Genomic DNA, 230686 nt, shown 5'->3' on the forward strand with positions numbered 1-230686 from the left:
GCTAAAGTTCCTAGCAATGCCATCGACGTATTTGATGACACTACCTTGTCTAGTTCTCGCTTAGCGCGCAGCGCTCGCGCTGCGCGGCCAGCCACCACGTACACCTCGTCTTCGAGGTCGTTACGCATCATCCGCACCAAATCGTTAAAGACTTCTTGGGTACGGATGGCACTTAGATGAATCCCTCGATCATCACAGAAGCGTTGCGCAACGGCTCGTGCCGCAGCAATCTCCATGTCCATGACAAGAGCAGCAGTCGATGGATAAGGGCTTGCAGCCAAGTCCATCGACTCAGCGGCATTCCACCGCGAGGTGATGCGTCCTTGCGCTAACACTGTGGCATTCAATGCCAGCGCAACCACACCGTCGGCATGAGCAACGGCCTGGTGGGCTGGTGTAGCCATGATGCGCAGGCCAACGATTCGCATCCCTGGAGTTTCTGGCTTGCTGCCACGCCAGTCCTCGGCGATGAACGCAGGATATCCGCGAACGACGAGTCCCGCAGGCCCTGAAGATTCCACGTCATCAGGAAGCGGCGTATCACTGAACTCGGCTGGCCAGCCGTCGAGGCGCGCATGTTCCACGAGCCCAGCCTGAATAACACTGGCTGAAGAGGTATGAGAAGCAGCAGGACGCGGCACCACACCATTCGTCCCCTGCACCGCAGAAACATCATGCCCTGCCGCACCAACAGCAGCCTGACCCTGACCTCCCTGGGAACGTTTTCCTCCACGGCCACGCTTCGCGTGTTTTGAGCCATCGTCGGATGAAGCACCAGCAAAGCTCACGCCGCTAGCAGCCATGGCCTCTTCAAGGGCCCCACGTACAGCGCTTCGCACCGCAGCTTGGGCTTTGGATGCGAGGCGCTCTTGGAGGGCAGGCAGGTCAGTGCTGCGTCCAAGGATTGCTCCGCGCCCGTCACTAACCACAAAACCCATAAGGAGATGATCGGGAAGGCGAGTGGCGGCGTCAGCAAAATCGGAAGTTGCCACCTCAACTCCGGCCAGTTCCACAGCCGCCTGGGCAAAAGCATCACAGAAGGAGACTGCGGGTGCCGAGAAACCCTCAGGGATGGGGTAGTGCGTGCTCATCCATTGCATGATGCGCCGGCCCATATCGGGAGCGGGAACTAAGTGTCGACGGACACGTTTAGGGAGTGCGCGGATAGTGGCCACGCAGAGTTCTTCGCGCATACCTTCGACGAGCCAGTCGAAACCTTCATTACGGACGCGAGGCAGAACCTCAACGGGAATGCGCACGCTCACACCGTCATCGTGGCGTCCAGGTTCAAAAACGTACTCAAGCCCCAGGGTAAGGTCACCTTGCTGCCAGGAATCAGGAAAACCGTCTACTCCCACATCTCCGGGAAGAAGAACGTCACGGGTGAAGGTAAGCAAGTCAGGGTTTTCGCGGCGTTCGTTCTTCCACCATGTATCGAAAACCGCAGCGGAGGTAACGCTAGCGGGGATGCGTGCGTCGTAGAAAGCCACGAGGCGCTCATCATCCGCGAGCAAGCCGTGGGTACGATTTTTATGCTCGACCTCAGCCAGTTCTTCGACCAGTTCTCGATTCTTACGAACAAAAGCATGGCGAGCATGCCATCCACCTTCCACAAGTCCGTGACGAATGAACATTTCACGGGCTACGGCTTTGGCAGCATCGGTACCGACGCTAGCCAAAGTCGCGGGACGATCAGCTGCGAGAGTCAGGCCGTAAAGCATGACCTTAGAGTGAACCATGGCCGCACCTTTTCGGGTTGACCAGTAGGGCTCTCCGTAGACGGTAGTCGTCAGGTGGCGTGCAGTCTTTTCCACCCATCGGGGGTCAATTTTGGCAACAGTTCGCGCAAAGAGTCGGCTGGTTTCTACCAGTTCGGCGGTCATCACCCAGTCGTAGCTCTTCTTACGCAAGCCAGATCCAGGCCAGATAGAGAAGTGGGAGCCGCGAGCGCCGTCATATTCGCGGCGGCGTTCGTTGTAGGAGCCGAGGTTAGATAGCAAACCAGTGAGCAAGGACTGGTGGATGGCGTCCGCATCTGGGGTGTCCGCACTCTTGCCCAGAGCCACGACAGCTGCCGCTACGTCTGCATGGGCAAGGGTGGTATGCCCGTTAGGTAGAGCATCAGCTGCGGCCTCAATGGATTCGGGGCTGGGTAAGTCCACATCGTGAATGTCGATGGTGAGCGCACGTGCCATCTGTTTGAGTTGGACGTAAAGGTCTTGCCATTCGCGCACACGTAGGTAGTGGAGGAACTCGCTGCGGCACATACGGCGGAAGGCCGAGGAGCTCAGGTCGCGGCGCTGAGTGCGAATGTATCGCCATAGGTTGAGGTAGGTGAGGAAGTCGCTGGTTGGGTCGGCGAAGCGCCGGTGGAGTGCGTCAGCGGCTTCTTGATGCTCTGAAGGGCGCTCGCGTACGTCTTGCATGGACAGTGCGGCCACGATGACGAGCACTTCGCTGGCGCATCCTAGGCTCGCTGATTCGAGCAGCATGCGGCCCAAGCGCGGGTCCACGGGGAGGTGAGCTAGTCGCCTGCCCAGCGTGGTCAGTCGTGGTGCCTCGTGGGCACTATAAGTGGTGCGTTGGGAGGTCAGTCCCTCCCCTGTCTCGTCTTCTGACGACGCCGTGGTCCTGCTTCCCGCAATCGCTCCAATTTCTGCCAGGAGGGTTACGCCGTCTCGAACCGCCCGGGAGTCTGGTGGATCAACGAAGGGGAAATCGGCCACTGCTCCCAGGCCTAGTGCGGCCATGTGGAGAATTACTTGGGCCAGGGATGTGCGGAGGATTTCGGGCTCGGTGTATTGGGGGCGAGCCTCAAAATCTGCTTCAGAGTAAAGGCGGATGGCGACACCGTCAGCAACGCGTCCGCATCGACCGCTGCGCTGGTTGGCACTTGCTTGGCTGATGGGCTCGATGGGGAGGCGTTGGACTTTGGTGCGGTTGGAGAAGCGGGAGATACGTGCTAGGCCAGGGTCTACCACATAGCGAATGCCGGGGACTGTCAGTGAGGTTTCGGCTACGTTGGTGGATAAGACGATGCGGCGGCATCGGTGGTTTTCAAAGACTCGGTGCTGTTCGGCTGCGCTAAGGCGCGAAAAGAGGGGGACGATTTCGACTGCGTCGGGGCGAGCAGATCGTCCGTCAGCGGTGAATCGCGGTCCAAGGTGATCGATGAGTGCGGCTTGAGTGTCGCGAATGTCGCGTTCGCCTGCGAGGAAGACGAGGATGTCTCCGGGGCCTTCGTTCATGAGTTCGTCGCAGGCGTCAATAATGCCGGTAACTTGATCAATAGGGTCACTATCCTCGTCATGCACAGCGCCTGGAGTGGCATAAGCTCCGCCCATGGCAGCGCTGGTTGTTCCCACTGCGTCTTCTGTAGGGTCCAGGGGCCGGTAGCGGATTTCTACGGGGTAGGTGCGTCCACTGACTTCAAGGATGGGAGCAGATTGTCCGTTGGTATCGGCGAAGTGCTTAGCGAATCGATCGGAGTCGATGGTGGCGGAGGTAATGATGACTTTGAGATCAGGGCGCTTGGGTAACAGACGTGCGAGGTAACCAAGAATAAAGTCGATGTTAAGGCTACGTTCGTGAGCTTCATCGACGATGATCGTGTCGTAGCGCTTAAGCAGAGGGTCGGAGTGAATTTCGGCTAGGACAATACCGTCGGTCATCAGTTTGACGAGGGTATTGGGACCTGCTTCGTCGGTGAAGCGGACTTGGTAACCGATGATGGAGTTTTTCGAGACGGTGGTTCCCAGTTCCTCAGCAATACGTTCAGCTACGGACCGAGCGGCGATTCGGCGAGGCTGGGTGTGCCCGATCATGCCGGTGATTCCGCGCCCCAGTTCCAGGCACATTTTGGGGATCTGGGTGGTTTTTCCCGAGCCCGTTTCACCGGCAATAATCACTACTTGGTTGTCAGCAATGGCTTGTTTGATTTCGTCACGGCGAGCGCTGACAGGTAACTGTTCGGGGTAAGTGATGGTAGGCAGACTATCGCGTCGTGCCTGGAGTTGTTCCTCGGTGAAGGGACGCACAGGTGCGCCGGCACCGAGGGGGCGGCGTGAGTTGTTGCGGCGTTTACCGTGCTTTGGGCGGCGACGTGATGATTCCTGCTGAGAAGCCATAGGAGTTCATCGTATGGCACGTTAGAGAACAGCCGAAACCAGGCGGCAGACGTTATCGACGTAGCGGCGATAAATAGGCTCCTGTGACCACTCGTCCAGAGTTAATTCACGAGAGACAGACCGGTACGTAACGTCATTATGGCGCAGCAGATCGTCAAGGTCGCCGCCAAAAGCTAAAAGCATCACTTCGTAGTTGAGGGAGAAGGAGCGGAAGTCCATGTTGGACGAGCCGATGACGCCGATACGGTCGTCGACAGTCATGTACTTAGCGTGAAGTACGGCGGGTGCAGGGTAGAGGTAAATCTTGACTCCCGCTTCAAGCAGTGCGTTGTAGTAGGAGCGCTGGGCGTGACCTACCACGAACTGGTCTGCTTCTTCACCGACGAAGAGTTCTACACGCACCCCACGTGCCACGGCACTAGTCATAGCAGCCAAAAGTGCTTCATCAGGGATGAAGTAGGGGGAAGTAATGGTGATGGTCTCCCTAGCGATATACATCAGCGCAGTGAACATGCGCAGATTGGGTTCAACACGGTACCCAGGGCCGGAGGGAACCAACTGCATTGCGTTAACTTTGCCACCCACTTTGTTTTCTGCGTGACGTTGAATCATCAACAGAGCTTGAGCGAGCGATTCGTCTTCTTGTGCTTGGATTTCTTCTTCACGGCGGTGAGCGTTAGCGAGTGCGGCGACAGGGTCACTGGGGCGGCGCACTGTATCGGGAGTACGTTTGCGCGGTTCGTCAACGTCATAGTCGCCGGCTTTGCGAGTGGCATTAGGACCTGGATTAAGACGTTCACCGGACTCGATATACCAATCCATGGCAAAGATCGCTTCAGCTTCCATGACGATATTGCCGGTCAGTTCCACCGTAAGGTCATGCCAACGACGGCCAATGGAACGGTTCTTAGCAGAACCGTAGTGCGGGTCAATGATGTTGTGACTTCCAATGAAGCCATGTTCACCGTCAACTACGAGGATTTTGCGATGGTTACGCAAATCGGGGCGGCGCCACATGCCTCGCCAGGGCAGGAGGGGCATCATGAGATGCCACTGAATCCCTGAGTCACTCAGGCGTCGCTTGAAAGCGTGCCACCCCTTGTATTTACGTGAACCCAAGTGGTCTAACAAGAGGCGAACAGTGACTCCACGATTGACTGCCCGCACTAATGCTTGGAAGAACGGATCCGTAGTCTCATCCCAGGCCATAATGTAAAACTCAACGTGGACGAAGCGTTCTGCTTTATCGATAGCTTCGACCATGGCATCGTAGGTATCGACAGGATCAGACAGGATGTTTTCGACTTTGCCGGTCACACAAGGAACACCGGTGTACTGGCGGTTCATACGAAGGATTCCGGCTAACTCTTCACTGGGGTTAGCGGTGGGGGGTGCATCCGGGAGATCGCGGGTATGACTCAGGGCAAGTTGGGTAACTGCTTGTTGAATGTCGTAGCGGCGCCCATGAACCCGGGGGCTGCCCATAATGAGGTAGAGGGGTAGTCCCACCACGGGCAAAAACAAGATCAGCAGCAGCCATGCGGACGATGATGAGGGGCGCCGGTTTTCGGGAATGATTCCGACCGCCAGAATTTTGATGGTGTATTCCAACACGACCCAGAGGGTGGCAAGGATTGGCGGCGCAGTGGTCATGGATTAAGTCTCCCACAAGGAGGACAGGTGTTTAAGGATGCTGCAAGGGCCCGTCCTGAGATTCTCAGGCCGGGCCCTTTGCATGAGTTCCGGTCCTTGGGTCCCACCCCATGGAGGAAAACTCCTTCACCAGAATGCGTGATGCAGTCCCTTACCCACATCACAGACGCAAGATGCTTTGGTCATCGGCACTCCCCAGTACCTCGCAGAACCTCTTGTCTGATGGCAGTAACTATCTAAGATGATGTTGCTGGGAGTACACCCAAAGTTTCCCTGGAAAGAACCTGGGAAACTATGGGGCATGATGTAATTTCTGCCATACAGTCGCATACGACGGGCTGATTTCCTCAGGATTTAGCGGTTTTCCATCAAAAGTCCAAGTCAGTAAATAACGCAAATCAAAGCGCCTTGAACACTGATAGCAGCTCACTGGAGTTGCCGGTCGACGCATACGGTCCACATAGTGCCCCTGCGGACACACCCCCACCCATCGCCCCAAAATCCGAGGAGCACAAGAACTGACGGTACGTTCACCTGTGGAACCAATTTCTTTCGCCTTGGCCCGCCACACGGCGTCATGGCCATGATCGGGTCCAACCAGAGCGTGAGCGATTTCATGAAGAATCGTTTCGCGCACTTCTTCAACACTATAGAGATCCATCAATGGCCCACTCAGTTGAATAATGCGGTAGCGATAATTGGTTTGGCCTGCTCTACGACGGGCATGGTCGAATTGAATGGCCCAGTCATGTAAGCCATGCTGACTCAATAAATCATTGGCCATCGAGGCAACATCTACGCGATCCACGCTGCTACCTTATCGCGCCGCATCACCATGCCTGCAGTTCAGGAAAACTCGAAGGAAATTGTGGAATTATTACCACGCTGGCTGGTACAAACTCACCACCGCCACGACCTGACGCACAACAACACCGCCCCTGCTCTCATGGTTCTTGGCACCCTCAGCAGCCTCATACTGCCTCGCCGGCCCTCTGTTCCTATCACCACCCAGGTAGCACTTGGAGATTCCGTGTCCTCAAATAACTGGCGCCGTCATTATGTGCCCCTGGCAATGGGGGTGATTGCCGCCTTTATCGCTATTGCATTCTTCGGGATTCTCCACTTCACTTCCACTCTCATCACTGAGGTAGCTCAACCTGAAGCAACAGAGGTTCCCACCACCAGCGCACCAGATCCTGTGTCATGGAACCTTGAAGGCTTTGACCGTGAGCATCTCATTGATGATGAGATCTTCTATGACGTTAACTCCATGACAGAGGAAGATATTCGCACCTTTATCACCACAGTTAACGATGGCTGCATGGAGGGTATTCAGGCCACCCCTTGCCTAGCACAGGCACGCTTTGACACTCCTGACGTTCCGCCCACCCAGTTCTGCCCCGGAGGCTACTACGGCGCTCAGCAGGAAGATGTGGCGACAATCGTTTCAGATATTTCCCAATCGTGTGGGATTAATCCACGAGTTCTGTTGGTACTCATGCAGAAGGAACAGGGTTTACTCACTGCCTCTGGCGCTCAATTGACGCCGTCGAGTTATCACTCGGCGGCCGGCTATGCCTGTCCCGACGGAACGGTGTGCGATGAGGAACATGCGGGTCTGTTTAATCAGTTATATGGAGCTGCTTCACAGTTCCAGCGCTATCGCCTATTACCCGACGCTTACCGTTTCGTTGCTGGGCAGAGTGTGATGGTTCCTTTCTCGCCTGATGAAGAATGTGGCGGATTGGAGTTGACGCTTGAAAATCAGGCGACTGCTGCCCTCTATAACTACACCCCTTACACACCGAACTCTGCAGCCTTTGACAGACATTCGCAAACATGTGCAACGTGGGGCAATCTGGCGTTCTACGGTTTTTGGACCACCTGGTTCGGTCCACCCTTCGTTGAGCCCGTCAGCAACACGCAACCGTAATTTCCCTCTTTGTGACGCCGTGGAGCACCTAATCGTGGCACCCTAGTTCCATGATTATCACCACCACCCCCACCATTGAGGGCTATCCCGTTGTCCAGTACATGAATATTGTCTGCGGCGAGACTATTGCCGGCGTGAATATGTTTAAAGATATTGCTGCCGGCTTCCGTAATCTGGTGGGCGGACGCGCCGACTCACTTGAGCGTGAACTCATTCAAGCCCGTGATACTGCCATTCAAGAAATGGTACAGCGTGCTCAGCAGATGGGTGCTGAAGGTGTTGTTGGTGTGAAACTGGATTACGAAACCTTAGGCGCTGATTCGGGCATGCTTATGGTGACGGCCTCAGGGACTGCTGTTCGTTTTTCTACGCCACTGCAGTAATTCGCAGCCTGACGACTATTAACATCCCCCTTGTCTTAACGTAAGGAAGGGTCCAGGCGTGATCGCAAAGGATGGCCAAGTATCCACAGGGGCTGCACCCTGGCGTTCGTCAGCGTTCCTCATCCGGGATACCCCACCGGTTATGGAGCATCCCCACAAGTTCGCGCAGTTCACTCACCATGGTGGTGACGTAGACAGTTTCTGACGTTGCTTGGTCAGTGCGCGAGCACAGCCATTGTGCTTGGAGTCCATCTGCCATGGCTACCACCATACGCGCCAGCATTCGGCTGGGGGCTTCTCGTTTGACCACGCCGAGTTTCTTCCCATTGTCGAAGGCGTCTTCGAGGGTGGAAATAGCTCGAGCGAGGTGATCACCGATCCACTGATGTGCAGGGTGTTCGGGAAGAAGAACAGCCGGAAGCATCACGGTATACAGGGACACCAAATCGGGGTGGTGAGCGTTATGCGCCACGATGTTAATCAATGCATCAAGAGCGTGCCAGGGGTTTTCGTGCCGGTGGAAGTGAAAGCGTGCGGCATTCGCTTCATCAAGATACTGCAGGACCGTCGCAAAAAGCGCTTCTTTGGAAGGGAAGTGATGAAGAAGTCCTGCCTTGGAAATATCGGCAGCATTGGCAACGTCAGAAAGTGAGGTGGCACCGTAGCCTTTGGAGGCGAATATGTGCGCTGCTTCCTCAATGATGCGCGTTCGTTTATCCTCGGCTCCCGCCTTTGGGCGCCCAGGCTTTCGAGGCTTAGCCACTGGACCACCATTGGTACTGATAACCCCAGCAGCCTTCAGATTAGGTGACGCAACCTGAGGGTTCATAAAATCATTGTGAGCTCATCAATCACCATAAGTCACATTCGCTTGAGTCGAAATCATGTTTTACATGAGCAAACATCATCAAAAAAAATAAAAAAGTAGGGCTGGGCCTACTTTCGTGAAAGTAAGCCCAGCCCTACCTGAATGTCATCTGAGGGGTTGCTTTTAAGAACCTCACAGAGCGCTGGTAGCAGACGGAATCCAAGCGGTTCCTTCTGGCACCAAGACAAGTCCGTTCGCCGCGTCTTCGGCAACCTCGACGCGTACACTCTGGCCGTCGAGAACCTCACCTCCGAGGATCATGCGAGCCAGTCGGTCACCAATTTCACGTTGAACCAGGCGACGCAAAGGACGTGCACCATAGGCAGGGTCGTACCCCTGATCAGCCAGCCACATCCGAGCCTCATCACTGACCTCGAGAGTAAGTCGATGGTCAGCCAGACGCTGGGACATCTTGGCAATTTGGATATCGACAATCTTGCCCAGTTCTTCCTTAGTCAGAGGATCAAAAATAAGCGTGTCATCGAGTCGATTGATGAACTCGGGCTTGAAGTTGCGGCGCACTGCACCCATCACTTCACTACGCTTTTCTTCCTCACTAAGCGTGGGGTCAATGAGATAGCCAGAACCAAGGTTGGAGGTCAACACAAGGATGACGTTACGGAAATCCACAGTGCGGCCCTGACCGTCGGTGAGACGGCCATCATCAAGAACCTGCAGGAGGATGTCAAAAACCTCAGGATGAGCCTTCTCCACCTCATCAAGTAGAACCACGCAGTAAGGACGGCGGCGTACGGCTTCAGTAAGTTGTCCGCCTTCGTCGTAGCCCACGTATCCCGGAGGGGCACCCACGAGTCGAGACACAGAGTGCTTCTCGGAGTACTCACTCATATCGATACGTACCATGGCACGCTCATCATCGAAGAGGAAATCCGCCAAAGCCTTGGCCAGTTCCGTCTTACCCACACCGGTGGGACCGAGGAAGAGGAAGGATCCGGTGGGACGATCCGGATCGGCAACGCCCGCACGAGAACGGCGTACGGCGTCAGAAACTGCTGTAACAGCCGCACCCTGGCCAATGAGCCGAGAACCGATCACATCTTCCATATGAAGGAGTTTTTCGGTTTCTCCCTGCATAAGTTTGCCAACGGGGATACCAGTCCAGGAGGAGATAACTTCGGCAATCTCGTTGGGGCCAACTTTCTCCGCAATCATGGGTTCTGCTGCGCTAGTGCTTCCATCAGGGTTGACAGCTGCGGCAGCAGACTCAGCCGTTTCAGCATCGCGAATCTGCGCTTCCAGAGCGGGCATGTCACCATAACGCAGGCGGCCTGCTTCCTCATAGTTACCATCACGCTCAGCCAGGTCAGCCTTAGTACGCAATTCTTCGAGTTGTGCACGCAGTTCACCGACCTTGTTGTGACCAGCTTTCTCTGCTTCCCAACGGGCGTTAAGACCTGCCAGACGTTCGGAAGCATCAGCCAGTTGAGCACGCAAGCGCTCAAGACGGTCAGCGGTAGCGGGATCATCAATCTCGCCTTCCGCATTCACATCAGCCGATTCGGTCAGGTAAGCCTCTTCCATACGCATACGGTCCACACGACGACGCAGTTCATCGATTTCTACGGGAGAGGAGTCGAGTTCCATACGCAGACGAGATGCCGCTTCATCGATGAGGTCGATGGCCTTGTCAGGAAGTTGACGGCCGGTAATGTAGCGGTCGGAAAGTTGTGCGGCTGCTACGAGTGCACCGTCGGAAATGGTGACTTGATGATGCGCCTCGTAACGAGGAGCGATACCGCGAAGGATCGCTACCGTGTCAGGAACGGAAGGTTCACCCACGAACACTTGCTGGAAGCGACGTTCGAGAGCCGGGTCCTTCTCAATGTTTTCACGGTACTCATCAAGAGTGGTCGCACCAACGAGGCGCAGTTCGCCACGAGCCAGCATGGGCTTGAGCATGTTTCCTGCGTCCATGGCGCCTTCGGAACCACCACCAGCACCAACCACGGTGTGGAGTTCGTCAATGAAGGTGACCACTTCACCGTCAGAGTCCTTAATTTCTTGAAGGACCGCCTTGAGACGTTCTTCGAATTCGCCGCGGTATTTGGCGCCGGCCACCATTCCAGCCAGGTCAAGGGCAATCAGTCGCTTACCGCGCAACGATTCGGGCACGTCACCAGCAACAATACGCTGAGCCAGCCCCTCGACAACGGCAGTCTTACCCACGCCGGGTTCACCAATGAGAACAGGATTGTTCTTGGTACGGCGCGAAAGCACCTGGATAACACGACGAATTTCACTATCGCGACCAATGACGGGGTCAAGTTTGCCTTCGCGTGCTGCGGCTGTGAGATCGGAGCCATACTTTTCAAGGGTCTTGTAGGTACCCTCAGGGTTTGCTGAGGTCACTCGGGAATTTCCTCTCACCTGGGGAAGAGCGTCAATAAGTGCTTCTCGGCTGGCACCGTTGTTCTTCAGCAAAGTCGCCACAGAGTCTTGTCCACTGGCTAAGCCGATGAGCAGGTGCTCGGTGGAGATGTATTCGTCAGTCAATTCCTTGGCAACTTCTGAGGCGTGCTCAAGTGCGGCAAGGAATGCACGAGTGGGCTGAGGTTGTCCCACGCTAGCGCCGGAGGATGCAGGCATATTCGTCAGGATGCGACGAGTTTCTGCACCTACGGCAGTACGGGTGGCGGGATCTGTTGCAGCGATGAGTAGGCCCAACGCTACGCCCTCTTCATCGCTGAGGAGTTCGTTAAGCAAATGGGCGGTGTCAATGCTTGGGTTTCCGGCGGCCGCTGCAGCCTGCATGGCGCCAGAAATGGCTTCTTGAGACTTGGTTGTGTAGTTGGTGTCCATGGGACCTCCTTGTTTCAAGGAACTCACTGTGGCTTCTCACGGGGCGAGGGTTCGGCGGAATTGAGTGACTGCGTAGTACCTGTTTTCGCGAGAGATTCAGTCCCTGGTCACGGACAGAGCAGATGGAGGTTGAGGCTCTGCTTAGCAGTCACCTCAGGTCACCTGTTTCTGGCGGTGTGGGCACAGTGGTTCGTGTTCTGCTTAGTACAACCGAAGCAAGGTTGAGTCTATTCCACTCAACTTTGTTTTTCTCTGTGAGTCACACATCTCTTTTCGTCAGACCACACTTTCGCCTGAAAGGCGAAGAAAATCCGCGATATTTAGGGAGAATCTCGCTCTAAGCATGAAAAGGGAGCAATTACTTGTGAAGCAAACCATAACCTGCGACGATGGTCCCAGGCGCTCACCATCCGGTGACACGCATGTCAAGCGAAAGGAGACCGTCATGGGATTTGATGATCTGAAGAAGAAGGCTGAAGAGGCTCTGAACTCCGACAAGACCAAGGATGCCCTCAAGGATGTCGCTACTGACGCTATCGATCGCGTTGACGATGCTCTCAAGGACGCAACCGATGGCAAGTTCGGCGACAAGATCGACGATGCAGCCAATAAGGCCAAGGACGCACTCGGCAAACTCTGAGTTCTTCTAACCCGAGGAACCGACAGGCGACGCTTACCCCTCCTATCGGATTCCTCGAAGAGTCGAGTCGGTTGAACACAGCCTTCACGCCTCATGCTTCATGGCTAAGGCGTAATGACACGCCAGATGAGCCATACAGTGGTGGGCCAGTCGCCAACGCGACTGGCCCACCACTGTATGGTCTGTGCTGTTTTTACAGACTCGACAAGGAGATACCAGGCATCTCACAGCAATAATGCGATGCCGGCCTACTACTCCCTTAGTCACGCTGAGTGCATTGCTCGCCGATGATTAACGGCGCTTACGTCGAGCAAAATAGACAATAATCATGCCTAAACCAAGCAGCCCCATAATCGTTGAGGCAATCACGCCAATTACGCCGATAAAAACACGTGACTCATCAAAAACTGGCCCCACAATGTGTTGTGTGTTCTCCTGATTGGGGCAAGTCACGGAATACAATCCTTCATCACCAGTATGGAATGAAGCCATCGCAAGCGAGGTCTGAGGTTCCACACTCACAGCACTCCCATGAGGATCTTTTACTGTGCAATCCCCGGTGGAGACTCCAAAACCGGAGGAATACACCATGTAATCCGTATTAGCTGCGAGATACACATCTCCGTTGGCCTCAACCACAGATGAGGAAGTGAAACTGTTGAGGCCCCCCATCATGTAACTCGCGGCAGCAAAGAAGATAAGCACCGGAAGAAGAAACATTGTCACTAAGCCCCACAGGAGCAGGCGCGCAGAGGCGGGGCTTGACTGACGTCGACCAGGTGGCAACGGGGGCTGCGATAATCCCTGAGCACCGCATCCACCTTGCCCCTGACGCTCACTATCAGAGCGATCAGAAGCACTGCGAGCATGATGGTTATGGCGGGGAGCATAAGGATCGACTCGTCCATCATCATCACGCCACGAATACCCCTCGTTGACGCCGGGGCGTGAGGAAGAGGAACGATCACCGTGAGGGCTTCGTGAAGGCAGGGATGGCTTGGTGGGGCGGAATCGCCCACCGGAGCGTTCTGCTGCCGCTTGCTCTTCCTTTGCTCGCTGCTTAGCTTGTTCAGCAGCGAAAACGCTCATATCAGGACGTTCATCCTCAGGAATGTCAGACAGACGAACCCCGTAACGAGGTTTACCGTCTTGGTCTGTGAAGGATTCAGCCATAACTCACTTAGCCTGGTGGTGTGCGCTAATGCGGGAGAGATAAGTAACTGCCTCAACCGCCATACGAGAGAAGAAAATCTTCAGGGCTACGAAGGGGGCGTTGGTGAACAGCGAGACCAGGAAGTCACCAACGTCAAAGGTGTCACGGGGGCCGTTCATGGTGTACTCCACACTCTGGCCGGCAAGATAGGCGCTGTAGAACCAACCGATAAGGAAGGCAACCACAGCAGTGTAGAAAATGGCCGCACCGAATCGATCAGCGAATCCGCGGCGCATGTCGAAGAGGTTAGAGAAAAAAGATTCCTGAACGGTTACAGCCTGCTGGTAGGGCTGCTGAGCCTGCTGAGGTACGCCACCTGCCTGAGGGGCGCTAGGCTGAGAAGGAGAGTATCCAGGGGTGTACTGCTGAGCGCCGTAGGGCTGTGCGGGCTGGTAGGGCTGCTGAGGATTGGTGGGCTGAGTCATTGAAGACCTTCCATCATGTGACTGATTGATCAGGTTATCTGCATAGTAAGCGTATCGCAGGGGTATGAAGAAAACGATAAGAGGGCCCCGTGGGCCCTCTTATCTCTATGGGGTGTTCTCCCCATTCACAACTTCACACAGAAAGCTAATGGGGAACGAGCGATGAACTAATCGACATCTGACTCAAACTGCATGGCTCTCCGTGAGTCAGCAAGGACATACACTTGACCATCAGTGGCCGCAGCGAATACCCGCTGAACTGCTTCTTGGCGGGCTTGCAGAAGAATATTTTCTTTGCTCAGCACCTCGACCTGACGCTCGAGTTCGATAATACGGCGAATACCTGCCAGATTTATCCCTTCATTGGAGAGGGTTTGAATCTGGCGAAGCCGCTGCACATCGTACAGTGAGTAGCGACGCCCACGCCCCTGGGTACGAGCGGGGATAACCAGCCCAAGACGGTCGTATTGACGCAGCGTTTGTGGGTGCATCCCGGCTAGAGATGCCGCCACAGAGATGACATAGACCGGACGATATAACGCATCTTCCGCTACGCTACCGATCCCCTGACTGGTGTGCTTCACTGTGCCGCCTCCTCCATGAGGTGCGCACGGGGGTTGGAACCTTCCATAGCCTTCTCAAATTCTTCGAGTGCCTTGCGGGCATCGTCGGAGAGTTTCTTAGGGACGGCTACCTCAAGTTCGACAAGCATGTCTGAAGTCCCCTTGGAGGTGGTGATGCCTTTTCCACGCAAACGCTGAATGGTGCCGGACTGGGTGCCCGGAGCGATTTTGATCTTAGAAGTCCCTCCTGTCCAAAGGGGAACTTCCACCACAGCGCCCAGTGCTGCTTCTGCCAGGGTGATAGGCAGAGTCATGCGTAGGTTCTTCCCATCAATGGAATAGACGGGGTGGGGTTTGACCTTAACGGTGATAACCATGTCACCGTTTTCACCACCGTAGTTCCCAGGGCGTCCTTTTCCGCGCAGTCGAATTTTTTGACCATCATGAACACCGGCGGGAATACGGGTTTTTATCGTGCGCCCATCAGCGGTCAATTCGATGGTGGCGCCACTGACGGCTTCATCGAAAGTGATGGTGGCGCGTGCCAGGACATCTTGTCCTTTGACAGGCTCGGGGCTACCGAATCCACCGAAGTTGAAGGCTCCCGGGCGGCCGTTCTTGCGTGTAGGGCTAGGAGTTCCGCCGAATGCTGCGAGCAGATCATCGAGATCAATATCTGCTTGAGATCCTGAAGTGGAGAAGCGTACGCCGCCATCTGAGCCGAATCCGCCTCCACCGAAAATGTTGGAAAAGACGTCTTCGAATCCTGCACCACCGCCAGAGCCTGCGAAGCGTGCTCCACCCCCAGACATCGAGCGGATTGCGTCGTATTGCTTACGGTCTTTAGGGTCGGAGAGTACCGCGTAGGCTTCCCCGATCTCTTTGAACTTCTCAGCGGCGTTTTCGTCACCGGGATTGCGATCGGGGTGGTACTTCTTGGCGAGTTTGCGGTAAGCCTTCTTGATCGTCGCCTCATCCGCGTCCTTAGCCACGTCAAGCGTGGCGTAAAAGTCTTTAGTCATCCATTCCTGGCTTGCCATAGTCAGTCCACCTCCTTCAACAGTGGGGTCATAGGGTCCTTGATTATGTGTGTGGGTGCCCAGGGGAATCTGGGCTGGGAGGGAGAACTCGGCGTCGTGGGGCCGTTAATAATTGACGACGCCGAGTTCTCACCAATAGATGTTTTGCTCACCATAAGTGGTGAGGGACGTCAGGCGGGATTGGCTACCTGAACGCGTGCGGCACGGACAGTGCGTTCACCCAGGCGATAGCCAGGCTGAAGCACCATGGTGACGGTGGGTTCGCTAACTTCTTCCGACTCGGTGGCCATAAGAGCTTCGTGATGAAGAGGATCGAAAACTTCTCCTACTTCGCCGAAGCGTTCAAGACCGTACTTGTCAGTAAGAACACCTTCGAGTTTGGTGGCCATCGCTTCAAATGGCCCGTTAAGGTCACCGTGAGTACGAGCCAGTTCGATCTCATCGAGCACGGGAATAAGTGCTTCGACTACTGCCTGACTGCCAGCTTCGCGATGACCAGCAGCCGCTTCCTGAGCACGCCGAACGTACTTGGTGTACTCCTGCTGCAGGTTGTAATAATCAGCACGAGCACGAGCCAGTTCATCCTGAGCCTGAGCCAGGTCTTGCTGGGCTTCAGTCAGGGGATCGAGTTCTTCAACTTGCTCAGCCTCTACCTGATCAGCATTCACGGATTCGCTAGGTACATCAGTGGGGGCTTGCCCCAGGCCGCCTTTGTCGAAGGCGGCCTGGGGGTCCTCCCCAAGTTCATCGCGAACCTGGTCAAAGGCTGCTTCCACGTCACGTTCCAGAGGATCGTTGGTGTGGGAAGAGTCTTGTGATGTCACTTGGTTTCCTCATCGTCGACGATTTCAGCGTCTACCACGTCGTCATCACTGGAGTCAGTGGCGCCTTCAGCACTCTGAGCTGCTGCGGCTTCTGCGGCCTGGTTGGCGTAAATTGCCTCTCCGACCTTCTGAGCAACACCGTTAAGATTGTCCAGAGCGGTCTTAATGGCATCCACGTCCTCACCTTCAAGGCTCTTCTTAACCTCGTCGGCGGCTGCGGAAACCTCGGAGTAGACGTCCTCAGGGAGCTTGTCCTTGTTGTCCTTGAGAAGTTTCTCGATGGCGTATGCCTGCTGCTCGGCGCTGTTGCGCAGTTCAGCTTCTTCGCGACGCTTCTTGTCTTCGGCTGCGTGTGCTTCAGCATCCTTGACCATGCGGTCAATGTCTTCCTTGCTCAAAGCAGAGCCACCGGAGATGGTGACGGACTGTTCCTTGCCGGTGCCCAGGTCTTTGGCGGAGACGTGGACGATGCCGTTGGCGTCAATGTCGAAGGAAACCTGAATCTGAGGAATACCGCGGGGGGCCGGGGCGATACCGGAGAGTTCGAAGGTTCCGAGGAGCTTGTTGTCGCGGGCGAATTCACGCTCACCCTGGTAGACCTGGATGAGAACGGAAGGCTGGTTGTCTTCTGCGGTGGAGAACACCTCAGTGGACTTGGTGGGGATAGCGGTGTTGCGCTCGATCAGTTTGGTCATCACGCCGCCCTTGGTCTCGATACCGAGGGAGAGGGGGGTGACGTCGATGAGCAGAACGTCCTTGCGGTCGCCCTGGATGACGCCAGCCTGGATAGCTGCGCCCAGTGCCACAACCTCATCGGGGTTTACGCCCTTGTTGGGTTCCTTGCCGGTCAGTTCGCGAACGAGTTCGCTTACTGCGGGCATACGAGTGGAACCACCAACGAGGATGACGTGGTCGATGTCGCTGAGGGAGACATCGGCATCCTTGATGACGTTGTTGAAGGGGACCTTGGTGCGCTCGAGAAGATCAGCGGTCATCTCTTCAAACTGTGCGCGGGTGAGCTTTTCGTCCAGGTGAACGGGGCCTGCTTCGCTCATGGAGAGGTACTGCAGGTTGATGTTGGTGCTCATGGCGCTGGAGAGTTCCTTCTTGGCCTGCTCCGCTGCGTCCTTGAGGCGCTGCATGGCGATCTTGTCCTTGGACAGATCCACACCGTCCTTGTTCTTGACCTGGCTGACGAGCCAGTTCACGATACGAGCATCCCAGTCATCGCCACCGAGGCGGTTGTCGCCATTAGTTGCGTTGACCTGAATAGTGGAGAAGCCGTCTTCATCCTTGCCCACTTCGAGCAGGGAGACGTCGAAGGTACCACCACCGAGGTCGAAGACGAGGATGAGTTCGTCTTCCTTACCCTTTTCCAGACCGTAGGCAAGTGCTGCGGCGGTGGGCTCGTTAACGATGCGGTCCACGGTGAGGCCTGCGATGGTGCCGGCTTCCTTGGTGGCCTGACGCTCAGCGTCATTGAAGTAGGCGGGGACGGTGATTACAGCATTGGTGACGCTTTCACCAAGGTAAGCTTCGGCGTCTGCCTTGAGTTTGGCCAAGATACGTGCGCTGATTTCCTGGGCTGTGTACTTCTTGTCGTCAATTTCGACGGTCCAGTCAGTGCCCATGTGGCGCTTAACCGAAGAGATAGTGCGGTCAACGTTAGTCACTGCCTGACGCTTGGCTACCTCGCCAACGAGCACTTCGCCGGACTTGGAGAAAGCCACAACGGAAGGGGTGGTGCGGCCACCTTCAGCGTTAGGAATGATAGTGGGGACGCCGCCTTCAAGGACGGCGATAGCAGAGTTGGTGGTACCGAGGTCAATACCGACTGCGCGTGCCATAGTGTGTGCTCCTTATAAGTTCTGTGTGAAGTCTGGTGATGTTGTGATTCTGGTGCTCTGGAGGGAATCAGATTCACAACTGACTTGAGTGATCTGCACTCAAGTTTGCTAATTGAGTGAGTCCATGTCAACTTTTCTCACTCAATTCTTGAGTCTGTATGGCTCAACCTTGAAAATGATGAAAGTATTCCCTACAAATTCCCACCTCACCGGTGATTGGGGTCACAAAATTCATGAGATGGTCAATGACCTGCGCCCCACAGGTAGTACCTACGTAACAGGTAGCCTGTCCACGTGCCAGAGACTGCCCTTCCCCCACCACGCGCCACCAGCGCTCTGGCGCGCCTCACTCGCAGCCTCAGCACCATCACTCCCCCGCGAGCGCGCGCCAAGCGCGCCGTCGCCTGGACCATCGCCGTAGGCACAGGCCTCCTTGGAACCGCACTCATTCTGGGACCGGCAGCAGGGTCACTCGGCATGATCGGGGCTATGGCCGCCAACGTGGGCCGCGATACTCCCATGCGAGCACGCATTCGCATTCTTCTTGCTGTGGGAACCACCACCCTGACCACGCAATACATTGGCCTACTCGCCTCCCCGCACCCCATTGCCGTCCCATTCGTCATGGCCGCAGTGACCCTCATCGTGGTGTGGGGATGGCATGCCCTCATCATGGGACCGCCCGGCCCCATCAATACCTGCTTCTCTACCGCCTTCGGTGTATTCATGGGCACCCACGGCTACACCCCTTCCACACTTCTTCCCATCACTGCACTGGCCTGGGCGCTAGCCTCCCTCACCTCACTCGCCCTCCTAGCACTCGACCCCCATGAGCCCGAACGCGCAGCCGTCAACGCTGCAAAAGATGCCGTTGATGCCTACGTCGACGCCGCACAAATCACTCAGGATGAACAGTCACCTGCTTTCATGGAAACTTCCCATGGTTGCTCTACTAGCACCACTCTCACCTCCCTTCAGGGTGAGAGGGGAGAGAGAAGGCGCCAGACGGCGTCGGTCCATAGTGGAGTACTAGCCAAGCGACGCTCAGCAGCGTGGAGCGCAGTCAACCATGGATGGGAAGTCCTGCGGGCAGGCCGACGCCCCGGAAGCGAAGCGCTCAGTGCGCCAGCGCGTAGTCTTCATCGACAATTACAGGCCACCCACTTACGCATGATCGCTACTCTCAATGGCGAATCATTCCCCACCTCACATTTGCGAGTGGATAACCATTTCACCCTCACGCCGCTAGGCAAACCGAGAGCCACCTACCTCCTACACACCGGAGCGATGCCCGGCTCACGTGCTCGCATTGTTGCTACACGAGCCGCCTTGGCCGTTCTTCTAGCAACTTCGCTTGCTGAAGGTTTACGGGCCGGCCACTCATACTGGGCTATGCTCAGCGCACTGATCATTCTTCATATGGGCGCTAGCCGAGCCGACCTCACCATTCGAGCCGCCCACCGTGTCATTGGCACCGCCATAGGCGTGGTGTTGTATTTCGGAATTGTGGCCACTCACCCCGGCCCATGGTTACGCCTGATCATTGTGGTGTTGTGCTTTTGGGGCCTAGAAGTATTCGTCTTACGAAACTACGCCATCGCCGTAGTGTTCGTAACCACCTTCGCACTTCTTATGGCACCCACCCCACACACTGGAGACATTACAACCATTATCGAGGACCGACTTATTGAGACGTTTATCGGCGTAGGAGCCGCCCTGCTGATGGTGTGGATTGTGGGTCGTCAAGCACCGCTCATGCTGGTACGCCGCCACTACCGACTCACTCTTAACGCCACTCTGGCGGTTCTTGGGGACCTTGCCCAAACAGACCTTTCTACCCTGCGTGCTAATGAACACCGCCGAGATTTGGTATTCGAACTCAGTCGCAGTGGCGCCATGCTGACCGCCGCTTATCAAGACGATCCCGATGGTTTAGCACCATGGCATGATGCCGCTGCCACCGTTAACGAATTAGGACTATCCGTGATTGCTGCCTGCTGGAGGCAAAGTCTCACCACGTCGGGTCTTACTAGCGCTCACTTGGCTACTACAGACTTATTTGCGAGCACCCCGGGAATTGCTAAGCAAGCAGGACACGCCAACCGCCGCTCCAGTCAGGAGCGCGCCCATGCTGCCGCCCAGGCCTATGACGAACTCTCCGCAGTCATCGAATCACTCGGGCCAGTCAGCACACGCTCGATTAATGTAAAAGCTTTTACCGACCGTGTGCACAACATCAATGAACGTTTCCTTGCTCACGCATAATGCCATTCATCCCCACACAATCTTCAAAAAACAAGCACATATTATTCACACGCCAGAAGTGATGAAGATACTCAAGATCGCTACTGTTGGCCTGTGAGCATTCAGCGGACCATCATGACTATCCCGCACGCCGCGTGGCGTGCGGTCAAGGTCTTGGTCCGTACCCTCATTCAGTCCGAAAAGAACCCAGAACCAACGCGTCGAGCAATTCGTAGCGCAAGCGCCATGGCCGTGGGCATCATCGTTTGCTCAGTGCTCATGGGCCCCCAAGCCGGTTCACTAGGCACTATGGGCGCCCTTACCGCTGACGTAGGCCACGAGACCCCAATGCGGCGCCGCGCGGTAACTTTCTTTGTGGTGGGCGCTGCCACCTTCCTTTGTGAAGCGATTGGTGTCTGGATTTCGCCGTACCCTGCCATCATTCCTCCGGTAATGACCGCAGTGACCTTCATCGTGATTTGGGTCTGGCATGCTCTACTCACGGGTCCGCCTGGACCAATTAACGTGGTCTTCGCTGCAGCCTTCGGCATCTACATGGGCGCCAACGGTTGGGGAGTATGGCAGTTGCTTGAGCCCACGATTTTCGCTTGGGCCGTCAGCGGGGCGTTCATGCTCACCATGCTCGCCATTCATCCTCATGAGACGGAACGTGACGCCGTGGCGCAGGCTGCTCTTGCAGTCAGCCGCTACACGAGCATGGATCCCGACGCTGATGAGGCCAGTCTCGGCATCGCCCGCTCACGTGCTTGCATTTCGGTCAACCGCGCCTGGCAGGTGCTTCGTGCTGGCCGCCTCGGTATGACTTCCACACCCCTGACTCGCATGGGTCGCGATCTCGAGCAGCAGATGAAGGATCTTCATCTTGAACTTATGCTGACCTTGGACCGTGATTCCTTCCCCGTGGACGCATTGAACGTCTCCAAGGTCCGCCGCATTACTCCTGACCGCATGCCATCGGTGAGGTACTTACTGCGCACCGCATTCCTTCGCGGTTCTCGTCCCGGCCTGGTGGCTAGCCGTGCAGCCATCGCCGTCTTACTGGCTACGTCCACGATGTTCATTTTGCCGTTCGGCCGGCCCTACTGGGCGATCCTTTCGGCCATTATCGTGCTGCACATGGGCGCGAGCCGAGCCGACCTCACCATCCGCGCCTACCATCGCGTGGTGGGTACGCTCCTTGGCGTGCTGTTATACGTGGGGATTGTGGCCAGTGGCCCTTCGATGTGGACGCGTGTTCTCATCGTCATCATCACCGTCTATGGCATGGAAATTTGGGGTAATAAGAACTACGCCGTGTGCGTGGTTTTCGTGACCGTCTTTGCTCTCATCATGTTCCCTGTGGCCAGCCAGTATGAGTTGTCGATTCTCATGCGTGACCGCTTGGGTGAGACTGTAGTGGGCGTGGCTTGCGCGTTGATTGCTATCTGGTTCGTGGGCCTGCGAGCTCCGGTTCTCCTGGTGCGTCGCCAGTACCGCATGACACTCAACCGCACGCGTGACGTGCTCCGCGACCTTGCCAATAGTGACCTCACCTCTCCTGAGGCTCATACACGCCGTCAGTTGCTTATCTTTGAGTTGGGGCGTTCTAGTGACGTGCTTTCCAGTGCCACCCAGGATGATCCTCATGGAACGGACCGCTGGATGGATGTTCAGCGTGCGGTAAGCCGCTTTGGTTTTGCTGTAGTGACCGCCTGCTGGCGCGAACCGGGAACCACCACCGTGGCCGCGATGAGGGCTGAGCAGCAGTTAGAAGACGTTATCGACAGTCTTCCGCCGATTTCCACGACGAATATTGACGTCTCTCCCATCGTCACAAGTATCGAGAAGATTCGTGTCCACTTCGCCCAAGTCGCCTGCCAGTAAACGGCAGTGACCGCAGAACGTTCAGCCCCAGTATCGACGCCGCATCAGCTTCCTCAATACGTTTTCAGCGTGCTCATCCCAATCACGTTCACTCGCAGCGACCATTTTCTTCCCCCCATCACCCTCTCTGCGCCATTTCCTTGTCCTTAATCTAGGGTGAGTTAAAATATTGACGAATATGTCAAGTATGCTTTACATTTGAGTCATGGAAGTTAACACTAGGCCGAATAAACTTCGCCAACTGCGGCGATGGCATGAGATGTCTCAAGCAGATCTTGCTCAAGCGGTTGGTGTTTCCCGGCAGACCATCGCCAATATCGAGCGAGGTAACTACTCCCCCTCCGTCTATCTCGCGCTCGCGCTATGCAAACGCCTCGGAGCTACCGTAGAGCAGGTTTTTGGAGACGAAAACTTGCAGGTCAGTTCCTAGCTCCGCCACTTCTCACAAGACCTCAATTATTCGTGGCGCTACCACAGGCTCATGTACGTAGCGGTTCATAACTCCTCCTTCATGGATTGCCCCCTACATGAGGTCGTGAATCTAGGGGAAACAAGGCCCTCCCTCAACACTTTTCACAACATCATTTCGACTCACCAAGGAGTCACTATGCAGTCTTACTTCGAGCGAATCATTCAGCAGTACACCAAGTTCTACGAGGACGAATTCGCCCTCAACGTCGCCTTCAAAGGTGCTGCCATCGCATGGAATGTCACCATTTACATGAACTTATTGCTGATGTGGGTTTTCGCCTGAATTCTTCCCGGATCATATTTCTACTTAACCGCGCTACTCATTACCCCCGTCATCGCAGGGTCAGCCGCAGCTCAGTCATTCAGTCGCTACTACCTGCCCACAGCAATTCCCAAGAGGAGCGTTCTCTCTGCCAAGAACTTGGTATTCACTGTGATAGTTCTTGGGATCTGGATTGCTGGCGGTTGGCATAACGGCGCTGAGATTTCTTCCTACGCCACAGGCGCATTGGTGGGCGCCATTGGTGGAGCGTTCTTTATTCCATGGTTTACCAAGCGTCAGCACGCCAAGGATGAGAAGCGTCTGTCTGTCGACGCCGAGTAACCACTCCCAGCACACGAAATCTGTGCCAGCCTGCGAAGTCAGGCAGTTACCGTACAATACAAAAACACTCAGAGTTGGTCGGTCATGTGGGCCATAGCTTCAATGGGGTCTCGGTAGGTGATTCCGAGTTCTTCGCGGCTCTTAGTAGTGTCACAGCGAACTACGTGATCCACATTGTTTTCGGCGAATTGGCGAGATACACCCACCGCCGGCGCAAGGACAACAAATGCCGCTTTGGGCATGGGCCAACGAGGAAGGCGCCACGCTTTAGAGACAGGTAGGTACTTGCGCAGTTCCATTCCTGCCCAGCACAGGTCGCAATCTTTGCCGGCAATAATGTTACGTCCGTTGGCTTCGGGAACGAATGCGGCAGCAATATGTCCCTCGGCCACATCTCGCACATCCACCAGTGACAAGCCAAGACGAGGGGCTCCAGCCATCATGTCTCCGCGCATGAGTTGGCGGACAATTCCGAAACTCTCCGAGGTAGGCACGGGGTTAAGCGAGGGGCCCACCACGAGGGCCGGGTTAATCACCACGAGTTCCCAGCCACGACCTTGGCGTTGCAGTTCCCAAGCGGCACGTTCGGCAAGCGTCTTGGAATAGTGGTAGGGCTCGTAAGTCAATGACGCCGTGGTATTCCAAGATTCCGGACTGAGCATGCCGCCAGGCATGTGTTCGCATTCCACAGCGTCGGTGTACATTGCGGCGATGGAGCTGGTCAGCACCACACGCTTAACTGAGGCGGTCTTCTCCACACTACCCAACACATTGCGTGTGCCCTTGAGAGCGGGGTCAATGAGGTCGCGCTGAGGATCCTTGACGTGCTGAGTGAAGGGTGAAGCTGTGTGAATGACAATCTCGCATCCCTTCATAGCCTCATCAAAGTCACCCTCGTTGAGCAGGTTAGCATCGAAGAATTTCAGTGTTCCAGGAAGAACATTAGCGGCCGCCTTGAGGTGGTTCACTGAGGACGGCTTTGAAGAATCACGGACCGTAGCATGAACGGTGACACCCAATTCGAGCAGCCCCTTAACCACCCATCCGGCCACATACCCGGAGGCGCCCGTCACCATGACAGGGGCGTCGGTGGTGGGCTGAACTGCACTGCGGACCACGGATTCCATCTGCATCATGCCCTCCATCATCTCACGGTCAAGTCAGGAGGCTGAGGACAGCGTGCCCCTTCCCCGTTGATTCTGCGGGGACACTTCCTTAACAACGTTAGCGTCGCAATAACCGTACTTCGCAAGAAGTATGCACTCAGCAACTCCTGTTCAGCCTAACCAGTCAAAGATGTTGTGAAACTATGACGCTGGCCGAAAGGTGAACTGCTCAAATCCCAGGGCCTCAATTTTGTCCGCGAGCGCATGGCAGTGATCACTAAAGCCTGGACTGGTCACAGTAATCCCATCGCGCACTCCCAAAGCCCGCGCCTGTTGAAGCGCAAAAGACTTCACACCACGTTCTCGACATATTTTGGCCACATCGTAGGCGTCAAGGAAGGTCACATCCCCGGGGAGCACAGTGGTACGCACTTCGTAATCGATGGTGCCACCATGAGCGTTGTATTCCTGGATCACTTCCAAGCATTCCCAGGCTTTTTCACCAGCATGGGCTCTACCTACAACCTGTTCATAGTGAGAGGGTAGGGCTTTAAGGTCCAGACCCACCCAACCTCCATCCATGATGGGAAGTAAATGAGCCAAAGAACGTGGGTATGCCCCAGCGGTATGCAGGCCGATCTGGAAACCCAACCTCTTCGCCGCCTCCATGGCTTGAGCCAATGGTTCACACTGGCGAGTGGCTTCCCCACCGGTGAAGACCACACCATCAAGAAGGCCTACACGGCGTCGGAGAGTGGACTCGACTTGTTCCCAGGTCATGAGTCCGGGCTCAGTACAAGAGATCAGGGCACTGTTGTGGCAGTAGGTGCACTGCCATGGACAGCCTTGACAAAAGACTGTTGCGGTCAAATGCCCGGGCCAGTCGATAGTGGAGAATGGAACTAGGCCGGCGATGCTCAAATCGCCAGTACATGGCGGCCTCATGCTCGTGCTGCAGCACCAATCACGGGCCCATGGGCTCCTGCTGCGTCTTCGGTGAACATCTGACGTTCGGCGTATTCGCCCTTTTTACCAATATTGAAACTAGTGACGGGGCGGAAGTAACCCATGACGCGGGTCCACACTTCACATTTCTGGGCAGGTGCCTCAGGATGGACTTCTGCACAACGATGACAGGTGGCATGTTCGCCGGCAAGGTAGCCGTGGACGGGGCAGATAGAAAAGGTGGGGGTGATGGTGATGTAGGGAGAACGGAATGCGGTCAGTGAGCGGCGGACTAGTTCCTTACATGCCTGGGCGTTAGAGATACGTTCATTCATGTAGAGGTGAATGACGGTGCCCCCGGTGTACTTGGTTTGGAGTTCTTCCTGCATTTCTTGAGCAAGGAAGGGGTCATCGGTGTAGCCCACGGGCAACTGGGAGGAGTTGGTGTAGTAGGGCTGAGTTGGGGTGCCGGCCTGGAGGATTTCTGGGTAGCGGGCTTTGTCTTCCTTGGCGAATCGGTAAGTGGTTCCTTCGGCGGGGGTGGCTTCAAGGTTGTAGAGGTGGCCGGTGGCTTCCTGAAGTTCCACCATGCGTTCACGCACGTGGTCGAGGATGCGCACGCACATGGCGTGGCCTTCTGGGGTGGTGATGTCTAAGGCATCACGAGTGAAATTACGGACCATCTCGTTCATACCGTTGACACCAATGGTGGAGAAGTGATTGTCCAGTGTGCCCAAATAGCGGCGGGTGTAGGGGAAGAGGCCAGCATCAATGTGATGCTGAATGACTTCGCGTTTGAGTTCGAGGGTGGTCGAAGCGATGTCAATAAGTTCGTCGAGTCGGGCAATGAGAGCCGCTTCATCTCCAGAGTAAAGGTAGCCCAGGCGTGCCATGTTGATGGTGACCACGCCAACACTGCCGGTTTGTTCTGCTGACCCGAATAAGCCATTGCCGCGTTTAAGTAGTTCACGAAGATCGAGTTGGAGGCGGCAGCACATGGAGCGAATCATGCCGGGGTCGAGTTCAGAATTAATGAAATTCTGAAAGTAGGGCAGGCCGTACTTCGCAGTCATTTCGAATAGACGGTCAGCATTGGGGCTGTCCCAGTCGAAGTCTTTGGTGATGTTGTAGGTGGGGATGGGGAAGGTAAAAACGCGCCCATCAGCGTCTCCGCTGGTCATGACTTCCATGAAAGCACGGTTGATCATGTCCATTTCTTCTTGGAGTTCACCGTAGGTGAAGTCGCACAGTTCGTCACCGATAAGAGGATTTTCGTCGGCGAGGTCCGCGGGGCAGGTCCAGTCAAAGGTGAGGTTGGTGAAGGGAGTTTGGGTACCCCAGCGAGAGGGAACGTTGAGATTAAAAATGAGTTCTTGGATGTGTTGGCGTACCTGCTCGTAGGTGAGGTTATCCAGGCGCACGAAGGGGGCCATGTAGGTGTCGAAACTAGAGAATGCTTGCGCACCGGCCCATTCGTTTTGGAGAGTTCCCAGGAAGTTGACGATTTGGCCCACGGCGCTGGACATGTGTTTGGGGGCGCCTGCAGCGATTGCTCCGGGCACGCCGTTGAATCCCTGTTGGATGAGAGTTTTCAGACTCCACCCGGCGCAGTATCCAGCGAACATGTCAAGGTCGTGAATATGAATGTCGCCAGAGCGGTGAGCCTGTCCTGCGACACTGGGGTAGACGTGAGTGAGCCAGTAGTTGGCAACGACTTTGCCCGAGGTGTTGAGCATCATCCCCCCCAGCGAGTATCCCTGATTGGCGTTGGCGTTGACTCGCCAGTCGGAGCGGTCGAGGTATTCGCTCACGGTGGTGATGGGATCAATCATGGGAATGGTGGCCGACGCCGTGTTCTGGGTTTCCACGTCATCTCTCCTTGGGCGCTGCATGGGCTGTCGTTAGCCGCCTTGTGTTTGCATGACCGAGAGTATGGAGTAATGGAGAGATAAAAAACCGGCACACCACTACATATTGTGTTGTTTTTTGTATTGAGTACCAGATGTTGTACTTTGAGGGGACTTTAGTCCCCAAGCCTTCCCCCCTCTTCTTCACTGAAAATGAGTAAATAATCGTGAAAAACCGGGATCTTATCCCCTTTTACTGGTGTAGAAAACATGGAGCGTTTTAACAACGTAACCAAGGGTGCGGAGTAGTTCCCCGGCCATAAATCTGAGTATTCCGCTTCGGACAGGCACACTAGGACCATGACGACTCAAGACCTGACCACCTTACTGACCCGCATGGGCCAAAGCGATCAGCGTCTGATCCATCTCATCACCACACCCCCACGCCAGGGCACGACTGCGCCGTGGCCTCAATGGACCCACCCAGATCTGGTCTCGGCCTACGGGCGGATGGGGATTGAGCAGCCGTGGCGCCATCAGGTTCAGGCTGCCGAAGCGCTGTGGGATGGTGAGCACACCATCATCACGACGGGGACAGGTTCAGGAAAGTCGCTGGCAGCATGGTTACCTATTCTTAGTTCTGTACTCCGGCACGAGAATACAAGCGGCCGTATCAGCACCTACTCCAGCCGTCCTACGGCTCTCTATATCTGTCCTACGAAAGCGTTGGCTGCCGATCAAGTGCATTCACTCGAAGGACTCATCGCTTCCCTTGAACAAGTAGCTAAGCGCCCAGCAGGATCGATGGTTCGTGTCTCAACCTGTGATGGAGATACGTCACGTGATGCTCGCACGTGGGCACGGGCGCATGCCGACGTGATCGTGACGAACCCTGACTATCTCCACCATGCACTTCTTCCTAGCCACGAACGCTGGACCCGATTCCTCAGAAGCCTACGTTTTCTCATCATTGATGAGGCTCATGCCTATCGTGGCGTGATGGGGGCGCATGTGGGCTTAGTAATTCGCCGTCTTCTCCGACTGGCGCGCGCCCTGGGGAGTGAACCAACGGTGCTGTGTGCCTCAGCTACTGCTGGCGAAGCGGCGTTGACTGCTTCACGCTTAATTGCTGTTGACCCTTCACAGATCACATGTGTAGTGGATGATGCGTCTCCTTCTGGTCGCCGCACCTTGGCATTTTGGCAACCAGCTTTTCTTGAACAACCGGTACGGGTTTCTGAACCAGGTAAAACAGTAAGTAGCGAAACCAAGTCACATACCTTATCGGTAACAGCATCACCGCCGGTGCCCACCGAATCAGATAATACGCAAGGAGAAGTTCATCAGGCTCGCCGCTCCGCCTTATCTGAAGCATCCCACATACTGGCTGAATTACTGAGCGTTGATGCTCGTGCGTTGGTATTTGTGCGTTCGCGTCGCGCCGCTGAGATCGTGGCAGAGCAGACTCGCTCGCTGATGAGGATGTCTGGATACGCCAATGCCGAGTCAATTGCCGCATACCGTGGCGGGTACTTACCTGAGGAACGACGAGAACTTGAGCAACGTATGCGTTCAGGAGACATTCGCGCTTTAGCAACAACGAATGCTCTGGAACTGGGAATTGATATTAGTGGACTTGATGCTGTCCTCATCGCGGGCTGGCCTGGTACTCGCGTCTCTCTTGGCCAGCAGGCTGGGCGTGCGGGCCGTGCGGGAAGCGATGGGATTGCGGTGCTCATCGCAAGCGACGATCCGTTGGATTCGTATTTGGTTCATCATCCCGATGATGTGTTTGCCTCACCGGAGGCTACGGTCTTTGATCCAGCGAATCCGTATGTCATGGCTCCGCATATGTGTGCTGCTGCTAGCGAGCGCCCTCTAACTGAAGCAGATTTTTCACTCTTTGGCCTGAAGAATTCTAGCTTCCTCGATTCGATGGTCGCCAAGGGCGCTTTACGACGCCGTCCTACCGGTTGGTTCTACAACACCTCCATCCCTGTTCCCGCCCATGAACTCACAAATCTTCGCGGGAATGGCCCACCTGATGTGGCTGTGGTGGATAAAGATTCTGGCGCTGTCATTGGCACCGTTGACGGCACCCGAGCAGACGCTACTGTTCATCCTGGCGCTATCTACATTCACCAAGGGGCTACGTTCGTGGTTACTGGCCGTCATGCGCAGACAGCTTTTGTTGAGCATAAGCCAGCCCTGGGGGTACGCACACGTGCCAAGAGCACATCCTCGGTGAGGATTACTCAAGAGAAAGAACGTCTAGAGGTTCCTCTCTATGAGTTGGGGCCATCTCATGATGATCAGCCGTTGTCACTACATATTTGCCGTGGCAGCGTCGAGGTCACGAACCAGGTGGTGGGCTTTTCAACTTTGTCTGTGCCGAGCATGGACACCTTGGGTTTCACTGCTCTGCACATGCCTGAGCACACACTTCCTACCTCAGCGGTGTGGTGGACACTCGACCCGGAGGTCTTCGATGTACTCGGTATTGATAACAGTGAAATTCCGGGGGCATTGCATGCTGCGGAACATGCCTCCATTGGTTTACTACCTCTCGTAGCCACTTGTGACCGCTGGGATATTGGTGGCTTATCAACAAATATGCATCCTGAGACAATGCGCCCCACGGTGTTCGTCTATGACGGTCATGCTGGTGGCGCGGGTTTTGCTGAGCGTGGTTTCCGTTCCTTTACTCGTTGGATTGATGCCACCTTGGCAGCGCTTCGATCATGTGGGTGCAGCAATGGGTGTCCGTCCTGTGTGCAGTCCCCCAAGTGTGGAAACAACAATGATCCGCTCAATAAGGCGGCCGCAACTATGGTTCTTGAAACACTGTCAACGGCTCTGGCTGGGTATTCTGCGACTACCACTCACTAAAAATTAACAACCACACTATTGCTTCACCGCTGATTCTTCCTGACTCTTAGCCCCATAATCCCCCGTTACTGCCATTACGGTGGGCTATCTTGAGGTCCGGCGCGGGCTACCGCCCGCGCCGCGTCGTGAATCAACAGAGCGGAAACAGGAACCTCAACACTAACAATCACGTCGTTTCCATCGATCTGACATGAGGAAAGATTCGCGCCATTACGCTTGGCTACCTGCTGCGCACTCAGGCAGGGGTGAATATCTCCGTAAAGTCCGATGGCATTAGTAGCACCGGCGATAGCCGCAAGGTCAGCAGCATTACGCGCTCGTGTTGCCGCAATGGCCAGGCCACTGACGCTCATCACCGCAATAGCAATTATGAGGAGAACGGCAATCACCGATGTCACCATGACCGCGCCAGCACCTTTGTCATCCTGGAAGAACGTCGCGTAGAGCCGGCATTGCCGAGATATTCGACGTTTCCCGGGCTCGTAACCGCCTCGATCATTCCTGATGCGTCCGAATCTCCTATTTTCATCCACTATTGTGTGACTTCCAGCCTCACGGTCTTTCGGTGAAACTGCGTGATTTCCACCCCTCCTACCTTCCGGCATTGAACGATAAGTAATGCTCGTAGTTTGGATAACCAGCGGCACGACTGTCATGATCCACCTTCTTTCAAGGCGCAAGCTCTTGCGTGTGGCGCTGGAAGATGAAGAAAGCGTTGGGGAGGTCCTGCTGCACTGACGTTGACGCAGGAGAATTCTCCTTCGTCACTAATGCTCACCGTCGTCATTCGTCCGTCTGTCGTTGCGGAAACTGCTGCAGCCGGATCATCTCCACGAGCGGCTGCTCTGGCTCCAATTCCTGCTGCATGTGTAACAAGAATTTGGAAGAGTCCCGCGATGACTAGGGCGATGACGGTGGCGGTTATGACGATAAGCGCGGGCATGGTGATGGCGATTTCTGCGGTCACCATGCCCGCCTCATCATCATCGGTGCATGGCCTGCATCGAAACTCCATGGATTGTTAACTCACGGATAGTGCCGAGGTGAAGAGTGCCTCAAGCGTGGAGCGCAATGAGTCGGAGCGTGCGATGCTAAGTAGAAGCAAAGCGAAGGCTGCTGCGGCAAGTGTTCCGATGGCGTACTCGGCGGTGGCCATACCGGCTTCGTGGTGAGGGTCTGGTGTGCCGTCGGCTGCCATCTCGGGCGATGACTGGAGGATTATGCTTCGACGATGGTTATTCACGCGGTTGGGCACGAATGGGTAGTCAGCCAGATCGAGGCAGGTACGAATAATGGTCAATAGTCGTATGGACATGGTTTCTCCTATTCATTACAGGGGTTCGGTGACAATCAGTAGGAGGGTTAAAGCATCAGACTCCTTTGGGGTAGAAGGGTTCAACGAGGCTAAAAAGAACCGGAAAAATCGTCAGGCAGAAAAATGCCGGTAAATGGAAGAGTCCGAGAGGAATCACGAGTCGGATGGAAAGTTGTTGGACGAGGCGATGGTGCTCCGCTTGGCGACCATCTCGGATGCTTTGTGCCATGGAATGAAGAAGCGGTCCCGGATCTGCTCCGTTATTCCAGCCTGGTTCTAGTGCTCGATGGAGAGGCGGCCAGAATGCTGCATTTTTCCCATATCCAGCTTCCCACGATTCACTCCAGGTCCCTCCGAGAAGAAGGCAACGCCCAACAGTTTCTAACTGCGGAGTCTGTGTGGCCCGTCCTACTGCTCCAAGACAATCGGGAATGGACCCACCTGACCCTAATGCGGCTGCGGCAAGATCGATCACCGTCACCTGATCCACTAAAGGAACGCGCCGAAACGGGGAAGTGAACCATTGAGTGAGTACGTATCCGCCTATGCTCAGGAAGATTCCAGCACCTAAACAGACGTGCCCAAAAGAGTGGTGGATGAGGTATCCCCAGGCATTGACTCCGAGTCCTTGAGCTAAAAAGAGACCAAGGACGGGTAACACTGCCATGAGTCGCGCTGTTGCTTGTGGCGCAGCAAGGGCTTGTTCTCGCGCAGCCTGAACTTGAGCAAGTTCGCTTATTCCTGCTACTACGCCATCCAGCACATCAGCCAAGGGTGCCCCTGTTTCTCGTGAGAGCGCACATGCTGCTTGCGCGGCAGGAAAAGCAACTCGTGCTGTGTTGTAGTCGTCAAGACGTGACGATGTAGGTGGATTCCAGCGCAATGCGCCACGATGAATGACAGGAAGCCAGCAAGGTCGCGATGAAAGGCTTTTATCGAGAAGAACCTGTGGAATATCGCCCTCACCGGCGGCGGTGCTTGTCCAAGGAAGTCCCGCAGACTTGCATGCGTGTCTCCAGGCTTGAGCCGTGGGTTCTCCTGCTCGTAGCAAAGCGCTAACTTCAGTGAGAATGAATGCAATATTGAGGGATTCTTTACCTCTGGTTATGCGCCATGTTGTCAGTTCAGTCCTAGGAGCGCGAAGGGTACCTGTGGCAGTGTTTTCACCGCTCTCATGGCTACCCGCTATCCCCGTCAACGAATAGTCATTACTGTCTGACAGCCTTCCTGGTGAAGTAAGCGATTCTGACGGCTTCTCTGAATGATGGAAATCAGAAAAGGTGCGTTGACTAGGAAGAAGTAGTAGTGCCAGCCCAAGACCGGCGAACAGCGCCACCAAGGGAACGATTGCCATAGTCATGAAGTCGCCTGCCCGTATGGTGCATCGAAGCAAACTGCATCAAATCGCTGTTCATCGTTCACTTCTGCGAGCCCGCAGAGGTCATCCCATCCCTCTTGCGGAAGAACATCCGAAGAACCCTGCGACCAATGCACCGTACACGCAGGGATCACTGCCAACTCCTGATGGTGCCTAACCAGCAATCCTATGGAGGAGATCTCACGCTGTTGTTGTCCTTCATGGGTGCGCACCTTGTCCATGTGCACCACTACGTCAATAGCACTAGAAGCTTGGGCAGTAAGGGCATGGTCGCTTAAGCCAGATAATGCCCCTAGTGCTTGAAGCCGTGCGGGCACATCGTAAGCAGAATTAGCGTGGATAGTGGCCCATCCTCCGTCGTGACCGGTGTTCATGGCGGCTAGCACGTCACGTATTTCGGATCCGCGACATTCACCGAGGATGATGCGGTCTGGGCGCATTCGCATGGCTGCTCGAACTAGATCGCTCATAGAGATTGCACCCTGGAATTGAATATTGGCGTCGCGTTCGTGCAGGTGAACCACGTGGGGATGATTGGGCTTCAGTTCGGGGATTTCTTCAATACACATGATGCGTTCAGTGACAGGAACTTCTGCCAAAAGTGCGCCGAGCATAGTGGTTTTTCCTGATCCGGTTGCTCCGCTCAGTAATCCATTGGCTCGCCCCTGAACCAATCCGCGAATCATCGGTAAAAGAGCATCAGGGATAGTTCCGCACGTATTCAATGCGGCAAGGCTCCATGTCTGCGGTCGCGAGGTACGTAAACAAATAAGAGGTCCGTTACTACTGAGTGTCTCCAACACGGCGTGCATACGTGTTCCTTGAGGAAGGATTCCGTCAGCGATGGGACTCGCGTCGTCGAGACGTTTACCGCATAGTGCCGTTAGGCGGACAGCGAGTGCACGCGGGTCTGTCGACAAATCGACACTATGCCGGTGGAGCCCGCTTCCTCGATCAACCCAGATTTCTGTGCCGTTGATGAGAACGTCGGTAACACTGGGGTCATGGAGCAGTGGATTGAGAATGGTACCTGCACCGGCGATGTCTGATTGGAGTGTTTCGTGAAGAGTGTCTAGGGCGCTCATGCCGAAAACATCGGATTGGGCGGTAAGGACGGATGAGAGTTCATGTCCTTGTGCGAGGGCTTGGCGCATGCGACGGAGTTGGTGCTGATTAATCATGCGAGCACCTGGGATGCACATAGCGCCAAGGATGCTTGAGCGAGGAGGGGATAAGGATCAATACCACTATTGATATGACCCGCGTAATGGGGAATCTCTGGAATGACAATCCACTCGTGTCCGTGACGGCGTACGGAACGTGGCTTTTGTCGTTCTATCTGTCCGCGCCGATCCGCTTTCTTACTTCGAGCAAGGGGTAAACGACGTTCCCTCGTGGTCAAGATAAGAGAACCCATCTCCTCGCATAACGCCCCCTTCGCCTTGCGGTAATGCTCCACCCGGCGCTGTCCTGCTTCATCAACCCGAGGTTCATTACTTCCTACGAGCACCTGGTATTCAGCATCGATAAGACCCATGCCCCGAGGACAATCAATAATGACCAAGTCATGACTGCGCCGTAATGCCTCAATGAGTCCCACTGTCTGCATCGGCCTATCAACACCACTCCGAGAACCCGTAAGCACCGTGATGCCATGCCAAGAAGGAAGTGCTTGGCGCAGACGTTCGGGGTGATACGTGCTCTCCGCCGGGAAAAATGCCTGCCATCTCTGACCTGCCCCAAGGGCGAGAAGGAGTTCTGCGTCGCCATAAGTACTCATGTCGACCAAAGCCACCCTCTGGCCTCGATGTTGCATGTCGAGTGCCAGCATAAAAGCCAGGGTGCTGGCGCCAATTCCCCCTACTGCTCCTTCCACACAGATTCGTGGCGCAAGGATGGGATAGGCCTGAACAATAATCTCCTGGGCGAGTACAGAGCGAGCTGATTGATCATTCATCCATGACTCTGCATTCACTTCAGGCCAGATGAATGTACCCTGGAGAGCCCCTTGAGCAGTAAGTTTTTCAGCAAGTGCCCGATAAGGTGAGCAAGCAGAGCACACAACCATTCCTCGCCCACCGCCCATAGGCTCCCAGTCGCCTAGATCATTAATCGGGTACAACGAGGCATCCACAGAAGCCGCCATAGTGCGTAACCATGCAGTGGCCCGTGGACCAAAATCATCGAAGTAAATCGTCAGTGTCACGCATCTAGATTTGTCCATTGTTCAGGCCAACAAGCCGTCTCCTGTGCATGACCATTACGCACTCATGCACAGGTGGTCACTGTGGAAAAACTCATGGTGCACACGTGCCCAAGAAAGCAGAAAAACAAAGCGAAACTTCGGTATCAAGCAGTTGAAGACAAACGTGACCGGTACAGTGGTTCCAGCACGCGCTCAGCGCACCCACACTAGCGTCAGGAGAACCATGACCAGCACACCCCCACACGGTGCACAGTCATTTGACGCCTCTGTGCCGCCCACTCCTTTTGGTGGAATTCCAGTATCTTCCCCTTTGAAGAGCGCCGCATATATCGACCTAGATAAAACAATTCTGGCGATCTCTACCTCCTATGCCATGGGCGCCCCGATGCGTCGCTCAGGCATGATCACGGCTGGTGCTCTGGTACGTGCCATTGTGGCGCAGTTGCCCTATTTGGTGCGTGGTGCTGATGAATCACATTCGTCAAAATTGATGACTCATCTGGCTGCTATGTCCGCAGGTCTTCCGCAGGAACGCCTGACCGCCCTCATTAAGGAGACGCTGCATACCGCCATTGAGCCTGCCGTCTATTGCGAAGCTTTGGAGATTATCGAGGCTCATAAGTCAGCTGGCCAAGATGTGGTAATTGTGTCGGCATCGCTTCGGGAGATGGTAGAGCCGATCGCCGCTCTTGTGGGAGCAGATCGGTGCGTGGCTACGGAACTCGAAGTGGTTGATGGTCTTTATACCGGCCGGGTAGCTCACTCTCTCCTTCATGGAGCGAAGGTGGAGGCAATTTCTCAAGATTCACAGCGCTTCGGTATTGATCTTCCCCACAGCTTCGCCTATTCCGATTCAATTTCTGACCTGCCAATGCTTGAAGCGGTTGGTCATCCCGTCGCAGTTAATCCAGACAAGCAGTTACGTTCAACTGCAGAATCTCGCGGGTGGCCGGTTCGCGATTTTGAGCGGCCTGTTGCTCTTAAACGTCCGTGGTCTACTCCCGACGCCGTGGGTTTACGTGAACTTACTCCTCACCTTCCCCAGTCACTCCCTCAAGTGGATCGTCGCGTAGGTCATGCGTTGCGCGTAGGTAGTCTGACTGCCATTGCTGCTGCTAGTGCCTGGGTTGTTGCAGGTGGCGTGAAGTTCCACCGTTTCTAACTGCTGCTAAACCAACGGTTCGCCTGCCTGAATAGATGTGCACATGTCCATGGCGTACTGAGCACCTTGCGTCATGACTGAAGCCATGAAGCACACCCATTCGACTACTCCATCAATCTCTCCGGAAGCATAGGCAGCGAGTGCCGCCTGATAGTCAACAGGTTTTGTTAGCAGGTCAATATCTGTCAGGACGCACCCAGCAGGATCGAGTCCATCGCGCTGGATGAGGTAGCGGGTCAGTACTCGTGCTACGGCTCCATTCGCCGCAAGGAACGGTCGAACACACAACATTTCTGCATGGACGAGGCTTGCTCGTACCACTGCATCACATCCTGGAGCGGAGATAAGCGCCATAAGAGACTGACTTCGCAGCACACACTCTTCTCCCAGTGGAGCCGGGCAGGGTGCGCTTTCTTGTGGGGCGATCGAACCGGCACGGATGGTGGCGACGTGGCTAAGCAACTCATCGTCATTCAGAGGGGTGGGAGAGCCTGTGGCGTGGCGGAGGACGAGGGGTGCCATCACGTCACGATGGATACTGCCCACGAGCATGGGAGCGGGGGTTCGCGTGGTGGGCGAGGGCCGTACGGGCGCCACGGATTCTACCCCCAGCCCAACTCGTGTACGAGAATTTCTGGGGAGGGCCAGTGGGCTCATCATCGTGGTGATGCGGGCGTTTGCTCGCCATAACCCCATGGCCACGTCAAGGGATGAATTATCACCAGTTGGGACGTGATGGCCCGCGGCCACGATGCGTTGGCGAATATCGGCGGCCTGGATGGATACACCTTCGATACGTGCTTGTGTGGTGGCACTAAGGACAGACGCTTCTTCACGTGCTTCATGCCAGCGTCTGCGTAGCGCTTCATGCCAGCGCAAATCAGTGGTGGCCTGACGCAGGGCGGTAGTGACTTCACGGATTCGGGGGTGAGTGGCAAGTGCGTTGACCGCTTGGGCGATCTGCGCGTCAGAGGAGGTGGGGGAAGTCATGGGATTACTGTACGTGGCTGCCCTGGGGGACATACTTCGCTCGAAATAGCAAGAATGTCACCCTTCAAATCACAGATTTTTCCTGTCGGTCAATTTCGGTTCACTCCCCCTTTCTGCACTAGGCTTGAGGGGTGAGTTCACCGATGCCCTCCACTCCAGCCCCCCGTCCACGACGGTGGGATCACATCGGTGCAATCATCATCGGCATCTGTCTGGTTCCGATGATTTTTATTTTTAGTTCATGGTCAGTCCGCTCTGTCATGACAAATGACGACGTCACTGCAGTTCTCGTGATCGTTCTCATTACTGCTTTCATCCTTCAGGCAAATGCCTTTTTTGCTCATCGTTCCTCCATCGGTGGCACTGTTACTGGACTCACCATGGCTTTCACCTCAATGCTTGCCATGCTGGCCCCTACGACACTATGGCGTGTAGGCCATGAATCTGGGGTAGTAAGCGTTTTTGACTATGCCACTGGCTGGATTTGCGCCTGCCTTTTCTTTGGCGGATCGATTGCCATGCGTCGCGCTCGCCGCCATGGACGTAATCTCGTCATTGATTCACGTCGCCATACAGACCACGACCAAACGGTGGGGACCATTCCGATTCCTCCACCTTCACGGCGCCCTGATCACATCGTTAGTGGTTTGGTGAGCCTGGTCGGGCTGAGTGCGGGTCTGCCGTTGATGACGTCGAGTTATACCTCGTGGATTGGTCCAGATACGTCAGCTTTCAATGTGTTGACATTCTTCATTTCCGCATTCATCCTCATCATTACCGCGTCAGTGGGTGGGCGTTCTAGTTTGGGGCCTCGCCTTGTGGGAACTGTAGCGTTTATTCTTCCTATCCCGTCCATTTTGGGGTGTCACGCTTCATGGTGCTTGTTAGGACAGTGGTTCATCCATAGTCCTGCACCGATTACGACAATGCTCTCTGGAGCCATTTTGATGTCCACCGGTTGGGGTGCTCATTGGGCACGTTCACGTGGTCAGCGTGAGCAGCGTGCGTTAATGTCTGTCGCAAAGTAAGCAGTTTCTTCCCGATTCTCCGCACTGGCGTGCTGTTTACTTATCGGCACGCCTCCCTCATTTTGTCACCCCTCACGGTTACGGTGGTGCCTAACGTTGAGGAGGCAAAGTGAGCACAGAGCACACTGATCACAACCCGTCTGAGCCTGAAGGCCAGGAAGAAGAGCGTCATGATTTCGAATCTGAGCGCCCTCTTTTTGAGCCGCCATCGCCAACACCCTCGTTTGAGACTGGTGAGTTAGAACCGGTCGCTGACGAGCAAAGCACTGTGGCCATGGTGGGCACATTTCCTGCACGTCAGGGTGATCCCTCCGCATCCTCCCCCGAGCATGTTGATGAAACACTCACACTAAGCGACACGTCCCCCAAGGTTTCTTCTCCCGACCCCATCAATAGGGAAGCTTTTGCCTCTCTGGAGGTGGAAGTTGATGAACATGGCGCTGATGGAGACTTTTCGCAGGGTGATAATGAAGCGGAAAGCACGGCAGTACGGCGTCGTTCTCTCTTCGCTGCACACGCGCAGGCCACCCGCGAGGAGCAGGCCGAAGCAATTGAGCAGGTGCGCCAAGAGATGGCTGCTCAGTCTGCTGATGAGGACGTAAATGTCACCCTAGAAGCTAATGAATCTGTGGAGCGCGCCGAACTCACGCCGGAAGAAGAGGCGCTGCTTGATGAGTTGACCGTCGCTGATGGTTCGATTCCTGCTGTCGCAGATTCACCTGCCGCCGTTTCTTCCACCTCGCCTGTCGATATTGAGCCCCAGGCACCTTCCAGCCCTAAGACAGTTAACCTTCCTTCTCACGAGCACAGTGTTGAAAACGACGGTTTCACAGGCGCAGCACCCACGTGGCGCCCGCGTGAGATTGAAGTTGAGAACGGGGCTGAGGCTTTGTTAGAAGGCTCAACAGTGGTGGGCCGGCCTGCATCGCGTGCTGCTGCCCACTGGTGGGGTGTTCTCTTGGCGCTCGTTCTTTATCCTGCAACATGGTTCTTGGCACATGCCGCTGCTGATCGTCTTGTCACCACTTCCCATCCAACATGGTCAGCATCACCGGACTATGTGGGCATTATCGAACTGGTTGCAGCTATGTTTGCCATGATTTTGGCTCTATGGACAGCACGACGCTCTTCCGTGGGCTCCTTCATCATGGGTGTGATCACCCTGATCATCGGTATCCCTTGTGTGGCCGTTCCTAAGCAGGTGGGTATTGTCGTGGGAGGGCCAATTGATCGATTGCTACTCCATTCAGAGTTCGGAAGCACGCTAGCTAACCATTTCATTACTGACGGCTTGTCTGGCCGCTTTGTCATGCTGGGCGCTTTACTCATCATGATCGGCGTCATTTCTCATTCCTCACGTCGCGCAGGTCGCCGCGAACAAGAGATCATTGATCGCATGGTGAAGGCTGGAGCAAAGTAACTGGTCCCTGGTTGCCGAAATAAGGGCGGGCACGAACACAAGGCTGTTCTTAGATCAACATTCGTGTGAAGTGTTCAACAGGCACCCCATAAAAAAACGTGACACACTTGCATTAGGCGTGCCCGTTGTCACAGGGCATGGCAGGATGTATACATATTTGTTACATTCCCACCCCGCACGAACCATCACGTGCACACTCAGGAGGACATTCGTGGAAGAAACCATCGTCGCCAAGATTCCGCTTTTCGAGGGCATGAGCCCCGAAGAGCAGGATGAACTGCGCGCCATGATGACACGCACCACCCTTCGCCGCGGTGAAACACTCTTCACCGAAGGTGAACAGGGCGATCGCCTTTACGTGCTGTTGACCGGCAAAATTAAGTTGGGCCACACCTCCGCTGATGGTCGTGAGAACCTGCTCGCCGTGCTAGGCCCTGGCGAAGTTGTTGGTGAACTGACCCTGTTCGATCCGGGCCCGCGTTCCACCACTGCTACCGCAGTTGCTCCCACCGACCTGCTCGCTCTTGAGCACGGCCAGCTCATGAACTTCATTGAAAACCATCCCGCACTGGCCAAGGATATGCTCCGCAGCCTGGCACAGCGTCTGCGTCGCACCAACACCGCCCTTGCTGATCTGGTGTTCTCCGATGTTCCCGGCCGCGTCGCTAAGGCTCTGCTTGATCTGGCCGATCGCTTCGGCGCTAACACCGAAGATGGCCTACACGTTCCTCACGATCTAACCCAGGAAGAATTGGCCCAACTTGTTGGCGCTTCTCGCGAGACCGTCAACAAGTCTCTGGCTGAATTCGTTTCCCGCGGCTGGATTCGCCTGGAGGGTCGTGCAGTGACCCTGCTGGATGTTGAGCGTCTGCGCCGCCGCGCACGCTAATCATGAAGCGGATACGGCAACGGCATTAACCAACCGGTTACACGTCACCGTTAAGGGGGGCGCCCAAATTCTTGGGCGCCCCCCTTAACTTATCTGTCACCAATCAAAATTATTCAAAATCACTGAGCATAGATCGACGTCGAACAACGCAACGCTACCCCGTAATTGCCATACAGAAAGACAGTTGCTCCCATCCGTCGCGGATGAGAGCAACTGTTTACTATGAATAAATCAGCGTCAGTTGGTGGGGCGCTTCATGTAAGCAACAAGTGAGTCACTGCCGGTAGGGCCAGGAATAACCTGGACAAGTTCCCACCCATCGGAACCCCATTGATCGAGGATCGCCTTAGTGGCATGAGTCAGCAGTGGCACAGTGGCATATTCCCAAGTAGTCATGGGTTTAGCGTACTGGATGTTAACTTAGGAAGGACGCACGTGCGGCATAATCTTGGGTGCACGACGGGCATGAATTTCTGCCACAAGATCATCATCTTCTTGAGCAAGCCACTGACTCCAGTCAGTCACTTCGGGAAAGCGACGCAGTAAAGCCCTACGTTCACGCTCTGTTAGTCCACCCCATACTCCAAAACATGAGTTGGTATCCAGCGCTTCAGCAAGACACTCCATGCGGACGGGGCAATCAAAACACATGGTGCGCGCTTGACGTTGTTCAGCGCCTTTTCCGAACAATTCATCTGGCGCCACACCAGCACACGCCGCTTGCGTGGCCCAGGTCTGATCCAGGTAGTTCATGTTACGAGTCACCTTACGTGTTGACGGGTGGCGAACATCATCGTTGCCCACCTCACACTTAGACCGTAGGTCACCGAGGTGAATAAAAGCAAATCATTATGTTCATCAGCTCCATTGCAGAACATCCCCAGGATACCCTCAGGACTCACTCAGTAGAAACCCCAAAACACCTCCATTCCTACCCCCATACCGCTTTCCATAATCGCTATTTTTTCATCGATAAAACTCTTACTTGACGCGTCCATGAGAAAGGTCTCCTCGCTTGTGAATATTCAGTGTTCAACCGCCACAGCAGAGGAAAAAACACGTAATGTGGTCACCATGGCTACATCTGCCCAGTCTTCCGGACGTTCCCTTGAACCAGCACAAGTCGTTTCGCTTCTGCTGGTCTTCCTCCTGCTGTCGATTACAGGGGGTGTGCTAACTGCTGGTTTCGCCATGCCTCTGGTTGGTGCCACGTCAGCGGTGACGGACGCGTCTGCGGATTTATTCGAAGAACTCCCCAGCGACTTCAACATCCTGCCGCCTTCTCAGATTTCTCGTATTCAATCGTCAAACGGCACTGAGATTGCGCAGTTCTGGGCAGAGAACCGCATTGTAGTTCCCTTGGACAAGATTTCCCCCAACGTACAAAACGCTGTGGTGGCCGTTGAAGACCGCCGTTTCTATCAACATAAAGGTGTAGACCCCACGGGCATGGTCCGTGCATTGGTCAAGAACGCTGCGGGAGGTTCCACCCAAGGCGCATCCACATTAACTCAGCAGTACGTGAAAAACGTTCTTATTGAGGCTGGACTGCAGGCTAATGACCCCAATGCTGTTGAAGCCGCACGCGCCCAGTCTGTATCGCGTAAGTTGCGTGAGGCTAAGTACGCCTTGACCGTTGAGCAGAAGTACACCAAACAACAGATTCTTGAGGGCTACCTCAATATTGCTGCCTTTGGTCCGTCCACCTACGGCATTGAAGCTGCCAGTGAGCATTATTTCTCTCACCCAGCCGCTGATTTAAGTATTGGTGAAGCCGCACTCCTGGCTGGCCTCACCAACGCCCCCAGCGCCTATGACCCCATTGAGCATCCTGAGTTAGCTACCGAACGTCGTGACACTGTTCTTCAGAAAATGTATGAGGAGCAGTTCATCACCGCGGAAGAACGTGATGCCGCAATGGCTCAGCCGGTTTCCGACATGCTTCACGTAAAGAACCAGATCGGTGGCTGCGGTGGCGCTGGGAGCGCTGCGTACTTCTGCGAGTACGTGGTTCAGGAGATTTTAAACTCAGACCTCTATGGTAAGGATCTTGCTACTCGTCGTCAGTTACTTCTTCGCGGTGGTTTGACCATCCATACCACCCTCGATCTGGACAAACAGGCTGCTGCAAATGATGCTGTAGAGAACTGGATTCCCACCCGTGATCCTTCCAATATCAAGACTGCTTTAGTTTCTGTTGAACCTGGCACCGGCAAGATCGTAGCTATGGCTCAAAACACTCCTTTTGGTGAGCCCACTGATGAGGACCCCTACCCCACTACGCTGAACTTCAGTGCTGATGCCGCGCACGGTGGTTCAACATCAAACGGCTTCCAGGTAGGTTCATCTTTCAAGACCTTCGTGTTGGCCGAGTGGTACCGCCAAGGTAAGTCTGGTTACCAACGCATCAGCGGCGCTCCGCGAAATTTCTACTCCAGTGACTTCACGGCGTCCTGCGCACCTGATGTGGGCATTGGCACTTGGCCTGTGGCCAACGCGAATCCTAGCGAGAACGGCTACCACACCGTTGTTCAAGCAACCGCCCAGTCAGTGAACGTAACCTATGTGAACATGTTGACGGAGTTGGACACCTGTAAGGTGACTGGTTTGGCTGCAAGCCTTGGCATTACCAATGGTGAAGGCCAGCCAATTGCTCCGAACCCATCCGTGGTCCTCGGTACTGCTAATGCCACCCCCCTGGCGATGGCCAATGCTTACGCTACCTTCGCAGCTCATGGTGTGTACTGCACCCCGATCGCCATCGATTCGATTGTCAACGATGAGGGCAACAGCCTGCCTGTTCCTTCCGCTGACTGCACGCAGGTGATGGAGCCTAAGCACGCCGATCAAGTTTCCCTGACGCTGGCCAGTGTTCTTCAACGTGGTGGTACCGCAGCAGGTTCGGCGTTGTCTCGTCCTGCTGCCGGTAAGACCGGCACTACTGAAGAGCAAGACAATGCTTGGTTTGTTGGCTACGTTCCACAACTCTCAACCGCTGTGTGGATTGGTCACTCTGGTTCCTACACCTCCATGGATGATTCATGGATTGGTGGACGCTATTTCCCCACCATGTATGGTTCTGATGCCGCCGCACCTGAATGGCGACAGTACATGGAGGCTGCTCTCGCTGACACACCTGTCGAGAACTTCCCGCAGGTCAGCCTCGGCCTTCGTCCACAGGTTCGTGTTCCTGTTCGCACTCCTGATCCTGAACCGGCTGAGGAAGAGCAAAAGCAGGAAGAGAAAACTGACAAACCAGCTGAGGAGAAGCCTGCTTCTCCTGCCGATGAGAATAAGGAGGACGGTCAGTAATGCCGTCGTTCCCTCTCGCTCGTGCTACTGGGGTGCTTGGCCTTGGTGCTATCGCTGGATTGTCGTGGAGCGTGTTTGAGGCTCGTTGGCCGGTGCTTCGTCGCTATGAAGTGGAGTGTTTAGCACCAGGTTCGGCTGCAGTGACTCTCCTTCACTTAGCCGACCTTCATTTGACTGGCGCCACTGAGGCTCGCGTCGCTTGGGTCCGCCAGTTAGTTGATGAGCAGCCAGACATGGTGGTTCTCACCGGCGATAATCTTTCTCATGCCGACGGCGTGGAGGCTTTTTCTCGTGCCATCGAACCTTTCGTTGGCATCCCCGGAGCATTCGTGATGGGGGACCATGACTACCATGAGACTGTTTTTAAGTCTCCAACTCGTTACTTGCGTTCTGATCCACGTAGTGCCGATGACCCTCATCAAGAGTTGGGTCAGTTGCCGTGGCAGGAAATGATTGCTCTTCAACGCAGTGCCGGTTGGGTTGACCTCACTAATACTCGCGGATGCTTGAGCGTCAATGACCAGCAGCTACGGTTGGTTGGTGTAGATGATCCGCACGCGGATCGTGATGTATTCCCTCCGCCTAGTGATGAATGCACGGGAACTGTTGTAGGAACGCTGGGCTTAACCCATGCTCCTTATCGTCGGGTGTTAGCTGCAATGGAACGCGATGGGTGCGATCTGGTTCTTGCTGGTCACACTCACGGCGGTCAGTTATGCATCCCAGGGTTTGGGGCTTTGGTGACAAACTGCGATATTGATACATCGCGCGCCAGTGGACTTAGCGTGTGGCCAGGTTCAATGTCTGATCGACATGAGGCTTTGGCATTGATTGCTGATGAACCTCGTGTTCTGCGTCCGCGTAGTGGTGAAGGTCCGATGTGGTTGCATGTCAGTGCAGGACTGGGAACGAGCCCTTTCACTCCTGTTCGTTTTGCTTGTCGCCCGGAAGCATCGTTGATCACCTTGCTAGCGCGTGACTAAGTCCATGAGCATTCAATTTCCCATAGGAGTGTGGGATTGACTATGCTTATGGCGCTATACACGGGGTGTGGCGCAGCTTGGTAGCGCGCTTCGTTCGGGACGAAGAGGCCGTGGGTTCAAATCCCGCCACCCCGACCAATACAAGTGGTCCCGCAACATTGATGATGTTGCGGGACCACTTTTTCGTTAACCACCACTTCATCTGTGATCTAAATGCAGAAAATAATATGGAAAGCAGGGTAGTTGGGATGGGCCAGGACAGTCGGGAGTCTCATTTCACCCTGTCGCGCTTAGAATCAATAGACTCGTATCAGACCCCATGCCCCGCGATGAAGGAGATTCATGCGTTCACGCTTGACTGTTACTCTTGGCCGCTCTGCTCGCGCGGTAGCGCGTCTGCGTGGTGGTGGAAGCGCATTACCGGGACTGGTCGCTGAAAAACTCGACCCGGGTTTCATGGGACGTACCCTCGCCCCACTCCCTCACGGCGTCATCGTCGTCAGTGGGACAAACGGTAAGACCACCACCACGAAAATGGTGGTTGACCTCCTGCGCTCTCAAGGCCTCAAGGTGTTCACCAACCCTACAGGCTCCAACTTCACCCGCGGAGTAGTTGCCTCACTGCTCACCGCGGTTGACTCTGCCGGGCACCTTGATGCTGACGTCGCCGTACTCGAACTCGACGAGGCCCACGCGGTTCATTTCGTCAAACGAGTTAAGCCTCGCGCCTGCCTTCTACTTAATGTGATGCGTGACCAACTCGATCGCTTCGGAGAAATCGACTACACCGCGTCCCTTCTCCATAAAGTCGCTGAAGCCACCACCGAACTTGTTGTCACCAACGCCAATGACCCGCGACTTGCAAGCCCTTCATTCCTTGAGGGTCTCACCGCACACGTCGAGTCCTTCGGCGTCGGCCCAGGCCTCTCTTCCCTTTTCCTTTCTGACGACGATCTACGCACTGGCGCAGCAAACACCACCTTCCAGCCTGCGAGAGAATGCGCAAACAGTGAGACGATGGGCCAGCCCAGCACTGTGGCGTCAACATGCCCCACACCCGTAGCACGACTAGACTCGCTAACCGGCAACAATGCGACCATCACCCTGGATGGCACTACCCACTCGGTTACATTCACCATCCCTGGCGTGCACAACGTCCTCAACGCTACCGCTGCCATGGCTCTGGTCCACAGCCTCATGGGCAGCAGCCTCAACACCTCCGCCATGATAGAAGCCGCCAGTCACGTCTCAGCAGCATTTGGTCGCGGTGAAACCATCACCTACCACGGCTGCTCTATCGAGATGGCTCTGGTGAAAAACCCAGCCGGCTTCCGTATGTCCCTTCTTTCCTCCACCACCGATCCGCGCACCTGCATGATCGCTATCAATGATGAATATGCAGATGGTCGTGATATGAGTTGGCTGTGGGACGTGGAATTCGCGCCCCTTCGCGAGCAGGGTGTGGCCGTTGTGACTGGTAAGCGTGCCTGGGATATGGCTCTTCGATTGAAATACGACGACGTGCCCGTAGGTCACATCGATCCCTCACTTTCCAGCGCGCTACGTAAGTTCCTTGATGACAACGCTCATCAGGGTGCCACGCTTCGCATTTTCACTACGTACACCGCAATGCTCGCCTTACGTGCGGCATTAGCTCAGTTAACTGACGTTGATGAGGTGCTCTGATGACTGACACCACCCCCTCCACTGCTTCTCAGCCCATTCGCCTTCTCCAGCTTTACCCCCGTGACATGAACATTTACGGGGACTGGGGCAACACTCTTGTCCTGAAAAAGCGCCTAGAGTGGCACGGTTACGACGTAAACCTACTCACCTACGATCCCGGTGATGAACTGCCTGATGAGGTAGATCTTATTACCGGTGGTGGTGGTCAAGACTCTGGTCAAGAGCGCATCAAAGAAGATCTCTTACGTATCGCCCCCACACTGCACCGTTGGGCTGACGAAGGCGTACCGATGCTCATGATTTGTGGCCTGTACCAACTCTTCGGCCATAAGTTCATCACCACTACTGGCTCAGAAATTCCCGGCATTGGAATCCTGGATGCCACCACACGCGCCGGCAATGGCCGGCTCATCGGTAACATCACCTTACAGTGTCCCGGCTTTGGCATGGTCGTGGGCTACGAAAACCACTCCGGCCTTACCACCCTGGGGCCTACCTCCAAGCCTTTTGGCACGGTGAGTATGGGTGATGGCAACAATGGCTCTGACAAGACTGAGGGGGCCCGGACAAACAACGTCATTGGCACCTACCTGCACGGCTCGATCCTGCCGAAGAACCCCGCCGTAGCGGATTGGCTCATTGAGAAGGCAGTTGAGCACCGTATGGGCCCCGGCTCTTTTACCCCAAAGAATCTCGATGACTCGTGGGCTGATCATGCGCGTCAAGTTGCCGCTAACCGCCCCCGATAATCCGTGATTCTTCAGGTCTTTTTCAGCATTTTCGGGACAATCGTCCCCTGCGCGTTTTCTCAGGCTTGGTTATGCTTACCTTACTTAAATAGATGAGATTAGCGTGCCTTAATGCACCGGAGTGATTGGTGGTCAGCACGCTGTCCCACATTCACCATAGGCAAGGCGCAATTCATGACTCCGTCATCGGTAACTCCCCTGGCCTCACTGCGGCCTGGAACTCGTGCACGTATTAGTGCAATCTCCGAAGATGCTCACCCCAAGCTCGTTTCCCGCCTCACCTCCCTTGGTTTTGTTCCTGGACGCACCGTGGAAGTGATCCGCCGCGCGCCGCTGGGCGATCCAGTCCTCTACCTCATCGCGGACTACGAAATTGCCCTGCGTAAGACTGACGCCTCCCTGATTCTGACCGAAGAGACTCAAGCATGAGCACCACACCGTCCTCTGAACATACTCACCTCCCCCTTATTGCTACCAACGACGAATCCTCGTTGGAGCCCTCCTCTTCCTGTTGCAAAGGTGACGGCGGCGGCGCCTGTCACTGCTCCTCCAGTTCTTCAAAAATCGACCCAACCAACATCCGTGTTGCTCTAGCGGGCGCACCCAACGCCGGTAAGACCAGCATCTATAACGCGCTGACTGGTTTGCGTGCTCGCACTGGCAACTACCCCGGCGTCACCGTGGCTCGTTCCATGGGTACGGCCTCTACCCCAAACGGTCCTGTCACCATCGAGGATCTTCCCGGCGCCTACTCGCTCAACCCCATCAGCCCGGACGAGCACATTGTGCGTGAAGTTCTCACCGGCCATTGCAAAGAGATCGATGCGCCCGACGCATTGATCGTCGTGGTGGACTCCACCACCATCAGCCGTGGCCTGAACTTCGTAGCCCAGGCCCTGGCATTAAATCTGCCCACCTGCCTAGCCGTCACTATGACCGACGAGCTCACCTCCCGCGCTGGACGCCTCGATGTAGATGCCCTGGGCGAAGCCCTGGGTATCCCAGCTGTACGTGTCATTGGTAACCGTTCTACCGGCATTCCGCAGTTACGTGAGAAGTTGGCTCACATCGATGAGTGGACCCGCTCTCCTATTACACCTCCCACAGATCCGGTGGAGTTGGCTTCGTGGAGTGAGTCGATCCTTGAAGCTGCCGATTTCGTGGCCCCTCACGAGGATCATGCCACCGCCGTCATCGACAAGGTGCTCCTCCACCCTGTCTCGGGAACCATTGTGTTCTTCGCGGTGATGTACATCTTCTTCCAGTCAATCTTCGCCTGGGCAGCCCCGTTGCAAGGATTCATTGAAGATGGCTTCGGCGCTTTGGGGGACTTTATCCATGGCGCACTGGATTCTTCTCACCCACTTCTTGCTGGTCTACTAGCCGATGGTCTCGTGGGTGGCGTAGGTGGCGTACTTGTGTTCGTCCCACAGATCGTCATCATGTTCTTGCTCATCGCTCTATTAGAGGGAGTGGGCTACATGTCCCGCGCAGCTTTCCTCATGGACCGGGTGATGGCCAAGGCTGGGCTTGAGGGACGTGCATTTGTAGCGATGCTCTCCTCATTCGCCTGCGCAATTCCGGGCATTATGGCTACTCGTACCTTACCGAGCGCCAAGGATCGCCTGGCCACCATGCTGTCAGCCCCCTTAATGACTTGTTCAGCTCGTCTGCCCGTGTACCTCATCATGGTTTCTCTCTTAGTGGACCAGAACGCACGCTTTGGCCCTTTCGGTGCTCGAGGAACAATCATGTTCTTGCTCTATTTCGGTGGCGCCGTAGCCGCTATGGGCGCAGCCTGGGTGGTCAAGCACATTACTGACCGTGGCGGCGTCCTCTTGCCTTTCTATATGGAGATGCCTCCGTACCGCCTTCCTCGTCCCAAGACTGTCCTCATGATGGTCTGGGATGCTTGCAAGGGTTTCTTAAAGAAAGCCGGTACGATCATTACCGTCACCACCATTGTTCTGTGGGTTCTGCTGAACGTTCCGCTACGCTCTGATGCTGATTTCGATGCCTACTGCGCCTCAGATAAGGAATGTTCCGCTATCTCTCAGGCTATTGAGGATCCTGATCAGTCCACCATCCTTAATGACGATGGTGAGGTCATCACTGATTCTGAGGAACTAGATACCCTCCTGGACGCCCAGCAGACCCGCTACGTGATGAACAATTCCTACGGCGCTGCCATTGGTCGCGCAGTTGACCCGATTTTCGAGCCTCTCGGCTTCGATTGGCGTATCAATGTGGCCATCTTGTCCTCGCTGGCCGCACGCGAAACTTTCGTTGCCACCTTGGGGCAGATTGCCGCTGCTGCTGATCCTGAGGAGCCGGCAGTCGCTCTGACGAATATGACCTACCAGCGTGACACGATCACGAATAAGGCGGGCGATCCCTTGTTCAACCCTGCCACGGTGACTTCGATTCTCGTGTTTTTCATGTTCGCAATGCAGTGTATGGCCACGGCTGGCGCAATGCGCCGTGAATCGGGTTCCTGGAAGTGGCCTGCTATTGCCTACGGGTACATGTTTGTATTGGCGTGGGTTGCTGCAGCACTCTCCCGTGCTGTAGTTGCCGCGTTAATGTAGTCTTCGATGCCTGTTGTTCCTACTCACCCTCGCGCCACCGCTGATCCTGCGGTTCTTCAGTGGGTGATTCCGGCTGGCCATTTACCTTGTCGTGGGCCTGTCACGAAGGCCCCTGCACTTCTCCAGACTCTCCTTGATGAGCATATTCTCGACGCCGTGGTGGTGCGTTCCGGCAGCATCCTCACTGTTCTGTCTCCTGGATTGTCATGGAGTAACGAAGGTGGACGTGTTCGTGGCGCAATAGTGGATGGTCTTGGCGTGCCACACCTGTGGCATGCCGATTCGCCAGCTGAGGAAGGGGCCAAAGTATCAGATCGTTCTTCTGGTCTTGGGAAGGACCCAAATACTCCCCACACTTTAGTTTCTGATTCCTATGGCGGCACCTCGCCAGATGAGGTGCTGTTCGATGAGGCGAGGGAACTTGCCCAAGGCTCTCTCGGAGCATTCATTGCCTCGCATGGTGGTCACATTGACGTGCTTAATGTCAGTGATGGCGTAGTGAGTATTCGCTTAACCGGACAATGCTCTGATTGTCCTGCCGCCATGGTGACGATGAAGGTGCGTTTTGAACGCCAACTGCGTCGACGCTGTTCCTGGCTGGTTGAGGTTATTCGGGTTGACTAAGGTTGAGTTATGTCGACCCCAGAATTCATCCTCTCTTTACGCAAGAAAATTGGCCACGACCAACTTTGGCTCCCCGGCATAGGGGTTGTTATTTTCCGTAATGACGGACGAATTCTTCTCGGGCGCCGATCAGATACCGGCAAGTGGTCAGTTATTTCCGGCATCCCTGAACCAGGGGAGCATCCCGGTCAGGCAGCGCGTCGCGAGTGCCTTGAAGAAACAGGCCTTGAGGTTGACCTTCTTGGGATCTGTATGGTTCGTGCTGAAGAGCCAATGGTTTTCCCTAATGGAGACCAATGTGTCTTCATGGATATTTGTTTCGTTGCGCAGATCGATGAGTCTTTAGCTGACAACGCTCGAGTTAATGATGATGAATCATTGGAGGTGGGGTGGTTTGACCCCGATAACCTACCTTCCCCGCTCACTCAAACAGCGCCATCGCGTATCACTGCAGCACGGGAATGGCTCATTAGTCCAGCACACCCTGTCAGGTTTCACTAACAATCACCATTAGTATTTTTTTCTTAAAAAATCACAACCGATAAACATGAGTTAACTCATATGTGACCTCATAGTCACTGAAGAAATATATGGCGTAGGACATAGAAGATCGCGACAGCATCCTTAAGTTTGTCGCAATAGACAAACTTACCGAACCCTCAATTCTAATTACTTAGAATTATCAATATTCACTGCGGGCTGTTTTCCGCACAATCTCGCGCTTTAGCGGCGGGAGAGTAAGAGTCAAGCAACCTACCCTCGACAATCTTCTTTGTCAAACCTAAAGAAGCATCACTTATCAGACAAGACTTTTTGTTCCTGCTAAGTTATCGCACATTCTGATAACACCCTTTTGGTCACCCCCCGTCAACACGACCAACACCCATAAAGCAGGAACGATGCCTACCCTTCCCTTCACAACTTCTACACCAGCACAAGGCGTTTCTCGTCGCACTATCGCTAAAGGCGCAGCCTGGTCCATTCCTGCCATCATCATGGCAAGCCCAGCCCCTGCCATAGCCTCATCCCAATGCGAATCAAGCACCACCGAATGGCCCGCCGAAGGCGCTGGCGTAATCACCAGCAACGGTATTTCAGTCAGCGCTGTGGCCCTTGGCCGTACTCACCAGCGTCTAGGCAACATGACTGTTGCACGCCCCCAGTTTGCACTACCCAACACACAAAATAACGCCTTCACCACAGCAATCTTCCTTTGGCAAACCAAAGACAACAGCAAAGGCCAGCGGATTACGCTAACCATTCCCGCAGGCGTCACCTGCGCAAAGTTCTATTTGTCCAACATTGACTCTGGCCGAGACCTAGGCCAATATCGCGACGTCGTAGAGTTCGATACTCCCGGCGTCACCATGCGTGCAGTTCAAGAAGACGGTAGCGACCGCCTCGTCATTGACAACAGTAAACAAATTGCCATGCAGGATAACTCTGTCACCCCGAACAAGGGAGATAGTTCCTACCCCATTTTCAAAAGCCCCCGCGGCACCGTTGAATGCACATGGTCCACTGAAAACCCGGATCAACCCCACACCATCGTGTTCCGCTACTACAACGGACTTAAACCGCTAAGCCCAAACAACGTCAACGCCAACTCCATGATGCTCTTGATTTCTAACATCACTACGCAGAGCGGCAATAACTGTTCCTGCTAGTGCCATAAGTGTTCCAATGAGGGGGAACTACCAGGGTGGGGGCGCGTGCATACGCACGCGCCCCCACCCTCATTGACAAAAAGGTTCAGTAATATCCATCCCCCGTCAACGAGTAGGTTGACGCATTGCCCATTCTTCAGGTTCTACGCGCTGACCAGTAAAGAATGGCGTATCCACACGTACATGAAGGCGCGCCTCGGTGTAACGCTGATGATGAATGACGCCCTCAAGACGATCTAAAGAATCGGCTTCAAAGCCCAAAATCCACTCATAATCACTCATACCGAAAGTCGCCAAAGTTGAGCCATTAACATCCGGATACTTGCTGAATCCGTTACGGCCGTGCTCGGCCATGATGCGGCTACGTTCCTCAGGTTGAAGCAAGTACCAGTCATAGGAGCGGACGAAGGGGTAGACCATACACCATTCACGGGGGACCACACCGCCGAAGCATGCCGGAATATGCTTGCGATTAAACTCTGCAGGAGTGTGAAGTCCCATGACGCTCCAAACAGGGGTAAGGTAACCACCCAACTCGCTGCGACGTAGGCGGTGGTATGCATCCTGAAGCACACTGGGATCGTCATCAATCCACCACACCATGAGATCGGCGTCGGAGCGGAAACCACCAACGTCGTACCAACCGCGCGTTGTCACACCAGAGTCAGTCACATATTGCGCACTGAAGCTCGCAATGGTGTCGGCACGATCTGCCGGCAAGGGGCTCTCCAAGCGAAATACGGCCCACAGAGCATAATGATTATTGTCGTTGACAGCATCGATATCCACGTGGGCGGCATCGCGCGGGTCGTGCTGGTAGTGCGATTCACTCATGAGAGTTCTCCTTCATTGGTGCTATGACATGAGGTTTCAGATCGTGCGTATTCCCGCGGTGATGAGTAATCGTGGTACACGCGCTTGCGGGGCAAACCGTATGGAAGGGTCCCCGACCAGTCACACTGGTGAGGTTCACATCCTCACCTCGGGCTAAAGCTGCGCGCTCAAGTAAACGATCCACCACAGACGTGATGAATGCAGGATTGTCCGCTGCAGTGGCAGCACGGCGGTAGGCCAAATGGTGGTCATGAGCTGTTTCCGCCGCCTCAGTATCGAGATCGAAAACTACTTCCATGTGGTCACAGATGAAACCAATAGGAGCTACGATCACCGCGCGAATCTCAGGACTCTCGGCAGCAATCTGCTCAATCGCATCATTAACATCAGGTTCAAGCCACTTGGCCTGAGCCGGTCCCGAGCGAGAGCAATAGACCAATGAGTAATCGCAAACAGAGCGTTCCCGCATGCGCAAGCGAATCTCATCCATAAGCACTGTGGCGAGATCGTGATGCTGCTGAATGTAGGCAACTTCGCTATCCGCACTCGGTGCATCACCAAGATCAGTCTCATCACTACGAGGCGCACTACCTTTTTCCATGCCCAGAGGAATGGAATGAGTAACAAAAAGTAGAGCCACATCCTGCGACGCGATTCCCTCAGCGCACAAAGAGTCATAAGCATCAATGACAGCTTGGACATTGGCTTCAACGAAACCACTGGTGTTGAAGTAAGGGCGCACCTTATCGACATGCATCTGAATGGGGTGAACTCGCTCGGCAAGGCTCTCACCATTACGGGGTTCAAGTTTTTTTCCGGCTACATATGCGGTGGCTCGGTCAATATCCTCCCAGTACTGGCGGCATCCAGAGTATGACGCAAAAGCGCTGGTAGGAAGGCTGAGCACATGAGTGCGCCCCTCATCCGCCAGATTCGCCAGCGTGGCTGAGAGGAAAGGATGCCAGTTTCTGTTCCCCACCACGACAGGCACGTCAATTCCTCGACGTATTAATTCCTCAGCCACATCACTGCGCAGTTGCTCTGTTTTTTCAATAATGGGTGAAACCCCATCCCAACGGTGATAGTGACCCGCGACTTCTATCAGTCGCTCATCAGGGATACCTCGGCCGAAAGTGGCGTTTCGCATGAACGGTAGTACCGCATCTGGCCCATCAGGGCCACCATAAGAAGTGATGACAACGGCCTGATAGGGGGCGATCGTTTCCTGGTTAGTTCGTGTCATCGTCCTGCTTTCATTTGGGTAACGGCATGAATGGTGCAGTCGTCTCTTTCATGGAAGTGGGGCACGGAGCCAGGGGTTGGTTGTGAATGAGCGTTATCAATATCGATCCCCATAACGAGTTTGAGTGCACGCATGTAATCGTCGATATAGCCCTCGCGTCCTGCTTGTTTTGCCAACACAGTGGGGTGATGAAGGAGACGCCCAGCGATACGGCGAAGTGCCCGGTCAGCGTCATGAAGAGCAATCATAGGCGCGTCCTGCCCGGGCGGAGAGACGGCATGAGCAGCCAGGGATTGACGTTCTTCCTCCACCACAGCAGCAACATAGTCACGAATAGCAATGACAACCGGATCAGCCTGACGCGCTGACAGGTCTTGAAGGAAGGCGTCAAGCCCTTCTTCGAGTAGCGCTTGAGCCTGGGAAATGTCATCGCGGCGGACCGGGCCAATGAAGCGCTGAATGTCAGCTAATCCCACATAGTCCACGTGGTGCATACCCACCACATCGGCAGCAGTATCAGGGCGAAGCGCGAGGTCAAGAATGTGCAATGGTCCCTGCGATTGGGGGCGAATGGAAAGACCTTGGGTGGTGAGATCCCGAGTAATGATGGGCTGGCCAAGTCCACGGCAGGTCACCACAAGATCGCTGGCAGCTAAGGCAGGGATAAGTTCATCCTCGCATATCACGCTGAGGCCACGCCCTTGAGCAAAGCGCTCAGCACGCTGCGATTGGGAATACACACTAATGCGCTGAGCACCCATCTCACGCAGGTGCGTCACGGTGGCACCTGCGTAAGCACCTGTTCCCACAACAAGAATGCGGTCATGAGGATTAAGGGTTGTGCGGCCCATGTGCTGAAGGGAGATCTCGAGCCCTACGCCCACCACAGAGCGGCCAAGGGATGCCAAGGTAGTGTTGCGAGCAATACGCCTGGAACATGCACTGGCATGATCGACAGCTCGACCCAAGTCACAACTGAGAGTGCCTTCTTGAGCGGCTAATGTTGCTGCGCGCCGCACTTGACCAGCGATTTCACGTTCGCCAATCACCATTGATTCCAAACCTGCAGTGGTGGCGAAAAGATGGCGGAGTGCTTCCACGCCACTGCGATGGTGAAGCGTTGTGGCTTCAGTTCCCAGAATTCCGGCTACTGCTGGAGCGAGTTCGTTGGGCACCTGACGTACGGCGCTGGTCGCGCTACCACCGCTATGAACGTGTTCGTCACACCTGTAGGGGTTTTGCGAACCTCCGGCTGCACCACGCTGATCATCATGGTCAAGGTAGAGGGCCAGTCGGTTGCAGGTGTGCAGGACCATGGCACCGCGCACGCTCGGCAAAGCACGCAGCGTGGTACCAAGCCCGCTAGTAGTTGCTGCGAGGTGAGCAACGCACTCTAGGCCGTCACGATGGTCAACGTAAAACACATGAATTGTCACAACGGCTATATTTAAGCATTGAATTCAGACATTTCAGTGCGTCAGCGCGAATAACGTGAAATCACAATTATCTGACATATTGTTCAGAATAATTTCACCACTTATTTTCGTTGGTATGACAACAAAAGAATAGGAAAAATGACGTTGCGTCATGACAATTCTGACATGATGCCTTTTTCTTTTCTGACAGATATTCAGGAGGTTTTTGTGACGAAAAAAGAAAGAGAAGATAAATGGTCTTCTCTTCATCACGCATTGCTCACTGAATTACCCACCCCCATACGCACACCCGTCTGGTTTATGCGTCAGGCAGGCCGTTCCTTACCCGAATATCGAGCGCTACGCCAACGAACTCACGCCTCGATGCTCGAGTGTTGCCTCATGCCAGATGTGGCGGCACTAGCCACACTCCAACCGGTACGCCGCCACGGCGTGGACGCCGCCATCCTCTTTTCCGACATCATGACCCCGCTCCTGCTAAGCGGCGTAGATGTACATATCGATCCCGGAGTAGGCCCCACCATCAAAACCCCTGCAGCAAGCGCGGCAGATATCGCTATTCTGACTACTCATTCCTTCGGCACAGGCACTCTCCCTTTTACTGGTTCCACTCTCCCTTCCTCCGACGCCACACACCGCCTTGTCCAAGCCGTCACCAGGGTCATTAATGAGTTGGGTACGCCCTCACAGCCACCTTCATCTCCCGAGTTAGTAGTCGGCAGCAACGGAGTAGACCGTGGTGAGGTATGTGAGCGTTCTTTGTCTGGGCTGGCTCAAAGTCGAGGATTATGGGGATGGACGCCCCTCATTGCTTTTGCTGGAGCTCCATTTACTTTGGCCGCCTACTTGGTGGAAGGCAAGCCTAGTAGGGATCACTTAGCTGCACGGGGTTTGATGCTGTCTGATCATGCGGCTTGGGATGAACTCATGCGTTGGTGTGCCACAGTGAGTGGCGAGTTCTTGGCCTTGCAGATTGAGGCGGGCGCAAGTGTTGCTCAACTCTTTGATTCGTGGGCTGGCTCATTGAGTCCTGAGTTGTATGAGCAATACGTTGCGCCATATTCCGCATTGACATTGGAGATTGCTTCCCAGGCTGTCAGCCCTACTCTTGGCAGACCGGTTCCTGTTATTCATTTTGGTACTGCAAGCGCGACTCTTTTACCGCAGATGGCATCGTTACATCCGTCAATTCAAGGAATTGGTGTGGATGAGCGCATTGCCTTACATGAGGCCCAACCCAAACGTGCCATGTGCGTGCAAGGCAATATCAATCCTGCCGTATTGCGTGCTCCATGGGAGGTCATTGCTCAGCATGTTGATTCCTGCATGGAACAGGGGCGCAACGCTGCGGGGCATATCGTCAATCTCGGTCATGGTGTACCTAAAGATACTGATCCACAGGTGCTAACACGGATAGTGGCCCGTGTTCATGGTGATCCTCAGTGGGCCGAGCGTGTTAACCGTGATGAACATACTGAGTGGAATGTCAATGGTCTAGGACTTGATGTGATGGATGTGGGAGTGGCGCTATGAGTCATCAAATCCCTCAACACGTTGATGTGTTGATTATCGGCGGCGGCATTGCTGGATTAACTGCGGCATGGCGAGCAATCGACTATGGGCTTGTCCCATGGGTGGTAGAGGCTCGTGGTTACGCAGGTGGACTCATTGCGGGCACTCATCTCAGTGCACCTACATCAGACGAACGCCCCCTTACTAACACCCCGAAAACACCTGAAAATAATGCAGACCGACAGATGATGAGCTCTGAGAGTGGGTTAATCGGCGTCGATATTGATTTAGGTGCTGAAGGATTCGTGGACCGTGGCGGAGTGATGAGCGAATTACTCGACTCCTTTGGCCTTGATGTGCTCACGCCGTGCGGTGGTGGGGCGTACTTGTTTACTCATCCCGCTGATGACGCGCCACTCACTGCCCCGCAGCAGCGTAAGTGGGCAGCATTACCTCTCCCCCAACACTCTCTTCTTGGCATTCCTGCGAACCCGTTGGCCACTGATGTGCAACGGATTATCGGCAGTGCTGCAGCCTATGAAGCACATCAGCTTGACCAAAAACCCTTGGGGCATGAAGTCGATGCAGAAAGAATAAGCGTCAGCGATCTAGTGACCGCACGGATGGGCAAGGGGGTTTGTGAAAACTTACTCTCCCCCATGATGTCGGCGATTTATACCGCCGATCCGGCACGCTTGGATTGTGACAGTGTGCTGCCTTTTCTCCGTCCAGCACTGCGCAAGCACGGCAGTTTAAGTGACGCCGTAGCTACCCTTCGGGCGAATGCTCGCGCGGGTGGTGACGTGAGTATCGAAGGAGGAATGGCACGTCTAGTCTCGCTTCTTGTGGAGCATGTGCGCGCACACGGCGGCAATGTACTCACCCGGACAGGGGCACAGCAGTGCCATCAAGTAGCAGACGGATGGGAGGTGAGCCTTGCACCCACACAGCCTGGCCCCACTCCTGGTGCCGAGCCTGTTGCTGCAGGCGAGCACTATGTGGTTCATGCTGAGCGTCTTGTGGTGGCATGCAATGCAAATGCCGCACAACGTGTGCTCGCCAATATGGTGAGCACACATGTAGATGTTCCTTCCGGCGCTCCTGTGGGGCGAGTCAATCTTCTTCTTCACTGTCCAGCCCTCAATGGTGCTCCCTTGGGGAGCGGAGCGATTGTTGCTCCAGGCCACTCTGACGATTTCTGCCCGGTAGGAGCGAAAGCGCTAAGTCACCTCACGGCAAAATGGCCATGGATGGCAGCACAACTACCTGCGGACTACCACGTGCTACGCCTGTCATACGGGCATCGCAATACGGTGAGCATTGAGCAGGCTTGTCACGATGCTTCCCTCATCATGGGCATTCCGATTCACTCAGACATGGTGGTCGCTCATAGTCATGCACGCTGGGATGGCAGTTTGCCTCCTTTCACTCCTGCTTACCGCGAGCGCATCAATACTCTGCTCAGTGAAGTCCGAGCCCTACCAAACCTGGGATTATGCGGAGCATGGGTCAGTGGTTCAGGAGTTCATGCAGCAGTTACTCATGCAGCCGCCTGCGTTGATTCATTGATGTCCTCCGATCTGAAAGATGGGAGCGCATCTGCAACCAGGCCCATAAGGGCACAAAACATAACAACCACGACTCCTACGGCATCGTCACCCGAAAGTCACCATTTTTCCCTTCCTCCCCACCTGCGTTTAGGCACGCGCGGCTCGGATCTAGCACGTACGCAGTCCTCCCTCGTAGCTCGTTCCCTTCAGGCGGCTGCAGGTACTCACGGCATGAACGTGAACGTGGAACTCACTCCAGTTCGCACGGTAGGTGACTCATCTAGGGCGTCCCTCGCATCGCTAGGTGGGCTTGGTGTATTCGCGGCCAAGGTGCGCAGTGCTTTGCTAGATGGTCAATGTGATCTGGCAGTGCATTCGCTCAAGGATGTGCCCACGCAACCCTGTGTGGGTCTGACTATTGCAGCGATTCCTTCTCGCGCGGATGTGGCCGATGCGTTGTGCGCTCGTGATGGTCTCACTCTCATGACTCTGCCCAGCGGAGCGACGGTGGGGACTGGTTCGCCAAGACGATCAGCTCAGATTCGTTACCTACGCCCCGATCTTCAGTGTGTGGATATTCGCGGCAATGTACCCACTCGCTTAGTTCGGGTGTTCCCCGAGGTTCTTCACCATGATCAGTTACGCGGTGATGTGACTGGTAAAGAACCCCATCATGGCAACCCGGGCGATCTGGATGCGGTGGTGTTAGCAGTGGCTGGTTTGCAGCGTCTTGGTTTGGATGGCTGGGTTAGTGAGGTGCTAGATCCATCTGTGTGCGTACCTGCTCCTGCACAAGGTGCCTTAGCAGTGGAGTGCCGGGAGGCAGATGAGGAGATTCGCCAGGCTTTGTCGTGGATTAACGATGAGGTGTCGATGATGACGGTTCATGCTGAGCGCACGCTCATGCGTGATCTATCCGCCGGCTGCGCCACCCCCGTGGGTGCGTGGGCCCGGGTGGTTGATGGTCACCTGGTGCTGACTTCTCATCTTCTATCTCCCGACGCCGTAAGTCTCCTTCACGCCGAATTCTCCACAGTGGATCTCACCATGACTGGAGCCAAGGAGTTGGGTCATGAGGTGGCGGAGTCTTTGCGCGCTCAAGGCGCGCAGGAGATTATTGCGGCCTGCGACGCACAATTTGCTCCGGCCAGGAGAAACGAATGAGCGGTACACATCAATTTGGTGCTGACTTAGTCGGTTCACTCCCCTCACTTAATGGTGCTCGTGTTCTTCTTACTCGACAATTGGCCCATGATCGCCTAGCCGATGCGCTCAGTGCTCGTGGCGCTGTTGTGCAATCCGTGGCTGTGACTCGCATTCAGCCGTGGCCTGTAACTGCGAGGGAGACAGTACTTAAAGCCTGCGCATCTGGTGAATGGGAGTGGTTAGTCCTGACCAGTCCTCGCACGGTTGAGGTTCTTTATCAATCAAATCCTGCCCTGTTTGTTCATGCCATTCACTCCGCACTATCCCAGGGGCTTCACGTGGCGGCGGTCGGTGCTCGCACAGCGCAGGCATGGAGCGCTGCTACCGATCATCAGCCTCATGTAGTAGGCATTGGCGGGGGTGAGGATGTCATTCATCACGTCATTGATTACGAGGCCTCTCACCGGCGCTCCATCAGGGGAAAGGTCGCCATACCCGGCTCAGCGCTTACTCGTTCCACTATTGCTGATAAAGCCTCACGTGCCGGGTGGGAAGTTGTTCAATATCCCGTATACACCACGATTTCTGCCAATTATCTAGACCCAACCGTATTCCAAAGAGTAGTAGCCGGTGAGATGGATGCCATTGTGGTTACTGCAGGAAGTGCGATGCGAGGGCTAGTGGACGTGATGTGTGCCTGCATCAAAGATGCAGGCACACTTGATATTTCCCCTGCTTCATCGCCCATTCCCATCGTCACCCTTGGCCCTCAAACTGCTGAAGACTGTGTTCACATTCTTCGTCGCGCCCTCACCGCTCGGACTGGTTCTCAGGTTTCTGCACACGAGGGCACTGCTCCCCTCGCATCTGCCTACGCCGATAACGCCACTAACCCGGATAGGCCCGATAGCGCAGATAACCCAGTTACCCCAGATAGTCCAGATGGTCCGAATAGCGCAGATCGTGCAACTAGTTCAGATAGCGCAGATAGCGCGCATCGCTCACATACTGCAGAACACCAGAGCATCACGAACAACCACTGCCAAAACCCTGACGCTCTTCGCCTCTTTCAGCGCTTCGTGGTCATGCCACCAGCGGCTTCACCGTCTCCTGATGACGTGTGCACCGCAGTAGCCCTGGCATTACACACCACGAAGCCCCATTCATCCATGTCCTTCGACAATCAAGGAGCCTGACTATGCCGTCACTTACCAATCCCCTACGCAACTCTTCATTTTCTCCCACGGTCAGGCCACGGCGTCTGCGGACAACTCCTGCTATTCGGGCACTAGTGCGCTCCACTCACGTTCACCCCAGCCAACTCATGGCTCCCCTGTTCGTGCGTGAGGGAATATCTTCCCCGCAACCTATTGAGGCCATGCCCGGTCAGGTTCAGCACACTATCGACTCCCTCAGGGCTTACGTGGTGCAATGCGCAGAAGCAGGTGTTGGCGGTATTGACCTCTTCGGTGTTCCCGAGCGCCGTGACGAACGAGGTAGTCAGGCCTGGGACGACAAGGGAATCCTCAATCGAGCGCTCACGGCAGTGCGCGAAGAGGTGGGTGACGGCTTGGTTATTTGCGCGGACACCTGCCTGGATGAATTCACCAGTCATGGGCATTGCGGTGTACTTACCCCTGCTAAGCAGCCGTGGCGAACCGCAGATGACGCCCCTGTGGTGGTCGATAACGACGCTACTCTTCCCCTCTATGGAGCCATGACTCTGGCGCAGGCTGAGTCCGGCGCTCACATGGTCTCACCCTCAGGAATGATGGATGGACAGGTCGCCGTCATTCGTCAAGTTCTCGATGACCATGGTTTTGAAGATGTGGCGATTTTGGCCTATTCAGCCAAGTACGCCTCGGCCTACTTTGGGCCCTTCCGTGAGGCTGTGGGTTCCACCCTCCAAGGCGATCGACGCACCTACCAGCAGGATCCTGCCCAGGGGCGCGAGGGTGTTCGTGAGGCTTTGCTTGATGTTGAGCAGGGTGCGGACCTGGTGATGGTCAAGCCTGCCGGCCCTTATCTCGATGTTCTAGCTGAGGTTGCGCGAGTCAGCCCTGTTCCTGTGGCTGCATATCAAGTCTCTGGCGAGTATGCCATGGTGGAGGCGGCAGCCCAACGGGGCTGGATTGACCGCGAGCGCGTCATTTCTGAGTCCTTAACCGGGATCGTGCGAGCAGGAGCGGACGTAGTGCTCACCTATTGGGCACTTGAAGCAGCCACAAGCATCTTGCCCACAGTGGAGTGGTAGGCGATGGAACTCGTCGCTTGTCATGACGCTCCAGAGTTTCATTTCATGAGCGTCCACTACTCCAACGACGTATTCGTATCGCTGAATATCGCTCTTCTTCACGCATTTCAGGAATCCCGAACATCGAACTCCACCCGAATCATCTGCTATTCACCTCACCACCATTGGGGGCAACCATGACACTAACCAACGATTCTCTTTTCCATGACGCTCAAGTACTCATTCCTGGCGGAGTGAATTCGCCGGTGCGCGCCTTTGCCAGCGTGGGTGGCACTCCCCTGTTCATTGACCATGCTCGCGGCCCAAGGGTGTGGGATGTGGAGGGACGTGATTACGTCGATCTGGTGGGCAGTTGGGGGCCAGCAATTGTGGGGCATGCTCACCCTGAGGTTCTTAACGCCGTGGAACATGCTGCGCGCAAAGGGTTAAGTTTTGGTGCTCCTACGGAAGGTGAGGTGCGTTTGGCGGAGATGATTCGCCAGCGCGTTCCTGCTGCTGAGCGTGTGCGCTGCGTGTCTACGGGCACGGAGGCCACGATGACGGCGATTCGCTTGGCTCGCGGCGCCACGGGTCGCGACCTGGTGGTGAAGTTTGCTGGCTGCTACCACGGTCATAGCGACGGACTTCTTGCTGCGGCGGGCAGTGGCGTGGCCACGGGGGGTTTGCCCGAGTGCGCTGGTGTTCCGGCGTCGATTACTGCCAACACGATTGTGCTGCCCTTCAATGATGTGACCGCTTTGGAGGAGTGCTTCACTGAGCGTGGTAGTGAGATTGCCGCTGTCATCACTGAGCCGCAGCCAGCCAATATGGGCGTAGTGGAGCCTGTTGAAGGGTTTAATGCGGAGATTCGGCGGATTACTCGTTCGTATGGTGCCTTGATGATTGCTGATGAGGTGCTCAGTGGCTTCCGTGTGGCGCCCTCGGGTATGTGGGGGCTAGAAGCATACGACTCTCCCTTCACCCCGGTTCCCACCGTGTCGATTACTGAAGCTTCCTGGGTGCCTGACCTGTTTACCTTCGGCAAGGTGGTAGGCGGCGGCATGCCTCTTGCTGCACTCGGCGGCCGGGCAGATGTGATGGATCTTCTTGCTCCTGTAGGCCCGGTGTACCAGGCGGGGACACTGTCAGGTAATCCTCTGGCCACTGCTGCCGGTGCGGCTACGCTTACCTTGTGTGATGAGGGGTTGTACCGCCATCTCGATTCTGTGGCAGATCAGATTATTGATGTGGTCAGTAGTGCGCTGACTGCTGAAGGTGTGGGGCACTGGGTTGGTCGCGCCGGCTCACTGTTCTCTTTCTTCTTTACCCCTGAGGGCGCACCGGTCCATTCCTATGAGCAGGCTCAGTTGGCGCAAACCTGGCGTTACCCCGCCTTTTTCCATGCTTTCGTTGATGCCGGGGTGAACTTGCCGCCCTCGAACTTTGAAGCCTGGTTTGTCAGTGGTGCTCACGGGGATGAGGAGTTAGAACGTATCGCTCAGGCAGCGCCTGTTGCTGCTCGTGCTGCGGCGTCAGCAACTCTGAAGCAATAACTCATTCGTCGCTGATGTCTTCGGGCATGTTCTTTTCACTATCAACGTTGAGGGGGCGCGAGCTTAGCTCGCGCCCCCTCAGGTCAGTGTTCTCTCCGGGAACACTTATGCTTATCCGTTGCCGACACGGCAGATGGATGCTGTGTTGTGTATCAGGCCTGTTCTTGCTGTTTGGCCATCTCTGCACGGACCTCATCCATGTTAAGACCTTCAACCTGCTCGATGAGGTTTTCCAGTGCGGGTGCGGGTAGTGCGCCAGCTTCACGGAAGACGAGGACTCCATCACGGAACACCATGAGGGTGGGGATGGAGGTGATGGCCAGAGCACCGGCGAGTTGCTGCTGCTCTTCGGTGTTGACCTTACCGAAGGTCATGTCTGCGTGTGCTTCACTGACCTTTTCGAAGATGGGGCCGAACTGACGGCAGGGACCGCACCAGGGTGCCCAAAAGTCCAGCACGACGATTCCATCTTTACTGATGGTTTCTTTAAAGTTTTCTGCGGTGATTTCGAGGGTTGCCACGAAGGTTTCTCCTGTTAGGTCTATGTAGCGCCTGGGCGCCTCTTCCATCCATGACAACCAGAATGGTTACGTATTCATTCCACAGATCGCCGCAAGATTTTCCTCGTTCACTTCAGGGCCTATTTCATTTGTGAACTAAGAAAAGTGCTGTATAAAACATCAGTTTTGTGAACACTATGCCTGACGTCTAGTGCTGTTCAGCAAGTTCTATTGCAACAAGTTCAGCCAGTTCTACGGCGTTGAGTGCTGCACCCTTACGCAAGTTGTCTCCCACAACGAAGAAGGAAAGGCCTCGGTTTTCATCAACCGCTTGGTCCTGGCGGATACGGCCCACGAGAGTTCCGTTGACGCCTGCACCTTTGAGGGGGGTGGGTACGTCAACCAGCCTCACTCCTGGCGCTTGACTCAGTAACTTAGTTGCCTGCTCGGCTGTGAGGGACCGTTCAAACTCAGCATTAATGGATAAACCATGTCCAGAGAAAACTGGGATACGCACGCAGGTGCATGAGGCTTTCAAGTCCGGGATTCCGAGAATTTTTTGGGATTCGTTACGAAGTTTTTGTTCTTCGTCCGTCTCGTTACTGCCATCGTCAACCAAAGCACCTGCCCAGGGCACAGCATTGAAAGCGATGGTGTCCACGTAGGTCTGGTGCGCGGGGAAAGATATGGCCTTTCCATCCACGGCGAGATTTTCAATGGCCTGCTCGGCCACGGTACGTATTTGGTTAGTTAGTTCGTTCACCCCCGCACGTCCGGAGCCCGAGACGGCCTGATAGGTGGAGACGATGAGGCGACTCAATCCCGCAGCGTCGTGAAGGACTTTGAGGGCAGGCATGGCCGCCATGGTGGTGCAGTTGGGGTTGGCGATGATACCCAAGGGTCGCTCAGCGATAGCCTCTGGGTTCACTTCACTGACCACGAGGGGCACGTCGGAGTTTTTTCGCCAAGCGCTGGAGTTGTCGATGACTACTGCGCCGGCCTCAACGAAGCGGGGTGCCCAGGTCAGTGAGGTGCCGCCTCCGGCGGAGAAGATGGCGATGTCAATGCCACTGAGGTCGGCGGTCTCTACATCTTCAACGACTACCTCGTGCCCAAGGCAGGTGATCGTGGTGCCTGCGCTACGGGCGGTGGAGAACAGGCGCAGGGTGGTGGCGGGAAATGATCGCTCGTCGAGGAGGTGACAGATGACTCGGCCTACTTGTCCGGTGGCGCCAAGCACTGCAAGGGTCAAAGAGGTGCTGCTCATCGGCCAGTACCTCCGTAGACAATGGCTTCACGATGGGGGCTGTCTAGGCCGAAGGCGGTGTGGACTGAACGCACGGCATGGTCCAGGTCATCGAGGTCCACCATGACGGATATACGGATTTCCGAGGTAGCGATCATGTGAATGTTGATACCAGCTTCGCGTAATGCTTGGAAAAGTTGAGCACACACACCCGGGTGGGAGCGCATGCCAGCACCAACAAGAGCAAGTTTGCCGATGTCATTGTTGAATTCGAGTGCTTCGAATCCCAGTTCATCTTGGGCTGCGATAAGAGCATCGAGTGCAGTTTGGGAGTCTGCTTCCGGGATGGTGAAGGAGATGTTGGCTTTTCCACCACGGTTGGAGGTGGCGTCCTGGACGATCATGTCCACGCTGACTCCTACTCCAGCCACAATGGCGAAGATTTGTGCAGCGAAGCCGGGGGTATCGTCCACGCCCACCACGGTGATTTTGTCCATGCTTCGGTCATGAGTAATGCCGCTGATGATAGGAGTTTCCACGGTCTGTTCCTTGGAGTCTGGGGCCTGGACGGCGCATGAGGGGATACCTTCAATGGGTGTGAGTGGTGTGGGCTGGTGGATGTCGAGGCGAGGAATCACGCTGGGGGTGGTGGGCGAGTGTCCGTCGTAGATCCAGGTACCGGTTTTGTCTGAGAAACTGGAGCGCACGTGCAGGGCCACGCCATAGCGTCGCGCGTATTCCACGGCTCGCAGGTGCAGGATTTTTGCTCCGTGTGCTGCCATTTCGAGGGTTTCTTCACTGGAAAGGCGTTCGATGCGTCGGGCGCTAGGAACGATTCGGGGGTCGGCAGTGAAAAGGCCGTCCACGTCAGTATAAATTTCGCAAACGTCCGCATTAAGTGCGGCTGCTAGTGCCACGGCCGTAGTGTCTGAACCTCCGCGTCCAAGGGTGGTGGTGTCCTCAAATTCATTAACACCTTGAAATCCAGCGACGATGGCAATAGCACCATCATGGAGAGAACGGGCTACTCGTTCAGGAAGAACACCCACGATGGAGGCTCGTCCGTAGTGGGCATCGGTACGTACACCTGCTTGGGCACCGGTATAGGCCTGGGCAGAAACACCCAGTTCGTTGATGGCCATAGCAAGCAGGGCCATGGAGATGCGCTCACCAGCAGACAGGAGTATGTCCATTTCGCGGGCTGGGGCGTGACGAGTAATTTCGCCAGCCATATCAAGGAGATCGTCGGTAGTGTCACCCATGGCGGAGACCACCACCACCACGGTGTTACCTGCTTTTTGGGTATCGACGACGCGTTGAGCGACGCGTTTGATCGCGGTGAGATCACTGACGGAGGATCCACCGTATTTTTGGACCACGAGAGCCATAGGGCTGTTCCTTGTTTGTCTGCGTAGGGACGGCTATCCCGGTGCTGATTGCTGAGCAATCCTGGTCCAGCATACGTTCTAATGTACTAAGTCAATAATTCAGCAGTACACGATGTGGTCACTGCCACTCTTGTTGTGGAAAGGGGAGAAAAAGTCTTAACTGTCCACACGGCGTCGACCCTCAAAAGCGCGGCCGAGGGTCACTTCATCGGCATACTCAAGGTCACTCCCCACAGGCAGGCCGGATGCGAGGCGAGAGACGGGCACTTCCATGGTGCGCAGCATGCGCGTGAGGTAGGTGGCGGTTGCTTCACCTTCAATGTCTGGATCGGTGGCAAGGATGACTTCTTCCACACGCGCATCACTGCACCGAGTAAGCAATTGGCGGATACGCAGGTCATCGGGGCCCACCCCGTTCATGGGGTTAATGGCACCGCCAAGCACATGGTAGAGACCTCGGTATTCGCGGGTACGCTCAATGGCCACCACGTCCTTGGGTTCTTCCACCACACACAGGACACTGGGGTCGCGGCGCGGATCGCGGCATACAGCACACTGCGGTCCCTCCGAGACGTTGCCGCAGATTTCACAAAATTGCACCTTGGCTTTCACGACACTGAGAGCAGCACAAAGACGCTCTACGTCGGCTTTATCTGCGGCGAGGATATGGAAGGCGATGCGTTGAGCACTTTTCGGACCCACACCAGGCAACTGGCCCAGTTCGTCAATGAGGTCCTGAACGGCACCTTCATATACGGCTGCCATATCAGCGTCCTTCCACGGTGACTGTTTCAAGAATCGTGGCACCCAAAATACGGGTGACCACATCGACTCCTACCACGCCAGCTTCTTCAGCGTCCGGATCGTCGTCACTAATAACGTCGTCTTCCGGAGCCACCCGAGGCGCTCCATTCCATTCGTATCCCGACGCCGTGTCGCCACTTCCAGCAACTGCGGCCGCTGCGCGGGCTGCTGCGACGGCCTGAGCCATGCGCGAACCGGGCGGCGGAGTCCATTCATCACTATCGGAGGCGAAAGGTGCTGCAGGCGTAGCTTGTGGTGTTTGCTGTTCGGGTACGGCAGGGCTTTCCCACGAAGTAGTGGTGTTGCTGTCCCAGGTCGTAGCAGTGGGGGTCTCCCAGGTGGTTGCCGTGGACGTATCCCACGTGTTGGCGGTGGGGTTGTCCCGCGTAATGTCCGTGGGCGGCGTGAGCGATTCTGGGGCCTTATATTTGGCTTCAGGTGTGGGCTGAGCACGCAAGGAATCAGCGGAGGCAAAGGTATTACTGGGGGTAACGAATGTCGCGTCGTCAGACCACTGCGTGTCTGAAGCGGTGGAAGGTGTATCCCATCCCTGCAGTTCATCGTCATCCGGGTTATCACCTAAGGCGCTGACGCCCGAGACAAATTCAGCAGTCGGAAAGTCCTTGGGGGAATCGTCGCCGGTGTAGTCAGAGGCAGGGGAATCATCACCGGTGCGCTCAGGTGCGGAGGAACTCTGGCTGAAGGAGCCTGCGGAGGACACAGAGGCTTGAGTTTCTGCCTGGCGAGCCTCAGCCACGAAAGAGGGTTCCCAGTCAGTAGCACTTGCTCCCCACTCATCTGATTCAGAAGCGGCAGGTGTAGAGGGGGAGGCTGGTTGCGCAGGACCAGGTGCCGAGGGGACACTACCTGGCGCAGATGCACCACGATCAGGCTGACCAGAGCGACCTTGAACAGTAGCAGCGTGTTCGGGGCTTGATGCTGATGCCGGACGTGTCTGTTGGGGAAGCGTAGGCAAGGGATGAAGGCGATGAACGGTTGCTAGAGCAGGATCATCAAAGGTCTCGTTGGAGCCCTGTGCACTGGGCACATCCGGTTCAGACGAACCGAGAGGAGCCACGGGGCCCAAGCCATCGTTACCAACCTGACTGCTCTGCACTTCCTGGGCCCGCATTACAGGTGCAGGTGGCTGAGAAGGTGTAGGCCGGGAGACTTGAGCGGGCACAGAGTGATACGCCTGATCGAGCTCAGTGTGAGCAGAGTCGGTGCGTGGCGGTACGGCAGAAGCGCCCCATCCTGAGTGCTCCTCAGGCTCGCCTGGATTCTCATCGAAGGGCTCAGGGCCGTCGGGGATCCCGGAGGTGTCTACGGCCTGGTGGCCGGGTCGATCAAAAGGGGATCCATCACTGGTAGCGCTTGCGCCTCCACCATTTCCTACGATGGGCTGAACATCAGCCTGGATACCGAGTGCATCGTGGAGAGCACGGATCATCACGTCATGGTGACCTCCACGCTCGAATGCGTTGAGGAGTCCTTGCGAGGGGAAGATGAGCGTGAGGGTGGTGCCGTCGAAGGAGCCGGGCTGAACGTGCGGTCCCACCAAAGCCCAGGTAGCACGACGCGAACGCTTCACAGATTCAAGAACTTCTTCCCATCGTCCACGTATCATCTCTGAGTCACCACCGCCCTTAGTAGGACGATGAGCCACGCTTGCTGCAGAATCCTCAGACAGTTCGGGAGAAGCAGTGGCGTGATCACCGGTCTGCTGAGCAGCAGGGACCTGAGGCTGTTCCGCATGCGCGCCGGTAGAAGCACTGTCGCTCTGAGAAGAAGGTTTGTTCTCTCTTTCTGACGGAGCAGCACTCTCGCCGGCGTTGGGTGCCGATGCATTGACCTGTGCTACGTGATCCACGGATATGGCAGATACGTCAGAAGATTCTGTGGCATTCTGCGCGATGCGCTGAGGCGAAGAAACCTGCGGAGGTTCAGAAGCGGGTGCGTCACCAGATGATGCGAAGCCTTGAGCCGGTTCGTTATCCCAGCTTGTAGCCACAGGTGCGGCAGGATGCTGCTGGGTGCTGCCATTAGCCGGCGCATCCCAGCCTCCATCACTTGCGGCGGGAGGTATGGCTGCGGCAACGGGGTGTACGGTTCCCTGAGCAAGCGCAGGGCCTTGGGCAGTAGCACCTTGCACCGAGGATGAATGAGGCGTGCGGGAGAGGCCTTCCTTGTGGTCGCGCTCCGCGCGACTCTTTGCACTGGCTGCCGCGGCGGCAGCCGCGGCAGCTTCACGGGCATTTCCAGCCGATGGGGCGGCGGCCCCACTTGCCGCTTGAGCCATTGAACTCTGAGTAGCCATTGAGCCCTGATGGGCGGAGGGGGCTGTCTGCGCTGGTGTGGATGAGGATGCTGGTACTACACCCGCAGCGTCGACAGGAACGAGCAGGCGAGCCATGAGAAGTTCGAGTTGGAGGCGCGGTGAGGTCGCGCCAACCATCTGTCCCAGGGCCTGAGCGGTCATGTCTGCACTGTGGGACAAGGCGCGCGGCCCCATGGACTGTGCCTGGACCTGCATACGGGAGAGTTGATCATCAGGTAGGGATCCCAAGGCGGCAGCGGCGCGGTCACCAGCCAGGGCGATGACCAGCAGATCGCGTAAACGCTGGAGAACGTCTTCAACGAATCGGCGGGGATCATGACCGGAGGAGATGACGCGCTCGATCACAGCAAATGCGGCGGCTCCGTCACGGGCAGCGATGGCATCCACGCAAGAGTCAAGAAGGGCAGTATCGGTGTACCCCAAAAGGGCAACGGCACTGTGATAATCAACGCGAGCATCAGCGGCACCACCGATGAGTTGATCCATCACGCTGAGGGTGTCGCGCACGGATCCGCCACCGGCGCGCACCACCATAGGAAAGACTCCTGGCCCTACCTCCACGTTCTCTTGAGCACACAGATGCTCAAGGTATCCCTCGAGAACATCGGGAGGAACGAGACGGAAAGGATAGTGGTGAGTACGGGAACGGATGGTACCGATCACCTTTTCAGGCTCGGTAGTGGCGAAGACGAACTTCACATGCGCTGGGGGTTCCTCAACGAGTTTAAGCAGGGCATTAAAGCCTTGCGGGGTGACCATGTGAGCTTCATCGAGAATAAAAATTTTGTAGCGGTCACGGACCGGAGCGAATGCTGCGCGCTCACGCAGATCGCGGGCATCGTCAACGCCGTTGTGACTGGCGGCGTCAATTTCAACCACATCGAGACTACCGGGGCCGCCGGTAGCAAGGTCCACGCAAGAGGGGCAGGTTCCGCAGGGAGTATCCGTTGGGCCCTGTTCACAGTTGAGGCAACGAGCCAAGATACGCGCTGAGGTGGTTTTACCGCAGCCACGAGGCCCAGAAAAAAGGTAGGCGTGCGTGACTCGGTCACCACGCAGTGCTGCCATGAGCGGCGTGATGACGTGGTCTTGTCCGATCACGTCCTGGAAGGTGTCTGGGCGGTAGCGGCGGTACAGGGCAGTAGTCACGGTTCACACTGTACCGGGGCCTACCGACTTGGGGAGGGCGGGTCGGGGCAACTTCATTGATGACTCAATGGGAAAGTCGACAATCACACGCTAGGCAAAGTAAGACCCCCCGTGTACCCGACAGAGCCTTCTTACCCTTGCTACCTTCCGGTCCTGGGGGATTCGCAGGATGCCGCCACACGGGGGGCTGGGTTCAGCATACCGAAAAGGTGGCGAAAGCAAAAAGGCGCTGTTTTCATTTCTCCCCTCGCGAGCAGATTTTCTCCTGATATTTCGACGCCGCACCGTCAGTTACTCACTCTTCATCCCTACCGTCTTGCTTGCCTCCATGGCTTCCTTATGAGGCCTTAGCATCCAGGTTGACAGGTGACTTGTCGTGTTAAGTTGGCCGACCGAAGGTTGTGAGTGACACATTGCATTAAGGCAAAGAGGGATTCAAAGTAGCGCTTTACCCATATTTTCCTATATCGTTCTATTTCGTTGCGCATATGATGCTGCAATCCCAGGAGGATTCGCCTAGTGGCCTATGGCGCACGCTTGGAAAGCGTGTTGGGTGCAAGCCCTCGGGGGTTCGAATCCCCCATCCTCCGCCATCAAAGATTCCCGTAATCACTTTCCCTAGTGATTGCGGGATTTTTCTATAAGTTTGTAACCGCTGACTTACTCAACGCACATCCTTTCTCAAGCAGCAAGCACTAATCTGTTACGTATGAAGCCACTTATCACTGCCACAAAAATCATCGACATTGCACAAGGAAGCGGCTTATCACTACAACGTTGCGACAAAGACAATGCAAACCTATACATTTGGGCATCTCAAGATGACACCGCTCTCTACATCGGCAAAGCAAACTCACCCAAACGAATTGAAGATGAAGAAAGGTGGTCAAAAGAGGACTACGATAACAACGTTTACAGCACCATCGTCACCCTTCTTGGAGTAAATAAAGCAAAAATTATTCCACTTCGATACGATCCCTCAACATCAGACTTCTCACCAATTTTTGATTGCATAAAGAGGGAAGGCTGGCACGGAAGTTACTTCGAAAGACTCACCGAGTTTCTCGAAACTAGTATTCCCACCGTGGAAGAAGTGGAAAAAATTCTCATTCGAATTGTTCTGCGCTGTGGCTGCCTCATCGGTAATTCCCAGTTCGCCTCACAATGGGAGGGACCGCTCGGAAGATTTTCTGACACATTCGCTATTTTGGCAGTTGATCAAGCAGGAATCCTCCAATCAACTGATGAGATTACAGAAGATCTTCCCAACGAAATTCCACCAAAATTAGTTAAGTGAATAAAATTCACACAAAACATTAACAACAAACATAAATTCCAATATATAAGAGCATGCTAATAGTAGTAATATTTAATAATTTCGGTAAACTTCCTGAAAACTGTTCATTTATCGATTTTTAACACGGAGACACAACACCCAAATTCTTAGAATGCTCTTTTTCATCACAAATAACACTGCCCGCCTCATTCATCACAAGGGATACTTCACCGATACAGGGAAGTAACGGCGAAGTTTTGATCTCCTTGCGCAAGGACCAATAGGAAGTCCGATGCAAATTAGTTCATCTATGACGTGTAGGTAAATCGCAACATCGCAATACACCTTTGCGCCCCAGGGTGAGACAAACTAATTCTATGATGAAATTTTTATACTTTCTTCTCGAAAATAGTCTGAACTCAGAAAATTTTTATATCAAACGCACAGCAATTGTCACTGATGAAATCTAATCGCCCACGAATGCTTTTTCTTCTCATTATTATGCGCGCACTGCACTCATACTCATGACGATTTCAGCAAAGGATTCAAACAAGTAATCAATCACAGATAGTGCAGTGATCGGCACGAAAAGTGCCGATCACGCTAGGCTTGCACCGTGAGTACTCCAGTGGATCCGCGTACCGAGTATCGGTTGCGCCTTCAGCGTCGCCAGACCACCATCATCAGTTCCATCCTGGCTGCCATGGTGGTCCTTACGGTGATCGGTTTAGCAGTATGGACCACCATGCTTCCGCTGCCAGATCCTGGATTCTCACGTAATGAACCAGAATCGCTTCTAGCCCCTCAACCATGCGTGGCTGAAGACGCCAAGACCGTTCAACTCTCAACAGTCCCCATCAATGTCTATAACGGCACTGATATCTCTGGTCTGGCAGGAACAGTTAAGGCAAGTTTGGAAACGGCTGGCTTGACGGTCAATGACACAGCTAACTGGCCTGGCGGCCACTTCGATGGCTCAGCCATCATCACCGCTGGTTTAGCTGGCATCAATTCTGCTTACACCCTAGCTCAGGCATTTACGACTCCTGCGATCGTTCAATATGATCCGAACCTTGCTCCTGATGACGGAACAGTCTCGGTGGTGCTCGGCTACGAATATGACCAAACTATTAAGCCTCCCGCACAAATCGCTGAGATCAAGGCGGATCAACCTTTGGCCTCACCTCAAAACTGTGTAGCAGCCACTGCACCCGTTGAATCATCTACCGATGGTGCTACTCCAGCCCCAGAAGGCTGATTCTCCAGATTGTCCGTGGGGGCCGCTCGCTAAGGCGAGCGGCCCCCACGGTTTTTCCAGGTTCATCGTGAACCCGTCACCTACTAACTCAGCACTCCACCACGTTCACAGCCAAGCCGCCTCGTGAGGTTTCCTTGTATTTGGCGAGCATGTCTTCACCGGTCTGACGCATAGTTTCAATGACCTGATCCAGGCTGACAGCATGACGGCCTTCACCCCACAAAGCCATACGTGCAGCGTTAATGGCCTTAACGGCGGCCACAGCGTTGCGCTCAATACACGGAATCTGCACAAGACCACCCACAGGATCGCAAGTCAGGCCAAGGTTGTGCTCCATAGCAATTTCGGCAGCATTCTCCACCTGAGCGGGACTACCACCAAGCGCTTCAGCAAGGCCTGCTGCAGCCATAGAAGAAGCGCTACCCACTTCGCCCTGGCACCCTACTTCAGCACCAGCAATGGAGGCATTGGTCTTGATGAGTGAACCCACAGCGGTCGCCGCCAAAAGGAAACGGTGTGCTCCTTCTTCGTTGGCACCAGGAATAAAGCGCTCATAATAGGCCAGTACGGCCGGCACGATTCCTGCTGCGCCGTTAGTGGGTGCGGTCACCACACGATGTCCGGCAGCATTTTCTTCATTAACTGCCAGCGCAAAAAGGTCAACCCAGTCCATGCCGCGAAGAGGATCAGCCATAGTAAAGGAAGAAGCGGGGCCGGTTCCCAGTGCGCGCAGGCGGTCATGAAGAGCTTTAGCGCGGCGCTGGACGCCTAAACCTCCAGGAAGAGTACCTTCAGTAGTGCAGCCAGCTTCAATGCACGAACTCATGGTGCCACGAAGCAAGTCGAGGTAATCCACGACTTCCTCTTCAGTACGAGCACTCACTTCGTTGGCCATAACCACGTCACTGATGCGCAGTCCTGTGCGTTCACAGGTTTTGAGAAGTTCTGCACCAGTGGAGAAGGGGAAGGGTGCTTGAGTGGCGTGTGCTGCTGCAGCAGCAGTGGTGGCCAGTGCTCGGATAGATGCGGTGCCATCTTCGCCAACATCTTCCATGACGAATCCCCCACCTACGGAGTAGTAGGAGCGGCGTAGCACGTCATTGCCGCATTCATCGAGTGCTGCCAGGGTCATGCCGTTGACGTGGTAGGGCAGGATTTTTCCGGGCAGGAAGATGATGTCTCGTGAGGGGAGGAAGTTAATGTCCCCTAGGTCGGGAATGGTGAGTTGGGCGTTGGCTTCTACCTCCTCCATGAGGTTCTGACACACCTCGGTAGGCACAGTTTCTGGCTGGTAGCCGGCCAAGCCCATGATGACGGCGCGGTCGGTAGCGTGACCGCGGCCGGTTGCGCCCAGTGAGCCATACAGTTCGATGATGATCCGTGCCACAGTAGGAACATCTTCGCCGCGGGCTTCAATGTTACCCAGGCGGCGCACAATGGCTCCACCAAAGGCCATACCTGCTCGCATGGGGCCCACGGTGTGGGAGGATGAAGGGCCAATGCCGATCCGCATGAGGTCGAAAACACTGAGCGGTCGGGGAGCTTCTTCCGGCGTGATTTCACCGGCCACAAGTGCTGCAGGGCTCGCTCCTTCACGAACCTGAGTCATAGCGATAGTCTCGTCGTTGAGTTCTGCCGGGTCAGTCAAAGGTACGGATGAAGTCATGAATCCATCATGCCTGATTTTGTTTTCTTCTGCCGACGCCGTTCAGTTTCCTTTCAGCCACCAGGCGCCATAGGGACGAATTCGGTAATTTCCGTCCACTCCAGGCTCGTGGGATTCGCCGCTAAGTAGATCGATCACCCAGATGCCTTGATGATCGCTGCTGGCGCACTCGTGATGGACGCCAAGTTCCGCTAGTCGCCATGCAGGAATGGCGGCTTCGCGGTTGGAAACGTTATAGATCTCGATGAGTGATTCTGTGTGGGAAGTACGTACCACGATGAGGATGGCCGGGTCCTCAGTTTCTTCAACGCTGGTGGGCCAACGTCCGTCAAGGATAGGAAGTGATGCGCGGGTGCGAGCTAGTCGAGCTAGGTCCGCGTAAACGCGTCCTGGAACTTGTTCGATATTCCCCAGTTGAGCGATGCGCTCCGCATCAAGGACGGGACGACCAGCCCACCGATTGTCGGCTCGATGCGCTGGATCATCATGCCAGGAAGAATCATTGGCTTGTCCAAGTTCATCTCCGCTCCAAATCACGGGAATCCCTCCCCAGCCGTAGATCATCGCGTTGGCGAGGAACAGTGCACGGAGGCGTTCTTCCATGGTGATGCCTGTGCTCATGGCGGCAAGGCGAACTTCCTCGTTGATACCGGCCATTTCGGGAGGGTTAGTGGCGAGGATGGCGGCGCGCTCGTCGGGATCTTGTCCACATTTCCACCCGGTGAGTTCGCTGTATCGGGAGGCTGCGGCCAGATGGTGTTCCTCGGCGTCGGTTAACCCGATAAGTGCGGCGGCGGTCCCACTAATGCGGGAGTCGTTGGTGACCGGATTATGTTGGAAGATCAGGCCGCGAGCGCGAGAGGTGGGGTAGGCCCCTGAGTAGTAGTCGGAGAGGAATTCGCGATGAGCGGGGCCGGATAAACCCACTGCGGCGGCGTGGGAATCGTCGATAGCCCATCCAATGTCATCGTGGCAGCGGATGTAGGTAATCCACGTGCTTCCTAGTGGGGTTGGCGGGAGGTCACGTAATACATGGGCGGCAAGACGTACGTCAGCACTGGCGAGCATGGACCAGATCTGGACCATGAGGGTGTTGTGGTAGGCGATGTGGGAGAGTTTGCCTTCGTTCGCGCCGGTTCCCAGGTAGTGGACCAGTTCTTTGGGCCCCACGATGGCTTCGGCTTTGAGGGCTAGTGCGGGACAGGCAATAGAGGTTAGTGCTCGCAATACTCGGGTAATCGCATGGACTTCAGGCTGGTTCTGGCAAGTGGTTCCTAGTCGTTTACCCATGAAAGCAATGGCATCGAGGCGCAACACATCCACACCGAGGTTAGCCAAACGGAAAATAATGGCGACGTATTCGCGCATGACGGCGGGATTAGACCAGTTCACATCCCATTGGAAGGAGTTGAAGGTTGTCCAGACCCAACTCTGGCATTCGTCTACCCAGGTGAAGTTGCCAGGAGCAAAATCAGGGAAAACTTCCGGCAAGGTTTCCTCGAAAGCATCAGGCATGGTGCGATCAGGGTAGATATAGAAATAGTTGCGGTAACGCTCGTCGCCTTGGCGTGCTTTTCGGGCCCACTCGTGTTCTTGGGCTACGTGGTTAAGTACCAGGTCCATGACGAGGTTGATGCCATTGTCATGAAGGGCACTAGCAAGTGCCGCCAAGTCCTCTATGGTGCCCAGGTCGGGTCGGACGGTGGTGTAGTCAGCTACGGCATATCCGCCGTCATTGTCACCCTCGCGCGGTTGGAGCAAGGGCATGAGGTGGAGGTAGGTGACTCCTAGTTCTTTGAGGTAGTCGATGCGCGTGGAGACCTCTGGCAAACTGCCGGCGAACCGTTCGGTATAAGCGGCGTATCCCACGTGTTCATTGGAGGTCAGCCATGTGGGGTTGAGTTGGCGGCGAATATCTCGGGCTTGCAGTTCGGGGCTGCGCTCTTGGTAGGCGTTCCATGCCATTTCCAGCAGGGCCTCTTCTTGCTGGTTCGCCTCGGGGCCGTAAAGTTTGACGAGTGCGTCGTGAAGGTCTGGCCCGAAGTGTTCGCAGCGTGCGGTGAACAGTGACAGGGTGGTGCTGTCATAAGAGTCATCGGCAATGGTGACGCGGTCCATGCTTCATTGTCTCAGGCTTTGGAGGTGTTGACGTCCCAAAGCGCCATGAGATCAATGAGCAGGACCGCGTCGGAATGCTGTAAAACCTGAAGGAATCAGACGGTGAAGCCACCCTGGTAGACACAGTCGAAGGGGGCTCCTCCGTGCATACGGCCAATGATGGCGTGACGCACGAGTTCCTTGGCCTGGACGGTGGCGTCCAAGGGCCTCAGGCCCTTGGCCAGGCCAGCGGTGATAGCGGCGGCCAGCGTGCATCCTGCACCGGAAACCCGTTCGGTGCCCACTGCTTCAACTTCAAGCACCTCAAGGGTGGAGCCGTCGTAGTACACGTCAAGCGCAGTGCCGGTGTTGAGCAGGGTGCCTGCTTTGGCAACCACCACGCCCACACCCTGGTCGTGGATCTTCTTGGCGGCATCCTTGAGTTGGTCGACGCTGGTGATTTCATCCACGCCAGCAAGAATTTGGGTTTCGAAGAGATTGGGGGTGGCCACGGTTCCCAGGGGAAGGACCTTTTCACGCAGTGCGTTGTCCACGTCGAGTGCGGCGCCGGGTTCCTGGCCCTTGCAGATGAGGACGGGGTCAACGACCACCTGGGGGAAGTTGTAGCGCTTGAGAGCATCGGCAACCACGTCGATGGTGGTGGGTGTGCCGAGCATGCCGATTTTGACGGCGTCAATCTTGCCGTGAACGGCGACTGCTGCCTCAATCTGGTCGGCAATGACTTGTGGATCCACTGGGACGAAGCGGTGGCCCCAATCATTGTTGGGATCGAATGACACGATGCAGGTGAGCGCCGTGCAGCCGAAAACACCGAGTTCATGGAAGGTTTTAATATCTGTCTGTGCGCCTGCGCCGCCGGATGCTTCAGAACCGGCGATGGCCAATGCGATGTGGGTCATGACACGGAGTATAGACCGACACCACTATCACCCCACACAGCCAAACAGTGTGCTATTACACTCTAATTCTCGATCGTCTCATTCCACTCAAAACGCCTTGGTTTCGCCAGATAAAACACACCTCACCGCTTTCCGCATCCACCACCCCCAAGACCGCATTCACACCCCCAGAATCACCTCACCTGCCGTTAGGCAATACCTACTTCCAAGGTAAAGCGGCCAACCAGGCGGCATAGTGACATGCATACAGATGCTACTCAGTGCCTTGTGCCGTATAGCAGGGTCATCAAATAGGGACAATGAGTACGACAGTGACAAGACGGCGTCATCCTGAGAAAAATCGACATACGCAGGACAGTAGGCAAACTTTTTAGCAAGGGAGAACCTGCGCCGCGAAACAGGAGGAGTGTCACACAACCCCTACACAGAGCCACGCCTACGCCATTACTGCAACCTTAGACGTAACTCTCCACTTGAGATCCATCCAGAGGTCCCCGCGTCAGTAAGGGGCACGTATGGCACCATATGGGGGTGCTTACCTTAACTGAAAACCTTGCCGCCCAAGACGCCGCTGCCGAGCATAAAGTTCATGGCGCCTCAAGGCCCTTCAATTATTTCATTGCCGCCATGCTAGCTGGCGCATTCATCGGCCTGGCCGATATTTTCATGATGACTGGTGGTGGCCCACTCAAGGTGGCTGGCAGCCCCTGGTACAACCTCATCGGTGGCGGAGTATTCGGTATTGGCCTCATTCTCGTCGTCTTTGCAGGTGGCGAGTTGGCGACCAGCGCAATGATGATTTTGCCTATCGGCGTACGCCGACACCGCATTTCACCCTCACGCGCATTGGTAACTTTTGGTTACATGCTGGCAGGCAACCTAGCCGGATCTATTGTGATTGCCGGTTTGGTTCGCGGAAGTGGAATTATGCATGGCGACGGCCCCGTTGCTCAGGCACTGGCAATGACTGTAGCCGGAAAAGTTCATCACACAACCACTGAACTTTTTTTCCGCGGTATTTTGTGCAATATCTTGGTTTGCTTAGCTATGTGGTGTGTGACTCGATGCAGCAATGAAGTTGCCAAAATCATTCTTATGGCTTGGTGCATGTCTGCATTTGTTGGCAGCGGTTTCGAACACGTAGTTGCCAATATGACGACGTTCTCTTTAGGGATTATGCACGGAGTCGATGGCGGGACTTTTGCTGAAGCTGGCAGGAATTTGCTTACTGTGCTATGTGGCAACATTGTTGGCGGTGCGATCTTTGTGGGTGGGGCATACATGCTCGCTGCACGAACTGAAGAACACACCAAGCCATAAAGCCCTACGCACCAGCACGTGATTCCTTGAGAATAAACAAAGGTCACTTGCTCGAACATGAGCGATTAGTTAAGTAACCTCTCATTTTTATCACCAACGATTCGAAAGCGGTGAGCAACCACCGCTAGACATCAGGACCAAAGTCCTCCTTCGCTCAAATAGTTGAGCGAAGGAGGACTTTTTTGATCACTTCTTTTAAGATTGCGTGAATTTGATTGATTTCGAGCGGAAACGACGTTGATCGAGCACTACTTGCATGAAAAACTCACACTATGGCGTCACCGACGACGCCTTCCGACACTCTTGTCAGGACGCCCCCCTCATTCCTGACTAGACAGCTCAGAGGAGACCACACGTGAACCTGTCTCGACGCACATTCTTAGCTGCCTCATCTACCGCCGCTCTTGCCGCTGCATTCGCATCAGCTTTCGGCAGTGTTGCAGTAGCCGATGAAGGCGCAGCCAACGATTTTGCCACTCTGCGAAACAAGTGGGTTGACATTATTTCTGGCCGTAACTTCGTCAAGGACAATCCAGGTGCCTACGCAGATTCAATTCAATCTCTGGACAATGCTGCCCAGAAGATCCTGGCTGATATTGTCCGTGACGATAACCGCACCACTGTCCTAGCCAGTTCTAACTTGAGCGAAGAGAAGTCCCCTGCCCTAACAAAGACCTCCCGTGCCGCACTTTCTCTGGCCGTATGCTGGGCTATGCCAGGCTCTCGCTACTACCAGAACAAGGACGTTCTCACCGATTCTATCAATGCGTTAGCTGACTTGCTTCGTCTACGCTACAACCCCAATCAGCCCGAATATGGCAACTGGTGGGATTGGGAAAGCGGCGCTTCCCGCGCTGTAGGTGACCTCATGTGTGTCCTGCATGACGAACTTCCTGAAGAGGTTCTCACTGCAGCCAAGGCTGCTATCGATCACTTTGTCTCTGACCCAACCCAACAGGGACGTAAACCTGGCGCAGAAACTATTCCCTCTACCGGCGCTAACCGCCTGGATCTGTGCCGTGCCGTGATCTGCTCCGCCATTGCCACCGACGATGCCCCTCGCCTTGCTCAAGCCCTTGCTGGTCTTGATGACACCTGGGCATTTGTGGAGACCTCCGACGGTTTTTACCGTGATGGCTCTTACATCCAGCATCACCATGTGCCTTACACCGGCGCCTACGGCGATGTACTCCTCAACGGATGGTCACTATTGTTCGAACTCGTCGCAGGCTCTCCCTATGACATTGCCGAAGACAAGAAACAGAAGGTCTTCGATGCTGTTGATAACTCTTTCGTCCCCGTCATGGTCGATGGCCAGGTTCTCGACGCCGTCCGTGGACGTTCCGTTTCTCGCCTCACCGAATCCGGTTCTTTCCACGGCACCTCCATCATGTTGGCCATGCTCCGTCTGGCCAACGCCGCTTCTGAGGAAACCGCTCAGCGTTGGCGCTCACTGATTTCCGGCTGGATTTCACGTAATACCTACAACGATTTCACTAACACCAAGAACATCGTTCAACGCGCCCTTATCACAACTGTCGCCAACGAAACACCATCAGAAGGCATTCACGAGCCACGGATGTTCGCATCCATGGACCGCCTTGTTCACCGTGGCAATGGGTGGACCGCTGCAATCTCTATGTGTTCTAACCGCATCAGTTGGTACGAGTACGGCAACGGTGAGAACGAATGGGGGTCACGTACTGGTTCGGGTATGCGCTACCTCTACCTTCCTGAAAACATGGGGCAGTTCGAGGATGCTTTCTGGCCTACCCTCAATTACAGCGCCCCCGTGGGTACCACCGTTGACACCAACGAGCTCCAGCCTAAGGTGGGCGTGGCTTGGGGTGAAGACACTCCCAACAACGAGTGGACCGGTGGCGTGACTTCCGATGTCACTTCCACCGCAGGCATGCACCTTGTTGGCCCTGACAGTAATGGTCTGAGCGCACGGCGTGCCTGGATGGCCAGCCCTAGTGTTCTCGTTGAGGCAGTTACTGACGTTCGCACCACTGCTGACCACGCCTACACCGTGGTTGAGGCTCGTAACCTCGGTGAAAACTCCAGCGCTTCTTTACTTGTTGATGGTAATGCAATCACCGATCTACAGACTCTGACCAACCCCTCCTGGGCACACCTTGAGGGTGTGGGCGGCTACGTCTTCCTCACGGATGTCATCTTGGAGGCTTCCGTTGCTCCCCGCACCGGTAAGTGGGCCGATCTCAATACCCGTTCCTTCCCTGGCAACGATGTGGAACTGACCCGCACCTGGGCCACCATGCATGCCCTGCACAGCGCAGAGTCCACCCGAGCCGCTTGGGTTCTCCTTCCTGGTGCTGACCTAGAGGCCACCAAGGCTTATGCCGATTCCCTCAAGGGTGACGCTCCTGAAGCAGTTGTTCGTGAAAACTCTGCCGATGCTCAAGTCATTTCCTTGCGTCAGGGCGGAACTTCTTGGAATGTATGGAAGCCAGGCACCTACGCCGATTTGCGCTTCAATCAGCCCACGGTTCTTCTCGCTGAGGCACTTGTGGACGAAGGCACCATCGACCTCACTGTTGCTGATCCTACTCAGGGCGCTGACAGTGTCACCGTCACCATGCCTGGTATGTGGGAGATTGTGCGTGGAGCCGAAAATGTCTTGGCATCCACCACCGATAATGAGACTTCCTTCCAAGTCAGCACCTCAGGTCTGCTGGGCAGTTCCGTCCTGTTCACCGTCAAGCCCGTTGGCCAGACCCCCGTGGATCCTGCTGACCCCACCCCAGCCCCCAGTGAAAGCGCGGCCCCTGCCCCTGTAGCACCGTCTGCCACTCCTTCAGCAGCTCCCAGCGCACACCCCACCGCTGAAGCTACAGTTGCAGCCACTGTTGCACCCAAGGCAAATAAGGATCTAGCTTCCACTGGCGCCAACGGTCTTCTTGCTGTTGCCGCTGTTGCTGCCGTGGCCGGTGGCGTGGCACTGACCGCTTCACGCAAGCTCAACTGATCCCAATTCTCAAACTACTGCCTACACAGACGTGCTGTTCGTTGTGCCCCATATATCGGAGGTACAGCGAACAGCACGTCTACATATATCAGCGTGACCATGGCATGTGGATGGTGGGCATCGAGGTTCCTCGCAGAGAACTACCTACCTACACAGATCAATCCGCACAACCGATCCGTCAATGAGTTGTGTAGATGAGTTTTGTCATCATTAAATTCTCGTAACTACGAATTCGCATCAAGAAGATGGCCAACTATTACTGGAAGGGATCTGCAGGCGCAGTCACGTCACGGGCCATATTGGCAAAGCGTGAAAGATGGCCTTGGAAGGCTACAGGAATCGTTTTTGTCTCACCGTTACGATGCTTGGCCACGATGATATCTGCTTCACCGGGGCGTTCTTCAGTGTTGTAGTAGGAGGGACGGTGAAGCAGCATGATGACGTCAGCATCCTGCTCGAGTGAGCCAGATTCACGTAGATCGCTCATCTGCGGCTTATTACCAGTACGCTGCTCAGGGCCACGGTTGAGCTGAGCCACAGCAATAACCGGAATATCGAGTTCTTTAGCCAGAAGTTTAAGAGCACGAGAGAACTCGGAGACTTCTTGCTGACGGGATTCCACACGTTTACCACTACTCATCAACTGCAAGTAGTCGATAACGATAAGCCCAAGATTGTACTGCTGCTTCAGGCGGCGACACTTAGCGCGAATCTCGGGCATAGTGAGGTTAGGAGAATCATCCACAAACAGCGGTGCTTCTGAAACAGGGCCATAATGCTTGGCAAGGTCTTGCCAATCGCGGTCGCTCATTTCCTGACCACGGAGTTTGTTTAGATCCACGCCACTTTCAGCACTAAGCATGCGCATCATCAGTTCCATACGTCCCATTTCAAGAGAGAAGTAGCAACTGGTAATACCGTGATGTACCGACGCTGAACGGCAGAAATCCAAGGCGAGAGTAGATTTTCCCATCGCAGGACGGGCAGCCACGATGATCATCTGACCGCCATGGAGGCCGCGGGTCAGTTCATCGAGTTCGATGAAGCCGGTGGGTACACCGCGCATATCGCCATCTTGCTGGCTCTGGGCACTTTCAATTTCAAGGTTTGCTTCATCAAGAAGTTCACCGATGCGGACGTAATCTTCTTGGTTTCGTTTTTCAGCGACCGCGTAAACTTCCGCCTGAGCCTGATTGACCAATTCATCAACATCAGAAGCGTCAGTGGTATATCCAAGCTGGGTCACACGTGTTCCAGCATCGACCATGCGACGGAGGATAGCTTTCTCACGAACGATGCGTGCGTAATAGGCAGCGTTCGCGGCGGTGGGAACAGATGCCATGAGAGAAGCAAGATAAGGTGCCCCGCCGACGCGTTCGAGTTCACCGCGCTTAGATAACTCATCTGCCAAGAGAATGGGATCGGCAGGATCACCACGGCCATAGAGATCCACGATGGCATCGAAAATCATTTCATGGGCTGGCCGGTAGAAATCTGCTCCGCGGATCTCATTAATAACGTCAGCCACAGCATCTTTACTCAAAAGCATGCCACCCAAGGCACTCATTTCTGCCTCATTATCTTGAGGTGGAGTGCGATCAAAAACTCCGTTGTATGGCAACTGATCTTGGTCCATGGTGGGTCTTCCTCGTCATGCCTCAGATGCCATGGAGGTCATGGCATGGGCCCTGCCCGCGTGAGACTACGTGGCATCGACGTTCTGCGCAAGCACTAGAATCTGAACTCCTGTGGATAGAAGCGCGTACGCAGTGGATATGTGGCCTATACCTGTGTGTAAACCAGCGGATTTGTTGTGGAAAACTCGTTCTCTCACCACTCGATACCACTATTTTTCATTGAGATAACGCTATTTTTAGGTTTTCATCAATGGGGACAAAAATTACACCAAAATATGTGGATAAGTGGATTATCTTGGGGATAAACCTCATGCATCACTTGAGGGTTTATTCGGAGAGTGCTACTCACCTATATTCGAAAACACTTGACGTCCTACCCTGAGAACAAATCTTTCACTCAACTCCACAGTTCGCCACAATAGGATCGTGAATACTGTGGAGCCGAGCCTAAACAAACAGATACTCTCCCTGGCTATCCCCGCTTTAGGGGCATTAATCGCAGAACCCTTGTTTGTCATCATCGACTCCGCCATGGTCGGACACCTAGGCCGCACGGAATTGGCTGGCCTTTCTTTAGCCTCCACGATTCTCACTACCATTGTGGGCCTCTGCGTCTTTCTGGCCTATGCCACCACCGCCACGACCGCGCGACTCGCAGGAGCCGGTAGAACACGAGAGGCACTACGCGCTGGAATTGACGGCATCTGGTTAGCCTTAAGTCTCGGCGTCGTTTTAGCAACGGGAGCGTGGCTAAGCGCTAACTGGTTAGTTCATGCACTGGGAGCCACCACGGACGTGGCCACCAATGCGGTGGCCTATCTTCAAGCCAGTGCCCCAGGATTGCCGGGCATGCTCACAGTCTTAGCTGCCACAGGAACTCTTCGAGGCCTTCTAGATACGCGCAGTCCTTTCATCGTGGCCACCATTGGAGCAGGCGTTAATGCCGGACTCAATGCATTCCTCATTTATGGCCTGCACTTAGGAGTCGCTGGTTCAGGTTACGGCACTGCTCTCACCCAAACGCTGATGGCAGTGGTGCTCTGCGGACTCGTGGCAAACGGGGCACATCATCACGAGGTAAGTATCCACCCGCACCGCTCCGGCCTAGGCAACGCCATTGTTGCTGGTACGCCTCTATTGATACGCACAGTAAGTTTGCGTATCGCAATGATGACTACCGTCTGGGCGGCCACGGCGCTGGGTGCCACAGCACTTGCTGCCCATCAAGTGGTTAACTCAATTTGGGGTTTCACCGCCTTTGCCCTCGATGCCTTAGCCATTGCCGCCCAAGCACTCATTGGCACGCATTTAGGGAAAAAAGATGCTCACGAGGCTAAGTTATCCGAAAATGATGTCCTCAACGGCCAGTCAAGCAGATCTGCTGCGGCTCAACTTGTCACAGAGGAAGACACTAGCTTCCCCTCATTTGACCCCCATCAGCCAACTACTCCTCATTCACAGCCACCGAACATCGATGCGCTGCTTCGTCGCTTCGTTATGTGGGGCTTGGGCGCTGGCATCGCACTCGGGTTAATCCTGGCACTCTTTAGCAGTTTGCTTCCCCGAGTCTTTACTCCGAACAACGATGTAGCGCATGTTGCTAGTGTCAGTCTTCTCATCATCGCTGTCCTCATGCCTCTAGCGGGAATTGTTTTCCTCTTCGACGGGCTTCTCATTGGCGCTGGAGACGGTCACTATTTGGCGATCGCTGGCGTCATCACACTGATTCCTTATCTCCCTATCGCTATTTGGATTGGCCTTCATCCTGCATCAACTCCAGCCATGTCATTGGGGCTATTGTGGTTGGCCTTTGCCGGAGTGTTCATGGGAATGCGAGCTCTAACAACCGGCCTTCGGGTCCGTGCTGACGCATGGCGCTAATACGACGCGTGATGAGCAGCGGCAGTGTGATGCGCAAGGCTAATTAAAAGCAGGTGGGTGCCGGCTGGAAAATCCAGCCGGCACCCACCTATAAACGATAACGCGTCGCTAATAATCAGCGAGCAGCAACCACGTTGACCTCGAGAGGTGCAACCACGTCAGCGTGCAAACGAACGCTAGCGCTGTGACGGCCGAGGGACTTCATGGGGCGAAGAACCTCGATCTTGCGGCGGTCCACGGTGGGGCCGCCAGCAGCCTTGATGGCCTCGACGAGTTCAGCGGTGGTGATAGCGCCGAAGAGACGACCGGAATCGCCAGCCTTTGCGGTGATGGTCAGGACGTTGCTGGCCAGCCACTCACGAGCGGTCTGTGCATCTTCCAGGCTAGAAATAGCCTGCTTGCGACGAGCTTCTGCCATCTGGTCAAGCTGACGCTGTGCACCCTTAGACCAAGGGGTAGCGAGTTTGCGGGGAATGAGGTAGTTACGGGCGTAACCGTCCTTAACCTCAACAACGTCTCCGGCATGACCGAGGTTGGTCACGTCGTGGGTGAGGATGAGCTTAGAAGTCATGAGCGTAATCCTCCAATCAGCGAGCAGAGCTCGAGTAGGGCAGGAGAGCCATTTCGCGGGCGTTCTTCACGGCCTTCGCGATCTTGCGCTGTTCCTGCACGGACACGCCAGTCACGCGACGAGCGCGGATCTTGCCGCGGTCTGAAATGAACTTACGCAGGGTTGCAGTGTCCTTGTAATCGATGGTGCCAACCTTGATCGCCTTGACAGGGCCGACCTTTTTCTTGGGCTTGCGAAGTTGAGGCTTCGCCATGGTGGTACTCCTTGGTCTGAGCGCTGTGCGCTCGAAAGAAAATGAATGAGGGGTGGATCAATCAATGATTGATCAGAATGGAGGCTCGTCGTTAAAACCTGTTGAGCCTGGGCCTGATGCCCACGGATCTCCTGCCTGGCCGCCACTGGGGGCGTCAAAGCCAGAGTATCCGCCACCTTGAGATGAATAGCCGCCCTGTCCGCCTACGGGGCCTCCCTGGAAACCGCCACCAAAGTTGCCACCAGGGCCTCCCTGGAAACCGCCACCCTGACCTGCACGGGGAGTGCGGGTCACTTGTGCTTTAGCGTAACGAAGGGAGGGGCCGACTTCGTCTACCTGCATTTCCACAACGGTACGGTTTTCACCTTCGCGTGTGGTGTATGAACGTTGAACGAGACGACCCTGGACGATGACACGTGTACCTTTGGTAAGTGATTCAGCCACATTCTCTGCAGCATCACGCCACAGTGAGCAGCGCATGAACAGAGTGTCCCCGTCCTTCCACTCACCGGCTTGACGGTCAAAGGTCCGTGGGGTTGAGGCGACGGTGAAGGATGCCACGGCCGCACCAGACGCAGTGAAGCGAAGCTCCGGATCTGCGGTCAGGTTTCCCACAACAGTAATTATCGTGTCTCCGGCCATGATGTTCTCCTTAACGCTCTACTCAGGCCTCAGGGCGAAGCAACTTGGTGCGCAGAACGGATTCGTTCAGGCCGAGCTGACGATCCAGTTCCTGAGCAATTTCAGGCGTGGTGGTCATGTCAACAACCACGTAGAAACCCTCAGACTTCTTCTTAATGTCGTAGGCGAGACGACGCTTACCCCAGATATCCACCTTGTCAACGGTTCCACCGTTGTTGGGGACAACCTGCAGCAACTTCTCAAGCGACGGAGCAACCGTACGCTCGTCAGTCTCGGGGTCGAGAATGATCATGATCTCGTAATGACGCATGCTTGTAACCCACCTCCTTTGGACTTAAGCGGTCACGGTCTTTCCGTGACAGGAGGGTGATGCGTGATGGCTGACGATCAATGCCGGTTGCATGTCACGTCACACCAAAGTCCAAGATTACCTTAGGAAAGGCAATCTCCCAAGGGCGAACTTGCTTTGCTGGGAGTGTGTTTGCCCACCAAAGCAAATCCGTTAGTTTCCTTGAGTATGAGAATCCTCAGGAGGTGGTTGATTAGCACCATCTTCTGTGTCATCTCCACTCCCCTCACCGGAACCAGTGCCATCCCCAGGGCTCTTTTCTTCAAGAGCAGGTTCTGTCTCAACGGGTTCAGGTTCAGCGGGAGCCTGGCTGGCAACAGGTGTCGGGGCCTGAGTAGATTCCGGTGTTGCAGTTTCAACAGGTTCTTGTGATTCAACAACCCGAGCAGGTGGCTGGGCAAGGTCTTTACCGTTGAGATGGCCAGGAGTATATGAACCAGGGGTACGAGCCGGAAATTCTTCAATAGGAAGATTTTGGAGCGCTACTTCCATGTAGTTAGTGAATAAATCAGCAGGAACAGTGGACCCGGTGATCTGCTCGTATCCGTCGAATGGGGTAATGGATTCTTCTTCACCATTGGGGCCTGATTGGTAGAGCGTCACCGCTGTGACAATCTGCGGAGTAAAGCCCACGAACTGTGCGGACTTGTTATCGGAACTCGAACCAGTCTTCGCTGCAATAGGGCGACCAAGACGCTGTGCTGTATCACCGGACCCTCGTTGAACCACCTGAGTGAGCGCATAAGTGGTATCAGCCATTACACCATCGTCAAAGACCTTTTCTCCGGCAACATTAGGGGAATAGATGACAGTGTTCTGAGAATCGGTCACCTGAGCCACAATATGCGTGTCATGACGGGTACCACCGCTGGCAATAGTGGCATAGGCCCTAGCAATATCCAGAGTATGCGGGGAGGCTGAGCCAAGCACATTCTGCACATAGGTGTTCATCCCCAGAGTGTCTTCGGGATAGCCGGCACGTAATGCTACTGAGTTAGTTTTTGAAGGACCCACATCACGGTTTAATTGAAGGTAAGGGGTGTTAATCGAGTTTGCGGTGGCTTCAACCATAGATACCCACCCATAGGACACATCTCCGAAGTTTTCGAATTCTGTCCCGTCAATCTGCATGGGCGATGTGCCCATATACCCATTAGACAAAGTTGCACCATTTTCCAAGGCAGCAATCAAAGCAAATGGCTTATAGGTGGAACCTGCCTGGGCTACCGCGTTAGTAACGGTGTTGACCTGATTGGTCAGGTAGTCCTCACCGCCATAAAGAGCAAGAATTCCACCAGTCGTAGGATCAATACTGACCATGGCCACATGAAGGTTTGGATCATGATCCCCAGGAAGGTTCGTAGCCGTAGTAACGATCGCATTCTGATCGTCTTTATTGATAGTGGTGACGATATGGTAACCGCCGGTATCAATCTGCCGGTCAGTCATACCGTGATCCCGGAGTTCATCTCTCACCATCTGAAGAAGAAAGCCTTGAGGGCCGGAGTAAATCTCGTTACTCGCTGGTGCAATGGTTTCTGGGAAGGTTGCTTCTTGACGCTGCTGCGCAGTGATATATCCGTCTTGTGCCATGTAATCGAGCACGCGTTCGAATCGAATCTTGGCTTGCTCTTCATCAATAGCAGGATCCCAGGCACTAGGCGCAGGAATGATGCCAGCCAGGAGTGCTGATTCAGCAATGGTCAACTGCGATGCGGGGTGGCCAAAATAGGCCTGTGAAGCAGCTTCAATACCGTAGGCGCCACGACCAAAATAAATGGTATTGAGGTAGTTACCCAGAATAGTTTCTTTGGACTGTTCACGGTCTATTTTGAGAGCAATAATGGCCTGTTCAAACTTACCTGCGTAGGAACCAGTGGTATCCACATAGTAGTTCTTCACATACTGCTGGGTTAGGGTTGAAGCTCCTTGAGTAGCCCCACCTTTGAGGTTATTCCATAAGGCTCGAATGATGCCCTTAGGATCTACACCGCTATTAGTGTAAAAACTCCGGTCTTCACTGGCGACTACTGCATTGCCGACGTAGTCAGGCAGTGTCGTAGGGTCAATGATGGTGCGGTCAACTTCAGCAAACTCCCCCATGGCTGTGGTGCCATCAGCGTAATAAACGGTGGAAGTCTGAGCCTGAGCAAATTCATTGGGCTTAGGAACATCAACCAAGGCATATGCCACAGCCACCATTCCAACCACCATGGCGATGCCAGCAAGCATTGTCCCCAGCACAAAGCGCCAACTCGGAATCCAACGTCGAATAGGGCCTTTCCCTGCGCGCGGATAGTTCACCCAGCGGCGCTTTGTCGCTGAGCGCGATGTTTTTTTTGACCGCGAGCGTGCGGATGAGGAACTTTTTCCTGATCGTGCCACTTATCTAAAGCCTTCCTGGTGGTCACCGAGGTGTGCCCAACTGTTCTGCTTTAAGTATGGCTGGTGACCCCGATGAATCCCAGCACGCTAACAATGAACAGTGGATTGTGCACGCCATATCCACAACATCTAGGGACTAAATCACAATAGATGCACCATTGGTTAAGAACTGCTTAGGAATTATCCCGATGCGTAGCGGCCCACCACGAATGAAGTGCCTCACGTGCTAATTCCGGTCCTATTGGTCCGCGTTCCATACGCAGATTTAGGAGGAACTGGTATGCCTGCCCCACCTCAGGGCCGGGTTTAAGGGCAAGTTCCTCCATTATTTCCTGACCATTGAGATCAGGACGGATGGCAGCAAGTTCTTCTTGTTCACGTAATTGAGCAATACGATCTTCAAGATCGTCATACGCATGAGCGAGCATGGCTGCTTTACGACGGTTACGGGTAGTGACATCTGCACGAGTCAAGCGGTGCAAACGTTCAAGAAGGGGGCCTGCGTCTGTGACGTAACGACGTACTGCAGAATCGGACCACCCGGCGTCAGCATAGCCGTGGAAGCGCAAATGCAGTTCAACCAGACGCGAAACATTTTTAACTGTCTGCTTGTCAAAACGCAGAGCCTTGAGTCGCTTAGCGCTCATACGGGCACCTACATGATCATGACCATGGAAAGTGACGGTTCCGCCAGGACCGAAACAGCGGGTGGCTGGCTTGCCAATGTCGTGAAGGATTGCAGCCAAGCGCAACTGTAAGTCTGGGGCAGGAACAGCACCATCAGGACCGGTCTCCAGATCCATTGCCTGATCAAGAACAGTCAGCGTGTGTTCGTAAACATCCTTGTGACGTTTATGTTCATCAACAGTTTCCCGCAAAGCGGCAAGTTCAGGAAGAACAATGTCGCATACGCCGGTGTGCACCATAAGTTCAAGGCCACGGCGAGGCCAGCGCGAACACAACAGACGTTCGAGTTCGGCGCGAATACGCTCAGGAGAAACGATCTCCAAGCGTGAAGCCATGTCTTCCATAGCTTTCATCACGTCAAAGTCCACATCAAATCCCAGTTGAGCACTAAATCGTGCCGCACGCATAATGCGCAAAGGATCATCATCAAAAGACTGTTGCGCCCCTACAGGAGTACGAAGAATTCCAGCGTCGAGATCAACCAGTCCCCCGTGCGGGTCCACCAGTTCAAGGCCAGGCAAACGTAACGCCATCGCGTTAACAGTAAAGTCACGTCGAGTAAGGTCACCTTCAAGGCTGGTGCCGTAGGTGACAGCAGGTTTGCGACTACCTACTTCATATTCTTCGGTGCGGTAAGTAGTAATTTCGACAATCACATCTCCACGGCGGGCCGCAATGGTGCCAAAATCCTTGCCCACATCCCAAGTGGTGTCAGCCCACTCTGCCAGGAGTTTCTCCGTGGTTTCGGGGTGTGCGGACGTGGTGAGATCCATGTCGTGAGGGGGCATTCCAAGAAAAGCATCACGAACAGGACCACCAACAAGAGCGATTTCTTCTCCGGCGTCAGTAAATAAACGCCCCAGGTCGAGAACGCTCTGAGGAAGTTGGGCCAGTGCTGAACGGGCGGTGGAGGTAAGGCTTGAAGTCATCACTCTAAGAGTGCCATACGTAGAACCACGACGGGACAAACACTGCCGTTCTTAGTAACCGACTAATACCACTTGCACTGTTATTTCTTTATATCAACCATCCGAAAGGTGAACGTGTGGCATACCTCAGGTGCGCCAATGACATACCTAGGGCCTGATTCCACATAGAGTTGGCACTATGTCCGCTCCTCACCCTCGCACGCCCCGCTTGGCTGCTGCCGCGCGGCGTTTAAGTGCGCGCAGTTTGCCTGTGGTGGATGAGACGAGTGCCGGCGGCTTGGTCATTGATGTGCAAGATGGTCGAGCTTTCACTGCAGTGATTGCACGGCGTAATCGTGGTGGACGTTTGGAATGGTGCTTACCAAAAGGCCACCTTGAAGGAGCAGAGACTCCCGAGCAAGCGGCCGTTCGTGAAATTGCGGAAGAGACCGGTATTTACGGTCAGGTGCTTCGCCATTTAGCAACGATTGATTACTGGTTTGCTGGTGACGATCATCGTGTTCATAAAGTAGTTCACCACTTCTTGTTGGAGGCTATGGGTGGTGAATTGACCACCCTGAACGATCCTGATCACGAAGCTGAACAGGTTGCGTGGGTCCATCTTGATGATGTAGCTCGTCGTCTGGCTTATCCCAATGAGCGCCGCATTGTTGCTGCTGCCCGCGATATTTTGGTGGGCAACGGATGAAGTCGCGCCGGGGTCTCAGGCTTCTAATAAGCCTTATCGCCGGTATTGAGTGTGCTGTTCTTACATCATGTGCTGCTCTACCGACTCATTCTGGTGATGCCTCGTCTGCGCCTACAGTGCAGGAAACTGTTACCGCTTCTCCTTCCGCTCCTGCTACGCCAGTACCTGATGGTCCTGTTGTTCATATCGATCAGTTAAGCCCTGAAGTGGTTTCTTCATCGACTGATGTGACTCTCAAAGCCACGATCGTCAATCCTCATGACGAGCCTTTATCCTCCATTGAGGCGGTGGTGTGGTTACAGCAGTCCACTCCAGTAACTAATCAATTCCTTGATCCGTGGGTGACAACTCCTGCTACAGATCCTTCAGCTCAGTTGCCGGGTGAGGCAGAGATTCTTCGCGTGCCGATTAATGATGTTCCTGGCCATTCATCGTCTGATGTGCACGTGATAATTCCCAAAGATCACATTCCTGATGTTCGCGGTGAGGCCTGGGGACCTCGTGGTTTAGCGCTGACAATTGAATCTTCTGACGGCATTGAGATGGCCGATGGCACAGTCCTTATGTTTGCCCCCGAATCCCAGGTGGATGCCACTGGAATTACCGTGGTTATTCCAGTAATTCCGACTCCCCTGGAATTGGCTGCTATTCAGCATGTTAATGGCCCCACAGCCGATGAACGCTTGGCAATGGAGGAACGTGTTTCAGGATTACTGACTCTCGCTGGTAACGGTGTTGTTTTAGCGATTGATCCGGCGCTCCTGTCTGTTTTGGGCGTGTTACCTGATGTCACTGATGCCCAACCACCTCAGTCTGCCTCCACTCCTTCATCTTCTCCTTCCGACGCCGCATCCCTCGCTCCAGCCCAGCCTTCTGATTGGCCATCCTCATCTACTCAGCCTACGACGGATGTCTCTGCCTCACCGCAACCCTCATCGGCTACAGTGGCAACTCCAGATCCCAGCCAAGCGTCAGCACTACGCTCTAAATTACTCAAAGCCCTTGAGGATCATGACGTCATTGCACTGCCGTGGGATGATCCTGATTTGAGTGCTTTAGCTCATCGTGGTGAGCGTTCCCTCATTGATGACGCTACGACTCGAACCTCTTCTCTTGCTTCACTTACAGCTTCTCGCCAGGATGTAGCCTGGCCTGCAGGAGCATTGGATCAGTCCACGCTCGATGCGCTTCCTGACGTTACTCGTTTAGTTATCGCTGATCCTCATGCTTTTGACGTCACTGAGTCCTTGACATATACGCCCACTGAGGTGACACACGAGCAGGGTCGAACCATTTTGCTTCCTGATAGTGATCTCACCGCGGATCTTGGCTGGATGGGAAATTCTCCTGAGGAATCCGATCTCGATTCTCGCCAATTATTGCGAGCCCATAGTGCGATTATTACGCGTCAGCGTCCCTATGATCCACGTTCCATGGTGGTGGTCCTTGAGCGTCAAGCTGCCTCCACATTGAAGGTTGAACAAATTCGCACGCGCATTGATGCGTTAACTTCGTCATGGACTAAGCCCGTTCGTCTCTCCACACTGCTTGCTGATCCTGCTCCTGAGATTGAGAGGGCAGTGCTGCCTGATCAGGTGATATTGCCTAATGAAGTCTCAACCGAAGAAATCGTTGAGGCTCGTAAGATTCACTCGACTGCAATCGAAGTGACCAGTGTGGTCGCGCAGCCCGATGCCTTGTTAGGGCCAGCGCAATCTGTGGTGAGTTCAACGGTAGCCTCTACGTGGCGAACAAATCCTGATCTGCGGGCAGCAACTTTACATATTTGTGAAGACTTTGTTCACACATTGAGTCAATCCATTGAGGCTGCCCCATCATCGACAATTAACCTGATTAACTCTGAAGCGCACATTCCTGTTCGCATCATTAATTCCTTAGATCAAGATGCCACAGTTAATGTGCGTCTAACCCCGTCCTCTACGCGCTTGGAAGTGCGCAACGTTGTAACGGTCACTGTTCCTGCTCACAGTGAGGCCACAGCAATGATTCCGGTTGTTGCGGTGGGTAGTGGTGATGTTGATGTCCGCGTTGACCTCATGTCACAAGCAGGAATTCCAGTCAGTACCCCAGCGGTCGTTCATATGAGGATCCGCGCTGACTGGGAGAACGTGGGAACAGCCATTATTGGTGGCATTCTTGCAGTCATTCTCGTTGGGGGCATTATTCGTACAGTGCGCCGTGGGCGCAGGAATCCTACAGGTGAGGGTCACTCATGAGCCGATCGTCCAGTCGTACTCCTACCCTGGCGCGTTCGTCATCAATCATGTTCGGTGGCACGTTAGTTTCTCGTGTCCTGGGATTGATCCGTAACGCTCTGCTCGTTGCCGCCTTAGGCGCAACAGGTTCGGGCGCTGCCGATGCGTGGACCACGGCCCACAACGCTCCACAGATGCTTTACAACCTACTGGCTGCCGGCATTTTGAATGCCATTTTAGTACCGCAGATTGTTCGGGCTCTTCGTCATGACAACGGCGACGAGTTCGTGAACCGTCTGCTCACTGCGGCCGGAACAATTCTTTTTGGCGCCACCGTCGTACTTACTGTTGGCGCACCTCTAGTCATTACGATTTATGCCTCACAACTCGATGCGTGGCGGCCTCTAGCGATCATCTTTGCTCTTTGGTGTTTACCGCAGATTTTCTTCTATGGCTTGTATGCCTTATGGGGCCAAGTCCTTAATGCGCGCTCATCCTTTGGGCCATACATGTGGTCACCTGTTTTAAATAACGTTATTTCGATTGCTTCCCTGCTGGTCTACCTCCACCTCTACGGTGCTTACACCACCACGCAGTCTCCTGATGAATGGACTGCTGGTCGTATTGCTCTTTTGGGCGCTACGTCGACTCTAGGTATTGCCGCCCAGGCTCTTGTCCTTTACATTCCTCTGCGTCGCACTGGCTTTAAACCAAAACTAGTGTGGGGTGTTCGTGGCACTGGTTTGGGCAAAGTATCCAAGGTTGCCATGTGGGCGTTATTGGGCTTGTTTGCTGCCGAATTCGGTTCACTAGCTACCTATAACTTAGGTGCTGCAGCACTGACTGCTTCAGAGTTGCCACAATATGCGGGCGTGGTAGTCCCCTCAACCATCATGTTCACTAACGCGCAGATGATTTACATGCTGCCGCAGTCATTAGTGACCACTTCAATTATCGTGGCGCTGTTTACTCGCATGTCCGAAAGTGCAGCTGCAAACGACGCCGAGGGAGTACGTGATTCTCTCTCGCTCGGTTTACGCTCTATTGCGGTCTTTACCGTGCTCTTCGCCGCAGGTATTGGTGTGCTTGCTGAACCTGCACTACAGGTTTTCGTCCCCTCACTAACCTGGGAGGAAGCCCATGCCTCAGCATTAATGCTCACGGTAATGGCTATTGCGATTGTTCCTCAAGGTATCTGGTCAACATCTCAGCGTGTGATGTTAGCTTATGAGGACACAAAAAACCTGCTATGGGCGGATGTTCCGGTGGGTATTGTTCCAGTGGTGGTTTGCGGATTGGCTTACCTGTTGGCGCCAGCAAACCACTGGATGATGTGGGCTGCTGTGGGTAGTTTGCTTTCACAAATTACTGGCGCAGTCATCATCATGTTCTTATTACGCCGTCATCTACCTGATGTGGATGGCCCTCGAGTCTTTGGGGCGTATCTGCGTTTGATTGCTTGCGCTATTCCGGCAGTCATCACGGGTGTGGCGTTGAAATGGGCATTAGGTCCTGCCAATGAGTTGACCCGTTCTGAGCGCTTCTCTCATGCTGTCATGACGGTCATGGTTGTTGCTGTGGCGATGACAGCGACCTATCTCATTGCTTCACGATTACTCAAAGTTCCTGAACTGGGTGTGTTCGTTCGCCCGATAGTGGGAATTTTGCACAAAATTGCATCACTTCTTCCTACCGGTCCTGCACGTGCAATAGAACGCTTTGCCCTGTGGGTGGGCGGTCCTCATATTGCTCGCGTGACCTCATCACATGACGATGAGGATGATTATGACGACGATACATGGACCCCACTACCTGCTGGCTTATCTGATCCTTCGGCCAGTGCTGCTGGCGCAGAACCTGCCGCTTTTGCTCCTGCTGCTGGTGCAGGAACGATGGCTGATATTGATGCGATGACTGATGGAGTCGAGCGTGCTCATTCGCAGCATCATTCCCTCTCTAGCCATCCGCTTTCCTCCCCCTCTTCCTCCGTGACCGGTACGATGAGGAGCAATACAATTGCGCATCTGGAGAGGAGCACAATGAGTTCATCACTGTCTGCTTCTCAGAGTCGTTATGTGTTAGGTCAGGCCATGCCTACCACGATCCCTACTCTGGTTCGCCATGATGCCCACGACACGATCCTTGATCGTGATGTAACAATGGTGATCTTGACTGATGCCACCAATAATCCTGAAGAAGTGCTCAACGCAGCTGCACGGACCAGCCTGTGTGATGATCCACGTTTAGTTCGCATTGTTGATGTTCAGCGTGAAGGTGAACATCCCTTCATTGTGTGTGAAAAATTCCAAGGTCACACCTTTGAGTCTCTGGTTCATCAGGGTCTAAGCATTGACGAGGTTCGTTCCATCATTGGAGAAAGTGCCGAGGCTTTAGAACATGCTTCTCGACGCGGCGTTCACCATCTGATGCTTACTCCCGAATCAATTCGTGTTGATGATCAGGGTAAAGTCCATGTTGCCGGTGTCGGTCTTGGTGCTGCACTACTGGATCGTCCTGCTCATGACAGAGATCCTCTGAGTGATGACCGTGTGGATGCTGAAGCTCTTATTCGATTGCTCTACTACGGGGTTACTGGACGTTGGCCTGGCAAACGTCCTGGCGTTCCTAGCGCTCCCTTGCGGGATGGTGTACCCGTACCCCCGTCAGTAATTAATTCTGCGGTTCCTGATGACATTGATCAACTGTGTATCGAGGCTTTCTCTCACCAGCCTGCACGAAGCGCGGGTCAGGTTGCTCGTCGCTTAGCACCATGGCCTGTTCTCAGTCCTCGTACTCAGGTCAACTCCGCACCTACCGCCGACGATTCTTCACTCGGTTTATTCGATGATTTTGCTTCGCAGTCCTCTCCCAGTCCCGTAGTACCGTCACCTGGGACTGCAGTTGGTGCTCACGCATTATGGGACTCCAACTCCTCCATATCAGACACTGACCCATCAATAGCTGTATCCGCAAATCATCCCCACTCCGATGAGTTGAGCGATTCTACTGCTAGGGTGACCTCAGTACCTGGGTCTGTTCTTGCGGTAGGTGATGATGACATTAACTCATCGCTTGATAACACAAGTCGTCATCGCGGTGAGGTTCCTCCCCCGCCACCTCCACCTTCAGGTAATCCTGAGGTTGAACACTATTCTTCCGCCGAAACTGTCTCTGTCAGTGAATCACATACAAGTGATGTCGAGGATGAGCCTGTGGCCTCAGGTGATGAAGATGCAATCTCTCGCCGTATTTCTCATACCACCACAGCTATTCTTGTTGGTCTGCTGATTGCCGTTCTGGTTGGCGTGTTCTTTGCTGTCTCAAATCTGTTGGAGTTGGCTGGCGTTCGCGTCACAAACGATGACATTCCCGCAGCCCACACTGTGCCCACAGTTGTAGCTACAACTCAGGAACCTGCCGATAATTCAGGTCCTGCACCCAAACCTGAACAGTCTTCTACTCCAATCAGCATCGCTGAAGTCACCAGCCTTGACCCCTACGGCAATAATGGTGAACATCCTGAATTGGCTCATCTTGTCGCGGACGGTGACCAGTCCACACAATGGTACTCACGCTATTACGCCGCCCCTTCCCTTGCCTATAAAGGGGGTATTGGTCTGGCATTAAATCTGACCGAACCCCATGAAGTATCCAGTATCGAAATGACCGGTACAGGCTCAGGGGGTAACGTACAAATTCGTGCTACCACTGCTAATGACCCTGAGGGTGGAACACTTTTGGCGGAAGGTCCATTTACCCCTGGAACAACAACTTTCACTTTTACTCCCACCACCACTCAGTCTGTGGTGATTTGGGTGACGGATCTTCCGACATCGGCCGATGACCTGTATAAGGTCACCATGACCACTGTCACGCTGCACTAATAGTTTTTTGTGGAATGAATGGACCGCACTGACTGTTGGAGCTAATGGAAACCTGAGATAAAGGAGAAACATGGTTCACGACGTCGTTATTGTGGGGTCCGGTCCTGCCGGTTACACTGCCGCAATCTACGCAGCTCGCGCCCAACTCAAGCCCATTGTGCTTGCAGGCTCCGTCACCGCTGGTGGCGCCTTGATGAACACCACCGAGGTTGAAAACTTTCCTGGTTTTCCTGAAGGCTTGATGGGTCCCGATCTCATGGCTCGCATGCAGGAACAGGCAGAACGTTTCGGTACAGATGTGCGTTTCGAAGACGTCATCAAGCTCGAACTTGATGGTGATATTAAACGCGTAACCACCGACGATAACGTTTATGAGGCAAAGACTGTCATCCTGTCGACCGGTAGCGAATATCGCAAACTTGGACTCAAAGATGAAGATCGTCTGTCTGGGCATGGTGTCAGTTACTGCGCCACCTGTGATGGCTTTTTCTTCCGCGACCAGGACATTATCGTAGTTGGTGGCGGCGATAGCGCGATGGAAGAAGCAACCTTCTTGACCACCTTTGCTCGCTCAGTGACCATTGTTCACCGTCGCGATGAATTCCGCGCTTCCCCCTTCATGGTGAAGAAAGCCGAGAATAATCCGAAGATTCGTTTCGAGTTCAATGCCGTGGTCAAGGAACTTCGTGGTGAGGACTCATTGACTGGTGTAGTCCTAGAAGACACTGTCACCGGTGAAGAGCGAGTCTTGGACGCAACTGGCATGTTTGTCGCTATCGGACAGATTCCTCGCACCGAACTGGTCAAGGACCAAATCGCTCTCGAAGATTCCGGTTACGTTGCCGTAGACCATCCCTCTACACGTACCAACATCCCCGGCGTTTTTGCTTGTGGTGACGTCGCTGATACCACCTATCAGCAGGCCATCACCGCCGCTGCGTCAGGCTGCCGAGCAGCACTTGATGCTCAGCACTTCCTCGAGCAGGCTGAGTAGCATTCTCACTCTATGCCTGTAACAACGAATTAGTCACCATCACTTACTTACTTGTCCACCTGCATTGAAAGGTATTGCTATGTCTAAGGCTCTTGCTGTCTCAGATTCCACTTTCGAAGCTGAGGTTCTTCAGTCCGATGTCCCCGTTCTCGTTGACTTCTGGGCCACCTGGTGCGGTCCTTGCCGCCAGATGAGCCCCATCGTTGATGAAGTTGCTTCTGAACTTGGAGATCGTGTCAAGGTTGTTAAGGTTGACGTTGACGAAAACCAGGCCACTGCAATGAAATACGGTGTGCGCTCCATCCCCACTTTCGCTGTGTTCCGCAACGGCGAAGTGTTCCATCAGTTTGCTGGCTCACGCCCCAAGCCTGCTTTCCTCAAGGAAGTTGAGCGTGTCCTCGACTGATTATCAATTCTCTACGTGTTACCACCGTCAGTAAGTACTGATGTCAGTCAGGATTTCTGATGACTTCAAGGCCGGCGAAATGAGACTAATTGTCTGATTTCGCCGGCCTTGTCCATGATGTGAATAGGTTTTCCTGTTGTTCACTACGATTAATGCTTGCTTCCAGCACATTTCAATAGAGACGTGACACACTTAGGGCGGAACAACCGTTCCTAGACGAAAGGACGCACCGTGGTTAGCAATTCGCAGCCCGTCAAAGGAAACAGGCTCGATCCATGGCTGGATAGTTACGCCGCTAGGGCCCGTGGGCTGCGCGCTTCAGAAACCCGCTCACTCTTTGCTGTAGCGTCCCGTCCTGAAGTTGTTTCTCTGGCCGGTGGCATGCCTAACCTTAAAGATTTGCCGCTCACTGAGATTGCACAAGCAACCGAACGAATGCTTCGGCGTAACGGTGCCAGCGCATTACAATATGGCAACGGTCAGGGACTTCCGCTGCTCCGCGATCTGATTCCCCACGTCATGGCCATGGAAGGCATTCACGCCCATGCCGACGATATTGTCGTCACTACTGGTAGTCAGCAAGCTGTGGACCTGCTGACAGAAGTTTTTATCGATCCTGGCGATGTAATCCTCGCTGAAGCACCTACTTATGTAGGAAGCCTGGGCATCTTTAACGCTTATGAGGCTGATGTTCACCATGTCCCACTTGATGCCGATGGTCTGATTCCTCAGGCTCTTGAAGAAACCATCCAACGGCTTAAAAGAGAAGGGAAACGGGTTAAGTTCCTCTATACCCTTCCCAACTTCCACAACCCTGCTGGGGTGTGCATGAGCGAAGAACGGCGTCCACAAATCGTTGATATTTGCGATCGTCACCGCGTGTTAATTGTTGAAGACAATCCCTATGGTTTGCTTTCTTTTGAGGGTCGTACCTATACCGCGTTAAAGGATCTCAATCCCGACGGTGTGGTCTATCTTGGCTCCTTTTCCAAAATCTTTGCTCCTGGATACCGTGTGGGCTGGGCAGTGGCGCCTCCTGCAGTAAAGGAAAAAATAAAGTTAGCCTCTGAAGCAGCCATTTTGTGCCCATCATCCATGGGGCAATACTCCATCGCGATGTACCTCAACGAGTTCGACTGGAAAGCCCAAATTGAAGCTTTCCGAGTCATGTACAAAGAACGCCGTGATGCCATGATTGGAGCGCTCAACGAGTACCTGCCCTACTGCTCATGGAATACCCCGACTGGCGGTTTCTACACCTGGGTGGGATTACCCGAGGGCCTTGATGCCCACGAAATGTTACCCCGGGCTATTACCAATCTCGTGGCCTACGTATCAGGTACAGCTTTCTACGCTGACGACCAAGGTCATGACCATATGCGACTGTCGTTCTGCTATCCGGAACCTGCCGAAATTCATGAAGGCATTCGACGATTAGCAGAGGTTGTTGATGCGGAGCGTGATCTTGTCAGAATTTTTGGACCCGCACATCATCCTTCTCCTACGGGGATTCAACGACCACAACCAGATCAAATCTAACAATACATTAGTTCATTACTACAGAATTCGTTCTAATTACTCACTCATACCATCCACCTATTCCGACTCACCACGGGAAGCCATCATGTCACGACTCAACGACGTTCTTTCAACGATCACCGTTGATCCTACGCCTCTTACCATTGCCGTCATTGCGGGCGGATGGGATCACGAACGCGATATTTCATTGCGCTCGGGAAACCGTGTTGCTCAAGTATTACGCGACTGTGGACACACTGTTCACATCCTCGATGTGGATTCCGACATGATTCCCCGCCTCAAAGAGATTTCTCCCGACGTGGTGTGGCCGCTTGTTCACGGTGGCACAGGTGAAGATGGCAGTTTGCAAAATATTCTCATCGCGCTCGGTCTTCCCTACGTTGGTACTCATTCTGATGGTTGCCAACTTGCCAGTTTTAAACCCACCTCGAAGGCTATGGTCCGTACTGCTGGCGTTCTCACACCTGATTCACTGACCTTACCTAAGACATTCTTTGCTCAACTTGGTGCACGTACCGTCCTTGACGTGGTGTGTGAGCACCTTCAACTTCCGGTAGTAGTCAAGCCATTCCAAGGTGGTTCTGCGCTTGGCGTGTCAATGGCCAATAATGAAGAAACGCTGCGTACAGCTATGGTTGAGTGTTTTTCTTACGCTCCTGACGCCTTGATTGAATGCATGGTTGACGGCACTGAAGTAGCGGTTTCTGTCGTTGATCTTGGTAACGGGCCTATCGCGCTGGATCCCGTCGAAATCGTTACTGATGGTAACTATGATTTTGACGCCCGCTACAACCCGGGTCGCTCGGAATATTTCACCCCTGCACGTCTGGATGAAAGCACCACGGCAAAGGTCTGCGAAATGGCTGAACGTGTTCATCGAGCACTTGGGCTAGGCACATTCTCACGTACTGACATTATTGTTGATCATGACGGAACACCATGGTTCATTGATCTCAATGTCACCCCAGGAATGACCGAAACTTCTCTATTCCCGATCGCTGCTGCAGTGACAGGTAAACTCCCCGACCTATACAACGCAATGGTACATGCGCCTTTAGCGAGTTAATTTCTTCGCGATGAGTACGACTCACACACATTCTCTATAGACAATTGGCGGTTATGTTTCACGTGAAACATAACCGCCAATTGTCTATAGAAGCAGTAAGACTATCTCTCACATTTCTTCAAATAAGTACCACACTAGATTGCCCGGCATATAAGCGCGCAACTATGTAACCTTGAAGATTACTGTTCATCGACGATAAGACCGGGCTGTAAACTCGCAATCAAGCGCTGTAAATCATCATCACCAGCAAACTCAATAACGATTTTACCTTTCTTTACACCCTTAGTGACCTTCACTCGAGTATCAAAAATATTAGACAGTTCTTGAGACAAGCGCTGAAGAACAGCGGACTTTGCACGCGGCCGTGATACTGGAGTATCAAGCGGATCATCGTGCAGTGCCACAAGTTCTTCTGTAGCACGTACTGAAAGTCCCTCGGCAACAATTCGTTGAGTTAACTTTTCCATCGATGCGGGATCCGGCAAACCAAGAAGTGCGCGAGCGTGACCTGCACTAATGACACCGGCCGCTAAACGACGCTGCACTGTCGGGGGTAATTTCATTAAACGGAGCGTATTGGAGATTTGAGAACGAGACCGTGCAATACGTTCAGACAGTTCAACGTGAGTGCACCCAAAGTCATCAAGAAGTTGCTGATATGCCGCCGCTTCTTCCAGGGGATTGAGAGCAACACGATGAAGATTTTCTAACAATGCATCACGTAGAAGCTCCGAATCATCAGTATGACGAACAACTGCCGGAATTGTATCTAAACCGGCTAACTTGGTTGCACGAAGACGCCGCTCACCCATAATGAGTTCATAATGAGGCGCTTCTTCTGTTGAGTCGAGAGCTCGTCGAACAACAATCGGTTGAAGGAGTCCAACTTCTTTAATCGAGGCTGAAAGTTCTTCAATGTCATCATCATCAAATACTTCACGGGGTTGACGTGGATTAGGGTCAATTGTCCCAACACTGAGTTCCGCGAAGGTTGCACCCGGAACAGGTATAAGATCATCATTTGTCGTGATCCCTGTTTCACGTGAAACACTACCGGGTTGGTTAACAAAGTCCCGATCAGCCCTCTTGGGCAATGAGGAAGGTGCATCAACATCAATGTCACGATCTGATGCTTGAGGAACGCTCCGAAGTGTTTCACGTGAAACACTTTCACGTTCAGCACCAACAGCATCCGTTAAATCACCTAATGTTTCACGTGAAACACCAAGCGATCCTTCATCACCCTTATTCTTACTACCCCCTTTTGAAGAACTGGTTGACGCCGTTCTCTTCTTAGATGACTTGCGAATCGTAGGAGCCATCAATGTCTCAGAAAGATCAGAATGCTGTCGATTTAACGAGGTTCCATTTTGGGAGGGAAAAAAGACGTCAGTGGGGCGTCCACCTGTTTCCTTTTGTGTATCGGGGATAAGAGCGGACAATCCACGACCAAGCCCACGACGTTTCTCTACCATCACTTATTCTCCTCAAGGTTTGCAGACGATACTCCGCGTAACGCAACTTCTAGGGCAAGTTCTCGATAAGCAACCGCACCAGTAGAACGTGGGTCAAAATAAATCACCGGACTACCAAACGATGGCGCTTCAGCAATACGCACCGAACGGGGAATTTTTGTGTGAAGAGTTGCTTCAGGAAAGTATTGACGTACTTCATTCTCAACTTCGCGCGCAAGAGTAGTACGCCGGTCAAACATCGTTAGCACAATCATTGACACACTCAACGCAGGGTTGTGAATGGCTGCTATACGATCAATAGATCGTGTCAACAAAGCCAAGCCTTCAAGAGCGTAGTACTCCGCTTGCATAGGAATAAGCACTTCACCGGCGGCAACAAAAGCATTAATCGTCATAATGCCAAGCGATGGAGGACAGTCAATAATGACATAATCCATCCGTGGCAGCCCTTCTCGTGAACGATGAAGAAGATACTCCCTCAGCGCCAAACGCAGACGAGATTCACGCTCTGATACGTCAATCAAATCAATTTCTAAGGCAGCAAGGTCAATCGTCGCAGGTACACAACTGAGATGTTCTGAAAAAGGTGTTTTCTGTATGACGTCAGCAAGAGTACGCCCTTCAACAAGCACATCAAACAGACTCATCGTGCCTTCGCTGTGATCCACACCCAGTGCTGTAGAAGCGTTACCTTGAGAATCAGCATCAATGAGAAGAACTTCTTGCCCTGCTTGAGCCAAAGCAGCCGCAACATTTACAGCAGAAGAAGTCTTACCCACGCCGCCTTTTTGATTAGCGACAGCAATGACCCTGGTTTGATCGGGATGAGGGAAAGTATCTTCATGAAGCTCACGCAATTTAGCGTGGTCTGCTTGAAGCTGGTCAAATATTGACGATCCGGGCACCAGTTCTCCTCCACATCACGCCCCGTCTGGGCAGTAACCCAAGTGTACGGGAGTGATGCGTCAAGAACCTAGACTCGTGGTTTACGAACCTCGACAACCATGGTGAGTTCTTCGCCAGGCGTAATCACTTCGTGAACGGTAGCAGGTGACAGACGCGCTTTCTTTATCACGTAACGTGCGTCATTGACCTCTTCATCCGCTCGTTGCCCTTTTAATGCAAGCAAGGAACCGCCAGGACGGACAAGATGAGACGTTAAACGAAGGAGTTTCGACAAGTTTGCTACCGCGCGTGCGGTAACCACGTCATAGCGATCTTTGACATCTTCAGCTCGAGCCCGACGAATAGCGACATTATCTAAATCGAGTTCTGCCACAACATCACGTAACCATTGAACTCGCCGTTCCATGGTTTCAATAAGCGTAACGTCAAGATCGGGGCGCATTAGTGCAATCACGATACCCGGAAAACCTGCCCCGGATCCCACGTCAGCCACCGATCCCCGCGAGGGAAGGAAAGGAACCACTGCCGCTGAGTTAGCGATATGTCTCGTCCACAAGCGAGGAAGTTCGCGAGGGCCAATAAGTCCACGAAGTTGTCCTTCTTCAGCAAGCATCGAGGCAAAATGATCTGCCGCAGCAAATGACAAACCAAAGAGTTCTCGAATCTCTTCAGTTGGTTCTTGACATAACAATTCCGATTCTAGGAAATCATTATCAGCCATGTGCTCTGGATCCTTTACATCACCCAGCAAAGCGATCACTCAGAATCAGTTTCATCAACCGCTTCATCAATATCTTCGTCAACGGCTAAACGAACCACAACGTGACGATAGGGCTCAGCACCTTCGGACTCACTCGAAAGTCCCTCAGCAGCCACTACATCATGACAGACCTTACGCTCAAAAGGATTCATGGCATCTAGAGCTACGTCTTCACCTAATTCGCGAACCTTTTTCACTGCTGCCATCGCAACATTCGTAAGTTCTTCACGACGCTGTGCCCGATAGCCGGCAATGTCAAGCATAAGGCGAGAGCGCACACCAGTTCGTGCTTGAACGGCCAAGCGAGTCAATTCCTGTACAGCTTCGAGAACCTCACCGTCGCGGCCAACAAGATCGCTGAGTTCTTCAGCATCTGCATCTTCGGACGCCACAATAGCAATCGAAGCGCGACCATGATCGACGTCAATATCAATATCACCGCCAAGGTCAGCGATATCCAATAGTTCTTCAAGGTAGTCGGCGCCGATATCGCCTTCTTCTTCAAGACGGCTAACAGTTTGTGGAGTCTCAGTCATGGCTTTTCCCTTTAATCAATATGGAATGACGATTGTTAGGATGCTGGGAAATCGAAATCAGCATCAGTGCACGGTATTACTCAGCGTTATTCCGCTTCGCTTTTTGTGCTTCCTTACGGCGTTGGGCCGCGGCCTGGCGTTCACGAGCACGACGCTCATAACGACGCCGCGCAATCTCTTCCTTACTCAAGCCAACTCGATTGTCATTGGGAGTATCATCCGCTGACGTATCCGAAGAAGACGAATCAGTAGTGTCAACCGGTCGAACAGCCTTTTTCTGACGATCCTTACGCTTGGGCTGCACACGCTGGCCACCAACGGGTTCCTCGGAGGTTTCGTTGATCTCTTCTTCGAGGGGAGGAAGACCCTTGCGTGCACGCTTCTTTGCCTGGCGTTCCTTCATCAAGCGTTCTGCCTCACTGCCAGGTGCAGGCATACGGTGAATAGCAAAGAACTGCTGTCCCATAGTCCACAGGTTGGTGGTCAACCAGTAGATGAGCACGCCAATCTGGAACTGAACACCGGTCACAGCGAAGATGACAGGCATGATGTACATCATCGACTTCTGCGAACGCATCATCGGGTTGTCATCATTCTTTGCCGATTCCGGCATGTTCTTCATGGTGAGCTGACGCATAGTAAGGAACTGCGTCACACCCATAGCGATGATGAGAACAATAGTGACGATCTTAACTTCAGTGGTGCTGGCCTGCATAAAACTTTCAGACAGTGAGGCACCAAAGAGATTGGAATGCTGAACGTCATCAGCAAGTGATGCAGTCAAAGGACCGATAGGATCGATCTTTCCGCTAGCCACGTCTTGCAGTCGTGCGAGCACACGGAAAAGGGCGAAGAAGATCGGCATCTGAATAAGGATGGGAAAACAAGAAGCCATGGGGTTCGAACCATGCTTTTTGTACAGCGCCATCATCTCTTCTTGCTGGCGGCGCTTCGATTCCGGATCTTTTTTCCCTTTGTATTTTTCTTGCAGAGCGCGCATTTCAGGCTGCATAAGTTGCATACCGCGGGAAGCACGAATCTGTTTGAAAAACAACGGCATGATGAGAATACGCACCACAACCGTCAGACCGACGATGGACAACACCCATGCAAAACCAGGGCCATCATGCATACCCAAGAACACCAGGATGTTATGAATGTGAACCATCACCCAGGCAACAGCCCACTTCAACGGGTAAAGCATCGCGTCCATGAAATCTCCTCAACCATGGCGGGGATTAACCCCGTGGCATGAAACTAGTGTGTTTCTGCCGTGGAACCAGATTCATCATGCGATGAGTTCTCATCAATAATGAATCGAGCAATATCTTTGGGGTGGTCATATTTCCATCGCCCTGGATCAGGGACATGGTCAACTCCACCGGATGACAACGGATTACAGCGGCATATTCTCCACGCCGTCAGTATGAGTCCTTTGGCTACACCATGAACTTCGCATGCCTCAATGCCGTACTGGGAACACGAGGGGTAGTACTTGCATCGAGGACCAAAGAGAGGAGAGATATGGCGCTGATAAAAGTAGATTGCGCCCGTCACGGCATTAGGCATTGTCTTTATCTCGGCATCGGCGAAGGCAGGAGTCAATGTCATGCGCAAGAACTGAACTCGGTGCTCCGTCAGCATCAGCTAATCCGCGAATAACTACTGCCGATCCACTATCGAGTTCGTGAATTCTCTCAGTCATAATCGCGCGGATACGTCGTTTGATGCGATTACGGTGAGGAGCTCGCTGAACTTGCTTTTTAGGCACGACGACGCCGACGACCGCCGGACTATGAGAATCCGGGTCGCCGGCGCGGTAGTGAATCACAAGCCTACGTGTGCCACTGCGATTGCCGCTGCGAAGAGTCGTGGTGAAATCTTCACTACGAATCATCCGATGACGGGCAGCAAGCACCTCAGGCGGCGAGACGTGCGCGGCCCTTGCGGCGGCGCGAAGCCAGCACTGCGCGTCCTGCGCGGGTGCTCATGCGCTTACGGAAGCCGTGCACCTTGGCACGACGACGGTTGTTGGGCTGAAAAGTCCGCTTGCTCACGGTGTTCTCCTGGTCTCGGTGCCGCGCCGCATGGTGCGACGCCGTTTCTCAGTCATGCTGATTTGTCCACTTGGCTGGTCCAGTGAGGTAGGCCCGGAATCCAAGAAGACGTCTGCACTACGGTACGGGCCTGTCACGGTGTGGGTCAACACGAAAGCGCGTGATACCCCTCTCGTACAACAAATTCACAGGATGTGGGCCGCGATTTTGACAACCTGTGGATGACAAAGCGTTAAGTAGCACAAAATCATAAGAAAAATATAGTGTGAAGGAACTTTCCCATAATGTGGACAACCCTGTGGAGAACTATTCCACAATTCCGTAGATTTTCGGTCATTAAGGAAAAAAATCAGTTACGCTCAGGGTGTTCTTCATCCCCTACGTTCAGGAGTCCGCCGTGTCTGACGATGCACAGAGTCAGTGGCAACAAGCCCTTTCACTCCTGGAACAACAGGGATATCTTGGTCAAGGTCGTCTTTCTCTTGTGCGTCTATCGCAACTTATTGATGTTGATGGCACATTCGTCTTAGTTGTTGGCAGTGCATACGCGAAAGATCTCATTGACGTTCAAGCACGGCCCTTTATTACTGCGGCGCTACGCGAAATCACCGGTCGCGATGTTCCCCTTGAAGTGACTATCGACACCTCGGCCGCATCTACCGCTCCATCAAAACCAGCAGAGCCTTCTCTTTCTCGGCAAGAACCACCAGCGCCAACTCAACATTTCACTCAACCTGTTGTTCAAGTAGAAACACCGCGTGAATACCCCCAACCCGCATCACTTCCACCTACATCTCCAGTAAGCATGGATGATGACGTTCCTCTAACAGCATCTCCGTCCACGGATATGTCTGCCGATCTCAATCCTCGCTATACCTTCGACACCTATGTCACTGGTTCATCAAACCGCTTTGCCCATGCCACTGCCATTGCTGTCGCTGAAGCTCCTGCCAAGGCATACAATCCTTTATTCATTTATGGCGGTTCTGGTCTAGGTAAAACTCACCTTTTGCATGCAATCGGCCATTACGCCAACAAGTTGTATCCGGGCATTCGTGTCAAGTACGTCAACAGCGAAGAGTTCGTTTCTGACTTTATTGCTTCTGTCGCCGAGAACCGGATGGAATCGTTTAAACGTCGTTATCGCGAAGTGGACATTCTTCTTGTTGACGATATTCAGTTCCTTCAAGGAAAAGAACAAACTCTCGAAGAGTTTTTCCACACTTTTAATGCTCTACATAATGCTAATAAGCAAGTAGTTATCACCTCAGATCAACCGCCTAAATCCTTAGGTGGGTTTGAAGAACGTCTACGCTCACGATTCGAGTGGGGTCTTCTTGCAGACGTTCAACCTCCGGATCTCGAAACACGTATCGCTATTCTTTCCAGAAAGGCGCGAAACGAAGGCATCGATGTTCCTCCCGATGTTCAGGAGTACATCGCTTCTCGAATCTCCACAAACATTCGAGAACTTGAAGGTGCTCTCATTCGTGTCACCGCATTCGCATCACTGAATAAACAGCCAATTGATCACACATTGGCTGAAATGGTTTTGAAGGATCTCGTTACTGATCCTGATGGTGGTGAAATCACTATTTCTCTCATCATGGGTCAAACTGCTGACTACTTCTCTATCACGATTGATGATTTGTGCTCAGCCAACCGTTCTCGAACCATCGTTAATGCTCGTCATATTGCTATGTACCTGTGTCGCGAACTCACAGATCTTTCGCTACCTAAGATCGGTAAAGAATTTGGTGGTCGTGATCACACCACTGTGATGAGTGCTGACCGTAAAATTCGCACACAAATGGCTGAACGTCGCTCCACCTTTACTCAAGTTACTGAACTCACTAGTCGAATCAAACAAGCGAGTCGTTCTGCGAACTGATCACTACTAATTCACGATGGGGATAGTTGTGTGTGTACTTGGTGTACAGTTCCAGCATTCCTGTGGATAACTAAGGGCACCATTGTGGAGACGTTTTTTGTACTTCTATGACTCTCACAAGGAGTCGCAGTAACAACACATCAGTCTCCCCAATCAATCCACAGTAAAAAATGGCGAAAAATCAAACAAAAACATCATTATCCCCAGTTCCCACACATGCTATTACCTCTTCTATCTACTTTTTCTAGGCCAAACACATCTTGCACAGCTTCCAAAGAAAATCGCGCTACACCCTTTAACGATTCATCGAGTCACAGGATCTATGTGCATCAAGAGGGAAGAACGGTTTAGACTGACACGTAATGTGTGCGTAACTACCACATAATTGGCAAAGAGTCCTTGCATCATCAAGGAAATATGTTCACAAAAGATAGGAAGGCACCCCGATGAGGTTCACCGTTGATCGTGACGTGTTCGCTGAAGCAGTGACCTGGGCTGCACGTTCCGTTCCGGCTCGTCCACCGGTTCCTGTCCTTGCAGGTGTTCGTCTCCATGCAGAAAATGACGAACTGACTTTCGCCTCCTTTGATTACGAAGTATCAGCATTATGCTCAGTTCCAGCACAAGTAGAAATTAGTGGAACTGTTCTAGTTTCTGGTCGCCTTTTAGCAGAGATTTCTAAGGTTCTACCGAAAAATCGTCCTGTCAATATTGAAGTTGAAGGTAATAAAGTCAACATCACCTCGGGATCAGCGCACTTTACCCTTGCGTCAATGGCAGCAGATGATTACCCGTCTCTTCCTGGAATGCCTCGTGACGCTGGTACAATCGATGCCTCAGAACTATCTCACGCAGTAAGTCAGGTATCTATAGCTGCTTCTCGTGATGACACACTTCCGTTACTCACATCAATTTTGATGGAAGTTCAAGGTACTCAATTAACATTGTTAGCAACGGATCGATACCGTTTAGCAATGCGTGAGATGACATGGGCTCCAATTGATGAGTCATTTGAAACTCATGCTCTGATTAAATCCCGCACACTTGTTGATGTTGCTAAACAATTAACAGCATCGGGTGACATTACTGTTTCGCTATCGACTGGTGATGATGTTGCCAACGGTATGATTGGATTTGAAGGTCGTTCAGGTTCATCAACTCGCCGAACCACTAGCCTTCTTACCGATGGAAACTATCCACCTGTACGTCGTTTGTTTCCGGAAAGTTCATCAATTTTCGCTGATGTCCCCACTGCAGAACTGATTGATGCAGTTAAGCGCGTTAGTCTTGTTGCGGATCGTCTTACTCCGATTCGTTTATCCTTCACTCAAGGAAATCTTTCCCTTGATGCAGGTACCGGTGATGATGCCCAGGCAACAGAACAGCTTCAAGCTCATGTTGATGGTGACGATATTGTCATCGCCTTTAACCCAGCTTTTCTTCTTGACGGTTTAGGTGCTGTAGGTACACCCTATGCGCGTTTTGCTTTTACCCATTCAACAAAGCCAGCAATGATGACCGGTGTGAATTCCATTGGTGGAACTGAAGATTTATCATTCCGCTATTTGTTAATGCCTCACCGTTACGGAGTCTGAGTTAGGAACGCGGTGTATATCTGCGACCTCGCTTTAGATAATTTTCGTTCTTACGAACATGAAGTTTTGTCTTTTGACCCAGGCCCAGTAATGCTTATTGGTTCTAATGGTCAAGGAAAAACCAATATCGTTGAAGCTATTGCTTATTTAGCAACTCTGTCTTCTCATCGTGCAGGAACGGACGCTGCCTTAGTGCATCGACCTTCGCAACCTCCATATCCATCAGGTGCTGTTGTTCGTGCTCGCGTTATGCACGGAGAACGTCCACAACTCATTGAGTTAGAGATTATTTCCGGTAAGGCTAATCGAGCTCGATTAAATAAATATGCGTGCTCACCACGAGAAGTTTTAGGAATAATTCAAACGGTAGTCTTTGCTCCTGAAGATCTTGGCCTTATACGTGATGAACCGGCTATTCGTCGTAAGTTTCTTGATGATTTAGCAATCACTATGACTCCTCGATTAGCAGGAGTTAAAGCTGATTATGACAAAGTGATAACCCAACGGGCATCATTGCTGAGAAAAGCAAAGTTTTCTCGTGACTTCCTTGATGACACCTTAGAGGTATGGAATGAACAATTAGCCTCGTATGCTGCCCAACTTATTGCTGCACGGGTTCGTGTTTTGCAACGAATTCGTCCTTTCGTCGCTGAGGCTTACCATCAGGTTTCTCATGGTCAATCTCAGATGTGGCTAACCTATCGTTCAAGTATTGACCGTTTTGACCGTTCCATTGACCTTGCACAAAGTAAAGGAATTAATGATCAAGAACTGTGTCAGGAACTTGAGCACAGTCTTCTTGATATTCCAGCGCTGACTCAGCGTCTTGTAAGTGCAATGAATGTTTTACGAGACAAAGAATGTGAACGTGGGGTCAATCTTATCGGTGCACATCGAGACGATCTTAGTATTTTTCTTAATCATCTTCCTGTAAAGGGTTTTGCTTCTCACGGAGAACAATGGAGCAGTGCGTTAGCTCTTCGCCTGGGATCCTTTCATCTTCTGCGTGATGATAATCAACAACGCCATAACGGGGTTAATGACCCTATCTTAATTTTGGATGATGTTTTCGCTGAACTTGATGAAAAACGTCGTCAGCGCCTAACAAAAATCATTTCTTCTGTTGAACAAACAATTATTACCTGTGCGGTTGAAGATGATGTTCCTGAACAACTTCGCGGGCAACGATTGTATGTCGCGAATTCTGCAGTGAGCACTGAACCATCATTGTCTTCATCTGTTGTTATTTCAAATGATTCAAATATAGATATAGATAACGAATCATCGATCACTGATCAATTCCTTGAGGATAATGATGATCTCGAGCGATGATGCTTTAGCGAAACGACTCCTTCACCAAGTTCGTGCACAAGCATGGGATAAAGGATTGAGTCGAATTCCGGTCCGTGCGTTATCGTCAAAACGATTAGTTAATGATGAACAAGTAAACTCCGTGGCACCGTGGGACCTGGCTTTACGGCGTCGTCAGGAAAATAGTGATGACGATAAACCTGGTTTAGCTTGGGATGTATCGAAAAAGTATCGATATTCCACCATTACCTCACTTCATCACACGTCAAAGAAACTTACTAGTGAACGTGGATGGACAGCTCATCTTGCTGCGGCACACCTACTTAATTCTTGGAGCACTATTGTGGGGCCAACCGTAGCGGAACATTGCGTAGTTGTTTCTTCTATTAGTCAAATTCTTGATGAACAGACATTGATGTTGAAAGCATCGTCAAGTTCATGGGCTCAACAGATACGTTTGATTACACCAAGTATTCAACGACAAATTGATGACTTAGTTGGTGTGGGTGTCATTAAAAAACTCATTGTTCATGGTCCCTCTCAACGTTCTTGGACACATGGAAAACGTTCCTTACGAGGTGGACGAGGGCCGCGAGATACTTACGGATAAATGTGAAGGTGAACCCGCTCACCATCCCCTCTTTTTCGCCTATTTACACGGGAAAAAAGGCCCAGGCACGGTAGAATGTGATGACGCGTCCTTGGTCTTTCCAAGGCAAGAAGAGGAGTAACACACACGTGGCTGAACAGGACTTTGCTGCAGCAGCAACCACAGAAACACCCAGTGACCACAATAGTGACTCCCAGGGCAATTACGGCGCCAGTAATATTACAGTTCTTGAAGGACTGGAAGCAGTACGTAAACGCCCGGGTATGTACATCGGTTCAACCGGTGAACGCGGTCTGCACCACTGCGTGTATGAAGTTGTTGATAACTCCGTAGATGAAGCACTTGCAGGATACTGCGATCACATTGATGTCACCCTTCTTGAAGATGGCGGCGTTCGTGTTGCGGACAATGGCCGTGGCATCCCAGTTGATATGCATCCCACAGAACATAAACCTGCTGTAGAAGTTGTTCTTACTGTTCTTCATGCCGGTGGTAAGTTCGGTGGTGGCGGCTATGCAGTCTCTGGTGGTTTGCATGGTGTGGGTGTCAGTGTGGTGAATGCACTGTCCACTCGTGTTGATGTAGAAGTTCGCCGTGATGGATTTGTTTGGCGAATGAGTTTTGCCTCTGGTGTTCCCATGGGCCCGCTCGAAAAGGGTGAAGCTACCACTGAAACTGGTACCACAGTAACTTTCTGGCCCAGTTCAGACGTTTTTGAAACCACCGTATTCGACTTTGAAACTTTGCGTCGCCGTTTCCAGCAAATGGCATTTCTCAACAAGGGATTACGTATTACCCTTACTGATGAACGCGACGGTGCCATTGAAGAAGTAGGCGATGAAATCGCCGGCCAGGATGACAAAGAAGGCGAATCCCAAAACGCCTCCGCCCGCTCCGTGTCCTACCGTTATGACAACGGCCTTCGTGACTACGTAGCTTTCTTGAACTCCTCTAAGAAAGTTGATGTGGTTAATGATGACATCATCGATTTTGAAGCAGAACAGGAATCTGCCCATGGTGGTGGATCCATCAGTCTCGAAATTGCGATGCAATGGACTAGTGCTTATTCCGAATCAGTGCACACCTATGCCAACACCATTAACACTACCGAAGGCGGCACGCACGAAGAAGGCTTCAGGTCAGCTCTGACCAGTTTGATCAATAAGTACGCTCGTGAAAAAAATATCCTCAAAGATAAGGATGACAACCTTACCGGTGACGATATTCGTGAAGGCTTAACCGCAGTCATTTCCGTTAAACTTAGTGAACCGCAGTTCGAAGGTCAGACTAAAACCAAACTAGGTAATACTGAAGCACGGACCTTCGTTCAGCAACAGGTTTATGCCCAGCTCGGTGACTGGCTCGATTCGCACCCTACAGAAGCAAAAGCTGTTATCTCCAAAGCTACTCAAGCTGCAGCTGCTCGTGTAGCGGCACGAAAAGCGCGTGAAGCTACCCGACGCAAAGGTGTTCTTGAAAGTGCTTCTATGCCTGGCAAGCTCCGTGATTGTTCCAGTCGTGATGCTGCCGATTGTGAAATTTTTATTGTGGAGGGTGACTCCGCTGGCGGTAGCGCCGTAGGTGGACGTGATCCTGAGCATCAGGCCATCATGCCGATTCGTGGCAAGATTCTGAATGTTGAAAAAGCACGCTTAGACCGCGCGCTATCTAGCGAAACTATTCGTAATCTCATCACTGCTTTCGGTACAGGCATTGGTGAGGACTTTGATATGAGCAAATTGCGTTACGGCAAGATCGTCCTCATGGCTGATGCTGACGTTGATGGTCAGCACATTGCTACGTTGCTGCTTACTTTGCTTTTCCGTTACATGAAACCTCTGATCGAACATGGTCATGTCTACATTGCTATGCCACCGCTTTACCGTTTGAAGTGGACAAATGCAGATCATCAGTTCGCTTATTCAGATGCAGAACGTGACCAACTCCTTGCCGCAGGTCGAGCTAACAACTGGCGCCTGCCTAAGGAAGGTGGCCTCCAGCGCTACAAGGGTCTTGGCGAAATGAACGATCACGAACTGTGGGAAACCACCATGGACCCCGCATCTCGTGTGCTCAAGCAGGTCACACTCGAAGATGGCGCTGACGCAGACGAAACCTTCTCCATCCTCATGGGAGATGACGTTGAACAGCGTCGCCTCTTCATTCAGCGCAACGCAGCCGACGTGCGCTTCCTCGACATCTAATCAGCAAAACCGGTCGCACATAGCACCGCATTAAGGATTCTCGTGAGCGATACCACCAACACTGATCCCACTCAGACCCCAGACAACGAACTGGCCGGTCAGGTCGAGGTTGTTGCCCCAGAACACGACCGTATTGAACGCGTTGACTTGCAAAAGGAAATGCAGCGCTCCTACCTCGATTACGCCATGAGTGTGATCGTGGGACGCGCACTCCCTGAAGTACGCGATGGTCTTAAGCCCGTTCACCGCCGTGTTCTCTATGCCATGTATGACGGTGGCTACCGCCCTAGCGCCTCATTCTCTAAGTCCTCACGCATTGTGGGTGACGTCATGGGTAACTATCACCCCCACGGCGATGCCGCCATTTACGACGCATTAGCTCGTTTGGTCCAGCCGTGGTCGATGCGTTACCCGCTGGTTGCCGGCCAGGGTAATTTCGGTACGCCCGGTAACCTGGGCCCCGCTGCTCCTCGTTACACCGAATGTAAGATGGCCCAGCTTGCCATGGAAATGGTGCGGGACATTGACGAGGAAACCGTTGATTTCCAGGACAACTACGACGGTAAAAACCAAGAACCCACCATTCTTCCCGCCCGATTCCCTAACCTGCTGTGCAACGGCAGTGAAGGTATCGCCGTGGGTATGGCCACCCGCATTCCTCCGCATAACCTGCGTGAAGTAGCTACCGGTGTCCAGTGGTTCCTTGAACACCCTGATGCCAGCCGTGAAGAACTTCTTGAAGCTCTTCTCCAGCGCATCCCTGGCCCCGATTTCCCTACAGGCGCCACCATCCTCGGGCGTCGTGGAATCGAACAGGCCTACCGCACCGGCCGTGGCTCCATCGTCCAACGCGCCGTGGTCAACGTCGAAGAAATTCACGGACGCCAATGCCTGGTTGTCACCGAACTGCCCTACCAGGTCAACCCTGACAATCTCGCTGACAAGATCGCCCAGCTCGTCCGTGACGGATCCATTAGCGGTATCGCTGACATTCGCGATGAGACTTCCGGTCGTACTGGTCAGCGTCTAGTCATCGTTCTTAAACGTGACGCCGTGGCCAAGGTTGTTCTTAATAATCTTTACAAACGCACGCCCCTGCAGGATTCCTTCCCCGCCAACATGCTCGCGCTTGTTGACGGCGTGCCACGTACCCTCAGCCTAGACGGTTTCGTTCGCCACTGGGTGGACCACCAGATTGAAATCATTGTCCGTCGCACCGAGTTCCGCCTGCGCAAGGCTCTCGAACGCCTCCATATCCTCCGCGGTTTGTTGGCAGCCATTGACGCACTTGATGAAGTTATCGCCCTCATTCGTCGCTCTCCCACCACGGACGACGCACGCAATGGCTTAATGGAACTGCTCAACGTTGATGAAGTCCAGGCCGAAGCAATCCTCAGCCTGCAGTTGCGTCGTCTTGCCGCTCTGGAACGGTTGAAGATCCAGAAGGAAAGCGAAGAACTCGAAAACAAGGTCACTGACTACCGGGAGATCATCGCTTCCCCTGAACGTCAGCGCGGAATTGTCTCCACAGAGCTGGCTGAAATCGTTGAGAAGTATGGTGATGAACGTCGTACGACCATCGTCCCCTTTGATGGTGAGATGAGTATGGAAGACCTCATTCCTGAAGAGGAAGTCGTGGTCACTATTACTCGTGGCGGATACGCCAAGCGCACTCGTGTGGATAACTATCGTTCCCAGCACCGCGGTGGCAAGGGCGTCAAAGGTGCAGCACTGCGTGAAGATGACGTGGTGGACCATTTCTTCGTCACCACCACCCACCATTGGCTTCTCTTCTTTACCAACCTTGGACGTGTCTATCGTGCTAAGGCCTACGAACTACCTGAAGGCGGTCGTGATGCCAAGGGCCAACATGTGGCAAACCTTCTAGCATTCCAACCTGGTGAAGAAATTGCTCAGGTCATGGATCTGAAAGACTATCAGCAGGCAGATAATTTGGTTCTGGCCACTCGCCGTGGATTAGTTAAGAAGACCCGACTCAGTGAATACGATTCCAACCGTTCTGGCGGTGTGATCGCTGTGAATCTACGTGTTGATGATGATGGGCAGAGCGATGAACTTGTCTCAGCGGTTCTTCACAATGCGGACCAAGACCTTCTTCTTGTTTCTCGACACGGTCAGTCCGTTCGCTTCACTGCCGACGACGATCATTTGCGTCCCACTGGACGTGCTACCTCCGGTGTGACCGGCATGCGTTTCCGTGACAATGATAGTTTGCTTACTATGGACGTCGTCCGTGAAGGTGCGGATCTCTTTGTTGTCACTGAAGGCGGTTTTGCTAAACGTACCGCAGTTGCCGACTATCCTGTGAAGGGTCGCGGTGGTTTGGGTGTCAAAGTTGCCAATCTTGTGGAAGATCGTGGAAACCTCGTGGGTGCGCTTGTCGTGGATGAATCTGATGAGGTTCTGTGCATTATGGGTAGCGGTAAGGTCATGCGTTCTGCTGTTGCTGAAGTCTCCCGTACTGGACGAACTACGCAGGGTGTTACCTTTGCAAAACCTGATGAAGGTGATCGCATCTTAGCTGTGGCGCGCAACGAAGAACGTGAATTAGGTGATGATGAATCACCTAAGGATGTGATTTCTGATGACACACCTACCATTGACAATAGTGACAGTACACAATCGCTTACCACTGACAGCGAAGAACCAGTAGCGTTAGAAGCATCCAAAAGTGAGGAGCAGGCATGAGCGCCGCTGAGAATCCAACTCCCCAATCTTCGGGAACATCTGCCCCAGCACCCCCTCCACCTGCACCTGAATCCACATCTGCTCATTCCTCTTCTCAAAGAACTTTGTCCGGGATGAGCCAAAAGGCAAGCGGCATGGCTGGGGCAGCCACAGGTACTTTTAAGAATGCTGCTCAGGCAATTAAGGCAAAAGGTAGTGCGATCGGCCAGGCGCCCGCATCGAACTCCTCATTGAATGGTTCTTCCAAGAAGGCCGTCACTGGTCCTCGTCGTGTTCAACTCTCGCTGACTCATGTCGATCCCTGGAGCATCATGAAGGTCTCCTTCATGCTCAGTGTGGCTTTTGGCATCATGACTATTGTTGCTGCAGCAGTGGTATGGTTCACACTTGATGCAATGCATGTCTTTGCTACGATCCAGGATCTGGTCGCCAAGGTTGTTGATACGGACAACAATTCCTTCACAGCCTTGATCGAATACATGAAGTTTTCCCGCGCTATTTCAATGGCAACGGTCATTGCTGTGGCCAACATTATTTTGGCTACTGCTCTATCCACCATTGGCGCATTCCTTTACAACATCACGGCGACTTTGGTCGGCGGGGTGCATGTCACACTCGCAGATGAGTAATTCAGTTTGTTTTTTCTGTGACTAATGGGGTAATCTCTTCCAGTCGCAAGGGCCTATAGCTCAGTTGGTTAGAGCGCATCCCTGATAAGGATGAGGTCGCTGGTTCGAGTCCAGCTAGGCCCACCACCTGCGAACGGAGAATCATGACACGCTCTCGAGTCACTCAATCTCTGCTGATTTTTTCAGTGCTGTCAGTCGCCTACGGCGTCTGGATGTATCTCGAAAAAGAACGCGTAGAGCGAGCGCAATGGGCGGAAGTGACAGATCCGATTTCGTAAGTGATAGAGTATAGACTAGATTCATACTCTCCCTTTGGGGCCATGGCGCAATTGGTAGCGCACCTGCTTTGCAAGCAGGGGGTTAGGGGTTCGAGTCCCCTTGGCTCCACCAATAATCCCGGAACATCATGTTCCGGGATTTTTTGTTGTGTACACGGAGTCTTTAATCCTTTTCTTTTGTGCGCTGAGACTAGTCTTATCTGTTCGTGAACTTTTAGCGCCAGGTTATTCACATCCTCAGTTTTTCCACAGCCGAGGTGGATTCATTCCTGTGGAGAAAAGCGAAATCCCTGAAAACACGCAATGAAGCCAATTATCCCCAATTGGGGAAAGGGTTGTGGATAACTACACCAATGTAATTCCACAGGAGTATCCACATCTGTGGAAGAGCTACACGAATGTAGTTTCCCGTGATTCCGCGCTAGGTTCATCAAATAATCCACAGTTATCCACAGCTTTGTACAGATGGTGGGGAAATCTATTTCCAAAACCTCAACAAGTGAATGGAAGTCAAGACTCATCAAGAACGTGGGGGCGGGTTCTGAACCTTTGACAACGTTGCTACGAATGCCGAAAGGGCCTGACATCTTTCGATGTCAGGCCCTTGATGAGAGTCGGCTCTGGGGATGTGTCTAAGCGTTACATAATCATGGCGCGCATAGTTCCTAAAAGAGCGAAAATAATAGCCAATGCGATCACGCCAATTGTGGTGCGTTGTTTGCGTTTTGTGGGCGGAGCCCACGCAAACAACGCACCAAAAATACTTCCTGTCATTAGTCCGCCGAGGTGAGCTTGCCATGAGATTGCTGCGCCAAGGAAAGAGATCGCTAAGTTAATACCGATCAACAGGACAATGGTGCTAGTGTCACGGCCCATCCGGTATTGCAAGATAAATAGCATGCCAAAAAGGCCGAAAATTGCTCCGGACGCGCCCACGGTTGCAGTTAACCATGAGGTTGAATTGGGACTTGCTAGAACATAAACAGCTAGAGAACCACCTAAGGCACTCAAGAAATACACTGCGGTGTAGCGCACGGCACCTAATGCGCGTTCTAAGGATGTACCGATAACCCATAGTGCCCACATGTTGAAAGCTAAGTGCATGAGTCCACTGTGGAGAAATGCTGAGGTTAAGAAACGCCAGGGCTGACTCTCAGCAAACAATGGGATAAATGCCCAGCGTGTTAGCAATGGTGGATACACCGTTTGAATGACATAGATCGCCACACACAGGGCAATTAACGTTGCAGTGACCGGATACTCACGGATTTTTCCTTGTGGGCCACTCAGGGAAGCTAAGGGCATCTCCACCGGTGAACGGCGTTTCTTTGCGGCTTGACGTGAACAATCCACACAGTGAATCCCTACATCGGAGGGAATCTGACAAGCCGGACAGGTAGGACGATCGCATCGCTGGCACCGTACGTACGCGATCGTTCCAGGATGACGAGGACAGGTTGGGGGAGTGTAGCGGTCAGACGGTGGCTGTTGGGTCATAACGCAATTCTGTGTCAGGAAAGGAAGAAAACAAGAGAACGGTGGGTGCTTGCTGCCAGAACACAGCAAGTACCCACCGTTGATGGTAGAAAATCAGTCAACAATCTCCACGGATGTGATGACGATGTCTTCGAGAGGGCGATCCACTTGGTTCGTGGGCTGAGCGCTGATAGCGTCAACAACGCTGCGGCTATCTGCGTCTGCAACTTCACCGAAGATAGTGTGCTTACCAGCAAGCCAAGTGGTGGGAGCCGTGGTGATGAAGAACTGTGAACCGTTAGTTCCCTTGCCCATGCGTCGGCCAGCATTAGCCATAGCAAGCACGTAGGGTTCATTGAAGTTCTTAGCTGGATCAATTTCGTCATCGAAGACGTATCCGGGGCCACCGGTACCGGTACCCAGGGGGTCGCCCCCCTGAATCATGAAGCCAGGGATGACACGATGGAAGATCACACCGTTGTAGAGAGGATCAGTGGTTTCCTGACCGGTACGAGGATCAATCCACGTACGGGAGCCAGTAGCAAGATCGGTAAAGTTTTTCACCGTCTCAGGAGCACTGTCAGGGAAAAGAGTAAGGCGAATATCGCCCAGAGAAGTATGCATGATTACGTCCATGCCTTCATCGTCCCACGTTTTACCCACTTTCTTATGCGAAAGGAGGTCAACATGGGGTAATTGTTCACCTCAGGCAAAAAACTTCAGCAAGTCTCATGCAAAGCCAAGAAAAGAATGGGACCATAGAAGACACACTGTCTGACCAGGGAGAATTTTATGCTGATGCGCATGTTCGAAAAGTTTGATACCAGCAAGGTTCATGTAGAGCCGGCTGAGATCGCCGATGCCCTCAGCGATCGTGCTAGTAAGGTTGCTCAGTGGGCCAGCCCACACGTATCTAAAGCCTGGGATGAAGCTGTGCGCGTAGCTGGCGATGCTCAGGATAAGGCACGCCCCATGGTGGATGATGCTCGTGTCCGTCTTATTGAAGATTACGTCCCCCGTGCCCGCAATGCCGCTATCCTCGCTCAGGAAGCCGCAAGCGTTGACGGCACACTCGCTGAGCGCGCTCAGCGTGCCGCACTTGCTGCTAAGGAAGCAGCTGTAACCCCCGTGGAGGTAAAGGTGAAAAAATCTCACAAGGTCCTCAAGACTTTTGGATGGTTGACCGTTGCAGCAGCAGCTGCAGGCGCAGGTTATATCCTGTGGCGTCGTAGCCAGCCCGTCGAAGATCCTTGGGCTGAGGAATACTGGGAAAATCCCGTTGATGAAGCTTTCACCGAAGATCCCGTTGCTGAGGTTGTCGAGGCCCTTAATGGTGAACCTGAGCCCCTCGTGAAACCTGAAGAATCCGAGAAGTGATTGACTGTCACACATGCCCACTAAATGTGTGACATCAAAGTAAGGGCCCCGCATCAGTTGATGCGGGGCCCTTCGCATTAGTTTTGCTTGTCTTGATACTGGGCAAATTGGTGCCGTTTCAACAACAGCATCGACACTTATCAAGACTGACAGGATGCGAACAGTAGAACGACACAGCAATGCTGCAGTGCATCGTCTTAGAGCAGGGAAGGTCTCAATCCATTGATAAATGAAACGCCCTGTGCTGTGGTGGCATTACCAGATAAATCAAAGGTGGCATCCGCCCAAGGGAATACCCACTGGAACAAAACAAAAACTGCGGAAGCAATGAGGATCAAAGCGATGATCACACGTGCCCACCAGGGACCGGGAAGATGGCGCCAAATCCATCCGTACATTAGTTCACCTCCGGGTCAGACAAAACGGATTCAGGGCGACCTTCACTACGTGGAATCCAGTAGGAGAACTTTGCATGAGTAATCCAACGATGGTCATTACCCCACTCACCAATTGATGTGGAGTGGCATGTAGTTAGTGTTAAGTAACGTTCCGTGGGATCGGCTCCTGGCTCATTGGGAACAGGTGCAATCACATCTACATCATTAGGTTCCACAATTTCGTGATCCGTCACTGTGTAGACGTACCAGGTATCAGCAGTCTCCACAACAATCTCATCGCCAGGTTCAAGAAGATCAATACGCCGGAACGAATTGCCATTTGTACGGCGATGGCCGGCAATAGCAAAGTTACCTACCTCGCCGATCTGTTGAGTGTACTCATAGTGGCCTGCTGCAGCTTGGTCAAGAACATCACGGCCCGTTCCCTCAATGATGGGCATTTGGTTCTCGGTAATGCCGTACCAGTCGGGAACAATCAACATACCGATGGTCTCCCCATAACCAACCTGCGGTCCAACAGGAGGAGGATCAGTATGATGTTCTGCAGTCTTCTTTGGGGACTCAGGAAGTTCCTGATAGAAGGTTTGGGAAACTTCTTGAGCTTTTTCTGTGGCGTCAATTCCTGTCCACCATAGTTGCCAGACAAGGAATAATGCCACAATCACGCCGGCGGTGATGAGCAACTCTCCGATTCCGAGCAATATATGGTTAAGGACTCGTGAGGTTCGCGAGCGGCTTGGTGAAGTCATGAAGCCTCCGAGACAATGGTGACGATGAACGAATAAACCTAGTTTAGGCTAGGACTATCATGAGATGCCTAAGCCCTGCGCCCACCGCGAAAGGGAAAAGTTAAGCATCACTATTGTCATTGACTGCTACCCTGGGAGGATCGCGTGCCAGAATCGCGCAAGCGTGTAAAGAACATTCGTTCTTCGAAGCTTACCTCTGGAAATCCAGCTAAGCTGAGCGCTGAAGAATCACGTGCCGCAGCTAGCCGTGTCTCACGCACCCCCGCTAAGGTCAAGGACCCTGTCAGCCCTTCCTGGTACGCCCCTCTCATGGTCGGGATTATGACGGTGGGGCTGCTGTGGGTTGTCATTACTTACTTGACTGGTGGGGAATTTCCTATCCCATGGTTCTTCGCTAACCATCGCTCTGACTGGCTAGCCAATGGCAACCTTTACATTGGCTTTCTTTCGATGTTTGCCGGATTCTTAGGACTCCTACGCTGGCACTGAGCATTGTGTGCGGTTGATTTAATCGGTGGCAGTATAAGTAAAGATGAGATGTGTTCACTCTTTTTGTGGATCGGGAGTGACTATTGGCCTATGGTGAAGAGATGAGTGATTTTTCAATCACCAAATAACTGAGATCGTAGAAATCACTGCTTACATCATTGAGAACTTATGATGTTTTAGCCGTTCGTTGGTGCTTTCGTTGGATTAGCACCATTGTCAGGAGCTTTGGTGGGCTCAACAGGCTGAGGAGGTTCAGTAGGCTCAGGTTCGTATTGACCAACGGTCAATTTAATTTCTGTTCCCGCATCCACTACCGTGCCTGGTTCAAGTGAGCACGATTCGACAACGTTATTCATGGTTTCATCATGAGTTGTCGCAATAACGATGGTGATACGAGTAAATCCTGCTTCACTTAACGTCTGTTCAGCTTGCTGACGCTCAGTACCAACGACGCCATTGGGAACAGTGATCTTGCCCGAAGACAGTTCTAACTTCACCGTAGAACCACGCTTCACCGATGTACCAGCAACCGGATCGGTACGAACAACTTGACCAGCCTTGATATCGGGAGCATCGACGGTAGTCACATCTCCCACAACAAGACCAGCCTTACTGATGATTTCACGTGCTTCAGCCTGAGTCTTTTTTGCAACATCAGGAACAGGGACCATTGCAGATCCCGAGGAGAAGTGGACCGTTACCGTCACACCAGGAGCCACTTTTGTACCTGCCTTGGGATCCATGGATACGGCCTTTCCTTCAGGAACCGTATCGGAGGCCACGTCACTTCCCTTAGAAAATACCAAGCCAAGGGTTTCTAATGCGTTGCGCGCAGCAGCCTCATCCATGTTGGTCACATCTGGAATCTTCAATACGTCTACTGTGGGGCTCGCGGTGGGTTCAGGTGCCGGAGTTTTATCAAAGCCGCCGGAAACCGTGTAGGCGATAGCGCCAGCTATCAATGCCAGTAAAGCAACAATGAAGATCCATACCCAAGCAGGCTTACCTTTAGAGTGTGGATCAGCCTTAGGGACAGGAGGAATATCTGAGCGCGTCGAATTGAGAGAATCCAGGGATGAGGCCTCAGCGTAGAAGTTTCCAGATGCTGTGTTCATTGCCTGATTTACAGAATCAGGAGTCGGGGTCATCACACTGGTGGCTTGTGTCCAACTGTCCACTGAAGGAGCTGCAACAGCGCCACTTCCACGAGCGGCGCGTAGTAGATCAGCACGCATGTGTGCAGCATCCTGGTAGCGATCTTCGCGTTTCTTAGCCAAAGATTGCAGCACAACGCGGTCAATCGCATCGGAGATATCTGGTGCAATAGAACTGGGTTTTCGAGGAATTTCGCGAACGTGCTGATAGGCGATTGATACCGCTGAATCTCCCTTAAACGGTGGGCGGCCGGTAAGAAGTTCATAGAGAAGACAGCCGGTGGAATACAGATCGCTTCGTGCATCTACATTCTCTCCACGTGCCTGCTCAGGGCTCAAGTATTGGGCTGTTCCGACGACGGCGTGTGTTTGGGTCACGCTGACAGCTGAGTCTTCGATGGCGCGGGCAATACCGAAATCCATCACTTTGACGGCACCGGTGGCTGTCAGCATGATGTTTCCGGGCTTAATGTCACGGTGAACAATGCCGATCCGGTGTGAGTATTCGAGGGCGTCAAGTACGCCCACGACAATCTCTACCGCTTCATCAATCGGTACTGCTTCACCTTCGGCGATGAGTTCGCGGACTGTATGGCCCTCTACGTATTCCATAACAATGTAGGGAACTTTGGCGACAGAACCGTCGGCATGAGTGATGGATTCTTCACCAGAGTCGTAGACTGCCACAATCGCTGGGTGGTTTAGTGCGGCAGCACTTTGTGCTTCTCGTCGAAAACGAGCTTGGAAGGTGGCATCATCGGCGATGTCAGAGCGAAGCACCTTAATGGCAACTGTCCGAGACAGGCGTTTGTCATAGCCCAGATGCACTTCAGCCATGCCGCCCCGTCCGATGAGATCACGAATCTCATAACGGCCAGCAAGAACCTGTGGAACTGTATCTGTCACGGTGCCTCCTTAGAGGTAAGCAATGTGTGGCTGTTATCCACACGAGAATCAACTGATGCCAGAGTTGAAACTGTTCCGGCAACAATAGCAATCAAGGCCAAAACAATCAGTGCGAACGCAAGAATTCTGACCAATGGGCGTGAACCCATATCATCAAACTTTTTTAAAGGCGATGATGATGAAACTTGGGGAAGAGAGCGCGTCCGTGGGGCTTGAGCGAAATGACGCCCCCCTGACCGGGTATTCCGTGATGGTGAGTTGCCTTTTCGAATAGGACGTTGAGAAGTGCGAGATGGTGGTTCTAGACGTTTTGACGATGGGTGAGCGCTGGTAGCAGATGGGCGCTGAACGGGAGCGAAAGTGGACTGAGAAGTATTAGATGATGGTGTGTATACGGCGTCGGACAAACGCACTACGAGACGATCGATCATGCGAGCCGTATCGCGAGCACTATGAGGTCGATCAGTAGGTTTCTTCGCCAGTAAACAACGCACTAAGTCCTGCACGCGTGGATCCACCGAATCAGGCATGGCAGGAATTGGATTATTGACATGCGCAAACGCAATATCAACTTGGGTAGCACCAGAAAATGGTCGACTACCAGTGAGCGCTTCAAACGCGATAACACCTAGGGAATAAATATCACCGGCGGGGGTAGCAGGATTACCCATGGCCTGCTCAGGAGACAAGTACTGGGCAGTGCCCATCACCATGCCTGCAGCAGTCATCGGTAACTGACCCGCCGAGGTAGAAATACCAAAATCAGTGAGCTTGGCTAAATTCTCAGTGGTGATCAAAATATTTGAAGGCTTTACATCACGGTGCACGACACCGGCTTCATGGACTACATGCAAAGCGCGAGCAGTTTGGGCAAGAATCGGCAAAATCTCGAGAGCATCCATGCAGCCGCGCTCAGCAATAATGTCGCTCAGTGCAGTGCCATGGACTAGTTCCATAATGATCCAGCCAGTTCCGCCGCGTTCACCAGCGTCAAGAACTACCGCAAGATTAGGATGGCGTAATCCACGAGAGTTTGCCGTCTCTGCGCGAAGACGCTGCAAAAAGACCTCATCGCCGGCTAATTCGGGGCGGAGAATCTTAGCGGCAACTGCGCGACCACTGCGTAGGTCGGTGGCGCGCCATACTTCACCCATGCCGCCTAAGGCAATCATTTCTTGAAGTAGATAACGCCCCTGTAATTCCATTCCAGCACGAGGCTTCATCGATTCACCGCCTCATCAATAATATGAGCAGCAATCGGAGCAGCCAGTGTTCCACCTGTGGCACCATCAGGAATCTGGGCACCGCCATCAAGAACCACGGCCAAAGCAATAGTCGGATTGTCTTCGCTTCTGCCAGCAAAGCCCACAAACCATACCGTGGGGCCGCCTTCAGCATGACCGGTTTCAGCCGTCCCCGTCTTTCCCCATACATGAGCACCAGTTACCTTGGCGTTAGTGCCGGTACCGGAAGAGACTACTTCGCCCATCATGGATCGAAGATCCTGGGCTACTTCGGGAGTCACTGGGGTACGCAATACCATCGGATCGGTGGTGGACAGGACATTAAGATCGGCATCCATGGTGCGGGCCACCAGATAGGGACGCATTTGCACACCATTGTTAGCAACTGTGGCAGCCACCATCGCCATCATTAGCGGGGTCGCGCGGACAGACTGCTGACCAATGCCAGCCATGGCCACCTCAGATGGCGCACTATTGTCCGGGAAAGTTGACGGAGTCACTGTGAGAGGAACAGATAAGGCTTCATCGAATCCCCAACCATGAGCTTCTCGACTTAATTCCTCTTGTCCCAGATCCATGGCCATCTGCGCAAATGGTGTGTTGCAAGACTGGGCGAAAGCATAACTGAGGGAAACTACGCCATTACCGCATGCCTCACCGGCATAGTTAATGAGGTCGTGGTTCGTGCCCGGAAGGGTTAAAGCGTCGGGAGCATTCACCTCGGATGTCGGCGTAAATTTCCCTGTGCGTAGGGCAGCAGCTGTGGTGAGAATTTTGAATGTTGAGCCAGGAGGATACAGGTCGCCAGAAATTGCACGGTTCACCAGAGGTTGGGCGGGGTCTGCATTATCGGTATTCCACGCATCTTGAGCAGTCTGCGCATCGTGAGACGCGATGGCGTTAGGATCAAAACTTGGTGACGTTACCATCGCCAAAATGGCTCCGGTATGCGGATCTAGCGCCACCACTGCACCTTCGCGTCCGTCGAGCGCATCGTAGGCAACCTGCTGAATTCCCGGATCAATCGTTAATTCCACTGCACCGCCCTGAGGCTGAGTGCCAGTGATTAACGCTTGTAAACGTGAGGCAAACAAAGAGGGAGCCGTACCGTTGAGTATCGTGTTTTCGGTGCGCTCTAGTCCTGTAATTGAGGAAAAGACCGTTGAGAAATACCCGGTGACTGGAGCATACAAGGGTCCATTGGCGTACTCGCGTTGATACCCGTAAGCATCATCAGTGGGCACCGACGACGCGATGGGTGTTCCAGCCACAACGATAGGTCCGCGTGAGTGACCGTACTCACGATAAATTGTGCGGGAGTTACGCCCGTCAGTCACCAAATTGCCATATTCGGAACGTGACTGCCATAAAGCAGGACGATCAAAGGCCTGAATAGAGGTCAGGCTCACGCTCAAAGTCGTAAACATCACCATGACAAGAAGCCACACGTGACGGATCTGACGATTCATGCCTGACCTCCTTCGGGTGTGTCCACGGGTGGAGTAAACGCGGTTTCTGACTCAGGTGAGGAGGTGGTGCGGTTAGATGGCAAAGACTCCTCAGATGCGGCGTTGAATGATGAGGAGGAATCTATATCGCGAAAACGTGCGGATGAATCCTTCTCCGGAGTGATCGTGGAGAATGCTCGTAATGGGGCTAGGCGCATACCAGCAGGGGGAGTGTGCTCACTGCGAATAATCCGCTTGCGGACATTCTTTGGGAGATCAGCGGTGTCAATAATGGCCGGGACGTGAGTGACTGGACGCCGCGCCGAATCAGACAGGCGAAGAAGAAGAGCCAAAATAATCCAGTTCGCCACTAAGGAGGAGCCGCCATAAGCTAAGAACGGCATCGTTAAACCGGTTAGCGGGATCAGGCGTGTAATACCCCCAACCACTACAAAAACCTGCAATGCCATCGTGAAAGACAGACTCACAGCAAGAAGTTTGCCGAACCCATCGCGTAGTGCCATAGCGGTTCTCATCCCCCGCTCGATGAGGATGATGTACATGAGCATGATGGCTAGTGAACCAGTTAGCCCCAGTTCTTCACCCAAGGAAGCAACGATGAAGTCCGAGTTCGCAAAAGGGACGAGGTTGGGATAACCCTGACCCCAGCCGGTTCCAAAAATACCGCCACTTGCTAAACCAAATAAGCCAGACACAATCTGTCCTGAGCCACCAATGACTGAGTAGACGTCGTTATCCATGGCGTGAAGCCAGGCGGTAATACGTCGAGAGACGTGACCCAAATGAGTAGCAGCGAACCACGCAGCAGGGATAAATAATGCGCCACCTAAGAACAACCAACTGGGGCGATCCGTGGCCACATACATGCTTACCACGAACAGACCAAACAACATCAGCGATGTGCCCAGGTCGCGCTGTGCCACCAACACAAGAATGGATAGGCCCCACACCACCAACAGAGGAAGAAGGTGACGAGCACGAGGGAAACTCATACCCAGAATACGGCGGGATGCTAAAGCTAGATTGTCACGGTTCGCCACCAAGTAAGAGGCGAAGAAAATAGCTAAAAGTACCTTGGTTAACTCAGCGGGCTGGAAACTCATCCCCAAGCCAGGGATAAGAATCCAAATGCGTGAACCATTGACCGTAATGCCAAGGCCAGGAACAAAGGGCAATACGAGCGCCACAAGACCAAGCCACATGGCCCAGCGATCCCAACGGCGTAACTGTCGATGGTCACGAATCATTACCACAATCGCACCACATAAGAGCACACCGATACACGACCACAGCAACTGCTTGATGCCGATGACGTTATCAAGTTGGTCTAACTTGATATACGCCAAGTCCAGTCGTTGAATCATCGCCAAGCCCAAGCCATTGAGGGCGACTGCGATAGGGAGAAAAACGGGGTCAGCGTAGGGGGCCCAATGACGTATCCATAAATGAAGAACAAGCGCAATAACCACACTGATTGCTGTAATTTCATAAAAATACGGCGGAATATGGCCAGAGCGGTTTAGTGATGTCAGTAAGTAACCTCCCAAGCCCACAAGCAGGGCCGGGATAAGAAGAAGGAACTCAGCACGCCGGCTCGTTTTTGCGCGATCTTGTCCTGCGGATACGCCAATAACCCCACGGGGAGAACCTTGGGGTGAAAGAGCATGGATAGTAGCGTTACTCATCAGGCCTTACGGGGTGGGAGTCGATGAAGGAGATGATGAGGGCGAGGAACGTACTGAGGGAGTAGAAGCCGAAGGCAAGACAGATGGATTAGCCGGAGGGACGGCGTCTTGCGAAGCAAGGTGAGATTTTACTGTGGTTTCCACATACGCCTCAGCCGCTTCCAGCGACGGCTGAGCAACCGTGTCGGACAGGCGCTGACTCATTTGAGGATCGAGTTCATCGACTCGGGGAGACTTATAGCGTTTGGTGACATGAGAGAGTTCGATGGGGCCAAGTTTTTGAGGAATTCCTTGGTAAATCACCACATCATTACCATCTGTGGCCACGTAATACTGCGTCTGAGTCCAGCGCCACCCTAGGAAGGCTGCAAGAACAGTTAGGAGAACAATGATGCCACCCCACATCAATGATCTGAGCACTAGACGTCGCGGCTTAGCCGGGTGCATGCTCGTATCAGCAGGAGAATTGTCCTTGTTCTCGTCTTCAGTGGTCGGCGGATTCAGTAAAGCCGCTGCTTTGGCTGCAGGAGAAGTATGAGCGGGAGAATGAACAGACTCAGGCGATGAGGCACTATCGGCTGAAGAGGGGGAGGAAGGAGTAGAAGGCTCAGGATTTACAGCATTTTTCGCTGCTGAACCCACAATTTGGACGTCCCTTTGTGCTGGGCCATCATCGTCAACAACATCGAAGATGACCGCAGTGACGTTATCAGGGCCACCAGCTTTCAGCGCTAAATCAATGAGACGTTCGGCAGCGTCACCGGGATCGTTAACAGAGGTAAGAATCTCCTCAATCGTTGCGGCAGTGACGGGACCAGAGAGGCCATCGGAGCACAATAACCAGCGGTCACCGGGAACAGCTTCACGAATGGACTCATCAAGGAGTACTTCACCTTCACCATCCCCAAGGACGCGAAGAAGAACAGAACGCTGCGGGTGGCGGCGCGCTTGTTCAGGGGTGAGGCGACCGGTTTCAATGAGGTACTCAACGAAAGTGTGATCGGTGGTGACCTGAGTAAGTTCACCATCACGAAGTAGATACGCACGCGAGTCACCCACGTGAACCATCGCTAATTTGTTGCCACTGCGCATTACCGCGATACATGTGGTTCCCAAGCCAGCAAGGTCGGGGTTTTCGGCTGAACGAGCCATTAAGTCGGTGTGGGCATCGTCAACAGCGCTGCGAAGAAGATCAAGTAGTTCGTCAGCCTTATGAGAGTCACCTTCCAATGGAGCAAGGTGACTAATAGCAATAGCTGAAGCAATGTCACCGCCAGCAGGGCCCCCCATGCCATCGCAGAGAATGCATAGGTGAGGACCGGCGTAACCGGAATCTTGGTTGCTTTGGCGAACCAGACCTACATCTGAGCGGGCTGCGTAACGCAGTGAAATGGTCATGGCCTTAGCTCCAACCGTGTTTGTCCAATTCGCAATGGCACACCAATGGGCAGTTCAACAGTGTCAGTAATCAACGAATCTCCCAGCATCGTGCCGTTCGTTGATCCTAAGTCTTCGACCCACCACGTACCATCTTGTGGGAAAACTCGTGCGTGACGGCCTGAGGCGTAATCATCATCAAGTACCAAGGTGCACGAGGGGGAACGCCCAATCACGATGCTTGACGGGGTTAAGGGAACAGTTGATCCAGCAAGTGGCCCCTCAGTGATGACCAGTCGCGTGGCACCTTTGCGCCGAACGGGAGCAACGGCAGGAGCCGGATGAGAAACCGGGGTAGGTGCACTAGCGCCAAATGGAGCAGGTAGCACGTTGCGCATTGAGCGGCGATTACGGCTACGAGAAGGGGTGCCAAATATATCCTTGCGTAGGACATGCATAGTTAAAGCCAGGAATACCCATAGCAGCAGTAGGTATCCCAGGCGAAGGATCGTAAAGGCAAGTTCACTCACCCGGCGACCTCATCATCTCCATTGAAGAACATTATTGTGGTTCGACCAATCTTGATGGTGTTGCCATCAACTAACGTGGCCTGCTCAATGCGATGACCTTCAACAAAAGTACCGTTCGTGGATTGAAGATCCGTGGCGATGGTGTGGAAGTCATTGGTAATCGTCAATTCGAGATGACGACGGGAAACCCCAGAATCATCAACGATGATGTCCGCTTCGCTACCGCGACCAATGATGGTGGTGGAACCGGTTAGAACATAACGTTGGCCCCCCACATCAATGATGGGGTGGCGACGTGAGGCAATGGCTGCAGCAGCAGGAGCGCTGGCGCCACGCTTAACCGAGGTTTCTACGGTAATGGTAGGGGAAGATAATTCCTCATTAGCGCTGATTGAGACATTGATGGGACCGACGAAGGAATAGCCTTGGTCATGTGCGTGAGTCGTAATCACGTCAGCGATCTGGTTGATCATCTCTTCTTTGCCCCATTCAATGACACGGTTGTGGTCATGAGGGGAAAGTTTGATGGCGTAAACGTTGGGTACTACGGAGCGGTCGCGAGCGAAGGTTGCTGCACGCTTATCCATTGTTTCCTTGACTTTGGAAGAGATTTCAATGGGCTCAACATCGGAGGCGAAGGTAGACAGGGCCCGGTTCGTGACGTTTTCTACGCCTTTTTCAAACCGATCAAATAATCCCATGGTGATCCTTCCGCTGACGGTGTTGGCCATTGTTCGACTGAGGGGCGGTGACGAACGGCCACACTCATACCTGCCACCATCGTAACGGTTGATTGGGAATTAACTCCGCTCCGTGAGGTATAAGGAATGTGTGTGTTTGGGGGAGATATTCCCATCCTGGGATGGATACGGGTCTTCGTTGGGTGAGGCGTAGTGTTTAGAAAAGGGGAGTGTGTGAGGTATCACCTATGGTGGTGATGCGCTGAAGTAGACAAAAGGTACTCCAGTCATGCTAGTCTCAACTCTGCTTCGCGCGAGTGGCGGAATTGGTAGACGCGCACGGTTCAGGTCCGTGTGATCTTACGATCATGGGGGTTCGAGTCCCCCCCCGCGCACGAAACAAAACCGATGTGATGAGTATTCACCACGTCGGTTTTGTTGTTTTTCCGGGGAAAATTTTCTTCATTCCCACTTGACATGACGGAGTGTGAAGTCTGTAGGGCGATCCGCTATTTCAGTGATTGTTATGTTGAGGCCAGCGCTTTGATGCCCAACTCATGAGCAGTACGGCCAGAGCAATTGCCAGCCATCCGCCTAGTGAGTTTTCGACAACGTTAGCGAATAAAGACCGGCGATGAAGCATAGGAAAAGCCCATTGAATCGTCTCCGCTAATGCGCTCAGCGCAGTAATGGCAATGGCCCAAATCCATGGTTTTACCTTTGGCCATCCCACGGTGAGCAGGAAGGCGAGTGGTGCCATGAGGATAAAGTTCAAAATGACGTCTTTGCCGACAAGAGATAAGAACCACGGACCAACGGAGTCCTTGAACTGAGCTACATCATTGCCGCTTGGCCACAGTACTGCGACCTCCACAGCAACAAGCATGGGGACTGTCAGCCACCGGCATGCTCGGTGAATCCATGAGGGAAGTGGTTCATGGGTGCAGGGCTGTGGGGATGTGGGCTGAGGATGTGAGGAAGGCATAGAACAGGAAAGTTTCTGGTGACAAGTAGATGCGTGCTAAGGGTGAAAAATATTTGGGGGCTCGCTAGAGGAAAATTGCGTGCGACAACGTAAGTGTAACCGCTGAATCTCCTATCGTTGCCGTGTGGTGAGGGGGGGGGGGGATTACAGGGCAAGTCTGTCAGTTTTCGTTCACCTACTTCTGGATCCCTTATTTTTCAATTCTCGTGATGACATTCTTTATCAATCTGACTGAACGATACGAACTCCTTTATTTCTGTCACTTTTCTTTTTCTAGCAGTGACCTCAGGTCTTTACAGACTTAGTCTTGGACGGTGAATTCGCTCATCGACCTTCTTGTTAGCGCTCCACTGCTTACTGTGTTTGTGGTGATTGGCTTGGGCACGGCCGTTGGTCAAATCCCTGTGGGTCCTATTCGCTTCGGTGCTGCAGGCGCATTGTTTGTTGGCCTGGCCATTGGGGCCCTCGATCCTCGTTTGGGCGCTGACCTCTCCCTCTTGCGCAGCCTCGGTTTAGGCCTGTTTTGCTACACGGTTGGTATCGGTGCAGGAAATACTTTCTTCCGAAATCTCAAACGCCAGTTGCCCATCATGCTGCTGTGCGTCGTGGCTCTGATTCTTTCCGGTCTTGCTGGCGCCGTATGGAGTCACCTCACGGGAGTCACCCCCGCGATGGACGCCGGAGCATTCGCTGGCGCACTGACCTCACCTGTTCTTGACGCCGCCATCGAAGCAGCAGGCAACAGCGAACCCGCCGTGGGATACGCGCTGGCTTACCCCGTAGGCGTAGCGGTTGCCATTATTCTCGTAGCACTGATTCTTCGACGCTCATGGGACAGCCCCCGCGACCCTCAATCACCAGGAGCACAAGGCATTCATGCCACTACTGTCGAAGTGCTCACCACAATCCGTATTAAGGAAATCCCGGGATTTGCCCGTAACGAACTGCGTTTGTCCTACCTTGAACGTGACGGCCACACTCGCGTTATTCATCCCGATGATGAACTGCTCCCCGGGGATCATGTTGTCGTGGTCGGCAGCGATGAAGCACTCGATCATGCTATTGCAGACCTTGGCGGATCTCACTCCACGTGCCTAGCAAAAGATCGCAGTGTGGTGGATTTTCGCCGCTTGACCGTTTCAAGTGACAAAGTGGCTGGTCGTACTATTGGTGAGCTCGATATGCCTACGCGATTTCATGGCGTGATTACTCGAGTTAAGCGTGCAGACCGCGACATGCTCGCCACCGATGACCTAGTCCTCGAACTGGGTGACCGTGTTCTCGCTGTGGTTCCTTCCGATCAACTCGAAGAAGCGGCCACTCTCTTTGGTGATTCAGAAAAATCCATCGCTACCATTGATGCTTTTACTGTTGGATTGGGGATGGCGCTTGGTGTGGCTGCAGGCTTGATTGCTATTCCACTTCCTGGCGGTATCATATTCAAACTCGGCGTAGCTGCAGGCCCTTTGGTGGTGGGCATGATTCTTGGTCGTCTGGGTCGTACCGGTCCCTTCATCTGGGGACTTCCTCACGCAGCAAACTCCACTATTCGTCAGTTGGGGCTGTTGTTCTTCTTGGCCGCCATTGGCTTAGCTTCCGGCCCTGATTTTGCTGCCTCGGCTTTTTCTATGACAGGTATTGCTGTGGGCGGTTTAGCGGCGCTGATCATTGTCGTCAACGCCATCATTTTAGTGGGTGGATCTCGGCTCATTGGCTTGAGTCCCCAGCGCGCAGCAGGTGGCCTGGCTGGTCTTGTAGGCCAACCCGCTATCCTTTCTTTTGCCTTGAGTATGGACGATGACGAGCGCATTGAAGCTGGTTACGCCACCTTGTTTGCGCTCGCCATCGTTGTCAAAATTGTGATGGTGCAGGTCCTCGTTGCCCTCTAAATCAGGCCAGCGCCGCCAACACTACGGCAGCGCTACGGGCAGCAGCCAGTTCAGCGTCCAGATGGAAATCTTGGTCAGCAGCAGGCCCGCAGAGGTCTGAAATACCACGTACCGACTGGAACTTTACGTCGTAGGCGTGAGCTACTTGAGCCAGAGCGGTGGATTCCATATCGGTACTCACCGCATGGGGGAATACCTCGCGGGTATCAGCCACATTTGCTTGCGTGATGAAAGAGTTGCCTGCAAGCATTTGGCCGGTATGAATGACAGGTTCAAGGGCCTTGCCCTGCTCCACAGCACAATCCATCAACGGACTAGAGCCTGCACGCACTACGCGGTCACAAGTCTCATCGTCACCATTGAAGACGGCAGGCGACCCAGGGATTTGGCCGCGTTCATAACCAAAAACGGTGGCATCGGCGTCGGTAAAAGCAAGGTTGGTGGCCACGCACACGTCACCCACGTTGACTTCGGGAGCCAGGCCACCAGCGGTGCCGGCACTGACCAGCAGGTCCACATCGTAGGTGGTGAGCATATGGGTGGCGGCGCGTGCGGCGTTGACCAGGCCGATGCCGCTAATGCACAGCACCATAGTGGAGCGAGGATTGTTGTCCTCCCTGGGGCTACCCAAGTAGAGACGAAGCCCAGCAACCTCAGCGGTTTCGTGGACAGTCATGGCGTTAAAGAACGGCTGAGCTTCCAGTTCCATAGCCACGTTAACGGCAAGTAATCCGCTCATGCCATAACCTCAGTCCACTCATCACGCTTGGACAGGAATGCTCGTACAGCTTCCTGAGCGCCTTGAAGGGTGTGGTTGGCGCCCCAACCACACTGTTCTTCATTGGCGGCGGGAACTTCCGTGGCCTCAAGTAGGTCAGCGAAGGTGGCGGCGAGAATATCCATGAATGCTGCAGGCTCAAGTCCGAGCGTAATGGCGTAGAAACCGGTCTGGCAGCCCATAGGGGAGAAGTCAACCAGGCGATCAGTGTGGTTGCGCATGAGTTCTGCGGTCAGGTGCTCAATGGAGTGCACCGTGGGCATTTCTAGGTGTTCACTGTTGGGTTGGCAAAAGCGTACATCGTATTTGATGAGGGTATCCCCACCGGGGAGAGTCTTGGTGTCAGCCACGCGCACGTAGGGGGCACGCACGGCGCGATGGTCGAGGTTAAAGGATTCAACGTTCATGCGCTTGGCGCGGGTGGGTTCGCTCATGGTCCTATTGTGCCTTGCCTGGCACACTAGGCATATGGACACCCCACTGAGTTATGTCACCTCCGGCCCCGCATTCGCCCCCGCTATCGTCCTGTGTCACGGCCTGTCGGGCAGTGCTTTCTCTCTGACCGACGCCGTGGAGCGCCTTCTCGCCGCCGGCTACCGTGTCATCACTCCAGACTTTCGTGGACACGGATTATCCCCACGATGGCGTGAGGGTGATGACGGGCAGGTGCTTGTCGATGATTTGGTGGACTTATTGACTACCTTGCGCACTTACGATGAGGCGCTCGCGGCTAGCCGTGATGTTCCCTGCCCTCCGCGTCCGGTCATTATTGGTCATTCCATGGGCGGGGCGACTGCCGGTGTGGTTGCTCTTGAGCATCCTGAATTGGTGAGCGGTGCCGTGTGTGAAGACCCTGCTCTGTATGGGACTCGCAGCGACGAGCAATTGCTTTCCCGTGGTCAAACTCGCTTGCGTGCTGTACACGAGGATCGGGAGAACTTGGTGGGTGCTGCACAGTCAGGGCTTGAGAGTGACTCTATGCCGGAGAAGGAAGCGTTGGTCAGTGCGTGGGCTAGTCAGATGGTTGATGATGCGATTCTTGCTAGCGGCGTGGTATGCCCGCCGGTTCCTTGGGAAAAATGGATGCGTGGGCTGGTGGATGCTGGCCGGCTTGCTCTTGTTCTTACCGGTGATGTGCCAGGGTCAGCACGCGTAGGGGTGAAGGGTTTGGAGGCACTGAAGGCTATGGGGTGGACGGTAGCGCAGGCCTATGAGCGCCAACAGTCAAGTGACTGGGGTGTACAAATGCGGGACGATCAGGGGACTGGTGTCCTGCCCAATGATCAGTCGGAAGAACTGGTCACCGCTTCTGATACTCAGCCTGAATATGTGCCTGCCTCCTCCCATGAATGGGGAGAGAACCAGATTATTGATTCATGTGCTCATGTTGATGGGGATCATAGCGTTCGTTGTGAAGAAGCGAATAGCCGTTGCCAGGCAGTGATGATTCCGGGAGCAGGTCACCAAGTTCGCCGTATGTGTCCTACAGACTTCTGGGCCGTCACCTTATCGTGGCTTGACCATTTCTATCCTGTGCCTACTAAGTGAAGTCTTGCTCTGTCAAAAATGAGAGGAGTGGGAGGCGTTTCTATCCAGAATATGGCAAGCAGTGATGAGAAAACTTGTTGAGGGGCTAGCGCTAAACAGCGCCAGCCCCTCAACAACGACTCCATTGCCTTCTTTGCTTCCATACAGTAGGTGGAAGACTCTTTAAGCCTTGCGGGGCTTGGCGTAGGGATCTTTGTCTCCGTCGGTCAAAAAGATTGTCAGCCAGCGAGAATCGGGGTCAGAATCGATAAGCAGTGACTTGGTCAACAGAGTTAAGGGCACAGCGAGAATGGCGCCAAGACCACCAATAATGAGAGTCCATAGCACTAAGGACAGAAAGGTGATGGTGGTATTCAGACCCACGGCATCACCGGTGAACTTGGGCTGGATGAGGGACTGAATAACGAAGTTCAGGACCGAGTAAGACACGATCACCCACAAAGCAGTCCAGGGGCCGCCACTAACCAGGCCAAGAAGAGCGGGCGGGATCACACCGATCACAAAGCCGATGTTAGGGATGTAGTTCGTAATGAATGACACCACGCCCCAGGTAATGGCCATCGGTACCCCAAGAATGAATAGTGCGCCCACGTCGAGAACAGCCACGATCAAACCGAAGATGGTCGAAACCAGCCAGTAGGAGCGTACTGACGAGGAGAACCCTTCCAGTGCGTGGTAGATCTCAGGTTTAATGCGAGCCAGTGCGCGGGAACGTGCTTCAATCTGGGATACGTCGAAGGTTAAGAAAGCGACTGTCAACATGAGTAGAAGAAGCAAGGAACTGACGTTGGATACTTGGCCAACGAACGAGGAGGCGAGGCCAACAATTTTGTTGGTATCGAAAGTCTCCACCTGCTTCATAATCATGGCTTCATCTACGCCGATTTTGGCCAGTGCGTTCATCATGGAATCGGCGAATGTCTGGAGTTGATCAGCGTATTTAGGAACCACATAAATAAACTGTGTTAATGAGGCTCCCAAGGCGGCGAACAAACCCAAGACGAACAGGTAGATCACGCCCACTCCGCAGACAGCAGCAAGCCATCGCGGAACTTTTTTCTTCACTAACCATGTCATCAAGGGGTGGACAGTGATGACCAGCGTTAACGCAAAGAATGCCGGACCCACGATGGAGCGAGCTAGCCATAGACCGCCAGCGCCAACTGTCAGGGCGGCCAGCGTTAAGGCAAAGGTTTCACCTTGGCTCCGAGTCGCAGACTGAAGAGGTATTGGTTGATCAGTGTTACGAGTCTTGATGCGTGAGGAAGGTGAAGTCATGGGCATAGTGTCCCATGAGATTCATCAATGGTGTGAATGATTAAATCCACAATACTGAGGTATTGCGTAAGAAAACGGAAAACGAATGATCTTCTACGGCTAGAAGAAGCTGGCAGGAAGGTCGCTATTAGCATCATGGTGACTGCGTGTCAGTTTCGACGTAGGTTCAATGAGTCAATCATGATGCCTATTGCGTACGGCGTGTTACTGACGAGCCAGGTCAGCGGCACCTACTAGACCCGCGTGAGCACCGGCTTGAGCAAGAACAATCGGAATTTTAGGACGATGAGCACGAGCTGTTAGGTGTTGAGTAAAAGACTCACGAGTTTCCTCAAGGAAGAACTCAGCAGAGTCAATTAGGCCACCGGCAAGCACGATGACCTCAGGGTCCGTGACTGCTGCCAGTGTGGCTAAACCAGCACCCAGGTAGTGAGCTAATTCGTGGAAGGAATCTAGTGCAGCCTGCTCTCCTCGGCGAGCAGCTTTAAGGACGCATAGACCAGTGATCTTGTCAGCATCACCATTGGCGGCGGCAATCATTTCGGGACATAGTTCAGGAAGAGACTGCGCTCGCTCGCGAGCATTGGCAGCAAGAGCAGTTCCAGAACAGTAGCGCTCTAAGCATCCACGCTGGCCACAACCGCAGTGACGGCCACCAGGAACAGCCATGATATGTCCGATTTCAGAGGCAAATCCTGCGCCACCGCGGCATAGTTCACCGTTGACCACAATAGCGCCACCGACGCCCGTTCCTAGGGTCACGATGAGGGCGTCATTCTTGCCTTTAGCCGCACCGAAACGGTGTTCTGCCCAGCCAGCAGCATTCGCGTCGTTTTCCACCACCACGGGAAGATTGCACAGAGCACTAACCTTTTCGCCCAGGGGTTCACCCGTCCAGTCCAGGTTGGTGCCGTAGGCAATAGTGGCGCGGTCTGCAGCAACAAAGCCTGCGGCACCAATACCGACGCAAGCCACGTCATATTCAGCAGCTAGTTCATTAGCCATGTCAGCAATGGTGCGTGAAATTTGTTCACGTTCATTGGCGGGGGAGGGACGGCGAATGGTGGTGAGAACCTGACCGTCTTCGTCAACGACACCTGCGGCAATCTTCGTTCCGCCAACATCTACTCCGATGCTGAGCACCATTGCAGACCATCTCCTTGAATGAATCATTGGGAAAGGCATCGTTGATTGATACCTAAAAAGCCACTACCTGCGATGCGTAATGACAAGCGCTGACACTCTGGGAGAGTATCAGCGCTTATTGTGTCAGTATGTCAACTTAATGTCCAAGGTCACATTCATCGACGACTTGTGTGACCGCTGTTGGTAGGGTCTCGTTACGTGTGGGCAACTACTGGCGTCGATCCTTTACTGCAATAACAATCGCTGCAGTGATCGTGCCCAGGATCGCCAGCGACAAGTACCAAGGAATTCGTGCAGCAGCGTCCATGACCTGAAGTTCTAAGGCGGCAAGACGCTCGGAAGAAATGATTCCACCCAAGGGATTTGATGGATCCATCAACAGCAGCACAACGCCGAGAATCACGAACAACAGGCCAGAAATAAGGTTGGTCCATGTGGTCTCACGGCTTAAGAAACGGACTGGACGGGGACGCAGCCACTTCTTGCCACTCATGCCCATGGATGTCCACAGCAACGCAAGAATACCGAGGGGTAATGCCATACCTGTGGCATAAAGAACCATCAAACCAGCAGCCTGAATAGCAGAGCCATTAATGCCGGCCATGAGGAGAACGGAACCTAAAATAGGGCCAGCGCACCCCACGCCTGCCAAGCCGTAGACCAAGCCGAGCAGGTAGACCGATAGCGGCGAGGCGGCATCATCGCTACTGCGAGAAGAGCCTGGAAGATGTGGGGTAGGAATCTCGATACTCAATGCCTCAATAATGCCCAGAGTAATGATGATGACGGCAGCGACCACCGTGATGGGGGCGGAATACTCGTGAAGGAGCGAACCGACTCCACCGGCAGCAGCTCCAAGGGGTACCAAGGTGGTGAGTAAGCCTAACCAGAAAATCAGGGTGCGTTTGAGTAAGGTGGTCGGTGATGCGAACGCGTACGCGAAGAACGCGGGAAGTACCATCACCGAACAGGGGGCCAGCAGGGTGAGGAGGCCGCCCACAAAGGCGGCTAAAGGAGCAAGGCCAGTCACTGTTGAGCCTCAGCCTTCTTCGCCTGGTCAAGTACGGTGGCGCGAACGGCGTCAAGATCCATGTATCCGCCGATGACCGCCTTGTTGATAATCATGAAGGGTGTACCGGTAATACCAATGGAGTAGGCGTGAGCCTTAGCATCCTGAACTTCCTGAACCACTGCGGGATCGTTCATATCTGTGCGGAATTTGTCCAGGTCCTTGACGCCTGCCTTCTTAGCGAATTCAACGAGAGACTCTTCGGAGTAAGTGGGGTGCCCTTGAGGGTCGGCGCTACCGTAAACCTCATTGTGGAATGCCCAGAAAGCGTCCTGACGACTTGCAGCAATACCTGCTTGAGCAGCCAGCGGAGATGTGGGCGTGATCTGAGCCAGGTCACGCCACTCTAAACGCAAAGTGCCATTATCAATGAGATCCTGTAGGCCAGGCTCAACGTTTTGAGCAAACAGGGTGCAGTACGGGCAAGCGAAATCGGAGTAGAGAACGAGAACCACGGGAGCATCGACCTTGCCCTGAGCGCGCTGATCGTCAGGATCGCGGTGAATTTCCTGCTCGATAATCTCCAGGCCTCGAGCATCAGTAATGTCCGGTGCGGGTTGAGCATTGCCCTGGTTGCCTGATTTGTCACCCATTTCAGGGTTAGCTGGTGCCTGGTTGCCCATTGAGTCACCCTGCGGCGCATTGCCAGTTGTTGAGTGGGAGCCATCGGGGCGTGTAGCTACCATCCCAGCGATAATCGTCAGAAGAATGGCGATAACGATGAGCAGAATGACGGTGGTGCGAGATGAGCGCTTGTTACCGGATTCTGCTGCCGACTTCTTGGCATCAGATTCCTGGGAGTTCTTTTGTGATGTGGAGGAGCTCATGAGTTCCTTCAAGGTCTGGGCGCGAGGCGCACTCGGACAAAATGATGATCAAATGACCGTAGTCAGCAGGATGCGCTGCTGATGTTTCTGGTGGTGTAACCCTTTTTGTCTCCTCATCATTCCCAATGACAGGTTTTGTGGGATGGATCGCGTCGTTATCGGCGGAGCGGTAGGTTAGAACTGTGATCACACCACCGCGTTTTACCGCCCGTATGCTGGCCTTCGTGGCCGTGGGTGGCTTTGTGGGTGGTCTCCTGCGCGCCGCTGCCGACGCCGTGATGCCCCACGCTGTTGCCCTGTTCACCTCACTGCCCGCTCCTTTAAGTTGCCCGGGCCAGATTGCTGCATCGTCACCAGACTGGTGTCAGGCTGCTCATGCTGCTGGGATGTCCACTCTTGTTGTGAACTGGACGGGAGCTTTTCTGCTTGGACTTATTACCGCCTGGGTGGATCAAGCTCGTTTAGCGCACCCTACACATCCTTTACCGGATGATGTTCGACTCATGTTGGGGACAGGACTTTGCGGTGCTCTCACCACCTATTCCTCATTGAGTGTTCATATTGTCCACGCTGGTGAGCATTCGCTTTTTTTCGCTGTGTCATGGATAAGTGTCATGCTCGCCGGAGGGTTTTTCCTGGCATGGTGTGGACTGAAGAGTGGGCGCCGTATCGAATGGCGATGGGCCCATCGAGTAGGTGAGGATGAATGACTATCCTCATTGCGGGATTAATTGGCGCAAGTGCCTCACTTGGGTGTATTAGCAGGCTCTGGGTAGATTCTTGGGTCAAGGTATTGCGCAGGCATCTCACGTCGAAACATTCGCTGCCTGCGGTCATTGATTTTCCTTGGGGGACACTTACCGTCAACATTGTGGGTTCATTCCTATTAGGGATGCTTGTTGGTGCTCACGGTGTTCCCCACTGGATTACATTGGTCATCGGCACGGGATTTCTGGGAGGCTTCACGACTTTCTCGACTGCCATGCTTGATGCGGTAACACAAGTCATTGAAAAACGAACCGTAGCGGGGGCGTCAGCGCTTGTGATGACGGCAGTAGCCAGTATTGCTGCCTGTGCGCTCGGTATGGCCCTAACTTGCTGACGTTAAAGTAAGCCACCTAACTCCCTAAATGTAGGTGTGGAGGGCTGCGGTAGACGTACTCGGGCAACTAGAAGAGAAAAATCAGCCAGGGGTTAGACTTTGCGCGGCGTCCCTGAGGAATCGCGAACGATGAGTGAGGGCGCTAGCAATTGACGGCGCATCGGAGCATTGGGATGGTGGATGCGATCAATCAACGCATCTACTGCGGCAGAACCTAGGAATTGTTTTGGTGGAGCAACAGCTGTGAGGGTGGGGCGAGTCAGTGTTGCTAATTCATCGTCATAAGTGACGATGGAGAGATCATCGGGAACTTTGTATCCCATGGATACTACGTATTCCACGGCCAGCAGTGCTGCCTCATCAGAGTGAGCAATGATTGCAGTGGTGTCATCATCCAGGCAATCGCGAACGCATTGACCGATGCGGTCTGAGGCTTGGGAACCACGCAGCATGGTGGTGTCGATGTGAGGGGATGAGGTATCCAGGCCGAAATCTTTCATTGCATCACGCCAACCATCAGTGATGGCATGACGAGAGGGGATGGGCTTGTCGGTAATGAGGGCAATGCGCTTATGTCCAAGATCAACTAAGTGCTCCACTGCCAGGGTGGCACCAAAGTAATGGTCTGTGCGTACGGACTCAAAGTAGCGACGATGACGTGCCGTGGGAGAGATAGCGCGTTCGATGAGTACCACAGGAATCGACAGGGTAGCGAGGAACTCGTGGAGCTCTTCAGAACCTTCACCTTCAATGTCGGGAACAGCGATCAAACCATCAACACCTTGCTGTTCAGTCATACGACGCACTTCAGTAAGGTTGTCGCGAGCAGCAAACGTGGACCCTTGAAGAAGAAGACGAGCTCCATGGCGGTCAGCGGCATGACCGGCACCATCGAGGATAGTAGGCCAGAAGAAATCGAGTGACGGAGTAACTACACCGATCTTGACTGGTGTACGGGTGGGGATCGGCGTGGTGGTGATTGCTCGAGCTCCACCGCGAACTTGTTCAAGTAAACCTTGTTCGGATAGATACGCAATATCGCGGCGCACAGTAATGGCGCTGACGTCTAATGCTTGGGCAATTTGTGTGACTCGAATAGAGCCGTGGGCGTTGACGAGTGCGAGAACATCCTCGCGCCGCTTGGCTGGTAGTTCACGAGACATGTGTCAACTCCGCTCTGAATGACAAACAATCTCAACGTCTGCATGGCAATGGAACCGTAATCGCTGTGTCCATATGACAAAAGTGGAACAAAATCGATGACATCAGAGTAGATCCACTCTGAACACATCAATGTTATTGCACTACTGAGAGTGAGGGCAGCATCGTCATGAAAGTACGTTTTCTTACCCGAACCGTAACATAATCGATCTGAAAAACTCCTGGAAACGGGAAAGATTTGAAGCATTTATCTAAGTCGATCACTTTTTCTCATTTTTGCGCTTGACAGTACAAAAATAGAGATTTACGCTCATGTTCTACTTGATCGTGATCAATGGAGATCATTCCGCCTGAAAACCGGAAAATGTCTCATGTTGGTATCAATTTCGTTCAAACTCGTTCCTTGAGGGCGCTTCAAGTTGATCGAAAGGGTACGATCGAGCCACCTGCTCGGTGATGGTGCCGAACACTTGATGAATGTCATCCGGCGGACATCATTTGTGGTTTTCGCACTATCGTCTGTCAACCACAACAGTGGCCCAGCGTTGGGCACACAGCACAAGGAGAAGCAATGAAGCACATGCTCACGCGTCGTTCCGTCCTCGGAGCAAGCGCTGCTGCAGCTATTACCCTCGGTCTGGCCGCATGCGGCGGAAGTGGCGGAGCCAATAATGAGAAGGCAGAGGATGGCAAGTTCCACCTGAAGTTCTCCACTTGGTCCGACGCTCCTGAGTTCAGCGCACTTGCCGAGGCATTCACCGCTGCTAACCCTGACATTGTTGTTGATCTTGTTGATTACAACGCCAAGGAATATGACACTCAGTTGACCGCTGACCTTGCTGGTGGCACCGGCCCGGACATCATTACCATTAAGAACCTCTACAAGATTTTTGATTATGTCGAAGGTGGCATGGTTGCCGACCTGACCGACATTGCTAATGAGTACAAGGGTGACGATAACCTCTCGCTGTCCCCCCTCGAGATTGATGGTAAGTACTACAACCTCCCCTTCCGTTCCGATGCATACGTGGTCTACTACAACAAGACCCTCATCGAGAAGGTTGGCGAGACCGTTCCCGACGGTAACTGGACCTGGGAAGATTTCAATAACTACGCCATCAACCTCTCCAAGAAGTTCGAAGAAGCTGGCCTAGATGCTAAGGGCGCATTCATCCAGCCGTGGCCTGGCCTTGTTCAGGGCTTCGCCATTTCCCAGACTCCTGGTGCATTCGAAAGTGGTGCCGATCAGTCCGGTGATTTGGCCTACCTCAAGCCTTTCTACAAGAATGCCCTTGCTCTTCAGGACAACGGTGGTACTGAGACCTTCTCCACCGCACAGGCTGGCGAACTTCACTACAAGGCATTGTTTAACTCTCAGAAGGCTGCTCTTGTTCCGATTGGCACCTGGTTCATGGGTATGGCAGCCAAGGCTCAGCAGGAAGCTGCTGAGGCTGACAAGTTTGAGTGGGGCATTCTTCCTGCGCCTCAGGTTGATTCTTCAACCTTCTCCAAGCCTGTTACTTTCGGTTCCCCCACCACCGCTGGCGTGAACGCAGCTCTTGAAGGCGAAAAACTTGAGGCAGCAAAGAAGTTCGTGAAGTTCATGTGCTCCGAAGAAGCCGCCAAGGCCGTCGCTGCTGTTGGCGTTTCTCCTGCATACGTTAACGATGCTGTTGTTGACGAACTTTTCGCAGGAAAGGGCATGCCTCAGGATGAGTTGAGCAAGAAGGCATACTCCAACCGTGTGACCACCTTGGAAACCACTTTGACCAAGGAAACCGGCAAGGCTGTTCAGATCCTTACTGAAGCTCACTCTGCCATCATGACCGAATCCACTCCTCTGGATGAGGCCATCGCTACCGCTGACGAAGCAGAGAAGAACCAGGGCGTCGTTAAGTAATAGCCAATTCACAGTGAAGAAAGAGGTGGGATCACGTCAGATCCTGGTGTGATCCCACCTCTTATCTTTAAGGAAGGACCTTCGCATGGCGGCCACAGCCACCGCTGAAGTGAAGACCAAGCAGCCAAAGGCGTCGCGCTCGGTCTCATCAGCAAAACTGAAAAGGCGTAATACCATTGCGGGCTGGACATTTATCCTGCCCAACTTTGTTGGTTTTGCACTTTTCACACTAATCCCCGTTCTCACCCTTTTCTACACCGCCTTCACCAAGTGGAACGTCTTTGGTGACCCCAAGTTCGTAGGCCTTGAGAACTTCAACCGCCTCATTGGTGATGACAAGTTCTGGACCGCATTCTGGAACACCATGTACTACACGGTGATCCACGTTCCGCTGACTCTTGGTCTGTCGCTCGGTTTGGCACTGTTGCTTAATCAGAAGTTGCGCGGTCTTGCTTTCTTCCGTGCTGCGGCATTCTTCCCCTACTTCACATCCATCGTGGCTGTGGCTCAGGTGTGGAACATGTTGTTGAGCCCAGATAAAGGTCTGGTTAACCAGTTCATCCGCTTGTTTGGTGTCACCGACGCACCCGGCTGGACCACCTCAACCACATGGGCTATGCCCGCCGTTATCATCGTGGCCACCTGGCGTGAAATGGGCTACTACATGGTGCTCTTCCTGGCCGGCCTGCAGGTCGTCCCGCCCGAGCTCTACGAAGCAGCCCGTATGGACGGCGCTGGCGCATGGCGCCGCTTCTGGAACGTCACAATTCCATGCCTCCGTCCAACCACTTTCTTCGTTCTGGTGATGTTGACAATTGGTTCGTTCAAGATCCTTGACCTCATCCTCGTGATGACCAACGGTGGTCCTGGTACCTCCACATTGGTGCTCTCCCAGTACGTTTACCAGGCAGGCTTTACGCAAGGTGAGTTTGGCTACGCCTCCTCAATTGCCTTGGTCTTGTTCCTTGTGTGCTTGGTCGTGACCGTTGTCCAGTTCATGTACAACCGGAAGCAGGAGGCCTGATCATGAGTGCTGCAGTAGCAAACGCAGAATCACACCAGCGCAACCTCAAAGGTAAGGAGGCTCTGGCTCGCGGCCAGCGTATCCTCGCCTACATCTTGCTGCTTCCCATGGCAGTGTTCGTTCTCCTCCCCTTCGTGTGGATGACACTGTCCTCTCTGAAAGAGAACGACCGGATCTTCACCGTTCCAGTCACCTGGTTCCCCGATGTGTGGCAGTGGCACAACTACGTGGACATCTGGTCCCAGTCAGACATGCTCACATGGCTGAAGAACACTGTGTTCCTCGCTGTCATCGTGACTATCATTCAGGTTTTCACGGGCTCCTTCGCAGCATACGGCTTCTCCCGTATCCGCTTCCCTGGACGTGACACGCTGTTCCTCATCTACATCGCCACGATCTCCGTGCCGTGGCAGGCCTACATGATCCCCCAGTACAAAATCATGGCTTCGATGGGAATGGTCAACAACCTGTTTGCGATCGTCCTTCTCCAGGCGTTCAGCGCCTTCGGCGTGTTCCTTATGAAGCAGTTCTACGACACTGTTCCTGAGGAACTCTCTGAAGCAGGACGTATCGACGGCCTAAGTGAATTCGGTATCTACCGCCGAATTATGCTCCCCCTGTCAGTTCCGGCTATTGCTTCACTGGTTATCATCACCTTCACCAACACCTGGAATGACTTCATGGGTCCGTTCATCTACTTGCGTAATAAGGACGTATGGACCATTCAGATTGGTTTGAAGAGTTTCATCGGTGAGTACCAGACGAACTACGCCGCCATTCTCACTGGCTCCGTGATCTCCGTGATCCCGATTGCCGTGGTGTTCGTTCTTGGTCAGCGTCACTTCGTTCAGGGTGTGGCAACATCCGGCATGAAGGGCTGATATCCCCCTGGCATCACAGTGGTGGCCGCTCACGAATGTGAGCGGCCACCACTGTTCTTATTGCCGCCATGTTTACTGACTGCCCAGCGTTTGGTGAACACGCAGCACATGCTTAGGCTGGGTAGTACGCGCGAACAATCAGTAAGTACCTCATCGAGTGACAGGATGACCCTATGACGTCAGCACCTTCCGCATCAGGGCATGGCATGAATGTGTGGTTCGGAGTGGGCTCATTCGTTTTTGCCCTTCTTCGTCTCAACGCTCTCCTGACCCTCACCATGCTCCCCATGCTTATCTTGGTCATGGGGGCGGCAGATCCCTTGGGCTCCTATCCCTTCCTGTTTTTGTGCCTGTGGGCATCAAGTCCAGGAATTGCTGCTATGTTCACCGCCTACCGTGACTGTCCTGGTTTGTCCTTCAGTCGTCATGATTCTCACGAGTTTCTTCGAGCTCAGCATGAAGGAGTCATGGCTTGGCCTTACTGGATTGCTGCTGATGGTTCTGGGGTAGTGAAACCCTTCTTTCGCGCCTATCGTAAACTTGCTGTTCGAGCACTCATTTCTTCAGCAGTTACTCTTGGTTTCTCTTTGGCGTGTATTTTCTACCTAAGTTTTGTGCGCGTTCACGAATGGGGACAGTATGTTTCTATTCCTCTGGCGGTCGGAGCAGGACTAGGGATTCTTGTATGGCAGGTAGCACTTGTTGCTGTTGGAGAGTTTCCTAAGGCGCGCATGAGTGCCTTACTGCGTAACTCTTTTGTTCTTTCAGTAAAGACCATCTACTTAACCGTCATCAATCTTGCGGTGTTGGCTCTGACGTTCTTTGCCGTTTTGTACCAGCCCATCCTCGCACTCATGCTTGCCTCTGGTTTGTTGCTTTACGTAGTTTGGGCAAACTCACGATGGGCTCTCATGCCACTGATGCAAGCGCTCAACGATGAAGCACCCCCTGTTCCGTGTCATGGCAGCGATGATGTCTAATATCGCGACTCGCTCTGAGGCATCAATCGGATAGTAAAGACGAGACAGCGACGTGGCACGAGGGAGCGTTTCAGAATTTCACCAACGTTTTCTCAGAGTGAAAACTCTCCTGTTCTCAGATGGTGATGTGGTCTCGAAACATGTTTAAACGTGCACTAGAATGATCACATCTGCTCACAAAGCGACAGGGTTGTCCCTGAGCGCACACCATACGATCCGGAGGGATCACTCCATGACTTCCATCGTCATGTCGGTTGTTGATACACACCTACATAAGTTCTTCAACGAACGCGCACTTGATCGTTTGCGCGCACTGGGCGAACTCTCCTTCGACCCGGACCCTCTCAATCACGCCACCGAAGAGTCCCGTGCAATGCTGCGCGAGGCTGACATCGTGGTGACCTGTTGGGAAACCGGATCATTCGACGAGTTGCTCGATGATATGCCCAACCTGCGCCTCGTGGTCCACTCCGGTGGCTCCATCCGCGCAATCCTTGGCCCCGAAGCATTCGACCGCGGTATTCGTATGAGTTCCCAGACTCAGGTCAACGCAGAACCTGTGGCTCAGTACACCGTGGCCATGATTCTGTTGGCTCTTAAAGACATCTTCCACTCCCACCGCCGCTACGTTGAAAAGCGTGACAAGGACTGGCAGTTCTGGGATGAATTCGAAAACATCGGCGTGTACGGAGCAACCGTTGGTCTGATTGGTTTGTCCCGTATCTCTCGCCGCGTGATTGACCTTCTCAAGCCCTTCAACGTCAATATTAAGGTCCAGTCCGGTCACTTGAGTGATGACCAAGCGCGTGAACTTGGTGTAAGCGCCGCATCCATGGAAGAGATCCTCTCTACCTCCGATGTGGTCAGTCTCCACTCCGCGTCTACTCCCCGTACCTACCACATGCTCGGAGCTGAACACTTCGCCATGATGCGCGATGGCGTGACCTTCATTAACACCGCTCGCGGTGCCATCTGCGATCAGGATGCCCTGATTGAAGAACTAAAGAAGGACCGTATTCGCGCGATTATTGACGTCACCGACCCTGAGGTATGTGTCCCCGACTCGCCCCTCTACACCTTGCCCAACGTGTTCCTTACTCCCCACGCAGCAGGTTCCATGGGACGTGAACTGTTCAGCCTGGGTGACGGAGCAGTCAACGACGTGGCTAACTACATTATGGGCGGAACTGTAGCTGGCGAAATCCTCGCCAACGAGTACAACGGACGGGCCTGATTCATGGCACAGCAACGCGTACTTGTCCTTGCCGGACGAGGCCGATACGAAGATCCTTGGCATGATCACGTCGCCGTCGCCCATCGCTTAGCATCCATTCTCACTGAGCGTGACTGCGACGTTACCGTTCGCTCTACTTTTCCTGACTGCGCCGAAGACATTGATACCTTTGACTTGGTTATTGTCAACGGATCTTTGGGGCGCAAAGACCCTAACTTTGATGGCACCGATGAGGACTGGATGCCTTGCCATGAAAAGTTCAAGGCCTACGCAGAAAATGGTGGTGCTATCCTCGTCTACCACGTCGGAATCAATACCTTCACTGATTCCCCGTACTGGTATGACATTGTGGGAGGCCGTTGGAATCGTGGGGTGACTTATCACCCGCCATTATCCGACGCTCATTTCCATGTCATCCCAGGGGTACACCCCATCACTGAAGGAATGACCGAAATCCTTGTTTTTGATGAGCGTTACACCCTCCTCGAACCTGCCGACACTTCCACTATTCTCGTTGACCAGCATGAAGCTGGATGTGAACACGCTAGCGTGTGGGTAAACGAGCATGAAGGTCGCCGTGTGGTGTTCGATTCGATGGGTCACTTTGTGGAATCTCTCGATTCTCCGACCCGTCTTGAACTCTTCCTTCGTGAAGTGAACTGGCTACTTAAACGTCCCGTTATGGACGGCATCTAAACATCAGCCAGTCACTGGTGTGAAAATCACATAGACGCAAGTGGGGGCCCAGAAGAATTACTTCTGGGCCCCCACTAACGTTTCTTTGCGCAGCAGTGTACTTAGCGCAGCGACTTACTGCTGAGTGTACGCAAGGTGTTACTGCAGGTAGGGCAGCACATACTTGGCGTAATCAGCGCCGACGTGTTCAACGACCTCATCGAAGGGACGAGCCCAGATGTCCGTGTTAAAGATTTCCGTCTCCACGTCACCGGTGTAGCCAGCCTCTTTGATCCAGGTGGAAATAGTCTTGAAATCGCAGTAACCCTCACCCACATAACCGCGAGAATTCAAAGTGTCCTCCTTCAGGGGAAGAACCCAGTCACAAATCTGGTAGGAGGCTAGGCGTCCTTCCTTACCCGCGCGCGCAATAGACTCACGCAACTGGGGATCCCACCAAACATGGTAGGTATCAGCAACCACGCCTACGACGTCGGAATCGAAGGGAGCAGCGAAATCGAGAGCCTGACCCAACGTGGACAGGCAACCACGGTCAGCAGCGAAAATCGGGTGCATTGGCTCAAGAACCAGACGCACACCGTGCTCCTTAGCAAAGGGAGCAAGATCAGCAAGTCGCTCAGCAATGCGCTCACGAGCAGCAACCACATCACGGTCGGCGTCAGTAGCATCCGGACGAGCGGGCTCACTGGGAGAGGGATTTGCAGGCAGGCCGCCCACCACCATGATTAGTTCCTTGGTGCCAATGGTGGCAGCTTCGATAATCGCTAGACGGTTATCTTCAACAGCTTCCTTGGCGCGTTCAGGATCGTTAGTGGTGAAGAAGCCACCTCGGCACAGGGAAGAGACGCGAAGGCCAGCATCCTGGGCAATCTTGGCGGCCTGCTCCATGCCTACCTCCTGGACGCGATCGCGCCACATGCCCACAGCGCCGTAACCAGCGCGAGCGGCAGTATCGACTGCTTCCTTGAGGGTAGCTTTTTTAATGGTTGCTGTATTTAGGGAACAGCGAGAAAGATCGAAAGTGTTCGAAAGTGTCACGATGCGTCCTCCGTTGGCTTGTTGTGTCGCTTTCGATCATGACAATATACCCTTGTAACAGGTTCTGAAACTGCGACGCCCCAACCGCCCCACAATGGTGTGGATAGAGCACCACTGCATTCGGTCGACGGCGTCAGATCACAACCCTCATATTGCCCATCTGAACACTGTGGTTCCACCCCTGGGAAGGTTTACTCACCCCTCCCACTCGTGGTCATAAGGAGAATCTCATGTCTGACCCGATCGTCTTGCCCGTCCCTGAATATCCCGTCGCTATGGTCACCGGTGGTAACCGTGGAATTGGCCTTGGCATTACCAAAGAACTGCTTCGTCTCGGCTATGCGGTCAGCCTTCTAGCCACCCGCCCCGAGCCCACCGAACTCCTCGATGAACTGCGCGCACTCGAAGGTGGTAGCGGTAAGGTCTGCTACACCCAGGGATCTATTGACGACCTCAGCGTTGGCGAAACCTTTGTCAAGAACACCATGGATAACTTCGGCCGTATCGATGTGCTTGTGAATAATGCTGGCGTTGCCCCCAACGTCCGTAATGACATCCTCGATGCAACCGCCGAATCCTACGATCGCGTCATGGGCATCAACCTGCGTGGCCCCTACTTCCTCACCCAGGCAGTAGCCAACGCCATGATCGCCCAGCGCGACCGCGAACTTCAGGCCGCCGGTTACAGCGAAGGCGACGAACTCAACCACGAACGCCCCTTCGGTACCATCATCAACGTCTCCTCCATCTCCGCGGAAACCGTCTCCACCAACCGCGGCGAATACTGCATCTCCAAGGCTGGCGTACATATGGCCACCCTCCTTTACGCCGCCCGCCTCGCACCCGAAGGCATCGTCGTTTACGAAGTGCGCCCTGGCGTAATTGCCACCGACATGACCAGCGGCGTGAAGGAAAAGTACGACTCCCTCTTTGCTTCTGGTATCTCACCCATGCCCCGCTGGGGAACTCCCAAGGACGTAGGTAGTGTTGTGGCCATGCTTGCCGAAGGACGGGCACCTTACGCCACTGGTGACGTCATCAACGTTGACGGCGGCATGCACATCGCGCGCCTCTAAAACTCTTGGTGGGGGCGCCGCACGGGTGCCCCCACCACAACATCTTTACTTACTCATTGACCACAGTTCACTTCTGCTGGAACGCACCATGCGGCGTCGGCACACAATCTTCTGGAGCATCTCAACGATGAGCACCGATTCCACCCTCACTATCAACGGCCTCAACGTTCCCGTCATTACCACCAACACCGTAGTGGTAGGAACCGGAAGCGCCGGCTACTGCGCCGCAGATCGTCTGGTTCAATTCGGACAAGACGATGTAGTCATCGTGACTGACCGCATCGCCACCGGTTCCTCTCGCAACGCCGGCTCAGACAAGCAGACCTACTACAAACTCACCCTCGCCGGTCCTGGAGACGACTCCGTTGCCGAAATGGCCCAAACCCTCTTCGCGGGCGGCGCAATGGATGGTGATAATGCCCTTGTCGAAGCAGCACTGTCGGCTCAGGCATTCCTTCACCTCGTGGACCTTGGTGTGCCCTTCCCCCGCAACGTCTTTGGTGAGTACGTGGGTTACAAGACGGACCACGATCCCCGCCAGCGCGCGACCTCGGTCGGCCCCTACACTTCACGGACCATGGTGGAATGCCTTGAGAAGAAGGTTGTTGAAACTGATGGCACCCGCGTCGTAGACAACGCTCGTATCGTCGATGTCCTTGTTGAAGACGGCAAAGTTGCCGGCTTGTTGTGCTTGCGTCGCAAAGTGACCGACGCTGAGGCAGCAGAGGGGGAATCACGTTTCCTTCTCATTCGTGCCAAGTCCGTTATCTACGCCACCGGTGGCCCCGCCGGCATGTACCAGCGCAGCGTCTTCCCTCATGGCCAGTGGGGCGCATCTGGCGCCGCCTACCGCGCCGGCGCACTAGGCAAGAACCTCACCGAATGGCAGTTCGGCCTGTCCTCCATCGCACCGCGCTGGAACGTGTCCGGCACCTACATGCAGGTCTTACCCACCTTTATCTCTACCGACCAGGACGGCAACGACGAGCGTGAATTCCTCACCGAAGCCATTCCGGACTACGGTCGCCAGTTGTCCATGATCTTCCTCAAGGGCTACCAGTGGCCCTTCGACATTCGTAAGGCCCGTGATGGATCCAGCCTTATCGACCTCCTGGTCCACCGTGAAACTGTCATCCGTGGACGTCGCGTATTCCTCGACTTCACCCGCAACCCTATGGGTCGTGAACTCGACCCCGATGCGCTCTACCCTGAAGCGCGCGAATATCTCGACAAGGCCGGTGTGCTCTTTGGTACCCCGGTTGAACGTCTATTGGCGATGAACAAGCCCGCCTACGACCTCTACTTGGACAAGAACCCCCAGATTGACTTGGCCAAGGAACGCCTTGAAGTGGACGTGTGCGTCCAGCACAACAATGGTGGCCTTAGTGTGGACGCATGGTGGCAGTCCAACCTCGAAGGCTTCTTCCCTGTAGGTGAAGCAGGCGGCGCACACGGCGTTTACCGCCCTGGCGGCAGCGCATTGAACTCCACCCAGGTTGGTGCCACCCGCGCCGCCCAGTACATCGCAGCGCGCCGCACCGGTGAGCCACTGCCTGAAGAACAGTTTGCTGCCGTGGCCACTGCTGCTGTGGACCGTGCACGTGCTCTTCTTGACGCCGCTGTGCAGCGTCACGCCGACGGGGCAGAGGACACCACAGACGACATGCTCAAGAGTGTTCAGCGTCTCATGAGTGAAAAAGCTGGCGCCGTACGCTCGGCAGAATCTGTGCGTGAAGCACGTACAGAAATTGCTAAGCGCCTAGCTGATTTCGACGATACCGTGGTGGCTGACGGGTCCTCACGTCGTTCCATCGAACGTGTTTTCCTCATCCGTGACATCCTCACCACTCAGTATGTCTACCTCGGTGCCATGGAGGATTACCTCGCCCACGGTGGCCGTTCACGTGGCTCTGTCCTCTACACCGACCCTGAGGGGCGTCTTCCTGAAAAAGGCTACGGTGATGACGCAACGGTGGAACTGACTGACCTCCCCGAAGACTTCCGTTTCGATCTTGATGGCGGTGCCCTTGATGAGGAGATTCAGGAAGTTGCACTGAAGTTGGGTGATGATGGCAGCAGCGTTGAAGATGTGGAATGCTGCTGGCGCAAGCGTCGCCCCATCCCGGATACCAGCGATGACTTCTTTGAAAACATCTGGCGCGACTTCCGCGAAGACGGCAACGTGCACTGAATGGTTGGATGACTGATTAACTTATTACGTACCCCGCAATGGTGAAGCCTTGAAGGCGTTCGCGATTGCGGGGTTCGCCCGTCTTATGGTGGAAGCGCTCTAACGCGCCGGTTCCCTGGCCAAGAATTAACGGCGATTTAGCGGTTTACAGGGCGAATAAAAAACTGCTCTTGGTGGTCGACTGATGCGAAGTCATGCCCTGAAGGGGCAAAGAGGGCGCCATGTAATGTCAAGGAAAAGCCTTACGACAGTTTCCCGGAGCGGAGGAGACGTGCACACTCATCGGCGTCAATGACTTGGAAACCATGGTCAAGAAGAAGTTGAGCGGTTTTGCCGGCACCGGCGATGAGAGTTCCGGAGAAAGAACCGTCATAAATGGAGGTCACGCCACAACTGGGGCTGCGGGGCTGAAGAATGATGAGATCAGGCTGTTCACGCAACGCTTGTTCAAGAGCGGCTTGAGCACCACGCTCATATTTGTCATCGACACTTACCCCATCACTGCGCAGAGCAATGCCATCAATTAACTCCGCCGGGAGACGAGGTGTGGGAAGACCACCGGTGACCTCGGGGCAGATCTCAATAACCTCATGGTGGGTAAGGAAATCGGCCAGTGCCGCATGAAAGTTGTGGCCACCGTTGTACTTACACCGGCGCCCCATCAAGCATGCACTGACCATGATTTTCATCGGATGCACTCACCCGTTGCCATGATGAAACCGAAGAAAACTCACTTCTTGTAGAGCGATGAAGTCTGGTATTCGGGTTCGCTGGTGACGTTGATGCCGAGCTGGCGGAAGATGCCCGTGTCCACACTGCCCAGAATGGTGGTGGTATGAACGTCGCAGCCCTTGAGAGTCTCCAACTGGGCCAAGGCAGCTTTGGCGTTGGGGTCAGTCTGCGCAGACACTGCCAGGGCAATAAGCACTTCGTCGGTATGAAGACGAGGGTTCTTTGAGCCCAGGTTTTCGGTCTTCAGTGCCTGAATCGGAAGGATAGCTTCAGGGGCAAGGAGCTTCACGGCGTCGTCAATGCCGGCGAGGTGCTTGAGAGCATTGAGTAGGAGGGCAGAGGAGCAGCCCAGTAATGCGGAGGTCTTACCCAAGATGATGGTGCCGTCATCAAGCTGGAGGGCAGCGGCAGGAGCGCCAGTCTGCTCAGCCATCTCCAGTGCGGGAGTGACTACAGGACGGTTAGTAGCCTCCACACCCAACTGGCTCATGAGCAGGGCGATACGGTCGGACTGATCAGGATCCAGACCGTCACGCTTCTCAGCTACCAGAGCGTGGAAATAGCGTCGAATGACTTCCTGACGGGATGCTTCACGGCACACCTCGTCGTCAGAAATCGACTTACCAGCCATGTTCACGCCCATGTCTGTGGGGGACTTATAGGGGCTTTCACCGTAGATCTGCTCCAGCAGGCGGTTAAGAACAGGGAAAACTTCCACGTCGCGGTTGTAGTTCACCGTTTGCTCGCCGTAAGCGGCCAGGTGGAAGGGATCGATCATGTTGACGTCATCAAGGTCAGCGGTGGCTGCCTCATAGGCGACGTTGACGGGGTGATCGAGGGGGAGGTTCCAGATGGGGAAGGTTTCGAACTTGGCGTAACCGGAGCGAATACCGCGCTGAGCATCCTGGTAAATCTGGGACAAGCATGTAGCCATCTTGCCTGAACCAGGGCCAGGAGCGGTGACAATGATGAGATCGCGAGAAGTCTCAACGTATTCATTGGCTCCGTAGCCTTGCTCGGAGACAATGCGTGCCACATCGTGGGGGTAGCCCTTGATAGGGAAGTGACGGTACACCTTCAGGCCAAGGCCCTCGAGTTTGCGCTGGAAAGCCACAGCCTGGTTGGAGTCATCAGTGAAGTGGGAGATCACCACGGAACCTACATACAGGCCCCATGCGCGGAATTCGTCGATGAGACGCAGCACGTCAACGTCGTATCCGATACCCAGATCTGCGCGAACCTTGTTGCGTTGGAGGTCTTTGGCGCTGACCACCACGACGATTTCTACCTCGTCCTTCATGGACTCCAGCATCGTGATCTTGTTGTCCGGAGTAAAGCCCGGAAGGACGCGGGAAGCGTGCATATCATCAAAGAGTTTTCCTCCGAATTCGAGGTATAACTTACCCCCGAACTGGGAGCGACGCTCCTGAATGTGACTGGTTTGCAGTTCGATGTAGCGGTCGCGATCAAAACCCACAGGACGCATGAGCACCTCTCCTAGATGACTTAACTGAAGAATACGCTGCCCGCCGTCTAATCGGCTTGCTGGTCAGTGTGGTGTTTATCCTGCTGATTCGTTCCGATACTTGTGATTGTTAAGAAAAACTAGGGGGGCCGCAGCATTTGCTGCGGCCCCCCTAGTGGGAGGTGGGGATTGATATGAATAACTCAGCAGTCATGTGGGATGACTGTCATGCTGAATACATCACACGATCTGTATCCCTCAATCACAACTGAATTTCGGGAACCTCGAGGCGGCGGCCCTGGTCGCTTGATTCCTGACCCAGTGCTGCGAGCTGAACGCCACGGGCTGCGGAGAGGAGTTCGTAGCGGTGGGGGCGACCAGCAACAACGTCAGCGAGGAATTCTTCCCACTGAGCACGGAAGCCGTTTTCGAGTTCTGCGTTGGCAGGAACATCTTCCCACTGGCTCATGAAATCGATAGTGGTGGGAACATCGGGATCCCAAGCAGCCTTGGGGGTGTTGGCACGCTGCTGGGATTCGCAGTGGAACAGGCCAGCAACAGCCGTACCGTGGGTGCCGTCAACCTGGAACTCGACGAGTTCCTTGCGGTGAACGCGAACAGCCCAAGAGGAGTTGATCTGAGCGATAACCTTTTCGCCCTTAGGAGTCTCAACTTCGAAGATGGCGTATGCGGCATCGTCAGCGGTGGCTTCGTAGGGCTCGCCGTTTTCATCCCAGCGGGTGGGGATGTGGGTGACGGCCTGGGAGTAGACGGAGGTGACCTTGCCCAGGATTCCTTCGAGGACGTAGTTCCAGTGGCAGAACATGTCAACCATCATGCCGCCGCCGTCCTGCTTGCGGTAGTTCCAACTGGGGCGCTGTGCAGGCTGAACGTCGCCCTCGAATACCCAGTAGCCGAATTCGCCGCGCATGGACAGGATGGTGCCGAAGAAGTCTTCATCAACGAGGCGGCGGAGTTTCTTCAGGCCGGGCAGGTAAAGCTTGTCGTGGACAACGCCAACGGTCAGGTTGGTCTGGGATGCCTGACGTGCCAGATCAATGGCCTGCTCGAGGGTCTCGGCGGTGGGCTTCTCGGTGAAGATGTGCTTGCCGGCCTTAATGGCTGCGGTCAGTGCATCGTAGCGACGCGAGGTGGTCTGGGCGTCGAAGTAGATGTCAACCTCAGGGTCATTGATGATGGCGTCCTGGTCGGTAGTCCAGCGCTCAATGTTGTGCTTGGCAGCAATGTCCTTGAGTTTATCCTCGTTGCGGCCAACCAGAATGATTTCGAGTTCGACTCGGGTTCCATCAGCAAGAACCAGTCCACCCTGGTCACGGATGGGAAGGATGGAACGGACCAAGTGCTGGCGGTAGCCCATGCGGCCGGTGATGCCGTTCATGGCAATAACGAGTTTGCGAGTTGACGCCATCGTCTCTCCTGACAGATGAAATGAAATGTGGTGAAGAACTGCGGCAGTGCATCGACATCACTGAACGGGAGCGATCCAAACTGCTCATAACTGTTCTTTAGTGAACATTAGCACCGTGATCGGATCAATTCAACGGGAGAAACGATCGATTTAGTTCACTCGATGAGCAACCTGAATTCCATCTTGTTCCCAGATCACCTGATAAGTCGTGTTGGGGTACATCGCCTCAGCCCACGCGGCGGCATCCCTGGGAGAATGTCCGCCCCATGCGGAGGATTGAGAATCGATCACCACGTACTCGGGTGGCAAACTCTCACTACCCACCCAACTGACAGTGTGTTGAGGAACAAGAGCTGCCAATAAAGTCAGGTCCGTCTGCACACTGGCTCCGGGTGGCACTTGCCGCATCGCCTCACTCAAGATCGCCACGCGTACACGACGCTGCGTAGACAAAGAGGCATTATCCACTCCTGTGTGTTCACTACTTTCTGCAGCATGAGAGAGGGGGGAGGGCCATGTGAGCGCTGAGGAGTAGGTACGCAGTGTTGACCATGTTGGAAGCGAGGGCGTGAGCACCAGTAGAAGCGCCACTAAGGATGTAGCGAATGCGGTAAGCGCACGAGAACGGCTCCGAGCAGAGGACAGGCGTGATGATGCGTCGATCCCGGCGGTGATCAAAATCGGCATAAGGATGGCGTTGTAATGCCATGCATCCCACTGCCAATAGAAAGACTTTTCAGCTAGTACGCGCCAGGCCAGCGTGGGGGCAATGACGAGAAACCATGGTGAACGGATGCCAATAACCCCTGCGGTCAGGGCAATTAGCCCATACAACTGCAGTTTAACGGTTGGGGAGAACAAGGAAACCAGCAAACTCGAACTCTTACCGGATTGACCAGAATCCAAGTTATAGGCCCATACACCGTCAGGATTCATTGCGGGAAGCACAATGCCCGTAGTGGCCACGAAAGCGATGAGACCTAACACCATCGCCCAAGAGCCCCAGCGGCCACGCTCGTCAGTCAATGTCTCAACAATCGAACTGCTAAAACGGGTACACCATGAAGCGGTAGGGATGGTGTTTTGCGTATGGCGATCCCACCACACGCGCAACAATATGGCCACGCCCACCATGAATACCGTCAAGCCCATGTCTTCCTTGACCAAAATCAGCGGAAGAGAGCAAAGGAAAGTACTTTTCATGTTCCCACGGACAAAAGCAGCGCCAGAACATGCTAAAAACGGCAGAGCGAAGGCAATTTCATGGAACTGAGAATGTACTGCATCCTGCATACCCCAACTCAGAGCGTAACTCACGCCAACGACGACAGATAGCGTAAGCGCGCATTTCCATCCCCAACCGGCTGATTGAGACTTCGAGTTGTTGGAGAGTGACGCTGAATGGTGGTCAGTACTTTCGTGATGGTTAAGAGGGCTGTGGGAGTGATTCGATTGAGGGGGATGAGGGCCAGGATGTGGTGACGCTGTGGGAATGCGACCCTGTGCGGCGTCGAAAACAAGGTGCATGAGCGGCCATGCAGAAATAGCGATGAGCGCATTCTGAACAACTAACAAAGTCAGTGGGGAAGGGAAGAGTGCCCACAGTGGCCCAAGAAGTACCAGAATTGGATGGAAATGATCGCCCAAAAGATTGTAGTGAGGGCCCTTAATCGGCACGATTGGCAAGCCGCCTTGGGAGTAGCCCTTGGCGGCTTCCGAGAAAATTGCCAAATCCCAACTGGGGACCAACAATGCATGCCACTGCACCACACTCACGCATGTGAGCACAGCCGTGATGACGGAACATATCCCAAGCCATATTCCTTTAACTGCACGCGGTGAAGCAGGAGATGCTGTGGGAAAATCAGGCTTGCTGGTGGATGACATGGGGCAGTGGGGAAACGGCATGCAGAACCTCAGAGGTCACCGGTGTGCTGCAAGCGGCGCAAACTCAACCAGCCAACAGGAATCGGAATCCAGAACGTGACAAGACGGTAGGCCAGAGTTGTCGACAAAGCCACACCGCTGGGGATACCTGCCGTGACCAGACCGCCGGTGAGCGCCAATTCCACCGGGCCCAAACCACCCGGGGATGGGACTACAGACCCCACCGTATTCGATGCCAAGTAGGTAATAGCCAGCACACTCATTGGTAGGTCATAACCAAAGGCCCACAAACTTGCGGCAAAAGAGAGGATGTAGGAAACGGACAGAATGAACGTGCCGAGTACACCCAGAGCAAGGCGTCGGGGGTTCGATAGAACCCAAACCAAGCGTGGCCAAATCTGATGGAACGTGGGACCAATCTTCTTCCAGATGAAGGTGCGTATCTGGGGAACAGCAAGACTAATAGCCACAATGACCACGAGAACACCGGCACCCGCGAGGACCCAACCGCTAGGCAGGCTCAAACCGCTGGATTGGCCAGTGGTGGCAGCAAGAATCACTAGGAAAATCACGGTCACAACGAACTGCACCACTTGAACCAAGGCAACCGTGGCCACGCCAACAGCAGTGGGAACACCTTTGCGATTCAAAAAGCGCAAGTTAATGGCAGCACCACCCACGCCCGCAGGTGCTACCAGAGAAACCACCGAGGATGCCAAGTGCACTTCAGTGGACTTCCATAACGGCAACTTGATGGGGCAGAAGGCCACCAAGGCAAGAGCAGCACCCACGTAGGTAGCGATAGAGAAGAAGAGTGCTCCGGCAAGCCACCACATATTGGCGCCGGCAATCGCATGAGAAATTTCCTCAAAATTCATCTTGCCAAGCACGGTCCATAGGGCTACTACGCCGACGATGACCATGATGACGGTGCGTATCGAGAAGCGAGAGAGCTGAACGGGCTCAGCATGAGCGGTGGGAACCAGATCAACTAGAGCATCGCGTAGATCCTGAAGGACCTTGCCGCGTTTTCCCATAGCTAGACGTGTCGACCGAGGAAGGACTACTGACTGCAGCATAGGAGCGATAGAAGCCAATTGGTCATGATCGAGAATCTCTGACGCTGAGGAAAGTGCTTTTTCCACGCCTACCAAACTGGCCAAAAGAGCCATCATCTGAGCTAAGTCCATACGCCGACTAAGTTCGGATGAAACAATCTCGCCTTGACCCCAGTCCAGTAGCCATACGCGGTTAGCGCCGTCAAGAATGACGGTGGATGATTCGATACTGCGGTGGGCAAGACCTGCGGCGTGAGCACGGCGCAACTGTTCCCAGGCATCGTGGAGCACATCATCAGTCAGGCGATCACCGCAGTCAGCAAATGCCACCGGCTGAGAAATATGGTCATGGACCAAGAGCATCGAATCGCCTGCCTCAGCCATACCATTGAGGCCCGGGGTGCGTACGCCAGCACGGCGGGCAGCGAGGATAAGTAGCGCCGTGTGTTCAGCAGCCGCACGCACCGTGATATCGCGTGAGGGGGACAGTCCTTTCATACGGATGGTGTCCCACATAGTGGAGAGGAAACCTGCCACCTGGCTGTCGGCGTCGAGAACAGTTACATCGCGGCGCGTACCGCTGGTATCCCAGACGGCATACAGTCGGTGAGCACTTTCGTGGCCACTAATGAGGGCGGAGGAATGGGCAGCCTTGAGAAGTTCCTGGCAGCCAAGCGACTCATCCGGTTCGATTTCCGGCAGGTCATCCAATAGATCTCCGGGAGAATTAACAATAGGAAGATCTTTGTTCTCTTCCTGCGCTTTGAGGGATTGCTCAATAAGTGCATCCTCATCAACCTTGTCATCAAGGTTGATGGTGGGAGGTGCAGGGGTCTCACGAACCTGCTCGGTGTAACCCACGGGGACGGTGGTACGCACAGTCCAGGCTTGAATGGAAGTGGTGGAATCCATGCGGACCACGCGGTCCACATCGATGCCTGCGCGGCGAAGACCGCGAATAAGAGCCAGCCCAGCGGCACGGTCATCGTCAGCGCCAAAAATGTAGCGAATAGCCAAACCTACCGCACGGCCAATCAAGATTGAGATTAGTGCACCAGGAAGCGTGAGGGCGCCACGAAGAACAGCTAAACCGATAACAATCCACGCGAAAGCCCATCCGGTACGAATAAGGGGAGAAGCGCGGCGTTCACCAGCCCCTGTCAAAATACCGGATAGGGAAGCGTAGACAGTGGAAAAACCAACAGTGGTATGCCATGCGGCTGACGGTGTGAGGCCAATGATGAGAGGAATAGGACCCCACCGTTCGATAAGCCAAATTAATCCGCCAGTCACCGCATAAGCGATGACAGAGGCTAATCCTGCTTGCAGGGCACTGCGCCAGGATTTACGTACCAGACGGTCAACGATGACGGCCACCGGCAAGATAAAGGTGGTCAACCCTTCTAAAGCTTGGAGAGGGAAGAGAAGGACTCGTCGTAACACCACAGCTAGAGCATTTTGGACGTCTTGGGTGACGCCTGTGGTGGTCTGATGGCCGTAGATGGCCAAGATCATCAAGGACACAATGCCGATGCTGGTGACGATGAGTTCAACAAGATCCTCGGTACGCCGTACACGTGTGCGAGGAGAGTCCACGAGTGTGGCCGAGTTGATCGGATGAGCAGGCTTGACTGGTACCGCTGCTGCGGCCATACCAATACGTGGAATACCCACAGGAGATGTACTAGGTGCGGCCTGTTCGGCCTTGTGAGGTGCTGAGCGCGGTGGGGCAGGGGTGGGCTGCTCAATCGTCATGTGTGTCAGTCTACGGTGAGTGTATGGAAAACCGTTGATGCCACAAGGTTGGGGGCGGTGCGGGCAAAGCCCGCACCGCCCCCAACCTCAGGAGGTGTGATGTAAAGTCTCAGCCAGTCACCTTGACGCCGGTGACTCGGAAGGGGGCCACATAGTCAGTGTATTCATTGGGCTCCTGGTTCATGTCGATGATGAGTTCATCGCCGTCTTTATCGGTATAGAGGGAAGAGAAGCGATAGTACTCATCGGTGCGCAGACCAAGAGTCGGCAGCATGTCGGTGGCGTAAGCATGAGACTTGGAGGTCCGCATATAGGCAAGTGGGTATTCGCGTTCCTCAGCAGTCAATAGAGCAATGGGTGCAGCGGTTTCGGTGTTGGAACTCAGATCCGTGGGGTAGCGAACGCCGGTGGAGTTGAAGGCGGTGTACACCATGGCTCCGCCTCCGGTCGAGGTTACGCCCGTGGTGCCGTAATCGACTACGACGTACTTGCCGACGCGGCGAGCACCAAGGACCTCGAACTTGAGGGTGCCATCATGGTAGGTCTTGAGAGTCAGCGGAGTGCCCATGGGGGCTGCTAGGGCGGGGGCGGCCGGCAGGTCAGTGCCGCTAGCAATGACCGGTGCAGATGTGGGGGTCTTGTTGGCATCGATGACGATTTCCACGCGGCGGTTAGCAGCGCGTGATGCGTCATCAGTTTCTTGAACGGCAGGTTTGCTGGAGCCCTTACCTTCGATAATGACATTAAAGGCGTTGAGGTCTGTGTCCTTACCGAGCTGATCAGCAACGGCCTGGGCGCGGGCTACAGATAGTTCCTGGTTGTGTGCATCGTCACCCACGCTGTCAGTGTGACCGGTGATGGTCATGGTGCCGCCACCGTATTGATCGAGGGAGTCAGAGAGTTTCTTCAAACTGTTGATGGCAGCGGGGGAGAGTGTGGAGGAGTCCACGTCGAAGAACACGTCAGAACCGAGGTTGATGGTAACGCGGTTACCGTCTACCACACTAGAGGACTCACCTTCCGGTGCTTCGGTGAAGGGAATCATGTCAGCGATGACTTCACCTTTGCCGTCGAAGCCGGCAGCTTTCCAGGCAGCGTTTACATCGAATCCGGCATCGGCTGCAGCAACCACGGGGATGTTTTCGATCAGGCCGTAGGTGGGCAGGATGAATGCGAAGGTGTCGCCTTCCATGGCGGGGAAGGTGACGGCTAAGGCATTGACATTGTCTGCGTCTGCGCTGTCTTCAGGAAGACTGCTGGTGGATTCAGCAATCTTTCCGGTCCCGAGGTTGATCAGGCGGCAGTCAGTGCCGGTGTATGCGCCATCGGAGTTGAAATCACGGCCACGCAGCCAGTAGTTGGTCTGGTAGTCAACCCAGGTGTCTTTGATGAATGCGCCATTGACAGTCCATGCTAGGCGGACCAGGGTGCCGCGTTCGTCAGTGACGGCAGGACCTACGGCGTAGGTGACGTTGAGGTTCATGACCTTGGTGTCCACTTTGATGGCCTTGGGCACCATGAGTTCAGAAGCGTCAGTGAGGTAGGTGGCAGGGATAGCCTCATTGCCATTGCGCTTGATAGCACCTGAATCTTCTTCGGGAGTGGCGGACTCTTCTTCATGCTGTGTCGATGAAGTCGTGGAATCATCGCCATCTTCACAAGCAGCGAGAACGGGAAAAGTCATGCTCAACGCGAGTGCGCTCAGAGCGTGACGGCGTGTCAGCATAGGGCGGGACATGGGGTACTCCTCTGTATGGGGGACATACCAACATGTAGTCGGAGTGTCATCGTGGCAGGTCCGTCAGCGTTCATGACGAGCGCTGCATTATCGTGAGTTAAGTGTGCCTGGAATATCCTTGAATAATCAATGAAAGGTATCGGGGAGTGCTCCCCACTGTGAATACCAGTGGAAATAGAGACGAGATGACCCTCATCGAAAAAGCAGGTCAGTTCTGTTATTAACGACCTGCACGGTTTAAGCGCAGAGAGTTACTCACCACGATGACTGAGGAGCATGCCATGGCTGCACCGGCAATCATGGGGTTGAGCAGTCCAGCAATCGCCAGTGGGATGGCTGCGACGTTATAGGCGAAAGCCCAGAAAAGATTCTGTTTAATGATGCGTAGTGTCGCCCTCGAAATATCGATAGCGGTCACAACTGCAGCAAGGTCAGAACGCATGAGGGTGATATCAGCAGCATGGCGGGCCACATCGGTTCCGCTTCCCATAGCAAAACCCAAGCCTTGCTGGCCTGCCTGAGCTAGTGCCGCGGCGTCATTGACACCGTCACCTACCATGGCTACAACGTGTCCCTGCTCTTGTAACTGAGCTACTACATCACGCTTATCTCCGGGAAGGACACCGCTGCGCACTTGATCGGGGGAGAGGCCCACGCGCTCAGCGACCCACAAGGCTGCCTGTGAGTGGTCACCGGTCAGCATGAGCGGTTTAAGGCCACGGGTACGAAGATCCGCTATTGCTTGAGGAGATGACTGACGAATCTCATCGCGCACATCAATTACACCAATACCGCATAAGTGGCCTTCTGTGCCTGCAGCGAGGAGAACCGTACTTGCGCCGTCATGTTGTGAAGTATCAATAGACTGCTGTGCCCAAGAAAAGTCGATGCCATCAGCCTGCATCCATGCGGGGCTTCCAGCTCGGACAATTCCGGTGGTTCCCTGGAAAACACTGGCAAGCGGATGGGTATCATCAACAGTGACTGTGGCCTGAAGGCCGCGTCCATCGATGGTCTGGATATCCGACAGGTTAACCTGGTGTACCAATTCCTCATTACTGCTAACTGCACTGGACACGGTGCCCGACTCGGTATCGGTGCCACGAGCAGGGAGGCTAGTAGCAGAGGGAGCAACCGTGTCAGATGATTCTGCGTCAGGTGTGAGAGCATCACGGTGAGCGCGAACGATAGCCTGCGCAATGGGGTGAGAGGAATGCGATTCCAAAGCCCCGGCGATACTGAGTAATGTTGCTTTATCCAATTCACCACCAGGGTGAACCAGGGTGGAAGCCACACTCATATTTCCAGCAGTAATGGTGCCGGTCTTATCCATAACAACTGTGTCAATCTGACGGGTGGATTCTAAAACCTCAGGACCGGAAATAATGATGCCAAGTTTTGCTGCACGTCCACTTCCCACAAGAAGGGCGGTGGGAGTAGCAAGCCCCAGAGCGCACGGACAAGCAATAACCAGAACGGCTACTGCCGCGGTGAATGCTGCGCTGGTGGGCTGACCAACAATCAGCCATCCGGCCAGAGTAAGCGCGCTGAGCACAAGAACAACGGGAACGAATACGGCACTGACGCGATCAGCCAGACGAGCGATCGGTGCTTTGCCTTCCTGGGCTGCGGTCACCATCTGGGTAATCTGCGCTAGGGTCGTTCCGGCTCCCACACGGGTTGCCCGCACGTCAATAGAACCGCTGGTGACAATCGTGGCGCCAGTTACTTCATCGCCGATTGTGACATCGACCGGCATACTTTCACCTGTCACCATGGATGCATCGACGCTGCCACTGCCAGCAATGACCTCACCATCGGTGGGGATTTTTTCGCCATTGAGTACGCGCATGACATCACCAACGCGCACCTCGTCCACACCTACGTTGCGAGTCACTGAGCCATCAACGATGCGTGCCGTGGTTGCCCCAAGTTCCATCAGACTGCGAAGAGCATCTCCTGCGCGACGCCGGCTCCTCGCCTCAGCATAGCGGCCTGCCAAGAGGAACGTGGTCACCCAGGCAGCAGATTCAAAGTAGATATGAGCCCCAGCGGTCTGGTGAGCCGGCATGAATTCCATGGGCATGGTCATGCCGAGTTTCCCTGCCCCACCCCAGATCAGTGCCCACAAACTCCACAGGGTGGAGGCAATAACGCCCAGGGAGACCAGGGTATCCATGGTGGCGCTTCCGTGTCGCCCAGCCTTAAATGCAGCAACGTGGAATGGTGCTGCACACCAGATGGCAACAGGAAGTGTGAGCGCAGCACTCACCCACTGCCAGCCAGTGAACTGGAATGCTGGAACCATCGCCAGAGCCATGACGGGTACGGACAGCACGAATGCCACAACGAGGCGAACTCCCAGGTCATGAGTGCGCTCAGGAGAGGTGTGTGAAGGCTGCTCGTCAGAATCGTGAGGAGTTTCCACATCAATAAGGCTGGCGGTATATCCAGCCTTTTCGATGGTGGCAATAACATCCTCGGCACTTAGCGTGGAGGGAATTGTGACCCGAGCAGATTCGGTGGCGAGATTGACGTTGGCCTCAACCCCAGGAAGTTTGCGCAGTTTTTTCTCAACACGTCCCACGCAGGAGGCGCACGTCATCCCACCGATGCTGACATTGACGTGAGTGACGTTAGTGGCATCGGGGAGAGAAGCGAGATGCTCAGATGAAGTGGTGGCGGAGGAGTGTGATTCGGAGGTGCTCACTCGTCGCGCTCGATAGCAACGAGGGTGTAATCGCCTGCTTCGTCGATTGCCTCTTCAAGAGCAGCATCATCGAGCACCACATCGGAGACAACCGTGACGGAGGACTGGCCACCCTTGACCAGGATGACCTCAACGTTCTTCACGCCGTCAACAGCGGTGAGTTCCTCGGTGACATGTGCGGCGCAGTGACCACAGGTCATTCCTTCAACCTTCAGCACGGTGGTGCGATCGATGTCAGCCATGAGGATCCTTCTTCCTACTACCAATGTCACGGCCTCAATAAAGAAACCGTGGTGATTACCGTCTAGCATAACGATGGGGAGTCGGCAATTATTCCTTCTGTGAGCAATGATTCAGAGCATCACGATGAGATGACGGTGTGGAAAACACTATCCGCTCACCCGTCGTCGAAACCGGGGAAAACTCCCCAAACCGTTTAGCGTGCTTCTTTCTGCCCGTAAACTGACGGAACAAGAACCCACTTAGTCAGTGACCATCAACGCGATGGCCAGCCACACCGGTGAAGCCTCAATGTGACAGTCACTCACTGGCCCGGAATGCCTAGACACACTAGGCACATGAGTATGCGAAGGAGGTAGTCTCTTGTTTCCTACGAACGAGTCCTGGAAAGGAGTCGGCTGGCTCCCCTCCATGGTGATTGTCATCGTCGCTATCACCCTGCCTGTGGTGGGTGACCGAATGTATGCACTCAACGCCGAACTTGAAGACGGCCTCTCCCTCGGAATCATCCTCATCTACCCCATCACCATTCTGATCCCCTTAGGCATTGCCTCACTTCTTGCCGCTATGGCGACATCAGCCCGAGGCCGGTGGACATATGGATGGTTGACAGCGATCTTGCTCGTTGCTCAAACCGTAGTGTTTTTCCTGCTCTCAATGACCACAGATCCCTACCACGGGAAGAGTTCATCAACGCTTGTTGAGCGATTCGGCCTGAATTTCATTAGTCATTCGTGGGGCGTGCTCGTCATTGTTCTGTTCCTCTTGCCTGAGGTCATCATCGGGGTCTCAGCAGTTGAAGTGTCCACCAGTGTTTCGAAGAAAAAGCAACAAGATCGACAATGGTTAGCCGCGCAGCAAGCCCCCAACCTCGGGCTTAATCCTCAGTATGGACACATGCCCCAGCAAGGATTACCGCAGCAGCCGTATTCGCCTCCCCCAGGATATGACCCGTACTGTCAGCGCTGACGAACGTCAGGATCTAGCCACTTACTCATTGATGAGGGTGCGCTTGGTGATGCTGAGTTGAGAGAGGCCAAACCTCTGCGCATCTACCGGCGAGGAAAACCCTTCCTATTGTCTGCGCCATGTGGCGTGGGCAGTGAACGAAGCACCAACATGGCGAAAGTTGCCCCACCCACAACATACCAGGGCAAGTCACCCGCACTAAACGTTGTACCGAGAACTAGCGCAAACAGTCGAGAAATCTGGGCAAGAGATGCGGGAATAGGCGTTAACTGGAATAACTCCACGCCCACACCAATCGCGCTCGCGGCCACTCCATAACTCCAGAAAGGCCAACGCTGACTCAAGGCGCGAGAAACCATGGCGAGGACCCAACCTACCATCCAGGTCCACAACACAGTACCTGCCGCATCGGTGCCCGGAAGAGGGCGAAGAAACTGAACACCAACCCCGAGTGCGATGGTGAGAAGCGCGCCGATGATAAGCCACGGCCATGGCCATAACCTTTCACCGGCTTGATGAACTGATGCTGTCATTAGTGAAGAATCATCCAGACGACCATGATCACGAAAATTACCAAGAACTGAACGAAACTATTAGAGTTTCCGGAGCTCTTTTTGCCAGAAGAAACCTTCACTGGCTTTTGTGCAGGGAGACTGAATTCAGAGCGCAACTGTGCTGACTGTTCATTCAATTTAACGAGACGATCAGCCAAATAGTCCCTGTCGAAAACATTCACGCCTGCTCGACGCTTCCCTGAAGAACCTGAGGGAGTCTGAGGAGGTTGATACGCCAACCCCTGAGGAGGAATAGGCGTAAAGCCTCTCTGCAACGATGGGGAAGTTGGAACGCGCTGTCCTCGAGAAGGAGCCTGACCGTACCCCTGCGTAGGCGAGGACGTGGGAGTAGGCCCATAACCGTGAGCAGGAGGCGCAGCATAACCCTGCGGCGCATAGTTCTGAGGCGCCTGACGCTGCTCATTATGACCGTGAGAGACAGGAGGTGCAGACAGTGACGGTAAAGAAGAATCATCAGGGACGGCGTCGGCAGGAATAATCCCCGAATCATCCAACGGTGAACCCATCAACGGATCCCCAGCGACGGAACCGAAAGGATTATCACTCCACGCGGGCGCCCACGAGTGCATTTCTGAGTCAGTAAGCACGTCGACAGGAGTCTGCTCAATCCACCGTTGCAAATCATCAGAACATGACGGATTTTTTGCAATGACAGCACGTAAATCTGGGCGGATACCGGCAAGAACCATCAATGCGCCAGCTGGCGTCGACGGATCAGCGGCCCGCTGGGCATCACGATCAACTCCAGACGTAGTCATGCCACCATCATGGCATGACTACCAGGGCCCCGAGGGGAGAGAATGTGAATTATTCGTAAGGAAGTTGGTCAATCTGAGCAACAAGTTCAGCAGCAAGACCCGTGTACGTTGCCGGGGTCAGAGCACTCAAACGCTGTTCAACCTCAGCAGGCATGCCAAGGTTCGCAATGAACTCACGCATTGCCTCAGGTGTGACCTTCTTGCCGCGGGTCAATTCCTTGAGACGCTCATAGGGATCAGCCATGCCGGTGGCACCAGCAACAGCAGCAGCGCGCATAGCCTGCTGGACAGGCTCACCCAAAACTTCCCAGGTGGCATCCAAATCTTCGCGCAGACGATCCTCATCCACATCCAGGCCAGCTAGGCCCTTACGAATATTGTCCAAAGCCAGCAGAGAGTGCCCCACAGCTACGCCCACGTTACGCTGCGTGGTGGAATCAGTCAGGTCACGTTGCAAGCGAGAAGTGACAAGCGTGGAGGAGAGGGTATCTAGCAGAGCGCACGAAATCTCAAGGTTTGCCTCACCGTTTTCAAAACGAATCGGATTGACCTTGTGCGGCATCGTGGATGAGCCCGTGGAACCTTGAGCGCTCAGGCGCTGACGGAAGTAGCCCAAAGAAATGTAGGTCCACACGTCAGTAGCCAAGTTGTGAGCAATACGGTTGAAGCGAGCAATGTCTGAGTAGAGCTCAGCTTGCCAGTCATGGGACTCAATCTGCGTGGTCAACGGGTTGAAGGTCAGACCCAACTTCTCCACAAAACTGCGAGCAATAGCAGGCCAATCAGCACCAGGAACGCTGAGCACATGAGCGCCGTAGGTGCCGGTGGCACCATTAATCTTGCCCAAGTATGCAGTGGACTCTACACGAGCCACCTGACGGCTCAAACGCCATGCAATTACTGCCAACTCCTTACCCAAGGTGGTAGGAGTAGCAGGCTGACCATGGGTGCGAGCAAGCATCGGAGCCTCAGCATGATCGCGGGCCATCGAACGAAGATCCTCAACCAGACCACGAGCAGCAGGCAACCACACCTGCTCGATGGCGCTACGGATCGTTAAAGCGTAGGAAAGGTTATTGATGTCTTCACTGGTGCAGAAAATATGAACAATCTCGTGCACCTGCGGAAGAACAGTGTCACCGAGAACTGAGGGTGCGGCGTCGAGATGGGCCTTGAGTAGATACTCCACAGCCTTCACGTCATGGCGGGTTTCAGCCTCAATGCTAGCCAACTGGGCAATCTGCTTATCACTGAACTCGCGCACCAAACCACGCAGGTACTCTTTCTCGGCATCAGAAAAACGCGGTGCACCAGGAAGCACACCTTCATCTGTAAGGTGAATGAGCCATTCCACTTCCACATGCACGCGGGCACGGTTGAGCGCTGCTTCGCTTAAATGATCAGCCAGGGGCGCAGTCACTGCACGGTAGCGACCATCGAGGGGACCGAGAGCAATGGCCGGCTCGCAACTTTCCAGATGCACGCGGTCAGTGGGCAGATCAGCAAGACGAGCAGATGCAGGGGTGGTGTTCATGGGATATTCCTGGTCAAAGGGGTGGCTATGACACCCATTGTGTCAGGTTGGGCGAAACATGCGCGTTAAGGAAACCGAGGAAAACTGATACTGGCGGTGGGACTAAAGGTCATAATGCTGTCAAGGGACGCAGTAGGGATAACTGAGTACGGCAGATACCGTGATTGTGGAGGGGGAAAGTTTTCCTGCCCAAAGAGTGCTTCCTGCCGGTGACACCGATAAGTGGCCGGATGATCGAACTGGTGGTTGAACTGGAGAATTAGAAGAAGCGGTATTCTTGGTTGTTGACTACAAAACCGTGGTGAGATGCCGTATCCCAGCATGACATCATGCCTAACTGAGGGGCGCATGCAATCGCGCCGCCGTCAAGAAGAATCGTGCTACCAATTTCAGCCTCATCAAGAGCAGAACCCATTGCCCCTAAATCCCCTTCGACACAAGCCAAATCGGGGGTCCCAGCGTTCATTGTGATAGCGCCACTGCGGCCCTGACCGCACGCTTTAGCCCATTGCGCATGGTTGACGGCGCACAGCAGGGTGTGGGACTCATCTACCATGCACGTTGATTCGGCTTGAGAAGCCCTGATGCCAAAATCAGCCGTTGGGGCATCCTCGGGGATCACAAACATCTCATCAGTGGGCATGGGGAGATTGCCCTCCGTGGGGCGGCCCGTTGCTTCAGTGGGGGCAGAAGCCTGGGGGGTGGCCGTTTCTGAAGGAGGTGGGCTGAGGGTGGAGGAATCACTACTTGATGAACATCCACCTAAAGCGATCAGGGCGACAACGGTAACAAGCCAGGGGCGAGAGGAAGACAAAGCGCGCATGGCACTAGTGTCACATGACCTCCGTGGGGTTACGGTTGAGACATGGAGCAAGAAGTATCGTCGTCTCGGCCACAACCTGACCCGCGTTTTACCCAAGCGGGCCAGGATTCTCCTGGCGTTGCCCAAGTAATGACCAGCATGATGGCTGTGGGCGGAGTGCTTCGTGCCAGCATGATTCATAGTTCTCCGCTCCTTTTGGCCGGGTGGCTCTTGGGCTGCCTGTTAGTGGTTTTTATGCCGGCCATTGGTATTGGCCGCCTTGGTGCTCCTGTCATGGACCCCCACACTGGTCAAGCTGTGGGAGCCCTGTCACCCACCGGAGGAATTCTCACCTGGTATGGAGGCGTGATTGTTCTGACCGCCGCCTTGTGCAGTTGGATGCTTTACCGCAGTGTTCTTGCTGCCTCCATGCGTCCGGTTATGACGCTGGTCTCGCGGGGAGCAATGGGCGAAAAGCCCCGGATGTTTCTTCCCCTCGTGGTGGCAGATTTTGCCGCATTGAGTATTACTGCCGGCCTCCTGATTGCTGGCCTTCTTCGCGCACTCCTATGGCATTCAGTGACTTGGAGCATCCTGGGGGTGGGAATGGTCCTGGTTGCTTTCACTGCCTTCATCGTGGCGTTAATCGGCTGGCTTCTTGACAAAAAAGCCTCCTCTTCTGACGATGCCGCACAAGTCGATTTGTGGTCAGGTCTCACCCTGGCGCAGGGGTGTGAAGCGCTCGAACATCTTTACGCGCGCCAAGCCGGTTCTGAGCTCAAAGATTTTTACGCCTCACTCAATAGTGATGGCACCGAGCCTCTCCATGAGATGAGCGCCAAAGACCGCTCGTATGTGATTGACGCATGGACCGCTTGGGCAATTGAGCGAGATAACAGAGGTCGCTAACTCTGCGACAGTCGGGAAATGAGCCGATATCGCAACCGACTGGTGTTATTTATGCCTGTCTTGACGAGTTCTCCACAGTAGGCGGATTGTCTTCGGTAGTGGGGACGTTCCACACGGGTACGTATGTGATGAGAAGGGTGCTCCTAGGCTCCTATCCATGACTTCGCCGCTGATTCACTCCTCCTCACAATCACTGGATTGGGCTATCACCTCCATGCCCACTGAAGTGCCGACTTCGTGGGTGGGCCTTGCCTCACGAGCCTGTCAGGCAATCCTTGATGAGGTGGTTGCGTCACTGGCTACTGCTCAGGTAAACGCTGAGAAGGCCGTTGATGCGTGTCTTCTCCTGGACGCTTCAAGTTGGTAACACTCATGGCTACGCGTAGCGATCATGACTACCTGGAGGCGTCGGATCGCCCCACAAGCGCAAACTCTTCTCCTCTGGTGGGACCGGCTCAGGAGTATGCCAAAGCGTCAGATTCTCATGCTGCCTCTGGTGGTTTTTTCCCTCACCCACATACCTGGAGCATGAACTTTTCTCATTCAGCACAGGGAACGTTTTCATCGACGCATGATGCCCCGGCAATCTTCGTTAACGGTGGCTCCACAGCGGTTAATACCGATGACATTGACGCACTTATCACCGAGCTGAACACGGTCTCTGACTACCTCAGTGACGCAATAGCTAGTGCGGAAAGTACGCGGGGCAAGGTGACTGCTGCGTTACCGCCACCTTATGAACTCTTTTCTGAGCCGTTCCTCGTCAGTGGATATTCCGCTCTCGCAGTCACCGATCTTGGCGTGGGTGCCGACACTGAAATACCCGCCACGTGGCGCGATACGCAGACGCAGTGTCTCATCGACCCCTTCGCGTTGGAGGAGCAGTTCATCCAAGCTCAGCACGGCGCACTTGATGCGCTGGACACCTACATCGATGGACCAGAAGGACTTCACTCTCTCCGCGACACAATCGAGTCACTCATCAGTGACTTACGAGTATGCGTAGATATCTATACCCAGGCAGACGTTCAGGCATCGCCCACACTCCCACCCCTCAATGGGCCATGGGCACTCGCGGACCAACAACGAGTCGGACCGCTCATTCCGATACTTACTCAGATTGTTGGTTTAGGTGAGGCGCTGCTGTTGAGTCCCTTTCTCGCAATTGGGGGAGTCGGAGCATTTTTTGGAGGAGACCCCGCCAATTTGCCATTGGTATCTGATGGCGGACAGTTCCTTCTGACCGCTATGGAGGATCCGATCCTTTCTCAGTGGCTGACTGGTGACAGCCTCGCTCTCTTCCTCACGCTTCCCTGGGTGATGCGAGCACGCAGCGGACAAAGTTCCTACGCAGTTCAGCAGTATTTCACCCACCTTGCCCACCGTATGGACCCGCAAGTCAGTTCGGCACTGGGAGAAACCGTGCGTCAAGGAAGCAAGGAAGTGCCCACAGCAACGCTGAGCCCCATGCAGCGACTGGCCTACTACGTGGCAGGTGTAGCCCAACGAAGTGGAGAACAGTTCTACGGGCCAACCACTGGCATCGTTGTGTCGCCTCGAGGGAGTAATACTACGAGCGTTTTACCACCGGCATCACGGGACCCATTCGCCCTCGCAACATCCCTGTCAACTACTCCCGAGGCATTCCGACCTCTTCCCACACCACCACGCACTATTGCTCAAACCATCGCTCATAGTGATGAACTCCAACACTCCCGCCCCACCATGGACGAAGGAAGCAAACATCAGTCGCACGACGGGAGCATCTCTATCATCAAAACCACACACTCGGACGGAACACGTACATGGATGGTCATCGTTCCAGGCACACGCGACTGGTCCATGGGGGGCGAAGACCTTCAAGACCTCCTCACGAACCTGCAAGGAGTAGCCGGTCAACCCACAGATATGGAATCTAGTGTTGTCGCTGCCATGACCATGGCAGGAATTCAACCCGGAGAACCCGTAGGTTTCTACGGCCACTCTCAAGGAGCTATCACGGTCAGCAATATTGCTGCTGACACGGCTGTCCGTGAGCGCTTCACCATGACCAGCGTCTTAACAGCCGGTGGCCCCACTGCTGGCGCAGCACTTCCCTCAGAGACCTACGCACTTCATATCGAAAATGCCGATGATGCCGTGCCAGCTCTTGACGCTCAGGCCACGCCTACATCACCGTCACGAATCGTGGTCACCATCGACTCACACACCACGAACAGGGGATACCCACACATGTCTAGCGTCTACGCGACAGTCACCGAAGGAATTGAACAGGCCGGAGAACCGGCCATCGATGACTGGTCACAGCGCTTCCAGTATCTCACCGGTGCAGGAGATGAAGGAGCGGTCAGTGAGGAGATGATTATTGACTGCCGCCGCGAAATCGGTGGATGAGGGGCAACTGTCAGAAACCTCAGTGGTGTTTCGATCTCTTAGCCAGTGAGTGTCTTAGCCACTGACAAGAACGAGAAGAACAAGCAGGCTTAAGGCCACTTCACTGAACCCAATCATCCTCGGGCGAATGACCGGGCGATGATCACGAAGACGTACAGCCTGCATGAGGGGCAGTGCCACAGCACGCAGCGCAACCACCGTGAACACCACGGCGCACCACCACGATACCCACGACATTCCCGCAGCAATCCACACAGCGCAGGCGACTAAGACATGGAAAATGCTTGACCCCACCATCAGTGGACGATCACCACGGCCACGAATCATTGATTTTACATACGGGACAGTGCCTACGAAATACGCCGTCACAAGCGCCGTGACTAGCCACACCCACGCCCATCCATGAAGACTCTCGGCGTTATTAGCAGTAGTCGAAGCAGAAGGATGGAGGAAACCCCACGGACTAGCCAAGGACCACGCAGAAGCGTTGTGACGAAGCGAAATACTGTAGAAGACTGCAGTCATTGCGCTCGCGGCCAAGGTGGTACTGACCCCGGATAGTAATGAGCGTTCACGCCCCCTCCATTGCTGCCACCCGGCAATGGTAATTAAGGGAAGAAAAACAGGAGCCCACGTCAGCAACGTCGGAATACTGATCAGCGTAATGAGACCAACGAAGACCGTGAATGAGGAGTAAGCCGCTAAGGGAATAAAAGCCAGGGCTTTACGGCGAGGGGAACGGGTCCTGGCCCATACGCCCCACGCCCAGAAACTCAAATACCCCATCCACCACGCAATGAAAGTGGGAATATATGCCCAAGTCCACCCACCAAGAATCATGCCAATAACCGGGGGAATGAGAAGCATTCCCCAGGCACCATGCTGCTTCGGTAACCACAGCGAAGAACGCTGAGAAGTTCGGCCCCTGCTTGCAGAACGTGTCGGTTTCGATGAGGAAATCCGGTGTGACGCATCATCCGACGTGTGCTGATTAGTGGAAGTTGATCGCGTAGATGAACTAGCAGATCGCGCCTGGCGAGCAGGACTCGTGGGCTCTTGATGCGAAGAGAAGCGTGATGAGGAAGACGGGTAAGACTGACTCACGCCCCTCAGCCTAAAGGCTCAGGGGCGTGAGTGGATGTGACGGAATGTCAGATGAAGGGCGTGAGAGCGTCAGGCTCCTAGTGCGGTAGCAACAACGTCCTTTGCTTCTTCCTGAACGCGGGCTAGGTGCTCATCTCCTAGGAAGGATTCGGCGTAAATCTTGTACACATCTTCAGTACCGGAGGGACGCGCGGCGAACCAAGAATTCGCTGTGGTGACCTTCAAACCGCCGATGGGCTGATCGTTACCAGGGGCGCGAACCAGGCGTTCCTGAATCTCTTCACCAGCCAACTCTGTTGCCTTGATATCTGAAGGACTCAAAGCTGCCAACTTGGCCTTCTCTTCTTTTGTGGCTGGGGCATCGATGCGAGCGTAACTTGAGGCACCAAAACGCTCAACCTGATCCATGTGTAGTGCCCAAGGAGACTTGCCAGTCACGGCGATGATTTCGCTGGCTAACAAGCACAAGATGATGCCATCTTTATCGGTAGTCCATACAGTGCCGTCCTTACGCAGGAAGGATGCTCCAGCACTTTCTTCACCACCAAAGCCCACGGAACCATCGAGTAGTCCAGGAACGAAGTGCTTGAATCCCACAGGGACTTCCATGAGGCTACGACCTAGGGACTTCACCACGCGGTCGATGAGACTGGATGAGACCAAGGTCTTGCCCACGGCGCAGTGTGCGCCCCACCCGGGACGATGAGTAAATAGGTACTCGATAGCCACAGCGAGGAAGTGATTGGGGTTCATGAGACCACCATCAGGGGTGACAATGCCGTGACGATCTGAATCGGCGTCGTTGCCAGTAGCCACATCGTAGGGAGTGGTGCCGTCTTCACCAGGAGTCATGAGGTTACGCAGGGAGGCCATGGCGTTGGGGGAGGAACAGTCCATCCGGATCTTGCCGTCCCAGTCTAAAGTCATGAAGGGCCATGCGGGATCAACGGTGGGGTTAACAACGGTCAGATCCAGGCCGTAACGCTCGGCGATAGCTGCCCAGTAATCTACGGCAGCACCCCCCAGCGGATCAGCGCCGATGCGCACGCCAGCATCGCGAATGGCTTCCATGTCAATGACAGATTCGAGATCAGAGACATAGGTGTTTAGATAGTCATGCTTGATGACATAGGGGCCGTCAAGGGCATCAGCGATGGGGACGCGAGGAACGTCCTTCCATCCATTAGCCAGCAGTTCATTGGCGCGGTTAGCGATCCATGAGGTGGCATCGGATCCGGCAGGACCGCCGGTGGGTGGGTTGTACTTGAAGCCACCATCACGCGGAGGATTGTGTGAAGGGGTGACCACAATGCCGTCAGCAAGGCCGGGCCCAGAAGTCCGAACACCGGCTTTAGTGCCGGCCCCGTTGGCCTTGAGGATAGAGTGGGAAACAGCCGGGGTAGGGGTGTAAGAGCCGCGGGCGTCGATTGCTGTCATAACACCGGCGCCGGAGAGTACTTCAATGGCAGTGCGCCATGCTGGTTCGCTTAGTGCGTGAGTGTCACGGCCCAAGTAGATGGTGCCATCTGTTCCTTGGCTGCGGCGGTATTCGATGATGGCGGCAGTGGTAGCAACGATGTGTGCTTCGTTGAATGCCGTGTCGAGAGAAGAGCCGCGGTGACCGGAGGTGCCGAATACGACTTTCTGGGCGGGAATGGAGGGATTGGGAACGCGAGTGTAGTACGCGTTGACTACTTCATCGACGTCGATCAGGTCTTCGGGAAGGGCCACTTGGCCAGCGCGTGGATGCATGCCTTAACTAAACCACCGTTACGTGACTCACACCCGTTTTATCTCACTCAAAAGCATAATATATCTCAAATATTGAGATTTGATGCTGGGGGCATTCCGATTCTCAACGCTACCTTTCGTTTCATACCCCCTTGTTGTCCATGGTGGTCTTATGTCACTGCCGGATGAAAAATAAAAGTTGAGGGGAGATAAGGAAAAGGAGGGGTCGTGCCACGGGGTTCATAGACCATATGGCGTCGGCACGGCACAATAAACACCAAGTAGCAACGCTTCCGCGTGTCACTCAACTTAACGAGAAAGAACCCCTATGAGCACCCCTCAGGCCATCGTCACCCCACAAGCTCCCGCGGCCATCGGCCCTTACTCCCAGGCAGTCAGTCTTGGTAATGACTCAGGCAGCCTCGTTTTCGTCTCTGGTCAGATTCCCCTGGACCCTGAAGACGGAGAAATCGTTTCTGACGATATCGCCAAGCAAGCAGATCGTTGCCTGACCTCCATTGCTCACATCTTGAGTGAAGCGGGACTGAGGATGGAAAACATTGTTAAGACCACCGTTCTCCTCGCTGACATTAACGACTTCGCTGCAGTTAACGAGGTTTACGCACGCCATATCACCGGCCCTGTCATGCCCGCACGTGCAGCATTCGCTGTTGCCGCACTGCCCAAGGGAGTAGGTGTAGAGATCGAAGCTATCGCCGTGCGTCCCTGATTCATCAACCACATCACCACCGATCCCGACTGTTTACTCCCAGGTCCCTGCGCGAGCATGAAAAAGCGTCGGGTAACCTGGGGGGTATGTCGAAGAAGAAGCGCGCGGCACGTCAGGCCGCCTTTGAAGCACGCCAAGCCGCCAAAGCCTCCAAGAAGGCTGAGATCCCCTTCGTGTCTCGTCCTTTTGAGGGTATCCCTGGCGAAGAAGATCTTGTCGCCATGATGCAGGTGATCCCCGCAGCTACAGCAACCGTCACCCTTACCAAGGAATACGGCGGCGGCCAGGCCCAGATCGTCACCATGCTCCCTGATCTTGCTCAGGGCATGAAGCATTCCGACGGCTCTCTCCTCGTAGCCCTCCAGACCACCATGCATTCTGGCGATGCCTCCCGTGATGTGGCTGCAGCACTGCTGGCCACCATGGAGCTTGAACCTGGTCAGGCACTGGCTCTTGATGGCTTGCCCGAACCTGGTCCCCGCCTCCAGGACATCCTTGATCTGTCCAAGGCTCCTGAAGTTAGCGTCCGCGAAACTTTCGATTTTTGGCTCGATCCCGAACAGGCTGATGATCCTCAGGCTCTCGAAGCATTGGAAAATGCTAAGGAAGAAATCGTCGCCACTGTTCCCGTTGAGGGAGTCGAGCACGCTTACTGGTGTCGCATGGGGGGCAAGGAATTCGTCCGCTGGTCACGCGGCGAAGATGAAGATGACTTCTTCAGTGCGCTGGCACGCGTTCACGCAGCCGGTGAATCAGATCTTGAACCCGGCGCACGCTTCATCGGTGCTTTCCGTGCCTGTGGTTTGGCCATCCCTGTGTGGCAACTTAACCCTGGCACTGAGGCTGGAGAATTGACCAAACCCATGACAGAAATGGCTAAGCGTCTGAGCGTGGCGCTGGCCGTTAAGGAACCCCTGACTAGTGCCGAACGTGGCGCTAAGGCCGGAATCATTTCTCGCCAGGTCAACCTGCGTTCCTAACGCACCCCCACTCACCTTTAGATGGATTGGAGAACAGTTGGGCGGCGTCGAAAAAACGCCGGAAGGTGAGTCACTCTTTCACTGCCGCGTGGGCGGGAGCAGAATAAGGCTATGCGTGATCTTAGCCAGCCTGCTCCCGTCCACACCGCTATCCAAGACTTTATGGCCCAAGAACTGGTCCAACGCCAGCATGCTGCACCTTCAGCGACACGCCTAGAAGAAAGCCGCGGAGCAGGTGTAGCACTACGTGAAGAACTGGATGACATTGTCGACTCCCTAGCCCCCGTTATCGTCGGCCTCTCTCACGCCATTCATGGATACGCTGAAGTGGGTTGGGAAGAACACCAATCCTGTGCAGAAGTGGCCCGCGTTCTGCGCGACCACGGAATCGAACCCACCGTCGGCGTCTTCGACAGCCCCACAGCCCTTCGCGCGCACATCGGCACCGGTGATGACAGCCAGCCGACCATTGCCATCCTTTGCGAATATGACGCCCTCCCTGTCATCGGCCACGGCTGCGGACACAACGTCATGTGCGCTAACTCCGTCGGTGCCTTCCTGGCCCTCGCTGAACTGGAAAAGCGTCACCCTGGACTCCTGCCTGGACGTGTCGTTCTGCAAACAACCCCAGCCGAAGAATGTTCCACTGCCAAAGAAATTCTTACGCAGCGAGGCATGCTTGAGGGGATCGACGCTGCTATTCAGACCCACTCTTATAACCATGATCTGACTCATCAGACCTGGCTTGGCGTACGTCGTATGCGCTTCGTATTCACTGGCGTTCCTGCACACGCCTCCTCTCAGCCCTTCATGGGGCGTAATGCTCTCGACGCCGCGAGCCTGGCTTTGCAAGGAATTGGTTTGCTGCGTCAGCAGTTGCGTCCCATGGATCGTGTTCACGCCATCATTACTGATGGTGGCACCGTCCCCAATATCATCCCTGAGCACACCGAACTTAAGGCCATGATCCGCTCGAAATACCCCGAAACCTTGCGTGACGTGGTGGCTCGAGTGGAAGATGTTTTCCGTGGCGCAGCTCTCATGACTGGAACTGGGCTAGAAATCATTCCTGATGGCCCCGTCAATGACATGCCCGTGCGGGATAACGGACCACTTTTGGAATCCTGGACCCGCGCCCAAGCCGCCCGTGGACGGGACCCACTGCCCGAAGGCGTGGTGAGCGAAACCATTGCCGCGGGAACAGACTTTGGAAACGTCTCCCTGCGCGTGCCCGGAATCCACCCCCTCATCAAGGTGGCAGACGGTGACGTCGCCCTCCACACCCGCGAAATGACAGAAGCTGCCGGCGGCCCCGGTGGAGACGCTGCAGCAGTGGACGGCGCCTACGGACTGGGCTGCGTGGCACTGGATTACCTCATGGATCCGGCTTACCGAGAAAACGTCCACGCGGACTTCGAGGCTTCCGGTGGCGTGATGGATGTGGCACACTTCTGGGACAAGCAGTAGTTGCCAAGCAATGAGGCCTGGCAACGAGACTTTAAGGAGTTGCCATGCCGCAGCCGCTTTCTCCCGCATCGCCCACACCTGAGGATGCACTCCCCGTGGTGGACTCTCTGTGCTTACCAGACGATGACACCCTCGAAGCCGCTCCTCGCCACCAGGACGTGGTGCCCGCACCCGTGAACGACCTGCGCAAACAAGCGCTCTCAGGCCGAGCGCTCAAAGCAGCAGTGCGCCCAGTGCACGCTCCTGAACCACTGGGACCATTGGCAGAAACCCCCATCATGGGTTGGAACTCCTGGAACCAAGTCCGCTGCTACGACCTGGACGAAAACATCGTCCGACAAGCAGCACACTCCATCGTGGACCGTGGCCTGGCAGCAGTGGGCTACACCTACATTGTGGTGGACGACTGTTGGCAAGGCGGCCGTGATGACGAGGGCACGCTCTTCACTCACCCCGAGCGCTTCCCCTCCGGCATCCCCGCACTGTCCCAAGAAGTGCATGACCTGGGCCTGAACTTTGGTATCTACGGCTCCCCCGGGTCGCTGACCTGCGCTAATTCGTACGACGATTACCCCATCACCTCACTCGGCTCCCTGGGACATGAGGAACATGACGCGCAAACCTTCGCCGACTGGGGCGTGGACTTCCTCAAATACGACTGGTGCCTTGCGGATAAAACTGATGGCTTGAGCCGCCCTGAAGCCTTCGCGGTCATGCGCAACGCGCTCGCGGCCACGGACCGCCCGATGGTCTATGCCATCAGTGAGTACGGCGATACTCAGCCATGGACCTGGGCCACTCCCATTGCCCACCAATGGCGCACCACCCATGACATTGAACCCACCTGGGAATCCATTCAGCGCATCATCGCATCCCAGGAGTACCTCACCGATTACTCTCAGCCTGGCGCATGGAATGACCCTGACATGCTCCAGATCGGCAATGGTGAATTGACGATTGAGGAGAACCGCACCCACTTCGCCATGTGGTGCATGCTTGCGGCACCCCTGTTCTTGGGGACGAATGTGGCCGAACTGGATCAAGAGGTCGTTGACGTGGTGGCTAACCCCCGTCTAATCGCCATCGATCAAGACCGTTTGGGATTCCAGGCTGAACGCGTCCGCGACACTTGGGTCGATTCCCTCCCCGAGGGAGTTCAGGTCTGGCAGCGCCCTCTCCTCGACGGTGACGTTGCCATTGCGGTGATGAATACGTCCGACGATGACGTGTCCATCGATCCGCGTAGCCCCTGGTACCCCAAGGGCAAGACCGGCATCGACGCCTGGACTGGCCAGGAGTTCGCCCCGGGTTCCCAGCCACTGGAACTGCGTGCCCACGACACAGCCGTCGTGGTCTTCTCCCTCAGTGACGACTGACGCGAATTACTGCTTCGTCTCGGGGTCTTCTGAGACAAAGTCCTGCCAGTGGTGAGCCCAATAATCAATGGCCAGCGTGGCACCACCGCGCGCCCACTCAGTAAACGAGAACTGTTTGAGGTGGACGGGAACGCGTGACGCAGTCCAGTGGCGTGCGCGTTCCACTTCCTCATTGAATTCGTGGCGGAAATGCTCAACAATTCCCACGTTTTCCCCGCTAATGACCACCATGGCCGGGTCCAGGAATGCGGCCAGTGAACCCACGATGGTGCCGGTAGCACGGGAAGCGTCGGTGAGGATCTGAGAAGCAAGGTGAGTTGACTGTGAATCTCGGGACTCGGCGTCGTGAATGATGCGAAGAAGATCGTCAGTGCCCCACGCATGGCCAAGAAGTTGCTCCGAGCGCTGGCGAATCCCCGCCTCGGAGGCCACCGCGCGGGCGCACCCGCGGTGCCCGCTTTCACATTCGGGGCCGTCAGCAAGGACAGGCAAGTGGCCGACGCTGCCGGCGCCGCCGTGAGACCCGGACAGGACTGTTCCGTTGATGGCAATGCCACACCCGATGCCGGCACCCAACGTGAGCAGAGCGAATGGAGAGGCGTCTTTACCGATACCGCTCCAGGCTTCAGCCAAGGTGAAGGCGCGAACGTCATTGGCAATCAGCGTGGGGATCGAGGTTCGTTCGGTAAGGATGTGTCCGAGAGGGACGTTTTCCCACCCCAAGAACGGGGCCACGCGAACGATCGAGGTACCCACCACGGCAGCACCGAGGGTCACGCCAATGGCTAAGGGGCGAATGCCGTCAACGAGAGCTCCACGCGTGGCAAGTTGTTCGATAACTGTTGCCACGCCGTCGATCGAACGGTCAATGAGGGGGAGTGACTGGGAGGTGAGGATGTGCCCGCGAGCGTCCGTGGCTACGGCGAAGGCTTCGTCGCCGGTGAGTTTGACCCCGAGGAACAAGGCGTAGTCGGGGTTGATGTCCACGAGTGTGACGGGACGGCCGCGGGAGCCGGAGGGGGAGGGGGAGTCGGATTCGTCCAGGAGGCCGTGGTCGATGAGAGGGCGGGTGGCGCGCGTCAATGTCGCGGCGGACAGGTCGAATTCCTGAGCAAGGTTTTTCCTACTGGTCGCGCCGTGAGAGACCAGATAGGCCAGCACTGCTGAACTCGGTGGGGCGGGGGATGGCATGGTTGGGGTCTTTCTGTGGTCAATGCTGACCGTGACACTTTTGTGACATTTGAAGTAATGCAGGGCAGAGTGTTACCTAGGTAATATTTTCTTGCTGCAAATAATAAAACATGTTCTCAACGAGGAGAGCATCGTTTCGAGCAGTAAACGAAAAACGCACCATTCATTGACAAGGACCGTCATGATTCGCCATTTCTTACACGCTGGCACCAGCTTAGTGGTTGATCTGCGCGAAGATCGCTTCCCCGTTGTCCACCACTGGGGCCAATCACTAGGACACATCAGCGACGAGCAACTCGTCCAAGTCGCCGAGGTCACCGCCTTCTCCCTCGGAGACGGCGGAACCGCATGGACAACCAATGACTTACCCATCATTCCCCTGGCACACCAAGGATGGTCCGCACGTCCCGGACTGGCTACCTGCCGCCTCGACTCCACCGCATTCTCACCCTGCTCCCAGCACGTTGACCATGAGGTGAGCGAAGAAAAAGGCGCCACCGTCATCACCTCCAGCGGCACGGACACAGTCCATCACCTGACCATCACCACCACCATCCGCCTCGAACCCAGCGGAATCATTCGAGTCAGCGGAACCATCACCAATACCTGTGGCGCAGACGCCGCAGCATCAGATGCGTCATCGACCTCCTGTGACACTGCCTCACCTGAGCATGAGTCACTGATGGTCCAAGAACTCACCTTCTTCTTCCCCCTGCCGGACTCGGCCACAGAAATCCTCGACCTCACCGGCCACCACCTCAGCGAACGCCGCATCCAACGTTGCGACTTCCCCGTAGGAACTCACCTGCGCGAATCCTGGGAAGGACGCCCCGGACATGATGCCACCACCTGGGTGATCGCCGGCGACCACGGATTTGGATGGCGTCGCGGCACCGTCCACGGCGTTCACCTGGCGTGGAGCGGAAACACACGCTCCATCGCCATGAACACTGCCGCCGGAAACAAACTCATAGGCGCAGGTGAACTGCTCATGCCCGGAGAAGTCGTTCTCAATCCCGGACAGACTTACACCAGCCCGTGGACTGTGTACTCCTGGGGCCACGGACTCGACGAACTGGCCGGACGCTCTCACACCTACATGCGCGCCCTGCCATCACATCGCGACAAGCCCCGCCCCGTTCTTCTCAACGTCTGGGAAGCGGTCTACTTCGACCACTCCCTGGACAAACTGCTCGACCTGGCTGAACTGGCGGCACAAGTCGGCATTGAACGCTACGTCCTGGATGATGGCTGGTTCGGCTCACGCCGTGATGACACCTCAGGACTAGGTGACTGGTTTGAATCACCAGACGTCTGGCCCACCTCACTGGCGCCACTGGCCACCCGAGTCCAAGAACTCGGCATGGAATTCGGCCTGTGGTTCGAGCCCGAAATGATCAACGTTGATTCTGATCTCGCTCGCCAGCACCCGGACTGGATCCTGGGTGATGGATTGGGTGGCGCCCCCGAACACCGCAACCAGCGCGTCCTGGACCTGTGCGCACCGGGAGCCTGGGACTACCTTTACAACGCCATCTCTACCCTGGTCGAAACCCACAACATCGCCTACATCAAGTGGGACCACAACTCCCCGCTCGTCTCCACCGGACACGAAGTGGCTGACCCCACCAGCGGCAGGAGCGGAGCAGCGGCAGTTCACGACCAAACCCTGGCTCTCTACCGACTCCTTGACGCACTCCACGAGCGCTTCCCCGAGTTGGAAATTGAGAGTTGCGCAGGCGGAGGCGGACGCATCGACTTGGGCATCATGGAGCGCACTCAACGCGTCTGGGCCTCTGACTGCATTGACGCCCACGACCGCCAAAACATCTACCGAGGAACCTCACTCCTCCTCGCCCCTGAATTCATTGGCACCCACGTTGCAGCCGGCCGCGCACACACCACCTTGCGTGACCTCGATGTGGACTTCCGCGCAGGAACAGCCATCTGGGGACACATGGGCGTGGAATGGGACCTCACCAAAGCCACGGCAACCGAACTCGATCGCCTGGCAGCCACCATCGCTTTGCACAAGGAACACCGCGACCTGCTCCACAGCGGAGTTACCGTGCACGCTGACCTTCCCGACGATGACGACCTCCGCATCGAAGGCGTGGTCTCCCAAGACGGCAGCCAAGCCCTCTACGAAATTGCCTGCCTAGGCCAACTCCTCGCGTGGCCCAGCGCCCCACGTCCCTTGCCAGGACTCGACCCAGAACGCATGTACCACATCGAGCTGGCCACAGACCCCTACCCCGAATTACGGAAAGCCCCCACCTGGATGACGTCCGAGGGGGCTGACCTTCCCGGCTCATGGCTAAGCACTGTAGGTATCGCTATGCCCATGCTCCATCCTGATCATCTTGTCCTTCTCAAGGTGACCGCTATTGATTCATCCGCTCATACTTCAGGGCGCCAGGAATAACAAGGAGAAACAATGACTGTTGCATCCTTACCTACGGGAAAAATACTCCATCGCAAACATAAAAATGATCTCGGACTAGCACTCGGTTTTCTCACCCCTGCCACCATCGGTCTTGTCATCTTCTTCATTTATCCGTTGATTCGTGGCATCTACTTGTCATTTACCAAGTACAACCTCTTCACCGATCCGCAATTCGTAGGGCTGGATAATTACAGCCGCATGATGAAAGACCCAGTGTTCTGGAATGCCATCCGCGTCACCATAGAATATGTGGTCATCAATATCGGTATTCAGACCATCGTGGCACTCGTCATCGCTGTACTCATGCAGCGCCTGACAGAATCCACCTTCGTCCGCTCAGTGGTCCTGAGCCCCTTCCTCGTATCCAACGTCGTTGTGGCACTGGTCTGGCTCTGGATCCTGGATACCAGCTTCGGTATTACCAACGCCGTGATCACCTCACTGGGCGGGCACGCCATCAACTTCTTCTCCTCCGAACTAGCCATCCCTACCATCGCCATGATTAACGTTTGGCGCCACATGGGCTACACGGCACTCCTTCTGTTTGCCGGCCTCCAAGGAATCCCCGGCACGCTCTACGAAGCAGGCAAAATCGACGGCGCAAGCGAACGTCGCATGTTCTTCTCCATCACGCTTCCCCTCCTGCGCCCCATCCTCGGCCTGGTCCTCATCATGAGCGTCATCGGCTCCTTCCAGGTCTTTGACACCGTGTCCGTCACCACCGGCGGTGGCCCGGTCAACGCGAGCCGCGTGCTCCAGATGTACATGTACGACCTAGCCTTCGGACGCTTCCAATTCGGCTACGCCTGTGCACTGTCCGTCGCACTTCTTCTCATCCTCATGGCCGTCACCTTCATCCAATACCGGATGACGAACGCCGGCTCAACGGACCTGGACTGAGAGGGGAACACCAATGACCACCGCAATGATCACCCCTGTCGAAGAAGACCCCGTCGACCCCAAGCCCATCCCCGAGGCCGACAAAAAAGGCGTCAACATCGGACGCATCCTGGCCTGGGCCTTCATGATCTTCATCATGGCCATCACCCTGATGCCCTTCTACTGGATCATCCGTACCGCCTTCTCCTCGAACTACGGCCTGATGAACCACCCCACCTCACTGCTCCCGGTGGACATCAACATGCGTGGTTTCGAGCGCGTCTTCGGCATGCAAAGCTGCGAAGAGGCATTGAAAGACAATGCCGCCTGCGCATCCATGAACTTCTGGATCTACCTGCGCAACTCCGTCATTGTCGCCACGATGATCACCGTAGGACAGGTCTTCTTCTCCTCCATGGCTGCCTACGCGTTCTCCCGCCTGCGCTGGCCCGGACGTGACCGTGTCTTCGGCATCTTCCTCGCCTCACTCATGGTCCCCTCCATCTTCACCCTCTTGCCCAACTACGTGCTCATCAACCATCTGGGACTCATCAACACCCTCATCGGTATTGGTCTTCCCACCATGCTGATGACCCCCTTCGCTGTGTTCTTCCTCCGCCAGTTCTTCATGAACATCCCACGAGAACTCGAAGAAGCAGCACTTCTGGACGGGGCCTCCAAGATCCGCAGTTTCTTCACCCTGATCCTGCCCTTGGCCAAAGCCCCCATCGCCACCTTGGCCATCCTGACCTACATCGGTGCATGGAATGACTACATGTGGCCACTCATGGTTGCGGAAGACGAACACGCCCGCGTGCTCACCGTGGCACTGGCCGTATTTAAATCCCAATCCCCCAACGGAACAATCGACTGGTCCGGACTCATGGCAGCAACACTCGTCGCAGCCCTGCCCATGATGATCATGTTCCTCTTCACAGCAAAGAAACTTGTCAATTCCATCGGTTTCAACGGCATCAAGTAAAGGAGCTCTTGCCATGACAACCCCATTCACCTCACGCCGCGGCTTCCTCAGCATCCTGGGCGCAAGCGCAGCAGCACTCACCCTGGCCGCCTGTGGCGGCGGATCCTCATCCGGTGGCGGATCCGACGCTGACAAGGACCCCAACACCATCACCTACTGGCTGTGGGACGCCAACCAGCAGCCCGCATACCAGGCCGTGGCCGACAAGTTCCACGAACTCAACCCCGACCTGACCATCAAGATCAACCAGATGGGCTGGGAAGACTACTGGACCAAGCTCACCGCAGCATTCCAGGCCGGCAACGCACCCGATGTGTTCACCGACCACATCAACAAGTTCGCCCAGTACATGGAACTCGGACTCCTCCTGCCCCTCGATGAGCAGGAAGGCTACTCCTCAGAACTCAAGCCCGAGATCTACCAGGACGGTCTGCTCGATCTGTGGAAGGGCGAAGACGGCCACCAGTACGGTAGCCCCAAGGACTGGGACACCATTTCCTTCGCCTACAACACCAAGATGCTGGAAGAAGCAGGCTTCAGCAAGGATGACATCAACAACTGGGACTGGAACCCTGACGATGGTGGCACCTTCGAAAAGATCATCGCCCACCTGACCGTTGACGCCAACGGCAAGCGTGGCGACGAAGACGGCTTCGACAAGTCCAACATCGCCGTCTACGGTCTGGCATTCGGCCAAGACGCTGGCGGCAGTGCAGGCCAGAGCCAGTGGTCCCCCTTCACCGGCGCCACCGGCTGGAACTATATGGACAAGCCCACCTGGGGCACCCACTACAACTACGACGACAAGGACAAGTTCCAGAAGTCCATCGACTGGTTCTTCGGCCTTGTTGACAAGGGCTACCTGCCCGCCATGGGTGTCTTCTCCGACGCATCCGGCCCCGAAACCCAGATGGGCTCCGAGAAGGCCGCCGTCACCATGTGTGGCGCATGGGTCATCCAGACCATGCTCAACATGGAAGGCGTTGACATCGACTTCGCCCCCAGCCCCAAGGGCCCCATCGGCCACCCAATGAGCATGATGAATGGCTTGGGCGACTCCATCAACGCAGCCACCAAGAACCCCGAAGGTGCAGCCAAGTGGGTTGCCTTCCTCGGCTCCGAAGAAGGCCAGGCCATTGTCGCCGAGCACGCCATAGTCTTCCCCGCCACCAAGAGTGGTACCGAGACTGTGCTCAAGAAGTGGTCCGAGAGTGGCAAGAACATCGCCGCCTACACCCAGCCGGTCGAAGCAGGACACACCTTCTACTTCCCGCTGAGCTACCACGGCGAAGAAATCCAGGCCCTCATGAGCCCCGCCATGGAAGCGATCTACCAGCGCAGCGCTAAGGCTGACTCACTGACCGCCATTAACGAACAGGTCAACGCACTGTTCCAGTAACCTCCACTCCACTGACCCGGGATGCCACCTCACATCACGATGTGGTGATCCGGTATCCCGGGACAGTCAGTGAAGTTTGAAGGATCTCACAAGTAACGGCCCCGACCAGGAGTGCTCCCCTGGCTGGGGCCGTTACTTGTATCTGCGCTGAGCAACTAGTCAGTGATTTCTGATGGATTTCCCATGCGGTGACGCTTAACGATGCGGCAGCGCGGTTTACTCATGCGGTGGTGAGGCTTAGTGATGCGGCGGCGCATTACGGAAGCGACGCTCAACGGTGAACCGAACCCACTGGTTTAGACGTCAACGCCGCACTTATCGCAGTGCTGATCAGTGCACCAATGCCTGGCGCATCACGTCCAAGCCCACACTGCCCAAGGACAACGCCTCCATATGGAAGTCCTTGAGGGAGAACTCTTCACCACGGGCCTTGGCTGCCGCGGCACGCTCATCACGAATCTGCTCCCACAACCGTTGCCCCACAGCGTAGGAGGGTGCCTGGCCCGGCCAGCCCAAGTAACGAGTGAGTTCGTAGGCGAGGAAAGACTCGGCCATGGCCACGTTGTGCGTCAAGAACGCCCAGGCACTATCGCGATCCCAACGGCCCTCACCCACACCAGGCAGACTAGCCAACTCAGAGGGGCGTTCCTTGCCCAGGTGAACACCAATATCGAGTACTACGCGGGCAGCGCGCAGACGTTGAGAATCAAGCATGCCCATGCGGTCAGCAGGATTGTCCTGATATCCCAGGTCAGCCATCAAACGCTCGGCGTATAACGCCCAACCCTCACCATGACCAGAAACCCAGCAGCACATACGGCGCCACGAGTTCAGCAAGTCACGATGATAAGTTTGCAGACCTACCTGAAGGTGGTGGCCAGGAACGCCCTCATGGAACACCGTGGTGCGTTCCTGCCAGGCGGCGAAGGTGGTGGTGCCAGCAGGCACAGACCACCACATGGCTCCGGGGCGAGAGAAGTCATCACTGGGGCCGGTGTAGTAGATGCCGCCAGTGGATGACGGAGCGATCTTGCAGTTGAGAGTTTTCAGCGGCTTAGGTACATCGAAGTGCACACCATCGAGATCAGCAATGGCTTGATCCGATGTGGACTGCATCCATTCCTGTAAGGCGGCTACACCGTGAATCTGGTGAGCAGGATCGTTGTTTAAACGCTCCAGTGCTTCACGCACGCTTACGCCGGGGCCATAGAGTTCTTCAGCAATTTGTCGTTGTTCTGCATCGATGGCAGCAAGGCGTTCACGCCCCCATTCATAGGTCTCATCGAGGTCAATTCGTGCGCCAATAGCGTCTTGGCTGAAGAGTTCGTAGCGTTCGCGGCCACAAGCATCTTCAGTAGGTGCTTGGGGAAGAAGATCTTCCTTGAGGAAAGCGGCCAGGTCTGCGTAAGCGCCACGTGCTTGTGCAGCGGCGGCTTCAAGTTCACTACGCAGGGCAGGAGAAACATTCTCAGCGCTGTTGACGAGGGCAGAAAAGGAGGACTCTGCTTGATCGGCTTGAGATAGGGCTTGGTTGATACAAGCCTCCACCTGGCGGCGCGCGCTCACCATTCCGCGTGAGGCGGCCAGGGAGAGAGATTCTCGGTAGCCAGCCATGGCGGCAGGAACCTTGGATAGACGGGAGGCAATATTTGCCCAGTCTTCGTCAGTGGAAGTGGGGACTAGGTCAAAGAAGTCGCGAATATCCTGAACGGGGCTGGCGATGTTGTTGAGAGCACGTAAGTCTTCGCCGCGCTCATGTAACTGAGAAGACAACCCCATGCGTTCTTCCATGGCGGCTAGGGTGACTTCATCAATGGCATCAGTCAGAGGTGCCTTGCGTGCGGCAGTCAGCGTTTGTGTATTGAGTGCTGCCAGGGCATCAAGGCCGGCGGGGGAGTAGTCATCAAGTTCATCGTGATGACCACTGAGTCCTTGCACGGTGGCGAACTGGGGGGATAGTTCAGCAACGCGCTTGACGTAATCCTCGGCGATCTGGTCGAGAGGGCTGGATGGACGTGGTGTGCTCGTTGCGATTTCACTCATGGAAATATTCTACGTGTCTCATTGTGGGGGAGGTGGTTATCTCACCTGGTGGTCACGCAGACTAGAGTCATGATTTCCGACGCCGCACACACTCTCCCAGCACCGCTCTCACCTTCTGCTCCCTACCATGTTCTTATGGTGTGCACCGGCAATATCTGCCGCTCCACTACTGCACACATGATTTTGGCTGATCTTCTGGAGAGGGCTGAACTTGACCGTGTAGTCAGTGTTGATAGTGCAGGTATTAGCGATGAGGAACACGGTAACCCTATCGACCATCGTGCACGGCGCGTCTTGGAACGTGAGGGATACACTATTCGTCCCCATCAAGCTCATCGTGCCACTGATGAGGAATTGCGCAGGAGTGACCTCATCATCGCAATGACTGATTGGCACTACCGTGACCTTACTCGCCGTATGCATAAACTCGGCTTAGACACCGACCGTGTCCGAATGATGCGTGAATTCTCCACCGACGCTTCTATTCAGGCATTGAGTGAGTCTGTTCGAGCCGGTCATGAACCACGGAGCGTTCTCGATGTGGATGACCCTTGGTATGGAGATGCTCAAGCCTTCGAAGTTGCCTACGCCATCATTGAGGATGCTTGCGGCAACCTTCTTAAACATTTGGGTGGTTACCAGAACTAATGTTGTTGGGAGCATATTTCACTGTTGAAAGTGCATCTGGGTTCCCATAAGTGTTAGGCGTGGGAACCCAGATGATGAAGATGGTGAGGCCAGTGAATGATGTGAAATGGCACGTTGGTCGATCGGTGATTTATCGATGCTCACGTAGCCAGGTCGTGACGGTCTGAAGATAATCGTCGCGAGCCGGCTGGGCAGACAAAGCCAAATCGTGCATACCACCAGGAACCTGATGGATCGTTACGTCATCACCAAGGAACCGGCTGCGCTCAAGCATTTGCTCCACACTTAACACAATGTCACTGGACTGAGCTTGCTTCATGGTGGGATGAGCAGGGCCGGTTGTGTCAGAGCAGCACAGCAAAATGGGCTCAGAAATACCTAAACCGTGGTGAACGTCGCGCTGAAGGCGGCGAATTCCTGCCAAGAATCCGGCACGGACCGGAACAGATGGGCAAGGTTTGAGTTCTAAATCAAAGTCCCATTCGCCATCCCAGTTCTTGTGTAGGGAATGAGCATAGGTAGGGTCATCGTCATCGCTCAGAATCTTTTCCGGCTGATACTTGGCGATAATTTCCATGATCGCACTGCCATAGGAACGCATGAACGCTGAGGCGTGAACGTCTAGCCATGGGGAATTGAGGATAATCCCCTCGCACTGACCAGGATGATCGGCAGCCCAAATTACACACTGCAAACCGCCTGTGGAATGCCCCATGAGGATGATCCGCTCATGGCCATGTTCACTGCGGATAATCTCCAAAGCCTGAGCAATTTCATCATCATGGACGCGAAGGTCACGTACATCGTGGGGGCGTTCATAGGTGCGACCTGCGCGCCCACAGGCGCGCAGGTCGAGGCCATAAAATTCGTATCCTTCGTCCTGGCATGCCTGAGCGACATGCGTCTGGAAAAAGTAGTCATTGCGCCCATGGATATAGAGCACAGCATCACGATAGCGGGGTGGTTGATGAGCTGCTTCCCGCTCATAGACTAGGCATGCGTGCCTAGCTCCAGGGGCAGCAGGAGAGTCCTCAACCGGCAGCGTCCGGCACATCCACGAACCACCCAAAATGTCAGGTTCAACACGTGGTTTTAATGTCACGGGCAAATCATCGCGGCTTTTTCGCGGAATTGCAGGGGTGGGGGGCGACAGTGGACTCATACATACTATTGTGCCTGATTTGTGTAGCCTCGTGATGTGCTTATATGGTTCCCACAACACCATCAAGAGCAACCGAGAGACCTGGCTCATTGACGTTGCAGCAACCCCCCAATCGGGCGTGGGTGCTTCCGCCAGGACCGATGGAGGAATGAACTCGTGAGCACTACGCCCACCCAGACCAAGGCGCAAGAAGCACAGCACGCTAGCGCTACCCCTATGATTTCCCTGAAGGATGTCACCAAGGTCTATACCCTGCGTGACGGATCCGAAGTGCGTGCGTTGGACGGTCTTAGCCTGGACATTCCTGCCGGACACATCCACGGAATCGTCGGAACCTCCGGTGCCGGAAAATCCACACTCGTTCGCTGCCTAACTAGCCTAGAACGTCCCACCTCAGGCTCCATCCGCGTTGACGGCAAAGATATGGCAGCCCTGTCTAGTAAGGACCTGCGTGAAGCTCGCCGCCGTATCGGCATGGTGTTTCAGCATGCCAACCTCCTAGACTCCCGCACCGCAGCTCAGAACATCGCCTATCCCTTGGCGCTTGCTGGTGTGAAAAAGGGTAATCGTCGAGAAACCGTCACTCGTATGCTCGACCTGGTTGGCCTAAGTGAACGCGGTGAGTCCTACCCCGCACAACTCTCCGGCGGCCAGAAGCAGCGCGTTGGTATCGCTCGAGCTCTTGCCGATGACCCGGCAGTACTCCTGTGTGACGAACCCACGAGTGCCCTCGATCCTGAAACCACACGCTCAATCCTTGAACTGATTGCGAATGTCCGTGACCAACTCGGCGTGACCATCGTGATCATCACCCACGAAATGGGCGTGGTCCGCTCCATCTGCGATTCCGTTTCCCTGCTCGAAGCAGGTCGTATCGTTGAAGGTGGTCCCATCGACCAGGTCGTGAGCGATGTTGACTCTCGCCTCTCCCATGAACTGGTCCCTGTTCCCGCCGTTCCGGCCGACATTCTAGACGCCGGAGGCCACGTCATTGACGTTGCCATCACCGCCCACCCTGGGCAGCCTGCCGCAGCCCATATTCTTTCTATCGCCGCCCAGCACGGCGGAGACGTGGCAGCCGGAGTTTTCGAAACTATCCGCGGAGCACAGATCGGTCGCCTCGCCGTAACTGTCCCATCGGACCATGTCGACGCCGCTATCGCAGCACTTCATGACGCGGGCGCCGCAGCACACCTGAGAGGAGACCGCGCATGAGCACCCTGGCAACCCTCCTCACTCAGGTGGACCCCACCGCTTTGCACCAGGTAACCGCACTGGTCCAGAGTGCAGCGGGCGACGCCCAGCACACAGCGTCAACCTTCATTGGGCATCTGCCGACCGGCGACAATGAGTGGTTCAACAATAAGGCCATCAAACTCAAACTGTGGCCTGCCACTATCGAAACTCTCGAGATGACCTTCTTCTCTGGGTTCCTCACTGTTCTATTTGGCCTACCTTTAGGGCTTGCGCTTGTCAGCACCGGCTCGCGAGGCCTTCACCCTAACGCCGTGGCCAACAAGTTCCTCTCCATGATCGTCAACATTGGACGTTCACTGCCCTTCATCATCCTCATGGTGGCCATCATCCCCTTGACTCGACTTCTCGTCGGCACCTCGCTGGGATGGCAGGCAGCAGTTGTCCCCCTGACCATCGGAGCAATCCCCTTTTACGCACGCCTCGTTGAAAGCGCAGTCAACGCGGTTGACGCAGGGAAAGTCGAAGCAGCACTTATGATGGGCGCCTCCTCCAGTCAAATCACCTGGGGCGTCCTTGTGCGTGAAGCCTTACCCACCCTTATCCAGAGCGCCACAGTTACCGTCATCACCCTGCTTGGCTACTCCGCTATGGCAGGAACCGTTGGCGGTGGAGGCCTCGGTGACCTCGCAGTCCAGTACGGATATATGCGCTACCAGACAGACGTCATGGTCATCACCGTGGTTCTTATCGTCATTATCGTGGCTATTATCCAAGCCGTTGGCGACATGTTTAGCCGGCTCGTAGACCACCGCTAAACCTACGAGTCGGAGTACGGGAAAAGCCCATATCGGCGGCCATTACCAACGCAAGTTAACCCACATGATGGGTGAACTATGCCTACAACCATGAACCACACTCAGAGTTACTGCTACCCCATAATCCCCCCCAAGCCCACACCGGGCAAGTGAAAGGAAAGCCCTCACATGAGCACCTCCATCTCCCGCCGCACCTTTGCCGCAGGCCTCGTCGCAGCCACCGCCCTTACCCTCGCAGCCTGCGGCTCCTCCGACGACAAGGCAGCCGATACTCCCTCCGCCCCCGACGCACTCGTCGACGGTGAAACCAAGAACGGTGATCTCGTTACCATCGCCGTAGGCTGCTCTCCCGTTCCCCACGCCAAGATCCTCCAGTTTGTCCAGGATAATCTTGCTGAAGCAGCAGGAATCAGCCTCGACATCAAGGAAATCAGCGACTACGTCACCCCCAACACTGCCCTGGATGACGGCTCCCTTGCCGCTAACTTCTTCCAGACTCCTAACTACCTCAAGCAGCAGATTAAGGACAACGGCTTCGCTTTCGTTTCCATTGCTGACGTACACGTTGAGCCCCTCGGCCTGTACTCCAACAAGTACGACTCCGTTGAGGCGATCCCTGAAGGTAGCGAAATCGCCCTGAATAACGATCCGGCTAACACTGCACGTGCACTGCTCCTCCTGCAGTCCGCAGGTTTAATCAAACTTGATGACGCCGCTGAACTGCCCAGCGAAACCGACATCACCGAGAACCCCAAGAACCTCAAATTCACTCTTGTTGAAGGTGCACAGACCCCCCGCGCGCTCGACGACGTGGCTGCCGCCGTGATTAACGGCAACTTCGCTATCGAAGCAGGCAAAATCCCCTCTAAGGATGCTCTCTTTATTGAGCCCGGCGTTGATAGCCCCTACGCTAATGAACTCGTCGTTCGTGAAGCTGACAAGAACAACGAGTACCTTCTCAAACTTGCTGAACTGCTTAACAGTGATGATGTGAAGAAGTTCATTGAGGAAACGTGGACCGATGGAAGCGTTATTCCTGCCTTCTGATCTTTTTCTCTTGGCCGCAAGGCTAAGCAGTGTCACCTATGGGGCGAGCCTCAAAAGATGACATGCATAACCAAAGACGTGTGGGGCCCGATTCCTTTAGGAATCGGGCCCCACACGTAATGGTGGCGGTAGCGCTGGGATTCGAACCCAGGGTGGCTATGAACCACACAGACTTTCGAGATCTGCACCTTCGGCCGCTCGGACACGCTACCTCGGTGAGTGGAACTCACTGATGCCAGGAGCCGCACGCGGCTACCTTGCTGGACAACAATACGTGGAGAATCTTAACTTTCTCAAATGATTCCCCAGCGATGAGGCCAGTCTCACGGCAGTCATCCTCGCTAGGAATCGATATGAAGACGTTGACAAGAGTGGTCTTTTTCCTCATTCATGGCATTCGTCCAGCACGGGAAGCAATGTCAGATATTGACGCGATCAGTCTTCTTTCTCGCACACGCCAGGTGCTTGCGCAGGGAACCAACGCGATATGCCTTAACTACCTGCTTCTACCTACCGCAGGGCAGCAAAGAAACCTTTGAGAAGCGCTTCGCACTGTGCTTTGCGTACTCCTCCGCGCACCTGGACCTGATGTGTTGCCCGCTGATCACGAAGCACGTCACGTTGAGAACCGCATGCGCCAGTTTTGGGTTCCCAGGCGCCAAAAACAACTTGTTTGATTCGAGCTAATTGAATGGCACCTGCGCACATAGTGCAAGGTTCAAGCGTTACGACGAGAGTGCATCCATCGCAGTGGCTGGAATCTAACGCAGCACTAGCAGCACGCAAGGCACGAATCTCAGCGTGCGCGCTGGGATCTTTCAACTCTTCGCGTCGATTGCCTTCAATAGCGATGATTTGCCCTTCTGGGGCAAGGACCACTGCACCAACGGGAATTTCTCCACGATTACCTGCTTCTGTTCCTGCCTCAATGGCACGCTCCATCGCCTGATCCCACAGTGGAGGGACAGGGGGGTGGGAGGGGAAAGATAGGGTAATCGCAGAGGAATCCACGGGAAGAGTTGAAAACCGGGTGGTAGAGAAGCGTAAAGAAACTTAGACGATGCCGTAGAGGCGGTCGCCAGCATCACCCAGACCGGGAACGATGTAGGCATCCTCGTTGAGCTTTTCGTCAACCCCAGCGGTCACAATGGTGACATTGGCTCGGTGGCCAACATGCTTATCAACGGTCGCCAGGCCCTCGGGGGCGGCGATGAGGCAGATGGCAGTTACGTCACGGGCGCCACGCTCAAGCAGGTAGTCGATGGCGGCGATGAGGGTGTGACCGGTGGCGAGCATCGGATCAACGATGAAGCACTGGCGTCCCGAAAGGTCCTGAGGGAGACGGTTGGCGTAGGTTTCTACTTCGAGGGTGTCCTCATCACGCTTCATGCCAAGGAAGCCGACTTCGGCGGTGGGCAGGAGACGGGTCATTCCGTCAAGCATGCCTAGGCCTGCACGCAGGATGGGGACGAGGATTGGACGGGGGCTGGCGATGCGACGGCAGGATGCCTCGGCTACGGGGGTCTTGATGGTGACTTCTTCGGTGGCAACCTCGCGGGTGGCTTCGTAGGCCAGGAGGGTGACGAGTTCGTCAACCAACTGACGGAACACTGCGGAGGGAGTGTTCTCATCGCGAAGGACAGAAAGCTTGTGGTCGATAAGTGGGTGATCAGCTACATGAAGGCGCATGGGTTAAGGGTATTACGTCATCTCTGTTCGCAGCGCATCGACAGCATGATTTCTTTCATTTTTTCGTCACTAGTCGGTTATTTGAGGCCGTACATCACGGCGTCATCTTAGGCACTTAGCGCATTGTCGAAGGTGAAGGTGTAATCGCTCTTCTTCAGTGCTAGGGGGAATCATTCGATGGGAGGCTAGGAGAAGTTCCTTGGTGTTTGCCCTCCGGGGAACGCGCGGAGCGTCCGTGTGTAGTGGGAACTTAGGAGAAGTTCCTTGGTATTTGTCCTCTCAGGAGAAGCAGGAAGATCGGTAGGGGTGGGCGTGGCGGAAGCAGTGGCCATGCGTGGAAAGGGAACAATGCGGTGCTTGTGTCAATAAGGGGGGGGGAGGCGGCAAAGCCGCCTCACCCCCCCCACGGGTTCATGGATCACGCTCCATGAACACTAAAGGTATGACCCTTAAGCTTCGATAGTTTCAGCCATGGTCATAAATTCATGCCAACGCTCATAATGGTCAAGCACGTCGTGAGCAACCTGGTCGCTGCTCCATCCCATCACGTCGTAGCCTTGGCCGCCGCCGGTGGGACGTACTTCGAGTCGGGTAGTGACGTCATCGGAGTCCTGAACCACGGCACCGTAGTAGGTGGGGACGGGAGCCTGGACCGCACGCACGATGTAGCGGAAAGGTTTGAGGCCGGCGTCGGGATCCTCTTCGCCTACGGTGAGAGTGACACGTCCAAGGAAGGGGCGCTCGTCGTCGGGATCCTGGGCACTGTCATCTTCGCGCACCACGGTGGCGGTCAAGGATTCGCTGCGAAGTTCGTCGGCCACTGCTTCAAGGGCGGGCACTACGCGCTTGTCCAGCGCCTGGATGGCGCGAGCGGGGGAGACCACGTCGAAAGTTTGGCTCAGGCGGTCACGCCAGGAGATCTTGCCCAGTGAGCCAGCGGAGCCAGAACGGCCAATAACGGAGGTGCGGGCAATGTGGGAGCGTGCAGCAGCCCGAGAATCTTCAGTGTATAAAGCCTTGTAGAGGCAGGCCATGATAAGCAGGAGCACGAAGGAGAAGGGTAAAGCCATCACGATCGTTGCTTGCTGAAGAATCGGAATGCCGCCAGCCACGAGCATGGCGATGGTGAGTACGCCGGTCAGTGCGGCCCAGAAAACGCGTAGCCAGCCGGGAGCATCGCGGTGGGTGGAACCTACGCGGATACACAGATTTGCCATCACTAGGGCGCCGGAATCTGCGCTAGTTACATAGAAGAGGATCCCGACGAAGAGGCTGACGGCCACGAGCATGGTGCCGGCTGGGAATCGTTCAAGCAGAGAGTACAGGCCCTGTTCGGGAGATGAGACAGTCACTTCGGCGAACTGCTTATCACCGTTAAAGATGAGGTCTAGGGCGCTGTTACCGAAGATGGATACCCACATGGTTACGTAGGAGAAAGGAAGTACCAGGGCGCCAAGAACGAACTGGCGGATGGTGCGGCCACGAGAAATGCGTGCCAGGAACATACCCACGAAGGCAGCCCAAGTAATCCACCATGCCCAGAAGAATAGGGTCCAGGAGTTTAGCCATGCGGTGGGGCGGTTGTAAGCGTATGTTTCGAGAGTCAGTTCGGGGAATTGGTGGATGAAATCGCCCACGTTGGTGACTAGGGCGTCAAAGAGGAATGCGGTGTTACCAGTCACCAGTACCCATAGAGCTAGTCCTACGGCGAGCAGCACGTTGATGTTGGACAGGATGCGTACGCCCTTTTCCACACCGGAGACAGCTGAGACGATGGCCATGATGACACTTAAGGTGATGAGGCCAATCTGGGTGGAGGTGGCTTGGGGGAGTCCGAGCATAAGGGACAGGCCAACGTTGAGCTGGACCACGCCCACACCGAGAGAAGCGGCAATACCGAAAACACCGCCGAGGAGTGCGGCCGCGTCGACTACATCGCCAACCCAACCGTCGAGGCGGGAGCCGAGGAGGGGACGCAAAGTGGAGCGTACGGCTAGCGGATAGCGGTGGCGGTAGGCGAAGTAACCCAGTGCCATGCCGACTAGTGCATACATGCCCCATCCGGTGATTCCGTAGTGGAACATCGTATAAACCACGCTCATACGGGCTGCTTGGAGCGTTTCACCTGGGGCGTTAGGAGGTGCGATGTACTGGGCAACGGGTTCTGCCACGGCGTAGAACATGATGCCGGTGCCCACACCTGCTGCGAAGAGCATGGCTGCCCAAGAGAAAGTGGAAAAGTCTGGGGTCGCGTTATTGGGGCCAAGTCTCACTGTGCCGTAGCGGCTGAGCGCGAGGATGACGACGAAAGCCAAAATGGCGGTCGACATGGCGATGTAGAAGGAACCAAACCAGTTGCCGGTCCAGTTCACTGCGGTGGAGAATGCATTGGAGACTTGGTCGGGCGCCACAATTGCTACACCGGCAACAATCATGACGGTTACTGCTGAGAAGATGAGAACAGGTAGGTTAATAACCGTATGTTCTTGAGTGGAAGTGGGGGCTCCCATAACACCCTTTCTGAGAATTATTCTCAATAATTTTTCAAACATGGAACTTTTAGACCATGTCATAATTGGCGTGGAACATGCAAAATGTCGTGATTTACGGCGCACCGCTGTGGTGTGCTCAACGTGGATAGCGCAGAGGAGAAGTTCGTGACCACACCTGGAGCTACCACTCTTTCCACTCCCTCTTCATGGGATGACGATCCTGCGGGAGCATCTCTCCTCATTGCCACAGGTCGAGCCCGTCACAACATGCTCGTCATGAGTGAGCACACCTTCCTCATTGACCTCTTCGAAGCGTGGGGAACCCCCGAATCCTCCATCCGCTCCTCATTCCTTCCTGGAGTCAGTGCCCCTACTGCGCCCGGCCACTGCGATCAACTGCGCTCTTATGAGCGAGACGGATTGACCTACCTCATTGCCCAAGGCTTCACCACCGCCTATGAAGGTAAAGCCGTGCGTCGCGTTAACGCCATTCCTCGTCTCGCCGCAGCCGGCCAGCCAGATGCTGCGGTGATCGTCGTGCGAGCAACCTCTCTAGGAGAAGCTCCTATCGGCAGCATCCTGCCTGTGGCTGACCACTTGATGCTCGCCCCACATATGGTTCCCACTGATATCAACCTTCACAGCGTGGAATGGAACAAGGCTATCCGCCGCGCCGCCCAACACACTCATGCTGCTGGACCGGATGTTATTGCCGCTTTGTGGGCAGGAGCCGTTAAACCCGGCCACGCAGAATCGCGTGTACTGATCTCTATGGGAGCAGACATTGTTATTCATGATGGTCTTCCTCAGGCGCTGACCCTCATGAGTGCTGGAGTTCCTGTTCTTCTGCTGGCAGTAGTGGACAGCGTGATTCCTGCGCAGGGACTTCAATTGGCCGAAGATACTGGAGTGCGCGGGCGAGATGATGAGGCTGGAAGTGTGCCAACGCCGTCGGCAAGTACTCCTACTCCCCATCGAGGAGGGCGACGTGTTCGTCGAGCAGATGTGGTGGGCACAGGCACATCGACACCAATCAACGGTTCAGGTTTGACCATTCCCGTGGATCATCGTGTGACCACCATCCTTGAAGGGCTGAGTGAATTCCTCCTCAAGAATGATTCCCGATTTGCTAGCGATCGGGCACGATAAGAGCGATGACAAATCCTCCGCCTACCCACTTCACTGCGAATCCGCAAGGGGACTCCACTCGATTAGTTCCCGAAGGTTTTGTCTTCCCTGGTACGGAGACAATCAATCCCGCTGAGGTTTTTTCTACTCCCGGGTATCAAGCGCCTAAATCGGGCGTGCCAGTGTTGGCTCGGCTTGCTTTGATCTTCGGGATTGTAAGTGTGCTGATGTGGCCCTTAGGAATCGTCGCCCTCGTTCTTGGGATTATTGCGTATATCAGGCGCACTCCACATCACGGCGCGGAACAGACGTCTGCGCTAGCAGGAATGGTGATTGGCGCTATGACTACGGTCATCTTTGTATGGACCTTTATCCTTGTGAAGTTTTCTTTCCCCCTGTTGTCGCTGTTGGGGTAGAAGTGTTGGTTTCTTGAGACTTTCTTACGAGGAAAGTGTGTTGGGTGACTGTGTTTGGTATATCTATTCATAGCAGTGATGAGAATCGTAATTTTTTACTGGCGCAATCGCAGAATAAGCCTGTATGCTGATATCCCGGCAGTGAACGCCGGTTTTTTTATGCCTGATTCGCTGTTAACCACGGAAATCCCCTGAACTAGGAGACGCAGATGGCGAATGTCCGCGGCTGGACTCTGCACGGAGACGGCAAAACGATTCAACCCGGAGACGTTGTTCTCCCCTCCGAGCGCCTCACATGGCCTCGCACCATTGGTATTGGTATTCAGCACGTTGTTGCTATGTTTGGCGCCACCTTCTTGGTTCCTTTGCTCACGGGCTTTTCTCCATCTACAACCCTTTTCTTTACGGGTGTGGGAACACTTCTTTTCCTTGGTATTACAGCAGGTCGGCTGCCTAGTTATCTAGGCAGCTCTTTTGCACTCATTGCTCCTATTGGTGCTGTGACGGGTTATGTTGCCGGTGGCGGTGGATTGATCGATGAACACAAGGCTTCCTTGGCTCAAGGTGGCATCATTGCTGCGGGCGCTAGCCTTGCCTTGGTCGGTATTGTTGTTCACTTTGCTGGATCGCATTGGATTGACCGTCTGATGCCTCCTATTGTGACCGGCGCTATCGTCTCCTTGATCGGCTTTAACCTTGCTCCCGCTGCATGGAACAACGTCAAGGTCGCCCCTGTCACCGCTGTGGTCACTATTGCCTCTATCCTCTTGGTCACCGTGTTGTTTAAGGGGATCATTGGTCGTCTGTCCATCCTTATTGGTGTGCTCATTGGTTATGCCACAGCAGTCATTCGTGGTGAAGTGGACTTTTCCGCTATGAACGATGCTGCATGGGTGGGTATGCCTCACTTCCGTGGTCCTGCTTTTGACTTCAGTTTGCTCGGCCTGTTCGTTCCTGTGGTTCTCGTGCTCGTCGCCGAGAACGTCGGTCACGTCAAATCCGTGGCTGCCATGACCGACGAGAATCTCGATGATGTTACCGGCCGCGCACTTTTCGCCGATGGCTTGTCCACTATGCTCGCCGGTGCTGGCGGTGGTTCTGGTACTACCACCTACGCTGAGAATATTGGCGTGATGGCGGCCACCCGTGTCTACTCCACCGCCGCTTACGTGGTGGCTGCGGTGACCGCATTGTCCCTGAGTTTGCTACCTAAGTTCGGTGCCCTTATCGCCACTATTCCCGCTGGCGTGCTCGGTGGTGCAGCAACTGTTCTCTACGGCATGATCGGTATGCTCGGCGTGCGCATCTGGGTTCAGAACAAGGTTGACTTCTCTGATCCGGTCAACCTCAATACGGCGGCTGTGGCTATGGTGATTGCCATCGCCAACTTCACCTGGACTGTTGGGCAGATGTCCTTTGCTGGTATTGCCTTGGGTTCTGTGGCAGCCATTGGTATCTACCACCTCATGCGCTTCCTGTCGAAACTTCGTGGAACTAATCTCGAAGAGGCCTCTCCTGCATCAGCCCCCGCTGGCGTGGAACTTGAATCGCCGGCATACGCCACCCGTCACAAGAGCAACTAATAAGTTGCCCTCACTCCTGGAGTGTGCGGTGAATGGGAAGGTGAGAGTCTTCCGAATGGTTTGGTGTGAGCGCACAGACGTCTTTCTGGTCGCACTTAACTGAGCAACGCCGTGGTGGGCATCCAGCAACGAGCTGGGTGCCCACCACGGCGTTATGGGGTATTGATGTGGGATTGTGGGCATGCATTAACAGTGCAGATGTGACAGAGGTCACTATATTGATTTTTTCCTGACTTATCCCCAACTGTGTGTGAAGAGGGTCTGGTGGGATGTGGAATGTTGTGGACCAACCTATGTGGCCAGCATTTTTCTCGCATGAATAAATGTCAGCGGGGGTATGGATGATGGGTGTTTGAGGAGTTTTTTCTATTCTCGAGATCATCAAAAAATACATGGTTCTGTGAATTACACACATGTAATCCACAGGTCTGTGAAACCTATCCACAGGAAGAGTGCAGGAGGTGTTCATGAGTGGGGTCAACACATCATCTTGGGGTGGTGGCGCAAATCCACCCCTAGGGGTAGTGTCGAGCCTGGTAGGAATCTCCTGCCCTCCCGAAAATAACAACCGCGTTGTTACACCGGAGGAATTCACTGAAGATGGTGATTCTCCAGTAGGCAACCCACCACCGGAAGGTAGTTCGATGACCATCACCGTCTACAGCAAGCCCAACTGCGTACAGTGCACGGCCACCTACCGCGCTCTCGACAAAAACGGTCTGTCTTACACCACGGTGGACATTTCTCTTGACGCTGAGGCTCTCGATCAGGTCAAGTCCCTCGGATACACTTCCGCTCCTGTTGTGATGGCCGGAGGCGATCACTGGTCTGGTTTCCGCCCTGACAAGATCAAGGCCCTCGTCGCCCAGGCAGAAGCAGTCGCAATCTGAGCATCGTTCTAATCGACTGCTATGGGACTGCTCGTCTATTTCTCATCCGTTTCTGAAAATACTCACCGGTTTATTCAGAAACTCGGAATGCGCGCGCAACGAATTCCCCTTCTACCTTCTCAACCTGCGCTCGTGGTTGATGAAGAGTATGTTCTCGTTGTTCCCACTTATGGTGGTGGCGCAATTAAAGGGGCGGTCCCTAAGCAAGTCATCCGTTTTCTTAACGATCCACACAATCGCAGTTTGTGTCGTGGTGTGATCGTTTCAGGAAACACTAACTTCGGCACGGCTTATGGGCTTGCCGGTGAGATTATTTCCAACAAACTCCAGGTTCCCTTGCTGTACCGTTACGAATTGTTGGGAACCCCCGCTGATGTCACCCGCGTCAAAGAAGGATTGGAACAGTTTTGGCAGACACGTTAACCGATACCGGACTGGAAACATCTCCCGCACCGGAACTTGATTACCATGCCCTCAACGCCAAACTGAATCTGTATGACGCTCAGGGGCGTATTCAGTTTGACGCTGATCATGAAGCAGCACGCCAGTACTTCCTCCAGCACGTGAACCAGAACACCGTGTTCTTCCATGACATTGAGGAAAAACTCGAATACCTCGTCGAAGAGGGCTACTACGAACGTGACATACTCGACCGCTACAGTCCTGAATTTGTAAAGGTAGCGTTTAAAACCGCCTACAGCCACAGGTTCCGCTTCGAAACATTTCTCGGAGCCTTCAAGTACTACACCTCGTACACCCTGAAGACTTTCGACGGTAAGCGCTACCTTGAACGCTTTGAAGATCGCGTCACTATGGTGGCCCTCGCCTTGGCGGAAGGTAATGAGGAACTGGCTATCGATCTCATCAATGAGATCATGACTGGACGTTTCCAGCCCGCAACCCCCACTTTCCTTAATGAAGGTAAAGCCCAGCGCGGCGAACCCGTATCCTGCTTCCTGGTCCGCATTGAAGACAATATGGAGTCCATCTCCCGCGGCATCAATTCGGCGCTGCAGTTGTCTAAGCGTGGCGGCGGTGTGGCATTGCTCCTAACCAATCTGCGTGAGCAGGGAGCTCCCATTAAGCGGATTGAAAACCAGTCCAGTGGCATAGTTCCCGTGATGAAACTTCTTGAGGATTCGTTCTCTTACGCTAACCAACTTGGCGCACGTCAGGGAGCTGGAGCGGTTTATCTTCACGCCCACCACCCGGACATCATGCGATTCCTCGATACTAAGCGCGAAAACGCTGATGAAAAGATTCGCATCAAAACTCTCTCGCTGGGTGTTGTGATTCCTGATATCACCTTTGAACTGGCCAAGAAGAACGAGGACATGTACCTCTTCTCCCCCTATGACGTGGAACGCGTCTACGGTGTCCCCTTCTCGGAGATCAGCGTCTCGGAGAAATATCACGAGATGGTTGATGACTCGCGAATCCGTAAGTCCAAGGTTAAGGCTCGTAAGTTCTTCCAGACCATCGCCGAAATCCAATTTGAATCCGGCTACCCCTATGTCATGTTCGAGGATACGGTTAACCGTGCCAATCCCATCGATGGCAAGGTGGTTATGTCCAACCTGTGCTCGGAAATTCTTCAGGTTTCCGAACCTAGCCAACTCAATGAGGATCTCACCTACAAGCACATCGGCAAGGACATCTCCTGCAACCTTGGCTCCCTTAATATCGCCAAGACCATGGAATCGCCAGACTTTGCTCGCACCATTCGTACCGCGGTGCGTGGCCTAACCGCGGTCTCGGACCAAACACATATGCATTCAGTTCCCTCCATTGATCGAGGTAACAGCGAATCCCATGCCATTGGTTTGGGACAAATGAACCTTCATGGCTTTCTTGCCCGCGAAAGTATCTACTACGGCAGTGAAGAAGCCTTGGATTTCACTAACGTTTACTTCGCCACTGTCCTCTTCCACGTACTAAGCGCCTCTAACGAACTAGCTGTTGAACGTGGTGAATCTTTCGTCGGCTTTGAAAAGAGTGATTACGCCAACGGCAAGTTCTTTACGAAGTATCGCGAACAAGACTTCCTTCCCACCACCGACAAGGTTAAGGAAATCTTCGAGCGCAACAACCTTCACGTCCCCACCCGACAGGACTGGGCAGAACTTGCTGACCGTATTGCCTCGACTGGTCTCTACAATCGCAATCTCCAGGCTGTACCACCTACTGGCTCTATTAGTTATATCAACAATTCCACTTCATCGATCCACCCAATCGTCTCTAAGATCGAAATCCGAAAAGAAGGAAAGATCGGTCGCGTCTACTACCCGGCGCCCTACATGACCAACGAAAACCTGTCTTTCTATCAGGATGCCTATGAAATTGGATACGAGAAGATCATTGATACTTATGCTGTAGCCACACAGCATGTTGATCAGGGCTTGAGTCTTACACTTTTCTTCTCTGATACGGCTACCACCCGTGACCTGAATAAGGCACAGATTTACGCATGGCGTAAGGGCATCAAGACCATCTACTATGTGCGTTTACGCCAGGCGGCACTTGAAGGAACAGAGGTTCAAGGCTGCGTGAGTTGCATGCTCTAAGTGCATTCACTTCCGCCTGTATGACCTAAGGTTGCAGGCGGCTGATTACAAATTCACCAGGGTCTCGGCCGCATAGTGCGCGGCCGGGACCCTACATCTATGGGGCTAATATCTTTGTCGGTTGTTTTGCAGAAAACTTACGATGATGCGACAACTAGCGATATTCCGTGATGTCTTAAGAAAAACAAGGGAGAGTAAGAAGCCTTGTCAATACGAAGAATGATGGTGTGCTAAATGCTACAGCACAACATTAGTGCGGCTGATGCTCAACCTTGGCAATGTCCTGCGAAGCATCTTGAGTGAAATCGGCTTGTTCAAAAGCATCATTCATCGGCAGGCGCACATGAAAATCAGTTGCAGGGCAAACCTCAACCCTGCCCTGCATAATGTCAAAATCCATAATATGGCCGCCAAAATCATGCGAGTCAGCCAAGAAATGCGCATGGCAGCCAGCAACAGATATGTTCTGCTCATAAATCGGGGTGCGGAAAGCAACCACCGTGCCGTCAATCATGCGACGCTGAAAAATAGGTTCATTGTGCGTAGCCTCAATCATCGGGCGATACGGCTTGTCCTGCTTCACTACTGTCCGAGTCGACATGCGTTGAAAAAGCCCCGTAATTTTTAAGGCATACATGTAGTTTGCCGAAGGCAGAAGCTCATCCATCCGTTCAGCGAATTCTGAACGAGACATTGGCTTATCGACAACAAAAGACAAGCGTGGCACAAAATGTGTTACCACCGCATAAGGAGTGCGATGATCAGATGAGGGCTGCGAAACGCTACCATTACCACGTAACTGGTAGCACACGCCGTCGAGAATGATCATTTCTCCATCAAGGCCATTGAAAGTGCCGATACCAAAACTGCCATGTGACATGAGTTCGCCAATAGTCATGTCATCTTCATAAATGCCTTGAGCAAGAGCACTAATGAGTGAGGACTGGTAAATCGTGTGTCGAGCTTGAGGCATTCAAGGGACCTTAACTATGTGGGGAAACGGGGTTAGGCATCATCATAACGATCTGGTGTGCTGATAAATGACCTCGTGGCAGTGAACCCGATAGCATGGGACGAGCAAGTGCCAAGCCATCATGCTTGGTGCCGGTCACCACCACGAGAGGACCCCCATGCCAGAGAAGATCAAGTTGATTGACCGAGTACAGGCCATCAACTGGAACCGCCTCGTTGATGATAAGGACCTTGAAGTATGGGACCGTCTCACAGGTAACTTCTGGCTGCCTGAAAAGGTACCCCTCTCCAACGATATCCAGTCATGGGCCACCCTGAACGAAGCCGAAAAGTTGATGACATCCCGAGTCTTCACTGGACTCACCCTTCTCGACACTGTTCAGGGTACTGTCGGTGCGGTGTCCCTTATTCCTGACGCTCGTACCCCCCACGAAGAAGCAGTGCTCACCAACATTGCCTTCATGGAAAGCGTTCACGCGCGCTCTTATTCCTCCATCTTCTCCACTCTGCTCTCAACCCCTGAGATTGATGATGCTTTCCGCTGGAGTGAAGAAAACGAGCATCTGCAGCGTAAGGCTAAGATCATCCTCGACTACTACCGTGGTGATGATCCGCTTAAGCGCAAGGTGGCCTCCACCATGCTGGAGTCCTTCCTCTTCTACTCCGGTTTCTATGCACCCATGTACTGGTCTGCCCATGCCAAACTCACCAACACCGCAGACCTTATCCGCCTGATCATCCGTGACGAGGCAGTCCATGGTTATTACATCGGTTACAAGTACCAACTTGCCGAGAGGGAGAGTACTCCTGAGCGTCGTCAGGAACTGAAGGACTACACTTTCGAACTCGTCTTTGAACTCTATGACAACGAAGAGCAGTACACCGAAGATCTTTACGATCCTCTCGGTTTGACCGAGGACGTCAAGAAGTTCCTGCGCTACAACGCTAACAAGGCCCTGATGAACCTGGGGTATGAAGCAATGTTCCCCGCAGATGCTACTGATGTGAACCCGGCAATCCTGGCAGCACTAAGCCCCAGTGCTGAAGAAAACCATGACTTTTTCTCCGGTTCTGGTTCTTCCTACGTTATTGGGACCACTGAGGCCACAGAAGACGAAGACTGGGATTTCTGATTCATGACATGGACCTATCCTGACAACGAACAGGTCCGTTGCGGCATCCCCTTTAATGGGGTACTTCCGCTGTGGCACAGTGACGGAACCATTACCTGGCATGCCTCACGCGACGAGTCTATTCGTTTCGATGAGTTGGTTAATATTGGCTTACTGACTTGGGAAGAAGGGGCGACTCCTCTCCCTTCGGGATTCTCAGAGCGATGGGAAATTGCCGAACTCACTAACAACGGCATGACGCTCATTCTCCGAGCAGTTGATGCTCATGCTCAAGCAGCATTGGGAGATCACGGCAACGGACGTCGGATTTCTCTACGTGAGCCCATGACCTATGAAGAGGCAATGGGGCAAGAATTTGATGCCAATTCCTTCGCTATTCACTGCGCACGTATCATGCTTCGCTTAGCACGTGACCACGGAGTGGGCCTTATTAATTTGCGATTTCCCCGTGAAAAAGACCCTGCGCCAATTGTGAGTATGTCTGCAGCAAGTGATGCTCACGGTATGATGACTTTTGATGTGGGCACACAACTAGATGTTGATGCTCCTGAGTGGAAAGATGCTCAGAAGCATGGAGCCATGAATATGCTGATGATTCAGCGGCCTTACTCATCGCTGATTGATCGGTCAACCCAGGCCCTTGATGCGGCGGCCCTGGTGGAACTTGCTCAGCCTGTTGTGCGCGCAGCAATCCAGCCTGGATTCCCTTTTGCTCTGGGCTTGGCGACCATGCTTCCCACTATCTGAACCTGCGGACGTGCTACTAAGAGCAGGCGGTTTGAATATTTCATCGTCTGAACGTCATCACTGCACTCGTAAGAAAGCATCAGTGCACTCACTTCAATGAGCAACTCTCACGTCGCAGGTAGGTAATTAGCGGGTTTCAATGGTGGCGAAGTCCGCCGCAGCGATAGGCAAACTATCGTTGCCAGGCTCTTCTTCCTTAACTGGTAGTGATTCGTCAATTACGGGAACTGGGGTGTTATCCGGTTCGTCTTCCTCATCAGTGACGTCATTGCCGTCTACCGGGGCGAAATCATCACCATGGGGGTAATTGTCCTCGTCACCACGTTCCCAGATGCCGGCATCCTCGTTGGTTCCAGAGTTAGGGCGAATGTCATCGCTAATGACGGAGTCATCGAGGTCAGCGGGATTAGGGCCACGGCGAATAATTTGAGGCGTGGGTTCAATGAGAATGGTTTCGCTGACTAGGGTGGTGCTGATGATCTCACCGTTGCGTGTAACGACCTTGTGCATAACGCGTTTGAGGCCATCTTCGCCGGGGCGAACTTGTTCAAAGGCCCCCGCTTTCCACGTGGGTTCGACAATGACCTTAGTCAAAGCAGGAATCTTCTCGTCGTCGGTCACGTAGGTAATCACTTCACCATTAGGAGCGACAGGGCCATCGCCCCCGGTTGGGGTGGGCGTGGGCTCAGGTGCCACAGGTGTGAAGGTCGGAACTGGTCGGGCAGTAGCAGGCAGATTAGTGGGCTTTGGAACTGGTTTGATTGGTGTCGCGTTCGGCGTGGGTTCCGGGTTGTTGGGATTGACCGTTGGTGTAGGCGCAGGAATCACGGAAGGCTTTGGTGACACTGCGGGCTTAGGTGAAGGGGGAGTGCTCGGTTTGGGGGCGAGGGCGGCTACAGATGTGGTGGGCTCGGGACTAGGGACCACAGGAGTGGGTGCTGGTACAGGAGTCGGAGCCAGAGGATACGCGGGGGCCACGGTAGGAACCGGATCAGGATCCGCAGAAGTGGCTGATGCCTGATCGTTAATCATCGGAACTGTAGTTTCGGCAGGAAAAATAGGAGCGACGTCAATCGGTTTGGAGATGTGGGGAGCCTCTTGGTCAGAAGGTTGAGAAGGTTTCGAGGGAAGCGGCACCGGTGCAGGAGCTGGAGCGGGGCGCACAGGAGCGAGTGGCGCAGGTTCGGGATGAACAGGGCGCACAGGGGCTGGTGCGTGAGAAGGCTGAACAGCGTGGGGAGCCGCAATGATTGGAGGCTGAGGAACCTCAGGAGCTGGTGCGGGTATCGGTGCAGGTTCATTAACAGCAGGCGCGACTACGGGAGAGGTAGGTTTTTCAGTCGCTGGAGTTGCAGGTGTTTCGGGAGTAACAATTGCCGGAACTTTAGGCTGTTCGGCGCCAGCAAGAGTATGAATGGTGGGGGTGTGGAGGGGCGGGCCGGCTACTTCGCCTACACGCTCAGCAGGAATAGGAATCTGAACAGGCTTGGCCTGATTGGGAGTTGCGCTAGTAATGACACTTGGTGTTGGTAAGGCTTGGGGTACGGCAGGTTTGTCGGCCTGAGAAGACGGGGTAGCGACAGCCTGAACAGGCGATGTATTCCCGGAAGGCGAGTCATTTGAGGGGCCCGCCTGAGCGTCAATCGTGGTAGTGATAGGGCCGTCCTGTACTACGCGTGACGAACTCTGCTGAGCATCTAAAGCCCAGATAGATGCGCCAGCAGCAACAGCGAAAACCGGCACTAGCGCGATTCCACGCAAAACACCCCCGGACGGGATGGAAAGCGGAGGGTTAGCCACAGTGGCTCCTTGAAAAATCCTTGCGCGTGAACATATGAAAGGGCATTGCGACGAACGGGGTGCTCGGCACAGCGAAGCGCTTAGGACGGGAACCCTGAGCACAGTTCTGCGGTCATGCTATCGGAATGTTGTGGGATTCGTCTATTAGTGTCATTGCTAGAAGGGCGGAATAATGGGCTTCAGTGACTACCAGTACGTTTGTGTGGCCTAGAATCGGCAGTCTAGGGTGCGCACCTATGTCTTAGGTTCTCCTCGATGCATACTCCGCTTTCGCATTTTACTGTCAGGATATTCCATGCTTTCCGCTGAAACCGACGCCCCGCCCCGCCACATTATTGCCGTGGTTCCAGCGCATAACGAGCAAGATCGTATAACTACAACGCTTATGGCAATTTCGGCGATTGACGGCGTTGAGCACATCATCGTGGTTGATGACGGTTCTACTGATTCCACTGTCACGCGCGCACGAGAGGCAGGTGCACAGGTTTTATCTCATGCGATCTGCCAAGGCAAAGCTCAAGCCATGGATACCGGTGCAAAGGAAGCATTTCGACGTGCCCGTATTCAGGGGTGCGCCTTAGACGATCTAGCCCTGCTTTTTATTGACGCTGATCTTGAAGATTCTGCGCGCCATTGTGCTCCCCTGGTTGATGCAATTCGTCATAACCAGACAGACGTCGCCATTGCTGTGTTGCCGCCGCAGGAAGGATCAGGCGGTAAGGGAAGAGTCGTTCGCCTGGCTCGCCATGGCATTAACGAAGTTACTGGTTATCAGCCGATCGCTCCACTGTCTGGTCAGCGTTGTATCCGTGCTCGCCTCTATCGTGACCTCATGCCTATGGCGCAGGGGTGGGGAATCGAAGTAGCCATGACGATCACGGCTTTACGTTACGGTGCAAGGGTTCTTGAAGTTCCATGCGAGTTGACTCACCGTGTGACGGGTAAAGACTTGAAAGGGATTCTTCACCGTGCCGATCAGGCTTGTGCTGTTGTCCGGACCCTTCGTCACCAAGGCCTGAGTCTCCGCTGTGCGCTTACCCCTCTTGTCCGATCCGGTATCGGTGCTCCTGCCCCTCTTTCACCTGAGCAGGCCCATGAATTCACCCCGCAGGTCTACCGTATGCCGTCACGGCCTAGGCGGTAAAGATACCTCTTGATCGTCGTCATTGATGTTCTTTGAGGACGTCTAGGCAAGAAGATGCGGTGCGTTTGTCCATCAGAGAACTTGTAAGGACAAGCAAAAGTAGCGGCACCATCATTGATAGTGCGTATCCCACCATCAGCAGGCCGGAGTCGTTGAGAGCAACCTCAATGACAAGCATGATGAAGCAATTCGTGAGGTAGGTTCGTCCGTGGGGTGCGAGCGCTAAGCGGGGATAAGGACCTTGTTTTTGTTGGGAGAGGGCAAGAATCGTGTGGGTTTTTTGCCATAGATGAACTCCAATCACCACAACGACGAGAAGGATCAGAGGGCCAATCCATGAGTAATCAATCAAGGGTCCGACTAGTGCTCGTACCTTTCGAGTCAATGTGGCTAAGCTCTGACCATTACTGAGATTGGTGATGAAATGACCGGCGTGAGTTTGTGAATCGACTGCTCTGGTGGCGTCGTAGAGAGCAAATGCGGTGACCAGAGTGAAGGCGCTCAGTGTAACAATGAGGAATCGGCGGATCGTCAGGCGCCAGCGCAGTGTCTGCATCATGACTAGCAGAACAATGATTCCTAAAGCCAAGGCACCGCCCACATCGGCGCCGACAGAGGGGGCCGCATCGAAGGACATGGCCACTGCGCCCACAATTCCAATTCCTAGCGCGTGCACCCATCGAGATGAGGGTGGTGCAGCAAGTGCCCACATGGTTAAGGCAATGACGAGGCCGGCGCTCGCCACAGCGAAAGCAGGATTGGACACCCCGAAGAATCGTCCAGCGATGATGGTGTTCATTCCTAGTAGGCCGTTGAGAGCAAAGCGTTGGTTGACAGCCGGGACGATAAACACCACCGCGCTTGCTGTTGCAGCCAGGGCGAGAACTACAGTCCGCCAGGCACGAGGTTCATCCATAGATAATCGTGCGATTCCTGTGACGAGCATCGTAGCAATGAGAGCAGAAACGATGAGTATTCCGAGAATGATGGTTGCTGGAAGCCATGGAGCAGGAGCATTCGGCCGTGCTCCTAAACGCCACCACGGAACACTGTTGCCCAGTGTAAGAAGGAGCGGAAATCCGGCTGATGTCGATGCGGTAAACGCTAACGCTCGTGTCTGAGGATAATTCCCTCGTAGAAGACAAGCACTGATCGTAGTGGTGATAAGAATGCCAATAATCAAAGCGATTGCGATAGGGAGAGTTACCAGACGTGAAGCCTGAGCATGAAGGTCTTCATCTTGAAGACGCTCAGCAGCATCGCGCCCGAGAATAAGGCTCTCACATGAACTGCTCTCACTTGAACCGCATGATAGAACGGGCAGCGATCTAGGTGCGGGAAGTTCAGGGGCTGCGAACGTGTCGGTAATGAGTGAAGACAAACTTCGGGTTTGAACCAAACCTTTCTGGTGTGTGCCCGGACCTACAAAGTCTGTCGAACCTACGGGGATAAGCGAAGTTTGTGTATGAGCGAAGGCTGGCGAGAAAATGCCGAGTTGCGGTGAGAGTCGACCGGAGTCTGACAGTGAAGCAACCACGAGCATGGGGGAGTATTCACTGAACTCGTTAGTAACTTGAGAGATCGCTTGCCAGGTTTTAACAATTACTTCGTCGCTGTGGTTAAAGCACGAACCTTTATCGCTACATGAGGAAGGAGTGGCATCTATTAAAATCAACGCAGGAGTATTGCTGACTGCCGTGCGCTCGCGGAATGCCTCGTCAATGGAGTCTACGTTAGTTGAAGATGCGGAATTATTTCCGGCTAACCATGCATGAGGACCAACTGTGATGACGTGTGCACCATGTTCAGTGATGACTGTTGAGGCGAGGCTTCCCACAGTCGCTTGGTAATGCTGAGTATGAGCAAAATGCTGCGCGGACTCCCATGTCAATGATGTATCGCAATTGCCATCATCGGCGGATCCATTGACACGTTGACCGGCCCCCAATGTTAACCATCCATCAGCGGGGCATGTGAGTGACCGAGTAGTGCGAGTGACCAGGGATACGGGATAACCCTCACCGGCAGTCTGAAGAATTCCTAACGCTGCCAGATTGACTTCCGGATCGCTGCTGCTTTGAGCCTGAAGAAGATCAGCCCAAGTCAGGTTTGCTGTACCTACCACCACGACGGTACGAGGCGCTAACCCCTGTGAATTGTTCTGCGAAGTGCTCAGGGCGCCGGCAGTGGGAAGAACAAAAACTATCAGCGTGAACAATGCCGTAAGAGCGATCAATGCGCGCCACACGCTGGCCTGGCTTATGGCTACGTGCTGGTGGCGTGCTGTGTTCATAACTCAAGATTACGGGTAGACGCAGTGATGAGGCACCAGCCGTGGCTAGTGCCTCATCATCTGTGGTGAAGGTGGGGTCTGTGCAGTGTTGTGGAAAAGGACAGTTATCTTTACTCGCTGTCGGTGGTGATGATTGACGGCGAACAACTACACCGTTCTAGATCGTCAGTCGTTGGTGACGGGATTATGCTGAGTTTGTAGTGTCATCCGAAACTTTTGAGTGGTGTCTACGGGCTGATTTTTGGCTGCGCGGAAGGCGCAGTGTAGCGATCACGCCGAGGAACATAAATCCGGCACCCACCCAGAGAGGCACTCGCGAACCGGATACGAAGGCGTCACTGAGTTCGGTGGCCACTTCCTGTCGCACCTCAGGCTGCCATGCGGCTGCTGGCCCTTGCCCCTCACGGACCAGTGTGATCATCGTCCCCGCAGTAGGCGCAAGTTGCTGTTCAATTTGTGTGGCTTGCTGAGGGGGAAGGGAAGTGTTGCCCAGTATGCCGGAGGCTGCTGAGGTGATTGAACTAGCCATGATTGTGGCAATAATGGCGACACCTAGTGCACTGCCTAATTGACGTACGGTGGATTGGGTGGCTGAACCTTGTCCGGACTTTGCGGGAGGAACCTCAGCAAGAACAGTTGAGGTTAATTGTGCGCTAGCAAAGCCGAGGCCTACACCGTAAAGGACTAAGGCGACATCGATCTGCCATGTGGGGGAGGTAGGCTTCATGATAAGTGCCATGGCTACCATGCCGATGGTTTCGAGAATTAAACCCCACGTTGCCACATTGGTCGCGCCAATGGTGCGAGCTAGCGGACCGGCAGTTCCGCCGGCGATGAATGAACCGACAGCCATGATGGCTAAGACGGCGCCTGCGTGCATGGCTGACAGGCCGAGGACGTTTTGAAGGTAGAGGGGGAGGACGAAGAGCAAGCCAAACTCACCCATGGCAACCACCATTGCGGCGATGTTGCCCCATGAGAATGACTGAAGGCGGAATAGGCCCATGTCGAGCATAACGTCTCGACCTGCGGTGCCGCGGCGAATTTCTGTACGCACAAACACAAAGCAGGCAATAACACCCAAAGCGATAGCGATAGGTGCAGGGGATAGTGGCCATGAAGCAGCCCACCCTTTGCTGGTGGGAGCCCACCAGCCCAGGTTGCGTCCTTCGACGAGACCGAACACGATGCTGCCCATTCCGATGAAAGAGGAAAGGAAGCCTACGGAGTCAAAGTCAGAGAAGAACTGAGAGTGCTGCTTGTTGGAGCCTTCGCTGGTTTGGGGGACCCAGAGGAGCGAACCAAGAGCAATGACGATGGCCAAGGGAATGTTGATGCCAAACACCCAGCGCCATGTGGCGTGGGTGGTTAAATATCCGCCAAGAAGAGGGCCGATCGCCGCGGCACCGGAAATTGTGGCGCCCCAGATACCGAAAGCGATGGCGCGCTCGCGGCCACGGAAAGTTGCATTGACGGTGGATAAAGTGGAGGGGAGAACAAAAGCGCCGCCGATGCCTTGAATGGCGCGTGCCAGGAGCAAACTTGAGGCGTTGGTTGCCAGGCCAGCAAGTAAAGATGCGCCGGCGAATAGTGCCATACCCAACAGCAGAGTGGTGCGTCGACCAAATTTGTCACCTGCACGTCCGGTGGTAATCAGCAAGGCGGCGAAGATGAGGTTGTAAATGGTGGTGACCCACTGGGCCTGAGTAAAGGTTAAGGGGAGTTGGTCAATCATCGTCGGCAAGGCGACGTTGACGATGGTTCCGTCAATAACAATGGTACTGACGGCTAATGCGAGGACGCCAAGGGCTTTCCAGCGGTTGGCAGTGAAGCGGTCCTGCTCGGTTGCTTCGGGTGACGATGATGTCGTAGCCATAAGGCCTCCTGGGTTGATTAACTAACCTCAGTATATGACGGCTTGTCATAAAAATATATCTGCATAATGGTCTGCTCTCTCACATTGCATGGTGAAGAATCTTGTGGTGGAGAGAGGAGCATGAAAATGATGGTGGGGAGGAAAACTAACGATGAATGCCCTCGCCGTCACGGCAAGGGCATTCGAGAAATGGTGCGGCAGTAGCGCGGGTGACATGTCAATGACGTAATCAGTGACGTAATCAGTTAGCACACTGGGCAAGAAGGTCCGGCGGGGACAGGGGTGGCCTCTTCTGTGGGAAGACCGGCTTTTTTAATGATCTCGGTCATTACGGTGGCTAATTGAGTGAACTCGGCACCACGAGAAGAGGAAATGCGGTGAACCAGGCCGATATGGCGGCGAGGTGAAGCATTAGCAAAGCGGGCAACGGCCAGACCTTCGATTGAGGTCATTAGACTCAAGCCGCCTTCGGGGATCACGGTGACGCCGGCACCATGGGCAACTAGGCGGGTTACGGTAGCTAGGGTGGTAGCAACGGCGCGAGGGGGGCGGCTGCTGTAGTGCTGACACAGGGCTAGGGTCTGGTCGCGTAGGCAGTTGCTTTCGTCAAGAAGGAGGAGGTTGGCGCTATCGAGAGAAGTTACATCTACGTCGTCGCGGCCAGCCCATTCATGATCGGCTGGGACCAGGGCGACGAGAGGTTCGTCGTACATGGGGGTTACGGCGAAACGAGTGAGGTCCAGGTCTACATCCAGGGCGATTACAGCGGCATCGAGAGTTCCCTGGGTGAGAGAGTCAAGGATGTCGCCGGTGACAAGTTCACGGAATTCGGGACGTAACTGCTCCAAGTGGTCAGGGAGGGTGTCCATGAGTAGGGGGGCGACGTAAGGTGCGAGGGTCGGGATTAAGCCAATACGCATCAAACCGCTAAGGGCTGTTCCGTGGGTGTCGACCGCTTCACCGAATGCTTCTGCGGCAAACACTGCCTCGCGAGCGAAGGGGAGGAGAGTTTCGCCTAGGGGTGTGATCAGGACACGACGGGTGGTGCGTTCAACTAACTCACCGCCGACGCGACGTTCGAGTGCGGTGATGGATTGAGAAAGGCTGGGCTGACTTACGCCCATAGAGGCGGCAGCTTCGCCGAAGTGCTGGTATTGGCATAGGGCAACAAAACCACGCAACTGGGAGAAGGATGGTTGTGTGTTGTTCGGCATGGTTCATGCTCCTTGGAAACGGTCAATAAGGTGGGGGCGTTTTGTGCTCAGGCGCTCGTTGGCGCAAATGAGGAAAACGAGGTGTTAACGACAAATGGGGAGTGGGGGTTCTGCAATGCCGTGGTGGAGGCCGCGGAGTCTCATAGGGTGAGAGTGCAGGGGGTGCCGCTCTTATAAGAGAATCTACACTATAAACTGTTGATATGTAAATTAACTGATAGGTAAGGTCTGATTAGTGGTGTTGTTGACATATCACAGGCCCTAACTCCTCAGTATGGCCTTCATCTGGCTACACTCTCAACATGATCGATCTGCGTGCTCTTCGCGAAAACCCTGAACCATTCCGTGCAAGCCAACGCGCCCGTGGCGCTGACGAAACTCTGGTTGATCGCATTATCGAGGCTGATAGTTCTCGTCGGAGTTCTCTTTCAGCATTCGAAAACCTGCGTGCCGAGCAGAAAACCCTCTCCGCATCTGTAGGTAAAGCAACACCCGAAGAGCGCCCCACTATTCTGGCTCAGGCCAAGGAGATGGCTGCTAAGGTCAAGGAAGCCTCTGCGACTGCTGATGAACAGGCGCAGCAATTTGACGCTTTGATGAAGCAAATGCCTAACCTCATCGACGGTGCCCCTAGCGGCGGTGAAGAAGACTATGTGGTTCTTCGCCATGAAGGCCCCAAAGTTCGTGACTTTAGTGCCGAAGGATTTGAGCCTGCTGACCACCTGGCTATTGGTGAAGCCCTGGACATCATCGACACAAAGCGTGGAGCTAAAGTCTCCGGAGCGCGTTTTTACTACCTCAAGGGTTGGGGGATGCGCCTCGAACTGGCCCTGATGACCGCTGCACTCGATTGCGCACTGGCTCACGGCTTTACCCCTATGACCACCCCCACCCTCGTGACACCTCAGGTCATGGGCGGTACCGGTTTCTTGGGTGCGCACGCTGATGAAATCTACTACCTGCCTACAGACGATCTCTACCTCACCGGCACTAGTGAAGTTGCACTTGCCGGATACCATGGTGATGAAATTATCGACCTGAGCGACGGTCCGTTGCGCTACATGGGCTGGTCAACCTGTTACCGCCGTGAAGCTGGCGCTGCGGGTAAGGATACTCGAGGCATCATTCGCGTCCATCAGTTCAACAAGGCAGAAATGTTCTCCTACTGCCGCCCTGAAGATGCACGTGACGAACATGAACGCCTGTTGGCCATGGAAGAAGAAATGCTTGCCTTGGTTGAACTGCCTTACCGTGTCATTGATACTGCGGCCGGTGACCTGGGTTCTTCTGCAGCCCGTAAATTTGATTGTGAAGCGTGGCTGCCTACTCAGAACCGTTGGATGGAAGTCACCTCTACCTCTAACTGCACTACTTTCCAGGCTCGTCGTCTGGGTGTGCGTGAGCGCGGCGAACAGGGTACATCTCCTGTAGCTACCCTGAACGGCACTTTGGCCACCACTCGTTGGATGGTTGCCATTTTGGAAAATCACCAGAATGCTGATGGAACTGTCACCATTCCTCAAGGCCTTCGTCCCTATCTCGGCGGCGTGAGTGTCATCGAACCGATTGCCTAACGTGGCCCATCACCATAACGATCGCTTCACTGCGCCGCATCCCCCTCTGACTAACGATCAGTACGCAGATGTGGTGCGGGCATTACGCGACACCTTGCGACGACTTGAATTCACTCCACCTTCGGTGGGTCCCCGGACTCTTGTAGCATTAGATGTTGATGGCACTTTGATTGCTATGGATTTCACGTTGTCCAAACGCGTCAAAGAAACAATTGCCCGCACCATCGCCACCGGTACTCAGGTGGTGATTGCCACTGGTCGCGGCGTAAGTGCAGCACTGCCTGTCGCCCGCGAATGCGGTCTGACCCGAGGGTGGATGGTATGTGCTAACGGTGCACAAACCCTTCGCCTCGACCCAGCACTGCCGGGTGGCTATGAGGTGATTGAGCAGTTAACCTTCGATCCGCGCGAGGTCATCATGGCGCTATCTAAGGTATTGCCCGATGCGATTGTGGCGGTGGAATCGCCAACCGGCTTTCTCGTCAGTAAGCCATTTCCCCCTGGTGAGCTCATTGAAGAGCAGCATGTGGTTTCCTTAGAGGAACTGTGCGCTCATCCAGTGAGTCGTGTGGTGCTCCGAGCTCCCGGCATGAGCGTGGAGGAATTCTCCGACAAGATTGCTGCTGCTGGCGTGCAATCTGTGGAGTATGCCGTGGGCTGGACCGCTTGGCTTGATGTTGCTCCTCAAGGAGTGACGAAGGCCGGAGCACTTGATGCTTTGTGCGAAAGCCTTGGTATTTGCCGCACATCCACGATCGCTGTTGGGGACGGCTCCAATGACCGAGAAATGCTTGAATGGGCTCACCTATCTGTTGCGATGGGTAACGCCACCGACGAAGTGCAATCTCACGCCCGCGTAGTAACGGAAAGTGTCTGGTCTGATGGGTGCCCGGCATTACTCGATGCTTGGAGAATGAATGCGCTTTCTGCTCATCGAATGAATAAGGGGACTGTCTACTGATGTTCCCTGGCGCGCCAGGGGTGGCGAGTCGAGGCGAATGCATGAAGAGGGGGCTACTGATGTTTCCCTCGCCCTTGGCGAGCGGGGCTGTGATAGAAACTGATGCCATTCTCTTTTCCCGCACTGGTGTGGTTATGACGCCATACAGACGGGGCGCCCGTGACTGTTGGCGAACAACATATAAATAATGAGTGTTTCGTCTTCGAATAAATTGTTGAATTCCTGGTAGCTATGATGAGGATTCGTTCAGTGCGGACTGGTCAAGAATCAGATAATTTCACCGCTTCTCTTGACAAGTAGAGCGCTGTACCAAGCATTGCCCTGATTCATCCGTTTAGGTTGGGAGGTTTCCCGATTACTAAGTCGTGAGGAATCTCCTGCAAAAGAAGAAAGAAGGAAAAATTCAGTCGTTTTTCTTCCGCTGTTTGGTTTTCCTTGATACGTTGAATGGGCAATGAGAACAACGCCGTCCTCATTGCTTCTATACGTACCGCCCTGAACGATCAGTGACGATCAATTCCGAGGAGGAACCATGAGTCTGGGATGGTTTGAATCACCCGAGCATATACGCTGGCTAGCAACACATACCCATGCACTTTTACGCGCCGGCAAACTCTCCATGGTCCCAGCAGGATTTGGGTGGATTGGTCCAGACGGTGAAGTTGATCAAGACCGTGGTGTAGCACTTTGGATTACCGGCCGAATGACCTTCTGCTTTTCTTTGGGGACGCTCTTGGGCATTCCGGGATGCCGAAAATATGCTGACCACGGTGTGCGTTCGCTTGCTCGCTCATTAAAAGACAATCAATATGGCGGTTACTACAGCCTGGTGGAATGTGGGTTTGATGAAGAAGGACGTGCAATTCCCCGCGATAAACAATCGCGAAAAGAGTGCTACCAGCACGCCTTTGTTCTTTTGGCGGCAGCAACTGCTGTTGCTGCAAATCGTCCCGGCGCAACGGAGCTGCTCCGCGACGCGATGGAAATCCATGAACGTTACTTTTTTGATGAATCCTACGGACTTCCTATTGAATCATTCGCTTGCGATTTCACCGATCCAGAAGAATACCGTGGAATTAATGCTGCAATGCATTGTGTGGAAGCCTATTTAGCGACCGCTGATGCAACCGGTGACGTGACTTGGCTCGAACGAGCTGTCCAAATTATTGATTTCGCCGTTAACGTGCAGGCGCGTAATAACAGTTGGCGAATTCCTGAACACTATGATGCCGGTTGGCATGTTGATGTCAACTACAACATGGATCAACCCAATCATCCCTTCCGTCCTGGAGGGGTTACCCCTGGCCACGGCTTAGAGTGGGCGCGATTAACAGCGCAAGCTCGTGCTGCCTTAATTGCTCGTAAACTTCCTGCAGGGGAATGGATGTTGCCAGCGGCTGAAGAACTCTTCGACCGCGCTCGGATCGATGGTTGGAGAGTCGACGGTAATCCAGGCTTTGTATACACCACCGATAACAACGGCCACCCGCTAGTTCGCCAAAGGATGCACTGGACTGTTTGTGAAGGTGTTAGCGCTGCAGCCATGCTCAGGCGCGCAGTACTGGACTCAGGTCGAAGCGAAATGGATGTTGAGCACTACGAACATTGCTATCGTTCTTGGGTTGACTATCTTGAAGAATACGTCATCCGAGACAATGGTCTATGGATCCATGAATGTACTCCAGAAAATGAGCCAGACAATACTGTCTGGCCCGGTCATCCTGATGTCTACCATGGCCTACAAATGACCTTAGCTGCACGTATGCCTGTCTGGCCTGCCATGGGGCAAGCGTTGGCAGAAGGACGTTTAGATCGACCTGAGTCACCCGAACGTGAGGAAAAACCCAAGGGGCGCCGTCGGTTGTTTTCCTAGGAGTCGGTGATGTTAGACTGCTTCCTGGTCAATACTTGAACACCAGAGTCGATCTGTTGGACAGGTAAATCGCCAAGGAGTGGTGACAGAGTGGCCGAATGTGACGGTCTTGAAAACCGTTGTACGTTTACGCGTACCGAGGGTTCGAATCCCTCCCGCTCCGCTCTTGAAATATCGGGACCTCAGAAATGGGGTCCCGATATTTTTTGGTCAGTCAAGCGAAAATACAAATCTCAAGCATGGTTTTCCTGAAGAAAAACTGAGACCAGTAATTCTTCTACGGCATTCACATTCTTCAAATCTTCTTGAAATACAAAAATATTTCATTTAGTGTGGATAATGAACTAATTGGCTTGACAATAAAATCAAGCGAACGCACGGCGAAAGGAACGTCATAATGGCGCAGAAAATTCAGACCATTCTTGTTGATGACCTCGACCATGGCGAAGCACACGAAACTGTAACGTTCGCTCTGGACGGCGTCTCTTACGAAATTGATCTATCCGACGAACACGCAGCAGAACTTCGCGCAGACTTCGCTAAGTGGACCGAACCTGCACGTCGCGTCTCTGGCCGTCGCGTTTCCGGTCGCCGCCGTTCTTCCGGCCCCGGTGAAACTGCAAAGATTCGTGAATGGGCCAAGAGTCAGAACATGACCGTCTCCGAGCGTGGCCGCGTCTCTGCAGAGGTTCGTGACGCTTACTACGCAGCACAGGGCTGAACCTTCTTGCATTGGTAGAATTCTTACGTCCCTGCCTTACTCATTACGATCTTAAGGATTGATTCTTCATGGCATACACGCTTGTTCTTCTTCGCCACGGCGAAAGTGAATGGAACGCAAAGAACCTCTTCACCGGATGGGTCGATGTTCCCCTCTCCGAAAAGGGCCGTGCAGAGGCTGTCGCCGGTGGCGGATTCCTGAAGGAAGCAGGTGTTCTGCCTGACAAGTTGTTCACCTCCATGCTGCGCCGCGCCATCATGACCGCCAACCTTGCTCTTGATGCTGCTGACCGCCACTGGATCCCCGTTGAGCGTAACTGGCGTCTCAATGAGCGTCATTACGGTGCACTGCAGGGTAAGAATAAGAAGGAAATCCGCGATGAATACGGTGAAGAGCAGTTCATGCTCTGGCGCCGTTCCTACGATGTGCCCCCGCCGGCCATTGAAGCAGGTAGCGAATTTTCCCAGGATTCTGATCCTCGTTACGCAGGTGAGCCCATCCCCGCTACTGAGTGCCTTAAGGATGTTCTTGAGCGTCTGCTTCCCTATTGGGAAGAAACTATCGTTCCTGAGATCAAGACTGGCAAGACTGTCATGATTGCCGCACACGGCAACTCCCTGCGCGCAATCGTCAAGCACCTTGACGAAATCAGCGACGAAGACATTGCAGGAGTTAATATCCCCACTGGCATTCCGTTGGTTTACGAACTTGATGAAGAAACTCTCAAGCCCATCAAGAAGGGCGGCCGCTACCTCGATCCCGAGGCAGAAGCCAAGATCGCTGCAGTGGCTAACCAGGGTAAGTGACCTCATTAATCCGAGGATTAGTCACCACTGACTGAACATACTGGTGGGGCGTTGGGAGAAATCCCAACGCCCCACCAGTATTCCTGCCCACTGGAGAATCACACCCCACGCATTACTTGCATACCTGCAGGGTAGGAGGATCAGCGTTCTTCGGTTGATCCCAAAACAAGGAAGGTGACTCTGCGAGCCACGCTGGTGGCGTGGTCGCCAAAACGCTCTAGGAAACGAGCCAACAACACAGCGTCAATCACCTGCTGGCGGCTGAGATTCAGTTCAGGATTGATAATTAGATCGAAACTTTGACGCTGCAACTCATCAAGGATGTCATCGTTATCGGAAATGGCGCGAGCTAGATCAATGTCTTTCTCCTCAATGAGGCGAGAGACGGAAGCGGAAGTTTCCACTGCGGCGTCTGACATCTTGACCAGCAGACTGAACAGTGGATCAGGAACGGGATGCTCGGGGTAACGACCACGGGCAATGGCGGCCACGTGGCGAGCAAGGTCCCCCTGACGTTCCAAGGTTTGAGCCATACGTAGAGCACTAATGACATGGCGAAGATCGCCAGCGACCGGCTGCTGGCGGGCAAGCAACATGACGCACAAATCATCAATATCGCGCTGCAGTTCGTTAATCCGCTCATCAGCGTCAATGACCTGCTCAGCCACAATAATGTCGCCGGTGCGTAGTGCACTGGCTGCACGCTTCATGGCTGTGTGTACCTGAGAGGCCATGGACTCAAGATTGCGTTCTAACTGAGTGAGTTCGGAATGGAAAATATCCCTCACGCGCTGCTCCTAACCGCTGTGATTTGTGCGCGAGCCATGGCAATGCATGGCTGTCTTTCTGATTGTGCTCAAGAAAGGTAAACGAGAGTTGAAGTTCATCTAAACATCAGTGACATAGTCGGTAATCAGGCTGTAATTCTGGCAAAAATGTCCGTCTAGGTAGGAAATACGTCGTAATCTTACTGATGTGATGACGATGACCACCCTGACATTGGTGGCCCTTCTCGCTGTAATCGTTGGCGTGGCTGCGGGGCTCGCATTTGCTTATTCTGAGCGTGATTGGCGTGTACGTCGCGAAGAAAGAGCACTCTCTCGACAATCGCGTCTTTCTGCTGAAGATGGAGTAATCCCCATTCTGGCAGCACTACGTTCCACCGTAATCATGCTTGATGAAGACGATGATGTGCTGCGTGCATCAGCTAGTGCTTACGCTTTTAACCTTGTCCACGATGACGTGATGGACGAGCCTCAAATTGCAGCTATGGTGAAAAAAGTTCGTTCCACCGGCGTAACTATGGATGAAGATATTCAAGTGGCGCGCGGTCGCATTCATGGTGCAGGAGTGTTCTTTCTTCACGTTCGCGTAGCCTCCATTGGCCGTCAACACATTCTGATTCTCGTGGAAGATCGCACTTCATCGAGGCGTTTAGAAGCCATGCGCAGAGACTTTGTAGCCAACGTGTCTCACGAACTTAAAACCCCGGTCGGAGCATTGTCCTTGCTGGCAGAAACAGTTGAAGCTAACGCCCAAAACCCAGACGTGGTTCGCCAATTCTCTGCGAGGATGTCCAAAGAAGCTCAGCGTCTTGGCATGCTGGTTAACGAGATTATTGAACTCTCACGTCTCCAAGATGGTGACGCTTTGGTTAGTCCAGAGACAGTAGAACTTGATGAAGTTATTACTGAAGCCATTGATCGTGTCCGTATCGAAGCTCAAGCGCGAGACATTGCCCTCATGGTAGGAGGAGAAAAGAACGTCACCGTCCGGGGAGATGCTGCACTGCTGACCACTGCCATCCGTAACCTTTTGGATAACGCGATTTCCTACTCCAACCCGCATACTCGCGTGTCCGTCGGAGTATCGCGCACGAGCGATGAAGTCCATGTAGCCGTGGTAGATCAAGGAATCGGCATCGCATCAGAAGATCAAGAGCGCGTGTTCGAGCGCTTCTTTCGCGTTGATAAAGCCCGCTCGCGCGCTACTGGTGGTACAGGTCTTGGCTTGTCGATCGTTAAGCATGTGGCTGCTGACCACGGTGGAACCGTCAAAATTTGGTCAGCACTCGGGCAAGGTTCAACCTTCACTCTGATTCTTCCCCGATCTGTTGATCACCCCGTTGATGATGATGGATTCGCTACTCAGACCAATCCAGAACAAGGAGAACTTTCATGACTACCATCTTGTTGGTTGAGGATGAGGAAAACTATCGCGAGCCCCTCGCATTCAATCTGCGCGGTGAGGGATTTACCGTGCTCGAAGCAGCGGATGGGATCCAAGCTCTTGAGCAATTCGATCCTCTGCGTATTGACGTGGTTCTTCTTGACCTTATGCTTCCTGGACTTAGCGGCATGGAGGTGTGCAAACGCATCCGTTCTCAGTCCACGGTTCCCGTTATTATGGTCACGGCCAAAGACTCAGAAATCGACAAAATTGTGGGCCTAGAAATTGGTGCCGACGACTATGTCACTAAGCCATACTCCTATCGTGAACTCGTCGCTCGCGTGAACGCCGTGCTACGCCGTGTTCACCCAGAAGATCCCGGAGAATCCAGCGTTTTGGAAGTTGGTAGCGTCCGTATGGACGTGGAGCGTCATGAAGTAAGTGTGCGTGGAGAAATGGTGCAAATGCCTCTGCGTGAATTTGAATTACTTGAATTGCTCATGCGCCACCCCAATCGTGTTCTTACCCGTGGTCAGATTATTGATCGTGTCTGGGGAAGTGATTATGTGGGTGATACCAAAACTCTTGATGTGCACGTGAAGCGAATTCGCTCAAAGATCGAACGTGAACCGGCACATCCCATGATGCTTCTTACCGTTCGAGGCTTAGGTTATAAACTCGTTGATGCTGAATAATTCGCTAATTTGTTTATGTTTTTTGGGAATGTAAATAGCCGGGAATCCCTGTTCTTCCGGTTAAGTGTGGAATCTCATTTATTGCCTATCTAGGCGGGGTGTTAGAATGGAGATCCGCACACGTATGGAGTGATATCTCATTATGACCTTCCAAATTGGAGAAACTGTGGTCTACCCGCACCACGGTGCCGCGCGCATTATCGATATTCAGAAGCGAACAATGCGTGGTGAAGAAAAAACTTATTTGCAGTTAGAGGTTGCACAAGGCGACCTCACTATTCTGGTCCCCGCTGAAAGCGTTGACCTCATCGGTGTGCGCGATGTTGTTGACGAAAACGGCCTCGAAAAGGTTTTTGATGTTCTTCGGGAGTCCTTCACTGAAGAACCCACCAACTGGTCACGCCGTTACAAAGCCAACCAGGAAAAAATTGCGTCCGGTGACGTAATCAAGGTCGCTGAAGTGGTTCGTGACCTTTCTCGTCGCGATACTGACCGCGGACTAAGTGCCGGAGAAAAGCGCATGCTTTCTAAGGCTCGTCAAATTTTGGTCTCTGAACTCGCGCTGGCACAGAAGATCGAAGAGTCCAAAGCTGAAGCCGCTCTCGATGAAGTTCTGGCAGAAGACGTGAAGTGACCGGTACCCCTGAAACATCCTTAACAACCTCGCCCCAGGGCGGGGTTGTTGGCATTGTGACCGCAGCGGGATCCGGCACTCGCCTCGGTCTGAACAAACCCAAATGCTTCGCTACTCTCAATGGCAGGGCTCTTGTTGAACTCTCCGTTCAAGCCATGCTTGCTGGGGGAGCAGACCATGTGGTGGTCACAGCTCCTCTCGGCTTTGTCAGTGATGTAGTCGCTTACATGAATCCACTATGGCCGGTCACCGTGGTAGAAGGGTCGCCTCTCTCCCGCCAAGCATCTGTAGCCGCCGGACTCCGTGTGGCTGCAACCTTTAATCCGGCCATTATTCTTGTTCACGATGCCGCACGCCCGCTCACCCCGCCAGCAGTCGTTGAGCGGGTTATCAATGCCGTCCGTGCAGGACATGATGCGGTCATCCCTGCTTTGCCGGTGACTGACACGATTAAAGAAATCCGTCCAGAAAAGGATTCATTGACATCCCGTTTGCTCGTCAAAGACGAGGCGACTGCTGGGCGAGATAATGACGGCGATGTGGAGTACGTCGTTGGCACACCGCAGCGTTCGACTCTTCGCGCCGTGCATACCCCGCAGGGATTTCGCGCTGAGGTACTCGTCGCTGCTCATGAGGCAGCCAGTGAGCGCGGTAATGATGAAGCCCTTGCTGCTAGTGACGATGCAGCCCTCGTTGAGTGGCTTGGACGTACAGTGAGCGTGGTTCCCAGTGATCCATTGGCTATGAAAGTAACGACCCGTTTGGATCTTATGGTGGCGCAGATGCTCATGGAGGATCCCGAGGCCTTGCGGTAAGAACTGTTCTTGAGTTTTGTTCTAAAGAGTGGAACGGACTTTGTGGCCTGCGGCTGAGACGAGGGAAAATTCCTACCAGTTTCACTGAATGTTACTGACTGTTTTCTTTCTCGTTACCCGCAGGGGCCTAGTAGAGAAA

190 protein-coding genes, 7 tRNA genes, 1 other RNA gene and 1 riboswitch (1 of these 199 only partly in view) are annotated in these 230686 nt (G+C 54.2%); of the genes, 101 read left to right on the forward strand and 97 right to left on the reverse strand.

Annotated elements, in window-relative coordinates; translation table 11 throughout:
• The 3 genes from hrpA to A9753_RS02195 form a co-directional block, all read right to left on the reverse strand.
• Nucleotides 1–4127 carry the 5' portion of an ATP-dependent RNA helicase HrpA gene (gene hrpA, locus A9753_RS02185; protein ID WP_067779497.1) on the reverse strand. Its footprint begins 412 nt before the window's first position, so 4127 of the gene's 4539 nt are visible here — the first part of the coding sequence; it begins with the start codon at nucleotides 4125–4127; the stop codon falls past the left edge of the window.
• 21 nt (nucleotides 4128–4148) lie between these two features.
• Nucleotides 4149–5780 (reverse strand): phospholipase D-like domain-containing protein, encoded by a 1632-nt coding sequence (locus A9753_RS02190; protein ID WP_067779499.1) that lies wholly within the window; start codon nucleotides 5778–5780, stop codon nucleotides 4149–4151.
• A 292-nt stretch (nucleotides 5781–6072) separates the two neighbouring features.
• A complete protein-coding gene (locus A9753_RS02195; protein ID WP_067779501.1) occupies nucleotides 6073–6588 on the reverse strand; it encodes a SprT-like domain-containing protein in 516 nt (171 codons plus the stop codon).
• Nucleotides 6589–6648: 60 nt separating this feature from the next.
• On the opposite strand from A9753_RS02195, the gene A9753_RS02200 reads away from it, so the two are divergent.
• Together A9753_RS02200 and A9753_RS02205 are read left to right on the forward strand one after the other, a co-directional pair.
• A complete protein-coding gene (locus A9753_RS02200) occupies nucleotides 6649–7713 on the forward strand; it encodes a hypothetical protein (protein WP_245637330.1) in 1065 nt (354 codons plus the stop codon).
• A gap of 50 nt (nucleotides 7714–7763) precedes the next feature.
• Complete coding sequence (locus A9753_RS02205) at nucleotides 7764–8096, forward strand: heavy metal-binding domain-containing protein (protein ID WP_067779503.1); 333 nt, start codon at nucleotides 7764–7766, stop codon at nucleotides 8094–8096.
• 109 nt (nucleotides 8097–8205) lie between these two features.
• On the opposite strand, the gene A9753_RS02210 is transcribed toward A9753_RS02205, so the two are convergent.
• Nucleotides 8206–8925 (reverse strand): TetR/AcrR family transcriptional regulator, encoded by a 720-nt coding sequence (locus tag A9753_RS02210; RefSeq protein ID WP_083090199.1) that lies wholly within the window; start codon nucleotides 8923–8925, stop codon nucleotides 8206–8208.
• A gap of 171 nt (nucleotides 8926–9096) precedes the next feature.
• Nucleotides 9097–11784, reverse strand: coding sequence for an ATP-dependent chaperone ClpB (gene clpB, locus A9753_RS02215; protein WP_067779512.1), 2688 nt, complete (start codon nucleotides 11782–11784; stop codon nucleotides 9097–9099).
• A 445-nt stretch (nucleotides 11785–12229) separates the two neighbouring features.
• Here clpB and A9753_RS02220 point away from each other — a divergent pair, with 445 nt between their 5' ends.
• Nucleotides 12230–12424, forward strand: coding sequence for a hypothetical protein (locus tag A9753_RS02220; protein WP_067779516.1), 195 nt, complete (start codon nucleotides 12230–12232; stop codon nucleotides 12422–12424).
• A gap of 291 nt (nucleotides 12425–12715) precedes the next feature.
• Here the strand turns inward: A9753_RS02220 and A9753_RS02225 are convergent, their stop codons facing one another.
• The 6 genes from A9753_RS02225 to dnaK form a co-directional block, all read right to left on the reverse strand.
• A complete protein-coding gene (locus A9753_RS02225) occupies nucleotides 12716–13597 on the reverse strand; it encodes a hypothetical protein (protein WP_067779519.1) in 882 nt (293 codons plus the stop codon).
• A gap of 3 nt (nucleotides 13598–13600) precedes the next feature.
• On the reverse strand, nucleotides 13601–14062 hold the full coding sequence (locus tag A9753_RS02230; protein ID WP_067779522.1) for a hypothetical protein: 462 nt from the start codon (nucleotides 14060–14062) through the stop codon (nucleotides 13601–13603).
• Between the two features lie 167 nt (nucleotides 14063–14229).
• The gene (locus A9753_RS02235) at nucleotides 14230–14646 is read right to left on the reverse strand and encodes a heat shock protein transcriptional repressor HspR (RefSeq protein WP_067779525.1); all 417 of its coding nucleotides are present in this window, start codon (nucleotides 14644–14646) and stop codon (nucleotides 14230–14232) included.
• Nucleotides 14643–15665 (reverse strand): DnaJ C-terminal domain-containing protein, encoded by a 1023-nt coding sequence (locus A9753_RS02240; protein WP_067779530.1) that lies wholly within the window; start codon nucleotides 15663–15665, stop codon nucleotides 14643–14645. Before A9753_RS02240 ends, A9753_RS02235 begins: the two co-directional genes overlap by 4 nt.
• A gap of 170 nt (nucleotides 15666–15835) precedes the next feature.
• Nucleotides 15836–16489: a nucleotide exchange factor GrpE gene (locus tag A9753_RS02245; protein WP_067779538.1), complete on the reverse strand. Its 654-nt coding sequence runs from the start codon at nucleotides 16487–16489 to the stop codon at nucleotides 15836–15838.
• Nucleotides 16486–18336, reverse strand: coding sequence for a molecular chaperone DnaK (gene dnaK, locus A9753_RS02250; protein WP_067779541.1), 1851 nt, complete (start codon nucleotides 18334–18336; stop codon nucleotides 16486–16488). Before dnaK ends, A9753_RS02245 begins: the two co-directional genes overlap by 4 nt.
• Nucleotides 18337–18630: 294 nt before the next feature.
• Between dnaK and A9753_RS02255 the strand changes: the two genes are divergently transcribed.
• The 5 genes from A9753_RS02255 to A9753_RS09745 all read left to right on the forward strand — a co-directional run bounded on the left by A9753_RS02255 (nucleotide 18631) and on the right by A9753_RS09745 (nucleotide 23539).
• Complete coding sequence (locus tag A9753_RS02255) at nucleotides 18631–20601, forward strand: FUSC family protein (protein WP_067779543.1); 1971 nt, start codon at nucleotides 18631–18633, stop codon at nucleotides 20599–20601.
• Between the two features lie 114 nt (nucleotides 20602–20715).
• The gene (locus A9753_RS02260; RefSeq protein ID WP_176702711.1) at nucleotides 20716–22464 is read left to right on the forward strand and encodes an FUSC family protein; all 1749 of its coding nucleotides are present in this window, start codon (nucleotides 20716–20718) and stop codon (nucleotides 22462–22464) included.
• A 205-nt stretch (nucleotides 22465–22669) separates the two neighbouring features.
• Nucleotides 22670–22894 (forward strand): helix-turn-helix transcriptional regulator, encoded by a 225-nt coding sequence (locus tag A9753_RS02265; RefSeq protein ID WP_067779549.1) that lies wholly within the window; start codon nucleotides 22670–22672, stop codon nucleotides 22892–22894.
• Nucleotides 22895–23071: 177 nt separating this feature from the next.
• The gene (locus A9753_RS09740) at nucleotides 23072–23218 is read left to right on the forward strand and encodes a hypothetical protein (protein ID WP_176702712.1); all 147 of its coding nucleotides are present in this window, start codon (nucleotides 23072–23074) and stop codon (nucleotides 23216–23218) included.
• Between the two features lie 150 nt (nucleotides 23219–23368).
• Nucleotides 23369–23539 carry a hypothetical protein gene (locus tag A9753_RS09745; RefSeq protein WP_176702713.1) on the forward strand — a complete coding sequence of 57 codons (171 nt, stop codon included), beginning with the start codon at nucleotides 23369–23371 and terminating at the stop codon, nucleotides 23537–23539.
• Between the two features lie 68 nt (nucleotides 23540–23607).
• Here the strand turns inward: A9753_RS09745 and A9753_RS02270 are convergent, their stop codons facing one another.
• From A9753_RS02270 to A9753_RS02280, 3 genes are all read right to left on the reverse strand, one after another.
• Nucleotides 23608–24675, reverse strand: a complete 1068-nt coding sequence (locus A9753_RS02270; protein WP_176702714.1) for an NAD-dependent epimerase/dehydratase family protein — start codon at nucleotides 24673–24675, stop codon at nucleotides 23608–23610.
• A 171-nt stretch (nucleotides 24676–24846) separates the two neighbouring features.
• Nucleotides 24847–25590, reverse strand: a complete 744-nt coding sequence (locus A9753_RS02275) for an anaerobic ribonucleoside-triphosphate reductase activating protein (RefSeq protein ID WP_067779554.1) — start codon at nucleotides 25588–25590, stop codon at nucleotides 24847–24849.
• Nucleotides 25587–27458 (reverse strand): ribonucleoside triphosphate reductase, encoded by a 1872-nt coding sequence (locus A9753_RS02280; RefSeq protein WP_425394238.1) that lies wholly within the window; start codon nucleotides 27456–27458, stop codon nucleotides 25587–25589. Before A9753_RS02280 ends, A9753_RS02275 begins: the two co-directional genes overlap by 4 nt.
• A 339-nt stretch (nucleotides 27459–27797) precedes the next feature.
• Here A9753_RS02280 and A9753_RS02290 point away from each other — a divergent pair, with 339 nt between their 5' ends.
• Complete coding sequence (locus A9753_RS02290; protein WP_067779560.1) at nucleotides 27798–30326, forward strand: DEAD/DEAH box helicase; 2529 nt, start codon at nucleotides 27798–27800, stop codon at nucleotides 30324–30326.
• A 74-nt stretch (nucleotides 30327–30400) separates the two neighbouring features.
• Here A9753_RS02290 and A9753_RS10095 read toward each other — a convergent pair whose 3' ends face one another.
• The 6 genes from A9753_RS10095 to A9753_RS02320 are packed head-to-tail and all read right to left on the reverse strand — an operon-like array spanning nucleotide 30401 to nucleotide 35243.
• Complete coding sequence (locus A9753_RS10095) at nucleotides 30401–30982, reverse strand: Rv3654c family TadE-like protein (RefSeq protein ID WP_083090201.1); 582 nt, start codon at nucleotides 30980–30982, stop codon at nucleotides 30401–30403.
• A complete protein-coding gene (locus tag A9753_RS02300) occupies nucleotides 30979–31341 on the reverse strand; it encodes a TadE family type IV pilus minor pilin (RefSeq protein ID WP_067779567.1) in 363 nt (120 codons plus the stop codon). The genes A9753_RS10095 and A9753_RS02300 overlap by 4 nt, the downstream gene beginning before the upstream one ends.
• A gap of 6 nt (nucleotides 31342–31347) precedes the next feature.
• Nucleotides 31348–31641, reverse strand: coding sequence for a DUF4244 domain-containing protein (locus A9753_RS09990; RefSeq protein WP_245637332.1), 294 nt, complete (start codon nucleotides 31639–31641; stop codon nucleotides 31348–31350).
• Nucleotides 31642–31696: 55 nt separating this feature from the next.
• Nucleotides 31697–33001, reverse strand: coding sequence for a hypothetical protein (locus tag A9753_RS02310; protein WP_067779569.1), 1305 nt, complete (start codon nucleotides 32999–33001; stop codon nucleotides 31697–31699).
• Nucleotides 32998–34200, reverse strand: a complete 1203-nt coding sequence (locus tag A9753_RS02315) for a TadA family conjugal transfer-associated ATPase (protein ID WP_067779572.1) — start codon at nucleotides 34198–34200, stop codon at nucleotides 32998–33000. The genes A9753_RS02310 and A9753_RS02315 overlap by 4 nt, the downstream gene beginning before the upstream one ends.
• Nucleotides 34197–35243, reverse strand: coding sequence for a cellulose synthase operon protein YhjQ/BcsQ (locus A9753_RS02320; protein WP_141673266.1), 1047 nt, complete (start codon nucleotides 35241–35243; stop codon nucleotides 34197–34199). The genes A9753_RS02315 and A9753_RS02320 overlap by 4 nt, the downstream gene beginning before the upstream one ends.
• A 205-nt stretch (nucleotides 35244–35448) precedes the next feature.
• Between A9753_RS02320 and A9753_RS02325 the strand changes: the two genes are divergently transcribed.
• Nucleotides 35449–36387: an HAD family hydrolase gene (locus A9753_RS02325; protein WP_067779583.1), complete on the forward strand. Its 939-nt coding sequence runs from the start codon at nucleotides 35449–35451 to the stop codon at nucleotides 36385–36387.
• Nucleotides 36388–36393: 6 nt separating this feature from the next.
• Here the strand turns inward: A9753_RS02325 and A9753_RS02330 are convergent, their stop codons facing one another.
• Nucleotides 36394–37377, reverse strand: a complete 984-nt coding sequence (locus tag A9753_RS02330) for a Fic family protein (RefSeq protein WP_067779588.1) — start codon at nucleotides 37375–37377, stop codon at nucleotides 36394–36396.
• Between the two features lie 143 nt (nucleotides 37378–37520).
• Between A9753_RS02330 and A9753_RS02335 the strand changes: the two genes are divergently transcribed.
• The 3 genes from A9753_RS02335 to A9753_RS02345 all read left to right on the forward strand — a co-directional run bounded on the left by A9753_RS02335 (nucleotide 37521) and on the right by A9753_RS02345 (nucleotide 40714).
• On the forward strand, nucleotides 37521–38405 hold the full coding sequence (locus tag A9753_RS02335) for a hypothetical protein (RefSeq protein ID WP_067779591.1): 885 nt from the start codon (nucleotides 37521–37523) through the stop codon (nucleotides 38403–38405).
• A gap of 109 nt (nucleotides 38406–38514) precedes the next feature.
• On the forward strand, nucleotides 38515–39825 hold the full coding sequence (locus A9753_RS09410; protein ID WP_083090204.1) for a hypothetical protein: 1311 nt from the start codon (nucleotides 38515–38517) through the stop codon (nucleotides 39823–39825).
• A gap of 211 nt (nucleotides 39826–40036) precedes the next feature.
• The gene (locus A9753_RS02345) at nucleotides 40037–40714 is read left to right on the forward strand and encodes a Crp/Fnr family transcriptional regulator (protein ID WP_067779595.1); all 678 of its coding nucleotides are present in this window, start codon (nucleotides 40037–40039) and stop codon (nucleotides 40712–40714) included.
• Nucleotides 40715–40951: 237 nt separating this feature from the next.
• Here A9753_RS02345 and sp36 read toward each other — a convergent pair whose 3' ends face one another.
• Nucleotides 40952–41110, reverse strand: a complete 159-nt coding sequence (gene sp36 / locus A9753_RS09415; RefSeq protein ID WP_083090205.1) for a Sp36 family protein — start codon at nucleotides 41108–41110, stop codon at nucleotides 40952–40954.
• Between the two features lie 24 nt (nucleotides 41111–41134).
• The gene (locus tag A9753_RS02350) at nucleotides 41135–41467 is read right to left on the reverse strand and encodes a WhiB family transcriptional regulator (protein WP_067779598.1); all 333 of its coding nucleotides are present in this window, start codon (nucleotides 41465–41467) and stop codon (nucleotides 41135–41137) included.
• A 264-nt stretch (nucleotides 41468–41731) separates the two neighbouring features.
• Between A9753_RS02350 and A9753_RS02355 the strand changes: the two genes are divergently transcribed.
• The 10 genes from A9753_RS02355 to A9753_RS02400 all read left to right on the forward strand — a co-directional run bounded on the left by A9753_RS02355 (nucleotide 41732) and on the right by A9753_RS02400 (nucleotide 52323).
• Nucleotides 41732–44026, forward strand: coding sequence for a transglycosylase domain-containing protein (locus A9753_RS02355; protein ID WP_425394239.1), 2295 nt, complete (start codon nucleotides 41732–41734; stop codon nucleotides 44024–44026).
• Nucleotides 44026–45009 (forward strand): metallophosphoesterase, encoded by a 984-nt coding sequence (locus A9753_RS02360; RefSeq protein WP_067779601.1) that lies wholly within the window; start codon nucleotides 44026–44028, stop codon nucleotides 45007–45009. The genes A9753_RS02355 and A9753_RS02360 overlap by 1 nt, the downstream gene beginning before the upstream one ends.
• 61 nt (nucleotides 45010–45070) lie before the next feature.
• Nucleotides 45071–45147, forward strand: a tRNA-Pro gene (locus tag A9753_RS02365).
• 204 nt (nucleotides 45148–45351) lie between these two features.
• Nucleotides 45352–46695 carry a Mur ligase family protein gene (locus tag A9753_RS02370; RefSeq protein ID WP_067779604.1) on the forward strand — a complete coding sequence of 448 codons (1344 nt, stop codon included), beginning with the start codon at nucleotides 45352–45354 and terminating at the stop codon, nucleotides 46693–46695.
• Nucleotides 46695–47444 carry a type 1 glutamine amidotransferase gene (locus A9753_RS02375; RefSeq protein WP_067779608.1) on the forward strand — a complete coding sequence of 250 codons (750 nt, stop codon included), beginning with the start codon at nucleotides 46695–46697 and terminating at the stop codon, nucleotides 47442–47444. Before A9753_RS02370 ends, A9753_RS02375 begins: the two co-directional genes overlap by 1 nt.
• Nucleotides 47445–47618: 174 nt before the next feature.
• Complete coding sequence (locus A9753_RS02380; RefSeq protein WP_067779611.1) at nucleotides 47619–47873, forward strand: FeoA family protein; 255 nt, start codon at nucleotides 47619–47621, stop codon at nucleotides 47871–47873.
• Complete coding sequence (locus A9753_RS02385; RefSeq protein WP_083090207.1) at nucleotides 47870–50032, forward strand: FeoB small GTPase domain-containing protein; 2163 nt, start codon at nucleotides 47870–47872, stop codon at nucleotides 50030–50032. The genes A9753_RS02380 and A9753_RS02385 overlap by 4 nt, the downstream gene beginning before the upstream one ends.
• Before the next feature lie 6 nt (nucleotides 50033–50038).
• Nucleotides 50039–50656: a NifU family protein gene (locus A9753_RS02390; protein ID WP_067779613.1), complete on the forward strand. Its 618-nt coding sequence runs from the start codon at nucleotides 50039–50041 to the stop codon at nucleotides 50654–50656.
• A gap of 9 nt (nucleotides 50657–50665) precedes the next feature.
• The gene (locus A9753_RS02395; RefSeq protein WP_067779615.1) at nucleotides 50666–51157 is read left to right on the forward strand and encodes an NUDIX hydrolase; all 492 of its coding nucleotides are present in this window, start codon (nucleotides 50666–50668) and stop codon (nucleotides 51155–51157) included.
• A gap of 398 nt (nucleotides 51158–51555) precedes the next feature.
• On the forward strand, nucleotides 51556–52323 hold the full coding sequence (locus tag A9753_RS02400; protein WP_067779617.1) for a hypothetical protein: 768 nt from the start codon (nucleotides 51556–51558) through the stop codon (nucleotides 52321–52323).
• A gap of 105 nt (nucleotides 52324–52428) precedes the next feature.
• On the opposite strand, the gene hemQ is transcribed toward A9753_RS02400, so the two are convergent.
• Genes hemQ through A9753_RS02415 form a run of 3 tightly spaced genes read right to left on the reverse strand, consistent with a single transcriptional unit; the run spans nucleotide 52429 to nucleotide 55836 of the window.
• The gene (gene hemQ, locus A9753_RS02405) at nucleotides 52429–53157 is read right to left on the reverse strand and encodes a hydrogen peroxide-dependent heme synthase (RefSeq protein ID WP_067779619.1); all 729 of its coding nucleotides are present in this window, start codon (nucleotides 53155–53157) and stop codon (nucleotides 52429–52431) included.
• Nucleotides 53150–54400 carry a ferrochelatase gene (locus A9753_RS02410; protein ID WP_067779621.1) on the reverse strand — a complete coding sequence of 417 codons (1251 nt, stop codon included), beginning with the start codon at nucleotides 54398–54400 and terminating at the stop codon, nucleotides 53150–53152. The genes hemQ and A9753_RS02410 overlap by 8 nt, the downstream gene beginning before the upstream one ends.
• Entirely contained in the window at nucleotides 54397–55836 is a 1440-nt protein-coding gene (locus A9753_RS02415) for a glutamyl-tRNA reductase (protein ID WP_067779625.1), read from the reverse strand. Before A9753_RS02415 ends, A9753_RS02410 begins: the two co-directional genes overlap by 4 nt.
• Before the next feature lie 138 nt (nucleotides 55837–55974).
• Between A9753_RS02415 and A9753_RS02420 the strand changes: the two genes are divergently transcribed.
• The 5 genes from A9753_RS02420 to hemL all read left to right on the forward strand — a co-directional run bounded on the left by A9753_RS02420 (nucleotide 55975) and on the right by hemL (nucleotide 63830).
• Nucleotides 55975–57369, forward strand: coding sequence for a uroporphyrinogen decarboxylase family protein (locus A9753_RS02420; protein ID WP_067779628.1), 1395 nt, complete (start codon nucleotides 55975–55977; stop codon nucleotides 57367–57369).
• A complete protein-coding gene (gene hemC, locus A9753_RS09600) occupies nucleotides 57366–60062 on the forward strand; it encodes a hydroxymethylbilane synthase (protein WP_141673270.1) in 2697 nt (898 codons plus the stop codon). The genes A9753_RS02420 and hemC overlap by 4 nt, the downstream gene beginning before the upstream one ends.
• Nucleotides 60059–61240, forward strand: coding sequence for a uroporphyrinogen-III synthase (locus tag A9753_RS02430; protein ID WP_067779631.1), 1182 nt, complete (start codon nucleotides 60059–60061; stop codon nucleotides 61238–61240). The genes hemC and A9753_RS02430 overlap by 4 nt, the downstream gene beginning before the upstream one ends.
• 2 nt (nucleotides 61241–61242) lie before the next feature.
• Nucleotides 61243–62298, forward strand: a complete 1056-nt coding sequence (hemB, locus tag A9753_RS02435) for a porphobilinogen synthase (RefSeq protein WP_067779635.1) — start codon at nucleotides 61243–61245, stop codon at nucleotides 62296–62298.
• 176 nt (nucleotides 62299–62474) lie between these two features.
• Entirely contained in the window at nucleotides 62475–63830 is a 1356-nt protein-coding gene (gene hemL, locus A9753_RS02440) for a glutamate-1-semialdehyde 2,1-aminomutase (RefSeq protein WP_067779640.1), read from the forward strand.
• A 152-nt stretch (nucleotides 63831–63982) separates the two neighbouring features.
• On the opposite strand, the gene trxA (A9753_RS02445) is transcribed toward hemL, so the two are convergent.
• The 6 genes from trxA (A9753_RS02445) to ffs form a co-directional block, all read right to left on the reverse strand.
• On the reverse strand, nucleotides 63983–64351 hold the full coding sequence (gene trxA, locus A9753_RS02445) for a thioredoxin (protein ID WP_067779644.1): 369 nt from the start codon (nucleotides 64349–64351) through the stop codon (nucleotides 63983–63985).
• Nucleotides 64352–64538: 187 nt separating this feature from the next.
• Nucleotides 64539–65597, reverse strand: coding sequence for an aspartate-semialdehyde dehydrogenase (locus A9753_RS02450; RefSeq protein ID WP_067779647.1), 1059 nt, complete (start codon nucleotides 65595–65597; stop codon nucleotides 64539–64541).
• On the reverse strand, nucleotides 65594–66964 hold the full coding sequence (locus A9753_RS02455) for an aspartate kinase (protein WP_067779650.1): 1371 nt from the start codon (nucleotides 66962–66964) through the stop codon (nucleotides 65594–65596). The genes A9753_RS02450 and A9753_RS02455 overlap by 4 nt, the downstream gene beginning before the upstream one ends.
• Nucleotides 66965–67120: 156 nt before the next feature.
• Nucleotides 67121–67729 (reverse strand): recombination mediator RecR, encoded by a 609-nt coding sequence (gene recR, locus A9753_RS02460; protein ID WP_067779653.1) that lies wholly within the window; start codon nucleotides 67727–67729, stop codon nucleotides 67121–67123.
• A 1-nt stretch (nucleotide 67730) separates the two neighbouring features.
• Complete coding sequence (locus A9753_RS10165) at nucleotides 67731–71255, reverse strand: DNA polymerase III subunit gamma and tau (RefSeq protein WP_067779656.1); 3525 nt, start codon at nucleotides 71253–71255, stop codon at nucleotides 67731–67733.
• A gap of 97 nt (nucleotides 71256–71352) precedes the next feature.
• Nucleotides 71353–71447, reverse strand: an RNA gene (gene ffs / locus A9753_RS02470) — signal recognition particle sRNA small type.
• Between the two features lie 313 nt (nucleotides 71448–71760).
• Between ffs and A9753_RS02475 the strand changes: the two genes are divergently transcribed.
• The 3 genes from A9753_RS02475 (at nucleotide 71761) to A9753_RS02485 (ending at nucleotide 73789) form a co-directional block, all read left to right on the forward strand.
• Nucleotides 71761–71848: transfer RNA gene (locus A9753_RS02475), tRNA-Ser, on the forward strand.
• 116 nt (nucleotides 71849–71964) lie between these two features.
• Nucleotides 71965–72552 carry a hypothetical protein gene (locus A9753_RS02480; protein WP_067779659.1) on the forward strand — a complete coding sequence of 196 codons (588 nt, stop codon included), beginning with the start codon at nucleotides 71965–71967 and terminating at the stop codon, nucleotides 72550–72552.
• 595 nt (nucleotides 72553–73147) lie between these two features.
• Nucleotides 73148–73789 carry a LytR C-terminal domain-containing protein gene (locus tag A9753_RS02485; RefSeq protein WP_067779662.1) on the forward strand — a complete coding sequence of 214 codons (642 nt, stop codon included), beginning with the start codon at nucleotides 73148–73150 and terminating at the stop codon, nucleotides 73787–73789.
• An 88-nt stretch (nucleotides 73790–73877) separates the two neighbouring features.
• Here A9753_RS02485 and A9753_RS02490 read toward each other — a convergent pair whose 3' ends face one another.
• The 3 genes from A9753_RS02490 to A9753_RS02500 form a co-directional block, all read right to left on the reverse strand.
• Nucleotides 73878–75398: an L-serine ammonia-lyase gene (locus tag A9753_RS02490; RefSeq protein WP_067780334.1), complete on the reverse strand. Its 1521-nt coding sequence runs from the start codon at nucleotides 75396–75398 to the stop codon at nucleotides 73878–73880.
• A gap of 99 nt (nucleotides 75399–75497) precedes the next feature.
• Nucleotides 75498–77573 (reverse strand): alpha-amylase family protein, encoded by a 2076-nt coding sequence (locus A9753_RS02495; RefSeq protein ID WP_067779665.1) that lies wholly within the window; start codon nucleotides 77571–77573, stop codon nucleotides 75498–75500.
• A gap of 95 nt (nucleotides 77574–77668) precedes the next feature.
• Nucleotides 77669–78472: a hydroxymethylpyrimidine/phosphomethylpyrimidine kinase gene (locus tag A9753_RS02500; RefSeq protein ID WP_067779668.1), complete on the reverse strand. Its 804-nt coding sequence runs from the start codon at nucleotides 78470–78472 to the stop codon at nucleotides 77669–77671.
• Nucleotides 78473–79003: 531 nt separating this feature from the next.
• Here A9753_RS02500 and A9753_RS02505 point away from each other — a divergent pair.
• Both A9753_RS02505 and A9753_RS02510 read left to right on the forward strand, forming a co-directional pair.
• Entirely contained in the window at nucleotides 79004–79792 is a 789-nt protein-coding gene (locus A9753_RS02505) for a formate/nitrite transporter family protein (RefSeq protein ID WP_067780337.1), read from the forward strand.
• Between the two features lie 355 nt (nucleotides 79793–80147).
• A complete protein-coding gene (locus A9753_RS02510) occupies nucleotides 80148–82781 on the forward strand; it encodes a polysaccharide lyase 8 family protein (RefSeq protein WP_067779671.1) in 2634 nt (877 codons plus the stop codon).
• Between the two features lie 256 nt (nucleotides 82782–83037).
• Here the strand turns inward: A9753_RS02510 and dnaB are convergent, their stop codons facing one another.
• Nucleotides 83038–84417: a replicative DNA helicase gene (dnaB, locus tag A9753_RS02515; RefSeq protein WP_067779674.1), complete on the reverse strand. Its 1380-nt coding sequence runs from the start codon at nucleotides 84415–84417 to the stop codon at nucleotides 83038–83040.
• A 427-nt stretch (nucleotides 84418–84844) separates the two neighbouring features.
• On the opposite strand from dnaB, the gene A9753_RS02520 reads away from it, so the two are divergent.
• Nucleotides 84845–86299: an MATE family efflux transporter gene (locus tag A9753_RS02520; protein WP_245637333.1), complete on the forward strand. Its 1455-nt coding sequence runs from the start codon at nucleotides 84845–84847 to the stop codon at nucleotides 86297–86299.
• Between the two features lie 115 nt (nucleotides 86300–86414).
• Here the strand turns inward: A9753_RS02520 and rplI are convergent, their stop codons facing one another.
• From rplI to A9753_RS02550, 6 genes are all read right to left on the reverse strand, one after another.
• On the reverse strand, nucleotides 86415–86870 hold the full coding sequence (gene rplI, locus A9753_RS02525; RefSeq protein WP_067779681.1) for a 50S ribosomal protein L9: 456 nt from the start codon (nucleotides 86868–86870) through the stop codon (nucleotides 86415–86417).
• Between the two features lie 16 nt (nucleotides 86871–86886).
• Complete coding sequence (gene rpsR / locus A9753_RS02530) at nucleotides 86887–87123, reverse strand: 30S ribosomal protein S18 (protein ID WP_067779689.1); 237 nt, start codon at nucleotides 87121–87123, stop codon at nucleotides 86887–86889.
• 72 nt (nucleotides 87124–87195) lie between these two features.
• Nucleotides 87196–87765 carry a single-stranded DNA-binding protein gene (locus A9753_RS02535; RefSeq protein ID WP_067779692.1) on the reverse strand — a complete coding sequence of 190 codons (570 nt, stop codon included), beginning with the start codon at nucleotides 87763–87765 and terminating at the stop codon, nucleotides 87196–87198.
• Between the two features lie 22 nt (nucleotides 87766–87787).
• The gene (rpsF, locus tag A9753_RS02540; RefSeq protein WP_067779694.1) at nucleotides 87788–88075 is read right to left on the reverse strand and encodes a 30S ribosomal protein S6; all 288 of its coding nucleotides are present in this window, start codon (nucleotides 88073–88075) and stop codon (nucleotides 87788–87790) included.
• Nucleotides 88076–88267: 192 nt separating this feature from the next.
• Nucleotides 88268–90499, reverse strand: coding sequence for a transglycosylase domain-containing protein (locus A9753_RS02545; RefSeq protein WP_425394240.1), 2232 nt, complete (start codon nucleotides 90497–90499; stop codon nucleotides 88268–88270).
• A 173-nt stretch (nucleotides 90500–90672) separates the two neighbouring features.
• Nucleotides 90673–92115 (reverse strand): CCA tRNA nucleotidyltransferase, encoded by a 1443-nt coding sequence (locus A9753_RS02550; protein WP_067779700.1) that lies wholly within the window; start codon nucleotides 92113–92115, stop codon nucleotides 90673–90675.
• A gap of 178 nt (nucleotides 92116–92293) precedes the next feature.
• Between A9753_RS02550 and A9753_RS02555 the strand changes: the two genes are divergently transcribed.
• From A9753_RS02555 to A9753_RS02585, 7 genes are all read left to right on the forward strand, one after another.
• Nucleotides 92294–92803: an NUDIX hydrolase gene (locus A9753_RS02555; RefSeq protein WP_067779703.1), complete on the forward strand. Its 510-nt coding sequence runs from the start codon at nucleotides 92294–92296 to the stop codon at nucleotides 92801–92803.
• Nucleotides 92800–95040, forward strand: a complete 2241-nt coding sequence (locus A9753_RS02560) for a DUF6049 family protein (RefSeq protein WP_141673272.1) — start codon at nucleotides 92800–92802, stop codon at nucleotides 95038–95040. Before A9753_RS02555 ends, A9753_RS02560 begins: the two co-directional genes overlap by 4 nt.
• Nucleotides 95037–98903 (forward strand): murein biosynthesis integral membrane protein MurJ, encoded by a 3867-nt coding sequence (locus tag A9753_RS02565; protein ID WP_067779709.1) that lies wholly within the window; start codon nucleotides 95037–95039, stop codon nucleotides 98901–98903. Before A9753_RS02560 ends, A9753_RS02565 begins: the two co-directional genes overlap by 4 nt.
• A 70-nt stretch (nucleotides 98904–98973) precedes the next feature.
• A complete protein-coding gene (gene trxB / locus A9753_RS02570; RefSeq protein WP_067779712.1) occupies nucleotides 98974–99897 on the forward strand; it encodes a thioredoxin-disulfide reductase in 924 nt (307 codons plus the stop codon).
• 79 nt (nucleotides 99898–99976) lie between these two features.
• On the forward strand, nucleotides 99977–100303 hold the full coding sequence (gene trxA, locus A9753_RS02575; protein ID WP_067779715.1) for a thioredoxin: 327 nt from the start codon (nucleotides 99977–99979) through the stop codon (nucleotides 100301–100303).
• Nucleotides 100304–100684: 381 nt separating this feature from the next.
• A complete protein-coding gene (locus A9753_RS02580; protein WP_342668218.1) occupies nucleotides 100685–101842 on the forward strand; it encodes an aminotransferase-like domain-containing protein in 1158 nt (385 codons plus the stop codon).
• 85 nt (nucleotides 101843–101927) lie between these two features.
• The gene (locus tag A9753_RS02585; RefSeq protein ID WP_067779721.1) at nucleotides 101928–102908 is read left to right on the forward strand and encodes a D-alanine--D-alanine ligase family protein; all 981 of its coding nucleotides are present in this window, start codon (nucleotides 101928–101930) and stop codon (nucleotides 102906–102908) included.
• 179 nt (nucleotides 102909–103087) lie between these two features.
• Here the strand turns inward: A9753_RS02585 and A9753_RS02590 are convergent, their stop codons facing one another.
• From A9753_RS02590 to rpmH, 8 genes are all read right to left on the reverse strand, one after another.
• Nucleotides 103088–104383, reverse strand: coding sequence for a ParB/RepB/Spo0J family partition protein (locus A9753_RS02590; protein ID WP_067779724.1), 1296 nt, complete (start codon nucleotides 104381–104383; stop codon nucleotides 103088–103090).
• Entirely contained in the window at nucleotides 104383–105288 is a 906-nt protein-coding gene (locus A9753_RS02595) for a ParA family protein (protein WP_067779727.1), read from the reverse strand. Before A9753_RS02595 ends, A9753_RS02590 begins: the two co-directional genes overlap by 1 nt.
• A gap of 68 nt (nucleotides 105289–105356) precedes the next feature.
• A complete protein-coding gene (gene rsmG, locus A9753_RS02600) occupies nucleotides 105357–106010 on the reverse strand; it encodes a 16S rRNA (guanine(527)-N(7))-methyltransferase RsmG (protein WP_067780340.1) in 654 nt (217 codons plus the stop codon).
• A 35-nt stretch (nucleotides 106011–106045) separates the two neighbouring features.
• Nucleotides 106046–106585: a Jag family protein gene (locus tag A9753_RS02605; protein ID WP_067779730.1), complete on the reverse strand. Its 540-nt coding sequence runs from the start codon at nucleotides 106583–106585 to the stop codon at nucleotides 106046–106048.
• A gap of 76 nt (nucleotides 106586–106661) precedes the next feature.
• Complete coding sequence (gene yidC / locus A9753_RS02610; protein WP_067779732.1) at nucleotides 106662–107798, reverse strand: membrane protein insertase YidC; 1137 nt, start codon at nucleotides 107796–107798, stop codon at nucleotides 106662–106664.
• Between the two features lie 44 nt (nucleotides 107799–107842).
• Complete coding sequence (gene yidD / locus A9753_RS09420; protein ID WP_083090210.1) at nucleotides 107843–108154, reverse strand: membrane protein insertion efficiency factor YidD; 312 nt, start codon at nucleotides 108152–108154, stop codon at nucleotides 107843–107845.
• On the reverse strand, nucleotides 108147–108482 hold the full coding sequence (rnpA, locus tag A9753_RS02615) for a ribonuclease P protein component (protein ID WP_083090259.1): 336 nt from the start codon (nucleotides 108480–108482) through the stop codon (nucleotides 108147–108149). Before rnpA ends, yidD begins: the two co-directional genes overlap by 8 nt.
• Before the next feature lie 22 nt (nucleotides 108483–108504).
• Nucleotides 108505–108642, reverse strand: a complete 138-nt coding sequence (gene rpmH, locus A9753_RS02620) for a 50S ribosomal protein L34 (protein WP_017177846.1) — start codon at nucleotides 108640–108642, stop codon at nucleotides 108505–108507.
• 397 nt (nucleotides 108643–109039) lie between these two features.
• Between rpmH and dnaA the strand changes: the two genes are divergently transcribed.
• From dnaA to A9753_RS02665, 10 genes are all read left to right on the forward strand, one after another.
• A complete protein-coding gene (gene dnaA / locus A9753_RS02625) occupies nucleotides 109040–110533 on the forward strand; it encodes a chromosomal replication initiator protein DnaA (RefSeq protein WP_067780348.1) in 1494 nt (497 codons plus the stop codon).
• A gap of 446 nt (nucleotides 110534–110979) precedes the next feature.
• Entirely contained in the window at nucleotides 110980–112128 is a 1149-nt protein-coding gene (gene dnaN / locus A9753_RS02630; RefSeq protein ID WP_067779735.1) for a DNA polymerase III subunit beta, read from the forward strand.
• Between the two features lie 12 nt (nucleotides 112129–112140).
• Nucleotides 112141–113460: a DNA replication/repair protein RecF gene (recF, locus tag A9753_RS02635; protein ID WP_067779738.1), complete on the forward strand. Its 1320-nt coding sequence runs from the start codon at nucleotides 112141–112143 to the stop codon at nucleotides 113458–113460.
• Entirely contained in the window at nucleotides 113441–114049 is a 609-nt protein-coding gene (locus A9753_RS02640; protein ID WP_083090211.1) for a DciA family protein, read from the forward strand. Before recF ends, A9753_RS02640 begins: the two co-directional genes overlap by 20 nt.
• 218 nt (nucleotides 114050–114267) lie before the next feature.
• Nucleotides 114268–116253 (forward strand): DNA topoisomerase (ATP-hydrolyzing) subunit B, encoded by a 1986-nt coding sequence (gyrB, locus tag A9753_RS02645; RefSeq protein ID WP_067780351.1) that lies wholly within the window; start codon nucleotides 114268–114270, stop codon nucleotides 116251–116253.
• Between the two features lie 90 nt (nucleotides 116254–116343).
• Entirely contained in the window at nucleotides 116344–118962 is a 2619-nt protein-coding gene (gene gyrA, locus A9753_RS02650; protein WP_245637351.1) for a DNA gyrase subunit A, read from the forward strand.
• 134 nt (nucleotides 118963–119096) lie between these two features.
• Nucleotides 119097–119591 (forward strand): DUF3566 domain-containing protein, encoded by a 495-nt coding sequence (locus A9753_RS02655; protein WP_067780355.1) that lies wholly within the window; start codon nucleotides 119097–119099, stop codon nucleotides 119589–119591.
• 49 nt (nucleotides 119592–119640) lie between these two features.
• Nucleotides 119641–119717, forward strand: a tRNA-Ile gene (locus A9753_RS02660).
• A 17-nt stretch (nucleotides 119718–119734) separates the two neighbouring features.
• Entirely contained in the window at nucleotides 119735–119869 is a 135-nt protein-coding gene (locus tag A9753_RS10100) for a hypothetical protein (RefSeq protein WP_281180955.1), read from the forward strand.
• Between the two features lie 36 nt (nucleotides 119870–119905).
• Nucleotides 119906–119981, forward strand: a tRNA-Ala gene (locus A9753_RS02665).
• 527 nt (nucleotides 119982–120508) lie between these two features.
• Here A9753_RS02665 and A9753_RS02670 read toward each other — a convergent pair.
• Complete coding sequence (locus A9753_RS02670; RefSeq protein WP_067779744.1) at nucleotides 120509–121366, reverse strand: rhomboid family intramembrane serine protease; 858 nt, start codon at nucleotides 121364–121366, stop codon at nucleotides 120509–120511.
• A 93-nt stretch (nucleotides 121367–121459) separates the two neighbouring features.
• Complete coding sequence (locus tag A9753_RS02675; protein ID WP_067780358.1) at nucleotides 121460–121981, reverse strand: peptidylprolyl isomerase; 522 nt, start codon at nucleotides 121979–121981, stop codon at nucleotides 121460–121462.
• Between the two features lie 156 nt (nucleotides 121982–122137).
• Here A9753_RS02675 and A9753_RS02680 point away from each other — a divergent pair, with 156 nt between their 5' ends.
• Complete coding sequence (locus A9753_RS02680; RefSeq protein ID WP_067779747.1) at nucleotides 122138–122722, forward strand: hypothetical protein; 585 nt, start codon at nucleotides 122138–122140, stop codon at nucleotides 122720–122722.
• 197 nt (nucleotides 122723–122919) lie between these two features.
• Here A9753_RS02680 and A9753_RS02685 read toward each other — a convergent pair whose 3' ends face one another.
• The gene (locus tag A9753_RS02685) at nucleotides 122920–123120 is read right to left on the reverse strand and encodes a hypothetical protein (RefSeq protein ID WP_067779750.1); all 201 of its coding nucleotides are present in this window, start codon (nucleotides 123118–123120) and stop codon (nucleotides 122920–122922) included.
• Nucleotides 123120–123869 (reverse strand): class E sortase, encoded by a 750-nt coding sequence (locus A9753_RS02690; protein WP_067779753.1) that lies wholly within the window; start codon nucleotides 123867–123869, stop codon nucleotides 123120–123122. The genes A9753_RS02685 and A9753_RS02690 overlap by 1 nt, the downstream gene beginning before the upstream one ends.
• A 144-nt stretch (nucleotides 123870–124013) precedes the next feature.
• On the opposite strand from A9753_RS02690, the gene A9753_RS02695 reads away from it, so the two are divergent.
• Nucleotides 124014–124358, forward strand: a complete 345-nt coding sequence (locus tag A9753_RS02695) for a cell division protein CrgA (protein WP_067779757.1) — start codon at nucleotides 124014–124016, stop codon at nucleotides 124356–124358.
• A 176-nt stretch (nucleotides 124359–124534) separates the two neighbouring features.
• Here A9753_RS02695 and pknB read toward each other — a convergent pair whose 3' ends face one another.
• From pknB to A9753_RS02730, 7 genes are read right to left on the reverse strand one after another with little or no spacing between them, the layout of a single operon-like run.
• Complete coding sequence (gene pknB / locus A9753_RS02700; RefSeq protein ID WP_067779760.1) at nucleotides 124535–126418, reverse strand: Stk1 family PASTA domain-containing Ser/Thr kinase; 1884 nt, start codon at nucleotides 126416–126418, stop codon at nucleotides 124535–124537.
• Nucleotides 126415–127641 (reverse strand): serine/threonine-protein kinase, encoded by a 1227-nt coding sequence (locus A9753_RS02705; RefSeq protein WP_067779763.1) that lies wholly within the window; start codon nucleotides 127639–127641, stop codon nucleotides 126415–126417. Before A9753_RS02705 ends, pknB begins: the two co-directional genes overlap by 4 nt.
• Entirely contained in the window at nucleotides 127638–129131 is a 1494-nt protein-coding gene (locus tag A9753_RS02710) for a peptidoglycan D,D-transpeptidase FtsI family protein (protein ID WP_067779766.1), read from the reverse strand. The genes A9753_RS02705 and A9753_RS02710 overlap by 4 nt, the downstream gene beginning before the upstream one ends.
• Entirely contained in the window at nucleotides 129128–130816 is a 1689-nt protein-coding gene (locus A9753_RS02715) for an FtsW/RodA/SpoVE family cell cycle protein (RefSeq protein ID WP_067779769.1), read from the reverse strand. Before A9753_RS02715 ends, A9753_RS02710 begins: the two co-directional genes overlap by 4 nt.
• Nucleotides 130817–130822: 6 nt before the next feature.
• Nucleotides 130823–132214, reverse strand: coding sequence for a PP2C family protein-serine/threonine phosphatase (locus A9753_RS02720; protein ID WP_067779772.1), 1392 nt, complete (start codon nucleotides 132212–132214; stop codon nucleotides 130823–130825).
• Complete coding sequence (locus A9753_RS02725; protein WP_067779774.1) at nucleotides 132211–132723, reverse strand: FHA domain-containing protein FhaB/FipA; 513 nt, start codon at nucleotides 132721–132723, stop codon at nucleotides 132211–132213. The genes A9753_RS02720 and A9753_RS02725 overlap by 4 nt, the downstream gene beginning before the upstream one ends.
• The gene (locus A9753_RS02730; RefSeq protein ID WP_067779777.1) at nucleotides 132720–133424 is read right to left on the reverse strand and encodes an FHA domain-containing protein; all 705 of its coding nucleotides are present in this window, start codon (nucleotides 133422–133424) and stop codon (nucleotides 132720–132722) included. Before A9753_RS02730 ends, A9753_RS02725 begins: the two co-directional genes overlap by 4 nt.
• Before the next feature lie 290 nt (nucleotides 133425–133714).
• On the opposite strand from A9753_RS02730, the gene A9753_RS02735 reads away from it, so the two are divergent.
• Nucleotides 133715–133798: transfer RNA gene (locus tag A9753_RS02735), tRNA-Leu, on the forward strand.
• Between the two features lie 119 nt (nucleotides 133799–133917).
• On the opposite strand, the gene A9753_RS02740 is transcribed toward A9753_RS02735, so the two are convergent.
• Entirely contained in the window at nucleotides 133918–134388 is a 471-nt protein-coding gene (locus tag A9753_RS02740; RefSeq protein WP_083090214.1) for a VanZ family protein, read from the reverse strand.
• Between the two features lie 314 nt (nucleotides 134389–134702).
• Between A9753_RS02740 and A9753_RS02745 the strand changes: the two genes are divergently transcribed.
• The gene (locus A9753_RS02745) at nucleotides 134703–136277 is read left to right on the forward strand and encodes an aspartate:alanine exchanger family transporter (protein WP_067779783.1); all 1575 of its coding nucleotides are present in this window, start codon (nucleotides 134703–134705) and stop codon (nucleotides 136275–136277) included.
• A gap of 1 nt (nucleotide 136278) precedes the next feature.
• Here the strand turns inward: A9753_RS02745 and mtnN are convergent, their stop codons facing one another.
• Together mtnN and A9753_RS02755 are read right to left on the reverse strand one after the other, a co-directional pair.
• Nucleotides 136279–137016: a 5'-methylthioadenosine/S-adenosylhomocysteine nucleosidase gene (mtnN, locus tag A9753_RS02750; RefSeq protein WP_067779786.1), complete on the reverse strand. Its 738-nt coding sequence runs from the start codon at nucleotides 137014–137016 to the stop codon at nucleotides 136279–136281.
• Nucleotides 137013–137462 carry an S-ribosylhomocysteine lyase gene (locus A9753_RS02755; RefSeq protein ID WP_425394244.1) on the reverse strand — a complete coding sequence of 150 codons (450 nt, stop codon included), beginning with the start codon at nucleotides 137460–137462 and terminating at the stop codon, nucleotides 137013–137015. Before A9753_RS02755 ends, mtnN begins: the two co-directional genes overlap by 4 nt.
• 61 nt (nucleotides 137463–137523) lie before the next feature.
• Between A9753_RS02755 and A9753_RS02760 the strand changes: the two genes are divergently transcribed.
• The gene (locus A9753_RS02760) at nucleotides 137524–138603 is read left to right on the forward strand and encodes an alpha/beta hydrolase (protein WP_067779792.1); all 1080 of its coding nucleotides are present in this window, start codon (nucleotides 137524–137526) and stop codon (nucleotides 138601–138603) included.
• A gap of 162 nt (nucleotides 138604–138765) precedes the next feature.
• Here the strand turns inward: A9753_RS02760 and A9753_RS02765 are convergent, their stop codons facing one another.
• The 4 genes from A9753_RS02765 to A9753_RS02780 all read right to left on the reverse strand — a co-directional run bounded on the left by A9753_RS02765 (nucleotide 138766) and on the right by A9753_RS02780 (nucleotide 142923).
• On the reverse strand, nucleotides 138766–139881 hold the full coding sequence (locus tag A9753_RS02765) for an AI-2E family transporter (protein ID WP_083090260.1): 1116 nt from the start codon (nucleotides 139879–139881) through the stop codon (nucleotides 138766–138768).
• A 204-nt stretch (nucleotides 139882–140085) separates the two neighbouring features.
• On the reverse strand, nucleotides 140086–141027 hold the full coding sequence (locus A9753_RS02770; protein WP_083090216.1) for an ROK family glucokinase: 942 nt from the start codon (nucleotides 141025–141027) through the stop codon (nucleotides 140086–140088).
• A gap of 208 nt (nucleotides 141028–141235) precedes the next feature.
• Entirely contained in the window at nucleotides 141236–142057 is an 822-nt protein-coding gene (locus tag A9753_RS02775; protein WP_067779798.1) for a cytochrome c biogenesis CcdA family protein, read from the reverse strand.
• Nucleotides 142054–142923, reverse strand: a complete 870-nt coding sequence (locus A9753_RS02780) for a DsbA family protein (protein ID WP_083090217.1) — start codon at nucleotides 142921–142923, stop codon at nucleotides 142054–142056. The genes A9753_RS02775 and A9753_RS02780 overlap by 4 nt, the downstream gene beginning before the upstream one ends.
• A gap of 182 nt (nucleotides 142924–143105) precedes the next feature.
• Between A9753_RS02780 and A9753_RS02785 the strand changes: the two genes are divergently transcribed.
• Both A9753_RS02785 and A9753_RS02790 read left to right on the forward strand, forming a co-directional pair.
• Nucleotides 143106–143633, forward strand: coding sequence for a fluoride efflux transporter FluC (locus A9753_RS02785; protein WP_067779801.1), 528 nt, complete (start codon nucleotides 143106–143108; stop codon nucleotides 143631–143633).
• Nucleotides 143630–144025 (forward strand): fluoride efflux transporter FluC, encoded by a 396-nt coding sequence (locus A9753_RS02790; protein WP_067779804.1) that lies wholly within the window; start codon nucleotides 143630–143632, stop codon nucleotides 144023–144025. Before A9753_RS02785 ends, A9753_RS02790 begins: the two co-directional genes overlap by 4 nt.
• Before the next feature lie 92 nt (nucleotides 144026–144117).
• Here A9753_RS02790 and A9753_RS02795 read toward each other — a convergent pair whose 3' ends face one another.
• Nucleotides 144118–145188, reverse strand: a complete 1071-nt coding sequence (locus A9753_RS02795; protein WP_067779808.1) for a substrate-binding domain-containing protein — start codon at nucleotides 145186–145188, stop codon at nucleotides 144118–144120.
• A 569-nt stretch (nucleotides 145189–145757) separates the two neighbouring features.
• Between A9753_RS02795 and A9753_RS02800 the strand changes: the two genes are divergently transcribed.
• From A9753_RS02800 to A9753_RS02825, 6 genes are all read left to right on the forward strand, one after another.
• Entirely contained in the window at nucleotides 145758–147086 is a 1329-nt protein-coding gene (locus tag A9753_RS02800; protein WP_067779812.1) for an ABC transporter substrate-binding protein, read from the forward strand.
• An 85-nt stretch (nucleotides 147087–147171) separates the two neighbouring features.
• A complete protein-coding gene (locus tag A9753_RS02805) occupies nucleotides 147172–148110 on the forward strand; it encodes a carbohydrate ABC transporter permease (RefSeq protein ID WP_067779817.1) in 939 nt (312 codons plus the stop codon).
• Between the two features lie 2 nt (nucleotides 148111–148112).
• Complete coding sequence (locus A9753_RS02810; protein WP_067779820.1) at nucleotides 148113–148991, forward strand: carbohydrate ABC transporter permease; 879 nt, start codon at nucleotides 148113–148115, stop codon at nucleotides 148989–148991.
• Nucleotides 148992–149164: 173 nt separating this feature from the next.
• Nucleotides 149165–149971: a YesL family protein gene (locus A9753_RS02815; RefSeq protein ID WP_067779823.1), complete on the forward strand. Its 807-nt coding sequence runs from the start codon at nucleotides 149165–149167 to the stop codon at nucleotides 149969–149971.
• 232 nt (nucleotides 149972–150203) lie between these two features.
• Nucleotides 150204–151205, forward strand: a complete 1002-nt coding sequence (locus A9753_RS02820) for a hydroxyacid dehydrogenase (protein WP_067779826.1) — start codon at nucleotides 150204–150206, stop codon at nucleotides 151203–151205.
• A 3-nt stretch (nucleotides 151206–151208) separates the two neighbouring features.
• The gene (locus tag A9753_RS02825; RefSeq protein ID WP_067779829.1) at nucleotides 151209–151901 is read left to right on the forward strand and encodes a ThuA domain-containing protein; all 693 of its coding nucleotides are present in this window, start codon (nucleotides 151209–151211) and stop codon (nucleotides 151899–151901) included.
• 138 nt (nucleotides 151902–152039) lie between these two features.
• Here A9753_RS02825 and A9753_RS02830 read toward each other — a convergent pair whose 3' ends face one another.
• A complete protein-coding gene (locus A9753_RS02830) occupies nucleotides 152040–152939 on the reverse strand; it encodes a sugar phosphate isomerase/epimerase family protein (protein WP_067779832.1) in 900 nt (299 codons plus the stop codon).
• A gap of 230 nt (nucleotides 152940–153169) precedes the next feature.
• On the opposite strand from A9753_RS02830, the gene A9753_RS02835 reads away from it, so the two are divergent.
• On the forward strand, nucleotides 153170–154015 hold the full coding sequence (locus tag A9753_RS02835) for a 3-ketoacyl-ACP reductase (RefSeq protein WP_067779836.1): 846 nt from the start codon (nucleotides 153170–153172) through the stop codon (nucleotides 154013–154015).
• Between the two features lie 127 nt (nucleotides 154016–154142).
• Nucleotides 154143–156206: an FAD-binding protein gene (locus A9753_RS02840; protein WP_067779839.1), complete on the forward strand. Its 2064-nt coding sequence runs from the start codon at nucleotides 154143–154145 to the stop codon at nucleotides 156204–156206.
• Nucleotides 156207–156448: 242 nt separating this feature from the next.
• Here A9753_RS02840 and A9753_RS02845 read toward each other — a convergent pair whose 3' ends face one another.
• The 8 genes from A9753_RS02845 to A9753_RS02880 form a co-directional block, all read right to left on the reverse strand.
• Nucleotides 156449–156895, reverse strand: a complete 447-nt coding sequence (locus tag A9753_RS02845; RefSeq protein WP_067779842.1) for a 2-thiouracil desulfurase family protein — start codon at nucleotides 156893–156895, stop codon at nucleotides 156449–156451.
• Between the two features lie 41 nt (nucleotides 156896–156936).
• Nucleotides 156937–158424, reverse strand: a complete 1488-nt coding sequence (locus A9753_RS02850; RefSeq protein ID WP_067779845.1) for a DUF1846 domain-containing protein — start codon at nucleotides 158422–158424, stop codon at nucleotides 156937–156939.
• Nucleotides 158425–158665: 241 nt separating this feature from the next.
• Nucleotides 158666–159832 carry a Gfo/Idh/MocA family protein gene (locus A9753_RS02855; RefSeq protein ID WP_067779847.1) on the reverse strand — a complete coding sequence of 389 codons (1167 nt, stop codon included), beginning with the start codon at nucleotides 159830–159832 and terminating at the stop codon, nucleotides 158666–158668.
• A 150-nt stretch (nucleotides 159833–159982) separates the two neighbouring features.
• Entirely contained in the window at nucleotides 159983–161740 is a 1758-nt protein-coding gene (locus A9753_RS02860; RefSeq protein WP_083090219.1) for a DUF2079 domain-containing protein, read from the reverse strand.
• Between the two features lie 8 nt (nucleotides 161741–161748).
• A complete protein-coding gene (locus A9753_RS02865; protein ID WP_067779853.1) occupies nucleotides 161749–164532 on the reverse strand; it encodes a lysylphosphatidylglycerol synthase transmembrane domain-containing protein in 2784 nt (927 codons plus the stop codon).
• Between the two features lie 109 nt (nucleotides 164533–164641).
• Nucleotides 164642–166270, reverse strand: a complete 1629-nt coding sequence (locus A9753_RS02870; protein ID WP_067779856.1) for an OmpA family protein — start codon at nucleotides 166268–166270, stop codon at nucleotides 164642–164644.
• Between the two features lie 220 nt (nucleotides 166271–166490).
• Nucleotides 166491–168980 carry a heavy metal translocating P-type ATPase gene (locus A9753_RS02875; protein ID WP_067779859.1) on the reverse strand — a complete coding sequence of 830 codons (2490 nt, stop codon included), beginning with the start codon at nucleotides 168978–168980 and terminating at the stop codon, nucleotides 166491–166493.
• Entirely contained in the window at nucleotides 168977–169222 is a 246-nt protein-coding gene (locus A9753_RS02880) for a heavy-metal-associated domain-containing protein (protein ID WP_067779864.1), read from the reverse strand. The genes A9753_RS02875 and A9753_RS02880 overlap by 4 nt, the downstream gene beginning before the upstream one ends.
• Nucleotides 169223–169583: 361 nt before the next feature.
• On the opposite strand from A9753_RS02880, the gene A9753_RS02885 reads away from it, so the two are divergent.
• Entirely contained in the window at nucleotides 169584–170189 is a 606-nt protein-coding gene (locus A9753_RS02885; RefSeq protein ID WP_141673274.1) for a hypothetical protein, read from the forward strand.
• 83 nt (nucleotides 170190–170272) lie between these two features.
• Here the strand turns inward: A9753_RS02885 and A9753_RS02890 are convergent, their stop codons facing one another.
• The 4 genes from A9753_RS02890 to A9753_RS02905 form a co-directional block, all read right to left on the reverse strand.
• Nucleotides 170273–170722 (reverse strand): DUF2809 domain-containing protein, encoded by a 450-nt coding sequence (locus A9753_RS02890; protein ID WP_083090220.1) that lies wholly within the window; start codon nucleotides 170720–170722, stop codon nucleotides 170273–170275.
• Nucleotides 170722–171522: a variant leucine-rich repeat-containing protein gene (locus A9753_RS02895; protein ID WP_067779870.1), complete on the reverse strand. Its 801-nt coding sequence runs from the start codon at nucleotides 171520–171522 to the stop codon at nucleotides 170722–170724. Before A9753_RS02895 ends, A9753_RS02890 begins: the two co-directional genes overlap by 1 nt.
• A gap of 49 nt (nucleotides 171523–171571) precedes the next feature.
• Nucleotides 171572–173056 carry an adenylosuccinate lyase gene (purB, locus tag A9753_RS02900; RefSeq protein WP_083090221.1) on the reverse strand — a complete coding sequence of 495 codons (1485 nt, stop codon included), beginning with the start codon at nucleotides 173054–173056 and terminating at the stop codon, nucleotides 171572–171574.
• Between the two features lie 259 nt (nucleotides 173057–173315).
• Nucleotides 173316–173879 (reverse strand): hypothetical protein, encoded by a 564-nt coding sequence (locus tag A9753_RS02905; RefSeq protein ID WP_067779873.1) that lies wholly within the window; start codon nucleotides 173877–173879, stop codon nucleotides 173316–173318.
• 42 nt (nucleotides 173880–173921) lie between these two features.
• On the opposite strand from A9753_RS02905, the gene A9753_RS02910 reads away from it, so the two are divergent.
• The 3 genes from A9753_RS02910 (at nucleotide 173922) to A9753_RS02920 (ending at nucleotide 177161) form a co-directional block, all read left to right on the forward strand.
• A complete protein-coding gene (locus A9753_RS02910; RefSeq protein ID WP_141673276.1) occupies nucleotides 173922–174767 on the forward strand; it encodes a hypothetical protein in 846 nt (281 codons plus the stop codon).
• A 157-nt stretch (nucleotides 174768–174924) separates the two neighbouring features.
• Entirely contained in the window at nucleotides 174925–175134 is a 210-nt protein-coding gene (locus A9753_RS02915) for a hypothetical protein (RefSeq protein ID WP_067779879.1), read from the forward strand.
• 5 nt (nucleotides 175135–175139) lie between these two features.
• The gene (locus tag A9753_RS02920) at nucleotides 175140–177161 is read left to right on the forward strand and encodes a hypothetical protein (RefSeq protein ID WP_067779882.1); all 2022 of its coding nucleotides are present in this window, start codon (nucleotides 175140–175142) and stop codon (nucleotides 177159–177161) included.
• A 54-nt stretch (nucleotides 177162–177215) separates the two neighbouring features.
• Here the strand turns inward: A9753_RS02920 and A9753_RS02925 are convergent, their stop codons facing one another.
• Both A9753_RS02925 and pgm read right to left on the reverse strand, forming a co-directional pair.
• A complete protein-coding gene (locus A9753_RS02925) occupies nucleotides 177216–178265 on the reverse strand; it encodes a YwiC-like family protein (RefSeq protein WP_067779885.1) in 1050 nt (349 codons plus the stop codon).
• A 69-nt stretch (nucleotides 178266–178334) separates the two neighbouring features.
• Nucleotides 178335–180017: a phosphoglucomutase (alpha-D-glucose-1,6-bisphosphate-dependent) gene (gene pgm, locus A9753_RS02930; protein ID WP_067779888.1), complete on the reverse strand. Its 1683-nt coding sequence runs from the start codon at nucleotides 180015–180017 to the stop codon at nucleotides 178335–178337.
• Nucleotides 180018–180324: 307 nt separating this feature from the next.
• Here pgm and A9753_RS02935 point away from each other — a divergent pair, with 307 nt between their 5' ends.
• The 4 genes from A9753_RS02935 to A9753_RS02950 all read left to right on the forward strand — a co-directional run bounded on the left by A9753_RS02935 (nucleotide 180325) and on the right by A9753_RS02950 (nucleotide 184549).
• A complete protein-coding gene (locus A9753_RS02935; RefSeq protein WP_067779891.1) occupies nucleotides 180325–180726 on the forward strand; it encodes a Rid family detoxifying hydrolase in 402 nt (133 codons plus the stop codon).
• A gap of 86 nt (nucleotides 180727–180812) precedes the next feature.
• Nucleotides 180813–181706, forward strand: a complete 894-nt coding sequence (locus A9753_RS02940) for a DUF5926 family protein (protein ID WP_067779894.1) — start codon at nucleotides 180813–180815, stop codon at nucleotides 181704–181706.
• Nucleotides 181707–181817: 111 nt separating this feature from the next.
• Complete coding sequence (locus tag A9753_RS02945) at nucleotides 181818–183173, forward strand: amidohydrolase (protein ID WP_067779897.1); 1356 nt, start codon at nucleotides 181818–181820, stop codon at nucleotides 183171–183173.
• 44 nt (nucleotides 183174–183217) lie between these two features.
• Nucleotides 183218–184549 carry a glycoside hydrolase family 27 protein gene (locus A9753_RS02950; protein WP_083090223.1) on the forward strand — a complete coding sequence of 444 codons (1332 nt, stop codon included), beginning with the start codon at nucleotides 183218–183220 and terminating at the stop codon, nucleotides 184547–184549.
• Between the two features lie 6 nt (nucleotides 184550–184555).
• Here A9753_RS02950 and A9753_RS02955 read toward each other — a convergent pair whose 3' ends face one another.
• Nucleotides 184556–185740, reverse strand: a complete 1185-nt coding sequence (locus tag A9753_RS02955; RefSeq protein WP_067779900.1) for an ROK family transcriptional regulator — start codon at nucleotides 185738–185740, stop codon at nucleotides 184556–184558.
• 181 nt (nucleotides 185741–185921) lie between these two features.
• Between A9753_RS02955 and A9753_RS02960 the strand changes: the two genes are divergently transcribed.
• The 4 genes from A9753_RS02960 to A9753_RS02975 are packed head-to-tail and all read left to right on the forward strand — an operon-like array spanning nucleotide 185922 to nucleotide 191446.
• Entirely contained in the window at nucleotides 185922–188165 is a 2244-nt protein-coding gene (locus A9753_RS02960) for an alpha-galactosidase (protein WP_067779903.1), read from the forward strand.
• Between the two features lie 12 nt (nucleotides 188166–188177).
• On the forward strand, nucleotides 188178–189086 hold the full coding sequence (locus tag A9753_RS02965) for a carbohydrate ABC transporter permease (protein WP_067779906.1): 909 nt from the start codon (nucleotides 188178–188180) through the stop codon (nucleotides 189084–189086).
• Nucleotides 189087–189099: 13 nt separating this feature from the next.
• Entirely contained in the window at nucleotides 189100–190047 is a 948-nt protein-coding gene (locus A9753_RS02970; protein ID WP_083090224.1) for a carbohydrate ABC transporter permease, read from the forward strand.
• Nucleotides 190048–190060: 13 nt separating this feature from the next.
• Nucleotides 190061–191446: an ABC transporter substrate-binding protein gene (locus A9753_RS02975; protein WP_067779909.1), complete on the forward strand. Its 1386-nt coding sequence runs from the start codon at nucleotides 190061–190063 to the stop codon at nucleotides 191444–191446.
• A 330-nt stretch (nucleotides 191447–191776) separates the two neighbouring features.
• Here A9753_RS02975 and A9753_RS02980 read toward each other — a convergent pair whose 3' ends face one another.
• Entirely contained in the window at nucleotides 191777–193489 is a 1713-nt protein-coding gene (locus A9753_RS02980; protein ID WP_067779912.1) for a DUF885 domain-containing protein, read from the reverse strand.
• Nucleotides 193490–193558: 69 nt separating this feature from the next.
• Here A9753_RS02980 and A9753_RS02985 point away from each other — a divergent pair, with 69 nt between their 5' ends.
• A complete protein-coding gene (locus A9753_RS02985; RefSeq protein WP_067779914.1) occupies nucleotides 193559–194137 on the forward strand; it encodes a low molecular weight protein-tyrosine-phosphatase in 579 nt (192 codons plus the stop codon).
• A gap of 130 nt (nucleotides 194138–194267) precedes the next feature.
• Here the strand turns inward: A9753_RS02985 and A9753_RS02990 are convergent, their stop codons facing one another.
• Nucleotides 194268–195239, reverse strand: coding sequence for an alpha/beta hydrolase (locus A9753_RS02990; protein WP_342668217.1), 972 nt, complete (start codon nucleotides 195237–195239; stop codon nucleotides 194268–194270).
• A 116-nt stretch (nucleotides 195240–195355) separates the two neighbouring features.
• Nucleotides 195356–195446, forward strand: a riboswitch (SAM riboswitch).
• Between the two features lie 69 nt (nucleotides 195447–195515).
• On the opposite strand from A9753_RS02990, the gene A9753_RS02995 reads away from it, so the two are divergent.
• The 3 genes from A9753_RS02995 to A9753_RS03005 all read left to right on the forward strand — a co-directional run bounded on the left by A9753_RS02995 (nucleotide 195516) and on the right by A9753_RS03005 (nucleotide 198358).
• The gene (locus A9753_RS02995) at nucleotides 195516–196514 is read left to right on the forward strand and encodes a methionine ABC transporter ATP-binding protein (RefSeq protein ID WP_083090263.1); all 999 of its coding nucleotides are present in this window, start codon (nucleotides 195516–195518) and stop codon (nucleotides 196512–196514) included.
• On the forward strand, nucleotides 196511–197311 hold the full coding sequence (locus A9753_RS03000; RefSeq protein ID WP_089024705.1) for a methionine ABC transporter permease: 801 nt from the start codon (nucleotides 196511–196513) through the stop codon (nucleotides 197309–197311). Before A9753_RS02995 ends, A9753_RS03000 begins: the two co-directional genes overlap by 4 nt.
• Before the next feature lie 168 nt (nucleotides 197312–197479).
• Nucleotides 197480–198358, forward strand: a complete 879-nt coding sequence (locus tag A9753_RS03005) for a MetQ/NlpA family ABC transporter substrate-binding protein (protein ID WP_067779920.1) — start codon at nucleotides 197480–197482, stop codon at nucleotides 198356–198358.
• Between the two features lie 123 nt (nucleotides 198359–198481).
• Here the strand turns inward: A9753_RS03005 and A9753_RS09755 are convergent.
• From A9753_RS09755 to betT, 4 genes are all read right to left on the reverse strand, one after another.
• Nucleotides 198482–198570, reverse strand: a tRNA-Ser gene (locus A9753_RS09755).
• A 298-nt stretch (nucleotides 198571–198868) separates the two neighbouring features.
• Nucleotides 198869–199300: a nucleoside deaminase gene (locus tag A9753_RS03010; protein WP_067779924.1), complete on the reverse strand. Its 432-nt coding sequence runs from the start codon at nucleotides 199298–199300 to the stop codon at nucleotides 198869–198871.
• A gap of 111 nt (nucleotides 199301–199411) precedes the next feature.
• Nucleotides 199412–200047, reverse strand: coding sequence for a uracil phosphoribosyltransferase (gene upp, locus A9753_RS03015; RefSeq protein ID WP_067779927.1), 636 nt, complete (start codon nucleotides 200045–200047; stop codon nucleotides 199412–199414).
• A 449-nt stretch (nucleotides 200048–200496) separates the two neighbouring features.
• Nucleotides 200497–202557 (reverse strand): choline BCCT transporter BetT, encoded by a 2061-nt coding sequence (gene betT / locus A9753_RS03020; protein WP_067779930.1) that lies wholly within the window; start codon nucleotides 202555–202557, stop codon nucleotides 200497–200499.
• A 147-nt stretch (nucleotides 202558–202704) separates the two neighbouring features.
• Between betT and A9753_RS03025 the strand changes: the two genes are divergently transcribed.
• From A9753_RS03025 to nrdE, 6 genes are all read left to right on the forward strand, one after another.
• Complete coding sequence (locus A9753_RS03025; RefSeq protein ID WP_067779934.1) at nucleotides 202705–203688, forward strand: hypothetical protein; 984 nt, start codon at nucleotides 202705–202707, stop codon at nucleotides 203686–203688.
• 5 nt (nucleotides 203689–203693) lie between these two features.
• Nucleotides 203694–204083, forward strand: a complete 390-nt coding sequence (locus tag A9753_RS03030) for a DUF4190 domain-containing protein (RefSeq protein ID WP_067779937.1) — start codon at nucleotides 203694–203696, stop codon at nucleotides 204081–204083.
• A 209-nt stretch (nucleotides 204084–204292) separates the two neighbouring features.
• On the forward strand, nucleotides 204293–205666 hold the full coding sequence (locus A9753_RS03035; RefSeq protein ID WP_067779940.1) for a uracil-xanthine permease family protein: 1374 nt from the start codon (nucleotides 204293–204295) through the stop codon (nucleotides 205664–205666).
• Between the two features lie 644 nt (nucleotides 205667–206310).
• Nucleotides 206311–206556 (forward strand): glutaredoxin-like protein NrdH, encoded by a 246-nt coding sequence (gene nrdH, locus A9753_RS03040; RefSeq protein WP_067780389.1) that lies wholly within the window; start codon nucleotides 206311–206313, stop codon nucleotides 206554–206556.
• 21 nt (nucleotides 206557–206577) lie between these two features.
• Nucleotides 206578–206979 (forward strand): class Ib ribonucleoside-diphosphate reductase assembly flavoprotein NrdI, encoded by a 402-nt coding sequence (gene nrdI, locus A9753_RS03045; protein WP_067779943.1) that lies wholly within the window; start codon nucleotides 206578–206580, stop codon nucleotides 206977–206979.
• The gene (gene nrdE / locus A9753_RS03050) at nucleotides 206964–209120 is read left to right on the forward strand and encodes a class 1b ribonucleoside-diphosphate reductase subunit alpha (protein WP_067779946.1); all 2157 of its coding nucleotides are present in this window, start codon (nucleotides 206964–206966) and stop codon (nucleotides 209118–209120) included. Before nrdI ends, nrdE begins: the two co-directional genes overlap by 16 nt.
• Nucleotides 209121–209370: 250 nt before the next feature.
• Here nrdE and budA read toward each other — a convergent pair whose 3' ends face one another.
• Nucleotides 209371–210093, reverse strand: a complete 723-nt coding sequence (gene budA, locus A9753_RS03055) for an acetolactate decarboxylase (RefSeq protein WP_067779950.1) — start codon at nucleotides 210091–210093, stop codon at nucleotides 209371–209373.
• Nucleotides 210094–210250: 157 nt separating this feature from the next.
• Here budA and nrdF point away from each other — a divergent pair, with 157 nt between their 5' ends.
• Both nrdF and A9753_RS03065 read left to right on the forward strand, forming a co-directional pair.
• Nucleotides 210251–211225 (forward strand): class 1b ribonucleoside-diphosphate reductase subunit beta, encoded by a 975-nt coding sequence (nrdF, locus tag A9753_RS03060; protein WP_067779953.1) that lies wholly within the window; start codon nucleotides 210251–210253, stop codon nucleotides 211223–211225.
• 3 nt (nucleotides 211226–211228) lie between these two features.
• On the forward strand, nucleotides 211229–211972 hold the full coding sequence (locus tag A9753_RS03065) for a hypothetical protein (protein ID WP_067779956.1): 744 nt from the start codon (nucleotides 211229–211231) through the stop codon (nucleotides 211970–211972).
• Nucleotides 211973–212098: 126 nt separating this feature from the next.
• On the opposite strand, the gene A9753_RS03070 is transcribed toward A9753_RS03065, so the two are convergent.
• Entirely contained in the window at nucleotides 212099–213772 is a 1674-nt protein-coding gene (locus A9753_RS03070; RefSeq protein WP_067779959.1) for a G5 domain-containing protein, read from the reverse strand.
• 295 nt (nucleotides 213773–214067) lie between these two features.
• Here A9753_RS03070 and A9753_RS03075 point away from each other — a divergent pair, with 295 nt between their 5' ends.
• A complete protein-coding gene (locus A9753_RS03075) occupies nucleotides 214068–214916 on the forward strand; it encodes a glycosyltransferase family 2 protein (protein ID WP_067779962.1) in 849 nt (282 codons plus the stop codon).
• A gap of 19 nt (nucleotides 214917–214935) precedes the next feature.
• On the opposite strand, the gene A9753_RS03080 is transcribed toward A9753_RS03075, so the two are convergent.
• From A9753_RS03080 to A9753_RS03090, 3 genes are all read right to left on the reverse strand, one after another.
• Entirely contained in the window at nucleotides 214936–217209 is a 2274-nt protein-coding gene (locus A9753_RS03080; protein ID WP_067779965.1) for a hypothetical protein, read from the reverse strand.
• A 184-nt stretch (nucleotides 217210–217393) separates the two neighbouring features.
• Nucleotides 217394–219085: an MFS transporter gene (locus A9753_RS03085; RefSeq protein WP_067779969.1), complete on the reverse strand. Its 1692-nt coding sequence runs from the start codon at nucleotides 219083–219085 to the stop codon at nucleotides 217394–217396.
• A 245-nt stretch (nucleotides 219086–219330) separates the two neighbouring features.
• The gene (locus A9753_RS03090) at nucleotides 219331–220299 is read right to left on the reverse strand and encodes a LysR substrate-binding domain-containing protein (protein ID WP_067779973.1); all 969 of its coding nucleotides are present in this window, start codon (nucleotides 220297–220299) and stop codon (nucleotides 219331–219333) included.
• A 302-nt stretch (nucleotides 220300–220601) separates the two neighbouring features.
• Here A9753_RS03090 and serS point away from each other — a divergent pair, with 302 nt between their 5' ends.
• The 6 genes from serS to A9753_RS03120 all read left to right on the forward strand — a co-directional run bounded on the left by serS (nucleotide 220602) and on the right by A9753_RS03120 (nucleotide 226234).
• Complete coding sequence (gene serS, locus A9753_RS03095; RefSeq protein WP_067779976.1) at nucleotides 220602–221873, forward strand: serine--tRNA ligase; 1272 nt, start codon at nucleotides 220602–220604, stop codon at nucleotides 221871–221873.
• 1 nt (nucleotide 221874) lies between these two features.
• Complete coding sequence (locus A9753_RS03100) at nucleotides 221875–222834, forward strand: HAD family hydrolase (protein ID WP_245637335.1); 960 nt, start codon at nucleotides 221875–221877, stop codon at nucleotides 222832–222834.
• 532 nt (nucleotides 222835–223366) lie between these two features.
• Nucleotides 223367–224707 (forward strand): AGE family epimerase/isomerase, encoded by a 1341-nt coding sequence (locus tag A9753_RS03105; RefSeq protein ID WP_067779980.1) that lies wholly within the window; start codon nucleotides 223367–223369, stop codon nucleotides 224705–224707.
• 76 nt (nucleotides 224708–224783) lie between these two features.
• Nucleotides 224784–224870: transfer RNA gene (locus tag A9753_RS03110), tRNA-Ser, on the forward strand.
• A gap of 234 nt (nucleotides 224871–225104) precedes the next feature.
• Complete coding sequence (locus tag A9753_RS03115) at nucleotides 225105–225428, forward strand: histone-like nucleoid-structuring protein Lsr2 (RefSeq protein ID WP_067779983.1); 324 nt, start codon at nucleotides 225105–225107, stop codon at nucleotides 225426–225428.
• 68 nt (nucleotides 225429–225496) lie between these two features.
• The gene (locus A9753_RS03120; protein ID WP_067779986.1) at nucleotides 225497–226234 is read left to right on the forward strand and encodes a phosphoglyceromutase; all 738 of its coding nucleotides are present in this window, start codon (nucleotides 225497–225499) and stop codon (nucleotides 226232–226234) included.
• Between the two features lie 140 nt (nucleotides 226235–226374).
• Here the strand turns inward: A9753_RS03120 and phoU are convergent, their stop codons facing one another.
• Nucleotides 226375–227022, reverse strand: a complete 648-nt coding sequence (gene phoU / locus A9753_RS03125) for a phosphate signaling complex protein PhoU (RefSeq protein WP_067779989.1) — start codon at nucleotides 227020–227022, stop codon at nucleotides 226375–226377.
• A gap of 196 nt (nucleotides 227023–227218) precedes the next feature.
• Here phoU and A9753_RS03130 point away from each other — a divergent pair, with 196 nt between their 5' ends.
• The 4 genes from A9753_RS03130 to A9753_RS03145 all read left to right on the forward strand — a co-directional run bounded on the left by A9753_RS03130 (nucleotide 227219) and on the right by A9753_RS03145 (nucleotide 230547).
• The gene (locus A9753_RS03130) at nucleotides 227219–228415 is read left to right on the forward strand and encodes a sensor histidine kinase (RefSeq protein WP_083090226.1); all 1197 of its coding nucleotides are present in this window, start codon (nucleotides 227219–227221) and stop codon (nucleotides 228413–228415) included.
• The gene (locus tag A9753_RS03135; RefSeq protein WP_067779995.1) at nucleotides 228412–229098 is read left to right on the forward strand and encodes a response regulator transcription factor; all 687 of its coding nucleotides are present in this window, start codon (nucleotides 228412–228414) and stop codon (nucleotides 229096–229098) included. Before A9753_RS03130 ends, A9753_RS03135 begins: the two co-directional genes overlap by 4 nt.
• A 142-nt stretch (nucleotides 229099–229240) precedes the next feature.
• A complete protein-coding gene (locus tag A9753_RS03140) occupies nucleotides 229241–229732 on the forward strand; it encodes a CarD family transcriptional regulator (protein ID WP_067779999.1) in 492 nt (163 codons plus the stop codon).
• Complete coding sequence (locus A9753_RS03145; protein ID WP_067780002.1) at nucleotides 229729–230547, forward strand: IspD/TarI family cytidylyltransferase; 819 nt, start codon at nucleotides 229729–229731, stop codon at nucleotides 230545–230547. Before A9753_RS03140 ends, A9753_RS03145 begins: the two co-directional genes overlap by 4 nt.
• Nucleotides 230548–230686 lie beyond the last annotated feature (139 nt).

It is taken from the genome of Actinomyces vulturis (genome assembly GCF_001687305.1).
Lineage (GTDB): Bacteria > Actinomycetota > Actinomycetes > Actinomycetales > Actinomycetaceae > Actinomyces > Actinomyces vulturis.

Coding starts and splice junctions, on each gene's coding strand:
- A9753_RS02220 (WP_067779516.1), top strand. CDS start 12,230: ATGGGATTTGATGATCTGAAGAAGAAGGCTGAAGAGGCTCTGAACTCC.
- recR (WP_067779653.1), bottom strand. CDS start 67,729: ATGGCAGCCGTATATGAAGGTGCCGTTCAGGACCTCATTGACGAACTG.
- upp (WP_067779927.1), bottom strand. CDS start 200,047: ATGCGCCTTCATGTAGCTGATCACCCACTTATCGACCACAAGCTTTCT.
- A9753_RS02895 (WP_067779870.1), bottom strand. CDS start 171,522: ATGACTACGTCTGGAGTTGATCGTGATGCCCAGCGGGCCGCTGATCCG.
- pgm (WP_067779888.1), bottom strand. CDS start 180,017: ATGCATCCACGCGCTGGCCAAGTGGCCCTTCCCGAAGACCTGATCGAC.
- A9753_RS02815 (WP_067779823.1), top strand. CDS start 149,165: ATGACGTCAGCACCTTCCGCATCAGGGCATGGCATGAATGTGTGGTTC.
- A9753_RS03075 (WP_067779962.1), top strand. CDS start 214,068: ATGCTTTCCGCTGAAACCGACGCCCCGCCCCGCCACATTATTGCCGTG.
- A9753_RS02590 (WP_067779724.1), bottom strand. CDS start 104,383: ATGGTAGAGAAACGTCGTGGGCTTGGTCGTGGATTGTCCGCTCTTATC.
- A9753_RS02390 (WP_067779613.1), top strand. CDS start 50,039: ATGCCTGTTGTTCCTACTCACCCTCGCGCCACCGCTGATCCTGCGGTT.
- A9753_RS02585 (WP_067779721.1), top strand. CDS start 101,928: ATGTCACGACTCAACGACGTTCTTTCAACGATCACCGTTGATCCTACG.
- A9753_RS03120 (WP_067779986.1), top strand. CDS start 225,497: ATGGCATACACGCTTGTTCTTCTTCGCCACGGCGAAAGTGAATGGAAC.
- A9753_RS02805 (WP_067779817.1), top strand. CDS start 147,172: ATGGCGGCCACAGCCACCGCTGAAGTGAAGACCAAGCAGCCAAAGGCG.
- A9753_RS02845 (WP_067779842.1), bottom strand. CDS start 156,895: ATGAAAATCATGGTCAGTGCATGCTTGATGGGGCGCCGGTGTAAGTAC.
- A9753_RS02480 (WP_067779659.1), top strand. CDS start 71,965: ATGAAGCCACTTATCACTGCCACAAAAATCATCGACATTGCACAAGGA.
- purB (WP_083090221.1), bottom strand. CDS start 173,056: ATGAACACCACCCCTGCATCTGCTCGTCTTGCTGATCTGCCCACTGAC.
- A9753_RS02450 (WP_067779647.1), bottom strand. CDS start 65,597: ATGAGCAGCACCTCTTTGACCCTTGCAGTGCTTGGCGCCACCGGACAA.
- A9753_RS02335 (WP_067779591.1), top strand. CDS start 37,521: ATGCCCTCCACTCCAGCCCCCCGTCCACGACGGTGGGATCACATCGGT.
- A9753_RS02760 (WP_067779792.1), top strand. CDS start 137,524: ATGGACACCCCACTGAGTTATGTCACCTCCGGCCCCGCATTCGCCCCC.
- rpsR (WP_067779689.1), bottom strand. CDS start 87,123: ATGGCGAAGCCTCAACTTCGCAAGCCCAAGAAAAAGGTCGGCCCTGTC.
- A9753_RS02860 (WP_083090219.1), bottom strand. CDS start 161,740: ATGCCGTTTCCCCACTGCCCCATGTCATCCACCAGCAAGCCTGATTTT.
- A9753_RS02690 (WP_067779753.1), bottom strand. CDS start 123,869: ATGACTTCACCAAGCCGCTCGCGAACCTCACGAGTCCTTAACCATATA.
- trxB (WP_067779712.1), top strand. CDS start 98,974: ATGGTTCACGACGTCGTTATTGTGGGGTCCGGTCCTGCCGGTTACACT.
- A9753_RS02555 (WP_067779703.1), top strand. CDS start 92,294: ATGTCCGCTCCTCACCCTCGCACGCCCCGCTTGGCTGCTGCCGCGCGG.
- A9753_RS02940 (WP_067779894.1), top strand. CDS start 180,813: ATGTCGAAGAAGAAGCGCGCGGCACGTCAGGCCGCCTTTGAAGCACGC.
- mtnN (WP_067779786.1), bottom strand. CDS start 137,016: ATGAGCGGATTACTTGCCGTTAACGTGGCTATGGAACTGGAAGCTCAG.
- rpsF (WP_067779694.1), bottom strand. CDS start 88,075: ATGCGTCATTACGAGATCATGATCATTCTCGACCCCGAGACTGACGAG.
- A9753_RS02755 (WP_425394244.1), bottom strand. CDS start 137,462: ATGAACGTTGAATCCTTTAACCTCGACCATCGCGCCGTGCGTGCCCCC.
- A9753_RS02855 (WP_067779847.1), bottom strand. CDS start 159,832: ATGGCGTCAACTCGCAAACTCGTTATTGCCATGAACGGCATCACCGGC.
- A9753_RS02270 (WP_176702714.1), bottom strand. CDS start 24,675: ATGATGCAGATGGAATCCGTGGTCCGCAGTGCAGTTCAGCCCACCACC.
- A9753_RS02400 (WP_067779617.1), top strand. CDS start 51,556: ATGCCTACCCTTCCCTTCACAACTTCTACACCAGCACAAGGCGTTTCT.
- A9753_RS03065 (WP_067779956.1), top strand. CDS start 211,229: ATGACATGGACCTATCCTGACAACGAACAGGTCCGTTGCGGCATCCCC.
- A9753_RS02675 (WP_067780358.1), bottom strand. CDS start 121,981: ATGGACGTAATCATGCATACTTCTCTGGGCGATATTCGCCTTACTCTT.
- yidC (WP_067779732.1), bottom strand. CDS start 107,798: ATGGACGCGATGCTTTACCCGTTGAAGTGGGCTGTTGCCTGGGTGATG.
- A9753_RS03035 (WP_067779940.1), top strand. CDS start 204,293: ATGGCGAATGTCCGCGGCTGGACTCTGCACGGAGACGGCAAAACGATT.
- clpB (WP_067779512.1), bottom strand. CDS start 11,784: ATGGACACCAACTACACAACCAAGTCTCAAGAAGCCATTTCTGGCGCC.
- A9753_RS02920 (WP_067779882.1), top strand. CDS start 175,140: ATGGCTACGCGTAGCGATCATGACTACCTGGAGGCGTCGGATCGCCCC.
- A9753_RS02565 (WP_067779709.1), top strand. CDS start 95,037: ATGAGCCGATCGTCCAGTCGTACTCCTACCCTGGCGCGTTCGTCATCA.
- A9753_RS02995 (WP_083090263.1), top strand. CDS start 195,516: ATGATTTCCCTGAAGGATGTCACCAAGGTCTATACCCTGCGTGACGGA.
- budA (WP_067779950.1), bottom strand. CDS start 210,093: ATGCCTCAAGCTCGACACACGATTTACCAGTCCTCACTCATTAGTGCT.
- rplI (WP_067779681.1), bottom strand. CDS start 86,870: ATGACTTCTAAGCTCATCCTCACCCACGACGTGACCAACCTCGGTCAT.
- A9753_RS02395 (WP_067779615.1), top strand. CDS start 50,666: ATGTCGACCCCAGAATTCATCCTCTCTTTACGCAAGAAAATTGGCCAC.
- A9753_RS02915 (WP_067779879.1), top strand. CDS start 174,925: ATGACTTCGCCGCTGATTCACTCCTCCTCACAATCACTGGATTGGGCT.
- A9753_RS02905 (WP_067779873.1), bottom strand. CDS start 173,879: ATGCGCGCTTTGTCTTCCTCTCGCCCCTGGCTTGTTACCGTTGTCGCC.
- A9753_RS02640 (WP_083090211.1), top strand. CDS start 113,441: ATGATGATCTCGAGCGATGATGCTTTAGCGAAACGACTCCTTCACCAA.
- A9753_RS02410 (WP_067779621.1), bottom strand. CDS start 54,400: ATGACACGAACTAACCAGGAAACGATCGCCCCCTATCAGGCCGTTGTC.
- A9753_RS09990 (WP_245637332.1), bottom strand. CDS start 31,641: ATGTCCATACGACTATTGACCATTATTCGTACCTGCCTCGATCTGGCT.
- dnaB (WP_067779674.1), bottom strand. CDS start 84,417: ATGGACCAAGATCAGTTGCCATACAACGGAGTTTTTGATCGCACTCCA.
- rsmG (WP_067780340.1), bottom strand. CDS start 106,010: ATGGCTGATAATGATTTCCTAGAATCGGAATTGTTATGTCAAGAACCA.
- A9753_RS02190 (WP_067779499.1), bottom strand. CDS start 5,780: ATGACCACTGCGCCGCCAATCCTTGCCACCCTCTGGGTCGTGTTGGAA.
- A9753_RS02765 (WP_083090260.1), bottom strand. CDS start 139,881: ATGACTTCACCTTCCTCACGCATCAAGACTCGTAACACTGATCAACCA.
- A9753_RS02720 (WP_067779772.1), bottom strand. CDS start 132,214: ATGACCATTTCACTGCGTTACGCAGCCCGCTCAGATGTAGGTCTGGTT.
- A9753_RS02315 (WP_067779572.1), bottom strand. CDS start 34,200: ATGATTAATCAGCACCAACTCCGTCGCATGCGCCAAGCCCTCGCACAA.
- A9753_RS02290 (WP_067779560.1), top strand. CDS start 27,798: ATGACGACTCAAGACCTGACCACCTTACTGACCCGCATGGGCCAAAGC.
- A9753_RS10100 (WP_281180955.1), top strand. CDS start 119,735: ATGACACGCTCTCGAGTCACTCAATCTCTGCTGATTTTTTCAGTGCTG.
- A9753_RS02850 (WP_067779845.1), bottom strand. CDS start 158,424: ATGCGTCCTGTGGGTTTTGATCGCGACCGCTACATCGAACTGCAAACC.
- A9753_RS03090 (WP_067779973.1), bottom strand. CDS start 220,299: ATGCCGAACAACACACAACCATCCTTCTCCCAGTTGCGTGGTTTTGTT.
- A9753_RS02865 (WP_067779853.1), bottom strand. CDS start 164,532: ATGACGATTGAGCAGCCCACCCCTGCCCCACCGCGCTCAGCACCTCAC.
- A9753_RS02260 (WP_176702711.1), top strand. CDS start 20,716: ATGACTATCCCGCACGCCGCGTGGCGTGCGGTCAAGGTCTTGGTCCGT.
- A9753_RS03105 (WP_067779980.1), top strand. CDS start 223,367: ATGAGTCTGGGATGGTTTGAATCACCCGAGCATATACGCTGGCTAGCA.
- nrdF (WP_067779953.1), top strand. CDS start 210,251: ATGCCAGAGAAGATCAAGTTGATTGACCGAGTACAGGCCATCAACTGG.
- A9753_RS02500 (WP_067779668.1), bottom strand. CDS start 78,472: ATGACCCACATCGCATTGGCCATCGCCGGTTCTGAAGCATCCGGCGGC.
- A9753_RS02975 (WP_067779909.1), top strand. CDS start 190,061: ATGACAACCCCATTCACCTCACGCCGCGGCTTCCTCAGCATCCTGGGC.
- A9753_RS03030 (WP_067779937.1), top strand. CDS start 203,694: ATGACAAATCCTCCGCCTACCCACTTCACTGCGAATCCGCAAGGGGAC.
- A9753_RS02670 (WP_067779744.1), bottom strand. CDS start 121,366: ATGACCCAACAGCCACCGTCTGACCGCTACACTCCCCCAACCTGTCCT.
- A9753_RS02950 (WP_083090223.1), top strand. CDS start 183,218: ATGCCGCAGCCGCTTTCTCCCGCATCGCCCACACCTGAGGATGCACTC.
- A9753_RS02330 (WP_067779588.1), bottom strand. CDS start 37,377: ATGACTTCCCCCACCTCCTCTGACGCGCAGATCGCCCAAGCGGTCAAC.
- A9753_RS02770 (WP_083090216.1), bottom strand. CDS start 141,027: ATGGTGCTCAGCATCGGAGTAGATGTTGGCGGAACGAAGATTGCCGCA.
- rnpA (WP_083090259.1), bottom strand. CDS start 108,482: ATGATTCGTAGTGAAGATTTCACCACGACTCTTCGCAGCGGCAATCGC.
- nrdH (WP_067780389.1), top strand. CDS start 206,311: ATGACCATCACCGTCTACAGCAAGCCCAACTGCGTACAGTGCACGGCC.
- A9753_RS02560 (WP_141673272.1), top strand. CDS start 92,800: ATGAAGTCGCGCCGGGGTCTCAGGCTTCTAATAAGCCTTATCGCCGGT.
- A9753_RS02795 (WP_067779808.1), bottom strand. CDS start 145,188: ATGTCTCGTGAACTACCAGCCAAGCGGCGCGAGGATGTTCTCGCACTC.
- A9753_RS02605 (WP_067779730.1), bottom strand. CDS start 106,585: ATGACTGAGACTCCACAAACTGTTAGCCGTCTTGAAGAAGAAGGCGAT.
- hemB (WP_067779635.1), top strand. CDS start 61,243: ATGCCGTCACTTACCAATCCCCTACGCAACTCTTCATTTTCTCCCACG.
- A9753_RS02835 (WP_067779836.1), top strand. CDS start 153,170: ATGTCTGACCCGATCGTCTTGCCCGTCCCTGAATATCCCGTCGCTATG.
- A9753_RS02685 (WP_067779750.1), bottom strand. CDS start 123,120: ATGTACGGATGGATTTGGCGCCATCTTCCCGGTCCCTGGTGGGCACGT.
- A9753_RS02300 (WP_067779567.1), bottom strand. CDS start 31,341: ATGGAGTTTCGATGCAGGCCATGCACCGATGATGATGAGGCGGGCATG.
- A9753_RS03140 (WP_067779999.1), top strand. CDS start 229,241: ATGACCTTCCAAATTGGAGAAACTGTGGTCTACCCGCACCACGGTGCC.
- hemQ (WP_067779619.1), bottom strand. CDS start 53,157: ATGAGTGAATCGCACTACCAGCACGACCCGCGCGATGCCGCCCACGTG.
- A9753_RS02375 (WP_067779608.1), top strand. CDS start 46,695: ATGACTGACACCACCCCCTCCACTGCTTCTCAGCCCATTCGCCTTCTC.
- A9753_RS02740 (WP_083090214.1), bottom strand. CDS start 134,388: ATGCCTTCCTCACATCCTCAGCCCACATCCCCACAGCCCTGCACCCAT.
- A9753_RS02240 (WP_067779530.1), bottom strand. CDS start 15,665: ATGGCAAGCCAGGAATGGATGACTAAAGACTTTTACGCCACGCTTGAC.
- A9753_RS02230 (WP_067779522.1), bottom strand. CDS start 14,062: ATGACTCAGCCCACCAATCCTCAGCAGCCCTACCAGCCCGCACAGCCC.
- nrdI (WP_067779943.1), top strand. CDS start 206,578: ATGGGACTGCTCGTCTATTTCTCATCCGTTTCTGAAAATACTCACCGG.
- A9753_RS02965 (WP_067779906.1), top strand. CDS start 188,178: ATGACTGTTGCATCCTTACCTACGGGAAAAATACTCCATCGCAAACAT.
- A9753_RS02870 (WP_067779856.1), bottom strand. CDS start 166,270: ATGTCCCGCCCTATGCTGACACGCCGTCACGCTCTGAGCGCACTCGCG.
- A9753_RS02275 (WP_067779554.1), bottom strand. CDS start 25,590: ATGAGGCCGCCATGTACTGGCGATTTGAGCATCGCCGGCCTAGTTCCA.
- A9753_RS02820 (WP_067779826.1), top strand. CDS start 150,204: ATGACTTCCATCGTCATGTCGGTTGTTGATACACACCTACATAAGTTC.
- A9753_RS02495 (WP_067779665.1), bottom strand. CDS start 77,573: ATGGACCGCGTCACCATTGCCGATGACTCTTATGACAGCACCACCCTG.
- A9753_RS03130 (WP_083090226.1), top strand. CDS start 227,219: ATGACCACCCTGACATTGGTGGCCCTTCTCGCTGTAATCGTTGGCGTG.
- A9753_RS02705 (WP_067779763.1), bottom strand. CDS start 127,641: ATGAAGCCTCGTGCTGGAATGGAATTACAGGGGCGTTATCTACTTCAA.
- A9753_RS02890 (WP_083090220.1), bottom strand. CDS start 170,722: ATGACAGCATCAGTTCATCAAGCCGGTGAAAGGTTATGGCCATGGCCG.
- A9753_RS03135 (WP_067779995.1), top strand. CDS start 228,412: ATGACTACCATCTTGTTGGTTGAGGATGAGGAAAACTATCGCGAGCCC.
- betT (WP_067779930.1), bottom strand. CDS start 202,557: ATGGGAGCCCCCACTTCCACTCAAGAACATACGGTTATTAACCTACCT.
- A9753_RS02730 (WP_067779777.1), bottom strand. CDS start 133,424: ATGGGATTATTTGATCGGTTTGAAAAAGGCGTAGAAAACGTCACGAAC.
- dnaN (WP_067779735.1), top strand. CDS start 110,980: ATGAGGTTCACCGTTGATCGTGACGTGTTCGCTGAAGCAGTGACCTGG.
- A9753_RS02980 (WP_067779912.1), bottom strand. CDS start 193,489: ATGAGTGAAATCGCAACGAGCACACCACGTCCATCCAGCCCTCTCGAC.
- dnaK (WP_067779541.1), bottom strand. CDS start 18,336: ATGGCACGCGCAGTCGGTATTGACCTCGGTACCACCAACTCTGCTATC.
- A9753_RS02790 (WP_067779804.1), top strand. CDS start 143,630: ATGACTATCCTCATTGCGGGATTAATTGGCGCAAGTGCCTCACTTGGG.
- A9753_RS02265 (WP_067779549.1), top strand. CDS start 22,670: ATGGAAGTTAACACTAGGCCGAATAAACTTCGCCAACTGCGGCGATGG.
- A9753_RS02680 (WP_067779747.1), top strand. CDS start 122,138: ATGCTGATGCGCATGTTCGAAAAGTTTGATACCAGCAAGGTTCATGTA.
- A9753_RS02210 (WP_083090199.1), bottom strand. CDS start 8,925: ATGAACCCTCAGGTTGCGTCACCTAATCTGAAGGCTGCTGGGGTTATC.
- serS (WP_067779976.1), top strand. CDS start 220,602: ATGATCGATCTGCGTGCTCTTCGCGAAAACCCTGAACCATTCCGTGCA.
- A9753_RS02350 (WP_067779598.1), bottom strand. CDS start 41,467: ATGAACTACCTGGATCAGACCTGGGCCACGCAAGCGGCGTGTGCTGGT.
- A9753_RS03080 (WP_067779965.1), bottom strand. CDS start 217,209: ATGAACACAGCACGCCACCAGCACGTAGCCATAAGCCAGGCCAGCGTG.
- A9753_RS03005 (WP_067779920.1), top strand. CDS start 197,480: ATGAGCACCTCCATCTCCCGCCGCACCTTTGCCGCAGGCCTCGTCGCA.
- A9753_RS02800 (WP_067779812.1), top strand. CDS start 145,758: ATGAAGCACATGCTCACGCGTCGTTCCGTCCTCGGAGCAAGCGCTGCT.
- A9753_RS02385 (WP_083090207.1), top strand. CDS start 47,870: ATGAGCACCACACCGTCCTCTGAACATACTCACCTCCCCCTTATTGCT.
- A9753_RS02715 (WP_067779769.1), bottom strand. CDS start 130,816: ATGAGTAACGCTACTATCCATGCTCTTTCACCCCAAGGTTCTCCCCGT.
- A9753_RS02370 (WP_067779604.1), top strand. CDS start 45,352: ATGCGTTCACGCTTGACTGTTACTCTTGGCCGCTCTGCTCGCGCGGTA.
- A9753_RS09740 (WP_176702712.1), top strand. CDS start 23,072: ATGCAGTCTTACTTCGAGCGAATCATTCAGCAGTACACCAAGTTCTAC.
- A9753_RS02535 (WP_067779692.1), bottom strand. CDS start 87,765: ATGGCCGGAGACACGATAATTACTGTTGTGGGAAACCTGACCGCAGAT.
- A9753_RS02985 (WP_067779914.1), top strand. CDS start 193,559: ATGATTTCCGACGCCGCACACACTCTCCCAGCACCGCTCTCACCTTCT.
- A9753_RS02955 (WP_067779900.1), bottom strand. CDS start 185,740: ATGCCATCCCCCGCCCCACCGAGTTCAGCAGTGCTGGCCTATCTGGTC.
- A9753_RS02945 (WP_067779897.1), top strand. CDS start 181,818: ATGCGTGATCTTAGCCAGCCTGCTCCCGTCCACACCGCTATCCAAGAC.
- A9753_RS02840 (WP_067779839.1), top strand. CDS start 154,143: ATGAGCACCGATTCCACCCTCACTATCAACGGCCTCAACGTTCCCGTC.
- A9753_RS02380 (WP_067779611.1), top strand. CDS start 47,619: ATGACTCCGTCATCGGTAACTCCCCTGGCCTCACTGCGGCCTGGAACT.
- trxA (WP_067779715.1), top strand. CDS start 99,977: ATGTCTAAGGCTCTTGCTGTCTCAGATTCCACTTTCGAAGCTGAGGTT.
- A9753_RS10095 (WP_083090201.1), bottom strand. CDS start 30,982: ATGACAGTCGTGCCGCTGGTTATCCAAACTACGAGCATTACTTATCGT.
- A9753_RS02455 (WP_067779650.1), bottom strand. CDS start 66,964: ATGGCTCTCGTGGTCCAAAAATACGGTGGATCCTCCGTCAGTGATCTC.
- A9753_RS02490 (WP_067780334.1), bottom strand. CDS start 75,398: ATGACTCAGGTTCGTGAAGGAGCGAGCCCTGCAGCACTTGTGGCCGGT.
- A9753_RS02430 (WP_067779631.1), top strand. CDS start 60,059: ATGAGCGGTACACATCAATTTGGTGCTGACTTAGTCGGTTCACTCCCC.
- A9753_RS02880 (WP_067779864.1), bottom strand. CDS start 169,222: ATGGCTGACATCGATCGCACCACCGTGCTGAAGGTTGAAGGAATGACC.
- A9753_RS02320 (WP_141673266.1), bottom strand. CDS start 35,243: ATGGACAAATCTAGATGCGTGACACTGACGATTTACTTCGATGATTTT.
- A9753_RS02360 (WP_067779601.1), top strand. CDS start 44,026: ATGCCGTCGTTCCCTCTCGCTCGTGCTACTGGGGTGCTTGGCCTTGGT.
- A9753_RS02780 (WP_083090217.1), bottom strand. CDS start 142,923: ATGAGCTCCTCCACATCACAAAAGAACTCCCAGGAATCTGATGCCAAG.
- A9753_RS02655 (WP_067780355.1), top strand. CDS start 119,097: ATGGCTGGGGCAGCCACAGGTACTTTTAAGAATGCTGCTCAGGCAATT.
- A9753_RS02325 (WP_067779583.1), top strand. CDS start 35,449: ATGACCAGCACACCCCCACACGGTGCACAGTCATTTGACGCCTCTGTG.
- yidD (WP_083090210.1), bottom strand. CDS start 108,154: ATGCCTAATGCCGTGACGGGCGCAATCTACTTTTATCAGCGCCATATC.
- hemC (WP_141673270.1), top strand. CDS start 57,366: ATGAGTCATCAAATCCCTCAACACGTTGATGTGTTGATTATCGGCGGC.
- A9753_RS03000 (WP_089024705.1), top strand. CDS start 196,511: ATGAGCACCCTGGCAACCCTCCTCACTCAGGTGGACCCCACCGCTTTG.
- A9753_RS03010 (WP_067779924.1), bottom strand. CDS start 199,300: ATGGAGCGTGCCATTGAGGCAGGAACAGAAGCAGGTAATCGTGGAGAA.
- A9753_RS02970 (WP_083090224.1), top strand. CDS start 189,100: ATGACCACCGCAATGATCACCCCTGTCGAAGAAGACCCCGTCGACCCC.
- sp36 (WP_083090205.1), bottom strand. CDS start 41,110: ATGACTACTTGGGAATATGCCACTGTGCCACTGCTGACTCATGCCACT.
- A9753_RS02550 (WP_067779700.1), bottom strand. CDS start 92,115: ATGACTTCAAGCCTTACCTCCACCGCCCGTTCAGCACTGGCCCAACTT.
- A9753_RS02310 (WP_067779569.1), bottom strand. CDS start 33,001: ATGACTATGGCAATCGTTCCCTTGGTGGCGCTGTTCGCCGGTCTTGGG.
- A9753_RS02580 (WP_342668218.1), top strand. CDS start 100,685: ATGCCTAACCTTAAAGATTTGCCGCTCACTGAGATTGCACAAGCAACC.
- A9753_RS02710 (WP_067779766.1), bottom strand. CDS start 129,131: ATGAATCGTCAGATCCGTCACGTGTGGCTTCTTGTCATGGTGATGTTT.
- A9753_RS03085 (WP_067779969.1), bottom strand. CDS start 219,085: ATGGCTACGACATCATCGTCACCCGAAGCAACCGAGCAGGACCGCTTC.
- A9753_RS02935 (WP_067779891.1), top strand. CDS start 180,325: ATGAGCACCCCTCAGGCCATCGTCACCCCACAAGCTCCCGCGGCCATC.
- A9753_RS03115 (WP_067779983.1), top strand. CDS start 225,105: ATGGCGCAGAAAATTCAGACCATTCTTGTTGATGACCTCGACCATGGC.
- A9753_RS02205 (WP_067779503.1), top strand. CDS start 7,764: ATGATTATCACCACCACCCCCACCATTGAGGGCTATCCCGTTGTCCAG.
- A9753_RS02420 (WP_067779628.1), top strand. CDS start 55,975: ATGACGTTGCGTCATGACAATTCTGACATGATGCCTTTTTCTTTTCTG.
- A9753_RS02910 (WP_141673276.1), top strand. CDS start 173,922: ATGGAGCAAGAAGTATCGTCGTCTCGGCCACAACCTGACCCGCGTTTT.
- hemL (WP_067779640.1), top strand. CDS start 62,475: ATGACACTAACCAACGATTCTCTTTTCCATGACGCTCAAGTACTCATT.
- A9753_RS02225 (WP_067779519.1), bottom strand. CDS start 13,597: ATGGCTGAATCCTTCACAGACCAAGACGGTAAACCTCGTTACGGGGTT.
- A9753_RS02825 (WP_067779829.1), top strand. CDS start 151,209: ATGGCACAGCAACGCGTACTTGTCCTTGCCGGACGAGGCCGATACGAA.
- A9753_RS02810 (WP_067779820.1), top strand. CDS start 148,113: ATGAGTGCTGCAGTAGCAAACGCAGAATCACACCAGCGCAACCTCAAA.
- A9753_RS02960 (WP_067779903.1), top strand. CDS start 185,922: ATGATTCGCCATTTCTTACACGCTGGCACCAGCTTAGTGGTTGATCTG.